General features: G+C 57.5%; 206 protein-coding genes, 3 tRNA genes and 1 pseudogene. 133 read left to right on the top strand and 77 right to left on the bottom strand.

What is annotated here, in order from left to right; genetic code table 11:
- Window positions 1–112 precede the first annotated feature (112 nt).
- From ACR0B7_RS17785 to ACR0B7_RS17805, 5 genes are all read left to right on the top strand, one after another.
- Window positions 113–640, top strand: coding sequence for a hypothetical protein (locus ACR0B7_RS17785; protein WP_170570405.1), 528 nt, complete (start codon window positions 113–115; stop codon window positions 638–640).
- Window positions 641–854: 214 nt separating this feature from the next.
- Complete coding sequence (gene rpsJ / locus ACR0B7_RS17790) at window positions 855–1,169, top strand: 30S ribosomal protein S10 (RefSeq protein WP_008756422.1); 315 nt, start codon at window positions 855–857, stop codon at window positions 1,167–1,169.
- 18 nt (window positions 1,170–1,187) lie between these two features.
- Window positions 1,188–1,913, top strand: a complete 726-nt coding sequence (gene rplC, locus ACR0B7_RS17795) for a 50S ribosomal protein L3 (protein ID WP_170389921.1) — start codon at window positions 1,188–1,190, stop codon at window positions 1,911–1,913.
- On the top strand, window positions 1,910–2,527 hold the full coding sequence (gene rplD, locus ACR0B7_RS17800; RefSeq protein ID WP_010437039.1) for a 50S ribosomal protein L4: 618 nt from the start codon (window positions 1,910–1,912) through the stop codon (window positions 2,525–2,527). Before rplC ends, rplD begins: the two co-directional genes overlap by 4 nt.
- A complete protein-coding gene (locus ACR0B7_RS17805) occupies window positions 2,524–2,820 on the top strand; it encodes a 50S ribosomal protein L23 (RefSeq protein WP_008757532.1) in 297 nt (98 codons plus the stop codon). The genes rplD and ACR0B7_RS17805 overlap by 4 nt, the downstream gene beginning before the upstream one ends.
- 574 nt (window positions 2,821–3,394) lie before the next feature.
- On the opposite strand, the gene ACR0B7_RS17810 is transcribed toward ACR0B7_RS17805, so the two are convergent.
- Together ACR0B7_RS17810 and ACR0B7_RS17815 are read right to left on the bottom strand one after the other, a co-directional pair.
- Window positions 3,395–3,877 (bottom strand): hypothetical protein, encoded by a 483-nt coding sequence (locus ACR0B7_RS17810; protein WP_170570320.1) that lies wholly within the window; start codon window positions 3,875–3,877, stop codon window positions 3,395–3,397.
- Window positions 3,813–4,259 (bottom strand): phage minor head protein, encoded by a 447-nt coding sequence (locus ACR0B7_RS17815; protein WP_170485544.1) that lies wholly within the window; start codon window positions 4,257–4,259, stop codon window positions 3,813–3,815. The genes ACR0B7_RS17810 and ACR0B7_RS17815 overlap by 65 nt, the downstream gene beginning before the upstream one ends.
- A 275-nt stretch (window positions 4,260–4,534) precedes the next feature.
- On the opposite strand from ACR0B7_RS17815, the gene rplB reads away from it, so the two are divergent.
- The 37 genes from rplB (at window position 4,535) to ACR0B7_RS18000 (ending at window position 32,034) form a co-directional block, all read left to right on the top strand.
- The gene (rplB, locus tag ACR0B7_RS17820; protein ID WP_170389924.1) at window positions 4,535–5,377 is read left to right on the top strand and encodes a 50S ribosomal protein L2; all 843 of its coding nucleotides are present in this window, start codon (window positions 4,535–4,537) and stop codon (window positions 5,375–5,377) included.
- 3 nt (window positions 5,378–5,380) lie between these two features.
- Window positions 5,381–5,659: a 30S ribosomal protein S19 gene (rpsS, locus tag ACR0B7_RS17825; RefSeq protein WP_005980699.1), complete on the top strand. Its 279-nt coding sequence runs from the start codon at window positions 5,381–5,383 to the stop codon at window positions 5,657–5,659.
- Window positions 5,660–5,662: 3 nt separating this feature from the next.
- Window positions 5,663–6,043, top strand: a complete 381-nt coding sequence (gene rplV, locus ACR0B7_RS17830) for a 50S ribosomal protein L22 (protein WP_039538267.1) — start codon at window positions 5,663–5,665, stop codon at window positions 6,041–6,043.
- On the top strand, window positions 6,043–6,753 hold the full coding sequence (gene rpsC / locus ACR0B7_RS17835) for a 30S ribosomal protein S3 (protein WP_008758042.1): 711 nt from the start codon (window positions 6,043–6,045) through the stop codon (window positions 6,751–6,753). Before rplV ends, rpsC begins: the two co-directional genes overlap by 1 nt.
- A 12-nt stretch (window positions 6,754–6,765) precedes the next feature.
- Window positions 6,766–7,179 carry a 50S ribosomal protein L16 gene (gene rplP / locus ACR0B7_RS17840; RefSeq protein ID WP_170485545.1) on the top strand — a complete coding sequence of 138 codons (414 nt, stop codon included), beginning with the start codon at window positions 6,766–6,768 and terminating at the stop codon, window positions 7,177–7,179.
- A 234-nt stretch (window positions 7,180–7,413) separates the two neighbouring features.
- On the top strand, window positions 7,414–8,034 hold the full coding sequence (locus ACR0B7_RS17845; RefSeq protein ID WP_170485546.1) for a 2OG-Fe(II) oxygenase family protein: 621 nt from the start codon (window positions 7,414–7,416) through the stop codon (window positions 8,032–8,034).
- A 288-nt stretch (window positions 8,035–8,322) separates the two neighbouring features.
- Entirely contained in the window at window positions 8,323–8,529 is a 207-nt protein-coding gene (gene rpmC, locus ACR0B7_RS17850; RefSeq protein WP_010437082.1) for a 50S ribosomal protein L29, read from the top strand.
- 4 nt (window positions 8,530–8,533) lie between these two features.
- Entirely contained in the window at window positions 8,534–8,764 is a 231-nt protein-coding gene (rpsQ, locus tag ACR0B7_RS17855; RefSeq protein WP_068340771.1) for a 30S ribosomal protein S17, read from the top strand.
- A 76-nt stretch (window positions 8,765–8,840) separates the two neighbouring features.
- The gene (rplN, locus tag ACR0B7_RS17860) at window positions 8,841–9,209 is read left to right on the top strand and encodes a 50S ribosomal protein L14 (protein WP_008757934.1); all 369 of its coding nucleotides are present in this window, start codon (window positions 8,841–8,843) and stop codon (window positions 9,207–9,209) included.
- Window positions 9,210–9,211: 2 nt separating this feature from the next.
- A complete protein-coding gene (gene rplX, locus ACR0B7_RS17865) occupies window positions 9,212–9,523 on the top strand; it encodes a 50S ribosomal protein L24 (RefSeq protein ID WP_170389927.1) in 312 nt (103 codons plus the stop codon).
- The gene (gene rplE / locus ACR0B7_RS17870; RefSeq protein WP_170389929.1) at window positions 9,516–10,076 is read left to right on the top strand and encodes a 50S ribosomal protein L5; all 561 of its coding nucleotides are present in this window, start codon (window positions 9,516–9,518) and stop codon (window positions 10,074–10,076) included. The genes rplX and rplE overlap by 8 nt, the downstream gene beginning before the upstream one ends.
- Window positions 10,077–10,095: 19 nt before the next feature.
- Window positions 10,096–10,401, top strand: a complete 306-nt coding sequence (gene rpsN / locus ACR0B7_RS17875; protein ID WP_068340744.1) for a 30S ribosomal protein S14 — start codon at window positions 10,096–10,098, stop codon at window positions 10,399–10,401.
- 13 nt (window positions 10,402–10,414) lie between these two features.
- Window positions 10,415–10,807 (top strand): 30S ribosomal protein S8, encoded by a 393-nt coding sequence (gene rpsH / locus ACR0B7_RS17880; RefSeq protein WP_155148687.1) that lies wholly within the window; start codon window positions 10,415–10,417, stop codon window positions 10,805–10,807.
- Window positions 10,808–10,818: 11 nt separating this feature from the next.
- Entirely contained in the window at window positions 10,819–11,352 is a 534-nt protein-coding gene (rplF, locus tag ACR0B7_RS17885; RefSeq protein ID WP_170389931.1) for a 50S ribosomal protein L6, read from the top strand.
- A gap of 11 nt (window positions 11,353–11,363) precedes the next feature.
- Entirely contained in the window at window positions 11,364–11,723 is a 360-nt protein-coding gene (rplR, locus tag ACR0B7_RS17890; protein ID WP_170356678.1) for a 50S ribosomal protein L18, read from the top strand.
- Window positions 11,724–11,895: 172 nt separating this feature from the next.
- Window positions 11,896–12,459 carry a 30S ribosomal protein S5 gene (gene rpsE, locus ACR0B7_RS17895; protein ID WP_170356677.1) on the top strand — a complete coding sequence of 188 codons (564 nt, stop codon included), beginning with the start codon at window positions 11,896–11,898 and terminating at the stop codon, window positions 12,457–12,459.
- A gap of 12 nt (window positions 12,460–12,471) precedes the next feature.
- Window positions 12,472–12,660, top strand: a complete 189-nt coding sequence (rpmD, locus tag ACR0B7_RS17900) for a 50S ribosomal protein L30 (protein WP_008757946.1) — start codon at window positions 12,472–12,474, stop codon at window positions 12,658–12,660.
- A gap of 296 nt (window positions 12,661–12,956) precedes the next feature.
- A complete protein-coding gene (locus ACR0B7_RS17905) occupies window positions 12,957–13,172 on the top strand; it encodes a DUF1127 domain-containing protein (RefSeq protein WP_170576929.1) in 216 nt (71 codons plus the stop codon).
- A 177-nt stretch (window positions 13,173–13,349) separates the two neighbouring features.
- Window positions 13,350–14,210, top strand: coding sequence for a hypothetical protein (locus tag ACR0B7_RS17910; RefSeq protein WP_480682128.1), 861 nt, complete (start codon window positions 13,350–13,352; stop codon window positions 14,208–14,210).
- Window positions 14,211–14,353: 143 nt separating this feature from the next.
- Window positions 14,354–14,827: a 50S ribosomal protein L15 gene (rplO, locus tag ACR0B7_RS17915; RefSeq protein ID WP_170389935.1), complete on the top strand. Its 474-nt coding sequence runs from the start codon at window positions 14,354–14,356 to the stop codon at window positions 14,825–14,827.
- A 109-nt stretch (window positions 14,828–14,936) separates the two neighbouring features.
- Window positions 14,937–16,301, top strand: coding sequence for a preprotein translocase subunit SecY (gene secY, locus ACR0B7_RS17920; protein WP_170389937.1), 1,365 nt, complete (start codon window positions 14,937–14,939; stop codon window positions 16,299–16,301).
- Entirely contained in the window at window positions 16,298–16,942 is a 645-nt protein-coding gene (locus ACR0B7_RS17925; protein ID WP_170389939.1) for an adenylate kinase, read from the top strand. The genes secY and ACR0B7_RS17925 overlap by 4 nt, the downstream gene beginning before the upstream one ends.
- A gap of 200 nt (window positions 16,943–17,142) precedes the next feature.
- Entirely contained in the window at window positions 17,143–17,511 is a 369-nt protein-coding gene (gene rpsM / locus ACR0B7_RS17930; protein WP_170377641.1) for a 30S ribosomal protein S13, read from the top strand.
- Window positions 17,512–17,526: 15 nt separating this feature from the next.
- Complete coding sequence (gene rpsK / locus ACR0B7_RS17935; RefSeq protein ID WP_008757289.1) at window positions 17,527–17,916, top strand: 30S ribosomal protein S11; 390 nt, start codon at window positions 17,527–17,529, stop codon at window positions 17,914–17,916.
- Window positions 17,917–18,030: 114 nt separating this feature from the next.
- On the top strand, window positions 18,031–19,047 hold the full coding sequence (locus tag ACR0B7_RS17940; protein WP_058276312.1) for a DNA-directed RNA polymerase subunit alpha: 1,017 nt from the start codon (window positions 18,031–18,033) through the stop codon (window positions 19,045–19,047).
- A 118-nt stretch (window positions 19,048–19,165) separates the two neighbouring features.
- Window positions 19,166–19,588, top strand: a complete 423-nt coding sequence (gene rplQ, locus ACR0B7_RS17945; RefSeq protein WP_170485548.1) for a 50S ribosomal protein L17 — start codon at window positions 19,166–19,168, stop codon at window positions 19,586–19,588.
- Between the two features lie 133 nt (window positions 19,589–19,721).
- Entirely contained in the window at window positions 19,722–21,035 is a 1,314-nt protein-coding gene (locus ACR0B7_RS17950; protein ID WP_170485549.1) for a DUF3300 domain-containing protein, read from the top strand.
- 1 nt (window position 21,036) lies between these two features.
- Complete coding sequence (locus tag ACR0B7_RS17955) at window positions 21,037–21,927, top strand: DUF2950 family protein (RefSeq protein WP_170485550.1); 891 nt, start codon at window positions 21,037–21,039, stop codon at window positions 21,925–21,927.
- A gap of 145 nt (window positions 21,928–22,072) precedes the next feature.
- Window positions 22,073–23,458, top strand: coding sequence for a trypsin-like peptidase domain-containing protein (locus ACR0B7_RS17960; protein WP_170485551.1), 1,386 nt, complete (start codon window positions 22,073–22,075; stop codon window positions 23,456–23,458).
- Between the two features lie 4 nt (window positions 23,459–23,462).
- Entirely contained in the window at window positions 23,463–24,773 is a 1,311-nt protein-coding gene (locus tag ACR0B7_RS17965; protein ID WP_170485552.1) for a replication-associated recombination protein A, read from the top strand.
- Window positions 24,774–24,882: 109 nt separating this feature from the next.
- Window positions 24,883–25,926 carry an RluA family pseudouridine synthase gene (locus tag ACR0B7_RS17970; protein WP_170485553.1) on the top strand — a complete coding sequence of 348 codons (1,044 nt, stop codon included), beginning with the start codon at window positions 24,883–24,885 and terminating at the stop codon, window positions 25,924–25,926.
- A complete protein-coding gene (locus ACR0B7_RS17975; RefSeq protein WP_170570396.1) occupies window positions 25,923–26,594 on the top strand; it encodes an HAD-IA family hydrolase in 672 nt (223 codons plus the stop codon). The genes ACR0B7_RS17970 and ACR0B7_RS17975 overlap by 4 nt, the downstream gene beginning before the upstream one ends.
- A 4-nt stretch (window positions 26,595–26,598) precedes the next feature.
- Window positions 26,599–27,306, top strand: a complete 708-nt coding sequence (locus tag ACR0B7_RS17980) for an ATP12 family protein (protein ID WP_170418073.1) — start codon at window positions 26,599–26,601, stop codon at window positions 27,304–27,306.
- A gap of 207 nt (window positions 27,307–27,513) precedes the next feature.
- Window positions 27,514–28,530 carry an amino acid ABC transporter substrate-binding protein gene (locus ACR0B7_RS17985; protein WP_170389958.1) on the top strand — a complete coding sequence of 339 codons (1,017 nt, stop codon included), beginning with the start codon at window positions 27,514–27,516 and terminating at the stop codon, window positions 28,528–28,530.
- A gap of 125 nt (window positions 28,531–28,655) precedes the next feature.
- Window positions 28,656–29,924: an ABC transporter permease subunit gene (locus tag ACR0B7_RS17990; RefSeq protein WP_170389960.1), complete on the top strand. Its 1,269-nt coding sequence runs from the start codon at window positions 28,656–28,658 to the stop codon at window positions 29,922–29,924.
- Between the two features lies 1 nt (window position 29,925).
- A complete protein-coding gene (locus tag ACR0B7_RS17995; protein ID WP_170418079.1) occupies window positions 29,926–31,230 on the top strand; it encodes an amino acid ABC transporter permease in 1,305 nt (434 codons plus the stop codon).
- 12 nt (window positions 31,231–31,242) lie between these two features.
- On the top strand, window positions 31,243–32,034 hold the full coding sequence (locus ACR0B7_RS18000; protein ID WP_480534637.1) for an amino acid ABC transporter ATP-binding protein: 792 nt from the start codon (window positions 31,243–31,245) through the stop codon (window positions 32,032–32,034).
- A 46-nt stretch (window positions 32,035–32,080) separates the two neighbouring features.
- On the opposite strand, the gene ACR0B7_RS18005 is transcribed toward ACR0B7_RS18000, so the two are convergent.
- From ACR0B7_RS18005 to rpmH, 12 genes are all read right to left on the bottom strand, one after another.
- On the bottom strand, window positions 32,081–32,578 hold the full coding sequence (locus ACR0B7_RS18005) for a SixA phosphatase family protein (RefSeq protein WP_170485555.1): 498 nt from the start codon (window positions 32,576–32,578) through the stop codon (window positions 32,081–32,083).
- Window positions 32,575–33,261, bottom strand: coding sequence for a ferredoxin (locus tag ACR0B7_RS18010; protein WP_170485556.1), 687 nt, complete (start codon window positions 33,259–33,261; stop codon window positions 32,575–32,577). Before ACR0B7_RS18010 ends, ACR0B7_RS18005 begins: the two co-directional genes overlap by 4 nt.
- Before the next feature lie 21 nt (window positions 33,262–33,282).
- The gene (gene argB / locus ACR0B7_RS18015; protein WP_170389968.1) at window positions 33,283–34,146 is read right to left on the bottom strand and encodes an acetylglutamate kinase; all 864 of its coding nucleotides are present in this window, start codon (window positions 34,144–34,146) and stop codon (window positions 33,283–33,285) included.
- Between the two features lie 60 nt (window positions 34,147–34,206).
- Entirely contained in the window at window positions 34,207–34,860 is a 654-nt protein-coding gene (yihA, locus tag ACR0B7_RS18020) for a ribosome biogenesis GTP-binding protein YihA/YsxC (RefSeq protein WP_170389970.1), read from the bottom strand.
- A complete protein-coding gene (locus ACR0B7_RS18025) occupies window positions 34,857–35,594 on the bottom strand; it encodes an MOSC domain-containing protein (RefSeq protein ID WP_170485557.1) in 738 nt (245 codons plus the stop codon). Before ACR0B7_RS18025 ends, yihA begins: the two co-directional genes overlap by 4 nt.
- Window positions 35,591–37,420, bottom strand: a complete 1,830-nt coding sequence (yidC, locus tag ACR0B7_RS18030) for a membrane protein insertase YidC (protein WP_480682135.1) — start codon at window positions 37,418–37,420, stop codon at window positions 35,591–35,593. Before yidC ends, ACR0B7_RS18025 begins: the two co-directional genes overlap by 4 nt.
- Before the next feature lie 123 nt (window positions 37,421–37,543).
- A complete protein-coding gene (locus ACR0B7_RS18035; RefSeq protein ID WP_170485559.1) occupies window positions 37,544–39,088 on the bottom strand; it encodes a bifunctional diguanylate cyclase/phosphodiesterase in 1,545 nt (514 codons plus the stop codon).
- A 71-nt stretch (window positions 39,089–39,159) separates the two neighbouring features.
- Window positions 39,160–40,053, bottom strand: a complete 894-nt coding sequence (ttcA, locus tag ACR0B7_RS18040; RefSeq protein ID WP_170485560.1) for a tRNA 2-thiocytidine(32) synthetase TtcA — start codon at window positions 40,051–40,053, stop codon at window positions 39,160–39,162.
- Between the two features lie 44 nt (window positions 40,054–40,097).
- Window positions 40,098–41,714 (bottom strand): acyl-CoA dehydrogenase family protein, encoded by a 1,617-nt coding sequence (locus ACR0B7_RS18045; RefSeq protein ID WP_170485561.1) that lies wholly within the window; start codon window positions 41,712–41,714, stop codon window positions 40,098–40,100.
- 56 nt (window positions 41,715–41,770) lie between these two features.
- Window positions 41,771–42,028: a membrane protein insertion efficiency factor YidD gene (yidD, locus tag ACR0B7_RS18050; RefSeq protein WP_170485562.1), complete on the bottom strand. Its 258-nt coding sequence runs from the start codon at window positions 42,026–42,028 to the stop codon at window positions 41,771–41,773.
- The gene (gene rnpA, locus ACR0B7_RS18055; protein ID WP_170485563.1) at window positions 42,025–42,450 is read right to left on the bottom strand and encodes a ribonuclease P protein component; all 426 of its coding nucleotides are present in this window, start codon (window positions 42,448–42,450) and stop codon (window positions 42,025–42,027) included. The genes yidD and rnpA overlap by 4 nt, the downstream gene beginning before the upstream one ends.
- A 25-nt stretch (window positions 42,451–42,475) precedes the next feature.
- Window positions 42,476–42,610, bottom strand: coding sequence for a 50S ribosomal protein L34 (gene rpmH, locus ACR0B7_RS18060; RefSeq protein WP_005980833.1), 135 nt, complete (start codon window positions 42,608–42,610; stop codon window positions 42,476–42,478).
- A gap of 297 nt (window positions 42,611–42,907) precedes the next feature.
- Here rpmH and ACR0B7_RS18065 point away from each other — a divergent pair, with 297 nt between their 5' ends.
- The 4 genes from ACR0B7_RS18065 (at window position 42,908) to ACR0B7_RS18080 (ending at window position 46,604) form a co-directional block, all read left to right on the top strand.
- The gene (locus ACR0B7_RS18065) at window positions 42,908–43,639 is read left to right on the top strand and encodes a TVP38/TMEM64 family protein (RefSeq protein WP_170485693.1); all 732 of its coding nucleotides are present in this window, start codon (window positions 42,908–42,910) and stop codon (window positions 43,637–43,639) included.
- Between the two features lie 4 nt (window positions 43,640–43,643).
- Window positions 43,644–45,062 (top strand): FAD-dependent oxidoreductase, encoded by a 1,419-nt coding sequence (locus ACR0B7_RS18070; RefSeq protein ID WP_170570393.1) that lies wholly within the window; start codon window positions 43,644–43,646, stop codon window positions 45,060–45,062.
- Between the two features lie 18 nt (window positions 45,063–45,080).
- Window positions 45,081–46,463, top strand: a complete 1,383-nt coding sequence (locus tag ACR0B7_RS18075; protein WP_480682139.1) for a sensor histidine kinase — start codon at window positions 45,081–45,083, stop codon at window positions 46,461–46,463.
- A 64-nt stretch (window positions 46,464–46,527) separates the two neighbouring features.
- Window positions 46,528–46,604 (top strand) — tRNA-Arg (locus ACR0B7_RS18080).
- A 546-nt stretch (window positions 46,605–47,150) separates the two neighbouring features.
- Here the strand turns inward: ACR0B7_RS18080 and ACR0B7_RS18085 are convergent.
- Entirely contained in the window at window positions 47,151–47,384 is a 234-nt protein-coding gene (locus tag ACR0B7_RS18085) for a hypothetical protein (RefSeq protein WP_480682141.1), read from the bottom strand.
- 25 nt (window positions 47,385–47,409) lie between these two features.
- Here ACR0B7_RS18085 and ACR0B7_RS18090 point away from each other — a divergent pair, with 25 nt between their 5' ends.
- A complete protein-coding gene (locus ACR0B7_RS18090) occupies window positions 47,410–47,658 on the top strand; it encodes a TetR/AcrR family transcriptional regulator C-terminal domain-containing protein (protein WP_170485565.1) in 249 nt (82 codons plus the stop codon).
- 143 nt (window positions 47,659–47,801) lie between these two features.
- Here ACR0B7_RS18090 and ACR0B7_RS18095 read toward each other — a convergent pair whose 3' ends face one another.
- Both ACR0B7_RS18095 and ACR0B7_RS18100 read right to left on the bottom strand, forming a co-directional pair.
- Window positions 47,802–48,188, bottom strand: coding sequence for an ectoine synthase (locus tag ACR0B7_RS18095; protein WP_170485566.1), 387 nt, complete (start codon window positions 48,186–48,188; stop codon window positions 47,802–47,804).
- An 18-nt stretch (window positions 48,189–48,206) separates the two neighbouring features.
- Window positions 48,207–48,956: an SDR family oxidoreductase gene (locus ACR0B7_RS18100; RefSeq protein ID WP_170576930.1), complete on the bottom strand. Its 750-nt coding sequence runs from the start codon at window positions 48,954–48,956 to the stop codon at window positions 48,207–48,209.
- A 100-nt stretch (window positions 48,957–49,056) separates the two neighbouring features.
- Between ACR0B7_RS18100 and ACR0B7_RS18105 the strand changes: the two genes are divergently transcribed.
- Entirely contained in the window at window positions 49,057–49,938 is an 882-nt protein-coding gene (locus tag ACR0B7_RS18105; RefSeq protein WP_170485568.1) for a LysR substrate-binding domain-containing protein, read from the top strand.
- 338 nt (window positions 49,939–50,276) lie between these two features.
- Window positions 50,277–52,190 carry an amidohydrolase family protein gene (locus ACR0B7_RS18110; RefSeq protein WP_170485569.1) on the top strand — a complete coding sequence of 638 codons (1,914 nt, stop codon included), beginning with the start codon at window positions 50,277–50,279 and terminating at the stop codon, window positions 52,188–52,190.
- A 288-nt stretch (window positions 52,191–52,478) separates the two neighbouring features.
- Here the strand turns inward: ACR0B7_RS18110 and ACR0B7_RS18115 are convergent, their stop codons facing one another.
- The 5 genes from ACR0B7_RS18115 to ACR0B7_RS18135 form a co-directional block, all read right to left on the bottom strand.
- Window positions 52,479–53,915, bottom strand: coding sequence for a hypothetical protein (locus tag ACR0B7_RS18115; RefSeq protein ID WP_170485570.1), 1,437 nt, complete (start codon window positions 53,913–53,915; stop codon window positions 52,479–52,481).
- Window positions 53,916–54,137: 222 nt separating this feature from the next.
- Window positions 54,138–55,661 (bottom strand): malonate--CoA ligase, encoded by a 1,524-nt coding sequence (locus ACR0B7_RS18120; RefSeq protein ID WP_170485571.1) that lies wholly within the window; start codon window positions 55,659–55,661, stop codon window positions 54,138–54,140.
- A complete protein-coding gene (locus ACR0B7_RS18125) occupies window positions 55,658–56,956 on the bottom strand; it encodes a malonyl-CoA decarboxylase (RefSeq protein WP_170485572.1) in 1,299 nt (432 codons plus the stop codon). Before ACR0B7_RS18125 ends, ACR0B7_RS18120 begins: the two co-directional genes overlap by 4 nt.
- A gap of 1 nt (window position 56,957) precedes the next feature.
- Window positions 56,958–57,623, bottom strand: coding sequence for a GntR family transcriptional regulator (locus ACR0B7_RS18130; protein WP_170385104.1), 666 nt, complete (start codon window positions 57,621–57,623; stop codon window positions 56,958–56,960).
- A gap of 41 nt (window positions 57,624–57,664) precedes the next feature.
- Window positions 57,665–58,051, bottom strand: coding sequence for a YciI family protein (locus ACR0B7_RS18135; RefSeq protein WP_170485573.1), 387 nt, complete (start codon window positions 58,049–58,051; stop codon window positions 57,665–57,667).
- An 85-nt stretch (window positions 58,052–58,136) separates the two neighbouring features.
- Between ACR0B7_RS18135 and ACR0B7_RS18140 the strand changes: the two genes are divergently transcribed.
- The 10 genes from ACR0B7_RS18140 (at window position 58,137) to ACR0B7_RS18185 (ending at window position 66,343) form a co-directional block, all read left to right on the top strand.
- Window positions 58,137–59,021, top strand: a complete 885-nt coding sequence (locus ACR0B7_RS18140) for a fumarylacetoacetate hydrolase family protein (RefSeq protein ID WP_170485574.1) — start codon at window positions 58,137–58,139, stop codon at window positions 59,019–59,021.
- Window positions 59,018–59,683 (top strand): malonic semialdehyde reductase, encoded by a 666-nt coding sequence (locus tag ACR0B7_RS18145; protein ID WP_170485575.1) that lies wholly within the window; start codon window positions 59,018–59,020, stop codon window positions 59,681–59,683. The genes ACR0B7_RS18140 and ACR0B7_RS18145 overlap by 4 nt, the downstream gene beginning before the upstream one ends.
- A gap of 18 nt (window positions 59,684–59,701) precedes the next feature.
- Complete coding sequence (locus tag ACR0B7_RS18150; RefSeq protein ID WP_170416674.1) at window positions 59,702–60,157, top strand: OsmC family protein; 456 nt, start codon at window positions 59,702–59,704, stop codon at window positions 60,155–60,157.
- 29 nt (window positions 60,158–60,186) lie between these two features.
- Window positions 60,187–61,260 (top strand): C4-dicarboxylate TRAP transporter substrate-binding protein, encoded by a 1,074-nt coding sequence (locus ACR0B7_RS18155; RefSeq protein ID WP_170485576.1) that lies wholly within the window; start codon window positions 60,187–60,189, stop codon window positions 61,258–61,260.
- A gap of 30 nt (window positions 61,261–61,290) precedes the next feature.
- Window positions 61,291–61,842 (top strand): TRAP transporter small permease subunit, encoded by a 552-nt coding sequence (locus ACR0B7_RS18160; RefSeq protein ID WP_170385122.1) that lies wholly within the window; start codon window positions 61,291–61,293, stop codon window positions 61,840–61,842.
- Complete coding sequence (locus ACR0B7_RS18165) at window positions 61,839–63,143, top strand: TRAP transporter large permease subunit (RefSeq protein WP_170485577.1); 1,305 nt, start codon at window positions 61,839–61,841, stop codon at window positions 63,141–63,143. Before ACR0B7_RS18160 ends, ACR0B7_RS18165 begins: the two co-directional genes overlap by 4 nt.
- A 10-nt stretch (window positions 63,144–63,153) precedes the next feature.
- Window positions 63,154–64,020, top strand: a complete 867-nt coding sequence (locus ACR0B7_RS18170) for a dioxygenase family protein (protein ID WP_170485578.1) — start codon at window positions 63,154–63,156, stop codon at window positions 64,018–64,020.
- Between the two features lie 12 nt (window positions 64,021–64,032).
- A complete protein-coding gene (locus ACR0B7_RS18175; RefSeq protein WP_480682148.1) occupies window positions 64,033–64,848 on the top strand; it encodes an amidohydrolase family protein in 816 nt (271 codons plus the stop codon).
- A 68-nt stretch (window positions 64,849–64,916) separates the two neighbouring features.
- On the top strand, window positions 64,917–65,222 hold the full coding sequence (locus ACR0B7_RS18180) for a hypothetical protein (protein ID WP_170485580.1): 306 nt from the start codon (window positions 64,917–64,919) through the stop codon (window positions 65,220–65,222).
- Window positions 65,219–66,343, top strand: coding sequence for a cytochrome c peroxidase (locus ACR0B7_RS18185; protein WP_170570378.1), 1,125 nt, complete (start codon window positions 65,219–65,221; stop codon window positions 66,341–66,343). Before ACR0B7_RS18180 ends, ACR0B7_RS18185 begins: the two co-directional genes overlap by 4 nt.
- A gap of 93 nt (window positions 66,344–66,436) precedes the next feature.
- On the opposite strand, the gene ACR0B7_RS18190 is transcribed toward ACR0B7_RS18185, so the two are convergent.
- On the bottom strand, window positions 66,437–67,330 hold the full coding sequence (locus ACR0B7_RS18190) for an AraC family transcriptional regulator (RefSeq protein ID WP_170485582.1): 894 nt from the start codon (window positions 67,328–67,330) through the stop codon (window positions 66,437–66,439).
- A gap of 167 nt (window positions 67,331–67,497) precedes the next feature.
- On the opposite strand from ACR0B7_RS18190, the gene ACR0B7_RS18195 reads away from it, so the two are divergent.
- Window positions 67,498–68,448, top strand: coding sequence for an SDR family oxidoreductase (locus tag ACR0B7_RS18195; RefSeq protein WP_170576932.1), 951 nt, complete (start codon window positions 67,498–67,500; stop codon window positions 68,446–68,448).
- 49 nt (window positions 68,449–68,497) lie between these two features.
- Here ACR0B7_RS18195 and ACR0B7_RS18200 read toward each other — a convergent pair whose 3' ends face one another.
- Window positions 68,498–69,373, bottom strand: a complete 876-nt coding sequence (locus ACR0B7_RS18200; protein WP_170485584.1) for an amidohydrolase family protein — start codon at window positions 69,371–69,373, stop codon at window positions 68,498–68,500.
- Window positions 69,370–70,359, bottom strand: a complete 990-nt coding sequence (locus tag ACR0B7_RS18205; protein ID WP_170485585.1) for an ester cyclase — start codon at window positions 70,357–70,359, stop codon at window positions 69,370–69,372. Before ACR0B7_RS18205 ends, ACR0B7_RS18200 begins: the two co-directional genes overlap by 4 nt.
- 163 nt (window positions 70,360–70,522) lie before the next feature.
- Here ACR0B7_RS18205 and ACR0B7_RS18210 point away from each other — a divergent pair, with 163 nt between their 5' ends.
- The 14 genes from ACR0B7_RS18210 (at window position 70,523) to ACR0B7_RS18275 (ending at window position 84,589) form a co-directional block, all read left to right on the top strand.
- Window positions 70,523–71,569: an ABC transporter ATP-binding protein gene (locus ACR0B7_RS18210; protein ID WP_170485586.1), complete on the top strand. Its 1,047-nt coding sequence runs from the start codon at window positions 70,523–70,525 to the stop codon at window positions 71,567–71,569.
- A gap of 74 nt (window positions 71,570–71,643) precedes the next feature.
- Complete coding sequence (locus tag ACR0B7_RS18215; RefSeq protein ID WP_170485587.1) at window positions 71,644–72,855, top strand: extracellular solute-binding protein; 1,212 nt, start codon at window positions 71,644–71,646, stop codon at window positions 72,853–72,855.
- Window positions 72,856–72,922: 67 nt separating this feature from the next.
- Window positions 72,923–73,945 carry a carbohydrate ABC transporter permease gene (locus ACR0B7_RS18220; RefSeq protein ID WP_170576933.1) on the top strand — a complete coding sequence of 341 codons (1,023 nt, stop codon included), beginning with the start codon at window positions 72,923–72,925 and terminating at the stop codon, window positions 73,943–73,945.
- Between the two features lies 1 nt (window position 73,946).
- Window positions 73,947–75,101, top strand: a complete 1,155-nt coding sequence (locus ACR0B7_RS18225; protein ID WP_170485588.1) for a carbohydrate ABC transporter permease — start codon at window positions 73,947–73,949, stop codon at window positions 75,099–75,101.
- A gap of 127 nt (window positions 75,102–75,228) precedes the next feature.
- Complete coding sequence (locus ACR0B7_RS18230; protein ID WP_170385156.1) at window positions 75,229–75,759, top strand: ester cyclase; 531 nt, start codon at window positions 75,229–75,231, stop codon at window positions 75,757–75,759.
- 10 nt (window positions 75,760–75,769) lie between these two features.
- Window positions 75,770–77,101: a histidinol dehydrogenase gene (hisD, locus tag ACR0B7_RS18235; RefSeq protein ID WP_170485589.1), complete on the top strand. Its 1,332-nt coding sequence runs from the start codon at window positions 75,770–75,772 to the stop codon at window positions 77,099–77,101.
- Window positions 77,098–78,153, top strand: a complete 1,056-nt coding sequence (locus ACR0B7_RS18240) for an ester cyclase (protein WP_170570375.1) — start codon at window positions 77,098–77,100, stop codon at window positions 78,151–78,153. Before hisD ends, ACR0B7_RS18240 begins: the two co-directional genes overlap by 4 nt.
- The gene (locus ACR0B7_RS18245) at window positions 78,150–78,914 is read left to right on the top strand and encodes an SDR family oxidoreductase (protein ID WP_170485591.1); all 765 of its coding nucleotides are present in this window, start codon (window positions 78,150–78,152) and stop codon (window positions 78,912–78,914) included. Before ACR0B7_RS18240 ends, ACR0B7_RS18245 begins: the two co-directional genes overlap by 4 nt.
- Window positions 78,914–79,957 (top strand): LacI family DNA-binding transcriptional regulator, encoded by a 1,044-nt coding sequence (locus ACR0B7_RS18250; RefSeq protein WP_480682155.1) that lies wholly within the window; start codon window positions 78,914–78,916, stop codon window positions 79,955–79,957. The genes ACR0B7_RS18245 and ACR0B7_RS18250 overlap by 1 nt, the downstream gene beginning before the upstream one ends.
- Entirely contained in the window at window positions 79,954–80,943 is a 990-nt protein-coding gene (locus ACR0B7_RS18255) for an ester cyclase (RefSeq protein WP_170485592.1), read from the top strand. Before ACR0B7_RS18250 ends, ACR0B7_RS18255 begins: the two co-directional genes overlap by 4 nt.
- A 154-nt stretch (window positions 80,944–81,097) precedes the next feature.
- Window positions 81,098–82,060 carry a cupin domain-containing protein gene (locus tag ACR0B7_RS18260; RefSeq protein ID WP_170485593.1) on the top strand — a complete coding sequence of 321 codons (963 nt, stop codon included), beginning with the start codon at window positions 81,098–81,100 and terminating at the stop codon, window positions 82,058–82,060.
- 17 nt (window positions 82,061–82,077) lie between these two features.
- Window positions 82,078–83,205 carry a cobalamin-independent methionine synthase II family protein gene (locus ACR0B7_RS18265; protein WP_170485594.1) on the top strand — a complete coding sequence of 376 codons (1,128 nt, stop codon included), beginning with the start codon at window positions 82,078–82,080 and terminating at the stop codon, window positions 83,203–83,205.
- Entirely contained in the window at window positions 83,202–83,897 is a 696-nt protein-coding gene (locus ACR0B7_RS18270; RefSeq protein WP_170485595.1) for an alpha/beta fold hydrolase, read from the top strand. The genes ACR0B7_RS18265 and ACR0B7_RS18270 overlap by 4 nt, the downstream gene beginning before the upstream one ends.
- A complete protein-coding gene (locus ACR0B7_RS18275) occupies window positions 83,894–84,589 on the top strand; it encodes an RraA family protein (protein WP_170576934.1) in 696 nt (231 codons plus the stop codon). The genes ACR0B7_RS18270 and ACR0B7_RS18275 overlap by 4 nt, the downstream gene beginning before the upstream one ends.
- A 79-nt stretch (window positions 84,590–84,668) precedes the next feature.
- On the opposite strand, the gene ureG is transcribed toward ACR0B7_RS18275, so the two are convergent.
- The 9 genes from ureG to ACR0B7_RS18320 form a co-directional block, all read right to left on the bottom strand.
- Window positions 84,669–85,313, bottom strand: a complete 645-nt coding sequence (gene ureG / locus ACR0B7_RS18280; RefSeq protein ID WP_170385183.1) for an urease accessory protein UreG — start codon at window positions 85,311–85,313, stop codon at window positions 84,669–84,671.
- On the bottom strand, window positions 85,310–85,963 hold the full coding sequence (locus ACR0B7_RS18285) for an urease accessory protein UreF (protein WP_170485597.1): 654 nt from the start codon (window positions 85,961–85,963) through the stop codon (window positions 85,310–85,312). The genes ureG and ACR0B7_RS18285 overlap by 4 nt, the downstream gene beginning before the upstream one ends.
- Window positions 85,947–86,399 carry an urease accessory protein UreE gene (locus ACR0B7_RS18290; protein WP_170385189.1) on the bottom strand — a complete coding sequence of 151 codons (453 nt, stop codon included), beginning with the start codon at window positions 86,397–86,399 and terminating at the stop codon, window positions 85,947–85,949. The genes ACR0B7_RS18285 and ACR0B7_RS18290 overlap by 17 nt, the downstream gene beginning before the upstream one ends.
- Window positions 86,400–86,427: 28 nt before the next feature.
- Entirely contained in the window at window positions 86,428–86,652 is a 225-nt protein-coding gene (locus ACR0B7_RS18295; RefSeq protein WP_170485599.1) for a hypothetical protein, read from the bottom strand.
- Window positions 86,653–86,782: 130 nt separating this feature from the next.
- Window positions 86,783–88,543 (bottom strand): urease subunit alpha, encoded by a 1,761-nt coding sequence (gene ureC / locus ACR0B7_RS18300; protein ID WP_170485600.1) that lies wholly within the window; start codon window positions 88,541–88,543, stop codon window positions 86,783–86,785.
- Window positions 88,543–88,848, bottom strand: coding sequence for an urease subunit beta (locus ACR0B7_RS18305; RefSeq protein WP_170385197.1), 306 nt, complete (start codon window positions 88,846–88,848; stop codon window positions 88,543–88,545). Before ACR0B7_RS18305 ends, ureC begins: the two co-directional genes overlap by 1 nt.
- Window positions 88,845–89,006 (bottom strand): peptidase M23, encoded by a 162-nt coding sequence (locus ACR0B7_RS18310; protein ID WP_170385200.1) that lies wholly within the window; start codon window positions 89,004–89,006, stop codon window positions 88,845–88,847. The genes ACR0B7_RS18305 and ACR0B7_RS18310 overlap by 4 nt, the downstream gene beginning before the upstream one ends.
- A gap of 16 nt (window positions 89,007–89,022) precedes the next feature.
- Window positions 89,023–89,325 (bottom strand): urease subunit gamma, encoded by a 303-nt coding sequence (locus tag ACR0B7_RS18315; protein ID WP_170385203.1) that lies wholly within the window; start codon window positions 89,323–89,325, stop codon window positions 89,023–89,025.
- 1 nt (window position 89,326) lies between these two features.
- Window positions 89,327–90,124, bottom strand: a complete 798-nt coding sequence (locus ACR0B7_RS18320) for an urease accessory protein UreD (protein ID WP_170485601.1) — start codon at window positions 90,122–90,124, stop codon at window positions 89,327–89,329.
- 416 nt (window positions 90,125–90,540) lie between these two features.
- Here ACR0B7_RS18320 and urtA point away from each other — a divergent pair, with 416 nt between their 5' ends.
- From urtA to ACR0B7_RS18390, 14 genes are all read left to right on the top strand, one after another.
- Window positions 90,541–91,821, top strand: a complete 1,281-nt coding sequence (gene urtA, locus ACR0B7_RS18325) for an urea ABC transporter substrate-binding protein (RefSeq protein WP_170485602.1) — start codon at window positions 90,541–90,543, stop codon at window positions 91,819–91,821.
- Window positions 91,822–91,881: 60 nt separating this feature from the next.
- Entirely contained in the window at window positions 91,882–93,834 is a 1,953-nt protein-coding gene (gene urtB, locus ACR0B7_RS18330; protein WP_170485603.1) for an urea ABC transporter permease subunit UrtB, read from the top strand.
- A 3-nt stretch (window positions 93,835–93,837) separates the two neighbouring features.
- Window positions 93,838–95,067, top strand: coding sequence for an urea ABC transporter permease subunit UrtC (urtC, locus tag ACR0B7_RS18335; RefSeq protein ID WP_170416735.1), 1,230 nt, complete (start codon window positions 93,838–93,840; stop codon window positions 95,065–95,067).
- Window positions 95,064–95,804, top strand: coding sequence for an urea ABC transporter ATP-binding protein UrtD (gene urtD / locus ACR0B7_RS18340; RefSeq protein ID WP_170485604.1), 741 nt, complete (start codon window positions 95,064–95,066; stop codon window positions 95,802–95,804). Before urtC ends, urtD begins: the two co-directional genes overlap by 4 nt.
- Before the next feature lie 3 nt (window positions 95,805–95,807).
- Window positions 95,808–96,503 carry an urea ABC transporter ATP-binding subunit UrtE gene (gene urtE, locus ACR0B7_RS18345; protein ID WP_170485605.1) on the top strand — a complete coding sequence of 232 codons (696 nt, stop codon included), beginning with the start codon at window positions 95,808–95,810 and terminating at the stop codon, window positions 96,501–96,503.
- A gap of 284 nt (window positions 96,504–96,787) precedes the next feature.
- Entirely contained in the window at window positions 96,788–96,997 is a 210-nt protein-coding gene (locus ACR0B7_RS18350) for a Flp family type IVb pilin (protein ID WP_170576935.1), read from the top strand.
- Window positions 96,998–97,246: 249 nt separating this feature from the next.
- Entirely contained in the window at window positions 97,247–98,098 is an 852-nt protein-coding gene (gene cpaB / locus ACR0B7_RS18355) for a Flp pilus assembly protein CpaB (protein ID WP_170576936.1), read from the top strand.
- Between the two features lie 27 nt (window positions 98,099–98,125).
- A complete protein-coding gene (locus ACR0B7_RS18360) occupies window positions 98,126–99,664 on the top strand; it encodes a pilus assembly protein TadG-related protein (protein WP_170576937.1) in 1,539 nt (512 codons plus the stop codon).
- Entirely contained in the window at window positions 99,661–100,152 is a 492-nt protein-coding gene (locus tag ACR0B7_RS18365; RefSeq protein WP_170485608.1) for a TadE family protein, read from the top strand. Before ACR0B7_RS18360 ends, ACR0B7_RS18365 begins: the two co-directional genes overlap by 4 nt.
- A complete protein-coding gene (locus ACR0B7_RS18370) occupies window positions 100,149–100,841 on the top strand; it encodes a TadE family protein (RefSeq protein ID WP_170576938.1) in 693 nt (230 codons plus the stop codon). The genes ACR0B7_RS18365 and ACR0B7_RS18370 overlap by 4 nt, the downstream gene beginning before the upstream one ends.
- A gap of 11 nt (window positions 100,842–100,852) precedes the next feature.
- Window positions 100,853–102,055 carry an AAA family ATPase gene (locus ACR0B7_RS18375; RefSeq protein WP_170576939.1) on the top strand — a complete coding sequence of 401 codons (1,203 nt, stop codon included), beginning with the start codon at window positions 100,853–100,855 and terminating at the stop codon, window positions 102,053–102,055.
- Window positions 102,056–102,103: 48 nt separating this feature from the next.
- Window positions 102,104–103,501, top strand: coding sequence for a TadA family conjugal transfer-associated ATPase (locus tag ACR0B7_RS18380; protein ID WP_170485611.1), 1,398 nt, complete (start codon window positions 102,104–102,106; stop codon window positions 103,499–103,501).
- An 11-nt stretch (window positions 103,502–103,512) separates the two neighbouring features.
- The gene (locus ACR0B7_RS18385; RefSeq protein ID WP_170485612.1) at window positions 103,513–104,541 is read left to right on the top strand and encodes a type II secretion system F family protein; all 1,029 of its coding nucleotides are present in this window, start codon (window positions 103,513–103,515) and stop codon (window positions 104,539–104,541) included.
- A 12-nt stretch (window positions 104,542–104,553) separates the two neighbouring features.
- On the top strand, window positions 104,554–105,537 hold the full coding sequence (locus tag ACR0B7_RS18390) for a type II secretion system F family protein (protein WP_170485613.1): 984 nt from the start codon (window positions 104,554–104,556) through the stop codon (window positions 105,535–105,537).
- 3 nt (window positions 105,538–105,540) lie between these two features.
- Here ACR0B7_RS18390 and ACR0B7_RS18395 read toward each other — a convergent pair whose 3' ends face one another.
- On the bottom strand, window positions 105,541–106,032 hold the full coding sequence (locus tag ACR0B7_RS18395; RefSeq protein WP_170485614.1) for a prepilin peptidase: 492 nt from the start codon (window positions 106,030–106,032) through the stop codon (window positions 105,541–105,543).
- A complete protein-coding gene (locus tag ACR0B7_RS18400) occupies window positions 106,032–106,877 on the bottom strand; it encodes a helix-turn-helix domain-containing protein (protein WP_170485615.1) in 846 nt (281 codons plus the stop codon). The genes ACR0B7_RS18395 and ACR0B7_RS18400 overlap by 1 nt, the downstream gene beginning before the upstream one ends.
- Before the next feature lie 672 nt (window positions 106,878–107,549).
- Here ACR0B7_RS18400 and ACR0B7_RS18405 point away from each other — a divergent pair.
- From ACR0B7_RS18405 to ACR0B7_RS18425, 5 genes are all read left to right on the top strand, one after another.
- The gene (locus ACR0B7_RS18405; RefSeq protein ID WP_170385256.1) at window positions 107,550–108,896 is read left to right on the top strand and encodes a substrate-binding protein; all 1,347 of its coding nucleotides are present in this window, start codon (window positions 107,550–107,552) and stop codon (window positions 108,894–108,896) included.
- A 106-nt stretch (window positions 108,897–109,002) separates the two neighbouring features.
- Entirely contained in the window at window positions 109,003–110,034 is a 1,032-nt protein-coding gene (locus ACR0B7_RS18410) for a branched-chain amino acid ABC transporter permease (RefSeq protein ID WP_170385259.1), read from the top strand.
- Between the two features lie 3 nt (window positions 110,035–110,037).
- Window positions 110,038–111,243 carry a branched-chain amino acid ABC transporter permease gene (locus ACR0B7_RS18415; protein ID WP_170385262.1) on the top strand — a complete coding sequence of 402 codons (1,206 nt, stop codon included), beginning with the start codon at window positions 110,038–110,040 and terminating at the stop codon, window positions 111,241–111,243.
- A 12-nt stretch (window positions 111,244–111,255) separates the two neighbouring features.
- A complete protein-coding gene (locus ACR0B7_RS18420) occupies window positions 111,256–112,011 on the top strand; it encodes an ABC transporter ATP-binding protein (RefSeq protein WP_170485616.1) in 756 nt (251 codons plus the stop codon).
- A 9-nt stretch (window positions 112,012–112,020) separates the two neighbouring features.
- Window positions 112,021–112,776 (top strand): branched-chain amino acid ABC transporter ATP-binding protein, encoded by a 756-nt coding sequence (locus tag ACR0B7_RS18425; RefSeq protein ID WP_170416754.1) that lies wholly within the window; start codon window positions 112,021–112,023, stop codon window positions 112,774–112,776.
- 266 nt (window positions 112,777–113,042) lie between these two features.
- On the opposite strand, the gene gph is transcribed toward ACR0B7_RS18425, so the two are convergent.
- On the bottom strand, window positions 113,043–113,720 hold the full coding sequence (gene gph / locus ACR0B7_RS18430) for a phosphoglycolate phosphatase (RefSeq protein ID WP_170485617.1): 678 nt from the start codon (window positions 113,718–113,720) through the stop codon (window positions 113,043–113,045).
- A gap of 222 nt (window positions 113,721–113,942) precedes the next feature.
- Here gph and hemP point away from each other — a divergent pair, with 222 nt between their 5' ends.
- Window positions 113,943–114,110, top strand: a complete 168-nt coding sequence (gene hemP, locus ACR0B7_RS18435; RefSeq protein WP_170385274.1) for a hemin uptake protein HemP — start codon at window positions 113,943–113,945, stop codon at window positions 114,108–114,110.
- Window positions 114,107–114,583 carry a hypothetical protein gene (locus ACR0B7_RS18440; RefSeq protein WP_170485618.1) on the top strand — a complete coding sequence of 159 codons (477 nt, stop codon included), beginning with the start codon at window positions 114,107–114,109 and terminating at the stop codon, window positions 114,581–114,583. The genes hemP and ACR0B7_RS18440 overlap by 4 nt, the downstream gene beginning before the upstream one ends.
- A 51-nt stretch (window positions 114,584–114,634) precedes the next feature.
- Here the strand turns inward: ACR0B7_RS18440 and ACR0B7_RS18445 are convergent, their stop codons facing one another.
- From ACR0B7_RS18445 to ACR0B7_RS18465, 5 genes are all read right to left on the bottom strand, one after another.
- Window positions 114,635–117,700, bottom strand: a complete 3,066-nt coding sequence (locus ACR0B7_RS18445) for an aminotransferase class III-fold pyridoxal phosphate-dependent enzyme (RefSeq protein WP_170485619.1) — start codon at window positions 117,698–117,700, stop codon at window positions 114,635–114,637.
- A gap of 106 nt (window positions 117,701–117,806) precedes the next feature.
- Window positions 117,807–118,679 carry an NAD(P)-dependent oxidoreductase gene (locus tag ACR0B7_RS18450; protein ID WP_170485620.1) on the bottom strand — a complete coding sequence of 291 codons (873 nt, stop codon included), beginning with the start codon at window positions 118,677–118,679 and terminating at the stop codon, window positions 117,807–117,809.
- Window positions 118,680–118,776: 97 nt separating this feature from the next.
- Window positions 118,777–119,166, bottom strand: a complete 390-nt coding sequence (gene cueR / locus ACR0B7_RS18455; protein WP_170416765.1) for a Cu(I)-responsive transcriptional regulator — start codon at window positions 119,164–119,166, stop codon at window positions 118,777–118,779.
- Complete coding sequence (locus ACR0B7_RS18460) at window positions 119,163–121,643, bottom strand: heavy metal translocating P-type ATPase (RefSeq protein WP_480682169.1); 2,481 nt, start codon at window positions 121,641–121,643, stop codon at window positions 119,163–119,165. The genes cueR and ACR0B7_RS18460 overlap by 4 nt, the downstream gene beginning before the upstream one ends.
- 328 nt (window positions 121,644–121,971) lie before the next feature.
- Complete coding sequence (locus ACR0B7_RS18465; RefSeq protein WP_170485622.1) at window positions 121,972–122,592, bottom strand: pyridoxamine 5'-phosphate oxidase family protein; 621 nt, start codon at window positions 122,590–122,592, stop codon at window positions 121,972–121,974.
- A 440-nt stretch (window positions 122,593–123,032) separates the two neighbouring features.
- On the opposite strand from ACR0B7_RS18465, the gene ACR0B7_RS18470 reads away from it, so the two are divergent.
- Together ACR0B7_RS18470 and ACR0B7_RS18475 are read left to right on the top strand one after the other, a co-directional pair.
- Entirely contained in the window at window positions 123,033–123,596 is a 564-nt protein-coding gene (locus tag ACR0B7_RS18470) for a TetR family transcriptional regulator (protein WP_170485623.1), read from the top strand.
- 119 nt (window positions 123,597–123,715) lie between these two features.
- On the top strand, window positions 123,716–124,873 hold the full coding sequence (locus ACR0B7_RS18475) for an acyl-CoA dehydrogenase family protein (RefSeq protein WP_170485624.1): 1,158 nt from the start codon (window positions 123,716–123,718) through the stop codon (window positions 124,871–124,873).
- Window positions 124,874–125,029: 156 nt separating this feature from the next.
- On the opposite strand, the gene ACR0B7_RS18480 is transcribed toward ACR0B7_RS18475, so the two are convergent.
- A complete protein-coding gene (locus ACR0B7_RS18480) occupies window positions 125,030–125,929 on the bottom strand; it encodes a LysR substrate-binding domain-containing protein (protein WP_170485625.1) in 900 nt (299 codons plus the stop codon).
- Between the two features lie 224 nt (window positions 125,930–126,153).
- On the opposite strand from ACR0B7_RS18480, the gene ACR0B7_RS18485 reads away from it, so the two are divergent.
- Genes ACR0B7_RS18485 through ACR0B7_RS18495 form a run of 3 tightly spaced genes read left to right on the top strand, consistent with a single transcriptional unit; the run spans window position 126,154 to window position 130,689 of the window.
- The gene (locus ACR0B7_RS18485) at window positions 126,154–128,346 is read left to right on the top strand and encodes an alpha-ketoacid dehydrogenase subunit alpha/beta (RefSeq protein ID WP_170485626.1); all 2,193 of its coding nucleotides are present in this window, start codon (window positions 126,154–126,156) and stop codon (window positions 128,344–128,346) included.
- Entirely contained in the window at window positions 128,343–129,377 is a 1,035-nt protein-coding gene (locus tag ACR0B7_RS18490; RefSeq protein ID WP_170485627.1) for an ACP S-malonyltransferase, read from the top strand. Before ACR0B7_RS18485 ends, ACR0B7_RS18490 begins: the two co-directional genes overlap by 4 nt.
- A 10-nt stretch (window positions 129,378–129,387) precedes the next feature.
- On the top strand, window positions 129,388–130,689 hold the full coding sequence (locus tag ACR0B7_RS18495; RefSeq protein WP_170485628.1) for an NAD(P)/FAD-dependent oxidoreductase: 1,302 nt from the start codon (window positions 129,388–129,390) through the stop codon (window positions 130,687–130,689).
- 2 nt (window positions 130,690–130,691) lie between these two features.
- On the opposite strand, the gene ACR0B7_RS18500 is transcribed toward ACR0B7_RS18495, so the two are convergent.
- Window positions 130,692–131,393 carry an SDR family oxidoreductase gene (locus ACR0B7_RS18500; RefSeq protein WP_170576941.1) on the bottom strand — a complete coding sequence of 234 codons (702 nt, stop codon included), beginning with the start codon at window positions 131,391–131,393 and terminating at the stop codon, window positions 130,692–130,694.
- Window positions 131,394–131,496: 103 nt separating this feature from the next.
- Between ACR0B7_RS18500 and ACR0B7_RS18505 the strand changes: the two genes are divergently transcribed.
- The gene (locus ACR0B7_RS18505) at window positions 131,497–132,348 is read left to right on the top strand and encodes a LysR substrate-binding domain-containing protein (RefSeq protein WP_170576942.1); all 852 of its coding nucleotides are present in this window, start codon (window positions 131,497–131,499) and stop codon (window positions 132,346–132,348) included.
- Here ACR0B7_RS18505 and ACR0B7_RS18510 read toward each other — a convergent pair.
- The gene (locus ACR0B7_RS18510) at window positions 132,339–133,241 is read right to left on the bottom strand and encodes a LysR family transcriptional regulator (protein ID WP_170485631.1); all 903 of its coding nucleotides are present in this window, start codon (window positions 133,239–133,241) and stop codon (window positions 132,339–132,341) included. The two genes, ACR0B7_RS18505 and ACR0B7_RS18510, sit on opposite strands and share 10 nt — an antisense overlap.
- 76 nt (window positions 133,242–133,317) lie before the next feature.
- On the opposite strand from ACR0B7_RS18510, the gene ACR0B7_RS18515 reads away from it, so the two are divergent.
- The 5 genes from ACR0B7_RS18515 to ACR0B7_RS18535 all read left to right on the top strand — a co-directional run bounded on the left by ACR0B7_RS18515 (window position 133,318) and on the right by ACR0B7_RS18535 (window position 140,495).
- On the top strand, window positions 133,318–136,530 hold the full coding sequence (locus ACR0B7_RS18515) for a reductive dehalogenase (RefSeq protein WP_170485632.1): 3,213 nt from the start codon (window positions 133,318–133,320) through the stop codon (window positions 136,528–136,530).
- Window positions 136,531–136,659: 129 nt separating this feature from the next.
- A complete protein-coding gene (locus ACR0B7_RS18520; RefSeq protein WP_170570360.1) occupies window positions 136,660–137,526 on the top strand; it encodes an FAD binding domain-containing protein in 867 nt (288 codons plus the stop codon).
- Window positions 137,523–138,002, top strand: a complete 480-nt coding sequence (locus tag ACR0B7_RS18525; protein ID WP_170485634.1) for a (2Fe-2S)-binding protein — start codon at window positions 137,523–137,525, stop codon at window positions 138,000–138,002. The genes ACR0B7_RS18520 and ACR0B7_RS18525 overlap by 4 nt, the downstream gene beginning before the upstream one ends.
- Window positions 138,002–140,257 (top strand): xanthine dehydrogenase family protein molybdopterin-binding subunit, encoded by a 2,256-nt coding sequence (locus ACR0B7_RS18530; RefSeq protein WP_170485635.1) that lies wholly within the window; start codon window positions 138,002–138,004, stop codon window positions 140,255–140,257. Before ACR0B7_RS18525 ends, ACR0B7_RS18530 begins: the two co-directional genes overlap by 1 nt.
- Window positions 140,250–140,495, top strand: coding sequence for a MoaD/ThiS family protein (locus ACR0B7_RS18535; RefSeq protein WP_170385336.1), 246 nt, complete (start codon window positions 140,250–140,252; stop codon window positions 140,493–140,495). Before ACR0B7_RS18530 ends, ACR0B7_RS18535 begins: the two co-directional genes overlap by 8 nt.
- Here the strand turns inward: ACR0B7_RS18535 and ACR0B7_RS18540 are convergent.
- Window positions 140,492–141,196 (bottom strand): DUF374 domain-containing protein, encoded by a 705-nt coding sequence (locus ACR0B7_RS18540; RefSeq protein ID WP_170485636.1) that lies wholly within the window; start codon window positions 141,194–141,196, stop codon window positions 140,492–140,494. The genes ACR0B7_RS18535 and ACR0B7_RS18540 overlap by 4 nt on opposite strands.
- A 142-nt stretch (window positions 141,197–141,338) precedes the next feature.
- Between ACR0B7_RS18540 and ACR0B7_RS18545 the strand changes: the two genes are divergently transcribed.
- The 3 genes from ACR0B7_RS18545 to lptF all read left to right on the top strand — a co-directional run bounded on the left by ACR0B7_RS18545 (window position 141,339) and on the right by lptF (window position 143,795).
- Window positions 141,339–141,414 (top strand) — tRNA-Trp (locus tag ACR0B7_RS18545).
- 715 nt (window positions 141,415–142,129) lie between these two features.
- Complete coding sequence (locus tag ACR0B7_RS18550; RefSeq protein ID WP_170385345.1) at window positions 142,130–142,573, top strand: hypothetical protein; 444 nt, start codon at window positions 142,130–142,132, stop codon at window positions 142,571–142,573.
- A gap of 91 nt (window positions 142,574–142,664) precedes the next feature.
- On the top strand, window positions 142,665–143,795 hold the full coding sequence (gene lptF, locus ACR0B7_RS18555) for an LPS export ABC transporter permease LptF (protein ID WP_170576943.1): 1,131 nt from the start codon (window positions 142,665–142,667) through the stop codon (window positions 143,793–143,795).
- Here the strand turns inward: lptF and ACR0B7_RS18560 are convergent.
- On the bottom strand, window positions 143,792–144,622 hold the full coding sequence (locus ACR0B7_RS18560) for a LysR family transcriptional regulator (protein WP_170485638.1): 831 nt from the start codon (window positions 144,620–144,622) through the stop codon (window positions 143,792–143,794). The two genes, lptF and ACR0B7_RS18560, sit on opposite strands and share 4 nt — an antisense overlap.
- A 101-nt stretch (window positions 144,623–144,723) precedes the next feature.
- Here ACR0B7_RS18560 and ACR0B7_RS18565 point away from each other — a divergent pair, with 101 nt between their 5' ends.
- Window positions 144,724–145,314 carry an HD domain-containing protein gene (locus ACR0B7_RS18565; RefSeq protein WP_170566411.1) on the top strand — a complete coding sequence of 197 codons (591 nt, stop codon included), beginning with the start codon at window positions 144,724–144,726 and terminating at the stop codon, window positions 145,312–145,314.
- On the opposite strand, the gene speB is transcribed toward ACR0B7_RS18565, so the two are convergent.
- The 8 genes from speB to ACR0B7_RS18605 all read right to left on the bottom strand — a co-directional run bounded on the left by speB (window position 145,311) and on the right by ACR0B7_RS18605 (window position 154,429).
- A complete protein-coding gene (speB, locus tag ACR0B7_RS18570; RefSeq protein ID WP_170576944.1) occupies window positions 145,311–146,153 on the bottom strand; it encodes an agmatinase in 843 nt (280 codons plus the stop codon). The two genes, ACR0B7_RS18565 and speB, sit on opposite strands and share 4 nt — an antisense overlap.
- Window positions 146,150–147,319, bottom strand: a complete 1,170-nt coding sequence (gene nspC / locus ACR0B7_RS18575; RefSeq protein ID WP_170485641.1) for a carboxynorspermidine decarboxylase — start codon at window positions 147,317–147,319, stop codon at window positions 146,150–146,152. Before nspC ends, speB begins: the two co-directional genes overlap by 4 nt.
- Window positions 147,320–147,403: 84 nt before the next feature.
- Window positions 147,404–148,615: a saccharopine dehydrogenase family protein gene (locus ACR0B7_RS18580; protein WP_170485642.1), complete on the bottom strand. Its 1,212-nt coding sequence runs from the start codon at window positions 148,613–148,615 to the stop codon at window positions 147,404–147,406.
- Between the two features lie 16 nt (window positions 148,616–148,631).
- A complete protein-coding gene (gene speA / locus ACR0B7_RS18585; protein ID WP_170485643.1) occupies window positions 148,632–150,521 on the bottom strand; it encodes a biosynthetic arginine decarboxylase in 1,890 nt (629 codons plus the stop codon).
- A 275-nt stretch (window positions 150,522–150,796) separates the two neighbouring features.
- A complete protein-coding gene (locus tag ACR0B7_RS18590) occupies window positions 150,797–152,338 on the bottom strand; it encodes a di-heme oxidoredictase family protein (RefSeq protein WP_170576945.1) in 1,542 nt (513 codons plus the stop codon).
- The gene (gene bfr, locus ACR0B7_RS18595) at window positions 152,298–152,783 is read right to left on the bottom strand and encodes a bacterioferritin (protein WP_170485645.1); all 486 of its coding nucleotides are present in this window, start codon (window positions 152,781–152,783) and stop codon (window positions 152,298–152,300) included. Before bfr ends, ACR0B7_RS18590 begins: the two co-directional genes overlap by 41 nt.
- Window positions 152,731–153,024, bottom strand: a complete 294-nt coding sequence (locus ACR0B7_RS18600) for a (2Fe-2S)-binding protein (protein ID WP_170485646.1) — start codon at window positions 153,022–153,024, stop codon at window positions 152,731–152,733. The genes bfr and ACR0B7_RS18600 overlap by 53 nt, the downstream gene beginning before the upstream one ends.
- 133 nt (window positions 153,025–153,157) lie before the next feature.
- A complete protein-coding gene (locus ACR0B7_RS18605) occupies window positions 153,158–154,429 on the bottom strand; it encodes an imelysin family protein (RefSeq protein WP_170570354.1) in 1,272 nt (423 codons plus the stop codon).
- Window positions 154,430–154,577: 148 nt separating this feature from the next.
- Between ACR0B7_RS18605 and ACR0B7_RS18610 the strand changes: the two genes are divergently transcribed.
- Complete coding sequence (locus ACR0B7_RS18610) at window positions 154,578–155,213, top strand: ZrgA family zinc uptake protein (RefSeq protein ID WP_170570351.1); 636 nt, start codon at window positions 154,578–154,580, stop codon at window positions 155,211–155,213.
- A gap of 43 nt (window positions 155,214–155,256) precedes the next feature.
- Here ACR0B7_RS18610 and ACR0B7_RS18615 read toward each other — a convergent pair whose 3' ends face one another.
- The 3 genes from ACR0B7_RS18615 to ACR0B7_RS18625 all read right to left on the bottom strand — a co-directional run bounded on the left by ACR0B7_RS18615 (window position 155,257) and on the right by ACR0B7_RS18625 (window position 159,001).
- Entirely contained in the window at window positions 155,257–156,195 is a 939-nt protein-coding gene (locus ACR0B7_RS18615; RefSeq protein ID WP_170570348.1) for an HlyD family secretion protein, read from the bottom strand.
- Between the two features lie 211 nt (window positions 156,196–156,406).
- The gene (locus tag ACR0B7_RS18620) at window positions 156,407–157,588 is read right to left on the bottom strand and encodes a carbohydrate porin (protein ID WP_170485650.1); all 1,182 of its coding nucleotides are present in this window, start codon (window positions 157,586–157,588) and stop codon (window positions 156,407–156,409) included.
- Window positions 157,589–157,621: 33 nt separating this feature from the next.
- Window positions 157,622–159,001 (bottom strand): amidohydrolase family protein, encoded by a 1,380-nt coding sequence (locus ACR0B7_RS18625; protein ID WP_170485651.1) that lies wholly within the window; start codon window positions 158,999–159,001, stop codon window positions 157,622–157,624.
- Window positions 159,002–159,508: 507 nt separating this feature from the next.
- Between ACR0B7_RS18625 and ACR0B7_RS18630 the strand changes: the two genes are divergently transcribed.
- The 10 genes from ACR0B7_RS18630 (at window position 159,509) to ACR0B7_RS18675 (ending at window position 169,996) form a co-directional block, all read left to right on the top strand.
- The gene (locus ACR0B7_RS18630; RefSeq protein ID WP_170416819.1) at window positions 159,509–160,828 is read left to right on the top strand and encodes an extracellular solute-binding protein; all 1,320 of its coding nucleotides are present in this window, start codon (window positions 159,509–159,511) and stop codon (window positions 160,826–160,828) included.
- A gap of 80 nt (window positions 160,829–160,908) precedes the next feature.
- On the top strand, window positions 160,909–161,856 hold the full coding sequence (locus tag ACR0B7_RS18635) for a carbohydrate ABC transporter permease (protein ID WP_170570342.1): 948 nt from the start codon (window positions 160,909–160,911) through the stop codon (window positions 161,854–161,856).
- Window positions 161,853–162,791 (top strand): carbohydrate ABC transporter permease, encoded by a 939-nt coding sequence (locus ACR0B7_RS18640; protein WP_170485653.1) that lies wholly within the window; start codon window positions 161,853–161,855, stop codon window positions 162,789–162,791. The genes ACR0B7_RS18635 and ACR0B7_RS18640 overlap by 4 nt, the downstream gene beginning before the upstream one ends.
- Window positions 162,788–162,976: a hypothetical protein gene (locus tag ACR0B7_RS18645; RefSeq protein WP_170385403.1), complete on the top strand. Its 189-nt coding sequence runs from the start codon at window positions 162,788–162,790 to the stop codon at window positions 162,974–162,976. Before ACR0B7_RS18640 ends, ACR0B7_RS18645 begins: the two co-directional genes overlap by 4 nt.
- Before the next feature lie 2 nt (window positions 162,977–162,978).
- Entirely contained in the window at window positions 162,979–164,076 is a 1,098-nt protein-coding gene (locus tag ACR0B7_RS18650) for an ABC transporter ATP-binding protein (RefSeq protein WP_170416825.1), read from the top strand.
- Complete coding sequence (locus ACR0B7_RS18655; RefSeq protein WP_170485654.1) at window positions 164,069–165,061, top strand: ABC transporter ATP-binding protein; 993 nt, start codon at window positions 164,069–164,071, stop codon at window positions 165,059–165,061. The genes ACR0B7_RS18650 and ACR0B7_RS18655 overlap by 8 nt, the downstream gene beginning before the upstream one ends.
- Before the next feature lie 11 nt (window positions 165,062–165,072).
- Window positions 165,073–166,695, top strand: a complete 1,623-nt coding sequence (locus ACR0B7_RS18660; protein WP_170485655.1) for a dihydroxyacetone kinase subunit DhaK — start codon at window positions 165,073–165,075, stop codon at window positions 166,693–166,695.
- 52 nt (window positions 166,696–166,747) lie between these two features.
- Complete coding sequence (locus ACR0B7_RS18665) at window positions 166,748–167,761, top strand: LacI family DNA-binding transcriptional regulator (protein WP_480682183.1); 1,014 nt, start codon at window positions 166,748–166,750, stop codon at window positions 167,759–167,761.
- Between the two features lie 25 nt (window positions 167,762–167,786).
- Window positions 167,787–168,842: a sugar phosphate isomerase/epimerase family protein gene (locus ACR0B7_RS18670; protein WP_170576946.1), complete on the top strand. Its 1,056-nt coding sequence runs from the start codon at window positions 167,787–167,789 to the stop codon at window positions 168,840–168,842.
- Window positions 168,842–169,996: a Gfo/Idh/MocA family protein gene (locus ACR0B7_RS18675; RefSeq protein WP_170485658.1), complete on the top strand. Its 1,155-nt coding sequence runs from the start codon at window positions 168,842–168,844 to the stop codon at window positions 169,994–169,996. The genes ACR0B7_RS18670 and ACR0B7_RS18675 overlap by 1 nt, the downstream gene beginning before the upstream one ends.
- Window positions 169,997–170,034: 38 nt before the next feature.
- On the opposite strand, the gene ACR0B7_RS18680 is transcribed toward ACR0B7_RS18675, so the two are convergent.
- The 10 genes from ACR0B7_RS18680 to ACR0B7_RS18725 form a co-directional block, all read right to left on the bottom strand.
- The gene (locus ACR0B7_RS18680; RefSeq protein WP_170485659.1) at window positions 170,035–171,450 is read right to left on the bottom strand and encodes an FAD-binding oxidoreductase; all 1,416 of its coding nucleotides are present in this window, start codon (window positions 171,448–171,450) and stop codon (window positions 170,035–170,037) included.
- A 126-nt stretch (window positions 171,451–171,576) separates the two neighbouring features.
- Window positions 171,577–171,834 carry a DUF4242 domain-containing protein gene (locus ACR0B7_RS18685; RefSeq protein ID WP_170485660.1) on the bottom strand — a complete coding sequence of 86 codons (258 nt, stop codon included), beginning with the start codon at window positions 171,832–171,834 and terminating at the stop codon, window positions 171,577–171,579.
- Between the two features lie 28 nt (window positions 171,835–171,862).
- The gene (locus ACR0B7_RS18690; protein WP_170576947.1) at window positions 171,863–175,438 is read right to left on the bottom strand and encodes an AAA family ATPase; all 3,576 of its coding nucleotides are present in this window, start codon (window positions 175,436–175,438) and stop codon (window positions 171,863–171,865) included.
- Between the two features lie 130 nt (window positions 175,439–175,568).
- Window positions 175,569–175,645 (bottom strand) — tRNA-Met (locus ACR0B7_RS18695).
- Between the two features lie 84 nt (window positions 175,646–175,729).
- The gene (locus ACR0B7_RS18700; RefSeq protein ID WP_170485662.1) at window positions 175,730–176,692 is read right to left on the bottom strand and encodes an alpha/beta fold hydrolase; all 963 of its coding nucleotides are present in this window, start codon (window positions 176,690–176,692) and stop codon (window positions 175,730–175,732) included.
- Between the two features lies 1 nt (window position 176,693).
- Window positions 176,694–178,166, bottom strand: coding sequence for a flavin-containing monooxygenase (locus tag ACR0B7_RS18705; protein WP_170485663.1), 1,473 nt, complete (start codon window positions 178,164–178,166; stop codon window positions 176,694–176,696).
- 102 nt (window positions 178,167–178,268) lie between these two features.
- Complete coding sequence (locus ACR0B7_RS18710; protein ID WP_480682186.1) at window positions 178,269–180,689, bottom strand: GcvT family protein; 2,421 nt, start codon at window positions 180,687–180,689, stop codon at window positions 178,269–178,271.
- 112 nt (window positions 180,690–180,801) lie between these two features.
- The gene (locus ACR0B7_RS18715; RefSeq protein WP_170485665.1) at window positions 180,802–181,041 is read right to left on the bottom strand and encodes a hypothetical protein; all 240 of its coding nucleotides are present in this window, start codon (window positions 181,039–181,041) and stop codon (window positions 180,802–180,804) included.
- A 47-nt stretch (window positions 181,042–181,088) separates the two neighbouring features.
- Window positions 181,089–182,243: an aromatic ring-hydroxylating oxygenase subunit alpha gene (locus tag ACR0B7_RS18720; RefSeq protein WP_170576949.1), complete on the bottom strand. Its 1,155-nt coding sequence runs from the start codon at window positions 182,241–182,243 to the stop codon at window positions 181,089–181,091.
- Between the two features lie 100 nt (window positions 182,244–182,343).
- Window positions 182,344–183,249, bottom strand: a complete 906-nt coding sequence (locus ACR0B7_RS18725; RefSeq protein ID WP_170485667.1) for a LysR substrate-binding domain-containing protein — start codon at window positions 183,247–183,249, stop codon at window positions 182,344–182,346.
- 559 nt (window positions 183,250–183,808) lie between these two features.
- On the opposite strand from ACR0B7_RS18725, the gene ACR0B7_RS18730 reads away from it, so the two are divergent.
- The 4 genes from ACR0B7_RS18730 to ACR0B7_RS18745 all read left to right on the top strand — a co-directional run bounded on the left by ACR0B7_RS18730 (window position 183,809) and on the right by ACR0B7_RS18745 (window position 188,857).
- Window positions 183,809–185,632, top strand: a complete 1,824-nt coding sequence (locus ACR0B7_RS18730) for a BCCT family transporter (protein ID WP_170385453.1) — start codon at window positions 183,809–183,811, stop codon at window positions 185,630–185,632.
- 156 nt (window positions 185,633–185,788) lie between these two features.
- Window positions 185,789–187,336 (top strand): trimethylamine methyltransferase family protein, encoded by a 1,548-nt coding sequence (locus ACR0B7_RS18735; RefSeq protein ID WP_170485668.1) that lies wholly within the window; start codon window positions 185,789–185,791, stop codon window positions 187,334–187,336.
- Between the two features lie 64 nt (window positions 187,337–187,400).
- Window positions 187,401–188,132 (top strand): SDR family oxidoreductase, encoded by a 732-nt coding sequence (locus ACR0B7_RS18740; RefSeq protein ID WP_170576950.1) that lies wholly within the window; start codon window positions 187,401–187,403, stop codon window positions 188,130–188,132.
- Window positions 188,129–188,857 (top strand): SDR family oxidoreductase, encoded by a 729-nt coding sequence (locus ACR0B7_RS18745; RefSeq protein WP_170570332.1) that lies wholly within the window; start codon window positions 188,129–188,131, stop codon window positions 188,855–188,857. The genes ACR0B7_RS18740 and ACR0B7_RS18745 overlap by 4 nt, the downstream gene beginning before the upstream one ends.
- Here ACR0B7_RS18745 and ACR0B7_RS18750 read toward each other — a convergent pair whose 3' ends face one another.
- From ACR0B7_RS18750 to ACR0B7_RS18765, 4 genes are read right to left on the bottom strand one after another with little or no spacing between them, the layout of a single operon-like run.
- Entirely contained in the window at window positions 188,858–190,198 is a 1,341-nt protein-coding gene (locus ACR0B7_RS18750) for an NAD(P)/FAD-dependent oxidoreductase (protein WP_170570329.1), read from the bottom strand.
- Window positions 190,195–191,691 (bottom strand): aldehyde dehydrogenase, encoded by a 1,497-nt coding sequence (locus ACR0B7_RS18755; RefSeq protein ID WP_170576951.1) that lies wholly within the window; start codon window positions 191,689–191,691, stop codon window positions 190,195–190,197. Before ACR0B7_RS18755 ends, ACR0B7_RS18750 begins: the two co-directional genes overlap by 4 nt.
- Before the next feature lie 4 nt (window positions 191,692–191,695).
- Entirely contained in the window at window positions 191,696–192,613 is a 918-nt protein-coding gene (locus ACR0B7_RS18760) for a dihydrodipicolinate synthase family protein (protein WP_170485673.1), read from the bottom strand.
- A gap of 7 nt (window positions 192,614–192,620) precedes the next feature.
- Window positions 192,621–193,328, bottom strand: coding sequence for a GntR family transcriptional regulator (locus ACR0B7_RS18765; RefSeq protein WP_170485674.1), 708 nt, complete (start codon window positions 193,326–193,328; stop codon window positions 192,621–192,623).
- 153 nt (window positions 193,329–193,481) lie between these two features.
- Here ACR0B7_RS18765 and ACR0B7_RS18770 point away from each other — a divergent pair, with 153 nt between their 5' ends.
- The 4 genes from ACR0B7_RS18770 (at window position 193,482) to ACR0B7_RS18785 (ending at window position 198,791) form a co-directional block, all read left to right on the top strand.
- Complete coding sequence (locus tag ACR0B7_RS18770) at window positions 193,482–194,432, top strand: GlxA family transcriptional regulator (protein WP_480682191.1); 951 nt, start codon at window positions 193,482–193,484, stop codon at window positions 194,430–194,432.
- Window positions 194,433–194,845: 413 nt separating this feature from the next.
- Window positions 194,846–195,352 carry a hypothetical protein gene (locus tag ACR0B7_RS18775; RefSeq protein WP_170485676.1) on the top strand — a complete coding sequence of 169 codons (507 nt, stop codon included), beginning with the start codon at window positions 194,846–194,848 and terminating at the stop codon, window positions 195,350–195,352.
- Between the two features lie 111 nt (window positions 195,353–195,463).
- Window positions 195,464–197,095, top strand: coding sequence for a bifunctional aspartate transaminase/aspartate 4-decarboxylase (locus ACR0B7_RS18780; protein WP_170485677.1), 1,632 nt, complete (start codon window positions 195,464–195,466; stop codon window positions 197,093–197,095).
- Between the two features lie 22 nt (window positions 197,096–197,117).
- Window positions 197,118–198,791 (top strand): aspartate-alanine antiporter-like transporter, encoded by a 1,674-nt coding sequence (locus ACR0B7_RS18785; protein ID WP_170485678.1) that lies wholly within the window; start codon window positions 197,118–197,120, stop codon window positions 198,789–198,791.
- Window position 198,792: 1 nt separating this feature from the next.
- Here the strand turns inward: ACR0B7_RS18785 and aspT are convergent, their stop codons facing one another.
- Window positions 198,793–200,493, bottom strand: coding sequence for an aspartate-alanine antiporter (gene aspT, locus ACR0B7_RS18790; protein WP_170485679.1), 1,701 nt, complete (start codon window positions 200,491–200,493; stop codon window positions 198,793–198,795).
- A gap of 386 nt (window positions 200,494–200,879) precedes the next feature.
- Here aspT and ACR0B7_RS18795 point away from each other — a divergent pair, with 386 nt between their 5' ends.
- Both ACR0B7_RS18795 and ACR0B7_RS18800 read left to right on the top strand, forming a co-directional pair.
- A complete protein-coding gene (locus ACR0B7_RS18795) occupies window positions 200,880–201,098 on the top strand; it encodes a hypothetical protein (protein ID WP_170411864.1) in 219 nt (72 codons plus the stop codon).
- Between the two features lie 228 nt (window positions 201,099–201,326).
- A complete protein-coding gene (locus ACR0B7_RS18800; RefSeq protein ID WP_170576952.1) occupies window positions 201,327–203,429 on the top strand; it encodes an alkyl sulfatase dimerization domain-containing protein in 2,103 nt (700 codons plus the stop codon).
- A 36-nt stretch (window positions 203,430–203,465) separates the two neighbouring features.
- Here the strand turns inward: ACR0B7_RS18800 and ACR0B7_RS18805 are convergent, their stop codons facing one another.
- Window positions 203,466–205,133 carry a pentapeptide repeat-containing protein gene (locus ACR0B7_RS18805; RefSeq protein WP_170485682.1) on the bottom strand — a complete coding sequence of 556 codons (1,668 nt, stop codon included), beginning with the start codon at window positions 205,131–205,133 and terminating at the stop codon, window positions 203,466–203,468.
- Window positions 205,134–205,710: 577 nt separating this feature from the next.
- Here ACR0B7_RS18805 and ACR0B7_RS18810 point away from each other — a divergent pair.
- Complete coding sequence (locus ACR0B7_RS18810) at window positions 205,711–205,953, top strand: hypothetical protein (RefSeq protein ID WP_170385491.1); 243 nt, start codon at window positions 205,711–205,713, stop codon at window positions 205,951–205,953.
- A 146-nt stretch (window positions 205,954–206,099) separates the two neighbouring features.
- Here the strand turns inward: ACR0B7_RS18810 and ACR0B7_RS18815 are convergent, their stop codons facing one another.
- Complete coding sequence (locus ACR0B7_RS18815; RefSeq protein WP_170576953.1) at window positions 206,100–206,630, bottom strand: hypothetical protein; 531 nt, start codon at window positions 206,628–206,630, stop codon at window positions 206,100–206,102.
- A gap of 254 nt (window positions 206,631–206,884) precedes the next feature.
- Window positions 206,885–207,502: a hypothetical protein gene (locus ACR0B7_RS18820; protein WP_170570323.1), complete on the bottom strand. Its 618-nt coding sequence runs from the start codon at window positions 207,500–207,502 to the stop codon at window positions 206,885–206,887.
- A gap of 577 nt (window positions 207,503–208,079) precedes the next feature.
- Between ACR0B7_RS18820 and ACR0B7_RS18825 the strand changes: the two genes are divergently transcribed.
- On the top strand, window positions 208,080–209,285 hold the full coding sequence (locus ACR0B7_RS18825; RefSeq protein ID WP_170485685.1) for a tyrosine-type recombinase/integrase: 1,206 nt from the start codon (window positions 208,080–208,082) through the stop codon (window positions 209,283–209,285).
- A 115-nt stretch (window positions 209,286–209,400) separates the two neighbouring features.
- Here the strand turns inward: ACR0B7_RS18825 and ACR0B7_RS18830 are convergent.
- A pseudogene (locus ACR0B7_RS18830) lies at window positions 209,401–209,575 on the bottom strand (inorganic phosphate transporter); the annotation flags it as partial.

A 209,575-nucleotide genomic window follows, 5' to 3' on the forward strand; every position in this document is an offset into this window, starting at 1 on the left:
CATTGAATAATCGGTAGGCCAGGCTTCAGCCCGGCACATCGATAAAACTAAAGAAGGCCGCTCCTCACGGGGCGGCCTTTTTACTTGGGTTTACCGCATAGTAGGCCATCTTATGTATGAAAAAGCAGTTTGCCACGCGCGAACAAACCTGAGCGAAAGAGCCCGCGCATTAGACGAGGCAGAATTTTCCAGTGTATTTGAGTTTACGGCCTCTACAAAGCAGCTCGCCGACCTTTATGAAGTACGGTCAAGAGTGCCGGGGAAATGGTTGCGTGAAAGACTCGGGCCTTGTTCAGGCAATAGGTGCTTCTACAAGATAAGTGTCGAAGACAGGCTGGAACGGGCCAAGCTCCAAGCCGAGTTCCATGTAGCTCAAGGCACAGAGCGTAGTTATGAACTCCCACAACTGAACAAAACTATCTGGGATTCACCCGTGCTCTATGTCGGAACCTCGCGCGACATAGTGAAAAGGTTAAAAGACCATCTCTTTCGCGCCCCAGGTAAAACATTTGCTATGAATTTGGGGCTATGGGCAGAAGACATTTCTGCGCAAGTGAAAGTTGAGGTTTTCTACGTGAAAAGTAGCCAAGCAGAAATGCTTGCTGCGGATATTGAGAATAGCCTGTGGGACATCGAATAGCCGTGCCTGGGCAAAAGGGGTGGAAAGTAGAGCGCCCCTTGCGTTCAATCAGTCAAAACAAACCCCTTGCCAAACCCCGCCAACCCCACTAATACGCGCGAGTTCTCAGTAAGAACGTCAAGGCGGGGTGATTCCCGCCTTTTGGGTTCGATGAGGGTTGGCGATGCGCGTCTGTCCTCCTCTCAACCTCAACGCCTGATAAAAGGCTGTATCTATGCAAAGCCAAAACATCCGTATTCGGCTGAAGGCATTTGACTATCGCGTTCTGGATGCCAGCACGCAAGAGATCGTCAACACTGCCAAGCGGACCGGCGCGAACGTGCGCGGCCCGATCCCGCTGCCGAACAAGATTGAGAAGTTCACGGTTCTCCGTGGCCCTCACGTTGACAAGAAATCCCGCGACCAGTTCGAGATCCGCACGCACAAGCGTCTGCTCGACATCGTTGATCCGACCCCCCAGACCGTTGACGCGCTGATGAAGCTCGACCTCGCTGCTGGTGTGGACGTCGAGATCAAGCTGCAGTCGTAAGATCGGAGGGTATAGATTATGCGCTCTGGTATTATCGCAAAAAAAGTTGGCATGACCCGCCTGTTCATGGAAGACGGCAAGCAGATTCCTGTGACCGTTCTTCACCTGGACAACCTGCAGGTCGTTGCACAGCGTACCGCTGACAAAGACGGCTACACCGCCGTTCAGCTGGGCGCCGGTGCTGCCAAGGCAAAACGCACCTCGAAGGCCATGCGCGGTCACTACGCCGCCGCAAAGGTCGAGCCCAAGCGTAAGCTGGCCGAGTTCCGCGTCTCCGAAGATGGCCTGATTGATGTGGGCGCCGAGATTTCGGCGGAACACTTCCTGGAAGGTCAGAAAGTTGACGTTTCGGGTACCTCGATCGGTAAAGGCTTTGCCGGTGCGATGAAGCGCCACAACTTCGGTGGTCTGCGCGCTTCGCACGGTGTTTCGATCAGCCACCGTTCGCACGGTTCGACCGGTCAGTGTCAGGACCCGGGCAAGGTGTTCAAAGGCAAGAAGATGGCCGGTCACATGGGTGCTGCCCGTGTTACCACCCAGAACCTGGAAGTCGTCAAAACCGACGCCGACCGGAATCTGGTCTTCATCAAAGGCGCCGTTCCCGGACCGAAATCGGGCTGGGTTACCGTCAAGGACGCCGTCAAGAAGAAAGCACCCGAAGGACTGCCTTTCCCGGCAGCCGTGAAAGGTGCCGCAACTGAAGCACCTGCGGAAGAAGCTCCCGCGGAAGGTGGTGAAGCATGAAACTTGATGTAATCAAACTGGACGGCGGTAAAGCCGGCAACATCGAGCTGGATGCGGACCTGTTCGGCCTCGAGCCGCGCGCGGACATCCTGCACCGTGTGGTCCGTTGGCAGCGCAACAACGCGCAGGCCGGCACCCACAAGGTCAAGACCCGCTCGGAAACCAGCTACTCGACCAAGAAGATCTATCGCCAAAAGGGCACCGGTGGCGCACGTCACGGTGACCGTAACGCGCCGATCTTCCGTGGTGGTGGTATCTACAAAGGTCCGGTCGTGCGTTCGCATGGTCATGACCTGCCTAAGAAGTTCCGCAAGCTTGGCCTGCGCCACGCTCTGTCGGCCAAAGCCAAGGCAGGTGAACTGGTTGTGATCGAGAACGCCGAAGCCGAAGGCAAGACCGCTGCACTGGCCAAACAGGTTGCAAACCTGGGCTGGAAACGCGCTCTGGTCATCGACGGCGCGACCGTGAACGAAGGGTTCCTGAAAGCGTCGAAGAACATCGAAGGTCTGGATATCCTGCCGTCGATGGGCGCAAACGTCTATGACATCCTCAAGCGTGACACCCTGGTGCTCACCAAAGCGGCTGTCGAAGCACTGGAGGCTCGTCTGAAATGAGCGCGAAGGCAGAACACTACGACGTGATCCGCAAGCCGATCATCACCGAAAAGTCGACCATGGCGTCCGAAAACGGCGCGGTTGTCTTTGAAGTGGCGATCGACAGCAACAAGCCGCAGATCAAAGAGGCCGTTGAGGCGCTGTTTGGTGTGAAGGTCAAAGCGGTGAACACCACCGTGACCAAAGGCAAGGTCAAGCGGTTCCGCGGCCAGCTGGGTCGTCGGAAAGACGTCAAAAAAGCATATGTGACCCTGGAAGAGGGTAACACCATCGACGTGTCCACCGGTCTCTGATCGAACCCGTCTTTGGAGAGAGATAAAGGCCCCCGCGAAAGCGGGGGTTTTTCTTTGCGCCGATGTCACCAAGTAATCAGGCGCGTTTTGCAATCGTTACCTTGAAGATGGGCGAAGTTCTGAAGGCGCGTCATCAGCCAGAGCGTATTCACGTTCAGATCCCGTGGTGCGCCTAGAGTTTTGTCTCCCAAATCTGATTGGAGTTGGTCAAACAACTTTGGTGTCTGGTCCCTGCGTACCAACCCGTGATCCTTGTGCCAGATAAAAGTGAAAAGCGCTGGCCCGTTGTGGTCGGGCCAAGCTGTACCATAAGTAGCGATTTCAGTTGTGCGTATCGGGAATATTTCGCGCCCAATGATGGTGCCGTCGCTTTGCCTGAGTACGGCCACGGGAAAAAAAAGGGGCGGCTGAAATCTGCATGGGCTTCATAGCTGAGATTGGCCCCGCTGGGGAGTTGCACGCAAGTGTCGAATTTGTTCGAATAGAGTGCAGCAAGCGCCAACATACCAAGGGTCGCAAGCAAAAGGATAGCTGTCCCTAGCAAAACGGTTCCTCTAAGGAATACTCCCAACATCTAATAGTGGCTCTTAGAAGGGTCGCGGTAAAACTGGCCTGTCACCACTGCGTTCCACTTGCCTGCAATTGAGTAGGGAGTGCCATATCTCACGCGTTCTTTGCGCTGCCGGAGCATTCCTTGAAGCCTTTGATCAATCAGATCGGAAAAAAAGTCCTCCACCATTTCGGGAATGTCAAAAACCTCGATCCCAACATCCAAGGGATCCGCAAATTCATCGCGCAGATAGAAGTCGAGTGAGCCATTAAGCACTAGTGCTCCGTGTTGCTCTTGGCAGTGGCCCGAAAACTTCCCTCCAATCACAGTATCTCCGATGCTGAAAGAAACAGAAGTCAGGTCGTAGGCGTTTTCAAAGTGATATGTTACCACGCCATTTCGAATCTTTCGTGCCTCGCTCGCGAGTTGCTGTTTCAAAGCTTCACCCCGCAAGGTATCGAAGGTTTCGCTTATGTTTCGGAGTTGTCCGATCTGAGACAGTGTCACACCCTGACCATTTCCGAGAAAATAGTGGTCTACATAATCCTGATTGCGCCAACGCGCGGTGATCGGAAATACCTGAAAGTGATATGATTATTTTTTCTTCGATTGCGGCGTAATATGGTTCGGCCACACAGCGGCAACCATAGTCTTCGCCGGGATGCCCGGTCGCAGGTGGATTGTCCCAAGCGAAAACGCGCCCATCGTTTGCGGCATGGCTGGAGCGTACCTTTCCATCGCCGCGTGCTCTCCAAGTGTAGTGGGTGGTGGGTGGCTGCTGCTTGAGCAAGCGTTCGATTGGGATGCCTTTTCTAAAGTAAGACTGAGCGCCTTTTGATATGTGATTTGGTCTACGATCATGGCATGTGTCCCGGTGAGAGTTTGCCACGAAACTGTGATCAGTTGGTTAAGAAACTGGAAATAGTGAGATCGGCACTCTATTTTTGATGCCTGCGACCATCGACAGATCAAATTGGGCGTTGCCCCCTATAGACACCCACCCCCAACCCTGTTACATGCTCCCAATCTTGCGGCCTCGGATTCGTTCCGGGGCCTCTGATATTTGTAACCGGGGACCTTCGGGGCCCTATACCCTTGGCACCTACGGGGGCCTATCACATAGCGGGGCAACGCCTCGCACTTGCTAAACGGAAGACAGAAAGCATGGCACTCAAGTCGTACAAGCCGACGACGCCGGGCCAGCGCGGGCTGGTGCTGATCGACCGTTCGGAGCTTTGGAAAGGACGTCCGGTCAAGTCTCTCACAGAGGGTTTGACCAAATCGGGCGGCCGGAACAACACCGGACGGATCACTTCACGCCGCCGCGGCGGTGGCGCAAAGCGTCTCTACCGGATCGTTGACTTCAAACGTAACAAATTTGATGTCGCGGCGACCGTCGAGCGGATCGAATATGACCCGAACCGGACCGCATTCATCGCACTGGTAAAATACGAAGACGGCGAGCAGGCGTATATCCTGGCTCCGCAGCGTCTGGCTGTTGGTGACAAGGTCATCTCGTCGACAAAGGCCGACATCAAGCCGGGCAACGCAATGCCGTTCTCGGGCATGCCCATCGGTACCATCGTCCACAACATCGAGATGAAGCCTGGCAAAGGCGGTCAGATCGCACGTGCGGCCGGTACTTACGCGCAATTCGTTGGCCGCGATGGTGGCTACGCTCAGATCCGTCTGAGCTCGGGCGAACTGCGTCTTGTCCGTCAGGAATGCATGGCCACCGTTGGTGCCGTGTCCAACCCCGACAACAGCAACCAGAACCTCGGTAAAGCCGGTCGTATGCGCCACAAGGGTGTGCGTCCGTCGGTTCGTGGTGTCGCAATGAACCCGATCGATCACCCGCACGGTGGTGGTGAAGGTCGTACCTCGGGTGGCCGTACGCCGGTTACTCCGTGGGGTAAGGACACCAAGGGTAAGCGTACCCGCAACAAGAACAAAGCGTCCCAGAAGCTGATCATCCGCTCGCGGCACGCCAAGAAGAAGGGACGTTAATCTATGTCTCGCTCTGTTTGGAAGGGTCCTTTCGTCGATGCTTACGTGCTGAAAAAAGCCGAAGCAGCGCGCGAGTCGGGCCGCAACGAAGTCATCAAAATCTGGTCGCGTCGTTCCACCATTCTGCCCCAGTTCGTGGGTCTGACTTTTGGTGTGTACAACGGCCAGAAACATATCCCCGTCAACGTCTCGGAAGACATGATCGGTCAGAAGTTCGGTGAATACTCGCCGACCCGTACCTATTATGGCCACGCCGCAGACAAAAAAGCGAAGCGGAAGTAAGTCATGGGCAAGGAAAAGAACCCCCGCCGCGTGGCTGAAAACGAAGCAATGGCGAAAACCCGCATGCTTCGCACCAGCCCGCAGAAACTGAACCTGGTTGCGCAAATGATCCGCGGCAAGAAAGTTGAGAAGGCTCTGACCGACCTGACTTTCTCGAACAAGCGTGTCGCGCAGGACGTTAAAAAGTGCCTGCAATCCGCAATCGCGAATGCCGAAAACAACCACAACCTGGACGTTGACGAGCTGATCGTCGCAGAGGCCTGGGTTGGCAAGAACCTGGTCATGAAGCGCGGTCGCCCGCGTGCCCGTGGCCGTTTCGGCAAGATCATGAAGCCGTTCTCGGAGATCACCATCAAGGTGCGTCAAGTTGAGGAGCAAGCCTAATGGGTCATAAAGTAAATCCGATCGGCATGCGCCTGCAGGTCAACCGCACCTGGGACAGCCGCTGGTACGCCGACACCAAGGACTACGGTGATCTTCTGCTGGAAGACCTCAAAATCCGTGAGTTCATCAACAAAGAGTGCAAGCAGGCCGGTGTTGCACGTGTGATCATCGAACGTCCGCACAAGAAGTGCCGCGTGACGATCCACACCGCACGTCCCGGTGTCATCATCGGCAAGAAAGGTGCAGACATCGAAGTTCTGCGCAAAAAGCTTGCTCGTATGACCGACAGCGAACTGCACCTGAACATCGTCGAAGTGCGCAAGCCCGAGCTTGACGCGCAACTGGTTGCCGAGTCCATCGCTCAGCAGCTGGAACGTCGTGTTTCGTTCCGTCGCGCAATGAAGCGCTCGGTTCAGAACGCCATGCGCATGGGCGCCCTGGGTATCCGGGTGAACGTCGCTGGTCGTCTGGGCGGCGCCGAAATCGCACGGACCGAGTGGTACCGCGAAGGCCGCGTGCCTCTGCACACCCTGCGTGCCGACATCGATTACGCACATGCCGAAGCGATGACTCCTTACGGGATCATCGGGATCAAGGTCTGGATCTTCAAAGGTGAGATCATGGAGCACGATCCGCAGGCACGTGACCGTAAAGCACAGGAACTCCAGGACGGCCCTGCACCTCGTGGTGCTGGTGGCGGTCGTCGCTAAGGAGGGAGAGATATGCTTCAACCAAAGCGTACAAAATTCCGCAAGATGCACAAAGGCCGGATCAAGGGCCTCGCCAAGGGCGGCTCTGATCTGAACTTTGGCACCTACGGCCTGAAAGCCCTGCAGCCCGAGCGTGTGACTGCACGCCAGATCGAAGCTGCACGTCGTGCCATGACGCGTCACATGAAGCGTCAGGGCCGCGTCTGGATCCGCATCTTCCCCGACACTCCGGTCACGGCCAAGCCGATCGAAGTTCGTATGGGTAAAGGTAAAGGTTCGGTCGACCGCTGGGCATGCAAAGTCAAGCCTGGCCGCGTGATGTTCGAGATCGACGGCGTCAATGACGACATCGCCCGCGAGGCCCTGCGCCTGGCTGCGATGAAGCTGCCGATCAAGACTCGCGTCGTTGTTCGCGAAGACTGGTAAACGATTGGAGCCCAGGCTCCGTTCGTAACAAAACAGACCCCTGTCGGGAAACCGGCGGGGTTTTTTCTTGGGGGCTCTGCCCCCGCCGCGGCAAGCCGCGACTCCCCCGGGATATTTTCAGCCAGATGAATTGAGGATCCCCTGCTTCATCTGGCTATAAATATCCCGGAGCGCGAGGCAGAGCCTCGCATATTACCCATCGCCTTCTTTGGGGCGCAGGTTTATGAGAAGGCCATGGCACAGATTGAATCTCTCTTCGTAACCCGTCTCTATCGCGCAGCGTTGTCCGAGTTTGATCCCAAGATCGACTCAGAGGAGCTGGAAAGCTCCTGCCTTGTCATCGCTGAGGATGACGAGGCCGGGCAGGAATGGTGTGAAGAAAACGGCTATCCCGGCTATACCAGCTATGCCTCTTTGACTGATCTGCCTTGGCGATTTCCGATCTTTGCGGATTTGGTCAAGGCGCTGGATCAGCACGTAGCTGCCTTTGCCAAAGATCTGGAGTTTGATCTGGGCGAAGGCGAGTTGAAGCTGGAAGACCTGTGGATCAACATCCTGCCCGAAGGCGGAATGCACTCCAGTCACCTACATCCACACAGTGTGATTTCGGGCACGACCTATTTGGCGATGCCCGAAGGGGCGAGCGCGCTGAAGCTGGAAGATCCCCGTTCGGGCCGCATGATGGCCGCGCCGACGCGGATCAAGGGTGGTCGGCGGGACTTGCAGCCGTTTATCTACATGAAGCCGCAGGTGGGGGACGTTCTGCTGTGGGAAAGCTGGCTGCGCCATGAGGTGCCCATGAACATGGCCGAGGAAGAGCGGATTTCCGTCAGTTTTAACTATAAGTGGGAGTGAGGCCCGATCCGCGGCGACCTTCGCTCATACCTCTGGAGACTCTAACTGGCGCGCACGATATTGTGCTCCTTTATCGAGTGCTCGGACGAGTCATGAAAAGTCTGGTTTGGATGCGTTGTGCTATGCGCCCAAACTTCCTCTTGCCACCCACCCGCTAAACCCTTATACGGCGGCATCCTGCAAGTCCCCCGGCCGAGTCGGGGGATTCGCATGTCTATCATTCATCCACCAGGTCCAAGGTGACCCTGTCAGGGGGCCTTCTGGTGTTTTGAGCAAAGGAAAAAGGCGATGAACGCCCAAGAACTGCGTGACAAGACCCCGGACCAGCTCCGCGAGGAACTGGCCAACCTGAAGAAAGAAAGCTTTAACCTGCGCTTTCAACAGGCAACCGGTCAGCTGGAAAACACTGCTGGTATCAAAGCGGCCCGCCGCAATGCTGCCCGTGTCAAAACCATTCTGAACGAAAAGGCCGCTGCTGCGGCATCCGAGGAGTAATCAGATGCCCAAGCGTATCCTGCAAGGCACCGTGACCAGCGACGCCAACGAACAGACCGTAACCGTATCCGTCGAGCGTCGCTTTACGCATCCGGTTCTGAAGAAAACCATCCGTAAGTCCAAGAAATACCGGGCTCACGATGAAAAGAACGCCTTCAAGGTCGGCGACACCGTACGCATCATCGAATGCGCGCCGAAATCGAAGACGAAACGTTGGGAAGTTCTGGAAGCGTAAGTTTCCGGGATTTTCCCATTTGTCGAAACCCTGGGGGATCTAACGAGACCAGCCCCCACAGGTCGGGAGAAACCACATGATCCAGATGCAGACCAATCTGGATGTCGCTGACAACTCCGGCGCACGCCGAGTTCAGTGCATCAAGGTCCTGGGTGGTTCCAAGCGTAAATACGCCTCCGTCGGCGACATCATTGTCGTCTCGGTGAAGGAAGCCATCCCGCGCGGCCGCGTAAAGAAAGGTGACGTCCGCAAGGCCGTCGTCGTGCGCACCGCCAAGGAAGTCCGTCGCGAAGACGGCACCGCGATCCGTTTCGATCGCAACGCCGCCGTCATCCTGAACAACAACAACGAGCCCGTAGGTACCCGTATCTTTGGCCCCGTTGTTCGTGAACTGCGCGGCAAGAACTTCATGAAAATCATCTCGCTGGCTCCGGAGGTGCTGTAATCATGGCTGCTAAACTCCGCAAAGGCGACAAGGTCGTCGTGCTGGCCGGCAAGGATAAGGGCAAAGAGGGAACTATCACCTCGGTCGACCCGAAAGCCGGTAAAGCTGTTGTCGAAGGCATCAACATTGCCATCCGTCACACCCGCCAGTCGCAAGCTTCGCAAGGTGGTCGTCTGCCCCAGGCAAACCCGATCCAACTGTCGAACCTGGCGCTGCTGGACAAGAACGGCAAAGCAACCCGCGTTGGCTTCCGCATGGAAGGCGACAAGAAGGTCCGCTTCGCCAAGACCACAGGGGACGTGATCGATGCTTGATAACGCAACCTACACTCCGCGTCTGAAAGCTCAGTACGCCGAAACCATCCGTGCCGCTCTGAAAGAAGAGTTCGGCTACAAGAACGACATGCAGCTGCCCAAGCTGGAAAAAATCGTTCTGAACATCGGGTGTGGTGCTGAGGCCGTCAAAGACTCGAAGAAAGCGAAAGCCGCTGTCGAGGATCTGACTGCAATTGCTGGCCAACAGGCCGTTGCAACCAAGGCGAAGAAGTCGATCGCGGGTTTCCGCGTCCGTGAAGACATGCCGCTGGGCGCGAAAGTGACCCTGCGCGGTGACCGGATGTATGAATTCCTGGATCGTCTGATCACCATCGCGCTGCCGCGCGTTCGTGACTTCCGCGGTGTTAAGCCGTCTTTCGATGGTCAGGGCAACTTTGCCATGGGCATGAAAGAGCACATCGTGTTCCCGGAAATCGACTTCGACAAGGTCGACGAGGTCTGGGGCCTGGATATCGTAATTGCCACCACAGCGAAAACCGACGCTGAAGCAAAGAGCCTGTTGAAAGCTTTCAACATGCCCTTCAACGCTTAAGCGCCGCGAGGATTGAGACATGGCTAAAAAAGCAATGATCGAACGCGAGAAGAAGCGCGAACGCCTGGTGGCCAAATATGCCGCAAAGCGCGCCGAGCTGAAAGAAATCGCGAATGACGAGAGCCGCCCGATGGAAGAGCGTTTCAAAGCGCGTCTGAAACTGGCGAAACTGCCGCGCAACAGCTCGGCTACCCGTCTGCACAACCGTTGTCAGCTGACCGGTCGTCCCCACGCTTACTACCGTAAGCTGAAGGTCAGCCGTATCGCGCTGCGCGAGCTGGGTTCTGCTGGTCAGATCCCCGGCATGGTGAAATCGAGCTGGTAAGGGAGACATAGATATGAATGATCCTATCGGCGATATGCTCACCCGTATCCGCAACGCGCAAATGCGCGGCAAGTCCACCGTTTCCACCCCGGCTTCCAAGCTGCGCGGTTGGGTTCTGGACGTGCTGGCGGACGAAGGTTACATCCGTGGCTATGAAAACACGACCGGTGAAAACGGTCATCCGGCCATCGAAATCAGCCTGAAATACTACGAAGGCACCCCTGTTATTCGCGAACTGAAGCGGGTCTCGAAGCCCGGTCGTCGCGTGTACATGGGCGTCAATGACATCCCGCAGGTCCGTCAGGGTCTGGGCGTGTCGATTGTCAGCACTCCGAAAGGTGTGATGTCGGACGCAAACGCTCGCTCCAACAATGTTGGCGGCGAAGTGCTCTGCACCGTCTTCTAAGGAGGTCTGCAATGTCTCGTATTGGTAAAAAACCGGTCGAGCTGCCCAGCGGCGTTACCGCCTCTGTGTCCGGCCAGACCATCGAAGTGAAAGGTCCGAAAGGCACCCGCAGCTTCACCGCCACCGACGACGTGACGCTGTCGGTTGAAGACAACGTGGTCAAGATTGACCCTCGCGGCATGTCCAAGCGGGCACGCCAGCAGTGGGGCATGAGCCGCACCATGGTCGCCAATCTGGTTGAAGGCGTGACAAACGGCTTCAAAAAAGAGCTGGAGATCCAGGGTGTTGGTTACCGGGCTCAGATGCAGGGCAACACCCTGAAACTGAACCTGGGTTACAGCCACGATGTTGATTTCGTTGCTCCGGAAGGTGTCACCATCACCGCGCCGAAGCAGACCGAGATCGTTGTGGAAGGTATCGACCAGCAGCAGGTGGGCGAAGTCGCGGCCAAAATCCGCGAATGGCGCCGTCCCGAGCCGTATAAAGGCAAGGGCATCCGCTATAAGGGCGAGTTTATCTTCCGCAAGGAAGGCAAGAAGAAGTAAGGACGCAAACAATGGCAAACAGCAAAAGAACCCTGTTTCTGAAGCGCCGCCTGCGCGTTCGGAACAAACTTCGCAAAGTCAACGCGGGCCGCGTACGCCTGTCGGTTCACCGCTCGAACAAGAACATCAGCGTTCAGCTGATCGACGACGTTCGTGGCGTGACCCTGGCCGCAGCCTCGACCCTGGAAAAAGATCTGGGTGTTGTTGGCAAGAACAACGTCGAAGCGGCCACCAAAGTGGGCGCGGCTATCGCCGAGCGTGCCAAGAAGGCAGGCGTCGAAGAGGCCTATTTCGACCGCGGTGGCTTCCTGTTCCACGGCAAAGTGAAGGCTGTCGCCGACGCTGCGCGTGAAGGTGGTCTGAAGATCTAAGACCCAGCGCATCCCGAAAAGTGGGAACCGGTTTTCGGATCAAGATGCGCGATACTAAGAACGAGGGCAGCTTGACGGCTGCCCCGATGATCCGGGGGCCTCGGCAACAGTCGGGGCTCACTTGGATTGAAGAAACGGCGCCGTATGCGCCACATGAGAAAAGGGATGCCAAATGGCAGAACGTGAAAACCGTCGGGGCCGTGGCCGCGACCGTGAAGAAGCACCGGAATTTGCAGATCGTCTGGTCGCAATCAACCGCGTGTCGAAAACCGTAAAAGGTGGTAAGCGCTTTGGCTTCGCCGCTCTGGTGGTTGTCGGCGATCAGAAAGGCCGCGTGGGCTTTGGCAAAGGTAAAGCGAAAGAAGTACCTGAGGCCATCCGCAAGGCGACTGAGCAAGCCAAGCGTCAGATGATCCGCGTGCAACTGCGCGAAGGTCGGACCCTGCACCACGACATCGAAGGCCGTCACGGCGCCGGTAAAGTGGTTATGCGCACTGCACCTGAAGGTACTGGTATCATCGCCGGTGGTCCGATGCGTGCCGTGTTTGAAATGCTGGGTGTTAAGGACGTTGTGTCCAAGTCGCTGGGCTCGCAGAACCCGTACAACATGATCCGCGCCACCATCAACGGCCTGCAAAAAGAGCAGAGCCCGCGTTCGGTTGCCGCACGTCGTGGCAAAAAAGTTGCTGACATCCTGCCCAAGCGGGACGAAGCACCGGCTGAAGCCGAAGCGTAAGGAGAGCGAGTCATGGCAAAAACCATCGTCGTCAAGCAGATCGGTTCTCCGATCCGCCGCCCCGCCGAACAGCGCGCAACCCTGATCGGCCTGGGCCTGAACAAGATGCACAAGACCCGTGAGCTGGAGGATACTCCTTCGGTCCGCGGCATGGTCAACAAGATCCCGCATCTGGTTGAGATCATCGAAGAGCGCGGCTAAGCGCGAATTCGACGAGCTATTGCAAGCGCCTCCGATACGTTCGGGGGCGCTTTTTGTTTTCCGTCCCGTGTACTTTTACCAGAAACGCTTGTGGTCCCGCTGGGCATCGCGGCGAAAAGCAAACTATCGGAGCTTCGGTTCTGTTTTCAGAGCGAAAGGCCATGTCCCAAACGCATAACGGCTAGACCGAAACTTCGGTTGTTGGCGATAACACCGGATCATATGTGAACTCGGTCCCAAACAGGAACACAAACACTGACCGGAGAATACGCTCTGGTTTTCAAAGGAATCGAGACATGGCAAACACAGCAACACTTACCCGCCAAGGCTTTGGCCTGAGCGCCCGCATCGCAACCTTGTTCATCAAGGTGAAAGAGGCATATGCCCTACGCACAGAGTACAACCGGACCTATTCGGAACTTCAGGGTCTAACCGACCGTGAACTGAATGACATCGGTGTCCGCCGTTGTGACATCAAGGATATCGCGCGCGAACACGTTTACTGTTCGTAATCGCGAATACCGTAGGATCAGGAGGCGCCAAAAGGTGCCTCTTTTGTTTTTTGGGGGTGGCTCAAAGCAGGATCGATCAGATTTTCGACAGACCGTTGCGGCTTAAACCAAAATGGGCCAAACACGCGATAGGCCGACTGAGGCCGCGGTGCAGAACAGTTCAAGGGGCGAGAGCGGGTGAAAGAATATCAGATTGGCATGCTGTGGATTGACGGCCAGTTGAGTTTTCTGGAGCAGCTCTGCATCAAGTCGTTTCTCGATGTGGGCCAGCACGTGCGGTTGTACACATACGGTCCGGTCTCCAATGTCCCCGAGGGTGTCGAGCAGCGCGATGCGCGTGAAATTCTGCCAGACGAAGAGGTCATCCTTCACAAACGCACAGGCAGTCCGGCCCTTCATTCCGACAAGTTTCGCGTTCAGATGTTGGCGAAGGTTCCAGATATCATCTGGGCAGACACGGATGCCTATTGCGTCAAGCCTTTTACTACTGAAAACGGCCACCTTCACGGTTGGCTCGCAGCGCATGAGATCAATGGCGGCGTTCTTGCGCTGCCTTCGGACAGTGCGACCTTGCACGACCTGATTGACTATACAAACCATCCCTATCGTATTCCGCATTGGCTTTCGCCGAAACAGCGGTTGCCTCTTATCCAGAGGGTCAGGGCGGGTGAGCACCCTCATGCCAGCGAAATGCCTTGGGGGATCTGGGGGCCGAAGGCTTTGACCTGGCTGTTGAAGCAGAATAACGAAGCCCGTTTCTCGCAGCCGCAGGAGGTTCTTTACCCCGTGACCTACAGGGACAGACGGGCAATGGTAAGAGCCAATGGAAACGCCCAGCGTTTTCTGACTGAAAACACCATGTCAATTCACTTCTACGGCCGTCGTATGCGCGCTTTCATACGCAACCGATTTGATGGGATACCGCATCCGGAAAGTATGATTGGCGAATTGGTGGCCAAGCACGGAATCGATCCCCACGCCGCACCTTTGAAAAAGGTCACGACGAAAGAAGAGCTTGAGGCCGCGTCGCAAGGGTGACCTTTGCCTCCTGTGGGCTTGCCAACTGAAGTTAACACGCCTATACGCCTGCGGTGGCCTTATGGTCACGAGAATCAAAACCAAGAAATGCCGTGTTTGACCCATCACGCTTCGGGGGTCACATCCGGCTTAGGAGAAGCGATATGAAACTGCACGAATTGCGCGATAATCCTGGCGCTGCACCGAAACGGACCCGCGTTGGCCGTGGTCCCGGTTCCGGCAAAGGTAAAATGGGTGGCCGTGGTATCAAAGGTCAGAAATCCCGTTCGGGTGTGGCCATCAACGGCTACGAAGGCGGCCAGATGCCCCTGTACCAGCGCTTGCCCAAGCGTGGCTTCAACAAGCCGAACCGCAAGGAATTCGCCGTTATCAACCTGGGCCTGATCCAGAAATTCGTCGATGCTGGCAAGCTGGACGCCAAGGCTGCGATCACCGAAGACGCTCTGGTCGCGTCCGGTCTGGTCCGCCGCAAGCTGGACGGTATCCGCGTTCTGGCCAAGGGTGAAGTCAGCGCCAAGCTGAACTTGGAAGTGACCGGTGCGTCGAAAGCTGCCGTTGCGGCAGTTGAGAAAGCGGGCGGTTCACTGACGGTCACAAAAGCTGCTGCGGCAGAGTAAGCGCTTGTGAGCGGGGCAAGACCCGCTTACATAGACCTCAGAGTTTTCCTAGACGCCGCCCGAGCCGGAAAACGGTTCCGGGCGGTGTTTTCATAAGAGAGACCGATTTATGGTATCAGCAGCAGAACAAATGGCAGCCAACACAAGCTGGTCTGCCCTTGGCAAAGCCACCGATCTGCGCAACCGCATCCTGTTCACGCTGGGTTTGTTGATCGTCTACCGTCTGGGCACCTTTATTCCGGTTCCGGGCATCGACGGCCAAGCACTGCGTGAGTTCATGGAGCAAGCGGGGCAGGGCATCGGCGGCATGGTTTCGATGTTTACCGGCGGGGCGCTGGGGCGGATGGGTATTTTTGCCCTCGGCATCATGCCCTACATTTCAGCCTCGATCATCGTGCAGCTGCTGACATCCATGGTTCCCGCGCTCGAACAGCTCAAGAAAGAGGGCGAGCAGGGCCGCAAGAAAATCAACCAGTATACCCGCTTCGGCACAGTGGCACTGGCCACCGTTCAGGCCTATGGTCTGGCCGTTTCGCTGGAATCGGGCGATCTGGCCACCGATCCGGGGCTGTTCTTCCGCTTGTCGACCATGATCACTTTGGTCGGTGGCACCATGTTCCTGATGTGGCTGGGTGAGCAGATCACCGCGCGTGGCATCGGCAACGGTATCTCTCTGATCATTTTCGTGGGCATTATTGCCGAGGTTCCGGCAGCGCTGGCGCAGTTCTTTGCCTCGGGCCGTTCGGGTGCGATCAGCCCCGCCGTGATCATCGGTGTGATCGTGATGGTGATTGCCGTGATTACCTTTGTGGTCTTCATGGAACGCGCCCTGCGCAAGATCCACATCCAATACCCGCGCCGTCAGGCCGGTATGAAGATTTATGAGGGCGGCTCCAGCCACCTGCCGGTCAAGGTGAACCCGGCGGGTGTGATCCCGGCGATCTTTGCCAGCTCGTTGCTGCTGCTGCCGGTAACGATCTCGACCTTCTCATCAGGCGCGACCAGCGGACCGATCATGTCGTGGCTTCTGGCCAACTTTGGCCCCGGGCAGCCTCTGTATCTGCTGTTCTTCGCCTCGATGATCGTGTTCTTTGCTTATTTCTACACGTTCAACGTGTCGTTCAAACCGGACGATGTGGCGGACAACCTGAAAAAGCAGAATGGCTTTGTGCCGGGTATCCGTCCGGGCAAGAAAACCGCCGAGTATCTGGAATACGTGGTCAACCGCGTTCTGGTTCTGGGCTCGGCTTATCTGGCGGCGGTCTGTCTGCTGCCTGAGATTCTGCGGAACCAGTTTGCCATCCCGTTCTATTTCGGCGGCACGTCGGTTCTGATTATCGTCTCTGTAACCATGGACACGATCCAGCAGGTTCAGAGCCACCTGCTTGCGCACCAGTACGAAGGGCTTATCGAAAAGTCTCAACTGCGCGGCAAGGGTAAGAAACGCGGCAGGAAGGGACCCGCTCGTCGATGAACATCATTTTATTGGGCCCCCCGGGGGCAGGCAAAGGGACGCAGGCGCGTCACCTGGTTGAAACTCGGGGCATGGTGCAGTTGAGCACTGGCGACATGTTGCGCGAAGCCAAGGACAGCGGCACCGAAATGGGCAACCGCGTGGCCGAGGTGATGGCCAAGGGCCAGCTTGTGACCGACGAAATCGTAATCGGCCTGATTGAAGAAAAGCTGACCACCGAAAAAGGTGCCGGTTTCATCTTTGACGGATTCCCCCGGACATTGGCGCAGGCTGACGCGCTGGCGGCTTTGCTGACCAAGCTGGGTCAGTCGCTGCACACAGTGATCGAGATGCGGGTGGACGATGAGGCGCTTGTTGAACGGATCACTGCGCGCTCGACCTGCGGTGGGTGTGGTGAAGTCTACAACGACAAGACAAAACCGATCCCTGCTGATGGTAAATGCACAAACTGCGGCAAGGAAAACGACTTCAAGCGCCGCGCCGATGATAACGAAGAAAGCCTGCGCACGCGCCTGATGGAGTACTATAAAAAGACCTCGCCGCTGATTGGTTACTACTACGCCAAGGGCGATCTGCGCCCGGTCAACGGCCTGGCGGAAATCGGTGAAGTCACCGCTTCGATCGAGGCGATTCTGAGCTGATCGAGAAATGGGCTTGACGGCACCGCCAAAAGCCCATATCGACCCCCATCCCCTTGGGGAATCAAGACCGCAGGCGGGATTCGTCCCAACTGCCCCGACCACCTCGAATAATGCTGGGCCCGCTGGCGACACTGCCAAGGTCAAGCGTTGTGAAAAAAGGTTCTGGAGCTACGGAACCGCAACGAAAAGGAAAGTGACACGTGGCACGTATTGCCGGCGTAAACATCCCGACTGCAAAGCGGGTACCTATCGCCCTCACATATATCACCGGTATCGGAAACACCTCGGCCAAAGCGATCTGCGAAGCCGTGGGTATTGAAGCGACCCGTCGCGTCAACGAACTGTCCGACGCCGAAGTTCTGAAAATTCGCGAGTTCATCGACGAAAACTTCACCGTCGAAGGCGACCTGCGCCGCGAAGTTCAGATGAACGTCAAGCGCCTGATGGACCTGGGCTGCTATCGCGGTCTGCGTCACCGCCGCAACCTGCCGGTTCGCGGTCAGCGCACCCACACCAACGCTCGTACCCGCAAAGGCCCCGCAAAGGCCATCGCTGGTAAGAAGAAATAAGGGAGGGTCTGACTGATGGCACGTGATAAGACTCGCGTTAAGCGCAAAGAGCGTAAGAACATCGCATCGGGCGTCGCCCATGTGAACTCGACCTTCAACAACACCAAGATCCTGATCTCGGACGTGCAGGGCAACGCGATCTCGTGGTCGTCTGCTGGCACCATGGGCTTCAAAGGATCGCGGAAATCGACCCCCTACGCCGCTCAGATGGCTGCAGAAGATGCAGGCAAAAAGGCGCAGGAACATGGCGTCAAGACGCTGGAAGTCGAAGTTCAGGGCCCCGGTTCGGGTCGTGAATCGGCTCTGCGCGCACTGGCCGCAGTGGGCTTCAACATCACGTCGATTCGTGACGTGACCCCGATTGCTCACAACGGCTGCCGCCCGCCGAAGCGCCGCCGCGTCTAAGCGATTTTGAATTGAGCTGGGGCTGTGTTTTCGCACGGCCCCAGCACGTCATTTTGAACCTCGGGCGTCTGCACCTTGTTGGTCATGGGGCGCGGACAGGAATGGAGGGATTACATGATCCATAAGAATTGGGCAGAATTGATCAAGCCGACCCAGCTGGAAGGCAAGCCGGGCAACGACCCTGCGCGTCAGGCAACCCTGGTTGCCGAACCGCTGGAGCGTGGCTTTGGTCTGACTCTGGGCAACGCGCTGCGCCGCGTTCTGATGAGCAGCCTGCAAGGTGCCGCCATCACCAGCGTTCAGATCGACAACGTTCTTCATGAGTTTTCGTCGGTCGCAGGTGTCCGCGAAGACGTCACTGACATCATCCTGAACCTCAAGCAGGTTGCCCTGCGCATGGAAGTCGAAGGCCCCAAGCGCCTGTCGATCAATGCCAAAGGCCCAGCCGTTGTCACCGCAGGCGACATCAGCGAAAGCGCCGGTATCGAGGTTCTGAACCGCGATCACGTCATCTGCCACCTGGATGATGGCGCCGACCTGTTCATGGAACTGACCGTCAACACCGGTAAGGGCTACGTCTCGGCTGAGAAGAACAAGCCCGAAGATGCGCCCATCGGTCTGATCCCGATCGACGCGATCTATTCGCCGGTCAAGAAGGTTGCCTATGACGTTCAGCCGACCCGTGAAGGTCAGGTTCTGGACTATGACAAGCTGACCCTGAAGATCGAAACCGATGGTTCGATCACGCCGGAAGACGCGCTGGCCTTTGCCGCACGCATCCTGCAGGATCAGCTGTCGATCTTCGTCAACTTCGACGAGCCGGAATCGGCTGGCCGCCAGGACGAAGACGACGGTCTGGAGTTCAACCCGCTGCTGCTGAAGAAAGTGGACGAGCTGGAACTGTCGGTCCGTTCGGCAAACTGTCTGAAGAACGACAACATCGTTTACATCGGCGACCTGATCCAGAAAACCGAAGCCGAGATGCTGCGCACTCCGAACTTCGGCCGCAAGTCGCTGAACGAGATCAAAGAAGTGCTGTCCGGCATGGGTCTGCACCTCGGCATGGATGTCGAGGACTGGCCGCCCGACAACATCGAAGATCTGGCTAAGAAATTTGAAGACGCGTTCTAAGCGCGTCTTCCCCAATGCCCGGGCTGCCGGGGACTGTATGGGCACTTCCGCCCCAAGGAGAGCCGGTGACACGCATCGCCGGCCAGACAAAGCAAAAACGCAAGATAGGAATTGAACAATGCGTCACGCACGTGGTTACCGCCGCCTGAACCGTACTCATGAGCACCGCAAGGCTCTGTTTGCGAACATGGCTGGCTCGCTCATCGAGCATGAGCAGATCAAAACAACTCTGCCCAAGGCAAAAGAACTGCGCCCGATCATCGAAAAGCTGATCACTCTGGGCAAGCGCGGCGACCTGCACGCCCGTCGTCAGGCCGCAGCACGGCTGAAAGAAGACAAAGATGTCGCCAAGCTGTTTGAAGTTCTGGGCCCCCGCTACGCCGAGCGTCAGGGCGGTTATGTCCGCATCCTGAAAGCTGGCTTCCGCTATGGCGACATGGCACCGATGGCGATCATCGAGTTTGTTGATCGTGATCTCGACGCCAAAGGCGCGGCTGACAAGGCGCGCGTTGCTGCTGAAGAAGCCGCAGACGAAGAATAAGAAAGCCCGTCTTTCTGAATGAAACCCCTGCGCCACAGGCGCGGGGGTTTTTTCGTTCTGGCGGCCCCAAAAGCGGATTTGTTGCCAGAATCATTAACTTGGGCGATCCTTGGTCCAATTGAAGGATCGCAATATGTTTAGATATCTTGTCTTAGTACTCGGACTTTGCGCACCCGTTTCTGTGTTCGCGCAGGAGGCATCGCAGGACGCGCAGGCCGACGATACCCTTTTGACCGACGCCGAACTGCAAACGCTGGTCGCGCCGGTCGCGTTATATCCCGACACGTTGCTTATCCAAATATTCGTTGCGGCCACCCAACCGCTAGAGATCGTAAAGGCCGAGCGGTTCCTGCTGGACAACGCGGATCGTGATCCAACAGAGCTGGAGCCCGAGATCGACGCTATGGGATGGGATCCCTCCGTCAGTGTGCTGGCAACGGCCTTCCCCGAAGTCGTTGGGCAAATGGCCACGCATATCGACTGGACCGAGACTATGGGGACCGCAATGCTGGCGCAGTCCGATGACGTGATGGATGCCGTACAGGTCATGCGGGATCAGGCGATTGACAGCGGTGCGCTGATCTCGGGGCCGGAACAGACCGTTGAAGTGGCCGAAGACGAAACGGTTGTGATCACCCCGACAAACACGGAAACGGTTTACGTCCCGCAATATGATCCGCAGACCGTTTACACCGGCCCCTCGACCGGGGACGTAATCGGAACCGCTCTGCTGACGTTCGGGGCGGTTGCCCTGATTGACGAAATCTTCGACGACGATGACGATTGGAATGACTATTGGGGCTGCCGGAATTGCGGTGGGTGGAATGGCCAGCCCATCGTCCGAAACCCCGACATCGACATTGATGTGGACGGCAATATCAATATTGGAAACGAGATCGACCGGGGCGACCGGACGGATATCGGCTGGACCCCGGACCCCGAGCGGAAAGAACAGGCGCGCGACAAGATTTCGGATCACAAAAGGCCCGAAGGCGGGCGCGCCGATCTACCTGTCAACCGACCAGAAGGGCGGACGGATGAGCTGCGGGCCAAGCTGAGCCGGGAATCCGGTGCGGCGGATATCAGTCGTGATCGCGCCGCCGCCGTTGCAGCAGGGGCTGGCGCAGGGGCAGTCGCGGGAAGCGCGTTGGCCAATCGTGGCGGTGACAAGCAACTGCCGAAGGTCAACCGTGGCAACGTGGACGGGGACCGGGCCGCCGCCAAGCAGCAGGCCATTGACCGTACCAAGCAGAGGCCGGACGCCGTCAAGAAACCGGTCAAGCAGAAGCCGCAAAACGTCAAGAAGCCTCAGGCCAAGAAACCGGCGACGACTCAGCGCAAGCCATCGGCCGCCAAGGGTGCGGCCATGAAGAAGAAATCCTCTGGTAACAGGGCCAAAAGCGCGTCGAAACGTGGACATGCGGCCAAGGGAGCACGGAGAAGGTAATATGCGCAAAGCGGTTGTTTCTGTAGTCTTTCTTCTCGCATCTGCTGGCTTGGCGATGTCCGAGGGCGCGCGATTTGACACGCCTCAGACGGCTCTGGACGCGTTTGTGGATGCTCTTAGGGCGGATGATCACAATGCCTTGCTGGAAATTTTTGGGCCTGAAGCCGAAGACCTGATCGGGTCCGGCGATCCAGCCGAAGACAAGCAAAGGCGGCGTGAGGTGCTGGCCATGTACGCCGGGGGTTATCGCTTTCAGCCCGAAGACGAGGGGGTCGTGATCCTGTTGGGCGAGGATAGCTGGCCTTTCCCCATCCCGATCCTGCGCAGTGGAGAGGCTTGGCAGTTTGACATCGAAGCGGGCGCTGAAGAAATCGCCGCGCGTGAGATTGGTCTGAACGAGCTGGAAGTAATCGACCTGCTCGAAGCCTATGTTGATCTGCAGGCGGCGTTCCGGCTGGTAGATCACAACGGCGATGGCGTCATGGAATTTGCGCGGACCATCATTGCCGATCCGGGTATGCGCAACGGGCTATTCTGGCCGGATGAGGACAGTTTCGTCGGGGCGGCCCTTGCAAGAGCCGCAGCATCCGGATGGAGCGATGGCGAAGCAGATTACGACGCCGAGCCGTTTCTTGGCTACTATTACACGATCCTGCAGGGGCAGGGGCCGAGTGCCCCCGGTGGGGCTTATTCCTATATGGTCAGTGACAAGTTCGTGGCCGGCCACGCAATGCTTGCGGTTCCGGCGGATTATGGAGAGACGGGAATTCATTCGTTCCTGGTGGGCGAAAACGGGATCGTCTACGAGGCTGACTTGGGACCGGAAACGCTAGACCTGAGCGCAGAGATAGAGACCTATGACCCCGGCCCTGATTGGTCACCGGTAGAGTGACGCGCCGCCAGGGAACGCCGAGGCCACCTGCAACCCATCACAACAGTCGCGCTTAGCGACTGAAGCGGCCATCTTCGTGCGTCGCCGCTTGCATTACGGCGCGCGGAGCCGCATATCCATCTGAGAATTGCAGGTCGAGGAAACAATGCTCCGCCCCTCTCTTTCCGCACTTTTCATAGCGTGCGCGTCTTTTGCTGCGGCAGAAACCCGTGTTCCCCAATCACAGGCCGAAATCTCATTGGGATTTGCGCCGGTCGTCAAGCAGGCGTCGCCGGCGGTCGTGAATATCTATGCCAAGATCATACGGCAGGGGCGTGCGAACACCCTATTCTCTGACCCGTTCTTTCAGGACTTTTTCGGTCGCGGGTTCTCGGAACCTCGCCAACGGGTCCAGAACTCATTGGGGTCCGGTGTGATCCTGTCAGACGATGGCTACGTGGTGTCGAACTACCATGTCGTCGGAACGGCAACCGAGATTCGCGTCGTAACAACAGATCGCCGTGAATATTCGGCGCAGGTTGTGTTGGGTGACAAGGAAAGCGACATCGCCATTCTGCGGCTGGAGGATGCGACGGACCTGCCATACCTTCAAATGCGCGATTCCGATCAGGTCGAGGTTGGAGAGCTGGCATTGGCCATCGGAAACCCGTTCGGAGTCGGGCAGACCGTATCGTCGGGGATTATTTCAGGGCTGGCGCGCACGGGCACGGCAACGGGCAATGCGCGGGGCTACTTCATCCAGACGGATGCTGCGATCAATCCGGGTAACTCGGGCGGTGCACTGATCGACGTGAACGGGGATCTTATCGGGATTAACACGTCTATCCTGACACGATCCGGTGGGTCGAACGGCATCGGCTTTGCCATCCCTGCAAATCTGGTGGCCGAGTTTCTTCGGCAAGCGCAATCCGGCAATGACAGCTTTGTAAGCCCCTGGGCAGGAATGGCCGGGCAGCACATGAGTGCCGATATCGCCGAGTCTCTGGGGCTTGTCATTCCGCAGGGCGTCGTGATCTCGGACCTGCACGCGCTGAGCCCATTGGCCGAGGCCGGTTTGCGTGTAGGAGATGTTGTGACCCATGTTGACGGGGATGAGGTGAACTCACCCGCCGAGATGAAGTTTCGGATGTCTGTGGCGGGTGTCGGCGGTACATCGGTTCTTACCCTGTTGCGCGGCGACAGCAGCGCAGAGATTGAGATCGCGCTGATCAAAGCGCCGGAAACACCGTCAGCGGACCAGACCACGCTGGATGATCATACGGTCATGCCCGGGCTGGAAGTGTCGCGTATCAATCCGGCGGTGATCTCGCGGATGGGTTTGCTGTTGTCACAGACCGGGGTCGTCGTGGTCAATGCCGGCCCCTATGGTGGGCGGTCCGGTCTGCGCGCCGGGGACGTGGTCAACAGCGTCAACGGTCAGAAGATTAAACATCCTGACGATCTGGTCGGCGCGCTAACTGATCCGGGCCGCAGGCTACAGTTCGACATCCTGCGCGGTGGGCGCACCGTGTCTTTGCGGTTCCGATTGTGACGCAATGAGCGATCTGTTCGATACCGGGTCCACCCAGTCCGCGGCCAGCCCTCACCGGCCGCTGGCGGATCGCCTGCGTCCGCAAACACTGTCCGAGGTGATCGGGCAGCAGCAGGTTCTGGGCCCGGACGCGCCATTGGGCGTCATGCTGGCGTCAGGTAGTTTGTCGAGCCTGATATTCTGGGGGCCGCCGGGTGTCGGTAAAACGACGATCGCGCGGTTGCTTGCACAGGAAACGGACCTGCATTTCGTTCAGATCAGCGCGATTTTTACCGGCGTACCGGACCTGAAAAAGGTGTTCGAGGCTGCGAAGATACGGCGTCAGAACGGGCAGGGCACGCTTTTGTTCGTGGATGAGATTCACCGGTTCAACAAGGCGCAGCAGGACGGGTTTCTTCCGCATATGGAAGACGGAACGATCCTGTTGGTCGGAGCCACGACCGAAAACCCCTCTTTTGAGCTGAACGCAGCCCTTCTGAGCCGGTCGCAGGTTCTGGTGCTCGAACGTCTGAGCCTGTCTGATCTGGAGCATCTGACCCAACGCGCGGAAAAAGAGCTGGGCCGGGCATTGCCGCTGACGGGTGCCGCGCGTGAAGCGCTTCAGGAAATGGCGGATGGTGACGGTCGGGCTTTGTTAAATCTGGTCGAACAGGTTGCGGCATGGCAGGTTGACGCGCCGTTGGACCCGGAAGCTTTGTCCACAAGACTGATGCGCCGGGCAGCAAAATACGACAAGTCCGGTGATGAACACTACAACTTGATCTCGGCGCTGCACAAATCAGTGCGGGGGTCCGACCCCGACGCGGCATTGTATTGGTTTGCGCGGATGCTAACGGGGGGCGAGGATCCTCGATATCTGGCGCGCCGGATCACTCGGATGGCGGTCGAGGATATCGGGTTGGCTGACCCGCAGGCTCAGGCGATTTGTCTGCAATCTTGGGAAACCTATGAACGTCTTGGCAGCCCGGAAGGGGAGCTGGCCTTGGCGCAGGCGCTGGTCTATCTGGCCTTAGCGCCCAAATCGAACGGCGCTTATGTTGGGTACAAGGCCGCCATGCGGCTGGCCAAACAATCCGGTAGCGAGCCTCCGCCCAAGCATATTCTGAATGCGCCGACATCCCTGATGAAAGATCAGGGCTATGGCGCGGGCTATGCCTATGACCACGACGCCGAAGATGGTTTCTCCGGTCAGAACTATTTCCCGGACGGCATGCAGCGGCCGGATCTCTACCAGCCCGTCGAACGCGGCTTCGAGCGCGAGTTGAAAAAGCGATTGGAATACTTCGCCAAGCTCCGCGCGCAGCGCAACGGCTAACGCCTGCTTGACTCTTGCGGTCGGGCACGCCACAGACGCGCATGTTTTCTATGGCACTGAAAGACACGCATTTCGCACGGGATCACCGCGCGACGCAGGGGATATTGGCATGAGCGGCGTACAGATGATCACCGTGGCAGAAGGTGACGGAGACCAGCGGCTGGATCGCTGGCTGCGCCGTCTGTTCCCTCATGTCAGTCAGGGCCGCATCGAGAAGATGTGCCGCAAGGGTGAATTGCGCGTTGAAGGCGGCCGGGTCAAAGCCTCGACCCGGCTTGAGGCTGGACAAGTTGTGCGCGTCCCGCCTTTGCCCGACGTTGATCACAAACCGGCCGAGGTCAAACGCCGGGTTTCTGACGCGGACGCCAAGATGATCCAATCCTGCGTGATCTACCGCGACGATCACGTGCTGGCATTGAACAAACCACACGGCTTGCCCGTGCAGGGCGGCAGCGGCCAGACCCGCCATGTTGACAGCCTGTCCGAAGCGCTGCGGTTCGGCTACGACGAAAACCCGCGTTTGGTTCATCGGTTGGACAAGGACACATCCGGCGCTCTGCTGATGGCCCGCACGCGCGAGGCTGCCAAGGGCCTGACCGCAGCCTTCCGCCACCGCGATACGCGCAAGATTTATTGGGCGTTGGTCGCCGGGGTGCCGACGCCGTATCTAGGCGAGATCAAGACCGGTCTGGTCAAGGCATCAGGTCACGGAAAGCAGGGCGAAGGCGAAAAGATGGTCGCCGTTCACCTGAATGAGGTCAACGACACACCCGGCGCGAAACGCGCGCATACGCTCTATGCCACTCTATACCGCGTGGCAGGGCGCGCCGCATGGGTGGCCATGGAGCCGATTACCGGTCGAACGCACCAGTTGCGGGCGCATATGGCCGCGATTGGGCATCCGATTATTGGTGATGGTAAGTATGGTGGCTCGGGCCAGGAAAACCTTGGCGACGGTTGGGGCGCGCAACTGGGCGGGATCATCAGCAAAAAGCTGCACTTGCATGCTCGGCAGGCGTCGTTCCAGCATCCGGTGACGCGCAAGACGATCACTGTTAAGGCTCCGTTGCCCGATCATATGAAACACAGTTGGGACACGTTCGGTTGGGCCGAAGACCTGGCCGCCGACGACCCGTTTGAGGAACTGCAATGAGCGCACCGCTGCGTCTGGTGCTGTTCGATGTGGATGGCACTCTGGTCGACAGTCAGGGCAGTATCGTTGCCGCGATGACGGCCAGTTTCAACGCCTTGTCCCTGCCGGTTCCGGACCGGCAGGCCATTTTGTCCATCGTCGGGCTTTCTCTGCCGGTTGCCATTTCAGAACTCGCCAATGAACACGCAACTGAAGTCCAGCAACGGTTGGTCGATGGCTACAAGCAAGCCTACCACGCCCACCGTGTCGCGCAGGGCGCGGCCAGTTCGCCACTGTATCCCGGTGCGCGTGAGGTAATCGAGGCCCTGCACGCAATACCCGAAGTGTTGTTGGGCGTCGCTACGGGAAAATCCCAGCGTGGCCTTGACGCGTTGATCGAAGCGCACGGGTTGGAGCGATATTTCGTGACTCGGCAGGTCGCAGATCACCACCCGTCAAAGCCTCACCCGTCGATGATCGAAACGGCGTGCGCGGAAACTGGCGTTGGGGCTGGCAACACGGTGATGATCGGGGACACGCGGTTCGATATGGATATGGCGCGCGCCGCTGGCGTTCCGGGCATCGGCGTAACCTGGGGATATCACGACCGATCCGCCTTGGAGTCAGCGACCCGCATCATTGAATCCTTTGACCAATTGCCAAACGTGCTGAACGAAATCTGGGCCTGAAGATATGAGTGACTGGAAACCGAAACGATTCTGGACAGAAAGCTCGATTGTTGACGCTAAGGGCGGATACACAGTGGAACTGGACGGTCGCGGGGTCAAAACGCCCGCCAAGGCCGGGCTGATCGTGCCAACCCGTGCAATGGCGCAGGAAATCGCTGCGGAATGGGATGCGCAGGAAAAAGAAGTCGATCCGACAACGATGCCATTTACTCGATCTGCAAACGCAGCCATCGACAAAGTGCAACACCAACACGCCGAGGTTGCAGACATGCTGGCCGACTACGGCGATTCGGACCTTTTGTGCTATCGGGCTGCGCACCCGCAGGAGTTGCAGCAACGGCAGGCCGCGCAGTGGGATCCCGCGCTGGATTGGGCTGCCGGGGCGCTGTCTGCCCGCCTTCTGCCCGTTGCCGGCGTTCTCCACCGGCCGCAGGACGCGTCTGCCTTGGCCGCGCTGCGTGAGCGTGTTCATGATTTCAATGACTTCCAACTGGCAGCGTTTCACGATCTGGTCAGCCTGTCAGGGTCCTTGATCCTTGGGTTTGCCGCAGCCACAGATTGGCGCGGCGCCGAGGAAATCTGGGAAATTTCCCGATTGGACGAGATATGGCAGATCGAACAGTGGGGTCATGACGATGAGGCGGACGCAGCGGCCGAGGTCAAAAAAGCCGCTTTCCTACACGCTAAACGGTTTTTTGACGTCTCGATTTGATCTCTGACGCCTGATTTTACGCCGCTCCTGCAAACATCTGCGGATCGACTTATCGTTTTCGCTGATCCGACCCTTGACGTTTGTTTATGATTGCGCCCAAACTCAAGCCCACTAAAGGGGAGACACCTTTGGGGAAACCTTTCTGGTGCCAAAGGTGCCGGACAGAACTGTCCTTTGATCGGGGCGGAAAATCAGGAAGAGGTAAAAATGAAAAAATCCGTAATCTTGGGCGTGGCAACCGTTGCCGGCCTGGCTGCTGGCGCAGCGGCAGCGGGGACTGTCGATGATGTCAAAGCGCGCGGCAAGCTGAACTGCGGTGTGACCACCGGTCTGGTTGGCTTTGCCGCACCCGACGCGAATGGCGAATGGCAAGGCTTTGACGTCTCGCTGTGCCGCGCAGTCGCTGCAGCCGTTCTGGGCGACGCAAGCGCCGTTGAATTCGTTCCGACCACCGGTAAGACACGCTTTACCGCGCTGGCCTCGGGCGAGATTGACATGCTGGCTCGTAACACCACCTGGACCTTCAGCCGCGACGTCGATCTGAAGTTTGAATTTACCGGTGTGAACTACTACGACGGTCAGGGCTTCATGGCGCCCAAGGCGCTGGGCGTAAGCTCGGCCAAGGAACTGGACGGCGCCACCGTTTGTATCCAGACCGGCACCACTACCGAGCTGAACCTGGCGGACTTCTTCCGCTCGAACAACATCAGCTACGAACCGGTTCCGATCGAAACCAATGCCGAAGCGCAGCAGCAGTACCTGGCTGGCGCTTGTGACGTTTACACCACAGACGCTTCGGGCCTGGCCGCAACCCGCGCCACGTTCGAGAACCCCGGTGATCACGTCCTGCTGCCCGAAATCATCTCGAAAGAGCCTCTGGGCCCGCTGGTTCGTCACGGCGATCACGAGTGGGGCGACGTTGTCCGCTGGACTCTGAACGCGCTGGTCTCGGCTGAAGAACTGGGCGTAACATCGGCCAACATCGACGAGATGGCGGCTGGCACCGACAACCCCGAGATCAATCGTCTGCTGGGCAGCGAAGGCACGCTGGGCGAAATGCTGGGTCTGGACGCAGATTGGGCCAAGCGCGCGATCAAAGCGGGCGGCAACTACGGTGAAGTCTTTGCCAAGAACATCGGCGAAGAAACTCCGATCGGTCTGGCGCGCGGCCTGAACGCGCAGTGGACTGATGGCGGCCTGCTGTACGCACCGCCTTTCCGCTAAAATCTACGGGAAAGGGCGCGGGGCAACCTGCGCCCTTTTTCATTCCATAAGAAACACGCCCGGATAGATTTGAGCAGGGAAAAACCTTGCCGAGCACCCGGGATGCACGGGGAAAAACATAGGTCATGACGACTCTCACTGACCCGCCAAAGGAGCAGTTCCGGCTGTCCATGCTCCTTTACGATACGCGGTATCGATCTGCGACCATTCAGGTCATTGCTCTGATCGGTTTCATGCTTCTGGCAGCCTGGATCATTTCCAATACCATTCAGAACCTCGAGGCTCTGGGCAAACCGGTTGAGTTCGGTTTCTTCGGAGAACCGGCGAGCTATGACATCAACCAACGTCTGCTGGAATACGACTCGCGCGACAGCCATCTGCGCGCGGCCTTTATCGGCCTGCTGAACACGCTGGTTGTAGCTGTTCTTGGCTGTATCACGGCCACTATCGTCGGTGTTCTGGTTGGCGTCCTGCGCCTGTCGAACAACTGGCTGATCGCCCGGATCATGACCGTCTATGTCGAGATGTTCCGCAACGTGCCGGTTTTGCTGTGGATCGTTCTGGCGATGGCCATTCTGATCGAAAGCCTGCCCGCGCCAAGGGCGTTCCGGGGCGAAGATCCCGAGGCGACGATGAAACTGTTCGACTCGGTCGCGATCACGAACCGCGGGGTCTATATCCCCGAGTTTCTGTTCTCGCGCAGCCTGGGAGACATTCACCTGTTCGGTGCGTCAAGCCTGCGGTTTGATGTGTCGTTGGACCTGATTGCTGTCCTGATTGTGCTGGGTGGTAGTATTTTCACCATGCGCAAAGTGTCGGCATGGGCACAGGCAAAACAGGAATCCACCGGCGATCGGCCGAAGATTTGGCACATCCAGCTTGGTATTCTCTTTGTGCCGATGATTATCCTGCTGAGTGTTCTGGGTTTCCACCTCGGTTACCCGGAATTGAAGGGGTTCAACTTCTCGGGCGGGACGCATATGCGCAACTCGCTGATTGCGCTGTGGTTGGCCTTGTCGCTGTACACGGCAGCCTTCATCGCCGAGATCGTGCGCGCTGGTATTCTGGCCATCTCGAAGGGCCAGACCGAAGCCGCATCTGCGCTGGGCCTGCGCCCGGGTCGCACGATGCGACTGGTGATCCTGCCACAGGCGCTGCGGGTGATCATCCCGCCGATGATCTCGAACTATCTGAACCTGACCAAGAACTCGTCGCTGGCGATCGCGGTTGGATATATGGACATCACGGGTACGTTGGGTGGCATCACCATGAACCAGACCGGCCGCGAGCTGGAATGTGTTCTGCTGCTGATGCTGGTTTACCTGTCCATCTCGCTGAGCATTTCGGCTGTGATGAACTGGTACAACAACCGTGTCAAACTGGTGGAGCGGTAATATGAGTGATGTTTCATTTGTCCGCACGGAAATGTTGCCGGAACAGGCACCACCCGCTTCCGAGGTCGGCTTGCTTGGGTGGGTCAAGCACAACCTGTTCTCAAGCTGGTTCAACTCGATCCTGACGTTGGTGTCGCTCTATGCGATCTACTACGTTCTGGCCGGCGTTTTACCTTGGATATTCCAGTCAGTCTGGAACGCCGATTCGCTGAACGAATGTCGTGAGATTATGATGGCCAATTGGGGTTCGACGCATGGTCACGCATGTTGGGCTGTGATCAATGACCGTTGGCTGCAGCTGTTGTTCGGTTTCTATCCAAGCCATCTGTACTGGCGCCCGATCGTTTCCTTGCTGCTGCTGTTGGTGGCGCTGGCTCCGGTGCTGTATTCGGATCGTGTTCCCACCAAGATGCTGATCTTTTCGGCGATATACCCCTTCCTGATGCCTTGGCTGATGTGGGGCGGAACCATCTGGGGGCCGGTATCGGCTGCTCTGGGCTTTGTCGTCGGTTGGGGTGTCTACACCATCTTCAGCAAGCAACTGAGCAACCTGATCGGCATCATTCTTGCGGTTGCGGCCGCCGTGATCTGGTGGCTGGTGATCTCTAGCTTCTTCACCAGCGCTATGGCCTCGATCATCCCGATCAGCATCGAAGCGGTGGAAAGCCGTCAGTTCGGGGGCTTCATGCTGGCGATCCTGCTGGGCGTTGTGGCGATCGGTGTCTCGCTGCCCATCGGCATCGTACTGGCGCTGGGCCGTCAGTCCGACCTGCTGATCGTCAAATACCTGTGCGTGGGCTTTATCGAGTTCATTCGTGGCGTGCCTCTGATCACTCTGTTGTTCGTGGCGTCGTTGCTTTTGAACCTGTTCCTGCCGCCGGGCACCAACTTTGACATCATCCTGCGGGTGATGATCATGATGACCCTGTTCTCGGCCGCGTATATGGCTGAGGTGATCCGGGGTGGCTTGGCTGCTTTGCCGCGCGGTCAGTACGAAGGGGCCGACAGTCTGGGCCTGAACTACTGGCAGGCACAGCGACTGATCATCATGCCGCAAGCCCTGAAAATCTCAATTCCGGGCATCGTGAGCACATTCATCGGGATTTTCAAGGATACGACTCTGGTGTCGATTATCGGGCTGTTCGACGTAATCGGATTGGCATCCGCCATCCGTGCCGACACCGCCTGGAACGGCATCTATTGGGAACTGTTCGCGTTCATCGCGGCACTGTTCTTCGTCGTCTGCTTCTCCATGTCCCGTTATTCCATGTATCTGGAGCGCAAGCTTCAGACTGGCCATCGTTAAGGAGTTCAACACATGTCTGAACTTGCAATCGAACGCGAAATCGATCGCTCTAAAATGCAGGTGAGCGACGAGGTCGCCATTGAAATCAGCAACATGAACAAGTGGTACGGATCGTTCCACGTGCTGCGCGACATTAATCTGACCGTCAATCAGGGCGAGCGGATCGTGATCGCGGGGCCGTCGGGGTCGGGTAAGTCCACCCTGATCCGCTGTCTGAACGCGCTGGAAGAACACCAGCAGGGCACGATCGTCGTGGATGGGACCGAGTTGTCGAATGACCTCAAGAACATCGACAAGATCCGGTCCGAGGTTGGGATGGTGTTCCAGCACTTCAACCTGTTCCCGCACCTGACCATTCTGGAGAACTGCACTCTGGCCCCGATCTGGGTGCGAAAGACGCCCAAGAAAGAGGCTGAAGAGCGCGCGATGCACTTCCTGGAAAAGGTGAAAATCCCGGATCAGGCGCTGAAATATCCCGGTCAGTTGTCGGGTGGTCAGCAGCAGCGTGTGGCGATTGCGCGCTCGCTTTGCATGATGCCGCGGATCATGTTGTTCGATGAACCGACATCAGCGCTGGACCCGGAAATGATCAAAGAGGTGCTCGACACCATGATTGAGCTGGCCGAGGAAGGCATGACCATGCTGTGCGTCACGCACGAGATGGGCTTTGCCCGTCAGGTCGCCAACCGAGTGATCTTTATGGATGCCGGTCAGATCGTGGAGCAGAACGAACCGGAGGAGTTCTTCAACAACCCGCAGAGCGAGCGAACCAAGCTGTTCCTCAGCCAAATTCTGGGTCACTGATCTGGTCGAAAATTACGAAAGGGCGGGGCTTTGGCCTCGCCTTTTTCTATTCCAGAAGCTCGCGTGGGGTGACAAAGCCCAGAACATCTCCTCTGTGCCAGTCGATATCAGCCCAGTCGGTGATATCGAATTGGATCACGGTCGTCGCACATGTGGGGTAGTCCTGAAACCGAAGGTTCTCTGGTACGTTATGCACGATCCGATGGGCGAATTCGGCGATTCCGGGGTTGTGGCCCAGCATCAGCACAGTTGGTTCAGTCGCGCCCGACAATTCGTTCAACATGTCCTCGGGGTCGGCGTGATAGAGTGATCGATGCAAGCAAATCTTGTCGGCCTGCAAATCCATCCGATCCCAAGTCTCACGCGTTCGGGCCGAGCTGGAGCACAGTACCTCATCCGGCAGCCAGCCTTTATCGCGCAGCCAAGCTGCAATAGCCGGCGCGGATTTTCGGCCGCGTTTGTTCAGTGGCCTGTCATGATCTGCCAGCGTCGGACTATTCCAACTGGATTTTGCGTGACGCATTAGGATCAAGGTTAAGCTCATGAGGGATGAAAGGCCTTCATGTGATGCGAAGATTGTTCAGGGTCCCGTCCGGCCCCGGCACTGAGCGGACATGACAGCCGCACGAGGCAGCCGCCCGTCATGCAGGTCTGCCCGGCGTCAGTCGACAGATGGGCGTGACAGGAGGATACGTTGTAGAAATCCTTGTCACTCAGGGCACCGACTGGGCATGCGCTGGTGCAGGGGGCAGGGCAGTCGGAACATGGCGATGTGTCAGGGGCTTCGGGGATGCGGAATTCATGCGAGAAATGCAACGCGCCGCGGAAGGATATCATCATGCCCACCGTGTCGTGCACCAACGCGCCTACCGGACTGCTGAATGTTCGACCAGATTTCAGCGCCCAATCGATAAAGGGTGCGTAAGGTGGTCCGCCAAAGGGGAAATATGCCCGAGCGCCCAATTCCTGCGCCAATTGCCCAACCACCCGCAGGGACCACCTGTCCACCGGATCATCCCCCGCCCATTCTGGCGCAGATTTCAGCGTCGGCCAGAATTCAGGGCCAGCGCCTAGTAGAACAAGGGTACCCGCGTCCAGATCCTTTGTGCCGCTCACACGCGGGTGGGTCGCGCCCATGAGGATCAGCCCTGCGCCCTTAGCGGTTTGTTCGACATGTTCATAGCTGGCAAGCGACGCTTCTGAGGAGTTTGGGGGATGGGCTTCCATGTCTCCTCCGGTGCCAAAGGGTCAGTCTGGGCGGATCAGCGATCCGGCGCCGTGCTCTGTAAACAGTTCCAGCAAAACGGCATTGGGCGCACGACCATCCAGAATGACGACTGCCCGCACGCCGTTATGCAAGGCGTCCAGTGCTGTTTCAGTCTTGGGGATCATGCCGCCCGCGATTGTACCATCCAGCGTCATTTCACGGATTTGCCCAGCCTTCAGTTCGGTAACAACCTCTCCGGCCGCGTTTTTGACGCCTGAGACATCCGTTAGCAGCAATAGGCGATCTGCCTTCAGCGCCGAAGCGATGGCCCCGGCAGCGGTGTCTCCGTTGACATTGAACGTCTCGCCCTCACGCCCTGCGCCCAGCGGCGCGATCACCGGGATCACGTCGTGCGAGAACAAATCGTGCAGAATCTTCGGGTTCATTTCGGACGGAGACCCGACAAAACCCAGCGTGGGGTCGGCCTGATCACAGATCATCAGGTTGGCGTCCTTGCCCGACAGTCCAACGGCGGTTCCGCCCTGTCCATTGATCGCCTGAACGATACGCTTGTTTACAAGGCCAGACAGAACCATCTCGACCACTTCCACGGTGGCCTTGTCCGTCACCCGCTTGCCGTTCACAAAATCGGATTGGATGTCCAGCCTGTCCAGCATGGCGTTGATCATTGGTCCGCCGCCATGCACGATAACGGGGTTCACACCCACCTGGCGCATCAGAACCACATCGCGGGCAAAGCTTTCCATTGCCTCGTCGCTGCCCATCGCGTGGCCGCCCAGCTTTATTACGACAATCGCGCCGTCGTAGCGCTGCAAATACGGCAATGCGCTGTTCAAAGTTGCTGCGGTTGCGATCCAGTCCCGGTTCATATCTCGTGTCTTCATGGCTGCTGTTCCTCTGAGGCCCCGTGTTAGGACCTTTGCCCCGCGCTGCCAAGGGTGAAGCTATTCCAAATTGGCGATGATCGAGCGGAGAGTGGGGATGCCATCCCCCTTTTCGGAAGACGTCAGAACGATTTCCGGGAATGCTGCCGGATGTTTGGACAATGCCCCGCGCACCTGACCCAGAACTTTTTCACGGTCGTTGGCCTTGACCTTGTCGGCCTTGGTCAACACGCATTGGAAAGTCACGGCGCTGGTGTCCAGCAGCTTCATGATCTCGGCGTCGACGGGTTTTACCCCATGGCGCGAGTCAATGAGAACAAAGGCCCGGCGCAGGGTCTGGCGGCCGCTCAGATACTGTTTCAGAAGCCGCTGCCACTTTTCCACCACCTTGAGCGGCGCGTTGGCATAGCCATAACCCGGCAAGTCAACCAGATACAGCTCGGGACCTTGGGTGAAAAAGTTGATCTCTTGCGTCCGGCCCGGCGTGTTCGAGGCACGGGCCAGACCCTTGGTGCCGGTTAGCGCGTTGATCAGGCTGGACTTGCCGACGTTGGAACGACCGGCAAAGCAAACCTCCAGCCGGTCCGGGGCAGGCAGGCCGTTCATCGCCACAACGCCTTTGACAAATTCAGACGGGCCGGCAAACAGTTTGCGCCCGCGCTCAAGCGAGAATTCGTCTGGTGTCTCAGCAAGGGGGAAAGGAAGCGTTGTCATAGCACCTGCACCGTGTCGCCTGTTTTGATTTCTCCACCTCGGATCACCTCGGCGTAAACGCCGAATTCCTGGTGGTTCCAACTGTTCAGCGCGCCCAGGGTATCCGCGTCCCGTTCGCCGGTGTTCGGGTTTGCGGTAGTGGCCAGACAGCGTGTGATTTGCTCACGTACGTGGAACACGGCCTGTCCGATCTGAACCTCGCGACCCAGCCATTCACTTTCCTCCCACAGGGGCAGGCCGTCGAACCATATGTTGCCGCGCCAGCGTCTGATGGACAGCTCCTTGCCCAGTTTCTGCTGAACCGCCCGGTGCGAGGCCATGTTGCACAGGCTGACCGATGGAAAGTCACTGTCGGTCATGCCACGTCCGGGTGCGCGCACGATACGCGCAGAGGCGGCACGGTCGGCCGGCATCAAAGGTTTCACCCATTCAAGGAAAGCATCTTGTTCCGTGTCCGGCTGAAAACTCAGATCAGGGCGCTGGGGGTGGCTGAGCGCGACCGTATCACCTGTCAGCCTGGCCGTGATTGCCATCAACTGCGGTGCCTTGGCACCACGGCTGAAATTCGCACAAGGTGCCCATTCCGAGCCATCTGCTTTGGACGCCACATGCGCGACCGCCCAAACACGATCCCCGGGCATGGTCTGCCCGGGGCTCAGTGTTACGGTTTCGACAGCCTCATGGCCGTGGCTTTTAATGGGATGCCGCCAGAGGCTGGTTACTTCTGCCGTCATTTGTCATCCGTCTTCGGTGTGCGTTTGAAGCTGGACTTGATATTGCCGAACACGTCGGGCTTATAACCCTGGCTTCTCATGATCAGGTATTGCTGAGTGAACGTGATCGTGTTGTTCGCGATCCAGTAAACCACCAGCCCGCTGGCAAAGCTGCCCAACATGAACATGAACACCCATGGCATCCAGGCAAAGATCATCGCCTGAGTCGGATCGGTTGGTGCCGGATTCAGCTTTTGCTGCAGCCACATCGAGATACCCAGCAACAGTGGCAGGATACCAATGAAGACCAGCGCCATCAGCGTGTCAGGCTGCGGGCCGCCCCAGGGCAACAGGCCAAACAGGTTCATGATCGAGGTCGGATCAGGTGCGCTCAGGTCTTGGAACGGGCCAAACCACGGGGCTTGACGCAGTTCGATCGTCACGAAGATCACCTTATACAGCGAGAAGAAGATCGGGATCTGCATCAGGATCGGCAGACAGCCTGCGGCGGGGTTCACCTTTTCCTTCTTGTACAGCTCCATCATGCCTTGCTGCATCTTCTGGCGGTCGTCGCCAGCTGCCTCTTTCAGAGCTTCCATCTGCGGCTGCAGTTCCTTCATCTTCGCCATCGAGACGTAAGATTTGAACGCCAGCGGGAACAGGATCGCCTTGATGATCAGGGTCAGGCCGATAATGGACCAGCCCATGTTGCCGATCAGCGCATTGATGTTGTGCAGCAGCCAGAAGATCGGCTTGGTCAGGAAGTAGAACCAGCCCCAATCGATGCTGTCGATGAATTTCTGAACACCGTCGGCCTGATATTCCCGAATGGTTTCCCATTCCTTTGCGCCAGCAAAAAGCTGCGTGGTTACCTGTTCGGTTGCGTTAGGCGCCACTGTGAGCGTCGGCAGAACCGTCTCGGTCTGATAGATTTTGCGGCGCGCGTCATACTTCGCGGCGGCTTTGAAGGCCGAGCCTTCCTCGGGGATCAGGGTGGTCATCCAGTAGTGATCGGTAAACCCGATCCAACCGCCTTCTTTGACTTGGAAAACCTCGGCCTGTGCGCGTTCATTGGGGTCAATGTCGAAATCGCGGACATCGCCATAGTCGATCTCATCCAGGACGCCGTCGGCCATGACCATCACGCCTTCATGCAGGATGAAAAAGTTCTTTAGCTCGGGCAGATCGCCGTCCTCGCCGATGCCGTGGCGGGCCAGAATACCGTAGGGCGCCATGCCGACTTCGGCCTGGGTGTTGTTTTCAACGGATTGCGTGACCTCGAACATATAGTTCTCGTCCACCGAGATCATGCGGCGGAAGGTCAGGCCGTTTCCATTGTCCCATTTCAGCGTGACCGGAGTGTCGACGCCCAGTGTTTCGCCTTCTTCGACGGTCCACAGAGTGTTTGGACCCGGAACGTCGGACCCCGTGACACCTGCACCCGGTGCCCATCCGTAAAGGGCGTAATAAGCGGACTCGGAACCGACCGGAGACAGAAGTTCAACAATCGGAGCACCGTCTTCGATCGAAACCTTGTAGTCCTTCAGGAATAGCTCATCGATGCGACCGCCCGACAGGGACAGGCTGCCCTCAAGACGAGGTGTGTCGATCTGAACCCTTGGGGCTTGTGCCTCGGGCAGGGTTTCCTCGGCGGTGGCGGTCGCTTCACCCGCTGTCCCGGTTCCTGCAGCGCTGGGTGTCTGAACCTCGTTGGCCTCAGTTGCGCTGATTTCGCTCTGATCGATCGAAGTCACTTGTTCGGGCGGCGGGAACAGCACGAACCAAATGAGGATCACGACAAAGCTGAGCGCGGTTGCGAGGATGAGATTCTTATTCTGATCGTCCATCTGGGACAGCCACCTTAAGCAGTGAAAGACACCCGGTGGGTTCAACAGAGTGCAGCCCCAAAGGTCAAGCGGAATCGCCCGTCTTGTCGTCGCGTATAAGGCTTTTTTGGCGTAATTTCGCGTTTACGAGCCCGCTTGACGCCCGATCTTGGGGACACCCTTAACCTTGTTCTGGTGCGTTGTGATCCAGTCCAGAGTTTTTTCAAATGGCATCGGCTTGCCGATCCCGAACCCCTGAACGTGGTCACAGCCCAGTTGCGCCATCAACGCGTGTTCCCCTTGAGTTTCCACGCCTTCGGCCAGTGTTTCGACATTCAGCCGCTCTGCCATCGTCAGGATCGCGCTGACCAACTGCTGTTGGCTGGCGTCCCGATCGGCTTTGGCTACAAATGACCGGTCGATTTTGATCCTCGAAACGTCAAAACGCTTGATTGAGGCGATCGAAGCGTGGCCGGTGCCGAAATCGTCCAAGTCTATACAGCATCCGAGCCCGGATAGAGCTGTCACGTTGCGCGTAATCACGTCATCGGGGCGTCTTGAAAAGACGGTTTCCAGAATTTCCACGGCGAGCCTGTCCGGGGTCAGGTCATTTTGATCCAGTTCCCATTTCAACCGGTCAATCAGGGCAGGATCACGCAACTCGTCGGATGCGAAATTGACGCCAATTCGCGGCACAGCAACCCCTGCGTGGTCCCATTTTCGCATAGCGGCAAATGCATGGTGACGCATGGTCTGACCAAACTTTTCCATCAAGCCGGCTTGTTCGGCGAACGGAAGAAATACCTGCGGACCCAACACGCCTTTTTGCGGATGTTCCCAACGGGCAAGGGCTTCAAAGCCGGTGACTTGCCCGGTATCGGTTGATATTTGAGGCTGAAACCAGGGGCGGATTTCACCACTCTCCAACGCTGCCTCGAATTCCTTGCGAAGATTGGCCCGGATGCGTGACCGGCGACGTGTTTCGCTGGAGTAAGAGCGGATAGTGGACGGGCCGTTCCGCTGCGCTTCGGCCAGAGCGGAACTTGTAGCGTCTATCCACGCTTCAAACCCATCCTCAGGGACACTGGACAAAAGACTGAAGCCAATCGAACACGTCAGGTAGATGCCTGTCCCGTTCAGGGTGATGGGTTCTTCAACGGCAGCCTGTATGCGACCCGACATCTGTATGCATGCCTCAAGATTCAGATGATTCGACGGAGGCAGCCCGATGGCGACCGAATTCTGGTCCAGCCGCGTTGTGATGTCGCCTGCACGGATTGCAGACAAAACACGGCTAAAGAACTGTTGGGTCAGGTGGTTGGCTGCTGCGTTTCCGTGAAGATCCGAAAGTTCTGCAAACCCGTCCAATGCGACAATGAGGCAGGCGGATTCTTGGTGCGTATTTCGGCTGACTTCAAAGAAAGTCTCCATCTCGGTGGCGAATGTGTCTATCGCCAAAAAGCCGCCCACCTCGCCACGGCGGTCAGAGGTCGGACTCGATTTGGGTGTCAGAGCCGTGAGCGCCGCAATCAAGAAGGGCAGGGCCAGCGCCACGGTAACAAGCGCGCGTTCGCCGCCAATCCAAAACGCCGCAAGACAAATCGCCGGTGCAAATGCCAAAGCAGACGGACCGCTAAAAGCGGTGGCGAGAAAGTCGAGAGCTCTGTTAATAGAGAAATGTTTCCACATCAGTTTTCCGGGCCTTTCCCTTGGGCATCGCACGCTCAGGGTAACCGTAGAAAACCATTCTGAGTCAGTCGTTAACGCAACCGAGGAATTTTGTCCTCATTTTCGTCATTTTTGTCAGTGTTCAGGCTCAGACCTGCGAAATCGAAAAGCTTTGGGTCCAGAAGGTGCGAAGGTCGTGCGTTGGTCAGCGCGCGAAACATCACTTGTCTGCGTCCCGGGCTGTTCTTCTCCCATTGATCCAGAATCTGTTTTACCTGCTGGCGTTGCAGCCCGTCCTGACTGCCGCACAGGTCACAGGGGATGATGGGATAGTTCATCGCGTTGGCGAATTTCTCGCAATCGGCCTCGGCCACATGTGCCAGAGGACGATAGACAAACAGATCGCCTTCTTCGTTCACCAGCTTGGGCGGCATCGTCGCCAGACGTCCGCCGTGGAACAGGTTCATGAAGAACGTCTCGAGGATATCGTCGCGGTGATGGCCCAGCACAACGGCTGAACAACCTTCCTCTCGCGCGATGCGATACAGGTTGCCCCGGCGCAGGCGCGAGCACAGAGCGCAATAGGTGCGGCCCTGCGGAACCTTGTCCATGACAACGGAATAGGTGTCCTGATATTCGATCCGGTGGGGAACGCCCATCCGCTCTAGGAACTCAGGCAGGACGGTGGCGGGAAAGCCGGGCTGACCCTGATCCAGATTGCAGGCCAGCAGGTCAACCGGCAGCAGGCCGCGCCACTTCAGCTCATAAAGAACGGCCAGCAGGGTATAGCTGTCTTTGCCGCCCGAGAGACACACCAGCCAGCGAGGGGGCTTGCCGTCTTTGTCATGGGCCGAAGAATCCACCATCCCGTAGTGTTCGATCGCTTCGCGGGTCTGGCGCACGATGCGCTTGCGCAGCTTCTTGAACTCGGTGGTCGAGGGCGCGCCAGCAAAGAGCGGGTGGATATCGTCAGCTTCGTCAAACATGCGCAGCCCCTACAATAGTTGGCGGAACCCGGCAAGTGGGCGGGTCATTCCAAGCGCCCGAGTAGCGCGTTCGTATCCAGACCCGCGACCGCCCCTGCGATCCGACCGCTCTGTTCCGCGATTCTGGTGGCGACAAAGCCATCGGCCACGGGGCCGGGCGCATGTCGCAGCAACTGGGACGCGGTCAACAAAAGCGCAGTGCGTTCTGCGAACCAGCGTGCCTCGGTTTCGGGGGGGATGCCCGGCCAACGGTCGCGATGTGCCTTTAGCGCAGCGTCGTATTCCCGATCCGCACCCGTTGTGGCGTTCAGTTCCGCTTGCAGAACCTCGGCGGCCAGCGGCTCGCGCGCCAAGGTTCGCAGGATGTCGAGGCAGATCACGTTCCCGGACCCTTCCCAGATCCCGTTCAGCGGGGCTTCGCGGTAGATCAGCGGCAGGGGGGTGTCTTCGACGTATCCCATGCCGCCCAGAATCTCCAGGGCTTCAACGGCGACGACGGGACAACGTTTGTTGTTCAGAAACTTGGCCAGCGCGACACCGATGCGGGCCAAAGCGCGGTCCTCGGCAGAGGCGCCGTCAAACGCTTGGGCGACGCGCAGTCCCAGCGTCAGTGCGCCCTCCCAGTCCAGCACCAGATCGGCAAGAACGGCGCGCATAAGCGGCTGGTCGATCAATCGGCGTTGAAAAGCACTGCGATGCACGACCCAGTGATGGGCTTCGGTCAAAGCGGCGCGCATCAATCCGGCGGGGGCGATGGCGGTGTCCAGCCGCGTGTGATGGACCATTTCCAGAATCGTGCGAATTCCGGCCCCTTCGTCGCCAAGCTGATAAGCCAGCGCGTCGTGGTATTCGATCTCGGACGAGGCATTCGCCTTATTCCCCAGCTTGTCTTTCAGACGCATCAGGTGGATCGCGTTGCGCTCGCCTTCTAACCAGCGGGGGACAAGGAAACAGGTCAAGCCGCCCGGAGCTTGCGCCAAGGTCAGGAACCCGTCCGACATAGGGGCCGAGCAGAACCACTTGTGCCCGCGCAACCGCCAGTGATCTCCGTCCCGTGTGGCGGTTGTGGTGTTGGCCCGCACATCCGAGCCGCCCTGTTTCTCGGTCATCGCCATCCCCAGCGTGGCGCTGGTTTTGTTGGCTATTGGTTCGGCTGTCTTGTCGTATCCGAAGGCGGACAGTTTTGGACGCCAGATCGAGGCCAAGTGCGCGTCGGCTTCGATCGCGGGGATTGCGGCATAGGTCATCGTCAGCGGGCAGCAATGTCCGGGCTCGACCTGACTGGCCAAATATACCATTGCCGCGTGGGTGGTGTGGCCACCGGGCTGTCCGTCACAGGCTAGCGCTGCGTAGCCAGCAGTTTGGCTGATCTGCATCATCTGGTGATACGCAGGGTGGAACCTGACTTCGTCGATGCGACGGCCACCTTGATCGAACGGTACAAGTTCCGGCGGGTGCCGATTGGCCTCGCGCCCCAATTCGCGCGTTTCGGCGCGCCCGAGTATGTCACCATAGGCCGATACCGGGGCGGCGCGTCCACCGAAATCGCGCAGAAGGTTCCGCAGAACCGGGTCAGTCCCCCAAAGGTCGCTATCGTCGCGCGTGGGAGGTTGGTTCACGACTTCATGCGTGGGCAGGGTGTGGCGCGCTTGGGATGTCATTCGGGCCTCCGGCTGAATAGGCCAACTGTTCAGCGCGGATCGGAACGGGTCAAGTGTTACTGCGGGTCGCGCGTCGGGCGTTCACGGTCCGAACAGTCCGGCACGGGGTCATAGCCGGTTCCGCCCCAGGGGTGGCAGCGACCAATGCGCCGGACAGTCAGCCACGTCCCTTTGATCGGACCGTGCTTTTCCAACGCTTCGAGGGCATAGGCCGAACAGGTCGGTTGATACCGGCAGTTAAAACCGACCCAAGGGCTGAAAACCAACCGATAGATTCGGATAGGCAGGGCGAGGATATGGGAAAACAGTGTCACGGCTTCGCGCTGTGAATTTTGCGCAGCGCGTACCGCAAATCGCCCAGAAGCGCGTCATAGGGCCGCCCTGCGGTGACCTCGGCGCGACCGATAAGGACGTAGTCCCAGCCGTTTTTTCCATGGGCCAGCAGAACCGCGCGTGCGGCCTCGCGCAATCTGCGCTTGGCGCGGTTGCGTGCCACGGCATTGCCAACTTTCTTGGAGCAGGTAAAGCCGACGCGAATTCCGTCCGCCTCATCATCGGCGCGCTTGCGGGCCTGAACCATCATCGATGGCGTTCCCTGCCTGCGTGCGCGGGCGGCTTTCAGGAAATCGGACCGCTTCTTGAGGACGATAAGAGTTTCAGGCGCGCAAACGGACGCCGCCGGGGGCTTTACCCTCGGTTGGTTGTTACCATCCTCAGGGGCCTCCGGCGGCGTCATGTTCATAACCTGATCGGTGAGCGGTTTATGCGCTCAGCGATTTGCGGCCGCGTGCGCGACGTGCATTCAGGATTTTGCGGCCGGCTTTGGTAGCCATGCGCGCGCGGAAACCGTGGCGGCGTTTGCGAACCAGGTTCGAAGGCTGATAGGTGCGTTTCATCGCTCCGTCTCCAATCTATAGCGGTCGGGTGCGGCGCGGATTCGCCTGGCCCTAGTGTTCGAAGCCCGTCCTCTACTGGGTAGCGGGGGGTAAGTCAAACCCCAAGGTGGGGGTTTTCGTGCCTTTTGCAACAATTCTGTAATTGCGAGGGCCGAAAGGTTTCAAAATCGCTGTTTTGGTGCCCTAATCCCTCACATTACCTGCCGTCAACATCAAGGCAACGTGAGGCATCTGTTTCCCATCGGTCAGGCAGCGCATGTTGGAAGCAGAATGAAACGCACAAAACCGGACAGCCACATGAGCGATACGACTCAGGCGCCGCGCACTGGGCTTGCGCGGCATATTCCTTTGCTGGTGATTCTCGCCGTGGCGACCGTGGGGTTTTTCACGCTGGGCGATTACCTGACCTTTGAAACTCTGCGTGACAACCGCGAAGCATTGCTGGCGTGGCGCGACACCCACTATTGGGCCATGGCAGGGGCGTTTATCGCGATCTATATTGGGATTGTTGCGTTTTCATTACCCGGAGCGGCGGTAGCCTCGATGACAGGCGGGTTTCTGTTCGGCCTGTTTGCAGGCACGGTCTTCAACGTCTTTTCCGCGACCATCGGCGCCTGCGTGATATTTCTGGCCGCGCGATGGGGGCTGGGCGAAAACCTGACCGCACGTCTGGAAGCGTCGGAAGGTACCGTCAAAAAGCTGAAGGATGGGCTGCGCGAGAATGAAATCTCGGTTCTGTTCCTGCTGCGCCTTGTGCCGGTGGTGCCGTTTTTCGTGGCCAATCTGGTGCCCGCGCTGGTCGGGGTGAAATTCCGTAACTTCCTGATCACCACCGCGCTGGGCATCATTCCCGGTGGCATCGTCTACACCTGGATCGGCGTTGGTCTAGGTGGTGTGTTCGACCGGGGTGAATCGCCGGATGTGTCACTGCTGTGGGAGCCTTTTGTGATTGGTCCGATCATCGGCTTGTGCGCGTTGGCGGCTTTGCCGATAGTTATCAAAGCGGTACGTGGTAAGAAGGACGCCTGACCTCATGCAAGACCTGAAGACAGATATCCTGGTGATCGGTGCCGGGTCGGGTGGCTTGTCCGTCGCCGCCGGTGCCAGCCAGATGGGTGCAGACGTGATCTTGCTGGAAGGTCACAAGATGGGAGGCGATTGCCTGAATTTTGGCTGTGTGCCGTCAAAGGCGCTGATCGCCAGCGGCAAGGCAGCCTATGGTCAGGCCCACGCCTCGGCGCTGGGCGTGGCGGATGTGGTGCCGCAGGTGGACTATGCCGCCGTCAAGGATCATGTCCACGACGTCATCGCGCAGATCGAGCCGATGGACAGTCAGGAACGGTTCGAGGGATTCGGCGTCAAGGTGATCCGCGAATATGGTCAGTTCGTCTCGCCCACGCAGGTGCAGGCGGGCGATCACCTGATCACCGCGCGGCGGGTGGTGATTGCGACCGGCTCGTCGCCTCTGGTGCCGCCGATCCCCGGCCTGGATCAGGTGCCATATTACACCAACGAGACAATATTCGACCTGCGTGACAAGCCCGAGCATCTGCTGATCATCGGCGGCGGCCCCATCGGGATGGAGATGGCGCAGGCCCATATCCGTCTGGGCTGCAAAGTGACCGTGATCGAGGGGATGCAGGCGCTGGGCAAGGACGACACCGAGGCGGCGGCCATCGTGCTGGATACATTGCGCGCCGAAGGTGTCGAGATCCATGAGCAGGCTATGGTGGCGCAGATTCGCGGCTCGGACGGCAAGGTCGAAGTGGTGACCGAGACAGGGCAGATAGTCTCGGGCTCGCACCTGTTACTGGCCGCAGGGCGCAAGGCCAATACCGACCGGCTAAACTTAAAGGCCGCTGGGATCGAACCCACGCGGACGGGGATCAAGGTGGACGACGCCCTGCGCACCACCAACAAAAAGGTCTACGCCATCGGAGATGTGGCCGGTGGGATGCAATTCACCCATGTGGCTGGCTATCATGCGGGGGTCATCATCCGTTCGGCCTTGTTCGGCCTGCCCTCAAAGGCGAAAACCGCGCATATCCCTTGGGCCACCTATACTGACCCCGAATTGGCGCAGGTCGGCCTGACCGAGGCGCAGGCCCGCGCTCAGCATGGCGACAAGGTAGAAGTCGCCCGGTTTGATTATCACCACAACGACCGCGCCATTTCCGAGCGCAAGATGAAAGGCTTTATTAAAGTCATGGTCGTGAAAGGCCGCCCAGTAGGGGCTACAATCGTGGGGCATCAGGCGGGCGAATTGATCAACTTGTGGTCGCTGGCCTTGGCCAATAACCTCAAGATGGGGCAGATCGCCGCGATGGTTTCGCCCTATCCGACGATCGGAGAGCTTAACAAACGGGTGGCGGGTGCCTATTTCTCGCCAAGGCTGTTTGAGAATCAAATGGTTAAACGAGTGGTCGGGCTGGTCCAGCGTTGGATGCCCTGACCGGGAAGGGAGAGCAGATTGAACTCGCTTTCGGGCCGATTTCTGATCCTGACTACGGTCTTCGTGATGTTGGCCGAGGTGTTGATCTTTGTCCCTTCGATTGCGCGTTTCCGCGAGGACTTTCTACTCAACCGTCTTGAGCGTGCTCAGATCGCATCCCTGGCGTTGCTGGCGGATGATATGCTGGCCGATGATCTTGAGGCCGAACTTTTGGCCAATGCGGGTGTCTACAACGTGGTGCTGCGGCGCGATGAGGTGCGGCAGTTGATGCTGTCCTCGCCCATTCCCGATCAGATCACCAACACATATGACCTGCGCGATGCCACCCCGTGGATATTGATACGCGACGCAATGGCTCGGCTGTTTACTCCTGAAAACGAAGTGATCCGCGTGATCGGAGAGCCGGTGAAAGACGCGGGTTTGCTGATTGAAGTCACGACGGACAGCGAGCCGCTGCGCATGGCGATGACAGATTACGGGTTGCGAATTCTGGGGCTGTCTTTTGTAATCTCGATCATCACGGCGTTTTTCCTGTTTCTGGCCGTGCGCGTTGTGCTGGTGAAGCCAATCAAAAGTGTCGTGGGTTATATGCAGCGCTATGCCGGTGCGCCCGAGGATGCGCGGGGCATCATCTCTCCCAACTCGAAAGTGACCGAACTGCGCGAGGCTGAGGAGGCTCTGGAGCAGTTGCAGAAGGAACTGACGCAAGCCCTGAAGCAACGCGAGCGTCTGGCGCAACTGGGTGGCGCGGTCGCCAAGGTCAGCCACGATCTGCGCAACATCCTCACGTCGGCGCAGCTTTTTACAGACCGGATCGAGGCCAGCGATGACCCCTTGGTGCGACGTATGGCGCCCAAACTGGTGAACTCGATCACCCGTGCGGTGTCACTGTGTGAAAGCACGTTGGCTTTTGGTCGCGCCGAGGAACCCGCGCCGACGCTTACCATGGTGCCCCTGCGCAGCGTTGCCGACGACGTTGTCGCCAGCGAACAGTTGGCCGTTGCAGATGCCTGCGTAGAAATTGTCAACGAGGTGCCCGAGGACCTTGTGGCGCGTGCTGACCCCGAGCAGATATTCCGGGTCATACTCAACCTCGTGCGCAATGCGCGTCAGGCTTTGGTCACGTCGGGCAAACCGGGCAAGATCACCATCAAAGGCTGCGAGTATGAGGCAAATTGGTGCATCGAAATCACCGACACAGGCCCAGGCCTGCCGCCGAAAGCGCGCGAGAACTTGTTCACCCCGTTTCAGGGAGGGGTGCGGAAAGGTGGCTCTGGACTTGGGCTTGCTATCTCGCAAGAGCTGGCGCGCGGACACGGCGGAGAGTTGGTTCTAGCCGAAACTGGACCTCAAGGGACAACCTTTGAAATAAGGCTTCCACGGGGTGAGGGGACTTTTTGAAATATTTTTGAAGAATCAGCTTGCACGTCCCGAACGCCGGGTCTAAATAGCGCCTCACCAACGCGGACCGATAGCTCAGCTGGATAGAGTACTTGACTACGAATCAAGGGGTCGGGGGTTCGAATCCTCCTCGGTCCGCCACTTGGTACTGAAAACATTGAGCAAAACCTGTTCAGAGGTTTTCTGACCCTTACCTGCCACTAATATCCAGCTGCTTACCGAACGGGCTGCGCTGCCCTGTTGAGTCCGAAAGTCACAGCCCCCGGCCTCACCCGCACGGCTAGCGGTTTTGTTTTTACTCCACGCATACCAAGCGCGGGGCTTTCTGCGGGTTGCGCCATCCACCAAAAACCAAAGCCAGCCCAGCCGAGAAACGGAATGAGGCCAGATACCATTGCCAATGTCATGGATTGCAAGCCGGCGCCTAACGCAAGTCCAAAAGCAAACGTTACCCATAGCGCACATACTCCGAACACCCCTGCCAAGATTGGCGTTAGCAGAGCAATTCGAGCTAACCCTGTCCGTTGTACCGGACACAATTTCGGACGTCCTAATGGCATATGCGCAAACCCGGTAACTGCGCTGGCTTGCGTTGGGCGCGGAGCAACTGTCGCTCTGGCGGAAAGGGTCGGGCAGGGGGAGGCCGCGAAACAGATGTTCATATTGCGGCGACCTCCACCAATAAGTTTATGCGTTGAAGAACTCAGCCACGGCGTCAGTCGATGCTTTCACAGCCTCAGGCTTGTAGTAGAAATCAACGTGGCTGAACTCGTCAAAAGCCAGTTCTTTGTGCTCGTTCGTCAGCTTCTCGACGAATGCGGTCGAGCAGATCGCGGTGAAAGCCGTCGAACTATAGATGGTCAGCGAAGGTTGCACGATCTTGTCGGCGTAGTGTTCTCCGATCGAGATCAAGGACTGCATACCCTGATCACCAATGTGCGCGTTGGTGAAGGCCCGGAAGTTCTTCTCCGAGACAGAAGCTCACGACTACCCGATTACGAGGTTGATCGGCGAAGCCATGGACGCAGGTGTGATCCGAAAGGCTGATCCGACCTTCGCAACCAACCAGCTGCTGGCGCTTGTCAAAAACTTTTTCTTCTGGCCAGAGTTTTTCCTCGGCGAGAACCCGACACCAAAAGACGTACTGGACGATTGCATCGCAATGTTTTTGGCGCACTACAAAGCAGACATTTGATCGGTCATCACGAACGGCATGAAAATCTGTAAAGCGGACTCTTGGCAAATCGGATTGAACGGCCTCTTCCAGCCCAAATCGGGCCTTGGGGTCGGCGCTGTTCCCGGGACTTGAGCCTGGGAAATTAAGCTACATTCCTGTCATTATTCAGTTGGCGCATAACTTCCATCTTCTCGATGAACCTCACCACCGGTAAGTGGAGGGTTGAAGACGCAGATCAGCCGAAGGTTCGCATCCAGAGCTTGTACCAAGTGCCGGTCATTTTGGTCCAATGCGTACAGTGTGAACGGTTCCAATTCGTGCCATGTCTCCTCGTCAGAACGTCGGATTTGACCTCTGCCTTCGATGCAGTAGCAGGCTTCTAAATGATAGATGTATTCAAGCTCGAGGACGGTATCTTTTTTGATGATTGTATCGGTCATCGAAAACCCCATGCCATCGGAGGCAAGCAGAAGCCGTCTGCTGTTCCATCCCGGGCCGGCAACGTCCCGTTCGGTACCAACGATACTTTCTAGTGATCTCACAATCATGGCCGTTCCTTTCCGAACTCAACGAACAGCACGATTCATACCTCCGTCTGACAGAATGTTCTGTCCGTTGATGTACCGTGCTCCATCCGACGCAAGAAAAACACAGGCTTGTCCGATCTCGGCGAACGTTGCCGGGCGTTGCGCAGGGATAGACCGTCTTGCCAGGTCGGACAGATTCACGTTCTCGCAAAAGCCGGGCATCAGGCTGTTCATGTTGATGTTGTGGCGGGCGTATCGATCTCCGAACAACTTGGCGAAACTGTGCAGCGCACCGCGAAGCATGCTCATCGGATAGGGTGCGCGCGGCTCAACCGTGTTCATGGACGAGATATTCACGAATGAACCGCCACCTTGTTCAATCATGATCGGGGTCACGATGCGTGCCAGCTTGACGACATTGAGCACATACATGTCGAGACTTTCGCGCCATAGCTCATCCGGTAGTTCCAGCAATGGCCCGTCGAAGTCCGGGTCAAAGCCCACCGTCTTGATGGCTTCTGGCACGCCACCACCATGGCCCATATTGCTGACGACGGCATCGATCCTCCCGTACTCTCGGAGTGTGGCGTCCACCATTGCCTGCAGGTCGGCCGTGTCGAGGACCGAGCCCTGACGCCCGATCCCCCCCAATTCATCTGCCAAGTCTATGGATCGCGTCGATGGGGACATCAGCGAAACTTTGAAGCCCGCCTTTGCCATCTCGATGGCGCATCCGCGCCCAATGCCCTGACCGGTTCCGGTCATCAGCGCCACTTTAACGTCAGTCATGGGATTGTCTCCGCTGTGATTATTCTTGACGAGGATATGCGGGCTACAGAAAGCAATGAAACGACTTTACCGCACAGAGATGTGAGATAAACTCACACTCATGACGAACATCAGGCATCTTCGAGCATTGCAAGCCTTCGATGCAACCGCATCACGCCTGAACATCAGCAAGGCAGCCAATGATCTGGGCGTGACGCACGGCGCAGTAAGCCGCCAGATCAAACTGTTGGAGCAATACCTTGATGTTCAACTGCTGAGAAGGCTCTCAGGCGGAGTACAGCTTACCGAAGAGGGTGCACGCCTGCACCTTGCGACGCAGGAGGCATTCGCAACTTTGCAGCAAGGGATTTGGGCGACCAAACGGCCCCGAACACGGGGTTTTGTTACGGTTTCGCTTTCGTCATCCCTGACGATCAAATGGCTTATCCCGAGGCTTCCAGAGTTCCGTGAACGTCATCCGGGCATCGCAATTCGACTGGATACCGAGGATCAAATAGTCAATTTCCTTGATAGCGAGGTAGACGTGGCACTGCGTTTCGGTGGCCATCAATCAAGCGGGCTCTATTGCGAACGCCTTGTGAATGAGCGTCTCGTTGTTGTTGCTGCGCCTTCACTGGTGGCGGAAGGTCCGATTGACCCTGAAGCGATAATTCAACTGCCTCTATTGCATGATCAGTTTCATCCACACTGGGACACCTGGGCGACAAAAGCAGGGATAAGGCAACCGGATGTTCAACCTACAAGTTCGGCTTTACCCAACTCCGCAGTTTTGATTGCGGCTGCCATTGATGGGCAAGGTGCCATCCTGGTACGTGAAATTCTTGTGGCTGATGATATCGCGGCGGGACGTTTGGTCCATCTAAGCGATTTAAGCGTTGAGGACGAGAACGCCCTATACTTCGTCTGCAGAGATGGTGACCAGTTGTCTCCGCCAATCAGCACTCTACACGCATGGCTTATTGAAACAGCCCCGAAGCCGTGATCACCCCCTTTTTGATATGCGAAACTCACCGGGCGTTTCAGCTTTCAAAAGGCAACCTGACCCTCGACCTCCAGCCGGTAGCTTGCCGAACCGCCTAGTCCCTCAGCCGCTCACAAAGCGTTGATTGGCGAAAGCCAAGGTTCGTCATCCTGTCGAAGAAAGGGCTGAGGAACATAATGCTCTGGGTGGGTTCTGCACGCATGATTGGGGTGTAGCATACAAATGCCTGAAAACATTCATCAGATGACAGCTTTATTGGCCCAGCTTCACCAAATGAATATGAATTTCGAGATACCTCAAGCTATGGTGATCACAGATTTGCAACCTGTGGGGTTTTCATGAAACTGAGAAGCACGCTGATTTCGTCCCTTTTTCTGACAACGGTCGTCGCTACTTCGGCATACGCGCAGACTTACGATGTGGTCATTCAGGGTGGGCGCGTCATGGACCCCGAAACAGGTTTTGATCAGGTCGCCAATGTTGGAATCAACAATGGCTGGATCACTAGCATCACCACCGACGAGCTGACGGGCGATGAGATCATCGATGCAACCGGCCACGTTGTTGCACCGGGTTTCATTGATCTCGAGCAGCACGGGCTTGGCCCCTGGGGTATCAAGGTCAACCTGCGCGATGGCGTCACAACCCAGATGGACTTTGAAATTGGCGCAGCCAATATCGACGAATGGTATGCCGCCCGCGAAGGCAACACACAGGCCAATTTCGGCACCGTTGTGGGACAGGAATTTGCCCGGATGCGGGTGCACGACGGGCTAGCGCTGGAGGGGCCGGATATCTCGATGCCCTATTTCTTTGACTACAGGGCGCAGGCCGCCGAGGACGGGGTCGATGGGTGGTCGGTTACGCCCAGCACCAAGGACCAGATGAACGAGATCACAGCCCAGCTTGATGAAGGGCTGCGTCTGGGTGCGCTTGGTGTGGGATCAACCATCGGCTATGCGCGAAATGGGATCACGACGTATGAGATGTTTGAGGCTCAGAAAGCTGCCGCTCGATATGGCCGCCTGACCTCGGTGCATCATCGCTTTCATCCCAGTGCCTCAACCCCAACCGAAACCCAGACCGGCGTGAACGAGATTCTGGTCAACGCAATGGTTCTGAAGGCACCGTTGCATATCCATCACGACAACGACTATGGCTGGTGGGAAAATCAGGAAAAGTTACAGATGGCGCGGGAACAGGGTCACAATGTCTGGTCCAGCTATTACCCGTGGACGGCCGGGTCAGGGAATTACGGTGCATCCATTCTGGGCCCTGACAATTGGGAAGCGGGTATGGGGTACAAATACGAAGAAACCATCTTTGATCCTCAACTCGACCGATTCGTTACGAAGGAAGAGTTCTTGGAGTTTGCCAAGAATGAACCGGGACGCACAGCCATTGCTTTCAGCCCGCCGCGTGAGGAATGGCTGAACGACTGGATTCAGATTGCAGGATATAGCGTTTCGGGCGACGGAATGCCCGGCTTGGACGCAGAGGGTAACCGGCTAAATTGGGACTCCGCCTACGAGGACTACGCTGGCCACCCACGAGCCGCAGGTAGTCATGCCCTTGTTCTGCGGCTTGCGAGAGAGGCCGAAATACCCCTGATGTTGTCGCTTTCGCAGCTCAGCTATTCTCATGCCAAACGCCTTGGCGACACGGGTCTGAAGGCTATGCAGGTCCGTGGTCGGATGCAGGAAGGTATGGTCGCAGACATCGTTATCTTTGACCCCGAAAACGTCACCGAACAGGCAACTTATTCAAAAGGCAAGAACGGTCTGCCTTCGACCGGAATTCCGTATGTTCTGGTGAACGGGACCATCGTGGTCGAGGACAGCAAAGTGCTTAAGGACGTCAATCCGGGGCAGGCAATCCGCTTTCCGGTCGAAGAAGAAGGTCGCTTTGTTCCGGCAGGTCGTGAACAGATCATGGGCATTCTGACCCCGGACACCGGAACGACGCGCCCGACGCTGATTGAGGATATCACCGACGATCAGGCCTCGCTTGACCAACCGTTGCAAAAACAACCGGTTCAGCGTCGCTTGGCGAAAGCTGCCGTTCCCGCTCCGCCGGTCACCGATTGGTTTGCTCAGGCCAATGGCCCGGACGATTCCGAACTGTTTCTGTGCATCGTTCACGGAGTGCTTGAAGATCGGGAAACGGCCCAACGCGATTGGGCGCAAGCTGTCGCAATGCGCATGCAAAAAACGAGTGGACGGGCAATTCCTGCGGTAACTGCGCCGAACTAAGCCGTGCTTCGAAATTGAGCTCTGGGAATTGCGTTGATCGCTGAGGCTGGTGGGTTTTCCAGTCCTGTCCGGTGCAAGGCGGAGGCATGTCCGGCTTTCCTTGGTTGAGGCCGATCTGCATTCCGGTGACGGGGTGACAGATCCACAGTTCCAGTCGGATTTCCACCGCAATGTGGCACCGGGGTGAACTGAGCCGGGGCAGGTGGGGTGGATGGTAGCCAAACCTCTTGCCGCAGCAGCATCTTGAAGCGGTGGCAATCCGAATAGGCGGCGATACTCACGGCTGAATTAAGAGGTGCTTTCATATTCCGCCAAGTTCGTCGCACGTGCGGCGCGATTACTGTTGGTCGGCGAGCTGATTTCCAGGATCTTGTAAGAACAGGCCATCGCTGCGAACAGACCGATCGGCCTGATCATGAACCACGAATGAATAGCGCTGTGACTTGAGAATGCCAGGTACCAAACAAGTATGCTCAGCGCAGCCGCAAGCAGTCCGAACGCACGATACTGGCGATAGATAGTTCCGCTTTGCAGGTCACGCCAAAAGCAATGGAAAAAGAGCCCAATCGCCAAAACCAAGTAAGCCAGGCCCAGCACGGTCGAGCCGTAGGCGATATGATGGGTTCGGTAGGCCAGTCGTGCGAAAACTTCAAATAATGAAAACTCTCCCAGCGAAGTTCTTTCTTCCAGTTGGTCGAAGATATTGCTCCAGACCTCAGGTCCGAACACAAGGGCAGTGACCCCGTATTTCGCAAGCATGAGGCCTAGACAGATCGTGCAGAAAACAAACGTCCCCAGAACGCTTCTGAGTACGGCCTCAGGGACATCTTCATCAGAGGTCAGGCAGAAGAAAGGGAGCAGTATGACAAGAGCCACGCCCAATGGAATTTGGCCTGTCAGAAACTCAAAATAGATAATGAACGCCGCTGCGATCCCGATGATAGCCAAATACGTGTCGCGCCGGCAGGCAATCGCCCCGAACGAGACTATTGCAAGAAATAGAAGGTGAACGAACAGGTCCGCCGGTCCGATTGACAGCGACATTCCGAAGTATTGAACGCCGGACAAGGTGAGCAGCAATACTGACATCAGGCACAGCCCAAGATTTATCGACCGAGCCGGTGCCGGTATGTCTGGTCGGCTTGCGCGGACTAGTGTGATCACGGCCACCAACAGCAGTGTCAGAGAGTTGGCCGTCAGCAATAGATTGCGAAAACCCTGAACGCCGACCAGAGGCACGACAAGCTCGGCCAAGGCGCGCCCACCGTGCATGTACCTATGGTAAGGAACAAAGCGGTATGACTCTTCGTTCCCGTTTACGACCTGGTCCATCAAACGACCGCAAACTACCTCTATCAGAGGATTGTCCTCGACTGTCTCGCGGCCTTCGATAAGCGGGCGCCCAAATGGTGATACTGCCCTCTCCAACGCGGTTCCATGAGCGTTCAGCGCCATCGACAAGATGAGGCAATCATTGTCTTGAAACACGCCTCTTTCCCGGTTGTTGAGCAACCGATGCACCGCAGTCAAATTCCCTTCTTCAATCGCTTCCGCGACCTTTATTCTGAGCTTCGCGTCGTCGGTGACGGCACTTGCCAAGTTCAATGCTAAGAAAAAAGCCCCTGCAACGATTATCACGACTATGGCGATCAGAATTGCCGAACCGAACGCGCGCCTGATTTCGCGCCAATCGACTCTCTTGCCGGCGATAGTTACTCCAAACATTCGTTACTCCTTCGGCACCTTGACGCTTGGAAAAGGATCCTGCGCGGCCGACCACATGAGACAATTGCTTAATTTCAACCAATCAAATCAGCTTATATAATGAAACGTGAATTCCCAGAAAAAAGTTCACGGGCTGATTGATACGTCGGTTCGTTTTGTTGTTTTGGTCTGTCTTCTATGGGGTAAAGAGCAAGGAGGTGTCCCTTGGGGAACCTAGCCCCGCTAGGACACGGCAGGTGCAGGTGTCTTCTGCGTGTGCTGGTCGCGCAGCAGGTTCTTTTGTACCTTTCCCATAGTATTGCGCGGCAGTTCCGAGGCGATTTCATAGCGGCGCGGATGTTTGAAACGCGACAGCTTACCTTTGACGGTCCCCGCAATCTGTTCCACGTCAAGTTTCGCGCCGGGCTCGGGAACCAGAGTGGCAATGATCGCTTCGCCGAAGTCGCTATCGGGAATTCCGAAAACGGCTGATTCCAAAACGCCATTGATGTCGTTCAGGACGTCTTCAATTTCCTTGGGGTAGACATTGTACCCACCGGTGATGATCAGATCCTTCGACCGACCCACAATCGACAGGTAGCCATCCGCGCTGTATTGGCCCAAATCACCGGTAATGAAAAAGCCGTTGTCACGTAGTTCTTCCGCCGTTTTCTCGGGCATCTGCCAATAGCCTTTGAATACATTGGGTCCACGTATTTCGATCATTCCTACATCGCCCTGAGGCAGTGTTTCTCCGGTTTCGGGGTTGGTGACAATCACCTCGGTGCCGGGCAGAGCCATGCCAACAGTTCCCGCGCGGCGTTCGCCATCATAGGGGTTCGAGGTGTTCATGTTCGTTTCGGTCATGCCATAGCGCTCGAGGATGCGGTGGCCTGTGCGCGTTTCAAACGCCTGATGGGTTTCTGCCAGCAATGGGGCAGAACCGGAAATGAACAGGCGCATGCCCTGTGTGATCTGTTTGGTGAAACCGTCATCTTCCAGCAATCTGGTGTAGAAAGTTGGGACACCCATCAAAAGGGTCGACTTGGGCAATTCCTGCACGATCGCGCTTGCGTCGAACTTTTCCATCAGCCGAACTTTGGCACCGGCGAGCAGCGACGTATTCATCGCTACGAAAAGTCCGTGCGTGTGAAAGATCGGCAGCGCGTGAATCAAGCGGTCGTCGCTTGTGATGCCCCACAATTCCACGAGAGTTTGGGCATTAGACAAAAGGTTCTGATGGCTCAGCATTGCGCCCTTAGAGCGGCCCGTGGTTCCCGATGTATAAAGCAAGGCTGCAAGGTCGTCCGGGGCGCGATCCACGGTTTCAAACTCGTGGGGCTGTGCGTCAGCCTCGCGGCTCAGACTCGAAGTGTCGCCGCCAAGGGTCCGCAGCTTTGCGCCATAACGGGCCGCCAGTTTTCCGACCTCAGTTTCGTCGGTGCTGTCGCAGACGATCATGGCAGGTTGGGCATCGGCGATGAAATAGTCCAACTCTGCCAACGTATAGGCGGTATTGAGCGGTAGGTAGACTGCGCCCGCCTGAACCGCAGCAGCGTATAGCGCCAGTGTATCAGCCAGCTTTGGGGCCTGCACAACGATGCGGTCTCCAGGAGAAACTCCGCTGTTCTGCAAAACATGCGCGATCTGTGCGGCGCGTTTCAGAAACGCATCATATGACATCACCTGTCCGTCATCGAGTTGCAGGAACGGAGCCTTGTTTCCCGCGTGGTGGGCAAACAAGCTGTCGTAGAGAGTGTTGGTCACGCTGTATTTTCCTCTGGTCTGGCCGCAAGTGTTGCGGTTGAAGCCGCGCGCACGGAACGCGAGGCTTCGATTGTGGCATGTGCCGCAAATTCTTCGTGGTGACGTTCTGTCTTTTTCAAATCGTAGAGGTAGTTGACCATTGCGCCGCCGGATTGGGATCGTCCGTTCTGCGACAGGTCGGCCTCGGCATGCAGTTCGTGAAGCTCGGCACCGTTTCCCAGATGAAAACGGGCCACGGGATCCAGCGGCATCCCATCTTCGCGCTTGGCGAATAACAGGTATCGGGCGGCCATCGCCCGCACGTCCTGTGCAAAGGCTGTTCCCGCAAGTACGGCTTTGGCGGCATGCCCATGCTCGGGGTGCCCTCTTTCGCCAGCCAACCACCGGTTCATACCCGGGATCGGGGACAAGGTCACAAATGTATCAAGCCCCGGCAGCTCTCGCGAGAGTTCCGTCACAACCTGCTTGATCAACAGGTTTCCAAAGCTGATGCTCGTTAGACCCTTCTGGCAGTTTGAAATGGAATAGAATGCCGCGACTTTTGCCTGTTCGGGTTCGATCGGTTCTCGGACTTGGGACAAAAGCACATCAATCGCATTCGGAATTTCAGCCGTCAAAGCAACTTCGACAAAAATCAGTGGCTCATCTGGCATTGAGGGATGAAAAAACGCAAAACAGCGACGGTCGGGCGGGTAAAGCCTGCGCCGCAAGTCGTCCAGATCGTTAATCTGATGGACCGCCTCATACGCCACGATCTTGTCCAGAACGCGGGCTGGTGTATCCCAACTGATCTGTTTGAGGACCAGAAACCCCCGGTTGAACCAGCTTCGCAGCAAGTGCACGAAATCTATATCTGTGCGCCTGAGTTCGGGGTTGGACTTGAGAAAACGCAACAGGTCGACGCGCATTGCCACAAGCTCTTGCGTTGCGCCGGAGGGTTGATTCAGCCGGCGCAGCAATTCTTGCCGTCGAGGTTCGGCGGCCTCGCTAAGCCTTTTATATAGATCGACGCTTTTATCTTTGGTATAGCGGCGCGCGGTTTCAGAAAGCCGATCCGCGTCCAACTCAAGCTGGTCATTCAAATAGGCGAAGAAGTTCAGTTTTTCCGTGTCGTCCAAGGTCTGGTATCGATCCAGGATCGTGGAGGCGAGCACGAAACCCGATACTTCACCTTCTGCAGACAAGAGTGCTTCACACAGCTCTGATATGGATCGCTTGTCGTCTTTGCCTCGCTTTTTTCCGGGGCGGTCGAACAACTGATCGAGCAGGTCGCCCAGAAACCAGTTCCGCTGCATTTCAGGGCTCCATCTGACTGCTCAGATACTCACCAGTTCGACGGTAGTGATCGATCAAATGCCGTGTTGCGCTTTCTGCGTCGCGATCCAGTGCCGCGTCCAGAATTTCCTGATGCTCTGCGTTGATATCGCGCTTTTTGTAACTCGACCCACCAGCCGCCAGATAACGATAGCGGATGTTCAGGTCGTAAAGCTGCGAACAATACCGCAACAGCAACGGCAGTTTCGCATTGTCCAACAAGGCCATATGAAACGCCTTGTGTGCGTCTTCAAAGTCGTGTGCTCCTTTTTGGCCCGCCTTCTTCATATGGTGGTGACGCAAAACAAGCCTGTCTTCCCAGGCTGAGTCTGCATTGGCGATGGACGCGCGCAACGCGGTTTCTTCAAGATTGCATCGCAGCAGCAGAATTTCCTCGAAGTTGCACTTGCTCACTGGTGCCGCCCTGAAGCCGCGCTGGTCAATTCGTTCCACCAGCATGTCCGAGGTCAAAAGGCTTAGTGCTTCGCGAACCGGGCTTGCGCCAGTGTCTAGCAGCCCGCGGAGCTGCTCGATCTTGAGCTTTTGACCGGGTGGCAGCTCGCCAGTCAGGATCATTTCGCGCAGCCTTCGATACGCACCATGAGTGGCGGAAGTCTCTTTGCCCTCGGTGTCAAGCATGGCGTCCATATCTGGCTTTCCCTTCTTCGTGGCGCAATCTTCTGGGGCTCTTAGCTGAGAGCGCTCGTTCCAGTCGAGAGCCCGACTGAGATGTTCAATGAGCCTTCGTTTATCATCCATCGCCGAAGTACAAAGCTGCGCGCCCCGCTTTTGTGCATCGGGTCATCCTCTGCCAGCTTTCGGGCGGCTTCGAGACTGTCGGCCCTATAGATGATGAGGCCCATCCCCTGCATATGCTCGCCGGTTTCATCCGACATCGGCCCGGCAAAGGCCAGCTGCCCGGAACGTTCAAGCTGTGCCTGATATGCCAGGTGATCTGGAAGGGATGCCTTTACATCTTCTGGCGCTTTGGCGGGCGTGCTGTGCGCAACGTAAAGCTCTAGAGCAAGTGCGCCCCGGCCTTTCGCTTCTGATTTGTAGTCTGCCCAAGCAACCATTGCCGCCCTCCTAAAAATATCGATATTATTTGACATATGGCAAAATAGTCGGCAAAAATCAAGCGAACTGACATGGATGGTGAAAATGAAATACCTGGTGGGAGAGACTTCGGAAGGCACTGCGGTTTTTGCCGTGAGCGGTGAAAACGCTGTGAATTTAACGGCTTTGGACCCCGCCATCGGTTTCGACTTGATGGGTTTGATAGCCAACCCGGAACTGGCCGACTCACTGGCTGACAAAATCGCCGCTGCAGACAGTGTGGCTGTGTCTTCCATTGTGCCAGCCTTGCCCGTGGCGGCACCCGGCACGATTATTTGCATGGGGTTGAACTATACCGACCACATCAAGGAAGGCGGCTATGACATACCGGAGTATCCGACACTTTTCATGCGTGGGAAAAACTCGATCATGGCGGCGGGGCAGCCAATGGTGCGGCCAGCCTGTTCCGAGAAGCTCGACTACGAGGCCGAGCTTATGTTGATCGTTGGAAAACGTGGTCGTCATATCTCGGAAGCGGACGCGCTGGATTATGTCTTTGGCTATACCGTGTTCAACGACGGTTCGCTGCGGGACTATCAGCGTAAAACCGTTCAATGGACACCCGGCAAAAACTTCGATGACACGGGCGCGATCGGTCCTTTCACCGTAACGCCCGACGACCTGCCCGAAGGAGCGTCCGGCCTGAAAATCGAAAGCCGCGTGGGGGACGAAATCCTGCAAAGCTCGAACACCGCCAACATGATCTGGGGGGTTCCGCAGGTCATCGCGACGATCTCGGAATATACCACTTTGGAGCCGGGGGATCTGATTGCGTTGGGGACGCCGCCGGGTGTTGGCCACGCCAAAAAACCCAATCCACGTTGGTTGAAGCCGGGTGAAACCGTCGAGGTCGAGATTGAAGGCATCGGCATATGCGCCAGCCCGGTCATCGACGAAAAGGATGCCAAGTCAAAGGTGGCCGCAGCATGAGCGCACCAACCGGGGCAGAATTAGAGGCACTTCGCGCCAAGGCGCAGCAAGATCATCGCGATCTGCGCGAGCGTATTCCCCGTTTGACGGATGACGCGATCGCCCTGATCCTGCGCGAATCCAGGTCGCACTACGCATGGACCGACCAGCCAGTTTCTGACGAATTGCTTGAAGAGATATACGACATCACGATCAACGGCGCGACCAGTATGAACACGCTACCCGCCCGCTTTGTATTCGTGAAAAGTGCCGAGGGTAAAGAGCGGCTTGCCAAGTCTTTGAAGCCAAAGAACGTGCCGAAAATGATGGACGCACCGGTTACTGCCATCATTGCGTATGACATGGAGTTCTGGAAAGAGCTGCCCTTTCTTTTCCCGCACGAAGATCGTCGGCCCCTGTTCGTGGACAACCCCGAATACGTGGCCGACACTGCGTTTCGCAATGGGACTCTGCAGGGTGCCTACTTCATGATCGCAGCGCGGGCCGTCGGGTTGGACGTTGGTGCCATGTCGGGCTTTTCAAACAAGATCGTCGACGAGGAATTTTTCGCGGGCACGACGCTCAGGTCGAACTTTCTTTGCAATCTGGGCTACGCGGATGAAACAGGTTTGTTCCACAAACTTCCGCGATTTCCGTTTGAAAAGGTTTGTTCTTATGCATGAGGAGGCGCTGCCGTGGGCATGAAAGTGAAACCCGTCGTGACTTACCGCACGACAGCTCGGTGCCCGACACACGCGCGCACTGAGATACCAATACGCGATCTGGATGTGGTTATCGACGAACCAGTCGAGCGGGGCGGGACAAATCTTGGTCCGTCTCCGACTGAAACCGCGATGGCAGCGCTGATCGCCTGTACCAACGTCATCGGGCACAAGAATGCGCACCGTCTGGGAATTGATCTTGGCACAGTGACAATCGACGCGAAATGCAGGTTGGACCGGCGCGGTGTCCTGATGGAGGAGGAGATTGATGTTCCGTTTCCAGAAATTGAACTCACCGTGAATTGTGAAACCCCCGCCAGTCAGGAGGAGCTGACACGCGTGGGTGAAGAGACAGCCAAATATTGCGCCATCGCAAAACTGTTTGAAGCGGCAGGCACCGACCTGACCGTCAACTGGGTCAAAGCAAACAAATAAAAAAGACCCGACTTTCTGGGAGGAGAGAAATGAAAAACTGGACCAAACGCAGTCTAATGGGCGCCGCTTTAGCTGGCGTTATGGCGCTGCCCGTTGCCGCAGAAGAAACCATTTCCGCGGTGGTGATAGATGGCTACCCCGACCGCGCCTTGTGGGTGAAGGAATTCACCAACTTCTTCATTCCAGAAGTGGACAAACGGCTGGCCGAGTCCGGCAACTATAAGATGAACTGGCAAGAGAACTACGGCGGTTCGATCGTAAAGCCAAAGGGCGTTCTGGAGGGGATACAGCTTGGTCTTGGCGACATCGGCATCGTCACAACGATCTTCCATTCCTCCAAGCTGCCGAGCCAGGGTATTTCCGGCTCGACGCCTTTCGTGGCATCGGATTCCCGTGCCGTTGCCAAGGCCGTGGATGAAATAGCACGTGAATTCCCGGCGATGCAAAACGAGTTTGCCGCGCAAAATCAGGTCTATCTGGCAACGGGCGTCGTACTCGACACCTATCAGGTCTTCTGCACGGAACCGGTTTCAACTGTTTCTGATCTGGAAGGCCGCAAAGTGGCTGGGGCCGGGTTAAACCTGCGTTATCTTGAAGGTATCAAAGACGCGGCCGGTGTTCGCGGTGGCCTGACCGATTTCTACAACATGCTGCAAACTGGCTTGGTGGATTGTGCGATGCTCTGGCCCGAAGCCGCCAAGACCTTCAAAATCGCTGAGGTTGCTCCTTACATGCTTAAGGCTGACTTGGGTGCGGTAAATTCCAAGACGATCACGGTAAATTCTGACTATTGGGCAAAGCTGCCCGACGAAGTCAAAGACGTTCTGAAAGCCGTCGCCATTGACTATCGTGATCATGTGGCCGGCATCGCCATGGACCGCGCCGCGGCCTCAAGGGATGCTTATACCGAAGCAGGCGGGACGATTGTCGAAGTTTCGGACGAAGATCGCGCGGCTTGGGCCAACGCAATGCCAAATGTTGCACAGGAGTGGGCCGCCACGCTGAATGAAAACGGCGAGCAAGGCGACGAGATTTTGGCCGCCTATCTCGGCAAGCTTCAGGACGCCGGGTTCACCGGAGTGCGTGACTGGACGGTCGAGTAACCACCCGGCGACCCGAGAAAGGGGCCTTTGATGCTGAAGACCGCAGTTGCTGGCCTGTCGCGGGTCGCCAATTCGCTCGCAATAGCTGCCAACGCATTGGGCACGCTCGTCGTCCTTGCGTTGGTGGTCATCCTGAATGTCGACGTCATAGCGCGCGGCCTGTTTTCGGCCCCATTGCGTGGAACCTATGAGATGGTTCAGTTCTCGGTCGTGATGATCGTTTTCCTGCAGTTGGCCGACGTGGTCAGGGTGGACCGGCTGACACGTTCAGACGGGTTTCTGAACCTGATGCACCATCGTCGCCCCGGCCTGACGGCCAACCTCAGGCGGATCATCAATGCGATCTCGGCGATCTTCATGGGATTGATTGCCTATGTGACCTTCCCGGAATTCCTGCATATGTGGGAGACGCAGGACTATTTCGGAGTGCCCGGTCTTTTCACATTACCCTGGTGGCCGGTCAAACTGGTCATCGCGTGCGGGACTGCGCTTGCCTGCGTGATCTTCCTGCTCAAGGTCGTCACGGCGCAGGACCGCCCGCAACTTGTCCGCACCCCCGAGCATGACGAGGCCGCAGAATGACTCCGATCGAGATTGGCCTGATCTCGGTCGTTGCAATCGTTTTCCTGATTTACGCAGGCGTCTACATTCCGATTGCGCTGGGCGTCGTGTCGTTCGTGTCAATCTGGCTGATGCGGGACAACTTCACACTTGCGCTGAACCTTTTGAAAGTTGCGGTCGGCGACAGCGCGATGGAGTACAGTTTCGCGACCATTCCGCTGTTCACCTTTATGGGGCTCATTGTCTCGAAGGCCGGGTTGGGCAAGGACATCTACGAAGTCATGACCATGCGGTTTCGCAAGGTCAAAGGCGGCATCGGCATGGCAACCGTCGGAGCCAACGCCGTCTTTGCAGCCGTAACCGGGTCTTCAATAGCCTCCGCTTCCGTGTTCACCAAAGTCTCGGTTCCTCAGATGATGGCGCAGGCTTACAACCCGCGCTTTGCTGTTGGGGTGGTCGCCGGGTCTTCGGTTTTGGGTATGATCATCCCGCCTTCGGCCATGCTGATCATCTATTCCTTTGTCGCCGAACAATCCGTGGGCGATATGTTCCTGGCAGGCGTTATTCCGGGGATCATGCTGGCCATTGCCTACGTCGCCGCGATCTGGGTTATGGGCCGTTTTACGCCAGCTTTTGTTGGCGGTCGGGTCGTGGAAGACACTGAATGGATGTCCGGCCGCGAGGTCGCGTCGAAAACCCTGCCGACACTGTTCATTATCACAGTCGTGCTCGGCGGGATTTACACAGGGTGGCTAACCGCGGTCGAGGCCGGAGCAGCCGGGGCGCTGGTTGCGCTTATCATCGCTGTGGCACGCAAATCCATGACGCCCAGAGCCTTCTGGGACGCCCTGCTGGAAACCGGCCACATTACAGCGGCGATCCTGTTCCTGATCACTGCGGCTTCGATCTATAGCCGGATGCTGGGGCTGGCCGGGTTGCCCAATCAGTTACAGGACTTGCTTGCGGGGAATTCGGCGTCCTTCTGGACGATCATGCTGCTTTACGTCCTGCTGATGTTGTTTCTGGGAACATTGCTGGACACGGCATCAATCATTCTGATCGTGGTCCCGCTGTTCCTGCCCATGGCCGAAGCCCTTGATATGTCGCTGATCTGGTTTGGCATTATCACCGTTGTGGGCGCTGAAATCGGGCTTTTGACGCCACCTCTGGGTATTTCCTGCTTTGTTATCAAATCCACGATTAACGATGACCGGATAACACTCAAGGACGTGTTCATGGGCGCGCTGCCTTTTGCGTTTGTGATGCTGATCGTTCTGTTCATTCTGATCGAATTCCCGATCCTCAGCCTTGCCCTGATTTAAGGAGACCCAGATGCGCTCTGTCACCAAAGACAATATCACCGACGTGTTCATGGGATACCTGTCCAAGGACACCGATCCGAGGATGCGAGAAATCATGGGCTCTCTGGTCAAGCACCTGCATGACTTTGCCCGAGAAACCAACCTGACGCATGAAGAATGGCGCACCGGAATCGCGTTTCTGGAAGGGTGTGCCGCAGTTGAAACAGAAGACCGGCATGAATTCGTGCTGGCCTCGGACGTGCTGGGCCTATCGTCGCTGGTGGATATGCTGCATTCCAGCCCGGATGCGACCAGCTCGTCCGTATTGGGCCCGTTTCACGTCTCTGGCGCGCCTGCTTTGCCGATCGGTGGCGACATGAAACGCAACTACGGCGGGCCGGTGCTGCTTGCAGAGGGCGTCATACGCGATACCGAAGGCAATCCGATTGCCGGGGCCGAGCTCGATATCTGGCAAACGGCCCCGAATGGCCTTTATGCCAGTCAGGATGAAGAACAGGATACGTATTCTTTCCATGGTCTGATGACCACTGGTGAAGATGGTCGGTACGCGTTCACCACCGTGAAACCAGTCGAGTATACCGTACCGTCAGATGGGCCTGTCGGGGATATTCTGCGGGCATGTGGCCGCCATCCATGGCGACCGTCGCACCTGCATTACATCGTCAAGGCACCCGGCCACCGATCTTTGGTAACCGAGATTTTTCCCGACGACGATCCCTATCTGGATCAGGATACGGTGTTTGGCGTTCGGGACGATCTGGTGATGACCTATGTGGAACGACCAGCTTCGGAATTTCCCGAAGGAATGGAGCTTTCTGGAAAGATTACCGAACCCTTCTTACACGTGACTTTCGACGTGAGGCTTGCCAAATCCTGATAGGTGTTGAGGATGTTTGTGGTGCTGAGACATACCTTCATCATAGGTGCAGCGCTGTTCTGCGGCGCGGCGATCGCTGACGAGCGACAAATCTTCGATGCGCATATTCATTACAGCCATGATGCCGTAAAGCTGGTTCCACCGGAACAAGTTGCCAAAATCCTTCAGGACGCAGGCGTGAGGAAAGCACTGGTTTCCAGCTCGGACGACAATGGAACGCAATTGTTATTGGCGGCAGCCCCGGAAATCGTTGTTCCGGCACTTCGCCCTTATCGTCGCCGAGGTGAAATCAACACATGGATGCACGATGAAACTGTCATCGACTATCTGGAGGCAAATCTGGCCAGGAACGAATACGAAGCTATCGGAGAGTTTCACGCATATGGCGACGACATAAAAACGCCAGTTATCCAACATATGATCGCGCTGGCGAAAGAAAGGAACCTGATTCTGCATCACCACGGCGATCGCGAGGCTGTTGATCTGATCTTCCAAACCTGGCCAGACGCTCGGGTTTTGTGGGCGCACTCTGGCTTTGATGATCCGACCCGCGTGGTTGATGCCTTGGACACATATCCCAGGCTTTGGGCAGACTTGGCTTTTCGGTCGGATATGGTTTCACGCGGCCGTTTGGACCCGGATTGGAAGGCCGCGTTCGAGGCGCATCCCGATCGGTTCATGGTTGGTACGGACACATTTGCGCCGGAACGTTGGTACTATGTCGGCCCCCACGCAGATTTTTCGCGTGAATGGTTGAATCTGCTGCCGGATCGGATCGCAGACAACATCGCGTATGCCAACGCAGAACGTTTGCTGGCATCAGAATGATCCGCTGGGTTGTCTGGCTTATTGCTTCCCCCGGCGCAGCAGTTGCTTGTGATGCTGTGGGGCAACGCATGGGTTCGCAAGCCCCAAATGCACCTGAGGTTTATGTGGATGTCGGCGCAATTCCGTTGGCCCAACCGTTTTCCGTTCAGATTTCAGTCTGCGCTGAAGCCACGGTCCATCAGGTACGTGTTGATGCATTCATGCCCGCGCATCAGCACGGATTGAACTACGCTCCCGAAGTTTCGGCATTGGGTGACGGAACGTTCCGGGTCGATGGTTTGCTGTTTCACATGTCGGGTCTGTGGGAGTTGCAGGCCGACGTTGAGTTCAGTGGGCGATCGGTGTCCTACACGTCAGAGATTTCGCTAAAATGAAGCTCTGGGCCGCAGCCGTGCTCGTGTCGCTTCCGGTTGCGGTGCACTCAGAAGTTCTGTTGTCCGAAGATGAAATACAGCAAACGCTTTCCTTCGGGCCGTGGCCACCAACATACCAGTCAGACCCCAGCAATCGAGTTTCAGGTGACACCAGAGCGATTGCGCTCGGCGCGGCCTTGTTCAACGATCCCGTGCTGTCGGTAGACGGCGCTTTTTCCTGCGCGAGTTGTCATGACCCCGAACAGGCATTTACCACGTCCGAGGCGCGGGCGCTCGGCCGTGTCCTGTTGGATCGGAACTCCCCATCCCTGAGAAACCTTGCAGGTTTGCGCTGGTACGGTTGGGGCGGCAAAAGCGACAGTCTCTGGGCTGCCAGCCTGCATCCGATCATCGAAGGACAAGAGATGGCTCATAGCAACGAAAGTCTAAAAGCGGCCATTTCCGAGAGTTCTTATGTTGCCGATTTTGAAGCCATTTTTGGCAGTATCCAAAACCAAGACCCCGAGTTGCTGTTGGTCAACACCGCTAAGTCTCTATCGGCCTACTTAGAGACGCTCAGAACCGAGCGGACACAATTTGACGATTTTCGCGATGCGTTGGAACGCGGTGATCTGTCGACGGCTGGGAATTATCCCGAAGCTGCTCAGAGAGGTCTAAAGCTCTTTTTGGGGCGCGGAAAATGTGCCCTTTGCCACAATGGTCCGACATTTTCCAACAATGAGTTTCACGACGCCGGTGTGCCTTATTTTCTAAGTGACACCGAAGTGGACGAGGGGCGGTTTGGTGGTTTGAACTTTTTGTTCTCAAGCGCATACACACTGGATGGGGAATGGAGCGATGATCCGGCCAAGCAAGGTGCATGGGCGGTTCGCAGTGTGCGCAGGCGTCATTCTGATTTTGGAACCTTTCGCACGCCAAGCCTGCGGGGTGCGGCCGAAACTCCGCCCTATATGCACGACGGCAGTCTGATCGACTTGGAAGCGGTGATCCGGCACTACAGCGAAATTGATACCGAAAGGCTGCATGCCGACGGCGAGGCCATACTTTCTGAACTGACCTTGTCCGAACACGAGATCGCAGACCTACTCGCATTTCTGCTGACTTTGACCGGAACGCCGTAGCCCTAGACTTGAGTGCCCGCCGGGTAGAACTGAAGACGAGGTGCTGCGCAGGTTTTCTCCATCGAATTCGGCGTTCAAACAGTCTGTGTCTCCTTAGGCCACTTCAATCGGAATTTGCTGGGCATTGCCCCATTGCCTGGGCGACTGCCCATACATTCGTTTAAACTCACGACTGAACTGAGAAGGGCTGACATAGCCCACGTCCATCGCCGCCTCTGCTACAGGTGTGCCCGCTGCAATCTTCATTGCTGCATTGTTCAGGCGCATCGACTTTACGAATTGGATTGGAGCCATTGTGGTGACTTGCTTGAACTTTCGATGAAACACCGCGCGGCTCATGCCTGCCAGGGTCGCCATATCATCGATTGAAATCGGCGTGTCCAAATGGGACGAAACATGCGCAATAGACCGTGCAATAGCATTGCCAGCGCCAAAGGCCCGTCTGGCGAAGGTGCCTGCTTCGCCCTTCAGGATCGCGTAATACAGCTCGCGCAGTCGCGCATCCCCAAGAACCGCCGTATCCATCTGGCTGGTTCCAAGTTGCAGCAGCCGCAGCAACGCCTGAGTGAAACTGTCATCCCATCCCGCCAGTCTGATCCCTTGCGATCTCACTGCGCCGTTGGCCGCGGGTAGGGCAGCTCCGGCATTTTCCATCTCCATCGCCAGTTGGGACATTATTCGCGGGTTCAAAGAGATCAAGACGCCATAGAGAGGGTTTTCCAGCGATGCGGAAGGCGTGCCAGCCTTGACCGGCAGCGACAACGGACAGCACAGGTATTGGCTGCTGTCATAGAGGTATCTGCGGCCATCCAGCACGGCTTCCTTTGCGCCTGTCAAGATGGCCACGACGCAGGGTTCGTAGACTGCCGGAGCGCACGGGATGGCTTGCGTGGCTCGAAACAGGCGCACGCCGTCGATGCCGGTATCCGTCAGGCCGTCTTGTACGGTTCGGTCTTCGATAAGTTGCTTGATCTGGTCTCTGCTCATGACGGACACTAGGTGCCTCGAATTGGCTTTGGCAACCACTTTGATACAATCAGGCAAGAAACTGCGACGATCTCGTCTGTTAAGGTTCATGGAGGAGATTTATTTGCAACTCCAGGATGGACGCAAGCCCACACGACACAGACGCCGACGCCATAAGGAACAATAGTATGACGGACACGACATTTGGCCCCAAAGGTTGGACCCCAGAGCGCCTCGGAAACCTTGAGGGGAAAACCTACCTCATTACCGGAGCGAACGCGGGCGCGGGATTTCAGGCCGCGCGCACGCTGCTGAAAAAGGGTGCCAAGGTTGTGATGCTGAACCGTTCGGTGGAAAAGTCGCAAGCCGCCGTCACGGAACTAAGAGGCGAGTTTGGAATTGGCGCCGATGTCACCTTTGTCCGCATGGACCTTGCCTCTCTCGCCAGTGTGCGTGAGGCCGCGGCGGAGGTTCTGGGAACCGTTCCACATATCGACGCCCTGATTTGCAACGCCGCCATCGCCCAAGTGCCAACGCAGCAATTTACCGACGACGGGCACGAGAGCATGCTGGGGACGAACCATTACGGTCACTTCCTTCTGTGCGGACTGCTCTTCGAGCGGATACAAGCGTCCAGGGGCCGGATCGTGGTGGTCAGTAGCCTTGGCTACAACATGGGTATCAAGACCATCCAGTTCGACGATATGAACTGGGACGAGAAATATCATCAGAACCGGACCTATTGTCAGAGCAAACTGGCCCAGATGATGTTTGCCTACGAATTGCAGGATCGGCTTGCGGTTGCTGGAAGAACCGAAGTTGAGGTCTTTGTTTGCCATCCCGGTGCCTCGCGCACGTCACTCGTCCAAACCAGCGCTGATCTGAAGACGCGGATAATGTTCGGTCTCATGTCCGTTCTACCTATCGTGCAATCGGCCGAGAAAGGCTCTTGGCCCGAAGTCATGTGCGCGACCGATGATGGTCTGGAACAGCGTGCGCTGTATGGCCCGACCGGTCTTTTGGAATTTGTTGGTCCTGTCGGCAAGGGCACGCTGCATTCCCACGCTTACGACAAGACGGTGATGGCAAAGCTGTGGGACGTGTCTGAGCAAGCGACGGGGTTCACCTGGACGCTTTGAACTGGTCCTTGATTGATCCGGGCGACGAACGCTTGATACCGTTCCCCAGCTATGCCTGAAGCCGATAAAACCGTTTTGCCGTTTCGCAAAACACGTCGGGCTGCATTTCGGTCGGAATAATACTCAGATACCGGGAAACAAGGGCTTCGTAGGTCGAAGACAGGCTGTCGACCGGAAAGTTTGAGCCGAACATGCAGCGCTCGCCCCCAAACTGCGACAAACAAGCATCGACGATCGGCTGAACACTTTCCGCGCTCCAGTCATGATCGAACATCCCGAGGCCAGAGAGTTTGCAGTGCACCTGAGGCAAGCTCGACAAGGCTCGGAGGGCGTTCTTCCATTGCCACAACCCTTCGGTGGTGCGGTCATAGGGCGAACCTGCATGACACAATGCGACCCGTGTATGAGGTGCCTGTTTCAGCACGTCGGCGGTTTGTTCCATCAGTTCAGGCAGTAATTGAAGGTCAAAGGAAAGGTTGCGCTCGCCCAATTGCTGTAGGTTGGCCAGAAATCTTGGATTTCTCAGAACTGCGTTGGTCCCCGTTTTTGCATCTTCGCCCGGTGCCCGCCCGATAATTTGGCGAACGCCGCGTACCGTCGGAAGGGTTTGAAGTTGATCAAGCTGTTCCTCCGCGTTCGCTGCGGTGAGGTCACAGAAGGCCACTTGCACCAAGGGCCAATCAGGATATTGGTCGGCCACGGATTGCACCCATTGCGCCTCGGCCCAGGGGTCGGCCGCGCCAACCTGGATGTGGACCGAAGCGGTCATACCTTGCGCTGCGGCATCGGTGCGGAATTCCGGCAAGAGGTAGTCGCGCTGGATCGGGGTAGGATCTCCGAAGAAACGGACCGCACCTTTCTCCATCAGCCAAGGGTAAGTGACGGCAGATAGATCCCACAGGTGATGATGCGCGTCGATCCTCATGGTGTTTCGATCCCTGTGGTGCGGGTCAAGATATCGACCCCCTGTCCACGCCAGAAATGCAGAAGGTCGATAAAAATCCAATTTTCGGCGAGCTTGTCACCAGCGCGCCTGTAGATGTCGATGACTCTGAACTCACCCGGCTTGCCGGTGGCTGGCATCCCCATGAACCCGCCTGACGGTACAGCCGTGAAGTTCGGCCAGCCGAAGAAGCCGCCATACAACCCCTCAGCCATACGGCAGATATGGTTGGTTTTGGATCTATCGGTAAAGCCTGCGCGAAACGGGCCCGAATGCTGTTTGGCGTATCGTTCAATCGTATAGGTCGCACCGATCCCCTCGGGACCCCACCAGATCATGTCGTCATGCCATGTTCTGGCAAGCTCATCCTCTAGCGACAGGCCGCTGTTCCATTGACCCAGATCCGAGATCATCGCGTTTATCAAGGCCAGCGTCTTTTGGCCTTCTTCCGGCGGCTGAGGGTCAAGCAGCACACCGTCATGCGGCATCGGTCCGGGCTGTACCAAATGCGCTGCGGTCTGCGGGGGAAACGGGTTTTGGCCAGCCTGCACCATCAAGTGCGGGATGTCGAAATACATCGCCGTTTCCGAGATCGTGTTGTTCACCACCTTGTAGAAGGCGCAATACCGCAGAAAGACCATTTTACCAGTGGGTCGAATGCCCAGCCAAGGTCGGTCGAACAGACCCATCAGATGCCCCATGCAAGCGACCCAAACCTCGTCCTCGTCACACAGCGAATTCTGTCCAGCAAACAGAATATCGACCCGGTTCTGCAAACGGGTCAGGCTGTGTTTGAGCGGCTGCCAAAACTGTCGGGCAACGCTTTCTGCCCCGGTGATTTCGTTGAATGGATGAAAGCCACGCCACAGCATGTCTGGGGCGCAGAATTGGTTCATGGCATTGGGCAGATCAGCTTCAATCGCGGAATGGAACGCGCAGACAAGATTTTTTTCGGCCTGGAAGTTCAAAGCTTTTGCCTTTCAAGTCAGTGTCTTAGGGGCGCAAAGATTCCGACATGAGTCGAATTGTCAGCGCAGTCTTGCATACGTATGCAAAAAAGTCTTGCCAGAAATGATATGCGCTGATTACATTTTTGCAAACGTATGCAAGCGAATCTTTCTCGGGGGGATCATGGCGGAAATTCAGCTGCGCAATGTTGGCAAGCGCTGGGGCTCTTTCGTTGGGGTCCACAATTTCGATCTGACCATCGCAGACAGAGAGTTCCTTGTTCTTCTCGGCCCATCTGGATGCGGCAAGACCACGACCATGCGTATGATCGCCGGGCTCGAGGATGTCACCGAAGGGGACATTCTGATCGACGGAAACGTCGTGAACGACCTAGAGCCGAAGGACCGGGACGTGGCGATGGTGTTCCAAAGCTATGCGCTTTATCCGAATATGAACGTCTACGAGAACATCCGCTTTCCTCTGAAAGTGCGCGGGATTGATCCATCTACCCATGACGAAAAAGTTCGCCGGGCCAGCGCGATGGTAGAGTTGGATGACTTCCTGCATCGCAAACCTGCGGAACTGTCCGGTGGACAGCGTCAGCGCGTGGCGCTGGCCCGCGCCATCGTGCGCGAGCCGAACGTGTTCCTGATGGATGAACCGTTGTCCAATCTGGACGCCAAGCTGCGGGTATCGACGCGGGCGCAGATCAAAAACCTCAGCCACGAACTGGCGGTGACGACGATCTATGTGACCCACGACCAGATCGAGGCGATGACGCTGGCCGACCGCGTTGTCGTCATGAAACAAGGCGTGGTTCAGCAGGTCGGCAGCCCGACCGAGATTTACGACCGGCCTGCCAATACGTTTGTCGCCAGCTTTATCGGTTCCCCGGCGATGAACCTCATGGACGGAGAGGTGTCGGGCGGAGTGTTTCGCGCCGAGAACGTCCAGATTTCGGTCGATGCCCCCGACGGCCCCCTGACCTTGGGTTTCCGGGCCGAAGACGCGGGTCTTGCCGAAGGGCAGGGCGAAATTACGGCTCCGATCTACACGCTCGAACTGCTGGGCGATGCGACCATGATCTCGGTCCGCGTCGGTGGTGCGCTGGTGTCCGTGAAAGCCGACAAAGCATTCCGCGCCGAGATCGGCGAAAGCGTCTCGTTCTCGGTGCCGAAAGACATCTGTCACCTCTTTGAAGCTGAAAGCGGTGCGCGGATCGGGGCATAGCCCCATAACAGCCCAACCGGGCAAACAACCGGTCCGGACGTCGACGACGGACCGATCCTGACAGGGAGAAACGCATGAAACTCAAATCAATCCTCTTGGCCGGTGCCATGTCCTTTGCCGCCGCAGGCGCGTGGGCGGACTGTGCCTTTGAAAACGATGTCCCGCTAAAGTCGCTCTCGGCCGGGTTTGAAGCCTGGAAAGCCGTGACCGACGCGATGGCCGAGTGTGGCAATTTCAGCGCCTCGCTCGATCAGGAATTCCGCGAAAAGCAGCCCGAAGCGTTCGCGGCTGACCCTGCGCTTTACCAAATTGGCGGCGTCTCGAACGCCACGCTGGTGCCGTTGCTGAATGCGGGCACCATCCGGCCGCTGGATGATCTGGTCGAGAAATACGGACAGGACCTGCTGCCGAACCAGTTGATCAAGGTGGACGGCAAAACCATGGCGATTGCCATGATGGTGAACGCGCAACACCTGATGTATCGCGATGACGTTCTGGCCGAGCTGGGCATCGAAGAACCCAAAACCTATGCCGACGTTCTGGCCGCAGCCGCCAAGATCAAGGAAGCGGGCCTCATGGACTATCCCATTGGCGGTACGTTCAAGACCGGTTGGAATCTGGGTCAGGAATTCGTCAACATGTACCTTGGCGAAGGCGGCCAGTTCTTCGGCGACGGCAACATGCCTGCGATCAACAACGATCAGGGCGTCGCCGCGCTTGAGACGATGAAGGCCATGACCGAGTACATGGACCCGGAATATCTGGTGTCGGACTCGACCTATGTTCAGCAGCAGTTCCAGCAAGGCAAGATTGCGATGGCGAACCTGTGGGCCAGTCGCGCGGCTGCCATGAACGACGAAGCCGAAAGCCAGGTGGTTGGCAAGGTCACGATGGCCGCAGCCCCGATGGGATCGGCTGTTCCTGCGACCACGATTTGGTGGGACGGTATCGTGCTGGCCTCGAACATGAGCGATGAGGAGGCCGACGCTGCCTTCCGTGTCGCGCTTGAAGGTATGGACGGTGACATGGTCAGCTCCAACAACGACACGGCGGTCTGGCTTAGCACGGCGTATACTCCGGGCGATCTGGCTGCCGGTGCCGCGGCCTCGGCCGAAGGTGGCGCCAAAGCCTATCCTGCGTCCGGTCCGATGGGCATCATGCACACCTCTCTGGGCAATGGTCTGGCGGACTATCTGACTGGTGCCAAGGATGCGCAAACCACATTGGCTGATATCGAGGCGGATTACATCACCGCTGCGAAAGAAGCTGGTCTGATCAGCAACTGATCCTCTCTGGGGAGGGCCCTGTGCCCTCCCGCTTTTTCCACCCGAGAACCATGAGAAAGGCAGAGCCATGAATTTCCGGACATTTGCCGCCTTTGTCGGCCCCTCTGTCTTTATGATGCTTCTCTTTATCGCGTTCCCGCTGGTCAGCGTGTTCAAGCAGAGCTTTTACTTCACCCAGCCGATTTACGAGACGGTTGAAAAGGAAACCTGCACGCCGGGCTTTCTCACGCAGACCTGCGTGACCGAGCTGGTGTCGCAGCCGAAACTGGACGAACACGGCGAGATTATCACCCAGACCCAGTATGTCGGATTGCAAAGCTACCGTAACGTGCTAGAGCCCGAGCGAGCTTGGCGCGCGATCAGCGACGGGAATTGGCAGGTTCTGTCCACGATCAACTTCTGGAAAGCGCTGCGCTTCACGCTGACCTTCACGCTGATCACGCTGCCTTTGGTGGTCGGATGCGGGCTGGGTATCGCGGTTTTGATCAACAATGCGGCCCGGTCGATACGTGGTCCCGTGATCTTTGTCTCGCTGCTGCCCTTCATCATCACACCTGTGATCGGCGTGTTGTCGATCAACTGGCTGTTCCGCGGTGACGGGATCATGACGGCGTTGATCGAATGGTGGTTGAACCGCGACATCGCGTTGTTTGCTCAGGCGTGGACGATCGAAATTCTGATGATGCTGTATCGCGTCTGGCACGTCGCGCCGTTTGCCGCCATCGTCTTCTATGCGGGTCTTCAAACCGTCAATCAGGACAGTCTGGAAAGCGCCGTCATCGACGGGGCAACCCGCTGGCAGCGGATGAAGTACATCGTGATCCCGCATCTGATGCCGCTGATCATCTTCGTGTCGATGATCCACCTGATGGACAGCTACCGGGTGTTTGAAGAGATCGTCGGCTTCTCGAGCCAAGGCTACGTCATCTCGCTGCAATGGCTGACCTTCGACTACCTGACGCCGGATCAGGCGGGCAACCGGTCGATCAGTCGGGCCTCGGCCAACTCGATGCTGACCATGATCGGTGTTGTCATCCTGCTTATCCTGCCGCTGCGCCGTACATGGCGCGATCACAAAGGAGGCCACTGATATGTCCTCACGCGCGCTTCGCCAGCCTTTCAGCCTGCGACTGACCTCGAACATCTTTCTGGCGCTCTGGTGCCTGATTGCGGCCTTCCCGATCTTTTGGATCGTGGTGATGAGCTTCAAGTCACCCGTCGACGCCTTCGACAGCAACGCGCTGAACGTGATCTTTGGCCCCGCGACCCTGGGCGTCGGAAAGGGATTGTCCCTGCTGGATATCATTCTGGGGATCGCGGTGATCTGGGGAACGATCACTCTGGCAACCAAAAGGCTGCCGTCGATGATCAAATCCTACGCCAAGCCCGGGCAGGAGTGGTTTGGCTGGCTGATCGGCGTGCTGGCCTTGCTGGTTGGCTTCCTGCTGGTGTTCTTTGTTGTACTTCCCGCCATTCTGAATGTGCTGAATCCATTGTTTGGCCCTTTGGGGCGGGACGTGCTGGGGCTGACCACCGAACATTACAAAACGGTCTGGATTGACCGGGGGTTCTCGAATAACTTCAAGAACTCGCTGATCGTTACGACCGGGGTGGTTACCGTGTCCCTGACCGTCGGAACGCTGGCCGGGTACGGTCTGGCGCGGTCTGGGTCGACGCTGGCGTTCTGGATTCTGATTGTGGCGCTGGTGTTCCGCGCACTGCCGCATTCGGTTCTGGTTGCTGGCTACCTGCCGGTCTTCATCAATTCGGCCGAATGGCTCAGCCCCATTCTGGGGGAAAACGCGCCGACCCTGTATGGCAAGCCTTTCGCGGTCATCGCGGTTCTGGTTGCGATCAACCAGCCCTTTACCATCTGGATGCTGCGGTCCTTCTTTCAGAATATCCCTGCCGAACTGGACGAGGCCGCCCGTGTCGATGGATGTAGCCATTTTCAAGCGTTCCGCCGTGTAATCATGCCGGTGATGTGGCCGGGGGTCATCACAACCGGTCTGTTCAGTTTCTTGTTGGCCTATAACGACTTTCTGGTCACCGCGCTGCTGCTGGACGCCCAGAACCAGACCATGGTTCCGGCCATCGTCGGTATGTTCAACCGCGAGACCACGACCACCGATCAGGTCGTCGCCGTGGCCGCCGCGGTTTCGATCACTGCACCGCTGATCTTCCTTGTCCTGATCTTCCAGCGCCAGATTGTCAGCGGTCTGACAGCAGGGGCGGTGAAGGGCTGATGAGCAACCACGCCCGCCATAACGCCATGTCGCGCCACCCGGCGCTGAACAGGATGCCCAGAGATTTTCTGAGTGTCGGGGGTCACGCCCCCAACACCACTCTCTGGAAACCTGAAAGGATATGGAAATGAAAGGTTCGCGCCCCGAACAAGCGGTTTTGACCCGTGACACAGACCTGAGCAAAACAGACGACACGCGCCGGGTCATTGAAACCATGGTGGATGGTCTGAATGACCATCGCATTGACGACATTGGTGAGTTTTTCGCGCAGGGCTTTCGCTGGATGGGTAATCAGGGCTGCGGCACGAAGACCGGCCTGCAGGAATTCCAGAACAACTGGCAGCGCCCGTTTCAGGCGGCGTTTTCCGACAAGGTCTGCATTGATGAGGCCCGCCTTTACATGGGGGAATGGGCTGCCGCCTTTGGCCGTCAGGAAGCAACCCATTCGGGTGAATTTCTGGGCATCGCCCCGACAGGAAAGCGGGTCGAGATCCGGTACATGGATTTCTGGAAAGTCGTCGACGGCAAGATCGTTGACAACTGGGTGAACGTGGATTTTGCCCATGTCGCAGCCCAACTGGGCGTTGACCTGTTCAACGGCCAGGGCTGGGAAGCATTTGACCGAGGGGAAAAACTTCCGCCTCGGCCCGAAAACTGAGGATTTAAAAATGGCAATCGAGTATCTCAAACGCGGTAAATCTGACGCTGACCGGGCCGAAGATGACGCCAAAATCCGTGCCGTGGTCGAAGCGACGCTGAAAGACATTGAAGCCCGCGGCGATGCCGCCGTACGCGAACTGAGCGAGAAGTTTGACTCTTATTCGCCTGCCTCCTTTCGCCTGAGCCAGCAGGATATCGAAGACCTAATCAGCCAGCTTTCCGACCGTGAGCTGGCGGATATCAAGTTCGCGCAAGAGCAGGTGCGCAACTTTGCGCAGGCGCAACGGGATTCGATGCTGGATATCGAGGTCGAAACCCTGCCAGGCGTCATACTGGGCCACAAGAATATCCCAGTGCAGTCCGTTGGATGTTACGTTCCCGGCGGTAAGTTCCCGATGGTGGCTTCGGCGCATATGTCGGTGGCGACGGCGTCCGTTGCGGGTGTTCCACGCATTATCGCCTGTACGCCTCCGTTTCAGGGCAAGCCAAACCCGGCGGTCATCGCGGCCATGCATCTGGGCGGAGCGCACGAAATCTACGTCATGGGCGGCATTCAGGCCATTGGCGCAATGGCGCTTGGCACTCAGACAATCGACCCCGTTCATATGCTGGTCGGCCCCGGCAACGCCTTTGTTGCCGAAGCCAAACGCCAGCTATTTGGCCGTGTCGGTATCGACCTGTTCGCAGGCCCGACCGAAACGATGGTGATTGCAGATGAAACCGCCGCCGATGCGGAATTGTGCGCCACCGACCTGCTGGGTCAGGCTGAACATGGATATAACAGCCCCTGCGTGCTTTTGACCAACTCGCGCAAACTGGCCGAGGAAACTCTGGCCGAAGTTGACCGGCTGCTGGACATTCTGCCGACGGCTGACACCGCCAAAGTATCATGGGCGGAATATGGCGAGGTCATCGTTTGCGACACATATGACGAGATGCTGAAAGTGGCGGACGACATTGCCTCGGAACATGTGCAGGTGATGACGGATCGGGACGATTGGTTCCTTGAGAACATGACCTGCTATGGGGCGCTGTTCCTTGGGCCTCGTACCAATGTGTCGAACGGGGATAAGGTGATTGGGACGAACCACACCTTGCCCACGAAGAAAGCAGGGCGATACACGGGCGGTCTTTGGGTCGGCAAATACCTGAAAACGCACTCGTACCAGAAGGTTCTGACCGACGAGGCCGCAACGCTGATCGGTGAATATGGCTCGCGCCTGTGCATGCTGGAAGGGTTTGTGGGGCACGCGGAACAATGCAATGTGCGCGTTCGCCGGTACGGGGGCATCAACGTGCCTTACGGAAAGGCCGCCCCGTATAGGGATGCGGCGGAATGAGCGATCGGCACAGTCTGCACAAAGACCTGATCGCCCCGCTGAGGGCGGCGATGTACGACTTTTCCGAAGCTGGGGTGCGTCGCGCCCTGGCTGACATTTGTGCACCCGACGCCTTGTTCCGCCTGTGTCATCCGTTCGGAGACATGACCGGCAGTGATACCTACTACGATGACGTCTACAAGGGCTTGCTGACGGCATGGCCCGATCTGGAGCGGCGCGACTATATCGTCATGGCCGGACCGGATGAGTTTGGCGCTGATTGGGTCGGGTGCGGCGGGTACTACACTGGCACCTTCACCGGACCATGGCTGGATATCCCGCCCACAGGTCATCAGGTTACGATGCGGTTCCACGAATTCTACCGGTTCGTGGATGGTAAAGTGGTCGAGATGCAGGCGCTTTGGGACATCCCCGAAGTGATGATACAGGCAAATGCGTGGCCCATGGCCCCCAGCCTTGGCCGCGAATGGCACGTGCCCGGCCCTGCGACGCAGGATGGGTTTGTGCCCGGCCCCTATGATGCGGCCAAGGGCAAGGAAACCTGTCAGCACATCATCGACATGCTGGAATACCTCAAGAAACACCCGTCAGAGGGCGGTCCCGAAGTGATGGAGATGGAGCGGTTCTGGCATCCCCGCATGAACTGGTACGGCCCGTCTGGGATCGGCACCGGGCGGGGTATTTCCGGGTTCCGTAACTGGCATCAGATACCCTTCCTGAGCGGGATGCCAGATCGCGGGCAATATGTGGATGACATCACCTATCACTTCTTCGGAGATGGAGAGTATGCGGCCGTCACTGGTTGGCCCAACATGATCCAGACCGTGACTCATGACGGCTGGATGGGCATTGCGCCTTCAGGCAAAAAGATCACCATGCGCAGCCTCGATTTCTGGCGTCTCGAAGACGGAAAAATTCGCGAAAACTGGGTGCTGGTCGATCTTCTGGATGCTTACCAGCAGCTTGGCGTTGACGTCTTTGCCCGTCTGCGGGAATTCAATAAGGCCCGAAATTTGGGCCGTATCGAAATACCTGACGGAATGAGCCAATGACAGAACTGCCCCGAACGCCATCCTTTTCCCTGAACGGCAAAACCGCCCTGGTGACCGGAGCGTCCTCGGGCATCGGGCAGGGATGTGCCGTTGCTTTGGCCGAGGCCGGGGCGCATGTGGTGTGTGCGGCGCGCGGGGCAGATCGGTTGCAGGACACCGTGGCCGCATTGCAATCGAACGGCTGGTCCGCGGAAGCCTTGGCGCTTGATCAAACGGACCTGGATGCGTTGAAGGCCCTGTTTGCGTCCCGTGTGTTTGACGTGGTCGTCAATTCCGCGGGATTGGCGCGGCACAGCCCGGCGACCGAGACAACGCCCGAGGATTTCGACGCGGTCACAAATCTGAACCTGAGATCGGCCTATTTCCTGTCGGCCTTTGCAGGCAAGGCTTTGATTGGGGCGGGCAAGCGCGGGTCAATCATACATATCTCAAGCCAGATGGGTCATGTCGGCGGGATTGACCGGGCCGTGTATTGCGCGACCAAGCACGGGCTGGAGGGCATGGTTAAGTCCATGGCCATCGAATGGGGTAAACAGGGCGTACGGATCAACACCGTGTGTCCGACCTTTATTCGCACGCCGCTGACGCAATCGACCTTCGACAATCCCGAACGGGCCGCATGGATCATGGACAAGATCAAGCTGGACCGCGTGGGCGAGGTCGAGGACATCATGGGTGCCGTGCGGTACTTGGCGTCGGACGCCTCGGCGCTTGTGACTGGGACATCCATGTTGATTGACGGCGGGTGGACGGCAGACTGATGGCTGAGAAAGTTACATCCCTTCAGGTCGCGCAGCGCGCAGGCGTCAGCCAGTCCGCAGTCAGCCGCGTCTTCACGCCCGGAGCATCCGTCAGCAAGAAGACCGAGGAAAAAGTGCGCAAAGCCGCCGAAGAATTGGGGTATCGCCCAAACGTGCTGGCCCGCGCCATGGTCTCGGGCAAAAGCCGTATCATCGGCTTGGTGGTCGGTTATCTGGACAACTACTTTTATCCCGAAGCGCTGGAGAAACTGTCGAACGGTTTGCAAGAGCATGGCTACCACGTTCTGATATTCATGGCCTCTCGGTCGGCTGGCAACATCGACGACGTGATGGAGGAGATTCTGGACTATCAGGTCGACGGCGTCGTTCTGGCCTCGGTTCCGATGTCTTCCGATATCGCAACGCGGTGCCAGCAGGCGGGTGTCCCGGTTGTCCTGTTCAACCGCAGTCAGGATATCGAGGGGATCACCACCGTCACGTCGGATAACTACGCAGGCGGCCGCAAGGTGGCCGAGTTCCTTCTGGCGGGTGGGCACGAACGGATCGGCTATATCTCGGGGTGGCAGGGCGCCTCGACCCAGCGGGACCGCGAGGCGGGTTTTCGGGCGGTGTTGTCCGAAGCGGGTCGATCCGTATTTGCCGTGCAGGACGGGATGTTTCACACCGAAAACGCCCAAGCCGCTGCGCGTCAGATGTTTGATGTAGACCCCGGCGAACGCCCCGACGCGGTATTTGTGGCCAATGACCACATGGCATTGGCCGTGATGGACGTGATCCGGTTTGAACTGGGACTGCGCATCCCCGAAGATGTCTCGGTCGTCGGATATGACGACGTTCCTCCGGCTGGATGGCCAGCCTATAACCTGACAACGATCCGACAGCGGGCCAATCTGATGGTTGCGGAAACCGTCGCGGCCCTGCTGGATCACATTCAAAATCCCGATGCCGCCGAGCCACGCAAGGTCGCGATTGACGGCCCGCTGGTCGTGCGAACCTCGGCGCGGCTGCCGCAGGGTTGGACTCCACAAAGGACAGAAACATGAAGGGCTTTGATCCGAAATTCCGGGATTTCCCGGACTATATCGTCGGTATCACCAAGGAAATCTGGGAAGATCGCGGTATCGCGACCTTGCACGATTATTACGGTGAGGACATCGTGGTCCGCTCGCCCGGGTCCGTTGTTCTGGGGAACCAGAACGTGATCGGTGCGACCATGGCGACCTTGGCAGAGTTCCCCGATCGTCAACTGCTGGGCGAGGACGTGATCTGGTCCGGCACCCCGGAACAAGGCATGCTCAGCTCTCATCGCATTCTGTCCACGGCCACACACCTAAGCGAAGGGGTCTATGGCAAGCCCAAGGGAACCAGACTGCAATACCGGATTCTTGCGGATTGTCATGCCAAGGATAACAAGATTGATGATGAATGGCTGATCCGGGATCAGGGGGCGATCGTCCGTCAGTTGGGCTGGGATCCCAAGGACTATGCCGCCGATCTGATCGCGCGGGAAGGTGGCCCTGAAAAATGCGTTCGGCCCCTGTCCCCGTCCAACGATGTCGCAGGTCCCTATAAGGGAAAAGGAAACGACAACGCGTGGGGCCAGCGCCATTCCGATCTGCTGACCCGGATGATGAACGCCGACATGGGCGCGGTCGAGCGTGACTATGACAGGGCCGTGCAATCCGAATACCCGGGTGGTGTCACTGGGCATGGGTGGGACCCGGTTGACCGGTTCTGGATGTCATTGCGTGCCGCGATGCCCAACGCCACGTTCACCATCCATCACCAGATCGGGCGCGACGATCCCAACATGCCGCCGCGTTCGGCCCTGCGGTGGAGCCTGCACGGAACCCATGACGGTTGGGGCACATTTGGTGCGCCCACAGGGGCCGAACTTTATGTTCTGGGCATCAGCCATGTCGAGTGGGGAGAGCTGATTGGCGGTGACATCAAGGTTCGCCGTGAATGGACCCTGTTCGATGAAACCGCTGTTTGGAAACAGGTGCTGCTGGCCACAGGGGACGTGTAATGCCGCAGACCCTTGCCTTGCTCGATACCAGCGAAGGAACCCGGCGGCTGCATGGTCATCGGGCGTCTTTGCGGGCAAGGCGGCTGAACAATCGTCCTCCGGGCGCAATGGGTTTGACCGACCCGCCGCACTGTTATTCGTTTCGGAGACTATCATGAGCACAATCCAACACCGCATCGTTCGCTATGGCGAACTGCAGCCCTGCAAAACTGCCTTTATCGACGCCCACACACCGGGTTCGGACCAAAAGGAAAACTTCACGATCATCGGTGGCGGGGTGTCAGAGTCGCCTGATCAGCACGTCCATATCACTGACAAGATCGGGTTCAACATTGGTGCGGCGGGACAGCCGCCCAAGTGCCGCAACTCGCTGCACAGCCACACCACGGCCGAGGTGTTCTTTGTTGCCAAGGGCCGTTGGCGCTTTTTCTGGGGTCGCTACGGGACGGCGGGCGAGTTCATCGCCGAAGAGGGTGATATTTTCAACATTCCCACGGGCATCTTCCGAGGCTTTGAAAATGTCGGCCAGGACTACGGCATGATCATGTCGATCCTTGGCGGGGATGATGCAGGCGGCGGGGTGACGTGGGCTCCGCAGGTGATCGAGGACGCTCAGGCGCATGGGCTGATGCTGGGCGACAACGGGGTTCTGTATGACTCCAAAAAAGGGCAGGATTTGCCCCACAATGTCCGCCCGATGCCCTTGCTGACCGAAGAACAACTGAAAGACTATCCCGAAGTTCCTGTCGAGGATGTCGTCGGCAAATATGTCGCGCGGTATTGGGATCTTATGGCGTTGTCGGCCAACACACCCGCGCAGGTGATCGGCGAGAACGGGATGATCAGGGACAAGCCCGGGTTTGAGGTTGACTTCCTTGGGCGCGGGTCTTGTGTGACAGACCCGGTAAAGGCCGAAAGGCCGGTGGTTCTTATGCCCGCAAGCGGCCACTGGCGCATTGCGGTCGATGGATATGAGACGACATTGTCCACGGGGGACACCGCTTTGGTTCTGCCCGGTGAGACCTATAGCGTGTCACCGTCGATGACCGGGCACGCAGGCTTGTATCGCATCACCGCGACCGACGACCCGGCGGGCGCGACCTGGATCGGGCAATAGGAAACCGGAGGCTCTGCATGACCAAAATCCATACCACACATGTGGGGTCTCTGCCCCGCACTCAGGACGTCGTGGACTTTATCTTTGCCCGCGAAAACGGAAAAGCGTTCGATCAAGGCGCTTTCGATGCATGCATGGCGGACGCGGTCGCAGAGACGGTACGCAAGCAGGTCGAGGCCGGAATTGACATAGTCAGCGATGGCGAGACCTCAAAGATTTCCTACGCAACCTATGTCAAAGACCGCTACACAGGTTTTTCCGGTGACAGCCCGCGCAACGCGCCTGCCGACTTGAAGATGTTCCCCGGCTTTCTGCAACGGCTGGCGGATGACGGTGGCACACCCCAGTACGCGCGGCCAATGTGCACGGGCGAGGTTCGCTCGAAAGGGCAGGGGGAGCTTGAAAAGGACATTGCAAACCTGAAGGCGGCAATGAAACAGCACGGGGTCGAACGCGGGTTCATGAACGCGGCATCTCCGGGTGTCATCTCGCTGTTCCTGCAGAACGATTTCTATCCCACGCGCGAAGCGTATCTTTCGGCATTGGCAGACGCGATGAAAGAGGAATACGAGACGATTGTGGCCGCTGGTCTGGACCTGCAACTCGATTGCCCCGATCTGGCCTTGTCGCGCCATATGCTGTTCACGGACCTGACCGACGAAGCCTTCGTTCAAATCGCTAACATGCATGTCGAAGCCCTGAACCACGCGCTTCAGAACGTGCCGCAGGACCGCGTTCGGGTGCATATCTGCTGGGGCAACTACGAAGGGCCGCATTGTTGCGACATCGCGATGGACAAGGTGTTCAGCACCTTGATGGCCACTAAATCGCGCTATGTGCTGTTTGAAACCTCCAATCCGCGCCATGCGCATGAATGGACCGTTTTCCGTGACCGCAAGGCTGAGATTCCCGACGACAAGATCCTTGTACCCGGCGTTGTCGACACGACGACCAATTTCGTCGAGCACCCGGAACTTGTGGCGCAGAGGATCGGACGCTTTACCGACATTGTCGGCGCGGATCGGGTGATCGCCGGCAGCGATTGCGGTTTCGGCACTTTTGCGGGTTTTGGCGCCGTTGATCCTCAGATCGCATATGCCAAACTGGGCGCGTTGTCCGAGGGCGCAAAGCTGGCCTCGGCATGACACCGTTGATCCTCTTGCCGGGCATGATGTGTGACGCCCGTCTTTTCGGACCCCAGATCGAAGTCTTGTCCGGCAGGATGCCTTTGATGACCTTTCCGCTAGGCATGCATGACAACGTTCAGGACATGGCGGCCGACATCCTGAGCGCTGCGCCGCCGGTCTTTGCTCTGGCCGGTTTGTCGATGGGTGGCATCGTGGCGATGGAGGTGCTGCGGCAAGGGGCCGGGCGTGTTTCGCGTATTGCGCTGTTGGACACCAATCCGCTGGCCGAGATGCCCGAAGTCAAAGCGCGACGCGGACCCCAGATGGCCGCCGTGCGCGAGGGCCGTTTGTGGCATGTGATGCGCGATGAAATGAAACCCAACTATCTGGCCGACGGGCCGCGTCAGGGCGCTATTCTGGACTTGTGTATGGAAATGGCGACGAATCTGGGCGCGGACGTGTTCTTGCGCCAATCCAAGGCGCTGATGGATCGCCCTGATCAGCGGGCGACCCTGTCCGCCTATCCGGGAAAGTCGCTGGTGCTATGCGGCAGGGAAGATGGTCTATGCCCCGTCGAGCGGCACCAGTTAATGCACGATCTGCTATCACACAGTGTGCTTGAAATCATCGAAGGCGCGGGCCACCTGCCGACGTTGGAAAAACCAAATGAAACCACGGCGGCCCTGATCCGCTGGTTGGAGGACACATGACACCGTCCCTTTTGTCACTACTTCGCAAGGTTGATACGCCAACCGTCTGCAACGCGATCGAAGTTGCGCAGGGCAAACGAGGCTTTGACGGCTTCACACGCGGAACCATGTTGTGTTCTGCACCGGACGAACCCCCAATCGTTGGCTACGCCCGTACTGCCAAGATCGCGGCGGTAAACCCGCCCACCGAGCCTGCGGACGTCATCCGAACCCGTCGCATGACGTATTACAAATATATGGCAGACGCGCCCGCCCCATCGGTGGCAGTGCTTGAAGATGTGGACTTTCCAAATTGCGTCGGCGCCTATTGGGGTGAAATCAACACCTCAATTCACAAGGGGTTCGGAATATCCGGCGCTTTGACCAATGGTGTGATGCGTGACCTCGGGGATGTGCCAGCAGGTTTCCCGGTGGTTGCTGGCTCTGTCGGGCCAAGCCACGGTTTCGTCCATGTTCGAGAGATCGATACCGCCGTTTCGGTTTTTGGCCTGACCGTCAATCCGCATGACCTGATACACGCCGATCGGCACGGTGCGCTTGTAGTGCCTGAAGATGTTGTCGATCAGTTGGAAGGTGCTATCCAAAAGCTATTGTCGACCGAGCGCATTATTCTGGATGCAGCCACGCAGCCTGACTTTGACTTTGACGCATTCCAAGCCGCGTGGACAGCTTTTGAAAAAGCCAGGGTTTGAGGGCAGGCACCCTCAAGCCTAAGCTACTGCCCGGTCGCCCGCTCTTGTATCGGCGATGTCTGTCTTGGCAGGCGGAACCTTACGCGGCGCCTTCCGTCACCTCATCAGGAATATTCAATCCGCCTATCCGGGCCAGCAAAGCGACGATTTGATCAACACCTTTGCGGTGCCGAAGTGCGGTGAACACGAAGGGCCGCCCATTGCGCATCTTTGTTGCGTCACGGTCCATCACATCAAGCGAAGCCCCCACATGCGGGGCCAGATCGGTCTTGTTGATGATCAGTATGTCAGACTTCGTGATTGCCGGGCCGCCTTTGCGCGGGATTTCCTCGCCCGCTGCCACGTCGATCACGTAAAGCGTCACGTCTGCCAGTTCGGGGCTGAACGTGGCCGACAGGTTGTCACCGCCGCTTTCGATCAGCACAACCTCGACATCCGGGTGGCGTTCTTGCATTTCGGCCACTGCCGCAAGGTTAATAGAAGCATCCTCGCGGATAGCTGTATGCGGACAGCCGCCAGTCTCGACCCCGATGATACGGTCTTGAGGCAGGATCTGCATCCGCATCAGGGCCTCGGCATCTTCGCGTGTGTAGATGTCATTGGTGATCACACCCACCGAGAGCTTGTCGCGCAAAGCCTCGGACAGGGCCGCGGTCAGAGTGGTTTTGCCTGCACCCACCGGTCCACCGATGCCTACACGCAGAGGGCCGTTCATGCTGCTCATGTTCGGAACATCCTTGAGTATTGAGTTTCGTGTTTCATCGACGCGATGTCGGACAGGAATGTGGTTGATCCCAGATCGTCCAGCCCAGCGTCCAATGCGGTTTTCGCCACCTTCTGGCAAATCGGCGTGAGATCGCGGATCATTCGTTGCCCCTCGGTCTGACCCAAGGGCACAAGCCGCGTGGCGCAGGCGACCAGATTTGACATGAAGGCCTGAAGAAACATTTGTGCCGTAAGGGGCAGGGGCAAACCTTGGCGTTGCGCTGCGTGGCCTACCGCCACCGGATAGGTCAGACTCTCTATTTCCATTGCCCAGACGTCAGCAGTTACGCCGCAAAACGCTTCGCCCAGAAGTCGGGTTTCCAGTAGCCGCTCGGACGAGGCGCAAAAGGCGCGTGCTGTCTGATCGGCAGCCGCGAGGTCTGCCCGAGTTTTCGCGGAATATGCAGAGGCAAGAAACACGCAGTCATTTCGACCCGAGCCGTGCTGGATCACGTCTGCAATCCATTCCTGCGTGTCGCTTGCATCGGTGACGCTTCCACATTCGATGGCCCATTCCAGCCCGTGCGAATAGGCGAAACCGCCCACGGGATAGGCGGGTGACAGCCATTGTGACAACGTCAGGATATCCATGTCAGTGGGAGTGGCCATGGGTCCTGCCGTGGCCATAAGCGCCGCCCTCGGGGGTGAACGGCTCTTGCACCTCGCGCACAGTTGCGCCGATTTTCAGAAGCATGTCCCGAATGACATGATCCACCTGGATCAGCAGCCGATCTGCCTCGACCTGACAGGGCGTGTGGCGGTTGCCGATGTGCCAGGCGATACGGATCAGATCCGGTGCGGTGACTTCCAGCAATGCCTCGGGCGCTGCCTGAATCCCGACCTCGCGCCCGTCATCAAGGATGAGCGCTCCGCCGTGGTCCAGCGACGTGGTCTGAGCCAGATCGATAAGGATTTGCTCGCCGCTTTCGCAGGTCAGAACCTTCCGACGCAAAAAACGGTCTTCATAGGTCAGTGACAGGTGATCCGCAGGATCGCCATGTGAGTGACCTGAATACTGGCGTGCAGTGCAGAGCAGGGCGGTCATGCGTACGCCCCCACTGCGGTACCGGCTGTCAGAGCCAGATGGAATCCGCGAAGACGCGGTGCACGATCCGATCGCGTTTCAAGCCAAGCTTGTCCAGTTCCTCGTCGCTGAGCGACTGCAGGTGCTTGACGTGCTGAATCCGAGACTGGGCTTCGCCCATTCTGATCAGGGCCGAGTAAATCGACGATCCAACTGCGGCGATTACGCCGGACAGCGAAAAGCCGGTTTGTGTGTGTTGTGTCGTATCTGCCATTTGGACCCTCGTAAGTATTCAAAACGTTGGTCCTCCCTTGGGTCATATATTTTGTCATTTCAGCCTCACTGAGTAGTGGGTGTTTGATCATGGCTGCATTGCGCATGCCGCAATGCAGCATAATTTTTGGTCAGAACATAAAGTACCTCTGAGCCATCGGTAGAACTTCGGCCGGTTGGCAGGTCAGCAATTCACCGTCGGCGCGCACTTCGTATGTTTCAGGGTCGACTTCGACCTCGGGGGTTGCGTCGTTCAGCTTCAAGTCGCGTTTGCCGATGTTGCGCGTGTTCTGGACGGCAATCGTTTGCTTGGCCAGCCCCAGTGTATCACCGATCCCCCCGGACTGCGCGGCTTCGGAGACAAAAGTGATCGCCGAATTTTCGACCGAGCGGCCATAGGCTCCGAACATCGGGCGGCTATAAACCGGCTGCGGCGTAGGGATCGAGGCATTCGGGTCGCCCATTTGTGCGCAGGCAATCGTACCGCCCAGCAGAACCATCTCGGGCTTGACCCCGAAGAAGGCCGGGTTCCACAACACAAGGTCGGCGCGTTTGCCTTCTTCGATGCTGCCGATCTGATGGCTGAGGCCGTGGGCAATCGCCGGGTTGATGGTGTATTTGGCGATATAGCGGCGCACGCGCATATTGTCGTTCTCGCCGGTTTCTTCGGGCAGTCGACCGCGCTGTTTCTTCATCTTGTCAGCAGTTTGCCATGTGCGGATCAGAACCTCTCCGACCCGGCCCATCGCCTGACTGTCCGACGCGATGATCGAGAACGCGCCCATGTCATGCAGGATATCCTCGGCCGCAATCGTCTCGCGCCGGATGCGGCTTTCGGCAAAGGCCACGTCCTCGGGGATGGATTTGTCGAGGTGGTGGCACACCATCAGCATGTCCAGATGTTCCTCGACCGTGTTGACGGTGAAAGGGCGGGTCGGGTTGGTGGAAGAGGGCAGAACGTGGTTCTCGCCACAGATTTTGATAATGTCTGGGGCGTGGCCGCCGCCTGCGCCTTCGGTGTGGAAGGCATGAATAGTCCGGCCTTTCATCGCGGCCACGGTGTTTTCCACGAACCCGGATTCGTTCAGCGTGTCGGTGTGGATCATCACCTGCACGTCCATCGCATCCGCGACCGAGAGGCAGCAGTCGATGGCGGCGGGGGTGGTGCCCCAATCCTCGTGCAGTTTCAGGGCGCAGGCACCCGCATTGATCTGTTCCTCCAGCGCGGCGGGCAGCGACGCATTACCCTTGCCCGCAAAGGCCAGGTTCATCGGGAAGGCGTCTGCGGCCTGAAGCATCCGCCCGATATGCCATGGCCCCGGCGTGCAGGTGGTGGCTAGAGTGCCGTGCGCGGGGCCGGTGCCGCCGCCTAACATGGTCGTCAGGCCGGAATGCAGCGCGTCTTCGATCTGTTGCGGGCAGATAAAGTGAATATGACTGTCGAACCCACCGGCGGTCAGGATACGCCCTTCGCCAGCGATGGCCTCAGTCCCCGGACCGATGATGATGTCGACGCCGGGCTGCGTGTCGGGGTTTCCGGCCTTGCCGATCTTGGCGATGCGCCCGTCTTTCAGACCCACATCCGCCTTGTAGATGCCCGAATGATCCACGATCAGCGCATTGGTGATGACCGTATCTACGGCTCCTTCGGCGCGGGTGGCCTGAGACTGCCCCATCCCGTCGCGGATCACCTTGCCGCCGCCAAACTTGACCTCTTCGCCATAGAGCAGCGCGTTGCTACCTGCCCCGCCGGTCGCGGCGGCCCCAGCGCGTTCGGCGGTCAGGTCGCGTTCCACCTCGATCACCAGATCGGTATCGGCCAGCCGCAGCTTGTCGCCGGTGGTGGGGCCGAACATGGCGGCATAGTCAGAGCGTTTGATTGTTGCTGGCATCAGAGCGACCCCATAACTTTTTGATTGAACCCATAAACCTTACGTGCGCCGCCGATTGGGATCAGCGTGACCTCGCGCGCCTGACCCGGCTCGAACCGCACGGCGGTGCCGGGGGCGATGTCCAGCCGCAGGCCATGAGCTGCGTCCCGGTCGAAGTCCAGAGCGGGGTTGGTTTCCGCAAAGTGGTAGTGCGAGCCGACCTGAACAGGGCGGTCGCCGGTATTGGCAACCATCAGAGTAATGGCCTTGGCGCCAGAGTTCAGGGTGATCTCGCCCTCGGCCGGGAACAGCTCTCCGGGGATCATTTGTTCAGCTTTACCATCAGGGCCAAGGCAGCCAGCGCAACGACCGCCAGACCAACGCCCAGAGTTGCATAGTCCGAACCGTGCGCATGGACATGCGTTCCGTTATGGGCTGCGGCAGGGCCAGCAAGGATCAGTGCGGGAAAGAGCATACGGGTCATATCGGTGTTCCTTTTTTCAGCGAATGGGGTTGTGGACGGTCACCAGCTTGGTGCCGTCGGGAAAGGTAGCTTCGACCTGAACCTCGTGGATCATCTCGGGTACACCTTCCATGCATTGTTCCCGGGTGATCACCTCGGCCCCGGCCTGCATCATGTCCGCGACCGAGCGACCGTCGCGCGCGCCTTCGACGACGGCGTCGGTGATCAGGGCGATCGCTTCGGGGTGGTTCAGCTTGACACCACGCGCCAGTCGCTTGCGGGCGACCTCGGCGGCCATAGCGACCATCAGTTTATCTTTTTCGCGAGGGGTCAGGTTCATGTCAGATCATCCAGCATCGGGGTAGAGTGTCGTTGTTCAATCGTCGCAGCACCGGCATCAGCGAACGACGGAGTGTGAAACTGTTTTCAGCCAGCAACCGCACTACAAGAAGGTCGCTTTGAATCAGGCTGGCTCCGGCGGTTTCAGGCAGCATCTCGCGGATCGCGTCCAACTGGCCCTCGGCGGTATGCGAGGCAAATGCGATCAGCGCCATTGCCCCAGCATTGTTCGCAATGTGGGGCTTGGATAAGTGAGCGTGCAGATTTCCAGTGAACCGAGTGGCGTCCAGAAACACAGCCTCTCCGTCCCGCCGGATTTCAATTCTGTCCTGCAGGCGAATATTGGTCAGGGTCTCACCCATTGCCGCGCGTCCAAAGACCAGTGGTTCAACCAGCAGTGCAGTCGCATCCGGTGCCATTTCGATCGACAGTTTTCGATCCAGCGCGCTGCCGTCAAAAAGGATGGTTTCCTGCGGCAGCCAGTTCAGCCGCGCCCCGGCATCAACCATCACGTGATTGTTGATTTTACCCGCTGGCCCGGGTTTAGCCTTGTACGCCCTCTCACACGCTTGGGTCGTTATGGTCAGAGTGGTGCCGTGTCCCGCGTGTCCGTGAAAGCGGAACGAGTCCCCGCCAGTGATCCCGCCAGCCGTGTTCAGAAGCACTGCGTCCAACGCGTTTCCGTCGGCTCGGGGAAACAGGCACTTGAACGACCCGGACTGCCGAAACCCGTCCAAAACCGACTTTTCGCCCATTTGCTTGGCACTCAGGCGAATCGCACCCTTTGCACGCGGAGGCATTGCGTCCTGCTTGGGCAATATGGAGGCATGATGAGTAATGGCGCACCTGCGAAACAAGAAGTTATGCCGCTTGTTTCACCGTTCTCGCGTCGGAACTCTATTCCGCGACGCCGTTTTTCGACGGTTTTCCCTAGCGCGAGATTAAATTTTAGGCACGCTCTGAAAGTTGCGATCAAAAATTAAGCAGAAACCGCCGATGTGGGAAATTGGTCTGACAACTATTTGCTAAAACGTCGGCAATACAGAATCCGTATGGGTGCCCGCCGTGGAGATGACCCGGGGGTGTGTGACGGCTGCGCGAATTGGACCTCGGACACAACCGCCACACGGAACGCAACAATAGTTGCGGGGATCAGGTAGAAGAAGACCGCGCCTATGTGCAAGTCCTCTCGCCCGGAACCCGCCAGGAGGATTACATGAAATCTCTCAAATCCACACTCGCCGGTTCGGCGGTATTCGCAGCCATGGCAACCGCTGCGCTGTCGGCTGAAGACACCATCAAGGTTGGCGTGCTGCACTCGCTGTCGGGTACAATGGCAATTTCGGAAACCACCCTGAAAGACACCATGCTGATGCTGATCGACCAGCAAAACGCCAAGGGCGGCCTGCTGGGCAAGCAGCTTGAGGCCGTTGTGGTCGACCCCGCATCCGACTGGCCGCTGTTCGCGGAAAAAGCGCGCGAGCTGCTGACCGTGCATGAGGTGGACGTGATCTTTGGCAACTGGACATCTGTAAGCCGCAAGTCGGTTCTGCCGGTGATCGAAGAACTGAACGGCCTGCTGTTCTACCCGGTTCAGTACGAGGGTGAGGAATCTTCGAAGAACGTATTCTACACCGGCGCCGCGCCGAACCAGCAGGCCATCCCTGCGACCGACTACTTCCTGGACGAGCTGGGCGTCGAGAAATTCGCGCTGTTGGGCACTGACTATGTGTATCCCCGCACCACCAACAACATTCTGGAAAGCTATCTGAAGCAGAAGGGCATCGCGGACGAGGACATCTTCGTTAACTACACACCGTTCGGTCACTCTGACTGGTCCAAGATCGTGGCTGACGTCGTCGCGCTGGGCGCGGATGGCAAGAAAGTCGGTGTGATCTCGACCATCAACGGCGACGCGAACATTGGTTTCTACAAGGAACTGGCAGCGGCTGGCGTTTCGGCCGATGACATTCCGGTTGTGGCGTTCTCGGTTGGTGAGGAAGAACTGTCCGGTCTGGATACCGCAAACCTGGTCGGTCACCTGGCAGCTTGGAACTATTTCCAGTCGGCGGACACCGAAGCCAACGCGGAATTCGTTGAGACATGGAAAGCCACCATGGGCGATGAGCGCGTGACCAATGACCCGATGGAAGCTCACTATATCGGTTTCAACATGTGGGTTAACGCCGCGACCGCGGCTGGCTCGACCGAAGTCGACGCTGTGCGTTCGGAAATGTACGGGCAGGAATTCCCGAACCTGACCGGCGGTACCGCGGTTATGCTGCCGAACCACCACCTGGCCAAGCCGGTACTGATCGGTGAGATTCAGGAAGACGGTCAGTTCGACATCATCAGCGAAACCGACGTTGTGCCGGGCGACGCCTGGACCGACTTCCTGCCGGAATCGGCAGTGTTGAAATCGGATTGGAAGGAACTGGACTGCGGTATGTACAACACCGAGACCAAGACCTGCGTTCAGACTCTGTCGAACTACTAAACGATCCTGCAAGGCGGGTTTGTTCACCCGCCTTGCCCCAAGACATTCGGGTTTCACTAAATGTTACGACTTTTCCTTGCGGGCCTTGCATTCCTGTGCGCCTGCATGACGGCCAACGCGCAAGAGGTCGGTCTGCAACCGATCCTGCAAGAGCATCAGGAAACTATCGCCAAGAGTTCGCGCAAGACCATCGGGCCTGCGATTGACGCTATTGCGGCCAGTGGATTGCCACAAGCGCAAACCATGCTTGAGACTTGGGCTGCCAAGAACATGTGGATGCGCAAATCCGATGGGCTGTTTTTTGCAGGCGAAAAGGCCGAGGGCCGGTCGTACACGCTGACCGATCTTGATACCGGCGAGGTCATCGGTACTTTTGAAAAATCGGATCTGAAGCAACTGAAACCCAACAGCGGCGTGCGGGCGATGATCGGCACGGCGCTGGTGCAATTTCAACTGACCGACCCAAGCCGTGCCAGGCGTCTGGCCGCCTTGGAATCCATTCAGCGAGACCCCGAAGGTGCGTTGCTGGAACCTTTGCGGGCTTCGATCGATGATGAACCCGACGCGGATCTGAAGGCGCGGAAACAACGACTCGAGCGACTGCTGACGATTGGGTACGACACGGACACTGCGGCTCGTTTGGCCGCGATCGAGGAAATGTCCGACGATCTGGGTGTGGATGTACGCGCTGCGCTGAACCCTCTTGTCGTGACCAGGCGACAGGCGGCTGTAGACCTGCCGTCGGACGTCAATATCGCCGAAATTCTTGAGCCGGGCTCGGATGAGCTTTCGCAGGATGAGGCATATGACCTACTGGTCGCCGCCGACCTTGCCTCGGCGCGCGTTTCGCCCGATGACGTTCGGGCCGCGCTGACGGCCAACATAGATGGCGGGCGTGTTGGCGGTATCCCGGTTGCACAGCTAAACACCGAAGCGGCACGCGCACAGGCATATGCAGCGCTGGCCGAGGCTGGAACCGTGCCGGCGCTTGCCACCCAAGCCGACATCGACGCAGCGCTTGGATCGCACGTGTTTTATGAAACCTATGCCGAGCCGGTGCCAGAGGTGACTGCCGCCGCCGAAGCAGCCTTGGAACAGATCGAAGTGAAGGTCGGCCTGAACCAGACACTCGACCTGACGCTGGACGCGATCTCTCTGGCTTCGATTTATTTTCTGGCGGCCATCGGGCTGGCCATCACTTTCGGCGTGATGGGCGTGATCAACATGGCACACGGCGAGTTCATCATGATGGGCGCCTACACAGGCTATGTCGTGCAGCAATTCATCCCGGATCATACCCTGTCAATCATTGTGGCCATTCCCATGGCGTTTGCTGTTACCTTCGCTATGGGCGTCGCGATGGAGCGGCTGGTGATCCGTTGGCTTTATTCGCGCCCGTTGGAAACACTGCTGGCGACTTTCGGTATCTCGATCGCGCTGCAGCAATTGGCCAAGAACATCTTTGGCACACAGGCGCGCCCACTTACTGCTCCGGGTTGGCTGGACGGGGCGTGGGTGCTGAACGATGTTGTTTCGATCAGCTATATCCGCATCGCGATTTTCGTGCTGGCGATGATCTTTCTTGGGCTGTTCCTCTACATCATGAAGCGCACGCGCCTGGGGCTTGAGATGCGCGCTGTGACACAAAACCCGCGCATGGCGGGGTCAATGGGGATCAACCCCAGTCGGGTAAACATGCTGACGTTTGGTCTTGGCTCGGGCATTGCCGGGATCGCTGGTGTCGCCATTGGTCTTTTTGCCAAAGTCACGTCTGATCTGGGTAGCGACTACATCGTCCAGAGCTTCATGACCGTGGTTGTCGGCGGTGTCGGCAACATCTGGGGCGCGCTAGCCGGCGCAGGCATGATCGGCTTCCTGCAAAAAGGGATCGAGTGGATGAATCCCTCTAACACCCTTGCAGCGCAGACCTACATGATCGTCTTCATCATCATATTCATTCAATTCCGGCCCAGAGGCATCATCGCTCTCAAGGGCCGCGCAGCGGGGGACTGAGTCATGGAACGCAGTTTTGTCGCCAAGAATCCGTCCGTGCTTGTCTTTCTGGCCATCCTGTCCTTGTTCACCCTTGGCGTGACCATCCTGTCCGAAGGGTTTGGGATTGGCGTGATCTCGACCAGCTTCGTCAAGACTTTGGGCAAGACCTTGTGCCTGTGCCTGATCGCTGTGGCGATGGATCTGGTCTGGGGCTTTACGGGCATCCTGTCACTTGGCCATTTCGCCTTTTTCGGGCTGGGCGGTTACATGATCGGCATGTGGCTGATGTATGAGCGCACCCGCCTGATCGTGGTCGAGTCGCTATCGCAAGCCGACATCCCGCCAACCTCGGCCGAGGTCGTGGATGCGATCGGTACGCAAATCTTCGGCGTCGTTGGGTCGTCGGATTTTCCTCTGATCTGGGCCTTTTCAGACAGCTTGGTGCTGCAACTGGCGCTGGTCGTGCTGGTGCCGGGCCTTCTGGCGCTAATCTTCGGTTGGCTTGCCTTCCGCAGCCGGGTGACAGGCGTTTATCTGTCCATTCTGACACAGGCGATGACGCTGGCGCTGGCGCTGTACCTGTTCCAGAACGACAGCGGATTGCGGGGCAACAACGGCCTGTCCGGGTTGCAGAACCTGCCGGGCGTCACCGCCTCGCAGGACGTGGTGTCGGTCTGGTTCCTGTGGGCTTCGGCGCTTGCGCTGGGTCTGGGATACATGCTGGCCGCCTGGGTCGTGTCGGGCAAGTTCGGCTCGGTCATTCGCGGTATCCGCGACAACGAGGCGCGCGTTCGGTTCCTTGGGTATTCGGTCGAGGTTTACAAGCTGGCCGTATTCACGCTGACCGGCTGTGTCGCGGCCATTGCGGGCGCGCTGTACTATCCACAGGCAGGCATCATCAACCCCGAAGAGATGGCCCCCATTGCTTCGATCTATCTGGCTGTCTGGGTCGCCATCGGCGGGCGCGGGCGCTTGTACGGTGCCGTCATCGGCGCGGCGTTCGTCAGTCTGCTTAGCACGTGGTTCACAGGTGGTCAGGCACCGGATATTCCGCTGGGGTTCTATACGATCAAGTGGGTCGATTGGTGGCAGGTGCTGCTGGGTGTCTCTTTCGTGCTGGTCACGTTGTTCGCTCCGCAGGGTATCGGTGGACTGTTTGACCTGTGGTCCAATCGAAAGCACCCGGACAGACACGGAGCCAATCTTGGCCCGGATGACGGAGCCCTGCGCGAGAAGGAGGCTATCGAATGAGCACCCTGTTAGAGGTCAGCGGAGTCTCGGTCACGTTCGACGGGTTTCGCGCAATCAACAATCTGTCTTTCCAGATCGGCAACGCAGAGCTGCGTGCCGTGATCGGGCCAAACGGCGCTGGCAAGACGACCTTTATGGATATTGTCACCGGCAAGACCCGGCCCGACGAAGGCCGTGTGATCTGGGGCGAAAAATCCATATCTCTGCTGCGCATGAGCGAGGCTAAAATCGCGCAGGCCGGAATTGGGCGAAAATTCCAGAAACCCACCGTGTTCGAGGATCAGACCGTGCAGGAAAACCTGCTGATGGCGCTGAAGAACAAGCGCGGCTGGCTGGGTGTGCTGTTTTACCGACCCTCGGCGCAGGATCTTGGGAAGGTCGAGGAACTGGCCGCCGAGATTGGGCTGAAGGATGAGTTGAGCCGCAAGTCGGGTGAGCTCAGCCACGGTCAGAAGCAATGGCTCGAGATCGGTATGCTGCTGGCGCAAGAGCCGCGACTGCTGCTTGTGGATGAACCCGCGGCAGGAATGACCCCGCAGGAACGGGAGCACACGACAGACCTGCTGGTGCAGGCTGCGAAAACCCGCGCCGTGGTAGTCGTAGAGCACGACATGGAGTTCGTCCGCCGCCTGAACTGTAAAGTGACAGTTCTGCATGAGGGGTCGGTTCTGGCCGAGGGGTCTTTGGACCACGTGACATCTAATCAGGACGTCATCGACGTCTATCTGGGGCGCTGAAAGATGCTGAAACTGAACGATCTGACCCTTCACTATGGTCATTCGCAAATTCTCTACGGCATTTCGATGGAGGCGGCACAGGGCGAAGTGACCTGCGTGATGGGCACCAACGGTGTCGGCAAAACAAGTCTGATTAAGGCGATCTCGGGCACGCATCCACGTTCGGGCGGTCGGATGGAGTTGAATGGGGAAAATCTGGGTATCCTTCCGGCACATCGGATGGCTTGGAAAGGCGTGGCCTATGTCCCTCAAGGGCGCGAGATCTTCCCCCTGCTGACCGTGCGCGAGAATCTCGAGACGGGATTTGCCTGTCTTCCGACCAGCGAGCATTTCGTCCCAGACGAGATATTTGAGCTGTTTCCAGTGCTCAAACAGATGCAGAATCGGCGTGGCGGTGATTTGTCTGGCGGCCAGCAGCAACAACTGGCGATCGCGCGTGCACTGATCACCAAGCCCAAGCTCTTGCTACTGGACGAGCCGACAGAAGGCATCCAGCCCAATATCATTCAGCAAATCGGAGAGGTCATACGCCACCTTCGCTCCAAGAGTGAAATGGCAATTGTGCTTGTCGAGCAGTATTTCGACTTTGCCTACGATCTTGCAGACCGTTTCGTCGTGCTAAGGCGTGGCGAAATACTGATGAAGGGAAGCAGGCAGGAACTTTCACGCGATCAGGTTCTGCAGGGCGTCACTGTATAGAACGCACTTTCAGGCAATTTTTAGGACCGCCTCGTGGAAACGGGGCGGTTTTTCCGTCTGACGTTAAAGATTTCTTAAGAATCACATCCCGACTCGCCCTCTGACGACCGGGTTTTGGACACAAATCTGCCCAAAACGAACAAAAATTCCCGTTATGCGGGAATTCCTTTTCGTTTGAGGGGAGGTTTGGGCGTCAAACAATTGGTAACGATTTTATTAACGGGGATGTCTGCCTCGTGTGTGTGCGAATTTCGCACTTGGTAAAACAGTCTGGAGTAAAAATTATGTCGAATACTATTCGCAAGTTCTTTCTGAAGCTACGCAAAGACGAGCGCGGTGCGACCCTGGTGGAATATGGTATCGCCCTGCTGGTCGCGATCGTTGCCGGTGGCGGCGTTCTGATCACCGTTGCACAAAGCACCAGCTCTAACTTCGTAGAAGCAGATGGTGCTATCACTGCACGTTCAGCGACCTCAACTGCGCCCTCCCAATAAGTTTACCACTCGGGCGCGGCTTATTCTTGTCAGTTGGCAGCGCGCTCGAGTTCTTTCATTGGAAGACCATTCAGTTGATCCCGTCTTCCAAGTGGAAAGACCAAAAAATTCAACTCTCCCGGAGCATCTGCTGGGTGAGTTGGAACATTCGACCCAAAATTGCGTCAGTGTGAATGCTGATTTGCTCAGTTTGATTGAAGATCGCCCAAACCTGACAGCCAAAGCTAACTTCGGAAATTGGAGGGCAAAATGCGCGTTAAGTCTTTTATGATGACAGTCTTCGGTGTCGCCTTAGCAGGTGGCGCGGTGTTCTGGGCAAAGGACCAGCTTGAGAGAAACCAAGCTCAGGAAGCGGAAAGCGCTATCGTGCGCGTCGTTGCTGTTGCAGAGGATATTCCGTTCGGCAACCCGATTGAGGGACACAAGCTGACCACGATTGATTGGCCTGCTGACTCCGTGCCGTCCGGGGTCTTCACCAACTTTGACGACGTAGTTCCACCGGTCGGCGGAGAGCCGCGCCGTGCCAAACGCGCCTTGGCTCAAGGGGAAATCCTTTTGATCTCAAAGGTTTCGGAATTCGGTGAAAAAGTAACGATTGTTCAGACGCTTGGTGAAGGTAATCGCGCAATGGCGATCAGCGTTAACGCCCAGACAGGCGTTGGCGGGTTTGTGACGCCGGGTGACTTTGTCGACATCGTTTTGACGCGGGGCAGAGACGCTGAGCTGCGTGCTCTGACCATCCTGCAGAATATCCGTGTCATAGGGGTCGACCAGAAAAACGATGAAGAATTGGATCAGCCAGGGGTCGCTCGTACTGTGACTGTCGAAGTGACGCCTGACGAGAGCCAGCGACTGGCCCTTGCTCAAAAAGCCGGTCAGCTGAGCCTGTCTCTGCGGTCGCTCGATGAACTTGACGATGAACCGCTGGAAACCGTCCGCCTAAGCGACATCCTGCTGGAAAAATCGCCGGTTGATGATGGAACGCCTCAGCCGATCGTCAAAGTGCGCCGTGGAATTTCCGATGTTCAGGAAGTGCCGGTGGCCGACAATACACGTGAAGAAGAAGTGCCCGTTACAGATACGTCCAGCGCCGTGAACTAAAGCGCACCGAGTTAAGGAGGGTTAACGATGTTCTCGCTAAGCAAGTTCAAGAAAGAAGAAGACGGTACGATCCTGATCTTTGTCGCCTTGTGCTTAGCCATGATCGTCGGATTTGCCGCGCTAACCTTTGACTTGGGCCGCATGGCCTCGACCCAAACCGACCTACAGGCTTATGCCGATCACGTCGCATTGGCCGCCGCTGGAGAGTTGGACGGAAACGCGGACGCAATCACTCGTTCCACAAATGCTGCCGGGGCGATGATCGTAGACAAACAGTTCTTTGCCGAGGGTGATCAGACCCTGGACTCGGCTGCGGACTTCTCACTGCGTTTTCTGACTGGTCTGCCGACCCCGGCGGCTGATCCCGATGATAACGACGCGGTCGATAGTTTTGTTACAACGGATCCCACTCTGGCCGTAATGGTCGAGGTGACAGCCACGCCCAGAACAGTTTTCCTGCCATTCGCCCGAGCCTTGGCGACCCTGGTAGGAGCTGCTGCTCCAAACGAACAGATCAGCGCGCAGGCCATCGCGGGTTACACGTCTTATGCCTGCGATGTGACGCCGCTGATGTTCTGTATTCCGCGTGGATGGACATCCAATGCGAATAAAGGGTCCACAATCAAGCTTCGCACCGGAGGGAATAGTTCTGCGTGGGGGCCGGGGAATTTCGGGTTCCTTGACCCAGAAGATATTGGAATCAACCCGAACGGTCCTTGTGTGGACAGTTCCGGCAAAGAGTTGACCGGCTCCAAACTCTATATCTGCTTGATTGCCGCAAACGGCAACTTGACCAAATGCGTTGCTCAACGAGGTGTCGACACCGAGCCAGGTCAAAGAAACGGGATCGGCAGCGCCATCTACAATTCGCGCTTTGACATGTTCAATGCGACGATGAAGAGCTTCAAAAATGATGCTGCTTATGCACCTGGACCCCAAGTGATTTCCGGCTGGGAAAACACAGGCGGTAGCTGCCTTGGCAATAACCCGACGCTGTCACCCGATACGATGCCCTTCCCGCCCGATGATTGTTTTGCAGAAAATACCTGTGCTTCGGCGGTTCCAAATGGCGCTGGTCGGTTTGGGGATGGTGACTGGGGTGACGGCAAAAGCGACTACCTTGCCTTGAACTATGGCACGGGTCTTGACCCCGAAAACAATCCCCTGGAACAGCATCCGGCGATTGAAAGTGGCCTTGTCACGATGCCGGCGGGAGACACTCGCTATCAAATGTACCTTGATGAGATCGAAAAATTTAAGGATGTGACAAACATCCTTGAAAATCGGAGTGAGACTGGTCGAGCGCAATGTGCCACGCAACCAAGTTCCGATCCCGATCGCAGAACCTTTATCGCTGCCGCGATCAATTGCGACGACAACCCAGTGGCAGGTCGTGCAGAGAACGTCCCGGTCCAGGAATTTGTGAAAGTGTTCCTGATCCAGCCGCTTGAGGAATCCACTGGCAGTGATTTTGACATCTACGTTGAGGTTGTCGAGAAAGTTGGTGGATCTGGCACAAGCACCGAAGAAGGTATCTTCCGCGATGTCGTGAGGTTGTACCGGTGAGGCGTCTGATTGCACATATCACGCGGCTCAAGCGTTGTGACGCTGGCGCACCGATGGTTGAATTCGCCATGGTCCTTCCTCTGATACTGCTGTTTCTCGCAGTGATCATCGAAGGGGGGCGCATCACCTGGATTCATCAGGCGACGGCGGCAGGTGTTCGGGACGCGTCTCGAATGATTGCACGTATTGCGCCCGTGGATTTGTGCAGCGCGGGGACCGTCGCCAATTACGACACTTTGGCGACAACTATCGTGACCAACCAATTGGGCGGTTCGTCAATCATGCCCGCAGGCGCGACAATTGTTGATGTCACCCCGACTTGCATCCCCCGGACGGGAACGTACCGCGTAAGCCCGGCATCCGTTGTTCAGGTCACAGCAGAGATCGAAATCGATTATCTTTTTGGCGGAATATTTGGCTGGTTTGGTGACTCACTAACGTCGTTGACCGCAGAAATCTCGGATCAAAGCAGGGTGTATGGCGTATGAAACGGTTTGCACAAATCTCCCGCAGATTTTGGCGTCAGGAACGTGGATCGGCTCTGGTCGAGTTGGCCATCGTTATCCCGCTGTTTTTGCTTCTGATTTTCGGAGTAGTGGACTATGGTCGCCTGTTCTGGTCAACGACCGCTGCGCAGAAGGCTATGCACACGGCCGCCAGACTTGCGACCGTTGGCCCGCCTTTGTGCGGAATTCTTCCCCCGGAACATGAACTGGCAGGTGGTGTGACCACCAACCCTAGATTTGGGACTTTGTGTAGAACAGGTGGCTCAGGTGGTATTTGTGTGAACGAAACCGCGAACCTGCCAGAGCCGTGTACCCTTGCGGAAGTGCCGACGATATACACAGGCACTGATGACCAGCAGCCTTTCTATGCGGATCGCATCTGGGATGAGATTGGGCCTTTGCTGCCGCCGGGATCGTCCCCTGCCAATGTTCAGTTTACCTATTCGCATGATTGGCGGCTTGGTTTCCTGGGTGGCCCCTACACACCAGTTGTCACGGCGGACCTTATCGACGTTGATTTTGATTTTGTAATGCCACTGGCGGGACTGGCTGCATTTGCAGCACGCAATCCTGCGGTCACGTCCAATACCCCAAACAGCATTTCCCTTCCCGCCATGAGCACTTCGGTCCCTGCCGAGGACCTTGCTGTAGGTGACGGGGTGGTAGAGTGAGGAGAAAGATAATGAGTTCTAAGCAGGTTTCCGTATTGCTGATTTCGCCTGATGAACAGATCTATTCGGCTATCGAAGGATCGCTGGCTGATCAGGACAACTGCGAGTTCACGGGCCGAAAGGATACGGTGGAAGGCGTAAACGGGTCGGCAATCTCACTTACTGCGCTGCACGACGTGGTCCTTTTTGATGTCGACGAAACGTCCGACAATATGCTGGACACGGCGCAATCGATTTGCGACGCGCGTATGCCGAACGCAATTATTATCGCACTGGCCCCCGAGGATCTGCCGCTTGAAAAGGCCCGGCAGCTCAAGAAGCTGGGCGTGGATGACGTGCTGCCCCGAAAGGCGATCAACGAAGAGATCGTCCCGCAGGTAGACGCAATCCGGGCTCGCCGCCAGGCGCAGTTGCCTGCTGTTTGGGGCGGTCAGGCGACTCTCGGCAAAGTTATTGCCGTAGCGAAGTCCCGGGGTGGGGTCGGGTCTTCGCTGGTTGCCGCAAACATGGCCAACGAGTTGCAGTGCAAGGAAGGTTTCTTCAAGAAAAAGGCTGCGAACGAAGTCGCGGTTGTGGACCTCGATTTCCAGTTCGGCTCCATTGCGGCCTTGATGGATGTGGAAGAAAGCGACGCGATGTGGCGGATGGCGATGGAAGAAAGCATCCCCGATTCCGCATTTCTTGAGCAAGCCATGACAAAAGCGCCCTGCGGCGTGGACGTATTGGCCGCGCCTTCGCGCTATGGCCCGCTATCTGCCATCAAGGAGGAGCAGATTTCCGCGATCCTTGATAGCCTGAAGCGCACCCATGACTATGTCGTTGTCGACCTGCCGCGTGCGCTTGTGGAATGGATTACTCCGGTGTTGGCCCAGGCCGACAGACTGTACCTTGTGACGGATGTAGCGGTTCCCTCGGTGCGTTCAGCACGCAAACTGATGGATTTCTATCAGGCTGAAAACCCGGCCATTGATATCCAACTGGTCGCCAGCCTTGAGAAAAAGCCGCTGTTTCCCGCTGCGCATCATCGCGCTGCTGCGAAACTGCTGGAACAGGACTTCGCCTATTGGGTGCCAAAGGATGACCGTACGGTGCGTGAATCCGTGGATCGCGGCATTCCTCTGCAGGACGTTTCAAACAGAGCACCTGCGACGCGGGCGATCAAGAAGCTGGCCGATGAAACACGTATCTCTATGCCTCCTCGTGTGGGCAAGTGATCGTTCATCAGAAAAAGACGTGAATTAACAAGTAGTAAGGGTTGGAATATGTTTCGTGAATTTGACAGAACAGGTCGCACGTCCGCTGGCGCAGCCAAGGTTGTGCCTTTGGACACGAAGCAGGTTCCCGACAACGTGTCGGATATTGCTGCATTTGATGCCGAGAAAAAGGCAAATCAACAAGCGTTGGAACTGGATCGAATTGATCTGAAGGCGCGGATGCACAACTCTTTGCTGGACAAGCTGAACCTGGCAGTAATCGACAAGGTCGAGGAGGACACACTCCGCGGTGAAATCGGCAGGCACGCGACCGAGCTTTTGCGCGCCGAAGGCCGCGCCATGCGCAGCGAAGAAGTCAAGCTGTTGGTTGAGGAGTTGATGCACGAGGTGCTGGGGCTTGGGCCTCTGGAGCCCCTGCTGGCCGATCCGACGATCAACGACATTCTGGTCAATGGACACCAGCAGATTTTTGTTGAACGTGGAGGTATTCTTGAAAAAACCTCTGCCCGTTTCCGCGACGAGCGCCACTTGCTGAGAATTATCGACAAGATTGTCAGCCGCATTGGTCGCCGTATCGATGAACGCCAGCCTTGGGTGGACGCGCGTCTCGAAGATGGTAGCCGCGTGAACGCGATTATTCGCCCCTGTGCGCTGGACGGCCCAGCCTTGTCCATTCGTAAATTTGCGCGCGTTCCCCTGACGATGCAGCGCTTGGTTCAGAACGAAGCCCTGAACGATAGCGCGGCGACCCTGTTGCGGGGACTGGTCGAAGCAAAGATGAATGTCTTGATTTCTGGCGGTACGGGTTCCGGTAAAACCACCATGCTGAACGCCCTGTCGTCGTATATTGGGGGCAGAGAGCGGATCGTAACCATCGAAGATGCCGCTGAATTGCAGTTGCAGCAGGAACATGTGCTGCGCATGGAAACACGCCCTGCGGGTCTGGATGGAACCGGCGCAGTTGCACAGCGTGACCTTGTCCGAAATGCGCTGCGGATGCGACCCGACCGCATCATCGTTGGCGAGGTTCGCGGCTCAGAAGCCTTTGACATGTTGCAGGCGATGAACACCGGTCACGACGGTTCGATGACCACGGTACACGCCAACAGCCCACGGGATGCATTGTCGCGTGTTGAACAGATGGTTCAGATGGGCGGAATGGAGCTTCCACACTCGGCGATCCGGGCGACCATCGCTTCGGCCATCAATTTCGTGCTGCAGCTGAATCGCTTGTCCGACGGGACACGTCGTGTGACTTCCATTGCCGAGGTAACCGGTATGGAAGGCGATATTGTCACCATGCAGGACATTTTTGTCTTTAAACGCGAAGGCAAAGACGAAAATGGCAAGGTTCTGGGGCGCTTTATGGCTACTGGTATTCGTCCGAAATCCAGTGATGCCTTGGCTGCCGCCGGGATCGACCTGTCCTCTGTCAAGTTCAACTGAGGAGATCAGACATGTTCGAGCAAATTCGGTCTTTCTTTGAGAACCTAAATCTTAACGCCGTCATGGGCCCAGAGATGGAAGTGGCCGGGTTTGACGTTCGATTTGTTCTGGCTTTGGCGATCTTTATCGGCGCCCTGATTGCCTTTGAAGGAATTCGACAATTCCTCAAGCGCGGTGAGAACCGGGATGAGGCAATCAACCGCCGAATTCAGATGCTGAATGAAGGCAAAACGGGCGAAGATGTCCTGAGCCTTCTCAAGCCTCAAGAAGCCAGGCCGTTTCTGCGAAAGTTCCCTTTCGTGGGCGACTTGCCTGCCGCGCTGAAGGCTTCGGGTCTGAATATGGTTCCCGAGATGTTCTTGATTGGTTGCGGTACGGCATTCCTGATCTGTGCGATTGGCGGGTCCATGGTTGCCAATCCGCTTCATGTGATCCCGATCTCTGCGTTTGTTTTCCTGATTGGGCCTTTGATGGCCTTGGGGGCCACGCTTCAACAGCGCAAGGCAGCCTTGATCAAGCAACTTCCCGATGCTTTGGATCTCATGTCGCGCGGGCTCAAGGTGGGACATCCTCTCAACGCGACTCTGCAAAGCGTCGCAGAGGAGATGCCGGATCCGATTGGAACTGAATTTGGATTGGTTGTTGACCAGGTCGCTTTTGGTGAAGAGCTTACGACAGCCATGAAAAGCATGGCCGACCGTATCGACGAAGAAGATGTTCGGTATTTGGCCGTCGCATTGATGATGCAGCACGGTTCAGGTGGTGATCTTGCGGGTATTCTTAGAACGCTCGCGCGGGTGATCCGAGCACGCATGTCCTTGCGGCGCAAAATCAAGGCGATCTCAGCCGAAGGCCGTATGACCGCCTATATTCTGTCGGCCATTCCTGTCGCAATCGCCGTTTTCATGACAATCCTTACGCCGTCTTATTACGGCGATGTCATGGATGCTCCGGCGTTTTGGCCGGTTATGAGCGTCATTGCGGTTGCGGTCGTCCTGAACGCTATCGTGATGTTTAAGCTCGTGAATTTCCGGATATAAGGGGTATTTGCGATGGAGTATTTCAATTCACTTCTCGACGGCGGATGGGTAACTCAAGCTCTGATCCTCGCCTTGGTTCTAGTTGGTGCAATTATTGCCTTTCTGGGGATTTCGTCATCGCTGAGCGAGCGGTCTACGGCCGCCGAACGCATGATGCCGACACGACAGCGTCAGAATCTTTCAAGGGCCATCCCGGACAAGGTCGAAGGAGATGAGCCCACCGGATTGAGCGCCGCCCTTATTCCAAGTGACGCCAGCGTGCGTTTTGAAGTTGGCCAGGTCTTGGCGAAATCGGGCTTTCGCGGAAAAAACGCGATCGCCGGATACTATATGCTTCGTCTATTGCTGGCGACATCTTTGCCGCTGTTGTTCATTCTTCTGCTGAACTGGCAGCCTGCGAACAGCATTGGCTTCTCCGTCGGCGAATATATGTCCAGCCTGAACATGTTGGAAATCATGCGGAATGTGGCCATCCTATGTGGGATCGGCTTCTTTGCTCCGCATTATTGGATGGAAGCGCGCATCAAAGAGCGCAGACGCCTTATGGAAAATGCGTTTCCCAATATGCTGGACCTTCTTCAAATCGGCGTTGAAGCAGGAATGGGCTTTGATCAGGCGTTGCTGAAAGTCGCTGTAGAAATGCAGCTGGTTTCCCCGGAAATGTCCGAGGAAATCCTGATTGCCTTGAGCGAGATCCAAGCTGGACGAGATCGGGACACCGCCTTGATGCGCATGGCCCGTCGTACAGGCATCGAGGAGATGAGCTCATTCGTCAGCGTCGTGCTGCAGTCAACGCGGTTCGGGGTGCCTCTTGCCTCTGCTCTCAACACTTATGCAGAAGAGATGCGCGAGCTTCGTGAACTGCGTGCGCAGGAGATGGCGAACAAGCTGCCGGTTAAAATGTCTGCGGTAATGGCCTTCCTGATGCTGCCCGCTATCGCTGGCCTCATCCTGGCGCCCGTCTTCATTCGCTATGCAGAAGCATTTGGTGGCTGATCGTTAGCGTGTCATCTGCAGTATAGACAGCGCGATCAGAACCAAACCCGAAGATCCGATTGCGATGCCCATTGGAAACTCGCGTGACTGGGCGGTGGACTTGAAGCGCGGCGAAGCGCTGCTGGCAAAACGCCTAAACAGAGACATCGCAACCAGCCCAACGGCCATCGCAGCCGCAAACAGCAAAAGGTAATAAGACACGACATCTGGCGGGATGGTCAGGAATACAACGGGCAGCATTTTGGCGTCGCCGCCACCCAGCCAATTGATGGCAAAAAGGGTTAGGCAAATAACAAAGCATGCCCCACCGATTAAAAGGCGAATAAGCAGATCATTCCATTCCAGAAATGGTGCTGCTGCAACAAATACGACAATGCCGGCGATACAGTACGAGTTCGGAATCCGGAGTTGGGTAAAGTCCGTCCACGCCATAGCTACGAAAAGTGGCGCAAACAGCCAAAGAGCAAGCCAATTCTGCCAGTCGTGTTCAGGCATCAAGCCCTTGCCTGATGCTGCTTTCCGTGCAGTGCTTCGCGTTCCTCAACCGATACCAAGCGGCGTGCCAGCATGTGAAAATTATCCAAACCAGTTTTCGAGTAGATATGCTTCAAATGCGTTCTAACGGTTGCCGGGCCAATTCCAAGCTCTTCGCCGATCCCCTGAGGAGAAATGCCGCGAGAGACCAACGTGCAAACACGCCATTCCGCGCGCGTCAATCCAGCCGGGTTTCCGGTGCTGAGGATCGGAGTGTCCGTAGCGCTTTTCCGGATTGTAGACACCGTTTGACGAGACAAGGCTTCGGTGACCAAACCCGGTCGGCGGCTTTGGTACGTTTCCGATAGCTGAGGAGCGATTTGTTCAATAGCTTCCTTGAACCCAGGTTCCGGGTTTTGCGCGAAATGCAGCTCAAGAAAGTCGATTTCACCGCCTTGATGGTCCAGGCAGACAAACAGGATGTCTCTTACCTTTCGGTGAGATACCCAGTCGACCAGGACGGCTGACAAGTTGCCGGGGTCTTCTCCGTCATCTTGCAGGCTGAAAACAGAAGCGCGCTTGGGCATATTGCGGAAAGAACCCAGCGCATCATTCGCAAAAGACAGGAACAGCGGACGGCTGACCGTGGGGTCGTGCGTATCTGCCCTGGCGGCCACACGATGTGCGCCTTTGTTTAGCCACAGCCGACTGATAACACCACATTCAGCGCCGAAGGCTTCAACAATACCTTTCAGCGCGGCGTCCAATACCAGACCGCCCTGGCTCCAGTGAATGAAATTGATGATGGCTCTTGCGTGAAGTGCGTTTGGCAGCCACACCCCGCTATGAGCTTTCCCCCCATCCATGTCACACCGTTCCGTTACTTGTTACAAAAAAAATTACAGGCTTATGATTTATAATGTCTTTTCACTTCTACCGATTCTACTCGGCCTTCTAGAATTATCATCAAAAAATTAACCCAAAATTAATTTCCACTAAATTCGAGGGCATCTGATGGAAGCTGTGACTAATTAGTCGCCGTGGCGGTGACAATGCCCCTGTGGGCGCGGCACTGTATCCTAATAGGGGTCTGCGGATGCGCCTGGAAAATACCTTTACCGTCACTGCCTGCGGCGATTTTTCGGTTTTCAGGTCCGGCATGGCCCTCAGTTTTGAGCGTGGGACTTGCATGAAAACAAGCGGCGGGCTTGGTCTGGAAATTCCAATTTTGCACTACGCTCTGGTTCTTTCGGGCCAAATTGGTTGAAGGCTTGTGGGAAAATATTTGTTCTGCTCGGTGCAGCGACCCATGGAATTTACTAATTATCACAACAAAAATAATGGCTAACCGATAGCTGATGAATAAATGGTTACAGATTTTTCAGCGCCCTGTGGATTTGTTTACACAAGATTCTTGCAAAATTAATGGGTTGTTGTGAATTTTTCAGAAGCGCCTCCATACTTGCCCTACGCAGAAATGCGATTTCGTCCGATGGAAGAGGAGCCAGAGGGCGGAAAACGGGAAATGGGAGGAATTAATGACTAATAAATCTGTCACACGCCGCGGCGTGCTGAAGTCCGGTGCCGTCGCGGGGACCGGTCTGGCCCTGCCAACGATCTTTACGGCTTCGTCGGCTGCCGCCTACACCAACGAACCGACAGGGTCCTCTGTCACTTTGGGGTTCAACGTCCCTCAGACGGGTCCTTACGCTGAAGAAGGCAATGACGAACTGCTGGCGCAACAGCTGGCGGTCGAGCATTTGAATGGCGAAGGCGACGGTGGTTGCCTGAACACGTTCTCGTCCAAGGCTCTGCAGGGGAACGGTATCCTCGGCAAGAAGGTCGAGTTCGTCACGGGCGACACGCAGACCAAGTCGGATGCCGCACGCGCATCGGCCAAGTCGATGATCGAAAAAGACGGCGCGATCATGATCAACGGCGGTTCGTCCTCGGGCGTGGCTGTTGCGGTTCAGGGTCTCTGCCAAGAAGCAGGCGTGATCTTCATGGCTGGCCTGACCCATGCCAATGACACCACCGGCAAGGACAAGAAGGCCAACGGCTTCCGCCACTTCTTCAACGCCTATATGTCGGGTGCGGCCCTTGCACCGGTGCTGGCGGCCGAGATGGGCAACGAACGCCGTGCCTATCACCTGACGGCAGACTATAACTGGGGCTGGACCCAGGAAGAGTCGATCGTCGCCTCGACCGAAGCCTTGGGATGGGAAACGGTCAACACGGTAAAAACACCACTCGCGTCGACAGACTTCTCGTCTTACATCGCTCCGGTTCTGAACTCGGGCGCGGACGTGCTGGTTCTGAACCACTACGGCGGTAACATGGTGAACTCGCTGACCAACGCGATTCAGTTCGGCCTTCTGGACAAGGTGGCTAACGGCAAGGACTTCAAGATTGTCGTGCCGCTCTATTCCGAGCTGATGGCCGCGGGTGCGGGCGAGAACATCAAAGGCGTTCTGGGGTCGATGAACTGGAACTGGCAGCTACAGGATGAAGGCACCAAAGCCTTCGTAAAGTCCTTTGGCGAGAAGTATGGCAAACCGCCATCCAACTCGGCCCAGACCTGTTATGCGCAGACACTGCTATATGCGGATGCCTGTGAGCGTGCGGGAACCTTCAATCCCTGTGGTGTTGTCGAAGCTCTGGAAGATTTCGAGTTCGACGGATTGGGCAACGGTCCGACCTGGTATCGCGGTGCTGACCACCAGTGCTTCAAGGACGTGCTGGTTGTGCGGGGCAACGAGAACCCGACCAACGAGTATGACACGCTGGAAATCGTTGAGATCACGCCACGTGCGCAGGTTGAATACGATCCCGAGCACCCAATGTTCGCCGGTGGCGAGCTGGGTCAGTGCAACCCGGGCGCATAAACCTGAGGTAAAGGTCTGGCTGCCTGACGGCGGCCAGACGTTTTTGGCAGGCTCGACGGCCTGCTGAACCACTCAATCCAAGCTGACCAATCTCGAGGTGGGGCCAATGGACGCCATCCTATTGCAAATTCTGAACGGTCTGGACAAAGGGTCGGCCTATGCGCTTATCGCATTGGGGCTGACGCTGATTTTCGGAACGCTGGGGGTTGTGAACTTTGCGCATGGTGCGCTGTTCATGATCGGTGCGTTCTGCGCCGTGACCCTGCAAAAGCTCATGAATCTGAGCTTTGAAACCGTTGACGAAACCCAAACGGACTTTCTGGGCAACCCGCTGAAAGTTGAAACGCCCTATGTCGAGGCTTGGTTCGGACCCGAGGTCGGAGCGAGCATCATCGACTGGTCTGTTCCTCTGGCGATCCTGTTTGCCATTCCGATCATGCTGTTTGTCGGATACGTGATGGAACGCGGCTTGATCAAACATTTCTACAAGCGCCCGCACGCGGATCAGATCCTGGTGACTTTTGGCCTCGCCATCGTTCTGCAAGAGATCGTCAAGTATTTCTTCGGTGCAAACCCGATTCAGACCCCGCCGCCTGACGCGCTGAGCGGTTCGGTCGATCTGGGGACCATGATCGGCTTTGACCCGAACGCGATCATCTATCCGATCTGGCGGCTGGTCTATTTCGGGTTTGCTGTTGCTATCATCGGCGCCGTGTTCTCGTTCCTGCAGTTCACCACCTTTGGTATGGTCGTGCGGGCAGGAATGGCTGACCGCGAAACCGTGGGCCTGCTGGGTATCAATATCGACCGGCGCTTTACCATCATGTTCGGTATCGCCGCAGCGGTCGCTGGGTTGGCCGGGGTGATGTACGGGCCGCTCAATCCGCCGAATTACCACATGGGTATGGATTTTCTGGTCCTGAGCTTTGTTGTGGTTGTTGTGGGCGGCATGGGATCGCTGCCCGGAGCGGTGCTTGCCGGGTTCCTGCTGGGTATCCTTGAAAGCTTTGCTTCGACCACCTGGGCCACGACCACGATACCGGGCATCAACCAGATCATCATTTACCTTGTCGCCATCATCGTGCTGCTGACGCGGCCGCGCGGTCTGATGGGGCGCAAAGGCGTGATGGAGGAATAATCAATGTTGGGACTGAACAAAAAAGACACCAGCCTGCTGATCATCGTTGCGATCCTGACCTTGCTGGCCCCCTTCATCCTGAACCCGTTCCCCGAGGGCAGCGCCATGGCGCAGTTCAACGCGGGCTACCCGGACTTGATGCAGCGCTTTGTGATCTTTGGCATCTTTGCCATTGGGTTCAACATCCTGTTCGGCCTGACCGGATACCTGTCCTTTGGCCACGCGGCCTTTCTGGGTGTGGGGTCTTATTCGGCCGTGTGGATGTTCAAACTGCTCAGCTATAACGTCATCCCGGCCATCGCGCTGAGCGTTGTCGTCGCCGCGCTGTTCTCGTTGCTGATCGGCTTTGTCAGCCTGAGGCGGTCGGGCATCTACTTCTCGATCCTGACGCTGGCCTTTGCACAGATGAGCTTTGCGCTGGCCTATTCGGTGCTGTCGAACCCCAAGTTTAACCTGACCAACGGGGAAACGGGTCTGCAGGTCTATGCAGACGATCCGCAAATCCTTCAGGGGGCCAATGCGCCCGACCTTCCACACCTGTTCGGGTTGCCGATGCGTGCGACCTATACGATGGACGTGGGCGCGTGGAGTTTCGATTTCAACGCGGGCTACTATCTGTGCGCTGTAATCATGATGGTCGTGTTCTATCTGGCCATCCGCATCTTCCGTTCGCCCTTTGGTATGATGCTGCGGGCGGTGAAATCGAACCAGCAGCGGATGAACTATACCGGTCTGAACTCCAAGCCATACACGCTGGCGGCCTTTGTGATCTCGGGCATGTATGCGGGACTGGCCGGTGGTCTGATGGCGGCGATGGACCCGCTTGCCGGGGCTGAACGGATGCAGTGGACCGCCTCGGGCGAGGTGGTGCTGATGACCATTCTCGGCGGCACTGGTACATTGATCGGTCCGGTTCTGGGCGCGGGCTTCATCAAGTATTTCGAGAACATCTTCTCGAAGATCAACGACAATGTCCTGCACAGCTGGTTCGCCTTTTTGCCCGACGGCCTGGAAGACGCCGTTGTGTTCCTGATCCACCCGTTCATCGGAAAAGGCTGGCATCTGACGCTGGGTATCCTGTTCATGCTTGTCGTCATCTATCTGCCGGGTGGCCTTGTTGAAGGTGGGCAGCGCTTGCTGAATTGGTTCAAGCGCAAGAAATCAGGCACCGACGACGCGCCGTCGGGCAAAACGGAACCAGCGGAATAAAGGAGGGCGATCATGGCAATTCTGCGAGTCAAAGACGTCAGTAAACGCTTTGGTGGCCTCAAGGCGCTGACGGATGTGAACCTGAGCGTCGAGGAAAACTCGGTGCACGCGATCATCGGGCCGAACGGTGCGGGCAAGTCGACGCTGCTGAACTGTCTGGTGGGCAAACTGATGCCGGATACCGGATCGGTTCTGTTCGACAACAACTCGGTCCTGGGGCTTGAGCCGTACCAGATCAACCAGATGGGCATCAGCCGCGTATTCCAGACGCCCGAAATTTTCGGCGAACTGACGGTGATGGAAAACATGCTGATCCCGATCTTCGCCATGCGGGATGGTGCGTTTCGGATGCACGCCTATGAGACGATTGCCAACGAAAAAGAGGTCGTCGAACAGGCCGAGGCGATGTTGGTCGAGATGAACATGGCCGACAAGCGCGAGATGCACGCCGCATCCTTGTCGCGCGGGGACAAACGACGGCTTGAGATCGGCATGTGCCTCAGCCAGAACCCGCGCCTTTTGCTGCTGGATGAACCCACGGCGGGTATGGCGCGGGCCGATACCAACAACACGATCGACCTGCTGAAACAGATCAAGGATGAGCGCGACATCACCATCGCCATCATCGAACACGACATGCATGTGGTGTTCAGTCTGGCCGAACGGATCACCGTTCTGGCGCAAGGCACACCTCTGGTCGAGGACACTCCGGAAAACATCCGCGGCAACCCCAAGGTCCGCGAAGCCTATCTGGGCGAGGCAGCGTAAGGAAAAGCTATGAACGAGAAACCTGACTTTTCAAAAAACGCGAATATGGCCAGCACCGCGCCTGCCTTTCTGTCGGTGTGGGACATGCATTCCTACTATGGCGAAAGCTATATCGTGCAGGGCGTCAGCTTTAACGTGCATGAGGGCGAGATTCTGGCGCTGCTCGGCCGGAACGGGGCAGGCAAGACCTCGACCCTGCGCTCGATCGCGCGGGTGGGTGAGCCCGAGGTGCGCCATGGCGAAATCTGGCTCGATCATCAGCCGCTGCACAACATGACCAGTTATGAGGCCGCGGCTGCGGGCTTGGGTCTGGTGCCCGAGGACCGCCGGATCATCCCCGGCCTGACGGTCGAGGAAAATCTGCAACTGGCCCAGATCGCGCCCCCAATCGGGTGGTCACTAGAGCGGCTTTACGAACTGTTTCCCCGTCTCGGCGAACGCCGCAAGCAAGAGGGCGTGACCCTGTCGGGCGGTGAACAGCAGATGTTGTCAATTGCTCGCGCGCTGGCCCGTGACATCAAGGTGCTATTGCTGGACGAGCCTTACGAAGGGTTGGCCCCGGTGATCGTGGATGAGATCGAAAAGACGCTGGTCCATGTCAAACAGCAAGGCATGACAACGATCATCGTCGAACAGAACGCTGTGCGTGCGCTGGAGCTGGCAGACCGGGCGATCATTCTGGATACGGGCAGCATCGTTTTCGACGGCACAGCCAGCGAAGTGCTCGACAATTCCCAGTTGCGCGAAGAGTACCTGGCTATCTGACACGCGCAGAACGGCAGTATGTTTCAATTCTATTGTGGCGGGATGGGTTTTCATTCCGCCATTTTCATTTGGTGGACCGGCTGCTTTCGTACTTCTTCGGTCAAAATAACTCGACCTATCAGGTGACTACGTTGGACTACGGGAAACCCCCTATATCTTGCCCCAGCATAAGTGGTTAACACAGGCTTATCCAAGGAATGACCACGGACAATACCACTTTTCCCCTGAGGGGCTGGCGACTTACCCCCTAAGCTGGCCCCTCGCTATCACGAGGTCAGTTGGTCCATCTCATTCAGCACTTCATTTACGAGCGCAGTCAATTTGCTGGCGTGGTCATACGTGCGCGAATGTGGAATTTCTGAAACGGGTGTTTTTCGATACCCTTCCGTGAACAACAGGAACGGAACCTTCGCCCGCTGTGCTGTTTCCGCGTCAACTTCACTGTCCCCGACATAAAGGCGCGGGCCAGCGGATGTCACCGCGTCAAAGCTTGCGTTCAAATGGGCAGGGTCCGGTTTGCGAACCTGTAACGTATCTCCTCCGAACACGGTGTCAAAATGATGGTCCAGCTTAAGGGCGCTTAGGATGTGTCGGGCAGGGGCCTCGGGTTTGTTGGTGCACACGCCAAGGACACACCCCATCTCTTGCAACTGTGCCAAGGCGTCAGCAACGCCGGGATAGGGGACCGTTCGGTCGCTTGGCGCAGCGTCGTAATATGTCAGCGTTTTTTGCGTCAGTTCTGCGTGCCGCTCTATCGGCAGCCCGCAGTGAAGGATCACACGCTCGACCAGTTTTGGCAGGCCGTTGCCGACGAACTGTTGGATTGTGTCCTGCGGCAGAGGTGCCGTGTCCACGTCCTGCAGCATGCTGTTCGCGGCCGCAGCGATATCGGGGATGCTGTCGACTAGCGTGCCGTCCAGATCGAACATGATTGTAGCGCTCATTACTGTCTCCGCCTGTATTCGCCTGGTGGAAGACCTAGCTTGGGCAACGCCTGTGTGCAATTTCGCAAGGCCGTGCGATCGTAATCTATTGTTGCTTGACATACCTGACTAAAATAATCAGATTAACTTTGGAGAGAGTCAGCCAGCCCGGAATCGGGTCAGCCAGATAATTGAGATGAAAACAGAACGGCTTGTCGCCTGAGAACCTCTGGAGTTGACCTGATGAACATGCAGAACCCGAATCCCAGCGAGTCTTTTGCTGTGTCCATGCTTCCGGCGCATAAGGCCGAAGACCTCACAAAAGGCGGTAATCTTGCTCATATTGAACTGGGCGATCAGCTTTACACGCTGCGCATCACCCGCGCCGGTAAATTGATCCTGACGAAATGAGCGGTTCGTCTTCGCGCGGCGGAGCACCGGTCGGTCATTTGGCCGACTTGAGTCCGGTTGAGGCCGGTGCCGTGATGTACCTGCGTTTATGGAGCGATGGCGGCCAGTCCCGCGTCGATGCGGCCAGCGATTTTGAGATTGCGCTGGGTGCGGACGTCGGGCGCGCCGCCATGATGACATTGGATCGGCTGTGTTCTCTTTGCGCCCATCATGGGCGTCGGCCCTTGATCCGGCATGGGGTGAATTGTTCCTGCTTGGGTGCGGATGAAAACTGTTTCGCCCAGATGATCGCCTCGGCATCTGAAGGTGCACGCGAGGATGCCATGATGATGGCATCGCTGATCGTGCGGGCGGATTTTGCCCCCGCATTGGCCTCGTTATCTGAAGAATTGGGGCTGGCACTGCGCCGCATGACGTCCGAAGTTCCTATGCCGACAACAGGGCATAAAATTCCTACAGCCGTGCTGCATTAACCAGCGGGCGAGAACCCTCGGCGCTCTCCTCGTGCCGAGGGTTTTCTTGTGTCAGCAGCAGCCGCATCCGGCATGGTGATGGTCATGATCACAGGTCGGGGCAGGGGAATAGTCGCCCACCTCGGTCAGCACGTCACGCAATGCCCACAGGATCATGTCGACATCATCCGCCTCGATCGTCAGGGGCGGGCGAATTTTCAGGATGTTGTCCTTTGGCCCTTCGCTGCCGATCAGTATGCGGTGATCACGCATCCGGTTTTTAACGTATTTACAGATTTCAGTGCCTTCAGAGCCGTCGGAGTTGATCAGCTCGACCCCTAAAAACAGGCCCATGCCCCGCACGTCGCCGACGCAGCCAAAATCAGCTTCGATCCCGCGCAGACCGTCCATTAACCGCGCGCCCATCACGCGGGCATTGTCCTGCAGACCCTCATCATCGACGATGTCCAGCACCTCTTTCCCGATCCGGCAAGACAAGGTCGATCCGCCAAAGGTCGAGAAGAACTCGATCCCGTTGTCAAAGCTTTGCGCGATTTCCTTGGTGGTGACCAGCACACCCAGAGGGTGCCCGTTGCCAATGGGTTTGCCCATGACCACGATATCGGGCAGCGCGCCCTGATGTTCAAAGCCAAAGTAATACTCACCCAGACGCCCCAGCCCGGTCTGCACCTCGTCGGCGATACACACCCCTCCGGCGGCGCGGATTTTTTCATAGACCGCAGGTAGATACCCTTTGGGCGGGATGATCTGGCCGCCAACCGAGGGGAAGGTTTCAGCGATGAAACCGGCGATGCCGTGGCCCTTGTCCTGCAAAGCGGCAATCGCAGGGTCCACAAAATCCGCGAATTTTGTGGCGCGTTCGGGATCGTCGCGTTTGAACGACCCGCGATAGTCGTCGGCCACCTCGACCAGTTCGACCCAGTCCGCCTGACCGACCCCGCCGGGTTTGTTGAATTTGTAGGCTGAGATCGCAACCGCCGCGTTCGTATTCCCGTGATAGCCGTGATCCGGCGTCACGATCCCCTTGGCCCCGGTATGGGCGCGGGCCAGCCGCAGGGCGAGCTCGTTCGCTTCGGTGCCGGAATTGACGAAGAAACAGACCTCAAGATGATCGGGTAGTTTCGACAGCACCTTATCGGCAAACGCAGTCTGCGCAGGGTGCAGATAGCGCGTGTTCGAGTTCATTCGCCGAAGCTGATCCGCAGCCACTGCCTGTATGCGTGGATGGGCATGACCCACATGAGGGACGTTGTTATAGGCGTCCAGATAGGGGCGACCCCATTCGTCGAACAGGTGGTGTTTCCACCCCCGCACCAGCATGACAGGATCGTCATAGGTCAGGCTCAGATTGCCGCCAAAATGATCATGCCGCCCCTGCAGGATCGCCCGTTTGTCGGTTGGCTGGTAGAACACCTTGTCGTCAGGCAAGTTCAGCAGCACCGCAGGGTTCGGGCAGACGGCTTGCCACAGCTCAATCTCATCCGGATCACCGACGCCGGGCCAGTTATTCTGCATACCGTCTGTGGTCATGGCCACCTGAAAGTGGACATGCGGCGCCCAGCCACCATTCTGAGAGACGTCCCCAAGCCGCGCAAAGGCCGCGCCTTGTGCCACGGGGTCACCGGGTTTCAGACGGTCGCAGACCTCGGTGTCAAGGTGGCCATAAAGCGTATAGAACGGATCGCCCTCGGGTGTTTCGTGGTGCAAGATCACGACACCACCATAGTCCAGATGCGCGTCGCGGTTCTCAACGGCCTCCACCCGCCCGCTCATCGGCGCGTGCAACACAGTTCCGGCTGGCGCAAACACATCTACAGCCAGATGAACTGTGCGCCGGTCTGACGCTTTCCATGGCCCCTTGCGGAATCCCGGTTCCGCATAGATCAGGCGCGGTTCGTTGTAATACCCCATCCACGGACCCGGCCCATTTTCCTCTCCCACACGGGCAGCTTCGGCCAAAGGCATATGGAACGGGTTCTGCGGCCATGTGCAGTTTTCAACTGAAAGCGAACCCATAGGGATGTCTTGCAGGCTCTGCCCGAGCAACTCGGCGAACTGACCGCGATGATCCGTCAGATAGGCTTGGATGCGCTCAGCCCCCTCAGTCACCGGCAACCCGCAGGCCACGCGCAGCCTTGCAGGCATCAACGCGCCATTAACAGCCGCGTTCTCTAGGAACCGCCACGCCGGCGCCTGGCTGATCGTTACGTACGGATCATCGGGGATTTCAGCGGCCATCAGCGTCGAGTTCACAACAGAAACCGCCAGCCGCATTCGCAACAGCGGCCAGATCAGGTCCACCTCTTCCGCCCGCAATCGATTTGCCGCGTGGTATCCGCGCACCAAAGCCGCTAGCGCGCGTTCCGGTCTTGGGTGGTCCAGAACGACGTACGCGCCTGCAATCGCGAGATCGCAAATGCGTGGCGCAGCGCACATGTCGCCCAGATCAATCAGGCCAGACACGGTCTGACGTTGCCCTAATTCGCCCTCGACCAACACATTGTAATCGTTTGCATCATTGTGAATTGCCTGTTTGGGTAGCTCTGCCAGCGTCGATGAGATCGCGTCGAACCCGTCGCAAATTTCTGTCAAAAGCGCCCGTCGCGAAGGGTCCGTGATCGCGTCCAGCTTTTCCGAGATCCAGCCCGCCTGCGTCAGATCCCACTTGAAGCCGGTGCGGTTCAAACCGCTATGCGAAAACCCTTCCAATGCGCGATCCGTTGCCCCCAATACGCGCCCCAATTTGAGTATCAGGTCTTCGGATTTAGGTGCAGCCTTGGCGTAACACTGCCCTGGAAGGCATTCCAACAGCCACGCCAGACGCGGCGCACCATCCTGATCGGCAATGTGTGGCAATACCACACCCTCAAGGTCTTGAAACACCTTCGGAAAGGGCAGCCCCGGCGCTGCGTGCGCGATATGGTCCAAAGCCTCTACCTGAAGGTCCACGAACTCCTGCTCACATCCGGTCCGCATGACCTTGAGCACATAGTCCTGCCCGTTGGTGGCCTGCACCAGAAAGTTAAGATCGTATTCGCCATCCAAACGGATCAGCCGGGCGTCCAAGCCCCAATGCTGACGCAGTGCGCTCGTCCAGAAATCAATCAAGTCGCTCATTTGAATTCCCGTCCCGCGTTCAGCGGGATCCTTTTCATCTGGCCCTAAATATCCTCGGGGGTGAATTGGGCCGGCGGCCCAAGAGGGGGCAGACAGCCCCCTTGCTTCATCCCAACGCGCGCAATCGTTTGATCAGGGACGAGGTGTCCCAGCGCCCGCCGCCCAGTTTCTGTACATCCTTGTAGAACTGATCAACCAGGGCCGTCACAGGCAGGGACGCGCCGGTTTCATCTGCAGTGCTTAGGCAGATGCCCAAATCCTTGCGCATCCAGTCAACGGCGAAACCGTGATCGAAATGGTCGTCCAGCATGGTCTCGTACCTGTTCGCCATCTGCCAGCTTCCAGCCGCGCCCTGGCTGATCACCTCAACCACCGACCGACCGTCCAGCCCGGCTTTCTCCGCAAAATGCAGCGCTTCACTGAGACCCTGAACCAGCCCGGCTATGGCGATCTGGTTGCACATCTTCGTCAACTGACCAGCGCCGCTGTCGCCGATCCGACGGCAGATTTTCGAGTATACCTGCATGATCGGCTCTGCCGTGTCATAGGCCGATTGGTCCCCGCCGCACATGATTGACAAGACGCCGTTCTCAGCCCCCGCCTGTCCGCCCGAGATCGGGGCGTCGACAAAAGCGATGCCGCGTGCCTTACCTGCGTCGTAAAGTTCGCGGGTCACCTTGGCGGATACGGTCGTGTGATCAACAAAGATCGCACCATCGGACATGCCGTGAAACGCGCCAAGTTCTCCGGTGCAGACCATGCGCAAGTCATCGTCGTTGCCGACACATGCCATGACAAATTCCGCGCCCTCGGCTGCGTCACGCGGGGTCTCTGCCATCGCGCCGCCGTGCTGGGCAACCCACGCTTCGGCTTTGGCTTTCGTCCGGTTGTAGACAGTGACGTCGTGGCCTGCCGCTTGCAGGTGACCGGCCATCGGGTAACCCATGACGCCCAAACCCAGAAACGCGATTTTTGCCATTTGGAGATCCTTTCTGATGCCCGCCCTGGATCTGTGTCACCAGGCTGGGATGTTTGCCAGAGACAAAGCAAAGCTGCGTCAAAAGAGCAACCCCGCGTCACGTTTTGCCGCCCAAATCCTGCAGGATTGGACAGTCGGGCCGATCATCTCCGGCACAAGCGTCAATCAGGTGCCCCAGCGTGTCGCGCATGGCGTTCAGGTCTGCGATTTTCGCTTCGATCTGGGCCAAATGCGCCCGCGCGACTTTCTTTACGTCGGCGCTTGCGCGGGTATCGTCCTCGTACAAGGCCATCAAGGTTCGGCAATCTTCGATGGTAAATCCCAAGGCACGGGCGCGTCCCAGGAAATTCAGCTTGTGCACATCCTGGCTGCGAAAGCGGCGGTATCCGTTGTCATCACGCAAAGGTTTGATAAGGCCGATATCTTCGTAATAACGGATCGTTTTTGCTGGCAGGCCAGTCTGGTTCGATACATCGCCGATATTCATGGTTGCACCGCCTGCGAAGTCTGGACATGTGCGCTTTCCGGCAGGCTTGCGCGAACGCGGCGCAAGCGCAGGGCGTTGGTCACGACAAACACGCTAGAGAGCGCCATCGCGCCTGCGGCAAGGGCAGGTGACAAAAGAGGGCCGCCAAATGGATAGAGCGCGCCTGCCGCGACCGGGATCAACAACGTGTTGTACCCGAAGGCCCACACAAGGTTCTGCCGGATGTTCCGCATGGTTCGCTGACTGATCTCAACCGCATTCGCGACACCGCGCAAATCACCGGACATCAGAACAACGTCGGCTGTTTCGATCGCTACATCCGTGCCTGTGCCGATCGCTACACCGATATCCGCAGCAGCCAGCGCGGGGGCGTCATTTATGCCGTCCCCGACAAAGGCAAGCGCGCCGAACTTGTCGCGCAGCCCATTGATCGCCTCTAGCTTACCGTCCGGCAGAACCTCGGCCGTAACATGATCAATGCCGAGCTTCCCAGCCAGCGCTTGCGCGGTGGCAAGGTTGTCGCCCGTGACCATCGCCAGCGTCAGGCCCATTTCGTGCAATCTGTTCAATGCCTCGACCGTGCCGGGCTTGAGCGGGTCTGAAACTGCGATCACTGCTGCCGCCTGGCCGTCAATGGCAACGAATAAAGTGGTCGCGCCTTCGGCTGCGCGCAGGTCGGCTTCGGGTTTCAAATCCGATAAGTCTACTTGGTTCTGTGCCATCAACCTTGGCGATCCGATCAGGACGTCATGCCCTTCGACCGATGCCTGAACACCCAGCCCGGTCAACGATTGAAAGCTGGTAACCGGTGGCAGTTCTGCTGGTCCGGCGCGCATGATCGCCGTCGCAATCGGGTGTTCGGACCGAGACTCGACGGCGGCTGCAAGGCGCAGGACGAAATTGCTGTCAAAGCCGTTCGCCGTCGAAACGCTCTCCAGCTCTGGGTGACCTCGCGTCAGCGTGCCGGTCTTGTCCAGCGCCACGACCTTGGCCTGCTGAAGCTGTTGCAGCGCATCACCCTTGCGAAACAGAACACCCAATTCGGCAGCACGACCGGTCCCCACCATGATCGAGGTTGGCGTTGCCAAACCCATGGCGCAGGGGCACGCGATGATGAGAACGGAAACGCCCGCGACCAGTGCCATTGGAAGGGCAGGCGCAGGACCAAAAAGCATCCATCCTCCGATCGCCAGCGCAGCGACTGCGATTACTGCTGGCACGAACCATGACGTGATGCGGTCGACCATTCCCTGAATCGGCAGCTTGGCGCCCTGAGCCTGCTCTACCATCCGAATGACTTGGGCAAGAACCGTATCGGCCCCGACGCGGGTTGCGCGCACGCGCAGTGCGCCGGTTCCATTGACGGTCCCCGCGACAACCTGATCTTCGGGGGACTTGCCAACCGGAACAGGCTCGCCCGTAATCATGCTTTCATCGACATAGGATGTGCCGTCCAGCACCTCGGCATCCACCGGCACGCGCTCGCCCGGCCTGACTTGCAGGACATCGCCCACTACGATCTCTGTGATCGGGCGTTCGATGGTCGCACCACCTTGTTCTATCCGAGCGGTTTTCGGTTGTAACCCGATCAGCTTTCGGATCGCTGCGCCAGTTTGCCCCTTGGCGCGGGCTTCCATAACGCGGCCCAAAAGGATGAGGACCACGATTACCGACGCGGCTTCAAAATAAACATTTGCGCTGCCCCGAGGCAGGACGTCCGGCGCGAACGTTGCAACGACCGAGTATAGATACGCGGCACCGGTTCCGATGGCGACCAGCGCGTTCATGTCAGGGGCACCGCGCAGTAGCGAAGGAACACCTTTTGCGTAAAAGACCCGCCCCGGACCGAACAGGAGAACCGAAGTTAGCGCGAATTGAATCAGGTGGCTGGCCTGAGTGCCGATTACAGAGTGAACCCAATGGTGAAATGCTGGGACCATGTGCCCGCCCATTTCCAGAATGAAAACGGGTAGTGCCAACGCGGCGGCAAACAGTGTGGCACGGGTCAGTGATTGCGTCTCTTGCGATTTGTTCCGGTCGCTTTGGGTTTGCTCCTCTGCCTCCACCACGTATGCGGGATAACCTGCCTTGGTGCAGAGCTCCGCCAGCGCCCGACGGGTTGTCGCCCTGTCCACATAGGTGATCACGGCGCGTTCGGTCGCGAGATTTACCTGCGCGTCGGTCACGGCAGGATCGCTTGTCAGCAGGCGTTCGATTTTTCTGACGCATGAGGCGCAGCTCATGCCTTCGATTCTCAGTATCGTATGCTCAAGCGCGGCCGGATAGCCCGCTTGGTCCAGCGCGTCTGTCAAAGCCTGCACTGGCCCGGCATAGGTGACACTTGCCGTTTCGGTCGCAAAATTCACCGAAGCCTTGGTAACGCCCGGAACGCTGGTCAGAGCACCCTCAACGCGCCCCACGCATGAGGCGCACCCCATCCCGGTGATTTTCAACTGCAGTGTTTGCGGAACGCCCATTCGACTCGTCCTGATATATCTTGTGGCTCCTAAATGGGGGTTCCAGTCACGGGAAGGTCAAGGGGGGTGCGCGTATTATTTGCGGCTGCTGAAGGAAATCAGTAGGCGGCTTTGCGATTTAGCGACTTGCGAGATGTTCCAGCAAAAGTGAGTTGTTCTGAGGCGGCGGGGAACTGCGCACAGCCTCGGGGGACACAAAAAAACCCAGCATCAGAATTGCGGATGACAGGACGCAACTCGCAAGGCAAGCGAACGCGAAATTAAGTGTGTGACGCGGCATAACAATCTTCCTTGTTTCCAAGACATCGGGTCTATTCGGGAAATCGTTTTAGGCTAGACCTGCGAGCCGTTGTTTCAGATCCTCGTTTTCGGCCTGGAGTTGAGCCAGTTGTTGACCCAGGTTATTGAGATGTGGCCGTAATTCGGCCTCGGTGAAGCGCGGCGTGATATGGCGCGGACAATTCCAGTCCAGCCCCTCGACATGAATCACGACGGCGCGTTCGGCCTCAGCCTCAGCGCCTTGGGGATAGAGGCTGGCGGCTGCCTCCTTGCCTTCGTTGAATTTGACCCGGCCCAGAATCTTTAGGCGTCGTCGGTTAGCGTAATCCATCAGGATCATCGCGATGCGGTCGTTGCCGTCCAAATTCCCGCGAGAGATATACTGCTTGTTTCCAGAGAAGTCGGCGTATCCAATGGTTCGGGCGTCGAGGACCTTGAGAAAACCAACGGGACCGCCGCGGTATTGCACATAGGGCCATCCGGTTTCGGACACGGTGGATTGATAGAAACCGTCCCGGGCCTCTATGAATGCCTTTTCAGCCTCGCCGATTTCATGTCCTTGCTGCGGTCCGCCTTCGATGAATTTGGCATAAGATTTTGCGGATCCCATACGCTCTTGATGTGCGCGGACAGTCGGGGTGAAGGTTAGTTCCGAGAATGCGCGTGGCATTGTAGATCCTTTCTACAGATTCAATTCGGTCAATCCGGGGTGATCTTCGGGGCGCGGGCCTTGCGGCCATTTTCGGCCATGCGCACATTTCGCTGCGCTGTGTTCTAGGTGAACGCCGGCAGGGGAGGGCGGGTCATGTCGCGATCCATCATGCAAGCGAGGCGGCAAGCAAGGCAACGGCCAGCAGAAAGGGAACGTATTGAGGTGAGATTGGGCTGGCTCGGCGTCGCATTTGCGAACTCCTTGGTTTACTGATCGGTACATCTTGCGGCTAAATGTGTACAGATCGGTAATCTATTTCAAGGTTTGATTTGAGATTTATTGTCCAATTTGGGTTTCATTGCGTGAATTTTTCTGCTTTTAGTCAACTTTTCTTGTAGGTAGTTGCAGTTTTTCGTCGGGAATAATATGTACAGATCGGTACATACAGGAGCAGTAGCATGCGCCCCAATAAACGAGACGAATTGGTCCGCAAGGCTTTGCAAGTCTTCTATCGTGACGGATTCCACGCCACCGGTATGGATAAGCTGGTTGCCGAGACCGGCGTGTCCAAAACCTCGATGTACAAGCATTTTCGCACCAAAGAAGAATTGATCCTCGCCGCGCTGCGCCTGCGTGACGAGAACTTCCGAAATTGGTTCCTGCGTCGAATTGAAGACCTTGCGGTTACGCCGGCCGACCAGTTGATCGCGAGTTTCGACGCTCTGGGAGAGTGGTTCGCAGAGGACGGTTTTCGCGGGTGCATGTTCATAAAGGCGGGCGCGGAGTTTCAGGACAAAGATCATCCGATTCACGTTCAGGCCGCTGAGCATAAACGCCTGCTGCTTGAGTATTTCACTGACTTGGCGCGCAAGGCCGGTGCCGAGGATCCGGCCGCCTTGGCATGTCAAATCCTGTTGTTGAAGGAGGGCGCTATCGTGACGGCGGTTCTTCTTAAAAGCTGCGATCCAGCCCGCGATGCCAAGGCAGCCGCGAAGGTGCTTTTGGATCGCGCTTTGGTCTGATGTCGCATCCCCGGAGGGCCGATTGCCCAAAAGACGTTGCGTAGCACGTCTCGGGACACATTGGATCGAATGAAAACCACGGCTACCTTGCCCGGAAAGTTGAATAGGGAGGACGCGCGATGTCGCTATTTACCACAACCGCTGGCTGGGTGACTGAAGAACACCATATGTTCGCTGAAATGGCGGATCGGTTCATGGATGATGAGCTGGTGCCAAATATCGAGCGCTGGAACGAAAATGGCGTGGTCGAGCGTGAGTTCTGGCGCAAGGCTGGCGACATGGGGTTGATGGCGGGGGCCATCTCGGAAGAACACGGCGGCGTCGGCGGCGGCATCGGATTTGACGCTGTCACGATGTATGCGCAGACGTCGCACGGGGATTCCGGCTGGGGTTATGCGATTCAGTCGATCGTGACTCATTACATCTCTGCCTATGGCAGCGAGGATCAAAAGCAGAAATGGTTGCCGAAACTGGCTTCGGGCGAGATGGTCGGCGCGTTGGCGATGACGGAACCTGGCACTGGATCGGATGTGCAGGCCGTGCGAACAACGGCAGAAAAGGATGGCAATTCCTACCGCCTGAACGGGTCCAAGATTTTCATTACGAACGGCCAAACCGCAGACCTGATCCTTGTTGCGGCGAAGACCGACAAGAGCCTCGGTGCCAAGGGAGTGTCACTTGTCGCCGTAGAGACTGGTGGGGCAGAAGGATTCCGAAAAGGGCGCAACCTCAAGAAGTTGGGTATGAAGTCCAACGATACGGCCGAGCTGTTCTTCGAGGATGTCAAAGTTCCGATGACAAACCTGCTTGGCCCGGAAGAGGGGCAGGGCTTTTATCAGATGATGAAGCAGTTGCCGTGGGAGCGTATGACCATTGCAATCGGTGCGCTGGGCGCGATCGATTTCGCCATTGCTGAAACGGTAAAGTACACCCAAGAGCGCAAGGCCTTCGGGCAGCGCGTGATGGACTTTCAGAATACACGCTTCAAGCTGGCAGAGTGCAAGACCAAGGCGGAACTGCTTCGCAGTTTTGTCAACGATTGCATCGCGCGGCTGGAGGCGGGCACGCTGGATGCGGCTACGGCTTCCATGGCCAAGTACTGGGGTTCGGAAATGCAGAACGAAGTCATGCACGAATGTCTCCAGCTTTTTGGAGGCTATGGTTTCATGATGGAGTATCCTATTGCCCGCCTGTATGCCGATGCGCGGGTGCAAATGATCTATGGCGGGACAAACGAGATCATGAAGGAACTCATCGCCCGTTCTCTGGACAATTGATGACAGCCGGCGGTCTCCCGCCCGTCGTTCATGTTTCTTAGGAAACATCTCCTCCCGTTGGGCAGGGCAAGCGCGGACGCAGTCTGCGCTTGCCCTGCCCCCCCGCCGTCCGCAGGACGCAAGGCCGAAGGCCGCGCAGTTTTGAGGGGCGGGACTTTATTCTTGGGGAAATGAAGCGGTTTGTTCCTGCAGCCAAAGGCGGAAGGATTTCAGCGGTTCGGATTCTGCCCGGGACTGCGGCCAGACAAGATAGAAATTGCCCAGGCTGAAACCTGGCCCGCGCCAGGCGAGAACAAGCCGCCCGTTTCTCAGGTCGTCTTCGACAAGGTAGCTGGGCAGCAGCGCGACCCCCAGCCCGTGGATGGTTGCCTGACCCATCGTCGCGAATTGGTCGAACAGCATCCCTTTGATGCCAGCGACGTCCCGTCCCTGCATGGCGAACCATTTTTCCCACGCATCCGGCCGTGTTTCCAACTGCAACAGGGGCGCGTCCAGCAGCCATTCGATGTTGTCGTTCTCTGCCGGCAGCAGGGACGGAGCGCAGACTGGCAGGACATCTTCTCGCATGATCGGCAGGTAGTTCACCCCGGTCCAGTCCTTGCGGCCAAAATGAATTGCGGCGTCAAAGCGCTCTCGATCGAAATCAAAGGGGCGGAGCCTCGTGTTCAGGTTGACCGTGACCTCTGGGTGGCGTCGGGCAAAGTCCTGAAGGCGCGGAGCCAGCCAATGCATCCCGAAAGCGGGCAGGATTGAAAGGTTCAAGGACCCGCCCATCGGGTTGGCCTTGAGTTTCAGCGACGCCTGAGCCAACTGGTGCAATGTCGTTCGGGCGACTTGTACATAGTCTTTCGCCGCGGGTGTGAGCTGCAATCGCATCTGAGAGCGCTGGATCAGTTTGACTCCTAGTTGCTCCTCCATAGCCTTGAGCTGGCGACTGATCGCGCTTTGTGTCAGTGACAGTTCCTCGGCGGCGGCCGAAGCGCTGCCCAATCGGTCGACCGCCTCGAGCGCCAAAAGCGAGGGGATTGACGGCAAGAACCGGCGGGGCGCAATCATATGACAAATCCTCATACCTTTCGGATTCAATATCACTGGCGTTTGAAGTCTGCCAGCCCGATACAGGTGGGCAGATTCGGGCGGCCTGCCATCAGGTAAGACAATCCCGTACCGAGAAATCATGGTGCCTGCGGCTTTGTTTTGCCAATGCCGGGGGAAGTCTGCAAAAAAGGGTGGGGCGTGTTGCGGATGCTCTCGCCAAATTGAATAATAAGAGGCCGCTGATGGATCGCGCTCAGATCGTTCACGACAATTTTCTGGCCCGGGTAGCGCAGAGGGATCTGCCAGAAGGCCCGTTGCCTTGTCCGGGACTAAGCAAGACGGATGCCGTTTCCCTGTTTCGATCACAGGTGCTTAGTCGGGCGTTGGACCGAACCAGCCGCGCGATGCAGAAGGCGGGGCAGGGGTTCTATACCATCGGGTCCTCGGGGCACGAAGGTATGGCTGCGGTGGCCCATGCGTTGCGTCCGACCGATATTGCGTTCCTGCACTACCGCGACGCGGCGTTTCAAATCGCGCGGTCCGAGCAAGTGCCGGGTCAGCAGATAGCGTGGGATATGTTGCTGAGCTTTGCTTGCTCGAAAGAAGACCCGACATCCGGCGGGCGGCACAAGGTCTTGGGCTCCAAGGCTCTGATGATTCCGCCGCAGACATCCACGATTGCAAGCCACCTGCCCAAGGCGGTCGGGGCGGCCTATTCACTGGGCGCAGCGCGACGCCACGATCCCGAACACCGGGAACTGCCTGAAGATGGAATAGCGGTGTGTTCCTTTGGCGATGCGTCGGCCAACCACTCGACAGCTCAGGGCGCGATCAACACGGCAGGGTGGACCAGTGTTCAGTCAACGCCGTTGCCGCTTTTGTTTGTGTGTGAGGATAACGGGATCGGTATTTCGGTGAAGACGCCCACCGGTTGGATACAGGCATCCATGCAGCACCGGCCGGGGATAAAGTACTTCCAAGCCAACGGGCTGGACATCTTTGAGACTTTTGCCGTGGCTAAAGAAGCCGCCGACTACGTCCGCGCCCGGCGCAAACCAGCCTTTCTGCATCTGCGCACCGTGCGGCTGTACGGTCATGCCGGGGCGGACGTGCCCACGACCTATTTGCCAAAGTCCGAAGTTGAAGCGGATGAAGCGAATGATCCCCTGCTGCATTCGGTGCGCCTGCTGGATCAGGCTGGCGCGCTGACGCCCGATCAAGCGCTGAAGATTTACAAGGACACCTGCGCGCGTACCGATCGCATCGCGGCCGAGGCCGCCACGCGCCCGCACTTGGCCAACGCGACCGAGGTCATGGCAAGCCTGATCCCTCCGACACGCGCCTGCAAGCCAACCAATGGCCCGAGCGCCGAGGCACGCGCGACCGCGTTCGGAAGCGATATGCGCGCGATGGACGATCCCCAGCCCATGAGCCGTCTGATCAACTGGGCGCTGACTGATTTGATGCTGGAGCATGGCGAGATTGTCTGCATGGGCGAGGATGTGGGCCGAAAGGGGGGCGTCTATGGCGTGACCCAAAAGCTGCAGCAAAGGTTCGGGCCGGATCGGGTGATTGATACGCTGCTGGATGAACAGTCAATTCTCGGGCTGGCGATCGGCATGGGGCACAACGGGTTCATCCCGATCCCCGAAATCCAGTTCCTTGCCTATTTGCACAATGCCGAAGATCAGATCAGGGGTGAGGCAGCGACTTTGCCGTTTTTCTCGAATGGTCAGTACTCGAACCCGATGGTTCTGCGGATTGCGGGGCTGGGGTATCAGAAAGGGTTCGGAGGGCATTTCCACAACGACAACTCTCTGGCCGTTCTGCGCGATATTCCCGGGGTGATCATCGCTTGCCCGTCGACAGGATCGGACGCTGCGCAAATGCTGCGCGAATGTGTGCGGCTGGCGCGGGAAGAACAGCGCGTTGTGGTGTTTCTGGAACCCATCGCGCTGTATCCCATGCGCGATCTGCACGAAGCTCAGGATGCCGGGTGGATGACGACCTATCCGTCGCCGGATCAACGTATCGCGCTGGGAGAGGTTGGGGTCCACGGTGACGGGACCGATCTGGCCATCGTTACCTATGGCAACGGGCACTACCTGTCACAAAAGGCACTGCCTGCTTTGCAGGCGGCTGGGCTAAAGCCTCGTGTCATTGATATGCGCTGGCTTGCACCCTTGCCGGCCGAAGCGCTGCGCGCGACCACCAAAGGATGCAAACATATCCTGATCGTGGATGAATGCCGCCGGACCGGAAGCCAATCCGAGGGTTTGATGGCCTTTTTTGCCGAAAATAGCGCCGATACCCCTATCGCACGGGTCGCGGCAGAGGACTGCTTTATCGCGACCGGCCCCGCTTATGCCGCACCGCTGCCATCCGAGGAAAGCATCGTCGAAGCCGCGCTCAAACTGACCGGAGGTCGCCCATGACCCGCACCGCCGTTGTCATCTGTCCCGGACGGGGCACCTATAACAAGCCCGAGTTGGGATACCTACATCGCCACCACGGTAATCGCATGGACATGTTCCGCCGGTTTGACGCTCTTCGCACTGAGGCTGGGCAAGAGCCCGTAACCGATCTGGACGGTGCGGCGCTCTTTGCGGTCAGCAAATACTCGCGCGGGGATGTGGCGTCGCCGTTGATCTACGCGGCATCCTTGTCGGATGCGCTGGATCTGGCTGACGATATCGAGGTGGTCGCCGTTACCGGCAATTCGATGGGATGGTACATTGCCCTGGCCGTGGGGGGCGCTTTGTCGCCCGAGAACGGGTTCAACGTCGTGAACACCATGGGGACGCTGATGCAGGATCACCTGATCGGTGGGCAGCTTGTCTATCCTTTCACGGACGAGACTTGGAAAAACGATCCGGTCCGTAAGGCGGACTTGCTGGCCGATGTCGCGCGGATCAATGCGATTGACGGTCACGATCTGGCATTGTCGATCGACTTGGGTGGCATGTTGGTATTGGCGGGCAATGAGGTAGGGTTGAAAGCCTTTGAAACCTCTCAGCCTGTTGTTCAGGACCGGTTCCCCATACGACTGGCGAACCACGCCGCATTCCACACGCATCTGCAAGCGCCCGTCGCAGCCGAGGGGCGGTTGCGTCTAGGGGTTGAGCTATTCGACCAACCAACCCGACCCCTGATCGACGGGCGCGGCAAGATTTGGTGGCCCGGTGCCACGGATACGCGGGAACTTTGGGACTATACGCTGGGGCATCAGGTGACGGACGCTTACGATTTTACCCGCTCTGTACAGACAGCGGCCCGCGAATTCGCACCTGACCTTTTCATAGTCACCGGTCCCGGCGCAACGCTGGGCGGTGCGGTTGCGCAGTCACTTGTTCAGGCAAACTGGCGCGGGTTGAAGGACAAGGCCGCGTTTCAGAAACAGCAGGACACGCAGCCCATCCTTCTTGCCATGGGGCGCGAGGATCAAAGGGCCCTTGCAACCGGCTGACGCAAGCCGGATGATCCGCCCAATTTTCAAGGAGCAGCCCGTGCGCGACCACGACCATTCCCTTTGGCAAAAGACCTGCCGCGAACGGGTCGAAAGCGCCGTGCTGACAGAGACTCTGACAGTCGATCTTGCGGTGATCGGCGGAGGGTATACCGGCTGTGCGGCGGCGCTGACAGCAGCGCGCGCAGGGGCGTCGGTCTGTTTGCTTGAGGCGCAAGAGATCGGGCATGGCGGATCAGGCCGCAATGTGGGTCTGGCCAATGCCGGATTGTGGCTGCCGCCCGAGGATATCCGGGCGCATCTGGGCGCAGAGTCGGGGGATCGCCTGATTAACCTACTTGCTGCCGCACCTGACGATGTCTTTGACTTGATCGAGCGGCACGCGATTGATTGTGAACCTGTGCACAACGGAACCCTGCATTGCGCCCATTCCGGGGCGGGTATGAAAGACCTGCAAAACCGCCATGCGCAGCAACGCGCGGTGGGTGCGCCGGTTGAGTTGTTATCCGCAGAACAGACGCACCAACGCACAGGCAGCGCGGCCTTCCACGGATCCCTATTTGACCCACGGGCCGGAACCATTCAGCCGCTGGGCTATGTACGAGGGCTTGCAAGGGCTGCGTCTGAGGTCGGGGCGCAGGTTTTCACGCGTAGCCCGGTTCAGTCGCTGACACGTCACGGGGATATCTGGGTAATTGAAACGGAACGAGGGTCCGTCCGGGCCAAGGCCGTGATTCAGGCCACAAACGCCTATCATCAAGGTCTTGCGGCTTCGGCACCGGCTTATGTCCCCGTCTACTATTTCCAGTTTTCCACTGCCCCCTTGTCGGACAACTTGCGCGCCAGCATTTTGCCGGACGGTGAAGGGTGTTGGGATACCGGCCTGATCATGACCTCGTTCCGCGTCGATCAGGATGGCCGGTTCATTATCGGTGCGATGGGTGACCTTGCTCATGCAGGGGGTGGGGCACACCGGCGTTGGATCAAGCGCAAACTGGCTGAACTGTTCCCGCAACTGTCCGACCAGCCGTTGATCGAAGGGTGGCACGGGCGGATCGCGATGACCTCGGATCATATCCCCAAGATCACTGAGATCGGCCCTAATGCACTTTCTGTTCACGGGTATTCCGGGCGCGGCATCGGGCCGGGAACCGTGTTTGGCCGGTTGGTTGCTGAAAGCCTGTTGCGCGATGATCCTGATCTCTTGCCGGTCCCCTCGGTGTCGGACTATCGCGAAAGCTGGACCGGCCTGCGCCGCGCTTATTTTGAAACCGGCGCGGCGCTGACCCATTTTGTCAAAGCACGGTTCTGAACTCAGACCGACCGGGTAATACCGCCGTCAACGCGAATGTTCTGGCCCGTGATGTAGCCGCCGCCTTCTGACGCAAGCAAGGCAACGACCGAGGCGATCTCATCATAGCTGCGTCCATATCGGCCCAGAGGGATGCGGGCGCGGAAGTCCTCGTTCTCGGGCAGGCTGTCGATGAATCCGGGCAGGACGTTGTTCATGCGGATATTGTCGGCGGCGTATTTGTCCGAAAACAGCTTGGTGAAGGCGGCAAGGCCCGCGCGAAACACGCCTGAGGTTGGAAAAACGGGGTCAGGCTCGAACGCGGCAAATGTTGAGATGTTAATGATCGAGCCTCCCCCTTGCGCCTGCATGATCGGCGTCACCAGCCGCGTTGGTCGGACGGCGTTCATGAAGTACACATCCATTCCCGTGTGCCAGTCATCATCGGTCAGGTCCAGAATAGGTGCGCGCGGCCCGTGCCCCGCCGAATTTACAAGCACATCAATGCGCCCCCAACGGGCCATGGTTGCATCGACCAGTTTCTGAAGATCATCTGTCGATTGGTTCGAGCCGGTCACGCCGACCCCGCCCAGTTCATGCGCCAATGCCTCGCCTTTACCCGACGAGGACAGGATGCCCACTTTGAAACCGTCCGCGGCCAAGCGGCGGGCGGAATCTGCCCCCATGCCGCTGCCGCCTGCAGTAATAAGCGCTACTTTCGTCATCTCAAGTCTCCGATGTCTGATGTCCTAAAGATGCGCTCTGACCGGCGGTTTGACCAATCAGTTCTTCTGCTTCTATGCTGTAGAAAAACTACAGGATAGGCCGATGGCAGCTTTGCCCCCACTGAACGCGCTCCGCGCCTTTGAATCTGCGGCCCGGCACTTGAATTTCCGGCTTGCCGCTGAGGAGCTTGGCGTCACTCAGGGCGCCGTGGCGCAGCAGGTTCGTGGGCTTGAGGCGCGACTGGCAGAAAAGCTGTTTGAACGCCTGCCGCGCGGCCTTGCGCTGACCGAGGCAGGTCGTCGTTTTCACGCGCCGCTGCGCCGCGCGTTCAGGCTGATCGAAGAAGCCGTGGATGAATTGTCCAGCGAGCGGCAGGTTGTTGTTTCTGTCACACCCAGCTTCGCTTCAAAATGGCTGGTGCCGCGATTGCAAAATCTGACAGACAGGCACCCAGAGATCACGATCAAAATCGACGCTCGGGAACGGCTGGCGGATTTCAAGGGTGACGGCGTAGACATCGCAGTGCGGCAAGGACGGGCACCGTTTGGGCCTGACTTGACATCAACCCCGTTGTTTTCAAGCGCGTTCGTGCCAGTTTGCAGTCCCGAACTGGCGCGGCAAATCACACGGCCAGCGGATCTTTTGAACCACGTTCTTCTGAACGATACGCATGGGTTGTGGCCGTTGTTTCTTGAACGGCTTGGGCTGGCTGGCAAGCCTCGGGTGATGAGTTTCAGCCAGACGAGTCTTGCCATTGACGCCGCGGCCTCGGGGCAGGGGATTGCGCTGGCCCAAGAGCCTCTGGTCGCGACGGAAGTTGCATCTGGACAGCTTGTGCGGCCTCTGCCGGATGTTCTGATCGAAGACCTTGGGTTTCATGTGGTCATCCCCAAAAAGCCGCGACACCCTGAATTGGTAGCGATGATGAAAGAGTGGCTGCTGTCTCAGCCCTGAAGGGTCGCGGCAATGGTTTCTATTCTTCCACGCAACCAACGATGTGCGGGATCATTGGCAAACCTCTGATGCCAGACCATGTAGATCGAGACCGGTTCGCAGTGAAACGGCAAAGGCGCGCAATCCAGCGCGGCAAGAGGGCCGCGCTTCATCAATGCCGTGTCGGTTGATATCAGATCGCTTCCTTTCACAAACGAAGGGATGGCGTTGAAATGGGGTAGTGTCACCGTGGCCGGCCTGATCTGGCTTTGATCCACACCCCGCATGACCGCACGCGAACTGCGCCCATCCGTGAACCGCACCTCGACATGTTCGGCTTTGCAGTAGGATGACCAACTGTCGGGCGGGGCGCGTCGATTGCCGTCGTAGTAGATCATCAGCGGGCTTTTGAGCAAGCGTTTCTGGAATATGTCTGGCCCGTCTGGTGGCAGGGGTGACAGCATCAACTGGCATCGATCACTGCGCAACAGATCCGGGTCAGGTACACCGGATGGGATGAAGCCAAGCCTCAGCCTGACGCCTTCCGCACGTAAGGTATGCATCAGTTCGGGAAAGATCAGCTCGCGCGGCATGTCGTTTGTGGCGATCTGGATGTGCATTTCCTCGGACAGCGGATCGAAGGGTCGATCGTCGGTCAGGGCGCGCATCCCGTCCAGCACGCGTTGCACCGGGTCTTTCAAGGACAGCGCCCGCTCGGTCGGGGTCAGTCCTTGACCGGAGCGGACGAACAAAGGGTCGCCCAAAACGTGCCGCAGCTTGGCCAGCGTATGGCTGATCGCTGACTGGGTCACACCCAACCGGTCAGCAGCCTTGGAAACCGAGTTTTCATCAAGGATCGTGAGAAAGACGCGCAAGACTTTGCCGTCCAGTTCAGTAAAATCAATTTTGCTCATGCCGACTATGATTATTCATGAATGGTTTGAAGGTCCATGACGCATTAGGTGACTGGTAGGAAACAGGAGGCGCACGATGGGGATCCGCTTTTTCTCGGACAAGAACAGGCCGGTCCATAAGGGGCCGTACCCGTTGGAACGGCTGGCCCGGCAGATCGCGATGCCTGATCTGTCTGGGGTCCGTCAGATGCCGGTTCTCAGTTTCCACCGTCCTGATCGGCCTGAAAGTATCGTGAATGCGATGGGAGAGTTTCAGGCGATGATGGATGCGATCCGGGACGGGTTCGTGAACCCGGTGCCGTCCGAGATACCCGCAGATCCCACAGAGCGTGCCAACCACCTGAAAGCGTTTGGGTATTTCAACGATGCCTCCATGATGGGCTGTGGCCCTCTGCCCGCCGAGGCTTTGCTGTCCGAACCCCGCCGCAACCCCGATATTGACCGTCTGGCTCATGCGTTGAAGACGCGCCAGACCAAGACGCTGGCCTCGGGCATTGACCTGATCATGGCCGATCTGAAAGAAAGCATGGAGGCCGAGCCGCGCCCAATGGACCGGCATCGTCACGCCATTGTCTTTCTATACGAACACAATCGCGATCCCGATCCGAATGAACCCGGCGCGGATTGGATCACGGATGCGCAGGACCACCGCGCTTGTCTGTTGGCCACCGAGAACGCGGTGGTTATCGCCAACTACATCCGCATTCTGGGGTTTGATGCTCGGGCGCACACGGTCATGTCCTCCGAGGTCGATTTGGGCAAGTTGGCGGTCGCCGCCGGGCTTGGCTCGGTCGAGGGCGGTGAGGTTATTGTTCCGTGGTTGGGCAAACGGTTCGGGCTGGCGGCCGTGACGACCGAGATGGAGATCGCGCACGACCGGCCTTTGGTCCCGATTGCACAGCAGCCGTGGTTTCGCACCCAAGGTCCGGCATGGTGGCTGGGCGCGGGGTTTGCCAAGAACGCGCTGAACCGCGATCCGTATGCCAAGCGGCACTATGTGGATGGGGCGCATCCGTTTGAAAAACTCAAGCGGATCGACGCGCCCACCACGTATATTGACGAAGAAAACGTCGCCCGCGTCCCCAAGCGCGCCGACATGTTTGCCCGTGCGCAATTCGGCGACATGGGTAAAAACCTGCAAGACGCGGCGAAAGGCGGCTACTACGTGCGCAAGGCGGCCCCCAGTTTTGCACAACGCCGCGCGCTGGGCGCGTTTGTGTTGTTGCAGGACGGAGAGAGCGCGGACACCACGCCCCCTGCCGACGCCGCGCGGAACGCTGCGAATATCAAGGCGGCCACGTACTTTTTAGGGGCCGATGCGGTGGGCCTTAGCCGCTGCCCCGAATGGGCGTGGTATTCCCATGATGCGACGGGGGAAGAGATCACACCGCCCCACGATCAGGCCATCAGCATGATCATAGACCAGGGCTATGAAACGATGGAGGGTGCAAGCGGCGATGACTGGATCAGCGTCGCCCAGTCGATGCGCGCCTATCTGCGGTTCTCGCTGTTGGGCGGAGTGATCGCGCAGCAGATCCGTAACCTCGGCTACAAGGCCCGCGCGCATACGGTGATGGATGGCGAGGTGCTGCAACCGCCCCTCTTGTTGCTGTCCGGGTTGGGTGAGGTCAGCCGGATCGGAGAAGTCATCCTGAACCCCTATCTTGGGCCGCGTCTAAAGTCCGGCGCGGTGACCACAGATATGCCGATGGCGCATGACAGGCCCATAGACTTCGGCCTGCAGGCCTTTTGCGAAAGCTGCAATAAATGCGCCCGCGAATGCCCCTCGGGTGCGATCACCGCCGGGCCAAAGCTGATGTTTAACGGCTATGAGATATGGAAGTCCGACAGCCAGAAATGCGCCACCTACCGTGTGACCACTCCGGGCGGCGCAATGTGCGGGCGGTGCATGAAGACCTGCCCGTGGAACCTTGAGGGGATTTTCAAAGAGCGTCCCTTCCGCTGGGCTGCGATGAACATCCCCCAAGCTGCGCCTGCGTTGGCGAAACTGGACGACACTGTCGGCAATGGCGGCCTGAACGACATCAAGAAATGGTGGTGGGACATCGAATTGCAATCGGACGGCGCGTATCGCCCGACCGAGCATCCGTTGAACCGGCGTGACCTGCAAACCGATCTTGACCTGAAATACGAGGACCAGACGCTTGCGGTCTACCCCGCCTATCTTGCGCCGCATCCCTGGCCCTATCCCTTTGCCATGGACCGTGAGGCCGGGATCGCCGCGTATCAGGCGATGGTAACTGCCGATGAATACAAGGCGCGCAAGGCGGCGGGCGATCTGTCCGTGATCCACCGCTACTCAATCGCGGGCGATGCCCCGGTGATGCGCGTTGAACTGACCAAAGTCGGTAAGATGACGGCGGATGTGACCAGGTACGAGTTTTCGACACTGGACGGCTCGCCCTTGCCGGAATGGACGGCGGGCGCGCATCTGGACGTGCTGGTCGCGCCGGAATTTCTGCGGCAGTATTCGATGTCCGGCGACCCGTCCGACCGCATGACCTATCAAATCGGAGTGCTGCGCGAGGATGACGGGCGCGGCGGCTCGGCCCTGTTGCACCGGATTTTCAATGAGGGGCGCAAGGTTTTCATCTCGAAACCCATCAACCATTTTGAACTGGACGAAGGCGCGACGAAAACCTTTCTGATGGGCGGCGGGATCGGCATCACGCCTATGATCGCCTTTGCCCACCGGCTGCACGCCTTGGGCAAACCGTTCGAGCTGCATTATTCCGCCAGCACCCGCGCCGGGGCCGGGTATCTGGAGGATTTGGCAGTGATGCCTTGGGCGGATCGTGTGCATTATCACTTTTCAGACGAAGGCACGCGGGCCGATCTGGATGCCATCCTGAAAGACTATCAGGACGGTTGGCATGTCTATACCTGCGGACCGGACCGATACATGGACGGCGTCATGCAGGCGGCGGAGCGTCAGGGCTTTCCCGAGGACGCGCGGCATCTGGAGTACTTCTCGGTCCCTGAACAGCCGGAATACGAGAATCACGCCTTCACCCTGAAACTGGCGAAATCGGGCCGCGAACTGACAGTGCCCACCGACAAGGACGCCGCGCAGGTGCTGAATGAGGCGGGCGTTCACGTGGATGTGAAATGCGCTGACGGTATTTGTGGTGTCTGCAAATGCGGCGTGATCTCGGGCGAGGTCGAGCACCGAGACTTCGTTCTGTCCAACAAGCAGCGCGAGGGGGCTATCATTCTTTGCCAAAGCCGCGCCGCGCAACCGGATGGTGTGATCGAGATCGACCTCTGACCAGAGGTTCAGAAACGACATTTTGAATCGCGAAAATTGGTCGTTCCAGCCATGGACGCGGGGGCAGTGCTGCACTAACGTCCCCTGCGAACCCCAGTGAACCCTGATCAACAGGTGCGAGGTATTTTCATGGATTATCACAGCCCCGCCAGTTTTGCCGAGGCGTCGGCTCTGGCCGCAAAAGCCACCGGCGTCACCCGCTTTTTGGCTGGTGGAACAGATGTTCTGGTGCAGTTGCGCTCGGAACTGGTCACGCCTGACACGCTGATCGACATCAAGAAGATCGACGGTGTCAGCGACATCACCCGCAATGCCGATGGAAGCTGGACGCTGGGTGTCGCCGCAACCGGTGCCGAAATGAGTGAACACCCCGAGCTTGGCCGTGACTGGCCCGGAGTGGTTGAGGCGATGGACCTGATCGGGTCCACCCAGGTGCAGGGCCGCGCGACTCTGACCGGCAACCTGTGCAACGGCTCTCCGGCAGCGGATTCGGTGCCCGCGATGGTTGCGGCAGGTGTGACAGTGACGGTCACCGGCCCCGAAGGTGAGCGCGAAGTGGCTGTTGAAGACATCCCCACCGGCCCCGGCAAGACGTCGCTGGCTAAGGGCGAGGTGATCTCAGCCGTGAACATCCCGGCGCGCGGAGACAACGCGGGCGACGCCTACCTGCGGTTCATCCCGCGCACGGAAATGGACATCGCCGTGGTCGGCGTTGGCGTCAGCCTGCGTGTGGACGGCGACACCGTGACCGAGGCCCGCGTGTCACTGGGCGCGGTCGCGCCGACCGTCCTGCTGGTTGATGATTGCGCCAAGGCCATCATCGGCAGCACACTGGACGACGCCGCGCTGGATGCGCTGGCGACGGCGGCATCGGCCGCCTGCAATCCGATTGACGACAAACGCGGCACGATCGCATTCCGCACCGAGGTCGCTGGCGTTCTGGCCAAGCGCGCCGCCAAAATCGCCTATGCCCGCGCGAAGGGAGAGAAAGCATGAGCAAGCTCCACGTATCCACCACCGTAAATGGGGACGAGGTCGATTTTCTGTGCGACCCGCGTGAAACCCTGCTGGATTGTCTGCGCGACAAGCTGAACCTGACCGGTGCGAAAGAGGGCTGCGGCACCGGCGATTGCGGCGCGTGTTCGGTCACTGTGGACGGTCGTCTGGTCTGTTCCTGCCTGATGCTGGGGGTTGAGGCCGAGGGCAAGCAGATCGAAACTGTCGAAGGCATCGCCGATGGTGACGTCCTGCATCCGTTACAGCAGAAGTTCATCGAACACGCCGCCCTGCAATGCGGCATCTGCACGCCGGGCATTCTGGTGGCGGCCAAGTCGCTGCTGGAGAAAAACCCCAACCCGACCGAGGAAGAAACCCGGTACTGGCTGGCAGGTAACCTGTGCCGCTGCACCGGTTATGACAAGATCATTCGTGCCGTCATGGAAACGGCAGAAGAATTGCGGGAGGCGTCGTAATGGCTCTGGACGATCGTAAAACGGAATTCACCTTTGTCGGCACCCGCCCGAACCGCCCTGACGGGTTGGACAAGGTGACGGGTCGCGCCAAGTTCGGCGCGGATATGTCGGCGCCGGGTATGTTGCACGGCGCCATCCTGCGCTCGCCTCACGCCCATGCGCGGATCGTGAAGATCGACGCATCCAAGGCCGAGGCATTGAAAGACGTCAAAGCTGTCGTGACCCGCGCTGATTTCGCCGAGGTGCCGTTCAAGCCCGGTCTGGAAGGTGAGTTTTGGAATGTGCTGGAAAATGTCATGGCGGGTGAAAAGGCGCTCTATGACGGTCACGCGGTTGCGGCTGTCGCGGCGACGTCTGCTCTGGCGGCGCGCGACGCGCTGAAACTGATCGAGGTCGAGTACGAGGTCCTGCCCCACGTCACTGACGTGGACAAGGCGATGGCCCCGGACGCGCCAGTCATTCGCGAAGGGGCGGCGGATTATTCCGTGCCCGAGGGGATGCATCCGAACGTTGTGCGCTATCACGAAAGCGGCCATGGCGATGTCGAGGCCGGGTTTGCCGAGGCCGATCTGGTGATCGAAGACAGTTTCGTCACCGAGGCGACCCATCAGGGCTATATCGAACCGCACGCCTGTCTGGGGATGCTGGGCAATGACGGCAAGGGTGAGTTGTGGTGCACGACCCAGGGCCACTGGATCGCGCAGAAAACCTGTGCCGCGCTTTTGGGCATCGAAACCTCGCAACTGCGCGTCACCGCGTCCGAGATTGGTGGCGGTTTCGGCGGCAAGACAACGGTATTCATCGAACCTGTCGCGCTGGCGCTCAGCCGCAAGGCCAACCGGCCGGTCAAAGTTGTGATGACCCGATCCGAGGTGTTCCGGGCGACCGGCCCGACCTCTTCGGCGTCGATGGATATCAAGATCGGGATGAAAAAGGACGGCACGATCTCTGCCGCGCAGGGTGTTTTCCGCTTGCAGGGCGGGGCGTTTCCGGGTGCGCCCGGCGACATGACCGCCATGTGCGCCTTTGCGCCTTACAACCTGACCAACGTCAAGCAGATCGGCTATGACGTCATGGCTAACCGTCCGAAGCAGGCGGCCTACCGCGCGCCGGGTGCGCCGATGGGCGCGTTTGCCGTCGAATCTGTGATTGACGAGCTGTGCAAAAAGCTGGGTCTGGACCCGGTCGACGTGCGCCTGAAAAACGCAGCCCATGAAGGGAGCAAGGCCAGCTATGGCCCCCGTTACCAGCGGATCGGTCTGGTTGAAACGCTGGAAGCAGCCAAGGCGCATCCGCATTACTCGGCCCCGCTGAAGCCGGGGCAGGGGCGTGGGATTTCCTGCGGGTTCTGGTTCAACCACGGTGGTGAGACAAGCGTGTCTCTGGCTTTGTCCGAGGACGGCTCAGCCCAGTTGATGGTGGGGACGCCCGATATTGGCGGCTCGCGCGCGTCGATGGCGCTGATGGCCGCCGAGGTGCTGGGCATTCCCTATGAAAACATCCGTGTGACAATCGCGGATACGGCGACGCTGGGCTATAATGACGTCAGCCATGGCAGCCGCGTGACCTATGCGTCGGGTCTGGCGACGATCAAAGCGGCCAGACATGCGGTTGAGAAACTAAGCGAACGCGCGGCGGCCAAGTGGGGCATCCCGGTTGACGCGGTAAAGTGGGAAAACGGCTGCGCTGTTCCGTCCGGCCCCAATGCCGGAGATTTCGATCCGATGCCGCTGGCCGATATCACGGCCAATATGGGCAGCACCGGGGGGCCGATCTCGGGCCACTTCGAGGCAACGCCCGAAGGTGCAGGCGTATCCTTCGGTACGCATATTGTGGATGCCGAGGTTGACCCGGAAACGGGTAAGACCAGCATCACCCGCTATACGGTCATTCAGGACGCGGGCAAGGCCATCCACCCGACTTATGTGGAGGGACAGTACCAAGGCGGTGCTGCACAAGGCATCGGCTGGGCGCTGAACGAGGAATATGTCTATGGCGAGGATGGTCGGTTGCAGAATTCGATCTTCCTTGACTACCGTATCCCCGTCGCCAGCGACCTGCCCATGATCGACACGGTGATTGTCGAAGTCCCCAACCCCGGTCACCCGTTCGGTGTGCGCGGAGTGGGCGAGACAGGCATCGTGCCGCCTCTGGCCGCTATCGCCAATGCGGTATCGCACGCGGCAGGTGTGCGGATGAAGCAACTGCCGATGTCGCCGCCACGCATTCTGGCTGCGCTCAAGGACAATGGTTGAGGTTCACCTCTGGTCCGGTCTCCGGTCTCTGACCGGGGGCCAGCAGGTGGTTGAAGTCGACGCCAAAACCACGGGTGAGCTGTTGCAGGAATTGGTGCGGCTACATCCTCAGCTTCAGGGGCCGATTGATGCCGGTGTGTCCATTGCCATTGACGGACGCGTTGTAGCCAGCGGCCTGACCGAGCCGATCCCGGAAGGCAGCGAAATCTATCTGATGCAAAGGCTGAGGGGCGGTTAGCCCTTCGGCGACCACGGCTCGCGCCCGACCATCCGGTCAGCCTCGGCAGTGATGTCGTTCATGTGATTCTCAAGGCTGAGGCGCAGCGTTTCGATCTGGTCTTCTGTCGCCTTGCGCGGAACGGGATCCGTCCATTCGCGACACAAAAAGACGCCTTCGTTCCGCCATGGGCGTGGCATCAGAAGGCGATCCCAGGTTCCGGCCTCGCTGCCGTGTTTGGCCGAGAACGTGATGCCAAAGACCCGTTTGCCCGAGGTGCGCGCCCAGATCAGAGGCACGGTCGAGGACACGCGTTCAGGCCCACGCGGGCCATCGGCGGCAATACCGATCGAGATGCCCTCTTTTATCTTTCCAAGAACCTCGCGCGATAAGGCGACGTGGCGCTTGTGGCTGGACATGGCAATCGTGTCCATGCCGAACAGTTTCTGTACCCGGCCTACCATGCTGCCTGCGCGGGCTGCCGAGGTGATCGAACAGATGCGGCCCTTGTCCAACGGAAAGAAATAGGGCGATTGCGTCAGTCGCTGATGCCACAGGACAACGATGACCGGTTCGCCCTGTTCGACCAGTTGGTCCAACTCTTCGTACCCGATGCGCTGCCACTTGGTATTGCGGTTGACCATACGGATATAACTCGCAATACGCCGTGCGGCCCAGTTCAGGACGGCTTCGCTGTCGGCAATTTTCTTGCGGAGGTTCACGTCAGGCGTCCTTCTGTTGGCGAAAACGTGTCTTATAGAACTCAACGCCGCGCGCAACTTGTTTGTGGAGTACACAACAGTGGCTAAATCTGAAAAAGCCTCTTGAGTCCGCCGCGCGGCTGGCATATCTGGGGCGCACCTTAGGGGTATAGCTCAGTTGGTAGAGCGACGGTCTCCAAAACCGTAGGTCGCGGGTTCGAACCCTGCTGCCCCTGCCATTTAAAATCAACAACTTAGCCGGCGAATTTTCTTGAGGTTGTAGCGTAGTTTACACCTCGTTTTACAGTTTTGTTCGCGAATCCTCCTTCGGTCACTGCCGGTGTTACGACATTTGCTATTTTTCACTTCTACAAAATCGAAGCTATGAAGTGTTTGTTGATCGCCAATAGTTGTTTTGGTTATGGCGCGCTTGAGGGAATCTTGCCTGACACCAGTTGTGCTAAAGAATTAGAACAAAATGGGAACTTTGTTGTTGCCAGTGACAGAGTTACTTGCTACAAAAACTTGGTCACATTGGGTTGTGACTTTTCAGCTAAACTCAGCGGGCCTTTGGGTCCGCTTTTCTTTTTCCGGCGTGTGGCAAGTCGTTGGCCAGTAGCATTGCCCAAGCCCACTCACGTCCGATTTGTGTTCAGTTGCGTTTTTCTCTTTGTGGGCTTTGCGGTTTACAGAAGTTCTCTAAGTCATTGAATATCCGATCAGTAAAACCAACCCTGCGCTACAAAATTGTCGTTGTAAATCAAGGAAAAGCCAGGGTCTCCAAAACCGTAGGTCGCGGGTTCGAACCCTGCTGCCCCTGCCATTTCTCTAGAAATCTCTGGTAAGCCTGCTCTGCTCAAGCCGCAGCATTTCGGCCACGATTTCTGTATTCTTGGCAAACCAAGTATTGTTGTCCCCGTTCTTGATAAGTTTGAGCCGCTTTGGGGGCAATTCATGCGTATTTTCTTTAAGCAAAGCCTTGTGGCGTTCTGGTTCGTATGGTGGGCCTTTGCTTTTCTTACGGACTTTATCGGTGGCCTCGAGCTGCTGGGGTATACTTCCACACCCTGGTTCGATGGGCACAACTACCCATTCCTGGAAAAAACACTTGAACAGTTCGGAGCGACTCCGGCCGTGGATATCGCCCTTTTCGTCGGTATCATTGTCTGGGCTTTGATTTCGGCTCTGCTGTTTTTGATTGCGGCTGCAACGCCTTATGAGAACAAAGGGCTATGGATCAAACGTGTCGATACGGCCTTTGTGGTGTCTATCGGCCTGTGGCTGGCGTTCTTTCTGTCCGACCAGACGGTCATGAAATTCGACCTTGAAGAAAACCACATGGTTCAGGGCGGTTTTCAGCTTTTGTGTTACCTGACGATTCACCTGCTGCCGGATTGAGGTAAAATTCGGCGGAATGCCCAATCGCGGTTTCCACAGCTTTCCGAATACAATACTGTCGGCGGGAACTTGATCAGACGGATGGAGACACATGTCGCGCTTCGATGGATATTTCCTGCGGCAACAGCTGATTCTGTTCGGCTTTTTCACTCTGGTTCTGGTGGGGGTTTTCTGGATCACCCGGTCGGTCAGCCTGTTTGATCGCGTGATCAGCGGCGGGCAGTCGGCAATGGTGTTTCTAGAGTTCACCGCCCTGACCCTTCCAACCTTGATCCGAACCGTGATGCCGATGGCGGTGTTCGCCGCCGCCGTCTATGCCACCAATCGCCTGAGCCGGGAAAGCGAGTTGACAGTTATGCTGGCCACCGGGTCCAGCCCGTGGCGGTTGGCCCGCGCCGTGTTTCTGTTCGGGCTGATTACCGGGCTGATGATGGCTGCAATCAGCGTCTTCCTTCGTCCCGCGTCCGTTGATCAGCTCGAGCGACGTCAGGCCGAAGTAGCGGGCGATGTCACCGCCCAGCTTTTGAACGAGGGTGAATTCATGCACCCGGTGGCTGGTGTCACGGTGTATATCGGGCGGATCGACTTGGATGGGACGCTATACGAAGTGTTCGTCTCTGACCGTCGGGATGAGGATAACCCGGTCAGCTACTCAAGCAAAACTGCCTATCTGGTCAATCACGGTGCCGGGATACACCTCGTGATGGTGGACGGGGTTGCTCTGCGATTGACGCAAGAGGGACGGACGCTGTCATCGACCCTGTTCGAGGATGCGTCCTATGACATCTCAGGGATGACAAACGCCAACCGGATAAACAAACGCAGTCTCGAAGCCATTCCGACCCTAGAACTGCTGCAAGGCCGTGACGCGATTATCGCTGCAGAAGAATTCCGCGAAGGTGAGTTGATCGACGAACTGCATCAGAGGTTTTCGTGGATTGCCATATGCGTGGCGGTCGCGATGGCCGGATATGCCACTTTGATGCTGGGAAGCTTCTCAAGGTTCGGACTCTGGCCGCAGATATTCGGGGCGTTTACGATTCTGGTTTTGCTGGAAGGCGTGCGGGGATTTGTGTCGCCCGTCGTGATCGACGACCCAGATTTGTGGATATTGCTCTATCTGCCGGCGATTCTGGGCATCCTGATTTCATGCGTGTTTCTGTTGATCGCAGGTCGTCCGCTGTTTCGCACCCGACGCCAAACAGCGCCTTCTGCGACCTAGCCCGGACCTCTGAGGTCAGTCACGCAACCCAGTACACTTTCCATGGCTGGGCTGTTCTTTCGGGCGATCAAGTAAACGGGCAGCAAGAGGTCGCGCGAACCTGTCACGAGGCATAGATCGCCAGCGCGTAAGTACTCATCAACGAGATATTCGGGAAAATAGCCGGTTCCGCCTCTTTTGAGGATGTAGCGCAGGGCCATCATGCAGTTTCCCAAAAAGACCGATTGGGTCGACGCCTGTCGCGCGATCGACCGCACGTGATCCTGATAGACCTCTCCCAGTTCCAGATTGACGAAGACGGGGTCGTGCAGGTTGGCCGCCGCCTGAACCAATATCAGCCGTTCCGGGGCAAGCTCCTTATGCTCAACCCGCGCATCCGTGGGCTTTTCATGAGTCAGCGCCACGTCCAGAACATGCGTTGCCACGGCGTCGACCATATTGAGATCGTGATCATAGTTCAGCGTCAGCAGAATTTGCCCAAGGCGTTGTTCAAATCGCACGGCCAAGTCAACCAGCAAAGGATCCCAAACGCTGAGTTGCGCGCCCAAGCGCAGAGCGACCCGGTTCTGTGTCTGGGCTGGCAAATCGTGCGATGCAAATGACCAGAGCGATAGCATCTGTTCGGCATAGGGCCGGAATTGGCGTCCGAATTCCGTCAGCCTGGTGCCCCCGGCACCGCGTGTGAACAGGGGCTTTCCGGTTTCTTTCTCGATCAGCCGGATGCGGGCACTGACAGCCGTCTGGGTGACGTTCAGCTTTCGGGCGGCGGCGTGAAAGCCACCTGTTTCGGCAACGCACAGAAAGGTTTCAAGAGCTTTGGTTTGCATGTCGAAAGTATTTTTTGATTAGTTTGATAAAATCAATTCATTTTTTTGCAGTGCACCACTCGGCTATTCTGCCCCGCGAAAGTTAGTCAAAGGACCGCGACATGCTGGACAAAAGCCACAAGCCCACCTGGACCAGTTTCGAGGAGGCGACCAAGGCGGATTGGGACGCCGTGATGGAATATGAAGAAGCGTATAATGCTGCTCTGCCCGACCGTATTCTGGATGCGATCCGGTCGCTGGACGAAGACTGGACGCCCTATCCGGTCAACCGCTATCAGCACAGCTTACAGGCCGCGACCCGTGCTTTCGAGGATGGCGCGGATGAGGAACTGGTGGTCGCCGCCCTGATCCACGACACCGGTGATATCCTGTCGCCCTACAACCATGGTGAGTTGTCAGCGGCGATGATGAAACCCTATGTCAGCGAAAAGACCTATTGGATACTGAAACATCACTGCGTGTTTCAGGGCTATTACTACAACCACCATCTTGGCGGCGACCGCAACGCGCGCGACAAGTATCGCGACAGCCCTCACTGGGAGGATTGCCGTTATTTCTGCCACGAATACGACCAAAAGGCGTTCGACCCGGACTATCCGACCAAACCGCTGGAGTTCTTCGAGCCGATGTTGCGCCGCGTGTTGAACAGGGGCGAAGGGCACATGGAGCTGAACGAAACGGCCGAGGGTTAACAGGCCGCCATCAGGCGATAGACGATTTGCGCGGCGGTAAAGTCCCAAGCCGCGTTGCCATCGGGGGCCAGCTCGACCACGTCGAAGCCCACACATCTGCGACCTTTCAGGGCATGTTCGACCAGCCGCAGGGCTTGGTAGTAACCAAGCCCGCCCGGAACAGGTGTACCGGTGGCTGGCATTTGCGAGGGGTCCAGCCCGTCCACGTCAAAGCTGACATAGACCAGTTCGGGGAAATCGTCGGGCAGGTCGACGGCGTGGATGTTGCCGGTGACAAGTTCCTCGGCATCCACGTGAAAGACGTGGTTTTTCAAACGACTTTTGGCTTCTTCGGTGGAAAAGGCGCGGACGCCGAACTGGGCCAGATTGATGCCCTCCTCGGCCAGCAGGTGCATGACCGAAGCATGTGAGTGTTTCTCGCCCTGATAAGCGTTGCGCAGGTCGGCATGGGCGTCGATCTGCACGATCCCGATGGGTTGATTCAAGGCCCGCGCCACGCCCATAACTGCGCCATAGCTGAGCGAATGCTCACCGCCCAGTGTGACCGGTACCTTGCCCGCGTGAATGGCGGCCTCGGTACGTTGGGCGAGGCGTTCTATAACCTCAGGCAGGGGGCCGTCGCAGTCCAGTGGGTCTTCGGTGTAGATGCCTTCGACACAAGGTTCGGCGTGGCCGGTGATACGCTCCAGCTCGTTGCTGGCTTCGATAATGGCTTCGGGGCCTCTGGCGGTGCCCGAGCCGTAGGAAACAGTTCGCTCCAGTGGCACGGGGATGACGCGGAAACGGGCGTCTTCGGTGCGCTCGGATGCGGTTAGTTCGCTGTCGAGGAAAATGCTCATGAGAGGCGGTCCTTAAAGTCGTCATAGCCGAACTGTTTGATGATCTTCAGCTCGTCCGTTTCGCTGTTCCACAGGGCGATGGTTGGTAGAGGCACGCCGTTGAACGTGTTGGTCTTGACCATCGAGTAGTGCGCCTGATCGAGGAATGCGAAGCGCTGTCCGATCTCCAGCGGTTTGTCCCATATATAGTCGCCGATCACGTCACCGGCCAGACAGGACGGCCCGCCCAGACGATAAGTATGGCCTGTGTCGGCCTCGTCCATCAGGGCGGGGCGATAGGGGGCTTCGATAACGTCAGGCATGTGGCAGGTGGCCGAGATATCGGTGATTGCAAGGGTCATGCCGTTGGTCGGCAGGTCGAGGATTTCGCCCACCAGAATGCCCGCGTCCAGCGCGACGGCCTCTCCGGGCTCAAGGTAGACATCGACGTTGTAGGTTTCGCGGATGGTCTTGATGAACTCCACCAACCCCTCGCGGTCGTAATCGTCGCGGGTGATGTGATGGCCTCCGCCGAAGTTCAGCCATTTTAGCTGACTTATGAAGGGCTTGAGTTTCGGCTCGACCGCGTCCCATGTGCGTTGAAGGGGGTCAAAGCCCTGTTCGCAGAGCGTGTGCATGTGCAATCCGTCTACGCCTTTCAAGGTCTGGGCAGTCAGTTGGCTGACAGGGGTGCCGAGGCGTGAGCAGGGCGCGCAGGGGTCGTATTTGGGAATCTCGCCCTCGGAATGTTCGGGGTTGATGCGCAGACCGACCTGAACCTTGGCGGCTTGGGCCTTGGCGAGGAACCGTTCCTTTTGCGCAGGCGAGTTGAAGATAACGTGGTCGGAAAGCGCAAGGATTTCGTCGATGTCAGAGTCTTTGTAACCGGCGCAGAAGGTAGCAACCTCGCCGCCATATTCCTCGCGGCCCAGACGCGCCTCGTAGATACCACTGGCGCAGGTGCCGCCGAGGTGCCGGCGTACCAGCGGAGCGAGCGAGAACATGGAGAACGCTTTGAGAGCGGAAAGGACATGTGCGCCGGAGCGGGCGCCGACATTGGAGAGGACACGCAGGTTCCGATCAACCGCCTTTTCGTCAACTACGAAACACGGGGTGGGCACGCGGCTCAGATCGAAATTGCGAAACGCTCCGGCGTCGCCGGCCTGTGTGGTCATCATGTCGGACATATCAGGCGTCTCCGATTGTGGAGAGGCCGGGGGGCCAGCCCCCCGGACCCCCCGGGATATTTTTGGCCAGATGAAGAATTCGGATCAGAATTCGACCGGGCCGTCGAGTTCGTGGACTTGCCACGGCAGGCCGTGGGTGTTCAGCATGTCCATGAAGTCGTCCGGGTCGAGCTGTTCCATGTTCCATACACCCGGTTCGGTCCAGTTGCCTTTCAGCACTTGTGCCGCGCCGATCATGGCGGGGACGCCGGTCGTGTAGCTGACGGCTTGGCTGCCGACCTCGGCGTAGCATTCCTCATGGTCGCAGATGTTATAGATGTAGAAGGTTTTTTCGCCCGAGCCGTCTTTGGCCTGGCCTGTGGCAATGTCGCCGATGCAGGCTTTGCCCTTGGTTTCTGCGCCTAGGTCGCCGGGATCGGGCAGCAGGGTTTTCAGGAACTGGATCGGGATGATTTCCTTGCCGTCATGCATCACCGGATCAATGCGGGTCATGCCGACATTTTCCAGCACTTTGGCGTGGGTGATGTAGGCGTCGCCGAAGGTCATCCAGAAGCGGGCGCGCTCGATCTCGGGGAAGTGGGTGCTGAGCGATTCCAGTTCCTCGTGATACATCAGGTACATGTTTTTGGGGCCGATGGCGGGGAAGTCGAACTCGACCTTATGGGTCATGGCGGGGGAGTGTTTCCACTCGCCACCTTCCCAGTGACGCACTTCGGCCAGCACTTCGCGCAGGTTAATCTCGGGGTTGAAGTTGGTGGCGAATTCCTGATCGTTGCTACCGCCATTGGCGTCCAGAACGTCGATCTGGCGGATCGTGTCCAGTTTGTGTTTCTTGAGCCACTTGGCAAACACGCTAGTCACGCCCGGATCGAAGCCCGAGCCGAGGATGGCGGTCAGGCCGGCCGCTTTGAACCGTTCTTGATAGGCCCATTGCCAGTGGTACTCAAACTTGGCTTCATCCTCTGGCTCGTAGTTCGCGGTGTCGAGATAGTGGATGCCAGCCTCAAGGCACGCGTCCATCAGCACCAGATCCTGATAGGGCAGTGCGAGGTTCACGAGAATTTCGGCGCCGGTGTCCTTGATCAGCTGGACCGTGTCCGCGACCTTGTAGGCGTCCAGTTCGGCGGTTTTGATCTCAACGCCTACGCGTTCTTTCACCGATTTGGCGATGGCGTCGCATTTCGATTTCGTGCGGCTGGCCAGAGTGATTTCGGTGAAGATGTCCGAATTCATTGCCATCTTGTGCACCGCAGCGTGGGATACGCCGCCAGCGCCGACAACCAGTGTTTTGCCCATGGGGTCGTCTCCTTTTTTATTCGTAATAGGTGTAGCCGTTTATCGAGTCGCGATAGGCGCTCATGAGGGTTTTGCGGTCTTTGGCTTTCAGAGTACCGGTCGAGATCGCCTCGTCCACCATTTTGCGGAAGGCGGCGACGCAATCGGTCGGGTCGAATTCCACGTAGGACAGTACTTCTGAGATCGTGTCGCCTTCTTGTTCGTGCAGCAGGTCGAAGCCGCCGTCAGGTCGCAGGTCGATGGTGACGACGTTGGTGTCTCCGAACAGGTTGTGCAGATCGCCCAGCGTCTCTTGATAGGCGCCGACAAAGAATACCCCCATGAAATACTCGTCATTCGCGGGTAGGGAATGCACGGGCAAGCTGGGAGATACTCCATCGGCCAGAATGAACCGGTCGATCTTGCCATCGCTGTCGCAGGTGATGTCCGACAGGACCGCGCGGCGGTCGGGTGTTTCGTTCAAGCCTTGCAGCGGGACGATCGGGTGCAGCTGGTCAATTGCCCAGACATCGGGCAACGACTGGAACAATGAGAAATTGCAGTGATAAATATCAGCCACTTTCTCAAGCTGGTCGTCGACATCCGTTTCCAGAGTGTCACTTGCGGCCAGTGCCTTGAGGCGGGCCATCAAGGAAAGGTAGATGCGTTCCGCACGGGCCATCTGGCGCAGGTCGACATAACCGCGCCTGAAAAGCGCGCGCAACTCGTTACGGTAGAATGTGGCGTCGTTCCAACATTCCTGAAGGCGGTCTTTGCTGAGATAGCCGTGCACCGCAGCGAGGTCAGCCACGAGATGGTGGTCGTCTTGTTCGACTTCAGGACAGTTTGGTGCATCGTACAATGTGCTTTCCAGTACGTTGAACACCAACATCGAGGATGTCGCGACCACAGCCCGGCCACTTTCGGTTACCAGTGCCGGATGGGCGACTGCGGCTTCGTCCATTGCGTAGGCGACGGTTTCCACCACATTGGCGCAGTATTCCTCGACCGTGTAGTTGATCGAGTTCTCGGCGGCCTTCTTTTCGCCCGTGTAATCCACACCCATGCCACCGCCTAGGTCCAGGTGGGTCAACGGAACGCCTTCACGCGTGAGCTCGGTGTAATAGCGGCACGCTTCTCCGACGGCGCGGCGCACATCGTTGACGTCCTGAACCTGCGAGCCGAGATGCGAGTGCTGCAGTTTTAGGCAATGTAGAAGGCCAGCCGCTTTGAGCTTGTCCACGACAGCCACCAGTTGATCGGTATTCATGCCAAAGGCGGAACGGTCGCCGGAACTTTCTTCCCACTTGCCGCTGATCTGGTTGGTCAGTTTCACACGAACGCCAATCAGGGGTTCTATGCCAAGCTCATTATATGCCGCGATGACGGTATCGGCTTCTTTGGGGCTTTCCAGGACGATAACCGTGTTGAAGCCGATCTTGCGGCTGAGGATCGCAAGCTGGATAAATTCGGTGTCCTTTACGCCGTTGCAGACGATAAGCGCCTCGCTTGCCAGTCGATGGGCCAGTGCAATGACCAGTTCCGGCTTGGACCCAGCCTCGAGGCCGTAATTGTACTTTTGGCCAAAGTCGACGATCCGGTCGATCACCTGAGCCTGCTGGTTCACCTTGATAGGAAAGACGCCACGATATTTACCCTTATAGCCAGTGCGAGCGATGGCCGCTGAGAAACTGTCGTTGATATGGGCGATCTCGTTTTCCAGATACGAACTGATACGCAGGATCATAGGAGCCTTGATGCCCCGTTCGTCCAGATCGCTGAGAATTCCGGGCAGGCTGATCGCGGCCGTTTGCGGGGACATCGGGTTGCGCAGACCGATCTCGCCGTGCTCTGTCACCTCGATGAGGCCCTTGCCCCATTTATCAACCCCATAGATGGAATGCGGTGCGTCGGGCGTCTGTTTCAATCAAGTCAGTCCTTAACGTAGGGGTGCAGGTCTCGCGCCCGCCAAATACGGCAGCAGCTTGATTCTTCCAAGTGTAATCTATGTTGCGGGGTTTGCCGAATTCACGCGGAGTGCCAGACGGGGATCAGGTGATTGTTCCATTGACAGGTCTGACGCGCCGACATCCGTGGCCCCGTCCCCAAGCGTTCCATTATGCCCCGGCTACCCTTGCGTGCAGATGCTCGGACCGCATACGTCCTTCAGGGCGAATGCAAGGGCAACGACGACCGCGCGCATTACAGGCTCTCGAGAAATCGAATGAGCGCCGCGCGGTCTGGCCTTGGCATGGATACCACCCTGTCCCGAGCTGGTTGTGCTTCACCGCCGTGCCAGAGGATCGCCTCCAGCACAGATCGGGCGCGGCCGTCATGAAGAAATTGAGTGTGCCCCGAAACCTGTCTGGTCAAGCCGATCCCCCATAGAGGCGGTGTGCGCCACTCACGACCTGTCGCGCGTGCCTCGGGCCGATTGTCCGCCAGTCCGTCGCCCATGTCATGCAGCAGCAGGTCGGTATAGGGCCAAATCAACTGGAAACTATGCTCGGGTCGATCTTCCATCCGGTGGGTGACGTGCGACGGCGTGTGACATGAGGCGCAGCCTGCTTCATGAAACACCTGTTTGCCGTGCAGTACTTGTGGATCGTCCGCATCTCGCCGCTCGGGCACGCCGAGGTTGCGACTGTAGAATGTGACCAGGTCCAAGCCCAGTTGGTCGATTTCAAACACGCGGTCGTCCGAGCCTCCGTGAGGGGCGTTCACACAGTCGACCTGCAACTCGGTGCAGTCTCCGTGGTTCGCGGGGTACAGCGGGCTTGAGATGCCGATGTCGCCCGCAAAAGCTGCTGCTGATTGCTCCATGATGGTCGGTAAGCCAGCCTTGTGACCGAAACGGCCCATCATCGGCTCGCCATATTCTACGGACCAGACAATATTTGGCCGTCCCGATATCCCGTCACCATCGGCGTCATCGGGGTCTGCTTTCGACAGTAGATCGGCGACCGGGATCGCCTCAAGCAGCCCCAGCCCGATCATTTGCGGAGCAACGCGTGGGCTGATCATCGCTTGGGGGTGTAGTGGGCCATATCCAAGGTCGGCAGCTTTGTAGACCGGGTGGCGCAGCGTCGCGACCTCTCCGTCCGATAGCATGATCGGATCGTCCCGGTACGTAATGTCCAGTCGGTATTCCGCCGGATGACCCGGCAGGGAAAGTTCCTGCAATTGACCGCCGTAGTTCGGTTCAGGCGAGGTGGCGATATAGTCCTTGATCTCGTCCACTGTGTTCCCGCCGGGAACCGAAACACGCAGGAACATCGAAACAGCGTTATCCGATGGCCCGTTCGGTGTGTGGCCGCGCCCATCTTTTATGTGGCAGCGTTGACAGGAGCGCGCATTGTAAAGCGGCCCCAAGCCATCAGAAGCCAGCGTCGAAGACGGAGACGAAACCCAGATCTTTTTGAACAGCCCATTGCCGACCCTGAAGTCCAGCTCTTGCTCGAACTTTAGGTTGCCCGAGGGTTGCGAGAACGCGTCCTGGTCCGCGCGCAGACGGACAGTGGCAGCCCCGGCGGGCAGTTCCTCGAACCGTTGTGGCGCGTCGAAACGCTCGGGTGCCGCTGTGATGCTCGCAATCCGGGCTTGTTCGTCCTGAGTTCGGGGTTGGAAGTTTAGGTGCAAGTCCTGCAGCTCGGCTGACAGGGACGGCGCGGCCGCAAAAACGGCCGCCACCGCAAGAGAAAGCCTATTCGCCTTCGTCCATTTTCGATGCGTTGAGTTGCGCATAATTGGCTTCGCCAATCCTTTCATACAGATCAAGCTGCGTTTCGAGGAAGTCGATGTGGTTCTCCTCGTCGCGGATCAGTTCCTCGAACAGAGACATGGACGCATAATCGCCAGCCTCGCGGCAGTATTCACGCGCCTCAACGTACAAAGCCCGAGCATCGTTTTCGGCGGCCAGATCGCATTCCAATGTTTCCTTTGGGTTTTGACCGATCCTCAACGGGTCCAGTTTTTGCAGGTTGGGATGGCCCTCCAGAAAGATGATCCGCTCGATCAACTTGTCTGCGTGGCCCATCTCCTCGATGCTTTCTTCGCGGCTTTTCTTGGCCATATGACCAAGACCCCAATCCTCTTGCAGCCGGTAGTGCAGCCAATATTGACTGACCGCCGTTAATTCATGCCGCAGGGACTTGTTGAGATACTCGATTACCTTGGGATCGCCCTTCATCTACACTCTCCTGTGTTCCTTCTGTGCGCAACGCACGAAGCTGCATGGGGACTTCCAGATTATCGCTGGCTCGCATCATGTCTAGGAAAAGCGGCATACAACCGCCACAATCCGCTGACTTTCCAAGAGCATGGTAAATTTTGCCGGGGGTGATGATTGCCTGTTCGTCAGACGACCGCATCCAGTCGATCGCGGCGCGGATGTCGTGGTCGGTTATGTTTGTACAATGACATACGATCATGACGACTCGCCGATCTTTTGATTTCTTACTTAATTAGTCGGTTATTTAGCGCGGGTCCAGCCGCAAGTTGCGTATTCACTTGGCCAAGCAGGGAAGAAGCGCGAAACGTTCCGCGCTTCGGCACCGGGCGACCTTACTGAAAGACGGCATCCGGGTTGTCCAAGCTGTCCGAACCTTCAAACGCGACTTGGTCCAGTTTCAGAGTCGCCACGATGCGTTCAATCGTTTTTGTCTGGTCAATCAGCCCATTTACGCCCGCCATGATTAGCTGCTCTCCGTCTTCGTTGCCGCGCTCCAGCATTTGGTCATATGCGAACCCGGACTCAGCGGTCGCCTTCAAGCGCCCCAAAGCTTGCATCGTATTGGCCAACTTGACCTTCATTTCGGCATCCAGCTCTGGGTTTGTCTCGCTCAGCAGATCAGAGAGAGACGCGCCGCCGACCGGAGTGCCATCAATGCGGGTATAGCTTCCCAGATAGACATTCTGGATGCCCAGCCCGTCATAGTAGTGGCTGTTGTGAGTATTGTCCGAGAAGCAATCGTGTTCTTCCTCAGGGTCGTTCAGCATCAAGCCGAGACGCATCCGCTCTCCGGCCTGTTCTCCATAGGAAAGGGAACCCATGCCGGTGAGGATCGCGCTGATCCCTGCGGTTTCGTTGGCTGTCAAAGCCGCACGTGCCTCGCCGCCTACTTTCCATTGCTCTACCATCCACGCCAGATCACTGACCAGCAGGTCCGTTGCCGCACTCAGGTATTGCGCGCGACGGTCGCAATTGTCCCCTGTGCACGCGTCGCCCTGCACATAGTCCGTGAAAGGACGGTTTCCTGCGCCAGAACCGTGGCCGTTCAGATCCTGGCCCCACAACAGAAACTCAATGGCGTGATAACCGGTTGCAACATTGGCCTCGATCCCATCCGCTTCGTGCAGGGTGTCACTCAGAAGGGCCGGGGTGATCTCGCTGGCGTCAATGGTTTTGCCTGAAAGGTCGAAACTAGGATTGGCAATCACGTTCAGGGCAGCGAACGCGTTTTCGTCGTTTGCACCGCCGTAAGACGCATCGACATAATCGATCAGCCCTTCGTCCAACGGCCACGCGTTAACCTTGCCTTCCCAGTCATCGACGACAGCGTTGCCAAAGCGGTAAACTTCCGACTGCTGGTATGGCACGCGCGCGGCAATCCACGCGGCTCGGGCGGCGTTCAATGTTGCGTCCGAAGGATAGGCGATCAAATCGTCTATGGCGGTCCCAAGCGTCTTGGCGGCGATCAGGCTATCTTCGTATTTTGCCTGGGCAATGTCGGCGTAGGTCGTCAGGATTTCCGACCGGGAAGGGGCTTCGTCTGCGGCAAGCGCGTTTGCAGCGGTCAGCGCAAGCACGCTGGCCAAGGTAATAACTCTGATCATCTGGGTCAGGTCTTTCGATTCAGAAATGGAGATTGGCGCGCTGGCATGGGCTGGCTGACTATTAACTGAGTGAAACAGTCAACATTGTCAACCGAAGTTTCGCAATGGCGGCTTCGCGCCCTCAACGTTTTCTGCCTCCCGATATCTGGTGGGGCAGAAACGTCTTCCTTGCGATTGTGCCCTGGTCATAAAAAATTTAAATAAATCAAGGTATTTCGTTCAAGGTGTAGCTGTGAAGATTAGATGCTCTTTGGTTGCTTTGGTCTTGTTTCCCGTAGTCGCCATCGCCGAAACCCTGCCAGAGATGATTGCCCAGGCAGAGGCCAACCATTTGGATATCGCCATTTCCGGGGCGGAATTCTCACTGTCCCTGACCGTTTCAGGGTCCGACATTTTCAACGACCAAGACGAAACCACGGACCACAGGTCCAAAGTGGCCATCGCGGTTTCAAACCTCTCCAGACCGTTCGACCTGTTTCAAACCCCGCGCGAGGCCGGATGTGTTGCGACTTCTGCCAATGTGACGCTTGCGGGTGCCGGCTTGGGGCGCGGTGCGATAGCTGATCAAGCTGAAAAAGCTGCGGTTGGCCAAGGTTTTCGTGCGGACTATGCGATAAATTGCAGAAACATTGATGCCGTCCAGCATATTCGTTTTGCCTATTTTGACCGCTTCCCGAATGCTGAAAAACTTGTGGTAAAGGTCATGGGAGCGGGGACGAACTTATTGCAGGAGGTAACGCGCGATAGTCCAATGTTGGACTTTGCCGCGACCCAAGGTCTTTGAGGTCAAACACCAAACCCGTTTACCTGTCTTGAGGCGACTGAGATCAAATATACGCTACCAAAGCACGGAGTCTTATGAGGATTTTGGCGAGGATCGCGAATGGCCCGGCATCTGGGCTATAGACCGTGGCCGAGCCGACCATGCCAAGCTGCGCGGCGTGCTCAGGAAGATCATTGGGCCAATCCAGCATGACAAGAACCTCTGACGCGGATCCCACGGATGCTGCGGAAAGCAGGTCAGAGCTTACGGGGATTTGGCCCCCTGCGGTGCCGGGGGAAACAACCGAGATGCCAGATTTCAATATCGCGCCGGGCACCGCGTCAAGAACCAGTTCGGCAGGCATTCCTGCCTCAAGCACAGCGGACCCGTTTTGACGGAATACCCCAACCAGCCTCAGTGATCCGGTCTCGATAAAGGGCATGACGGACCCTGTTGATCGGACTTGATCGCCGGGGGACAGGTTCACCGCGGTGACGATCCCTTCCTGCGGAGCACGGACGGTTGTGTCAGACAGGTCCAGCCACGCTATTTCTAGGCGGGCCTCGGCAGCTTCGAGAATGGCGCGGCTTTCGTCCAGATCCTGTTGCGAGATCGAAAGCCCCGGGTTTTTCTCAAAGGCGGACTGTTGTCTGTCCAAGGTGAGTGTCGCGATCTCAACTTCTGCTTCGGCTTCTGCCACGACAAGTTGATACGGAGCCGGGTCAATTTGGAACAGGACCTCTCCGGCGGTGACGGTCTGGTTGGCCACGACCGGGACATCCACCACCACTCCGTTCACCGAGGGGGCGATTTCGACCACAATACCCATGACCGCGATCCGACCCGAAGGTGTCTTGGTGTTCAACTGCGCGACGACATACAGACAGATCAGCAACCCAACCAAGGCCGAGGTGATCTTGCTGGACCGCGTCCAAGGAAGCAGTTTGAATTTGAAAAAGACAAGCCAGATAAGCCCGAAGTAAATTGCGAGGATTATCAGCATTTCAAATCTCCTGCCGATTGGTATGTTTTAGTCCAGCGTGCCGTGCCCGACGTCAGCGCGAAAGGAACAGGTCGCGGAATCTCTGCCTCATCGGAGGCGTCCTAGGTTTTGTTTTCCTCACTTGCAAACGCAGAAGCACCGAAAGACATAGCCAAAATACCAGCGGCTATCAGCGTGTTCATCAGGATACTCCTTTGGGAAGGGGCGGGCGTCAGAAGACAATGCGCGTGCGAAGACTGAACAGCGCGATGCTGTCCTGATCGGGATTAAGCAGCGGGTTGGAGATGAATTGGGCGGACGGCGTTATCTGAAGGCCCGGCGAAATCGAGAACCGATAGAACGCTTCGAGCGTGAACTGATCTCCGTCGACGCCGCGCGCCTCGGCCCAGTTCAGGCCCAGACCGGCAAGGTCCGTGTTGCGCCCATAATACCCGATTCCGGTCGAGACGGAACGGTCGTACAAAGCCGCCGTTCCCTTAGAGGCACCTGCGCGAAAGAACGGCATCCACGTGTTGCCAACGAACCAGGCTGCGGAAAAGGCGGCACCGTAATCTTCTGCTCGGCTTCCGTCCGCTGCGGCGTCTGCATGCCAAAGGGTCAGGTGGACATTGTCAAAGTAGATACGATCAAAGGCAGAGGTATAGCCCAGTTCCAACGACTTAAAGAGATTGCCGTCGCTGAATACATCGAAATCCGGGTCGGACGGGTCCGCGTTGGCGTCGGCGATGCTGGCCACCGCGTAAAGGTTCCTACTGAGTTTAAGCCCTCCGGCGATCCCCAGCCCCTGATTGGGGGTGTTGATCGTGGGGTTTGTGTTAAAGGCAAGATTTTGAAAACCGCTGTAGGGGCTGACCAGCCCGTAGATATCAACGAAATCCGTCACGTCGATTTGCCCGACCTGCAAGGTCCATGCCCCGCTCTCGGCGCGCTGGGTCCAAAAGAGATTGGTCAGCAGAAGCCCGCTATCGTTGAACGCAGTGCCAGTGATGGACAACGCGCCTCCGTCCAGTCCCAGAAACTGCGGTGCGACGTCGGTATAACTGTGGCGATCTTCGATCTTGAAGGTCAGCGACCCAAGCTCGCTTGCTTGCCAGCTCCCATAAAATCGAGCGATGCCACCGGCGGCTTCGGCCTCGCCCAGATCAGCATTCGTTGTCTGCCCAAGTGCGAGATAGTCGATGTTAAACCGAAAGCCATTCTCGGCAAGGCGGTCCTTCCACGTAAACCAATTCGGTGCGATATTGCGTGGAAAGTCGGATCGGTATTGCGGGTCGGTCAGCCCGTCACCGGGCTCAAGCTCTGCCCCTACGGAGGACGGTCCGGACAATCCCTGCGCCATAGCTGCTGTGCCGCAAGCCATGAACACCAGTGAAACGCCGAGCAATCTGATCATCCCGAACCCCTCGGGCCAGCGGATAGGCAAGCGTCACTCCAACGTATTCTTGTAGATCACCCCGTCTTTCATGATCAGGCGAATAGTCTCGGGGCTTTCGGGGCGTGGATCAGCACCGAACCACTGATCGCCGGTGCCAACCACGGAAAAATCCTCTAGCGGGTTGCCGTCGATCAGCAGGATGTCGGCATAAGCGCCTTCTTCGATCACACCCAATTTGCCCGCAGGATAGGGGTTCATGAAGTCGCCCGACAAGGCAACGATCTCACCACCCGTCGAGGTCAGTGTTGTCATAGACACGAAAGGGCCGAAGAAATCGTTGTTGAGCTTCTTTTCATAGGCGATCTGGATATTGCAGGCGTCGACCGAGCCGACACAGTCGGTTTGAAACCCGCGTTTGACAGGACATTCCTTCATGTTGTCGATATAGCCAGCAAAGGTTTCAGACGCAGACTTGGCCTTGGCAAGACTGGACGGCACGCTGGCGACAGCCGGAATTTCCAACAAGCCGGGGTCGAACGCGGTCAGGTTGGTCGTGATATAAGCGCCTTTCTCGTTCATCAGTGCGGCGATCTCGCAATCGAAGGAAAACCCGTGCTCGATACTTTTGACGCCCGCGTTGAGCGCATTCATGATCGCTTCTTTCCGGTAGGAATGCGCCATGACGTAACTGCCGTATTCACTGGCAACCTGCACGGCGGCCTCAATTTCTTCGGGTGATCCAGCCAGCAGTTGCCACGGATCAAAAGCCGACACCACGCCGCCCGACTGCATGTATTTCAACTGGGTCGCGCCCATCCGAAAGTTGTTGCGGCCAAATTTCTGAACGTCCGCAACGCTGTCAACTTCCTGCGCCATGTTCAGGCGACCAAAATTTGTCGACGCGCCGGGCGGAGAGGTAAAGCTGGCAAAATCCGCATGCCCGCCCCGCGTGCCTAGAAACGCACCCGAGGGATAGTAACGCGGGCCAAGTATCTGCCCAGAGTCGATGGCCCGGCGCAGCCCTCCATTCGCGCCCCCGGCGTCGCGTACAGTTGTGAAGCCCTGCATCAGGTACATCTCGGCCATACGCGTCCCGTGGATGCCGAAATCCTCCCACGTTGCGTTGGCTTCCATCGCGGGAATGCTTGGCCCCATCAGCATCAGATGCGCGTGCGTTTCGATGAATCCCGGCGTCAGGGTGCGGCCCTCACCGTCGATCACGGTCGCATTCGGCGCGTCTATCTGTGAGGTCGAGACAGCTTTGATCAGGTTCCCTTCAACCAGAACGCTCGCGTTTTCAATCCGTTGTTCATTCACGCCATCGAAGACATGCACATTGGTGAAAAGCGTCTGTTCGGGCGCTGCGTCCTGCGCAAGAACAGGGCCAGAAAATACCAGTGACAAGAATAGGCCGAACTTAAGGAACCGCATCCATCCCTCCCGACTACGTGGTTTAGAAAAACTTTTATATTTTTGAATATGATAGAGTGTTTACCGCCAAGTCAACGGTCTAAACCCGGCCTGCTTTGCGCAGTGGTGCTCAATGCCGCTTCACAGGGTGAAGCGTGGCCCAGAGTTTCAGCGCGGGTCTTCTTGGGCGACCGGCAGGCAGTGTTTTTCGGAACGCGCCAATGAGAAGACTGTCGTTCAGAGCCTTGCTTGTTTCTTGAGGGCGAAGTTGCTTTCCGGCCAATGAAACCTGCCGAAAACTCTGTCGGACGACTGCTGCTTATGTGTTTTCGACAAGGTGCGTGAAATTTATTTCGGGCAATGAAGTGATTTATTGTCAATGTGTTGCGGCGAACTTTGTGAGTTATGAGGGCAAAATGAGGTACGAACCTCAAAAAAATCTAGACTTGAGGTACGCACCTCAAATAGCCTTGGAGGTATGCCGCGATTCGCACATCCTCGATTGACGGCGAAAAAAGGGAGGAATGGATGACTTACACAAAACTGGCCTCTGCCAGCGCATTAGTCTTAGCCGCTACTACTCTTTCGACAACGGCAAAGGCCGAAGATCTGACGCTGTGTTGGGCGGCATGGGATCCGGCAAACGCGCTTGTCGAACTGTCCAAGGAATTTGAAGCGGAATCAGGCCACACAATGAACTTCGAGTTTGTGCCGTGGCCGAATTTTGCAGATCGGATGCTGAACGAGCTGAACTCGGGGGGCAAGCTCTGCGACCTGCTGATCGGAGACAGCCAGTGGATCGGCGGTGGTGCTGAAAACGGCCACTACGTGAAGCTGAACGATTTCTTCGATGCGGAAGGCATCAGCATGGACGACTTCGCGCCCGCGACCGTCTATGCGTATTCGACATGGCCGAAGGGTACGCCGAACTATTACGCACTGCCTGCGATGGGCGACGCGAACGGTTGGTTCTATCGCAAGGACTGGTTCGAGAACCCCGAAATTCAGGCAGCCTACAAGGATGCCACCGGGCAAGACCTAAGAGAGCCGCAATCACAGAAAGAGCTGTTGCAGATCGCTCAGTTCTTCCAGGGCCGTGAAATTGACGGAAAGACGGTGTACGGTGCGGCGATCTTTACCGAACGTGGTTCGGAAGGGATCACGATGGGAGTGACCGGTGCGCTGTATCCTTGGGGGTTCAAGTACGAGAACACTCCGGGCTCTTATGACATGGAAGGGGCCGTGAATTCCCCCGAAGCAGTTGAGGCGTTGGAATTCTACAAGGAATTCTACAAGACCGCGACACCTCCGGGCTATACGAACTCGTATATGGGTGAAAGCCTGGATGCCTTCAAATCCGGCCAGGTTGCGATGGCGATGAACTGGTTCGCGTTCTTCCCCGGTCTCTATGCCGATCCGAATACGGGTGGTGACAAGATCGACTTCTTTGTGAACCCGCCGCAAAATCAGGCCGGCTCGACACTGGGCGGTCAGGGGATTTCGGTCGTCAGCTATTCCGATAAGCAGGATGCGGCGCTGGATTACATCAAGTGGTTCTCACAACCCGAGGTACAGGCAAAGTGGTGGGAGCTGGGCGGATATTCCGCGCATAACTCGGTACTGGAAGACCCGGGTTTCGTGGACAGCCAGCCGTTTGCAGGTGATTTTCTGGAAGCGATGGCAGGCGTTCAGGACTTCTGGCAAGAGCCAGCCTACGCCGAACTGCTACTGGCGATGCAAAAGCGCATCCATGACTATGTCGTTGCCGATCAGGGCACCGCGCAAGAAGCGCTGGACCTTCTGATCGAAGACTGGACGGAAGTCTTCGAGGACGAAGGCAAACTGTGATCCGGAACTAGGGCCGGAGCGGGCACGTGCCCGCTCCACCTTCACCCGTGAGCCCGAAACCGACAAGAACTGGCAAAGAAATGTCTGACAGGACCATAGATCGCGTTGCGCAGGCAACGCCCGTGCGAGTTGCGCGAAAAATCCGGGGATTATCCGACCGAGCGATCGCGTGGATATTCATCTCTCCAACGATTTTTCTTCTGCTTGCGATCAACATCTTCCCGCTGATCTGGACCATTCAGCTTAGCTTTACCAACTACAAGGCCAACCGGATCGGGCGTGAAGTCAAAGAGGTCGGGCTGAGGAACTACGAACGTATCCTGACAGATTCCGACACCTGGCTGAACATGCAGGCGACCGCGCATTTTCTGTTCTGGACTATCTTTTTCCAGGTGCTGATCGGGTTCACGCTGGCTTGGTTGATCAACAAGAAATTCAAGGGGAACGATCTGTGGACCACGATCATCGTGCTGCCCATGATGTTGTCACCGGCGGTTGTCGGGAACTTCTGGAAATTCCTCTATCAACCTCAGATCGGCTTGTTCAACTACATCGTTTCCTGGTTCACAGGCAAAGACCCATCGAGCTTTGAGATGCTGGGTTCGGTGCAGTTGGCACCTTGGGCGATCGTGATCGTGGATACGTGGATGTGGACGCCATTCGTGATGCTGATCTGTCTGGCCGGTCTGCGCAGTATCCCAGACTATATCTACGAAGCCGCAGAGATCGACCGGGCTAGCAAGCTACGCCAGTTCTTCACGATAACAATACCGATGGTGCTGCCGTTCCTGATGCTGGCCGTTTTGTTCCGCGGGATCGAAAACTTCAAGATGTTCGACCTTGTGGTTCAGTTGACCGGCGGCGGGCCGGGTTCAACGACCGAGCTGACCTCGATCAATCTGAAACGGGAAGCCTTCGAGAAATGGCGCACGGGCTACGCCTCGGCCTATGCGATCATCCTGTTCGTGACGGTCTTTGGGCTGGCGTCGATCTACGTGAAGGCATTGAACAAGGTGAAACAAAGATGAGCAGTTTCTCGATCACCGAACCCACAAACCGATCCAAGTGGATCGCCGGATTTCTGGTCATCTCTTACGCGCTGATCACCATGATCCCGTTGGTTTGGATCCTTCTGACCGGTTTCAAATCTCCTGCTGACGCGATCAGCTATCCGCCGAAGGTTGTCTTTGACCCGACACTGGAAGGCTACGTGAATCTGTTCACCACCAGAACGCGGCAAACGCAGGAATTTTTGGAGGCGAACCCACCGCAGAACTGGGCCGACGAGATTGTCAGGCAATATGACATGGTGATTGTCGGCCCTTCCAAATTTGGTGAGCGGTTCATGAACTCGGTGATTATCGGGTTTGGATCGACTTTCCTGAGCATTTTTCTGGGCACTTTGGCGGCCTATGCCTTCAGCCGTTTCAAGGTTCCGCTCAAGGATGACCTTCTGTTTTTCATCCTGAGTACGCGGATGATGCCGCCGGTGGCCGTGGCTATCCCGATTTTTCTGATGTTCCGTAATCTTGGGCTAAGCGACACGCATCTTGGGATGATCCTGCTTTACACAGGCGTGAATATTTCGCTGGCGGTGTGGCTGTTGAAGGGGTTCATCGACGAAATCCCGCGTGAATACGAAGAAGCGGCGCTGATCGACGGCTACACTCGGTTTCAGGCTTTTTACAAGGTTGTCCTGCCACAGGCCGCCACGGGCATCGCGTCCACTGCGATATTCTGCCTGATCTTCGCCTGGAACGAATACGCCTTTGCCGTTCTGCTGACGTCGGCGAACGCGCAGACCGCTCCGCCATTTATTCCTACGATCATAGGTATCGGTGGCCTTGACTGGCCTGCGGTTGCCGCCGGCGCGACCCTGTTCCTGATCCCCGTGATGATCTTCACCATCCTGATGCGCAAACACCTGCTGCGCGGGATCACATTCGGAGCTGTGCGCAAATGAGCGATTTTCTGACAGGTCTCATCCGACTTCGCCGCGGCCCTTGGGAAATGGTCGCAACCATCCTGATAGCCTTGGGTGTCTTCATGTTGATGCAGCCCTTTGTTCTGTGGGCGTTCACCTACTCTTTCATCGTCACGCTGATTGGAACGGTCATGTTCATCATCGTCAGCCATTTCCCGGAGTAAAAATGGCCCAGATCGTAGTCAAAAACGTAAAGAAGATGTTCGGCGATTTCACGGCGGTCCGTGAAAGTTCGTTCACGATCGAAGATGGCGAATTCTTCATGCTGCTTGGGCCTTCGGGGTGTGGAAAGACCACGACGTTGCGGATGATCGCAGGGCTTGAGCTTCCGACATCGGGTGAGATTTACTTGGATGGAGAGGAAATTAGCCAAAGACCTCCGTCTGAACGAGACATCGCTTTTGTTTTTCAGATGTTCGCGCTCTACCCGCACATGAACGTCCGCAAAAATATCAGCTATCCTTTGATTTCACAGGGGATGTCCCGTGCAGCGGTAAAGGACAAGGTCGAAGAGGTGGCGGGAATCCTGGGTATCCGGGACATTCTCGATAGCCCTGTAGGTGGTCTTTCCGGTGGGGACAGACAGCGCGTTGCTCTTGGGCGCGCCATCGTGCGTGAACCCAAGGCATTTATGATGGACGAGCCGCTGGGCGCATTGGACGCCGAGTTTCGCGAGCACATGGCAGAGGAGTTGCGGGCGCTGCATGATCGAATGGGGGCAACAACGGTTTACGTCACTCATGACCAGCTTGAAGCCATGCAGATGGGGGACAAGATCGTCGTGATGAACAACGCGGTGATTGAACAATTCGGGACGCCGCAGGAGATCTACGACAAGCCCGCCACGATGTTTGTGGCGAATTTTATCGGATCGCCGTCTATGAACTTCCTGCCGTTTCAGGGGCAGGTCGGACCTGGTTCCGACAAGGTACGTTTGAATGGTCATGATGAGGTCGTTCCAGCGATGCGGGAAGGTGCCCAAGGCGACCTGGTTTTTGGCGTCCGCCCCGAACACGTATTTCTGTCAGACGACAGTGACTATCGCGCCAAGGTGCTGGCGGCGGAATACCTGGGCACGACCCAGATCGTAACCCTGCAGAGCCCGAATGGTGAACTCAAGGCCAGGATCGACGCGCGGGAAACCGTGCGGGCCGGTGAAACCGTGGGGCTGGAGTTTCGATCCTCGACCGTGACTTTGTTTGAACAATCAAGCGGACGCGCCCTGCGTTCGGAGCTTAACGATGAGGTTCTGAAAAATGGCTGAAGTCGTTCTTGAAAACATCTCAAAATCCTTTGGCAACGTGAAGGCGGTGGACGGTATTTCAATGACGATACCGGACGGAGCCTTTGTCGTGCTGTTGGGGCCGACCGGGGCCGGTAAGACCACAACGCTGCGGCTGATCTCGGGTCTGGAAAAGCTGGATTCCGGTTCCGTGCGGATTGCGGGTCGAGATGTCGGCTTTGAAACACCTGCTCAGCGCGACGTGGCGATGGTGTTTCAGCAATACTCGCTCTATCCGCATATGACGGTCAGAGAGAACCTGTCCTTTCCCCTGCGTTCTCCGATCCTGCAGACCCCCGAGGATGAGATCACGCGCAAGGTAAATGAGATCGCCGAGATTCTTCAAATTCCCCATAAGCTGGACAACAAGGCGACAGAGCTTTCAGGAGGAGAGATGCAGCGCGTCTCGATCGGCCGTGCGCTGGTGCGGGATCCTCAGATATTTCTGATGGACGAACCGCTGAGTTCGCTGGACGCCAAGCTCCGGGCGGATCTGCGCGTGGAGCTGAAAAGAATACAAGCCGATCTGGGATCTACGCTGCTGTACGTGACGCACGATCAGGTAGAAGCCATGACAATGGCAACCCATATCGGGGTTCTGGAGGAAGGCAGGCTGGTTCAATACGGAACGCCGCGGGATATCTATGAAAACCCCGGCAGTGTTTACGTCGCCAGCCGACTTGGGTTGCCCCGGATCAATATCCTTCCGTCCGACCTGTTTGGCGGCGACCACAAAGGCCCGCAAATTGGCCTGCGCCCTGAGAATATCGTCGAAGGCGAGGGGACTGATGCCCGTGTCATCCGGGCAGAGCACCTTGGCGACCAGACGCGGCTGCACCTTGATCTAAACGGTCATCCCGTCGTGACCCTGATTGATGTGCATCAGGACTATCCTGCTGGAAAGATTGTTAAAATCAGACCGCAAGACCCGCTTTATTTTGACGCCTCAGGCGCACGAGTAAATTAAGGAGCAAATGCATGGCCCAGTTCCTCAATACCAAAGAAACTCTGGTTACAGATGCCATCGACGGCCTTCTTTCATCCTCCGGGGGCGCGTTGACGCGGCTGGATGGATACCCGCACATCAAGGTCGTTTACCGGTCGGATTGGGACAAGTCCAAAGTCGCGTTGGTCTCGGGCGGGGGGTCGGGGCATGAACCTGCGCATGCCGGTTTCGTCGGGGCGGGAATGCTTACGGCAGCGGTATGTGGTGAAGTGTTCGCCTCGCCATCTGTTGAGGCTGTGCTTGCTGGTATTCTGGCCGTAACGGGCGAGGCTGGCTGCCTGCTGATCGTCAAGAACTACACCGGCGATCGTCTGAATTTCGGTCTTGCAGCAGAGCGTGCGCGCGCCCTTGGGCGCAAGGTTGAAATGGTGGTGGTGGACGATGACATCGCCCTGCCTGATCTGCCGCAGCCTCGTGGGGTGGCGGGGACGTTGTTCGTGCACAAGATTGCAGGCGCTCTGGCAGAGAACGGCGCAGATCTGGACACCGTGACCCGGGCTGCAAAGGACGTGATCGGCAAAGTTGTCAGTATCGGCATGAGCTTGGACACATGCACCGTTCCGGGATCGCCAAAGGAAGAGCGGATCGCACCGGGCAAGGCCGAGCTGGGCCTGGGCATCCACGGCGAGCCGGGGGTTGAACAAGTAGATTTTGCGACGGCTTTGACGGCGATGTCCACCGTCGTCGAAAAGCTTAGGCAACGTGTCGGGTCAGGTGAGTGCGTGGCCTTGGTGAACAACCTTGGATCGACGACTCCGCTGGAGATGGCCGTTTTGACACATGCGCTGGCCGAAACCGGGATTGCGGGTCACATCATTGGGCCTGCGCCAATGATGACATCGCTGGATATGCATGGGTTTTCCGTGTCGGTATTGCCCGTAAATGGCGAGGACCTCGCGGCCCTCGAAGCGCCGGTGGCGCTTGCCGCGTGGCCGGGCGTGAACTCAATCGACCCGGTCAAAGTCGCGCCGTTGCCGGACGGACTGACTCCGATTGACCCCATCCCGTCGAATAACTCCAAGACCAAGGAAACCCTCATCCGGGTGTCCGATCTGCTGATTAACGCAGAAAAAGACCTGAACGAGCTGGACGCCAAGTCGGGTGACGGGGACACGGGCAGTACCTTGGCAACGGCAGCTCGTGCACTGCAGGGCAGTCTTGACCGTATGCCGTTGGCGGACTTGACCCAGTTGTTCCCGGCGCTGGGCAACGAGTTGAGCCAGACCATGGGCGGCTCATCCGGTGTCATTCTGGCGATCTTCTTCAACGCCGCCGGTGACGCCTGTGCCAGCGGGTCTTCCATTCCCAAATCCCTTGTCGAGGGTTTGAACCGGGTTAGCCAGGTGGGTGGCGCAAAGGTCGGAGACCGCACCATGATTGATGCCTTGGCACCGGCGTTGAACGCGCTGCCCTCCGGTCTTTCACAGGCGGCCAAGGCGGCGCGGGAAGGTGCTGACACGACAGCGAAAATTCACCGTGCCAAGGCCGGCCGCGCAGCCTATGTTCCCGAAGAAAACCTGATGGGGCATAACGACCCGGGTGCCGAAGCTGTCGCATTGTTGTTTGAAGGTTTGGCGCAGGAGATTGAGGGCTGAGCAAAACGTGGAAGACCAAAAGCAAAAATTGGAACTGGTGAGAAAGCCAACGGTGAACGACATTGCGCGGGTTGCCGGTGTCAGTTTGGCCACGGTTGACAGGGTGCTGAACAGGCGCCCTGGCGTAAGGGCCGTCACTGTCCAAAAAGTGCACAAGGCAATAGATGAACTGGGCTACGTTCGCGACACTGCTGCGGCAAACCTTGCCCGAAAGCGTGTTTACAACTTCCTCTTTGTTCTGCCCGATACGGACAACGAATTCATAGAAGCGCTGAGTTCCCAGATTGTCGAGCAGTCAAGGGACCAGTTTATCGAAAGAACGCGCCTGTCCATCAGTAAAGTGGCCCCGTTCGAGCCACAGGACATTGTCGAGATTCTGGATTCTGTCGATAGCCGCGAGGTTGATGGATTGGCAGTTTTCGGCCCGGAAACACCTTCGGTCCGCGATGCGGTTAAGAGAATCCGAGACAAGGGCGTGCCGGTCGTCGCCTTGGTGTCAGACCTGCCAAGTTCGGACAGGGATCACTTCGTAGGCATTGATAACGTATCGGCCGGCCGTACTGCTGCGCAGCTCATGGGACGGTTTGTGCACCGAAAAGGGAAAGTTCTGGTCCTGACCGGATCGCGTCTGGCGCGGGACCATCTCGAGCGCCGCCAGGGGTTTGACCTTGTCGTTGCAGACGAGTTTCCACACCTTGAGGTTGTCGCGTCGGTCGAGGGTCGTGACGACCCGACGCTGATTTACAAGATGATGCCAGAGATTTTCGAGACCTACCCGGATTTGGTTGGCATCTATTCCTCTGCGGCGGGCAATGCCGGGCTTATCCAGTTTCTTTCGGAAAGCAAGATCAGCAAGGATCTGGTGATCATCGCGCACGAGCTTACTCCGCTGAGCCGCGAGGCGTTAAAGCGGGGAACTTTCGACGCCTTGATCTCACAGGATTCGGGACACATCGTGCGTTCGGCCGTTCGCCTGCTGCGCGCGACATCGGATAAAGTTCCGTTCAACAAGGCGCAAGAACGTATTCGCATTGACATCTATCTAAAGGAAAATCTGCCGCCGTAAGGGTATGTTTTGGGGAGGAAGAAATATGAAGACCATCAAAGGCCCGGCTTTGTTTCTGGCGCAGTTCGCCGGGGATGAAGCACCTTTCAATTCATGGGATGCAATCACCAAATGGGCTGCGGACTGCGGCTATAAGGGGGTGCAGGTTCCCAGTTGGGATGGTCGTCTGTTCGACCTGGAAACCGCAGCGACCAGTGCCACCTACTGCGATGAATTCAAGGGCAAGGCCAAAGAGAACGGCGTAGAAGTCACTGAGTTATCGACGCACCTTCAGGGTCAGTTGGTGGCGGTGCATCCCGCCTACGATACAGCGTTCGATGGGTTCGCGGCGGAAAGCGTCAGAGGAAATCCCAAAGCACGGCAGGAATGGGCCGTGGATCAGGTAAAAAAGGCGCTTTCAGCCTCTAGGAACCTTGGCATTTCAGCGCATGCAACCTTTTCTGGCGCTTTGGCGTGGCCGTATGTCTATCCGTGGCCGCAGCGCCCGGCAGGTCTTGTCGAAACAGCGTTTGACGAGCTTGCGCGCCGCTGGGTGCCCATCCTTGATCACGCCGATGAGTGCGGAGTGGACGTATGCTATGAGATTCATCCGGGCGAAGACCTGCATGACGGCATAACCTACGAGATGTTCCTTGAACGGACTGGCAACCACGCCAGAGCGTGCATGTTGTACGACCCCTCGCACTATGTGCTGCAATGCCTCGACTATCTGGACAATATCGATATCTACAAAGACCGGATACGCATGTTCCACGTCAAGGACGCAGAGTTCAACCCGACCGGTCGCCAAGGCGTGTATTCAGGGTACCAAAGTTGGGTGGACCGGGCAGGTCGTTTCCGCTCGCTTGGGGACGGTCAGGTGGATTTCGGGGCGGTGTTCTCAAAGATGGCGGCGAACGACTTTGACGGTTGGGCTGTGGTTGAATGGGAATGTTGCCTCAAACACCCTGAGGATGGTGCCCTTGAAGGCGCTCAGTTTGTATCGGACCACATCATACGTGTGACCGAGAAAGCCTTTGACGACTTCGCGGACGGAGGAACCGACGAAGCGGCCAACAGAAAAATGCTGGGGATAGAGTGATGGTGACCGGACGCAACGAAGACACCTCGGGCCGCATTCGTCTTGGCATGGTTGGCGGCGGAAACGATGCTTTCATTGGTGGGGTGCATCGCATCGCCGCGCGGCTTGATGACAAATTTGAACTGGTCGCAGGCGCGTTGTCATCAACGCCTGAAAAATCTCGTGCCAGCGGTGAGGCGCTGGGCCTTGCGCGGGTGTACGAGGATTTCAAGCAGATGGCTATCAGGGAAGCGCGCCTGAAGTCCGGGATCGAAGCCGTGTCGATCGTTACCCCCAATCATGTTCACTATGCCGCCGCGCGGGAATTCCTGAAGCGCGGTATTCACGTGATCTGCGACAAACCCCTGACCTCAACGCTTGGTGACGCGAAAAAGCTGGTAAAAGCGGCAGAAAATGCCGATGCCCTGTTCATCCTGACCCATAACTACACCGGTTATCCAATGGTTCGACAGGCTCGGGATATGATCTCTGCTGGTGATATCGGCAAGATCCGCGTTGTACAGGTCGAGTACCCGCAAGACTGGCTGACCGAACAGCAGGACTTTAAGCAGGCCGAGTGGAGGACCGACCCGGAACGCTCGGGCGCGGGTGGCTCGACCGGCGATATCGGGACGCATGCATACAACCTTGCCTGCTTTGTCACCGGTTTGGAGGCTGAAAGCCTTGCCGCAGACCTGCAAGCCTTTGTGCCGGGACGTCAGGTCGATGACAACGCGCATGTGTTGCTGCGTTTTCGGGGTGGCGCGCGGGGGATGCTCTGGTCATCGCAGGTCGCGCCAGGCAACGAGAACGCCTTGCGATTGCGGGTCTACGGTGAAAAAGGCGGGTTGGAGTGGTCGCAAGAGGATCCGAACTACCTGTGGTTTACGCCCTATGGCGATTCCAAGCGTCTGATTACCCGAAATGGTGCCGGGGCCGGTGACGGTGCAAATCGCCTCAGCAGAATACCTCCGGGGCATCCTGAAGGGTATTTGGAAGGGTTCGCCAACATATATAGCGAGGCCGCCGAAGCGATCCTTGCCTTCCGCAACGGGCAAACGCCAGACGCGTCGGTGACTTGTCCAACAGTTCAGGATGGGTTGAAGGGCGTCAAATTTGTTGCTGCATGCGTCAATAGTTCCGCGCGAAACGCGGCTTGGGTGAGCCTTGAGTAAGCCAAGGCTTGCACGTCTGGGGGCGTTGCTGAAACCGTTCAGCTTGGCAGGATGTTGTGATTGACCCTAAACAGGTTGTCGGGGTCATACCTACCTTTGATCTTTGACAGCTTGTCGCCATTCGCACCGTATGCACCGGCCATGTGATCCGCTTCGTCCTCGGGCATGAAATTCACATAGGCGCTGCCGGTCGAGTGTGGTTTCATTTTATCATATAGGTCGCGGGCCCAGTCGACACATGCGCTGTCTTTCGCGGGGTCCTCCCACCGGGTATGCACATTCATGATGAAATGCGCCGACCTTTGCGGATAGGCCGTTGCATCCGCATCGACTCTGGCCATTGCGCCTCCGACATGGGCGATGAAAACCTCGCAGGCCGGATCAGGAAGTGTGGCTATTGCGTCAAGTACCCCCTTGATCCCTTCTGACGACAACGTCTCAAAATCGTGGCTTTTCCAGTAGTTCCGCGCTCCGGGTGTCAGGAGCGGATCAAAAGCCGCCTGCCAGTCCACGAATTTGTGCGGCGAGATGACATCTACAATCGGCTCGCCCAGGGCGCGCAATCCAGCCATCGCCTTTTCGCCATCCGCCATCGGACCGGCGTAGCAGGCCGCAAAGATCAGAACCTCGCGCCCGTGCCATTCTTCTGGCAGGAAGGGTAGAGGCGGAGCTTTTCGCATAACGCTCCAAACTGTAAGCTCGTCCGGCGATCCGTCGGCGATCTTTGCGTATTCGGCCAGCAGATCAGGAGCCTTTTCGAAGGGATGTACAACCAAGCCAGACAGGACATCCGGCCCCAGTTCGTGAAGTTGGAACTCGAAAGATGTCACAACACCAAAATTGCCGCCGCCACCTCGGATTGCCCAGAACAACTCGGGGTGATTGCTTGCGGATGCAGTGACTATCTCGCCTTCTGCCGTGACCACTTCTGCAGAAATCAAGTTGTCGATCGTCATGCCGAACTTGCGCGTGGTCCAGCCGAAGCCGCCTCCCAGAGTAAGCCCTGCTATGCCGGTGGTCGAATTGATGCCGGTCGGAACAACAAGACCATGGGCTTGCGTTTCCCGGTCCACGTCGCCAAGCATTGACCCTGGCGCGACCCGGGCTGTTTTGGCAATCGGGTCAACGTGAACAGACCGCATATGGGAAAGGTCCAGCATGACCGTTTCGTCGGCAACCGCATGACCGGCAATCTGGTGGCCGCCGGATCTGACCGACATCACCAGCCCGGCGTTGCGAACAAAGTTTACCGCCTTTTGAACGTCGCTGGCCCCCAGGGCGCGGATGACGAAACCGGGGAAACGCTCGACCATGCTATTCCAGGTTGTTCTGGCCTCGTCGTATTCGCGATCGCCGCGATGATATACCGCCCCCCTGAGTGACGCGCTGAGGGCATCAAGTGCGTCCCGATCAACATTAACCGTTTCGCCGTCCAGAGATTTCAAATCAAACATTGGGCAAGCCTTTCTTGGTCAGAAAAGGCTTCTTGCGTCGCTGCCTCGGCAATCGTGGTATCACCCAAACCCACCTGTTCCCGGTGATGAGGTGACTGCGTATCCTGAATGGTGTCAGCTTGATCCTCAGGCAAAAATGCCGGGGTCTATCCGATCAACCGGCGTAATAACGTCTGCCGGAATGTTCAGCCGTTCAGCCGCTTTCCGCAAACTTTCTTCATCCGGTGCTTCGTAAAGGCAGTACGTCTTGCGCTTGTCTGCGCTGAGGAACGAGAAAATCCACTCAATACCTTCTTCGTCATTGATATCCTTGATCTTGATCCTGTCGTCGTCGGTAATATCAAGCTGTTCAGCGAAATTTCTTTCGATAATGTATCTTGGCATCATGTTCCCCCGGTCATTCTTCAATCGATTAGATGGCAGTTCCTTCAAGTTTTGACCTAAGGGAAACCATACTTAAATTCTGGGCCGTTGCCAACGCTTCCGCTTCCAGTTGAAAAGCCTGTTTCATGTCACAGGCACGTCCACGCCGCCGTAACGCGGCCGCAAACGCTGCTTTGCTGTGTGCAATCCAGGGGGGCGATGCCATGCGCGTGTCGATCTCGATGGCTTTTTCAAACATGCTTTCGGCGGTATCCCAGTCCGAAAGAAGTGCTGCGAGGTTCCCCAAGCGGCGCGCGGCGGCCCCGGTGCATACCGTGGTCGCGCCAGCCGTTATCGTCAGGTCTTCGTAGGGCTTGAGAATTTCAAACAGCGACTCGGCATGTTTCTGGTTGCCAACCGCGACGCTGATATCCGCAAGGTACGACAACGTTGTCGAATACATTGCGTCCGGTTGCAGAGAAAATCCATTTTCCGCCATTTCATCAAGAATTCGCTCGGCCGGTTCCTTGTAGCCTAGTTCGGCAGCGATCAGTCCGAACCCTGGCCGCCACGCGACATCGCCGGGACTTTCCGACATAAGGTTTTTGATAACAGGCGCGACTTCGTGCAAGCGACTTTGTTCACGGCGGATTGTGAACATCTGGACCCCAAAGACACCTTCGACGTGTTCGCCATGGGTCTTGCGACCAATTTTGACCGCTTCGGTCGCGTGTTTCTCTGCGGCTTCAAAATCTCCATCCATGATGGCGATCATGGCGCGGGCGTGCTTTTGCACCCAGTAAAGCTGTAGGTGGGTGTCCTTCTCGGAAATCTCGGTCAACAACTCAAGCGAGCGGTCCATCAGTTGGCGGTCGGCCATTTCTGCGCCCACAAACAGGCTCAGAGTCCTGTTTCGGCCCTGATCAATGCTGCCCAGCTTTTCAGCAACCTTGTGCATGGCTTCCAGGTTTTCGCGCCAGTTTCGGGCCTCGCTTTCTTTTCTGGCCGCAAAAGGTGCGCCAAAGTGCATCATCATGACTGAGAACTGGGATTTGTAGTCACCCAGCTTTGCCGCCAGTTCCATCGCAAGCCGACCGAACTGTGCGCCTTCTTCCAATTGGCCGACAAAAATATAGGCCCGAGCAAGCTGGCTCATCAGACGGCAGCGGCGTGTTTCATCTTCGTCCGAAAGAGTTTGCAGCGTTTCCCTACACAGCCTAATGGCCTCGCTGTGGCGCTCGCTCGACATCATGCATGAGTCTGCAAAATGGTTGGCGGCGTCGGCGGCGAGTTCGTTGTCGCCAATCGCACGCGCAGCGTCCAACGCATTCTTGAGCGTGGCAATGCCTTCGGGCAATTCACCCAGACTGTCGTAGCTTCTGCCGACAAGGATTTGCCCGATAACCGTTTCACGGCTTTCGTCAGACCCAATTTCCTTTGCTGCTTTCAGGGCTTCCTGAGCGTTGACCATAGCCTCTTGGCTGGCGGACCGTGCAAGCGCCATTTCGGTCGCAGTGCGCCATTTGTCGAACGCCGCCGACCAGTCTTCGGCTTCGGACAAATGGCGGGCCACCAATTCCGGCCGGCGCTCAACCTCGGCGGCGCGAAGCTGGTTCAAAGCGCGCGCGACATCCGCGTGTTGCTGTCGCCGCGTTGAGCCAAGCATGGATTGATAGGCCGTGTCGCGGATCAGCGCGTGGCGAAAAACAAAATGCCCCCGATTGTGCCCGCTCTCAAAGATCAGGCCGGTGCGGGACAATTCCTCAAGGCTGGTTTGCACGTTCTGCTTGTCGATGCCCATAGCGGCACCCAGCAATCCCGGCTCGAACTCGCGGCCGATGACCGAGCCTGTCAGGGCGACCCGCTTGGCCTCGAGGGAAACCGCGTCCAGCCGCGCCATCAAAGCACCTTTCAAGGATGACGGTATTGCAACTTGGCCTTGCTCTCCGGCCTCAAGGATCGTGCGCGTTAGTTCCTCGACGAACAGCGGCACTCCGTCCGTTTTTTCGATGATCAGCGAAATCATGTCTTCGTCGGGTTCTGTCCCGGAAATGTTCCGGATCAGATTTGCGACGTGGGCAGAGTCAAAACGGCGCAGTTGCAGGGTCTGGACATGTGCTTCTGCTTCGCTTTTGCCAAGTTCCCATTCCGGCCGGTGCGTGATCAGGATCATCAAAGGCAGGTCCGCGCAGATCGCTTTGAACCTTTCCAGCAGGGCTTGTGTCGAGGGATCAATCCAATGGGCATCCTCGACACACAGGATTACACGCCGCACGTTTGACCGTATCTTGACAGTGTTGATCAGGGTTTGGATCGTTAGGTCTCGTTGTTCTTGCGGAGACATTTCAAGCACTTTTCGCGCCAGCGTACTGCGCGGGGCGACCAGCGCTGCGAAGACCGGCAGAACCTCGTCCAAGTCCAGCCCGGGGCGCGTTTCCAGTAATTCACGCACATGTTCCAATATCTGATTGTCGTCAAAGCCGGGTTCGACATGTGCGTCCTGCGAGATGCGTTCCGTCACTGGATGAAACGGGCTGCTGGTCAGGTAGGGAGAGCAGTTCAACCGGATGACATCCGCCTGGTCGTCCGCCGCGGTTTCAGCAAGAAACTCTTCTGTCAGTCGGGATTTGCCGATGCCAGCCTCACCCGACAGCAAGACGACCTCTCCTTGTCCGTCCCTGGCCCTTTGCCAGGATTGCAGAAGAATACCCTTCTCATAGTCCCGTCCTATCAGGGCGCCGCCGCTTTCGTCCCCGTGGGATGCCCTAAATCGGCTTTCAGCGCTGCGTTCTGCCACGACTTCCAATAGTGTGCGCGGTTGTTCAAAACCCTTGAGAGCAACTTCGCCAAGGGACTTGAACTTGAAAATACGATGTAGGGCGGCTTCGGTTTCCTCTTGGGGGACAACAACCGTGTTGGGTCTTGCGTGTTCCTGAATCCGCGCTGCAAGGTTCAGGATCGGCCCAGTCATGGCACCTTCTTCATATGTATTTTCGGTGATCGTGTCGCCCACAACGACGTCACCGCTTGCGATGCCAAGCCGGGCAGAAATATGCTCGCCATCTGGCGTCCGGAGGTCCTGCACGCGCTTGATAGCATCCAGCCCGGCCTTCACTGCGCGAATGGCATGGTCTTCGTAGGCGCGCGGCCAGCCGAAGAACACAAGAAGGCCGTCGCCCAGATATTTTGCTATATACCCACCGTACCGACTGACAGCTCCTGCGACTGCGTCCTGGTAGTTGAGCAACAAAATCCGCATGTCCTCGGGATCCAGCCGGTTCGTCAATTCGGTCGAGCCGACAAGGTCGGCGAACATCACTGTCAGGTGGCGTCGCTCGGCGACTGGGCTTGCGGTGTCTGACGCCTCTGGCGCAGCCGAGGATCGTTCGGACGGATCGATAGAGGGGGTATCCAGCGCCTCGGACACAGCAGAGTCAGCGTCAGTCAACTCAGATATCGCGGCCAGCAGAATCTTGCGATGCCCCAGGCTAACGCCAAGTTCCTTCAGGTCTTCCCCGGTCAAAAGCGGCAGGACACGCGCATCCACGTCATTCTGAACGAATGCGTCAACATATTGGTCCAGACCAAGACTATTCAGCCAGTTTTCGATCTCAACTCCCATCATCGGATCATGCTGAGTTGTCGAATACTAATCAAGAAGGTCGAATCTGATTGCCGGTTGGCAGAGCCAACTGCTGCTTTTTGAAGGCCAAAGGTCTACTTCAGTCCAAGCGCAATCATTCATAAGGGGATTATGGTAGCGGAGGAGGGACTTGAACCCCCGACACGCGGATTATGATTCCGCTGCTCTAACCAACTGAGCTACTCCGCCACGAGTGAGAGGCGATTTAAGGGAGGGGCCCGAGAGGGTCAAGAGGGAAATGACCCCCAAACCGGGATTCTTTTTGGCGCTGCTTCAGCCCGCCTTATCTGTGGTGCCCGCTGCCTCTGCGATGCGGCGGATAAAAGCGACACAGGTGTCAGGGGCGGTGATGGGTATCATATGTCCCAGCCCCTCAAGCCGTTCATCGGTCAGGCCGAACTGCGTCATGGGTGCGGCATGTGCTTCGGGGGACAAGATGGCGTCTTCTTGGCCGTACAGGATGCCGCCGGGGACTTTCAGGTCTGAGTAACGCGCGACCTGCGCGTCCATGCTGTCTTCAATGCCCGCAACATCCTGCGAGGCTGTGACAAAAGCCGTTGGGCGCAGACCCAAGGCACCCCCTGCACGATCGAGGAAATCTTCGGGCGCGGGTTCAGGGCCGAACACGATGCCCAGAGTATGAGGCGCGGTCTTGGCGGCCATCGGCACTGCAATCGTGTTTCCGATAAAGCTGCGCAGCCATTCCGTTCGGATCGCCAGTGGTTTGAAAACATCCGGCGGACCCTGCATGACCTGAGTCAACGGGGCCAGTAACGCCAGCGCCTTTACTTTGTCCGGATTGTCCAGCGCCATCGCCAGTGAGACAGCTCCGCCCAGCGAATGCCCAGCCAACACGGCATTTTCCACGCCCTTGGCATCCAGCAGCTCTTGTATCATCCGGCCCTGTTCGTGCAGTTGACCCAGATCACCAGTATCGCGCGTCGAATACCCACAGCCGGGGCGGTCGACCGCAATGACGTGGTAGTCATCCGCCATCATATCGACCATTGCATAGGTGAAATGCTGCAACTGCCCGGCCAGACCGTGGATCATCACGATGGTCTGTTTCGCTGGGTCGCCTGCCTCGACATAGTGAACACTGCCGCCGCGTACCGGAGCGATCTGACCCAGTTGCGGAACCTGCTTTAAGCCGTCCTGAGTCAGCTTTCGGGTCCAGAGGTTCATGGCTCCGAAAAATACGGCGATCAAAAGAACGATAATCAATAAGGTGGTCATCTCAATGCTCTCCACTTTGGGTCGGGACGACCGAGTATTGCTCGATCCCGGACTGCGCCATGCGCTTTTCATATTCTGAAACGGTGCCGGGCCAAAGGGTGGTGTTGCGGCCCTCGGCATCCTGATACCACGAGGTACACCCTCCGGCCTGCCAGACACTGTCCACGTGCCGGTCCTGCATTTCCTGCAAGAAGGCCGCCTGTTTTGCAGCATCCGGCGTGATGGTCTGGGTGCCATTTCGGTTCATTTCGTCCAAAACGCGCCCGATATGACGCACCTGCGCCTCAATCATCAGAACGACCGAGTTATGGCCCAGCCCCGTGTGCGGTCCCAGCAGGATGAAGAAGTTCGGAAAACCTGCGATGGCCGTGCCCAGATTGGCTTTCATTCCGTCAGACCACGCATCCCGCAAACTCAAACCATTTGTTCCGGCGATATCCAGAAACTCGACCGTTTCCGTGACGTTGAACCCGGTGCCCCAGATCAGGATATCGGCCTGAATTCGTTTGCCGTCAGCGGCGATGATCTGATCCCCCTCGATTGCGGCCACACCTTGCGGCACGACCGTTACATTGTCGCGCGCAAGGGCAGGGTACCAATAATTGGAGCTGAGGATACGTTTGCAGCCGATCTGATAGTCGGGCGTCAGCATGTCGCGCTGGGCCGGGTCAGAGATCGCTTTTTCCAGCGAAGTGCGCCACATCTTCATGGCAAAGTTGACGGCCCCCTTATCGCCGCGAAAGACCCGGTGGCGATACTCGAAAACCAGATAGATCAGTTTGCGGCGAAGCCGGGGCAATACGGGCAGACGTTGATACAGTCGGCGCACCCAAGGCGCGATGGGTCCATCGGGGCGGGGCAGCACATAAGGCGCGCTGCGTTGAAAGATCGTGACATCGCCCGCCATCTTTGCGATTTCGGGGAGGAACTGGACAGCCGAAGCGCCTGTTCCCACGACTGCGATACGTTTGCCTGCAAGGGGAACATCGTGGTTCCAAGTGGCAGAGTGAAAGCTGGGGCCGGGAAAGCTGTCAGCGCCGGGAATATCTGGAATACTGGGGATATGCAGGGCGCCAATCGCTGACACAAGAAACCGAGCCGACCAGCGCTGCCCCTCGTGGGTTTCGACCTGCCAACGCGCCCCGTCCCACCGCGCCGCTTTCAGGCGCTGGTGGAAATGGCACAGGTCGTAAAGCCCTTCGTCCTGTGCGACTTTTTGCAGATAAGCCTGTATCTCGGCCCCGCCCGCGTAGGCGCGGCTCCAATCAGGGTTCAGATGCGTGGCCATGGAATAGAGGTGCGAAGGCACATCACAGGCCACGCCGGGATAGGTGTTCTCGCGCCATGTTCCGCCGATATCGCTTGCCTTTTCAAGGATCGCGATATCGGTGATCCCACGTTTTCGCGCCTCGATCGCCATGATCAGCCCCGAGAACCCGGCACCAACGATCAGCATGTCCGTTTCATGTTCCATGCGTCCGCCCCTCCCAAAGCGACCGTGGTGGTGCGTTCAGGATATAAACTGAGCAGGCGCGTGGATAGGGTCCCGTTAGGTCAGGTGTTGATCACGGTTTGATCAGGCGCGCAGTTTTTCACCTTTCGGGTCAAAGGGCGGCTCATGCAGGATCACGGCCTTATGGGGACGGCCCAGTACCATCACCTCGACGTTGTCGCCGGGCCGGGCATCCTTCACATAGCCCAGAGCCAGCGACATGCCGACGGTGTAGCCATAGGTACCCGACGTTAGACGACCGATCCCCTTGCCGTCTTTGAAAATCGGTTCACCGCCCGTTGCGTCAGCGTTTGACGCCGACACATCCGCGTCAAGCAGATGCAGCAGCACCAAGTGTTCCCGGGCCGGGTCTTCCAGAACCTTCTGCGCGGCGTTCTTGTTCAGGAAATCCTTGCCGAACTTGCACAAGCGATCCAACCCGACCTCATGCGGCCAGTATTCGGGGCTGTATTCCCGGCTCCACGAGCCATAGCCTTTTTCAACCCGCAGTGACATCAGCGCCCGGCTGCCCACAGGACCCGCGCCAAATTCCTTGCCTGCCTCAAGCAAAGCGTCATAAAGCCGAGCCTGATCTTCGGTCGCGCAGTGGACCTCCCACCCCAGATCGCCGGTAAAGGATACACGCAGCCCCAAAACGTCGATCCCGGCCAGTTCGAGTCTGGCCGATCGCATGAAGGGGAAATCATCGGTGGCCAGAGAGGTGTTGGTCAGCCGTTGCAGAATCTCGCGGGATTTTGGGCCTGCGACGTTGAATCCGCACATCGCTTCGGTCTTGCTTTTGAAAACCGTACCGTCCGGCAGAGGGACCTGTTTGAAAAACCGCTTGTGATAGCGCTCGGCCATGCCGGACCCGATGACCCAGAACTCATCTTCGGCCACGCGGGTCACGGTGAAATCCCCCGCAATCCCCCCGCGCTTCGAGATCAGAGGCGTCAGGCTCGACCGTCCAACCGTCTTGGGCATCGTATTGGCAAAAACGGCATTCAGCCACGCCTCGGCCTCCGGACCGCGGCAGACGTATTTGGCAAAGTTCGAGATGTCGATGATCCCGGCCCGGTCACGCAGCATTCTGCATTCTTCACCCACCGGCCCCCACCAGTTCTGCCGGGTAAAGCCGTTGGTGTCGGTAGCCCCCGGCGTATCGGCGAACCACAGCGGGTGCTCCCACCCCGCGTTCAGGCCGAACACGGCCCCCATCTGCGCCTGCCGGTCATAGACGGGCCGCGTGCGGGTCGGACGTCCGGCGCTGCGCTCCTCATTCGGGAAGTGAATGGCGAAACGGTTTGCATATTGGTCCTGCACGCGGGCCTTGGTGAAGTCCTTCGTGGCCCATGTATCGAACCGCGCCATGTCCCAGGCGAACATGTCGTATTGGGTTTCACCTTCGATGATCCACTGCGCGGCCATCAGCCCCATACCGCCCGATTGCGAGAAGCCGGGGATGATCCCGTTGCAGCAGAAATAGCCATCCACCTCGGGCACCGGACCCATCAGCACGTTGCTGTCCGGCGACCAGATCATCGGGCCGTTGATGACGCGCTTGATCCCGGCCTTACCCACGGCGGGCAGGCGCTCAATGGCGTTCATCATGTTCTCTTCGATCCGCTCCAGATCGTTGGGAAACAGGTCATGGGCGAAATCCAGCGGCGTGCCGTCTTCGGCCCAGAACTTCATGTCTTTCTCATAGGCGCCGACCAGCAGGCCGTTGCCTTCCTGACGCAGATAGTACTCTCCATCGCGATCACTGACCGAGGGCAGGCGGGTGCCGTGCGCCTGAACATCCGGCATCGCTTCGGTCACGAAATACTGGTGTTCGGTCGGTTGCAGGGGCAGCTTAATCCCCGCGAGCTTGGCCACTTCGCGGCCCCACAGACCGGCGGCATTCACAACCCAAGGCGTGTGGATGTCGCCCTTGGGCGTGCGCACGATCCACGTGCCGTCCTCTTGCTGATCGGTGGCGGTTACGGGGGTAAAGCGGTGAATTTCCCCCCCGCGCTGGCGTGCACCCACTGCATAGGCGTTGTTCACGCCCGAGGGGTCCACGTTGCCGCCATCGGGTTCAAACATAACGCAGCGGATGCCGTCATAATTGACCAGCGGGTTCAAACGCTGCGCCTCTTCTATGCTGATCTCATAGAAGTTCATCCCATATAGCTTGGCCTTGGCTGCCTGCAGTCGCAGTTGATGCTCACGTTCCTCGGTCTGCGCCAGATACAGCGAGCCGGGCTGGAACACGCCGCAGCTTTGGCCAGTCTCGGCCTCAAGCTCTTTGTACAGGGTCATCGTATAGTGCTGAATGCGGCTGATATTGGTGCTGTCATGCAGCCCGTGGATGTTCGCCGCTGCGTGCCATGATGAGCCCGAGGTCAGCTCATCCCGTTCCAGCAGCACAACGTCCGACCATCCCAGTTTGGTGAGATGATAGAGGATCGAGCATCCGATCACCCCGCCGCCAATCACCACCGCCTGTGCATTCGTTTTCATGAGCCTGCCGTATCCAAGTTGGGTTCCTCGCGCTTTCTGTCACCATCGGCGCAGACCGGACAACGGACATAATTCTCATGCTGGGTTGAGCAGGTTTAACGCGAAGCTAATCTCAGAAATCCAATCGATGCGCGCGCCCATAAACGGCCAGTCGCGCATTCAGCGAGTCCGCTTCGGGCGCGCCGGATTCCAGCGCAAAGACAAAGGCATGGGTCAGATAAAAGCAGGCTGCATCAATGTCTTGCGCAGCCTCACGCTCGTCAGCAGCCATCGTGTAATAACGGACCAAGGCGTCATGATCGTTGCGATCATGCGCCTCAAGCAACAGACGATCCAAATCCGTCTTGTCCATCGGGTCTCCGTCAGGATCGGTCGGCGCAGGCCGACCGGTTCGTGGTTCTATTCCGCGCGACCGTTTTCGATTTGCGTTGCCACCCAGTGATGGAAGTTATGCGTCGGCCCGTCCATCGCAGGCGAGAAACGTCCGCCATCGAACAATACACCGTGGCGGCCTTTTTGCATGCCTTCAACAACAAACACGTCTTCTTCAAACACCGTCTTCCAGAGCTGCGCGTTCGAGGCGCGCAAGCCGTCATGCTGGGGCGTGTCCTCGACACTTTTCGCATAATACAATTCGATATGTTCGATCGTGTTTTCCTGATCGACCGGCTCAAGCACGATTGCAAAGGCGTGGTCGCGCTGAACGCCCAGCAGGACATTCGGATAGAGCGCCACATATTCCGCGCCCTCATCCCATTTGTCACTGAGGCCGTCAAAATCATCAAAAGTCGCGCCGTCCTGATCGGTCAACTGGCGATAGACCAGCGTGCCCTGACCGGAATAATGCCCGCGTTTTTCGATGTTGTAGTGATCCTCAAGCCGGGAATAGCTGTTCAGGCCCGGATGGACCCACGGCAGGTGATAGCTTTCGCAATAGTTCTCGACCGCCAGTTTCCAGTTGGTCTTGACCTCCAGCTTGAACGAGGATGTCTCGCCGCCGTGATACACGGGCAGGTCAAATTCCTTCCAACGTTCCAACAGGGCGGCATGGGCGTCCTCGAACGCGGGGGCGTTGCCGTCCACGTTCACAAAGATCACGTCACGCCAGACATAGGAGCGGACGCGGACCAGACCCAGATCCTTGCGGTCAACGTCTTCATGGGTGTTGTGGCCCGGGCCGCCTACGTGCGGGGTCGCGCGCAGCTCACCTTTCAGGCTGTAGCACCAGCTATGATAAGGGCAGCGGATCGCGCCGCCGATCTTGCGCGGCGTGTCCACAAGGATCATACCCCGGTGGCGGCAGGTGTTCTGGAAAACGCAGACCTCTCCGTCGCGGTCGCGCACGATAAGCAGGGGCATTCCCAGAAAGTCGACTGGCTTGGCGTCGCCTTCTTCGGGCACATCCTTGCCGAACCCGATCCCGGACCAGTTTGCATAAAGGACCGACTTCCGTTCCTCGGCAAACACGACCGGGTCGACATAATGTTCGTTGGGCAGACCGTTGGCGACATTCACATCGGCCAGAACGGAGGACAGCGGGCTATGCTTGTTCATCGGGCTCTCCTGAAGGTGGTGCTGGATGCGTTTGATCTGTATTGGCGGAAGGGCAGGGCTCCTCTCAATATCAGAAAACCTCATCAGAGATTGACTTCACCTAAACCGAGCCGTCTTGAACCTCTTGAATGATCCAGTTTTTCAGCGCACGCGCACTGTCGGAGAGGTCTTCATCAGGGCGACCGACGAGGTAGAACTGGTTCGGCGCGGTCAGTTGATGAGGGCCGATGGCGACCAGTTTGCCAGATTGCAGCATCGGCTGGATAAGGCGCTGCCATCCCAGCGCCAACCCAGCCCCCTTGCGGGCAAGCTGCAGGGCGACCGAATAGCTATTCACGCGGGATTCAATAGGTATTGAGCCGTTATACCCCAATTGCTGAAACCATTCGGGCCAGGTCGTCCAGCTTCGGTCTTCTGACTCAAGGTGTATCAATCGCTCGGATGCAAGCTCGTCCAAACTGGCTCCGGTCAGCCTGTCAGCGACTTCGGGGCTGGCCACCGGCACCAGATGATCACGGAACAAAGGCGTGTGCGATAGGCTGGCATCACTGTCGCGTCCGTAGCGTATGAAAAAGTCTACATCCGGCCGGTCCCGAAACGCGCGGTCCTGAGAGAGCTGATCAACGTTGACCTCGGGCATGTCGCGCCAGAACCTAATGACAGCGGGTGACAGCCATAGGGCAGCAACGGCCGTGGTGGACCCTACGGTGACCTTCCCGACCGAGGCGCGATCCCGGATAGTTCCCAGCGTTTTCGAGATACGGGCGAAAGAGGATGCCAGCGCCTCATACAAGGCTTTGCCATCTTCGGTCAGATCAACGCCCCGGTGTTTTCGCTGAAACAGGGCCGTGTCCAGATCGCCCTCAAGCGCCTTGATCTGGTGACTGACCGCGCCGGGAGTGACCGAAAGTTCCTCGGCCGCGTTCTTAAAGCTCAGGTGCCGCGCTGCGGCCTCAAATGCGGATAACGTGGTCAGGGGCGGCAAGTTATAGTGACGTCTGGACATGGCGCGTGGGAATCACTGTTGGATTACGAGTTAGTTTGTTTCACCTCAGTATTAGTTTATTTGCGGGTGAAAGCCAGAGCGCTTTGAAGATTTGGTGTTTTTTGGGTTCACGTTTAGGGTTGATGTCGCCAAATTTGACCAATGTGTCGGTTCTGGCCGAATTCCAACGGTGACGACACTATAGTCAGCCTCACCAATAATTGTCGTGTCCAGTAGGCCATCTGGGGGCTCTTTCCCAGAAATGCAAGACGGTACTGCCGCAGATCGACGACCCAAGCTGACGCTAGCATAAGGCCAACAGGGAAATTGATGGACACGCGGAACACTTCCCCAAAAGAAAGCATCGCTATTCACCGGAATGCCAGGTGGGTTGAGTTCACTGCAACTCACGTAGGGTCAAAACGAAACGTTTTTGCCAGAGGATAATTTGGTTTGGACCTGATTTTGCGTCGCTCTCAAAGTCAGCATCCTTGAAGTTCAACACAGGACTGGTTGGCCAGGCGAGACTTGGGCCGGATTTGGTCGACCCCAGAACAAAGACGACAACACGGAGGAGAACATGTCGATACCCGAACCCTTTACGGACGTTGAGATAGAAACGGCGGATGCCGGTTTCTACGAAAACTACAGCGTCCCGATTGCGCTGATCAGCAAGGCCATAATGGTCGGTCTGGTTCTTTGGGCGCTTGTATTCCCAGCCAATGCAAACAGCACGCTTGGCAGTCTGAACGGTCAATTGCTGGAGGTTTTCAACAGCTTTTACATCGTTATCGTGGGTATATTTTTCTTCTTCCTGGCTGTTGTCGCTATCCTTCCGGCTACTGGCCGTCGTGTGATGGGCATGCCCGGAGAGAAGCCTGAATTCTCGAACTTCTCGTGGTTCTCGATGATGTTCGGGGCTGGTCTGGGCGTGGGCCTGATGGTTTTTGCCACAGCCGAACCTCTGGGATTGTGGGGATCGAACCCCGTTGTCGTGTCAGGTGACGTTGCAGGAAACTCGCCCGAGGCGCTGCAATCGGCTTATCGTTTCACCTATTTGCACTACGGTTTTCATGCCTGGGCAATTTACGTCGTGACCGGACTGTCGCTGGCGTATTACGCCTATACGCGCGGTATGCCTTTGACGATCCGCTCGGCGCTGACACCGTTGTTCGGTCGTTTCGTCAACGGCTTTTTCGGCCACGTGGTCGATGTTCTGGGCGTTGTTGCGACGATCCTCGGCGTGTCGGTCACAATCGGATATGGCGTTAGCCAGTTCATTGACGGTCTCTACGCCATCACTGGGATGGAGTGGATCATGGACCTGGGTGGCGAAGTTCCGAGCCCAAGCAAAGTGGGTCTGATCTCGGGTCTGGTGGTCATCATGGGCCTGTCGATCATTTCGGCGGTTTCGGGTGTCGGTCGTGGTGTTAAATACCTGTCGAACCTAAACTTGGTTCTGTCGATCATCCTGCTGGGCACCTTCGTTGTGTTCGGGTCCTTCGTCTTTGCCATGACCACCTATGGCTCGGCGATGGTTGACTATATCCTGCACTTCATCTCGCTCAGCTTTAACGCCTACGGTCCTCTGTCGGCCGAAGCATTCGCGGCGGCTCTGCCGGTTGAAGCACAGGCACATGCGGCTGATCTGATGGGTGGCGCGACCAACGCATGGGGCAGCTTTGACGGCTTCAAAGGCGGTCTTGAAGGCGCAGCAGCCGAGCTGGACGAAGCGACTTTGGCCGCAGCCTATGCAGCGGGCGAGCAAGGCCGGCAGTTCGGCTGGCAGGCAGGCTGGACCACGTTCTACTGGGCTTGGTGGATCGCGTTCTCGCCCTTCGTGGGTCTGTTCCTGGCGCGCATCTCCAAGGGTCGCTCGGTTCGTGAGTTCATTCTGGGCTGTGTGTTCGCACCGGCGCTGGTGTGCTTTGCCTGGATGACCGTGCTGGGTGGTACCGCGATTGATCTGGAACTGGCCGGTGCCGCAGAAGGCGCGATCATCGGTGCCTCGAACACCAACAAGCTATTCGTGACCCTGTCCTACATGATCGACGGTGGGCTGCTGTCCATGCTGAACGTCATGTGTGTGATCCTGATCATGACCTTCTTGGTGACCTCGGCGGACTCGGGCATTCTGGTGATGAACACCATCATGTCCGGCGGTAGCCAGGAAACCGGTATCAAGCACCGGATCATCTGGGGTGTTATCCTGACGGCTGTAATCGGCGCGCTGATCTTGGCAGCCGGTGAAAACAACCCGATGGACGCCTTGCGCAATGCGATGATTATCGGGGCGCTGCCGTTCACCATGGTGATGGGTCTGATGTGCCTGTCACTTGCCAAGGCGCTGTTCCGTGACGGTCAGCGTGACAAGCACGGTGCTGCGACGCAAGCGGCTGAATAAGTCAGCCAGCATTGCCTGAAAATCAGCGCCGCCCTATTTGGGGCGGCGTTTTTCCTTTCCGCAACCGTGTCGTTTCCTGCAACCACATATCGCAATCAGAGAGGTGCGCGGCGCGCGAATCCTTCAGTCTGGTTTCCAAGATTGGAGGATTGCCCCGTGAACATTCGTACCTCGACCCGCTCGGGCGGCCGTTCTGCCCGCCGCGCCCTGCGCACTGCGCCCAACTTTGACATGCTGCCTGGCCTGACCCGTGGCATCCCCTTGTGTGAGGTGATGGATGACGCTCAGGTTGATCGCATCGACAACGCATCGATGGACATTCTCGAGAATGTCGGCGTTCAGTTCCGCGACCCCATCGCGCTGGAGGACTGGAAGAAAGTTGGGGCCAAGGTCGAGGGTGAGCTGGTCTATCTTGATCGTGGTCTTGTACGCGAGTTGATCGCGACCATCCCCAGCGATTTCACCTATCACGCGCGCGATCCGAAAAAGAACGTGCGGCTGGGTGGGCCGCACTCGATCTTTGTGCCCATGACCGGAGCGCCCTTCCTGCGCGATCTGGAGGATGTACGGCGGAACCCCACGCTGGACGATCTGGCGATGTTCCACAAGCTGTCGCATATGCTGCCCGCGTTGCATTCCAGCGCGCATCACATCGTCGAACCCTATGACCACCCGATCAGCCAGCGGCATCTGCGGATCACCTATTCGTCGATGAAACACTCGGACAAGACTTTTATGGGCATGACCACCAGCCCCAAAAACGCCGAGGATGTGATGGAGATGTGCGCCATCCTGTTCGGCGAGGATTTTCTTGAGGATCACCCCGTCACCACCGGCAACTGCAACGGCAACTCGCCTCTGGTCTGGGATGAGACGATGCTAGGCGCGATGCGCGCGTTTTGTCGCCGCAAGCAGCCGGTCTTGTGCTCACCCTTCGTGTTGGGCGGGGCGAACACGCCCGCGTCTGTGCCCGCCACGGTCGCGCAGTTGAACGCCGAGGCGCTCAGCGCGCTGGCTTATACGCAGGTCATCCGCAAGGGCGCGCCCGCGATCTATGGGCATTACCTGTCGACCGTCTCGATGAAATCCGGCGCGCCGATGGCCGGGACGCCCGAGATCAGCCTGATGAACTTCATGATCGGTCAGATGGCGCGGCATTACGGCGTGCCGTGGCGCACATCGAACACGCTGGGCGGGGCCAAGACATTTGATGCGCAGGCCGGCTATGAATCCGCCACCACGTTGCAGGCGGTGATCCATGCAGGCGCCAACTATATCTGGCATAGCGCGGGTTGGAATGAGGCCGGAATGCACTGCTCTGTCGCCAAGTTCATCGTTGACGCCGAACAATGCGCCATGGCGTACCGCATGGCCGAGGGGCCGAAATGGGGCGATTTCGATCAGGCCATCGCTGCCGTGCCTGATGTTGGCCCCGGTGGGCACTATCTGGGCCACCCGCACACACAGGACAATTTCCAAAGCGCATTCTTCATGCCGGAACTGTTCGACAACAACTCGATCGAGCAGTGGCAGGCCGAAGGCAGTGTCGAGATCACCGAACGCGCCCTGACCCGCGCCAAAACTCTGCTGGCCGAGTACCAGGAACCCAAGCTGGACGGGGCCAAAAACGAGGCTCTGCTGGATTATATCGCCCGCCGCGAGAGGGAAATTCCCGCAGCCGATGAATTGAACCAAAGCTACTAAGGTCATCTCCCCCGAAACTTGCCCGCCCGTCTCCTCGGGCGGGCTTTTTCAAACCAGAGGTACTATGGATCTGTCAGGAAAAACCGCCCTTGTGACCGGGGCCGCAGGCGGGATCGGAGCCGCCATCGTGAAGCGCTTGCGCACTGCCGGGGCGCGGGTCGCGGTGGCGGATCGCGATGTTGCAGGGATTGTAGCGGACGCCCATTTGCCCGGCGATCTGCTGGATGCAACCTATGCAGACGCTCTGCCGCAAAGCGCCTTTGATGCGCTGGGTGGTCTGGACATCGTGATCAACAATGCAGGTGTCATCACACGCGGTTCGGTTGCCGAGACCTCGGATCAGGATTGGTCCCTGTCACTGGGCGTGAATGTCGAAGCTCCGTTCCGCATCTGCCGCGCCGCGATTCCCATAATGGCCGCAGCGGGCGGTGGGGCCATCGTCAACACCGCGTCATGCTGGGGGTTGCGCCCCGGTCCCAATCACGCGGTCTATTGCATGACCAAGGCGGCCATCGCCTCATTGACTCAATGTATGGGCATGGACCACGCGCACCAAGGTATCCGCATCAATGCCGTCTGCCCGAACGAGGTGAATACGCCGATGTTGCGCTCGGGCTTTGCAAAACGAGGCTTCGACCCGGACAGTGCGGTGGCCGAACTGGGCCAGACCGTTCCGTTGGGCCGTATTGCCGAACCTGACGATATCGCGGATGTGGTGATGTTTCTGGTCTCGGACGCGGCGCGGTATATGTGCGGAGCGTTGGTAGAAGTGAACGGAGGCAAACCTGTCGCATGACACGTTTTGAAGGACAAACCGCATTGGTGACCGGCGGACGCAGCGGGATCGGCCGTGCCATTGTCGAACGCCTGCGGGATGAGGGCGCACAGGTATTTACCGCGCAGCGTGGAGGGGATGAATACGGGATCGAGGCTGATTTCAGCGATCCCAACAGTCCGCAGGCGGTGGTCGATCAGGTCATCGACCGGGCCGGGCGGCTGGATATCCTGATCAACAACGCTGGGATGATGCAGGAAGACTCGGTCGAAGACATGAGCCTGGACGATTGGCAACGCACTCTGACAGTCAACCTGACCGCTCCGTTTCTACTGATCAAGGCCGCGCTGCCGCATCTGCGCAGGACAGGGGGCACCATCGTCAATATCGGGTCCATCGAAGGGTTGGGCAGCAATCCCGGCCACGCGGCATATTGCGCGTCTAAGGCTGGGCTGCACGCGCTGACCCGCGCGGTTGCCGTGGATCACGGGGCCGAGGGCATCCGCTGCAACGCCGTGGCTCCGGGCTGGATCGACACGGAGTTGAACGTGGATTTCATCGCCTCGATGCCTGATCCCGAAGGGTTTGCCGACGATATCAAACGCATCCATCCCATCGACCGCACCGGCAAACCCGAAGAAGTCGCGGCGCTGGTGGCTTTCCTCGCTTCCAAGGATGCCAGTTTCATCACCGGTCAGGTCTACACGATTGATGGCGGGCGTATGGCAAAGCTCAGCTTGCCCTGATCATTCATCCCGCGCGCGCCATTCCTTCCACCGCAGCACCGCATTCGCGCCAAGTTCGCGGAAAGGCTGGGGCGGCAGGCGCTTCGGGGGCTGTTCGGCCTCGAAATGGCGGGTGATGTCGGACCTGTGCCCGCAGGCGCGTTCCGCTGCTGCGATGCCCGTTAAAGTTCCGCGCGCCGTGCCCAGCCCGTTTTGAACACAGCCGGAGTAGACACCCGGTTCGATTTCACGCGCGACGGACACACCATTGAGGCTCAGGCAGAGGTGACCGGCCCATTGGTATTGCATCTTCAGGCCCGTCAGCTGAGGAAAGCGCTGATCGAACTTGCGCTGCATAACGCGCCCAGCCCGGCCAAGATCGCGCGCAGTGGTGGTCATGCCGGGGCGCAGTGCCGCGCAGGTGCGGGTGATGATCCGGTTGCCGCCCTGACCGGTATCAATGCGCCGCATCGTGGTTCCCATCGGGTCGGACGGCGTCACACCCCAGCGCGACTGGCCACCGATGACAGCCATCTGATCCGCGTCCAGTTCGGGTGTCATGGCCGCAAACAGGAAAAGTTGCATCAGCCGGTCAGTCTCGATCCCGAAGCTTTCCAGATGTCCATTCACCGTCAGGATCACAGCACCCGTACTGACCGAGCCGCGCGCTGTTTGCACCTGCCATGCGCCGCCCTGTTGCGCAAAGCCGGTTACGGCGGAGTTCTCGAACAGCGCTACGCCATCTTTGATCAATCCAGCAGCCAGCCCGCGCACGTATCCCGCAGGTTGCAGCATCACCGTCCCCGGCGTGTACAGGCCAGACCGATAGTGGCGCGAACCTGTCAGCTCATGCATCTGCTTGGGGTCCAGCACCTCGGCAGTCTCACCCAGATTGGCCAGATGCTTTGCGTAGCTTTCGTTATGGGCGTGACCCGCTGCACTGGCCGCGCCATTCACCTTGCCCGCCGGATCGAAATAGTTCGGGTCGATCTGGTACTGCTCGACCGCTTCGCGCGCAAAGGCGATGGCTTGCCGGTTCAGAGCGATCATCGCCCGGTCATCGCCTGCGCCCGCATAGTCATCCGAGGCCAGATCATGCGGCAGGTCGATCATAAAGCCCGAGTTCCGCCCCGCTGCGCCTTCGGCCACGCGCCCGGCTTCGAGCACCACGATCTTTGCATCTGGTTGCAGTTGGATCAAACGCCGGGCCGCCGACAACCCGGCAAACCCCGCGCCGATAATGGTGAAATCGGCAGCGATATTGCCTTCCAGCTCGCGGGCGGGGGGCTGTGCGCCAAGGATGGCGCTCCAGGCTGCTGGCCCACGGTGGAGGGGCAGGGTTCGGGCGGTGTAACTGCTCAATCCACCGCCTCATCCGCGTCATCGGCCAGATCAATCCAGATGGTTTTCAACTGGGTATGTTGATCATGCGCGTGGACCGAATTGTCCCGCCCGCCAAAGCCCGACTGCTTGTACCCCCCGAAGGGCGTGGTGATGTCGCCCTCGCCAAAGCTGTTCACCGTGACTGTGCCCGCCCGGATCGCCCGCGCCCCGCGAATGGCGCGTTTGGCGTTGGCCGTGAAGATCGAGGCGCACAGGCCATACTCGGTGTCATTGGCGATTCTGATGGCCTCGTCAAAGCCCGAGACTTCGATCACCGATAGCACGGGGCCGAATATCTCCTCACGTGCCAGTACTGCGTCATTGCCGGGGACTTCGACCACCGTAGCTTCGACAAACCCGTCTTTGGCGGTGCCGCCGATCACTACGTTTTCGGCCTGTTCCAGATAGCCGCAGACCTTGTTGTAGTGCCCGTCGCTGACCAGCGCCCCCATGCGGGTCTCGGGGTTCAGCGGGTCGCCGATATTCCACTGTTTTGAGTGATGCGCGATCCGCTTTAGCAGTTCGGCCTTCACATCCTTATGCACGATCAACCGCGATGAGGCCGAGCAGTTCTCGCCCATGTTCCAGAACGCGCCATTGACGATATGCGCGGCCACGCGGTCCAGGTTTTCGGCATCCTCCATCACGATGGCGGGGTTCTTGCCACCCATCTCAAGCACTACTTCCTTGGCGTTGCTTTCCGCCGAATAGGTCAGAAACCGCTTGCCGGTGACGGTGGACCCGGTGAAGGACACCATGTCGATATCCATATGCCGCCCGATGGGTTCTCCCACCTCGGCCCCGCCGCCGGGCACGATATTCAAAACGCCACGCGGTAGACCGGCCTCCATCGCCAGTTCAGCCAACCGCAGGGCGGTCAGCGTGGTCTCGGCCGCCGGTTTCACCACCACGGAACAGCCCGCCGCCAGAGCAGGCCCGATCTTCCATGCCAGCATCAGCAACGGGAAGTTCCACGGCAGCACCAGCCCCACCACACCAATCGGTTCACGCACCACCATGGCGATATGATCGTCGCTGGCAGGCGAGACCTGATCATAGATTTTGTCGATCGCCTCGGCATGCCATTTCAGGCAGTGGATTGTCTCGGGAACGTCCACGGTTTCGCAATCATAGATGGTCTTGCCGCTGTCGATGCTCTCCATCACGGCAAGTTCGCGGGCGTTGCGCGTCATCAGTTTGCACAGACGGATCAACACGTCTTTGCGCTCGGACGGGTGCAACTTGGACCAACGGCCATCGTCAAACGCCTCGCGTGCCTTTTCAACGGCAAAGTCCACATCCGCTGCACCGCAGGCGGCGATCTCTGTCAGTTTATCACCGGTTGCGGGGTTCACCGTCTCAAACGTCTGGCCCGAGATCGCAGGGCGGAAGCCGCCGTCAATGAACGCCCCGGTGGGCAGGTCCAGACCTGCGGCGATGGATGTGTATTCGTCCTGTGTCAGCAGTTCCATTGCCTTACTCCTCCGCCACGATGTCAGCGATTGTTTTTTTCAACACGCGCGTCACCTGTTCCAGCGCGCGCTTGTCATCCTTGTTCAGACCTTTCAGCGGAGGCCGCATCACACCCGCGTCAATCCCGTTCATGGTCACGCCGTGCTTGATCGTCTGGATGAACTTGCCGCCCTGTTCCAATACCCGCATCAAGGGCATCATTGCCGACATGATCCGGCGGCCCTTGGCAAAATTCCCTTCGACCACGCAGGCGTGATACAGCGCCACATGTTCCGCAGGCAGAAAGTTTGACCCGCCGCAGACCCAGAAGGGCGCGCCCCAGGCAAAGAATTCCAGCGCCTGATCGTCCATGCCGCAGCCGAGTTGGATATGAGGGTAGTCCCGCGCCAGCAGATGCACCCGGTTGATATCGCCCGAGCTTTCCTTGATGCCGCAGAAGTTGCGGCTGCGGCCGACACGGTCAAGGAACTCCTCGCCCATCATGGTGCCGGTGCGGTGCGGATAATTGTACAGCATCACCGGCAGGTCGGCGGCCTTGTCGATGGCCAGTGCGTTCAAAGCGTTTTCCCGGTCGGTGGGCACTGAATAGGGTGGACTGGCCAGCAGGATCGCGTCCGCGCCAATCTCGCGTGCACCGGAGGCCAACGCGATCGAGTCCGGCGTCAGCATCGCGCCAGTCCCCACAACCAGCGGCAGGCGGCCTTTCAACTGTTGATGCGTAAACTTCGCCAGCTCCAGCCGTTCATCGACGGTCTGTGCATAGTTTTCACCGGTGGACCCGCCCGAGATCAGCCCATGCACGCCATTTTCGATCAGGTAGTCGATCACCTGTGCCAAGGCATCCCAATTCACGGACCCATCGTCGTGATGGGGCGTGACCACCGGGGTATAGATCCCCTCAAACTTGAAAATCGGGTTCATTGCATCCTCATGCAGGTTTTGAAAGCGGAGCACCCATAGGCACATCCAGCGCGTCAGGCATCACGAACAGTTCGATCTGATCCCGTGACAGGTTCCAGTGGTCTTCGGCCAACTGCGCAGCCGCCGCCTCATCGGCCGTTTCGATGGCGGCGATGATGGCATCGTGCTGGTGGCTGGCTTCGGACAGGTTTTCGGTCATTTTGGCCGTTTGGGGCCGATAAAAGGTCATCCCGATCCGGGCGTGATCAATCAGCAGGCGGTTGAACGAGGGCAGAAGGTAGACATTGCCCGACATCTCTCCGGTCACGTCATGAAAGCGGTTATTGGCCAATGCGCGATCCTCGGCGGACCCGGCGCGCAAGGCCGCTTTGAACCCCTGCTGCGCGTCCTTCAGCGCGTCGATCTGCGCCCGCGTTGCGTTTTGCGCCGCCAGCCGCAGAATGGCCCCGTAAACCATCGGCGCGGCCAGAAAGAAATCGCGCAGCGTGGTATAGGACATCTCGGACACCCGCGCCGAACGATTGGTGCGCAGGTCCAGATAGCCTTCGCCTGCCAGTTGCCGAAACACCTCGCGCAGAGGCGTGCGCGACAGACCGAACGCATCGGACAGATGCGCTTCGTCCAGATCGGTGCCCGGGCGTAGTCGCAGGGTCAGGATCGAGACCTTCAGGTGCTCGGACAGTTCAGCTTTGCGGGATTTGGCGTCGTCTTTCATGCGTCCCTCCTGCGATGCCAGCGCGAATCGCGCCCGGCTGCTCGTGTTGTCTCTGTATTCTAAAAAAATACAACTTGTATACAGAAAAAAATCGTGCAGCATAGCCTAACGAATGAAACCTGGGCAAATGCGGCCCGTGCAGTGGAACATCCCATGCAACAAACCCGGCACATAACTTTCATCCTGATCGAGGAGTTCTCGCATCTCGCATTTTCCTGCGCGGTCGAGCCATTGCGGATCGCAAATCTGGTGAGCGAGAAAAAGCTGTATGACTGGACCCTGATCTCAGAGAATGGCGAGAGGGCGATATGCTCGAACGAGTTGGTGACACTGGTGCACGGCGGGTTGAACGACCTGCCGAAAACGGACCAGTTGTTTGTCTTGTCGGGCATTCACATGCGCAGCCACGTCTCGCGCCCCTTGCTGGCTGCGCTCAGGCGCGAGCGTGCGCGAGGGACCGCAATCGGCGCGTTGTGTTCGGGGGCTTGGCTGCTGGCCGAGGCGGGGTTCCTGGATGGGATGCAGGCCGCGATCCATTGGGAATACCATGACGCCTTCATGGAAGCGTTTCCCGAAGTGAATCTTGTTCGCAGTGTGTTTGTCGCAGATGAAAAACACATAACGGCCTCTGGCGGAACTGCGACGGCGGACCTGATGCTGCACTTGATTGAACGCGATCATGGTGAGGAGCTGGCGATCGCAGTGGCCGACCAGATGGTTTATAACGCGGTACGCAATGCGACCGCCAAACAGCGCGTTTCGCTGCAGTCGCGCAACGGGATGCGCAACGCGCATTTGGCCAAGGCAATCCATATCATGCGCGATTGTATCGAAGCGCCTGTGTCGCCGTCTCAGATTGCCGACGATTTGGGGATTTCGACCCGGCAGCTCGAGCGGTTGTTCGGAAAGTACCTCAATACGTCACCCAAGAAGTACTTCATGGAACTGCGTCTTGAGCGTGCCCAGAAACTTCTGTTGCAGACCGAAGCCTCGGTCACCGAGGTGGCGATGGCGTGCGGATTTGAAAATCCGGGTCATTTCTCGCGGGTTTACCGTTCGAGTTTTGGCGTCTCGCCACACGCGCAGAAAAGCAAGATCGACTGAACTTTGGCAGCCGGGGGGAGCTGCTCTGCCCATGGGCGAGTCGGACCGGACAGGCGCTCGTCCCCCTGATCCCGCTCGTACCCCCTCGTTAAAATCTTACTGGTAAACTGACCCGCGGGATAGGATGGTTATACGTTGGGAAATGGGCACAACTATTGCCATATCATGACAGTTTCGTGGGGGAATTGGGCAGGAAAACGGGCCTCTGCCGCATTTTGTTGCATTCCGCGAAAGTCGCGAAAAACCTGCTTTTAATAATCTAAAAGCGGATATGTTTGCGTTAAACGTCTTTTTATGGCATTTTTGTAACTGCCAATAATCGGACAGTGTAAGTGAAATAAGGCAGAAAATAACATTCTAATGAATTTGAATTTTCCCATGTCCTCTTCAGGAATTAGTGCTGGAGGACCACAATGAACCTAGAAACCCAAGACGTCGTAGTGAATCCAGCTTCGCGCGGATTTCCGGTTGAAAAGCGCGAGCATCAAATCTGTCAGGCGTCCAAGGCAGCAGAAGCGGCGTTCGAGCGGATCGCCCGCGCGTCTTCGTTTGGGGCTGGTCTGACAGGGGATTTTCAGAGCCGGGTGTTTACCATTTTCCGCTGGTACTTCCTGTCGGCGTTTTGCACACGCCTGCTTTCGGAATCCGCACATCGGCTAGAGCACCAGACGTTGCAGGTGTCTCTGGACATTTACAGCGCAGTCCGAATGGTCCTGACCGACAGCGAGGTGGAAGAGTCAATGGCGCTGGTGCGGATTGAGCGCACTTCACCTTCATTGGTGCGTGCCAACGATATTGGTGCGCGAGGTCATACCGTTGGCTGGGTCGCGGCCGGTTTGCATGAAAAGGGTAGAGAATTTCCGGGCGAGATCGAGAACGCGCTGGCTGGTGCGCTGGCCGCGTCAAATCGCTTGAACTGAGAAAACCCGCCAATACCGCGTCGGTTCGGCGCGACTGTTTACACAAGGCGCTTTCCTTGATTACGGTTCGGATGAGTATTTCCGATTTCTAGTAATTTAGGGTTTGTAGCCATGTCAGAGACGCTGGACCTTCATAAATTTGAAAACCTGAGTCCCTTTGAAATCAAAGACGAACTCATCAAGCTGGCTCAGAAAGAGTCTCGTAAATCTACACTACCTTACTTGAATGCGGGGCGGGGTAACCCGAACTGGATCGCGACCAAGGCGCGCGAGGCGTTCTTTCTGCTTGGCCAGTTTGCGATGACCGAGGCACAGCGGCACCGCAACGAGCCGCAGGTCGGTCTGGCCGGAATGCCTCAGGGTCCGGGGTGTTATGACCGACTAAAGGCATATTGTGCCGCGCGTGACGGGCGCGATTCACCGCCGGGTGCGGACACGCTGGCGTCTGCCGTGGACTTTGCGATTCAGAAATTCGGTTTTGATCCGGATGACTTCGTGCTGGAGCTGACCGACAGTATCGTTGGTGATCACTACCCTATGCCTGACCGATGCCTCGAACATAACGAGGTGATCGTGCACGAATACCTGATGTGGGCAATGTGCGCGGGGCATAGGCCGGACGCGAAATTTGACATCTACGCGGTCGAAGGCGGCACGGCCGCAATGTGCTATATTTTCAAGGCGCTCAAGAACCAGAGGCTGCTGAACGCAGGCGACACCATCGCGCTGGGGACGCCGATTTTCACCCCTTATCTGGAAATGCCGGTACTCGAAGATTACGGGTTGAACGTGGTCGATGTGTCTTCGGAGGAGGAGGACCATTTCCAATTGACGGATGACGACCTTGAACAGTTGGCTGACCCCAAGGTCAAGGCGCTGTTCCTGGTGAACCCGGGCAACCCGTCATCGGTCGCCATCAGCCCCGAGGTTCTGGCCCGGCTGGTAGAGTTCGTCAAAACGCGTCGCCCTGATCTGATCATCCTGACCGATGATGTCTACGGCACCTTTGTTCCCAACTTTCAGTCGGTAATGGGGCATCTGCCGGAAAACACGATCGGTGTTTATTCCTACTCCAAGTATTTTGGCTGCACGGGTTGGCGGCTGGGCGCGATTGCCGTGGCGCAGAACAACATATTTGACAAGATGATTGCCGAGGCACCGCAAGAGGTCAAAGACGTCGTGAACGCACGGTACACGCCGCTGACGCCTGATCCCTCCGGCTTTAAGTTCATTGACCGTATCGTCGCCGACAGCCGAGACGTGGCGCTGAACCACACGGCCGGGCTTTCTCTGCCGCAACAGGTGATGATGACGCTATTTTCGCTGGTTGAGATGATGGATGAGGACAAATCCTATCAGGCGTTCTGCTGGGGCATCCTCAAGCATCGGTTTGACGAACTGGTTGACGGTATGGGGATCGAGGTTCCCGACAACCCTCTTTTCGATCGATATTACGGCATCATCGACTTTGAGTTCTGGCTGCGCAAATACGTGGGTGATGAGGTGGTCGAGTGGATCAAAGAGAATGTGCACCCGCTGGATATTTCGTTCAAGCTGGCGCAGGATCACGGGATCGTTTTGCTGAACGGATCCGGCTTTGACGCTCCTAACTGGTCCGCGCGGGTTTCTTTCGCAAATCTGGACGACAGCGCCTATCGTCAGATCGGACGAGCGGTGCGGGCGGTCGCCATAGGATATGTGCAAGCCTACCGCGCGTCCAAAGGTTTGCCGCTGCATGGATGATTAACGTTCAAGGTAGCCCAGCATGGAATTGATCGGTGCAATTTTCGGTGCCCACCCTGAGTTGGCCCTGTTTTGCAGTCTGGCTATCGGCTACGCCCTCGGAAAGATCACGATCGGCTCTTTCACCGTCGGATCGGTGGCGGGCTGTCTACTGGCCGGAGTACTTGTCGGCCAGACCGGGGTTGTTGTGTCGGATGATCTGAAGCAGGCGTTTTTCCTGTTGTTTCTGTTCTCAATCGGCTATCGGACGGGACCACAGTTCTTTCGGTCTTTGAACCTTGGTGCCTTGCCACAGATCGCTGTGACGGTGTTGCTGTGTGTCGTGGCACTTTTTGTGGCAATTTTACTCGCTCCTTTGATGGGTCTGTCTGTTGGTGTCGCGGCGGGGCTTTTGGCTGGCGGTGCTACCGAAAGCGCGACGCTGGGCGTGGCCATAGACGCCTTCGCCAAGACGGGCGCAGACGAAGCGGCGCAACAGATTTTCGACGCTGAAATCGCGACCGGTTTTGCGGTGGCCTATTTCGTCGGCGTCATCGCAACGATCTTTTTTCACACGCAGCTTGCTCCCCGGTTCTTTGGGCGGTCACTGAAAGAAGCCTGCGCCGAGTATGAGGCTGAACTGGAGGACACCGATGCGCCGATGGTCCCAAAGCACCGGGATTTCGAGGCCCGAGCCTATCTGATCAACCCCGAATTTGCAGGGCACACCGTGGCCCAGCTTGAGGCGCGCGTGCCCGATCATGTGCGCGCATTTATTGACAGGGTGCGGCGGGGAGACAGAATTCTTCCCACAACCGGTGACATGGTTCTTGAAAAGGGTGATATCGCTGCAATCGCCGGGATGCGCACGTATCTGATCGATCACGCCGATGTTCTGGGCGAGGAGGTCGAAGACCCCGAATTGTTGGACCTGCCTGTTGAAACCAGCGACATCGTCGTGACCAACAGCGCAGTGGTCAACAAATCAATGGGCGAGCTTTCCACCCGCCCCGAGGCCCGCACGGTCTTTGTGCGCGGTATCATGCGCAGTGGTGAGCGTCTGCCGATCTTTCGAGGTGTAACCCTTCACAAGGGCGATGTGCTGACCGTCTCGGGTACGCGCAGCCATATTGAATCTGCCGCGGCCAAGCTAGGGTATCTGGATCGTGCGACCAACAAGACGGATATGGTTTTTGTCGCGTTCTTCATCCTGTTGGGCGGGTTGATCGGCATCCCTGCGCTGAAATACGGTGCGATCGAACTTGGCCTTGGTACGTCAGTAGGTGTGTTGCTCGGAGGTCTGGTCGCGGGTTGGTTGCGGTCAGTACACAGGACGTTCGGTTTCGTGCCAGAAGCGACGCTTTGGATTTTCGACTCAGTCGGCTTGTGCGTCTTTGTAGCCTGTGTCGGCATTACCTCTGGCCCCAGCTTTGTGACGGGCGTGCTGGAAAGTGGACCTTCGCTGATATTTGGATCGCTTGCCATCGTTGTTCTTGCCCACGGTGCTGCAATCATCGTCGGGCGCAAGGTTTTCGGGATAAACGAGGGCGTTCTGGCCGGAACATGCTGTGGTGCCGGGACATCTGCGCCAGCGCTGGCCGCCGTGCAGGAGGCCGCGCAAAGTCAGGTTCCAACCCTTGGCTATGGGTTGGGTTACGCGGTGGGTAACGTCCTGCTTGCCCTTTGGGGCTCGGTCATCGTGATTGTGCTGATGTGACTTATGGAACGAATGCCACAACCAGCGGCCCCCAGAGGGTTAGGAATATGTTTGCCACCGCATAGGTCATCGTGAAGGCCGGTGTCGGGGTCGAGTTTCCGGCCTTTTCCAGCAGGGTAGCGAACCCCGGATTGCCCGACCGGGAACCTGTCACCACTGCACAGGCTTCGATCGGGTTGCGGATACGCAGGGCGAAATAGTTGATAGGAAACTGAACGATCATCGGCATCATGGTGACCACAACCCCCAACAGCAAAAGGGTGATGCCATATTGCTGTATCGCCTCAAGCGCTGGCTGGCCCGCATTAAGGCCGACGACGCCGACAAAAACGGCCAGTCCAAAGCTCTGGAGGAAATTCGCGGCACCTCTGTTGATGCCCCCAATCTTGGGCCTGCGAATACGCATGTACCCGATGATCAGGCCAGTCACCAAACAGCCCAGCCCGGACCCCAGCGCCACTTTTGTTCCTGCGATGACAAAGCTTATTTCCCCGATCAGGTAACCAATCGCGATGCCGAACCCAAGCGCAATGAAGTTCGTCACCGAAGCCGCAGGTGGCACATACCCTGCCTGTTTCGCGACGCGGTTCAGATCGTCCTTGTGACCGACGATGCTGACCTCGTCGCCTGCGTGAATCTCGGTGTTGTGCAGGACAGGAATATCATGTCCCATCCGGGTGATCTTGGAAATGTAGACCCCGCGCCGTTGATCCGCTGAAAGGGCTTCGTGCAGCTCCCGCAGGGTTTTGCCTGCAAGCTGTCTGTTGGTGATCACGACATTGCGGCGTTCTTCCACGATCGCCAGTTCGGGCGGGTATTCTCCGACTTCGCCATCGGCGGTGCCGTCAAACTTTGTCAGGGCAGATACCAACCCGGACACGACGATAATGTCCCCTGCATTGATCACGGTGTCCGGCGTTGGCTCAAGTGCTGTGCCCTCGCGCAGGAAACGCTCGACCACCAGATCACCGTCATAGTCCCCTTCGATGTCCGCCACGGTCTTGCCTATGGCGGCAGACCCTTGGTTGAGTTGATAGGCGCGGGCGTCAAACCGGTTCATGGGAAGAAACTCGCCTTCCTCCAGCTTTTGTCCGCCGCCGCCTAGCTTTTGGGCCAGCTTCAAGGCTTCTTGCCGCAAGTCACATCGCATGATGATTGGAATGATGCTGACGGCCAGAATGGGTCCGATCGAGCCAAAGATATATGTCACCGAATACCCAACGGCGATATTGGTTTTCAGCTTCTCGGCCTCGTCCGCGGCAAGCCCCAGCAGGTCGATGGCATTCCCGGCGGTGCCGATGATGGCCGATTGCGTCAGACCTCCGGCAGCCAGCCCCGCGGCCAGCCCCTTGTCCAGCCCTGCCCATCGCGCCACGACGATAACGAAGAACAACCCCCATAGCGTCATCATGAAGGCCGCCAGCAATTTGGTCAGCGCGGTGCGGTTCAACGCGGCAAAAAACTGTGGGCCACCGTTGTAGCCAACCATGAAGATGAACAGCGAGAAAAAGACGTTCTGAACATCCGTGCTTAGGTTTATCCCACCGATCTGCCCCACGAACACGGCCACAAGCAAAGTTCCGGCAATGCCACCCAGTTCAAATTTCCCAACCTTGAGCTTGCCCATTCCGTAGCCAAGGCCGAGGCACAAAAATAATGCCATAATCGGGTAGGTGCGAAGTTGTTCGGCCAAAAGATCCATGATCAAATCTCCAGGTTAAATTCGTCCTGCCCAAAGCCGGCTTTGTGTCTCAGGGCACTGAAACTTCATGTAAATTCAGATGGTCGCCGTCGCGTTCGTGTCAGGTAAGCACTCGTCCGGGATTCTGTCAAATTTGTATGGGCTGGCAGTCGGTCGGCGCGGTCAGCCTAAGAGGTCAGGGCACCATTTTCACCAGCCTGGTTTCCCAAAATGCGCTGCCAGCAGAAACGGGTTTGGCAAGAAATCACATGCTTTTGGCAAGCGCCAACTCCCATGCTTGGACTAGGCACTCCTATTTGTGTGTCACTTTGAAAACAGTAATTCCTGCCATGCGAAAGAACAGCTTCTTTAGCGTGGTCCAGCTTACGTTGGATTGAGACTCTCAGATGACTGAACATCAAAGAAAGAAAACGCTGCAAATGGCACAGCAATCTATCCTGATGGGGGCAAGCCTATTGTCCCGGCTTGCCGCCGAAGACCGCAGGATAGCAGCGCATGCAGGGGAAAGCATGCAAAGCCGCGACCGCAAAGCCTTTCGCAGATTGGCTCAGGCCGAGGCGTTGGAGGCTGTTGCCGAGGAACTCAAGCGGTTGCAACTGCAGTAACGCTAGACCGGTGATGCGGTGACCCGTGTGTCAGCAGTTCTCGCGTTTGAGCTAGATCAACAAGCGGCTTAGAAAATTCCCTATGCTTTGGCTACTCGACGAAACAGAATTCGTGAGCAAGCATTGGATTGGGCCAGCCGGTAGTTCCATTTAGGAAACATCACAGCAACCCGAATTTAGTCTGGTCATCCGGGCTTCAAAACCGTCGAGTTTTGGAGGAGGAAGAACATGACGACCCGGCGAGATGTATTGAAGGCCATTCCAAGTGTCGGCACAGCTTTTGCGGTATCCGGCGCAGTATTGCTGGATGACTCTGCGGCGTCTGCGCAAGAAGCTGCACCGCTAGAAGGACATTTTCACCCGAACGGCAAAGCGCCTTCTCAATACACGTTGGATGTTCTGGACAAGGCGCGCGATGCCCTTCCGTTTTCGGACCGACTGGATTTCGATGAACAGCAGCGCGGTCTGATTGCGGAAATGCCCGACAAAAAGATCATGGCTGATGCGGGGCATGTGGCCTGGGACAAAGAGCGGTTCGATTTCCTTAATTCTGATGCGGATTTCGACAGCATACATCCTTCATTGCAGCGAATCTCGCGCCTCAATCAGAATTACGGTCTCTACGAGGTTATACCGGGCATCTATCAGGTGCGGGGGTTCGACCTGTCGGATATTTCCTTTGTGCGCGGCAAGACCGGATGGATCGTCATTGACCCGTTGGTTTCGGCCGAACCTGCAAGGGCGGCGCTTAACTTCTTTCGAGAGCACGTCGGTGGTGAACTACCCGTGACCGCTGTGATCTATTCCCATTCGCATGGCGACCATTGGGGCGGCGTGCGCGGGGTGGTGGACGAAGCGGATGTACGGGCAGGAAAGGTCGAGATCATCGCCCCACGCGATTTCATGGAGCATACGATCTCGGAAAACGTCTATGCGGGGAACGCGATGAACCGCCGCCTGTTTTATCAATATGGGCTATTGTTGCCTGCTAGCCCTCATGGGTATGCGGGGCAGGGGCTTGGGCAGGGTGTGTCTGCGGGCTTGGTCGGTCTGATTGCACCGACGCGCATTGTTGAAGACGACATCGAAGAATTCGAGGTCGACGGGGTTCGCATGATTTTCCAGAACACTCCGGGCACCGAAGCGCCGTCCAATATGAACACCTATATTCCTGACATGAAGGCGCTTTGGATGGCCGAGAATGTCACGGCGACGCTTCACAATATCTATACGTTGCGCGGCGCACCCGTCAGGGATCCGCTGAGATGGTCCAAGTATATATCTCGTGCGCTGCACCTCTATGGCGAAGACGCCGAGGTGATGTTCTATTCGCACCATTGGCCCCGCTGGGGAAACGACCGGATTCAGGCGATTCTGCGTGATCAGCGCGACCTGTATGCCCACATGAACAATCAGGTTCTGCACTTCGTGAACACGGGCGTGACCATCAACAGGATACACAACGTCTACGAGCTGCCGCAGAGTTTGCAGGACAAATGGCATTGCCGCGGCTACCACGGCTCGCCGCAGCACAACAGCCGAGGCGTCGTCCAGCGCTATATCGGGTTCTGGGATTGCAACCCGGCCACGCTTATTCCCTTGTCCCCCGAGGATTCGGCGCCGCTCTATGTTGAAATGATGGGCGGTTCCGAAGCGATCATGACCAAGGGTCGTGAACTGCACGATTCCGGTGAATATCTTCTGGCAAGCGAAATCCTGGACAAGCTGGTCCACGCGGAGCCTGGCAATCAGGCCGCCAAGAACCTGCTGGCGGATGTCTATGAGCAGATTGGCTATCAGCAAGAGAACCCGGGGCTTCGGAATTCGTTCCTGTCCGGTGCGTTTGAATTGCGCTCTGGTATTCCCGAAGGGGATATTCCCGATACGTCCAGCCCGGACGTCATTCGCGCCATGTCGACGGAACTGTTTCTGAACTTTCTTGCGATCAAAATGGACAGTCGCAAGGTCGAAGGGCACTCATTCGCCATGAACCTCGTGACGCCTGACAATGGCGAGAAGTTTCTGGTCGAACTGCGCAATGCAACACTGACCAATGTCGAAGGGTTCCAGTCCGACACACCTGACCTGACACTGACGATCAATCGCAGCGATCTAGAATTGACAATGGCCGGAGAAAAAGCGCTGGATGAGCAGTTGGCGGACGGCACTGCGACCCTTGATGGCGACGCGACCATGCTTGGGGTGTTGGCGCAGGCCATGGTCGACTTTGATCCGTTCTTCGAGGTTTTGCCGGGAACACGTGATCCGAAGGATGCCGAGGTGTCCTCGGCGGCGTTTGAAGCGGTGACCGGGCTTCCTGCGATAGAATAGCAAGAAGTGGTCCGCGAAAGCTCGGGAAAGCCCCAGTTATTCCCGAGCTTCCAGCAACCCCCATGTTTCGCCGCCAAACCCGCCATTGAACAGGTATTTGAACCTCGACGACATCCCGATGTCTTGCGTGACAGAGGTCAGGCCGTCGCCTTTGTACTCGCCCATGGAGAATATGAAATATAGCTGCCCCTCGTCGGTGACTTGGCCGACACCTTCCGCCCGTTGCTGGCTTTCGTCATCGGATATTATCGTCCAGTGAAGGCGCACATAGTTCGCAAGACCTTCTTCCGCCTGAATCGAGACAATACCATTGTAGCAACATTGTTCTTCGATATACGCATTTATCGTGTCGTCGAAATAACCGTCGAAATATCCTTCGATAAAATACGTCCCAACAATGCTTTCCACGTCCTTGATGGGGATAACCTCCAGAGGCGCGCCAGATGCAGCGCCGGGAATAGTGTGGCAATCACGGTTCTCGATCGAACCGTCGGGCATCATGGTATTGCAGAGCTTTGCATTCAGAAGCGCCCGCTGCGCAGCCTGAGAGTTTTCTTTTTGGGCGGCTTCGTTTTTGCCTTGGTCCGTGTCGTAGAATTCTTCGATGAAACTCGCGTTGCTCAGATCCGCGTCGGTCAGGTCAGCGCCCAGAAACGACGTTCCCAATAAAAACGCATCGTCCAGAAAAGCGCCTTGAAGATCGGCCCAACTCAGGTCCGCACCATCCAAAAACGCATCTTTGAAATCAGCTTCGCGCAGAAACGTTTCCGAGAAGTCGGCGTTTCGCACGTCAGCCGCCCAAAAGTTCGCGCCCTCCAGTGACGCGCCGTGAAAGTTGGCGCGGCGCAAATCCGCGGCCTCTAGATTCGCCCCCCTGAGGAAAGAACATCGCAGCGTCGCACCCGTTAATCCCGCGCCGCGCAACTGCGCATTCACCAGATACGCGCCGGTCAAATCTGCACCAACCAAGTTCGCCGAACTCAAATTGGCCCCGCGAAAGTCCGAACTTACCATAATGGCCGAGGCGAGGTTGGCGTTGCGCAAATCGGCCTCGCGCATATCGACATGTGCCAGCTCGACGGCCTGCAGATCGGCATTGGCAAGAGACACCCCGATCAGCTTTGTGTCTTCCAGAGAAAGGAATGCACGAGCTCCTTTCGTACCGGTCATCTGTGCAGAGCAGTCGCTGCTGCGCGCAGGTGGTTCCATTGCAGCCGTACGCTTGTGAACGATGAGGTTGGCATCCTTCAGAAACTGAACGACCAGTCCCTGCCTTTCGCTGTTTATTTCCCTCATGATGGTTTGTGTCTTGGTTCTTGCGATCGCCAAAACTGCGGGTCTGGCCCATGCTTTCCCTAGCGATTGCTCAAGTTGCAATTCACCAATGGCGTCAAAATAGGCTTGCATCGCGCTTGTTTGCAGCCTGCTTTCATCCCTCTCTCGTTGTCTTAGGGTTTCCTGGCGTTGAAGTTCGTTTTGCCGCTTGACCGCGATATCATTCAGCCAGAAACCACCAACCGCCAGTACAAAAGGTACAATCAGAAGGTTTAGAACATCCCATAGCGTCCGCCCCTGAAAACCCGACCAGTTCGCCGTTAGATACGCTCCGCAGGCCGAGCATGTTGTTGCGGATGCATTTGTTAACTCACCGCAATTCGGACATTTGGTCGATTTGGTCGTCCGGGAAGGCAATCTGATACCCATCCACCACTCCCGCTTCTGAGAAACATAGATTTTCGAGACAAGCGTTCTGAAGGGTTATGCCATATTTTCGCGAATCTCGGAAAGTGTTCCGCAATGAGGTGGTGTCAGGACCACTGCGCGAACGGCGGTCACGGTTATTGGACCGAAAGGTGCGGCGACAAAGCACAACCGGCAGATTTGGCCGCAAAGCGCACGTCATTGGCGCTTTGGAACATGTCGTCCTGTTGGTGACGTTCCACATCATCTGTGTGATTGGAATGGAGATAGGCGTATGGCGAATATCGAAAGACTGATTCAAGAGCCGACCTTGGCCTCATTGAACGCCAAGATTGCGCAATTGACGCGACAGGGCTGGAGGCCGGTTGGAGGTCCGGTGAAATCAAAGTCGGGCTTTGTGCAGACTGTCCAACGGATATGCTGTATCTGCTGAAGTGTCTGTGCGATCCGAAGAAATCCTGTATGACAGAGGTATCAGGACCGAACCGGATCATCGTGCAGCGGTGTGGGACAGAGGCTTACGTTATGGTGCCGGTGGTGGATGGAAACCCAGAACGACTAATCGAGGAGCCTATCACCGATGATATATTCCGACATGGTCAAAGACCGTTCGTGGCAATGCGCCACGGAACTGGCGTTAGCTGGTGAGCACGAGCCTGCCGGAAAGATTTTACATGCCTACGGGCTTATGAAAACCGACAGTGATGATCTGGAAACAGTATTGCGACTGATGCGCGAAGCGCGCGACGACGTGAAAGTGCAGCAGAACGGCCAGAAGCCCAAACATCTCGTATTGCATTTTGAAGCCCATTTCACCGAGTGACGCAGGGGCGGCTATGGGTATGCCAAGTTTGCATCATCAAAAAGCGCCGGGCATCCGACACTGACCCAACGTGCCGTCAATGTACCGGCGGTTCAAAGACGGGTCGCGGTCCTTCCACCATACGTTTGCATAAAATCGTGGCCGTTTCAGCCGACCGGATCAGCCTGCATACTCTGCTTTGAGCCTGTGTTGCCCTTGGCTGTCCCCCAGACGACAATTTCAGCTTCGTCGCGCTTGGTAATATACATTGCAATGTCGTTGCGCTCTATTACGCGTTCAAGAACGGTCGGGTTAGATACTGCTGGTCCGCGCCGACCTCGGGCAAACTGTTTTGCAATTTCCCGGTTCAACGACCAACTAAGGCCCGCAGGTGCATTTGCCGATTGACCCCGATAGACAGTCATCGTTCGCGGCAAGCCAAGTAAATCCCTAAAGTACCGGTGCCGCGACCAGTACGGACGAAAGCGGGCCATGGCTTCAGCGTATGCTTCGTGGTCGATGCGTTCAAAGTCCGACCATGCATCCGCGATGACATCCCAAAATAACGGGCCTAGCTCGTCTTCAGGCACTTGGGCGTCAGTCGCAGCCTCAATCCAATAGAGCAAGGCGTTAGGTCGGGATGCGCTGTCATGTTTGCGATGTAGATGCTGCAGAAATAATTGCGCGGGGGACTTCATGGTTTTGTCCTCGTCAGAGCAACTAAAAGTGTACAGTATTTCCGTTTTGGAGACAATTGAGTGCTTGGACAGTTGTCAGGCGTTGACTAACTCGAAAAAACCCCAAAAAATCGGGATATCACACGGAAAGTTTGCCTCAATTCTTCTTGGCCTTGGCGGGCGCCACTCGATTAAATCTGTTCTGTGCCCGCCTTTAACCCCGCGTGAACCTTGGCGGTCTACCTGTCACACGACCCGTAAGTGTAGAAGGTTCTTTACAGGGTAGGCCCACGAGATACGCTGTTGGGGGGCAACTTGTTTTTGGCTGCAATTGGCCCGGCCATGAGTTGATACGCTGCAAATAGAAACAGTATTGCGGCCACAAATTCCGCGGCTTCCTCGAAATGTGACTTGTACACCCAGACACTTGCGTCTTCACCAAGTGTCTTGCTGACGATCGCTACCCCCACGTCTATGTCAATAATCTGCGCGGCAGCTATGAGAGTTAAAGCGACCGCAATTTGCGGCATCGTGCCGTGGGTGACTACCGCTCTTACAGTGTCTGAGGTTCGGATCATGTACAGCAATAGGCTCGCGCCCAATAAAAATATAACGATCGTGATTGCCAGCCATAGCCCTCGATCACCTACAATTGCCAAGGACAATTGCAACAAGTCATGCACGGCATCAATTTCCACACCGTTTATCACGAAGGGTTCCAGCCCTAGATGACGCTCGCCGAAGCTCATTTCGTCAAGAAATGCAACGAAGCACAATATGCCCACGGCTACGGCAGTCAGGCCGACGCCTCTGAGCACGGCAACTGAACACATGACGGCACCAAATAAGAAAGCGAAGGCTCCAAGCATTTCAATGGTCTTGTCTTCCTGCAAGTGACGCTCAACAAAACCGTCGACAGAAAGCGCTAGCCCACAGATCACTGCTGTGCAGCAAAGTGCAAAAAAAAGCCAAAATAGATACTTCTGAAAAAACACTGACAACACAACACTAATTTCAAAACGCCGAGTCTAACACTTTCGAGTAGCTTTGCAAACTCGTGAGCCTCGGCCACGATGGGGCAAGTGTGCTTTTGGCGCGCGCGGAGTTTAAGCCGTGCGACCAACCACAGGGAACAGTGCCATTGCTCGTTGGCAATATGCGCCCAGACGATCGCGCATTTGGTGTTCTGGTTTCAGGTGTGTTGAATGGTGGTGCTGCTGGAGAGAATTGAACTCTCGACCTCTCCCTTACCAAGGGATATATATGGACCAATACGAATAGTTACGGATTACTAACTATTTGAAAATGCGTTAAATGTGGTCCAAATCGGTCCAAACCGATGTGTTCCGAAACGTGTTCCGAAGCCCGATTTTCGGGGTAAATGTTCCGAAAATGTCCCGAAATTTTTGGGGCCAAACCGAGCCATATATGGGCGGATCAAAGACCGCTCAGACGAGAGGAAATAGGACGATGAAGATCGCAACAGAAGCGCAGCGCCAGAGGTTGGCGGTTCGGCGCGACCCATACTTTGAGGACATGGGCGGCAAACTTCACCTTGGCATCTACCGGGGTGAGAAGGGCGACAAGTGGGTGGCCCGCATTCCGCATCCAACCGGAAAGAGCCGTTACCTGAAACACTCACTGGCAGACGCGACACCGACGCCCGGTGGTCTGACCTTCGCCGAGGCTGCGTCTCGCGCAGAGCAGTGGCAAAAGGAAGCCATCGAATCGGCGCGCGCATCCGCCATCAAAGCGGAGCAGGTGACTGTCGAGCAGGCGGTCGACCACTGGTATGCTGATCTGATGAAGGACCGCTCAGACAGGAGCCAGACTACGACGACCAAAAACTGGAGGTCATTCGCTGATCGGGTGAAGCGGTTCTTTGGTCCGGACACACCGCTTGGAGATATTACCAAGGCGCAGTGCCACGAATTCAGGGACACGCCTGTTCGAGGTGACACGCGCGCCAAGTCGTCAGGCGATAAGGAACTGGGGTTGCTAAAAGCAGCTTTTAATCTGGCCGTGACAGACCTGAAGCACACCGGCAATAGCGAGTGGGTGGCGGCTGAGAAGCACGGCAATCGTAAGACCCAAGCAGAAAGGGCTGACACGATGAGTGTCGATGAAATGGAGAGCGGTGGACGTGCCATGTCGATGGCAGAGGTTCGGAAGCTGATCAAAGCCGCCGAGACGTTCTCTCCTGCTTACGCGACCTATTTGCGGGCAGCGGTATATACACTGCAGCGCCCGCAGGAATTGCGCATGTTGGACACGTTCGATTTCTCATCAAACCGGAGGGTGATCCGTTACCGGTACGGAAAGAACCGCCGCCACAGCGGTCCAAAGACCTGCCAGCTATTCGATAAGGCTCACGCGCTGTTTGCCGATCTAACGTCCGGCAAGCAGCCAAACGATCCAATCCTGACCAACGATGCCGGGGAGCGATGGGTAGAGGGCTTTCAGGTTGATCCGTTCTATCGCGCCTTGGCGTTGACCAACATCGATCCCGAGGGGTTGCGTCCTTACAGCATCCGCCACAGTGCGATCACTTGGGCCATTCAGACAGCGCGGATTGATCCGATGACGGTTGCGGCCATTGCGGACACGTCGGTGGACATTATCGTGCGGCACTATTTCAATCCCACCAAGGAACTCGGTGCCGGGTTCCCGGCCTAAGAGTTTGATGGGCTTGAGCCTGCCGCCGCCGCTTTTCTAAGTTGCGAAACCCGTGCTGCGCTAATGCCGAGCCTTTGACCGATGTTTCGGGTCGAGGGCTTCAGCTGGACTTGATGTATTCACGCAAGAATCCGACGCCAAATACACCCCCCACAGCGATATGGGTGGAACTGACTGGTAACCCCAGCTGCGAGGCGAAAATAACCGTAATCGCCGCCGCCATCGCGATGCAATATGCGCGCATTTTATCAAGTTCGGTGATCTCGCTTCCTACGGTTCGGATCAATTTG

It is taken from the genome of Ruegeria sp. BB6, assembly GCF_056539385.1.

Coding starts and splice junctions, on each gene's coding strand:
- ACR0B7_RS17785 (WP_170570405.1), top strand. CDS start 113: ATGTATGAAAAAGCAGTTTGCCACGCGCGAACAAACCTGAGCGAAAGA.
- rpsJ (WP_008756422.1), top strand. CDS start 855: ATGCAAAGCCAAAACATCCGTATTCGGCTGAAGGCATTTGACTATCGC.
- rplC (WP_170389921.1), top strand. CDS start 1,188: ATGCGCTCTGGTATTATCGCAAAAAAAGTTGGCATGACCCGCCTGTTC.
- rplD (WP_010437039.1), top strand. CDS start 1,910: ATGAAACTTGATGTAATCAAACTGGACGGCGGTAAAGCCGGCAACATC.
- ACR0B7_RS17805 (WP_008757532.1), top strand. CDS start 2,524: ATGAGCGCGAAGGCAGAACACTACGACGTGATCCGCAAGCCGATCATC.
- rplB (WP_170389924.1), top strand. CDS start 4,535: ATGGCACTCAAGTCGTACAAGCCGACGACGCCGGGCCAGCGCGGGCTG.
- rpsS (WP_005980699.1), top strand. CDS start 5,381: ATGTCTCGCTCTGTTTGGAAGGGTCCTTTCGTCGATGCTTACGTGCTG.
- rplV (WP_039538267.1), top strand. CDS start 5,663: ATGGGCAAGGAAAAGAACCCCCGCCGCGTGGCTGAAAACGAAGCAATG.
- rpsC (WP_008758042.1), top strand. CDS start 6,043: ATGGGTCATAAAGTAAATCCGATCGGCATGCGCCTGCAGGTCAACCGC.
- rplP (WP_170485545.1), top strand. CDS start 6,766: ATGCTTCAACCAAAGCGTACAAAATTCCGCAAGATGCACAAAGGCCGG.
- ACR0B7_RS17845 (WP_170485546.1), top strand. CDS start 7,414: ATGGCACAGATTGAATCTCTCTTCGTAACCCGTCTCTATCGCGCAGCG.
- rpmC (WP_010437082.1), top strand. CDS start 8,323: ATGAACGCCCAAGAACTGCGTGACAAGACCCCGGACCAGCTCCGCGAG.
- rpsQ (WP_068340771.1), top strand. CDS start 8,534: ATGCCCAAGCGTATCCTGCAAGGCACCGTGACCAGCGACGCCAACGAA.
- rplN (WP_008757934.1), top strand. CDS start 8,841: ATGATCCAGATGCAGACCAATCTGGATGTCGCTGACAACTCCGGCGCA.
- rplX (WP_170389927.1), top strand. CDS start 9,212: ATGGCTGCTAAACTCCGCAAAGGCGACAAGGTCGTCGTGCTGGCCGGC.
- rplE (WP_170389929.1), top strand. CDS start 9,516: ATGCTTGATAACGCAACCTACACTCCGCGTCTGAAAGCTCAGTACGCC.
- rpsN (WP_068340744.1), top strand. CDS start 10,096: ATGGCTAAAAAAGCAATGATCGAACGCGAGAAGAAGCGCGAACGCCTG.
- rpsH (WP_155148687.1), top strand. CDS start 10,415: ATGAATGATCCTATCGGCGATATGCTCACCCGTATCCGCAACGCGCAA.
- rplF (WP_170389931.1), top strand. CDS start 10,819: ATGTCTCGTATTGGTAAAAAACCGGTCGAGCTGCCCAGCGGCGTTACC.
- rplR (WP_170356678.1), top strand. CDS start 11,364: ATGGCAAACAGCAAAAGAACCCTGTTTCTGAAGCGCCGCCTGCGCGTT.
- rpsE (WP_170356677.1), top strand. CDS start 11,896: ATGGCAGAACGTGAAAACCGTCGGGGCCGTGGCCGCGACCGTGAAGAA.
- rpmD (WP_008757946.1), top strand. CDS start 12,472: ATGGCAAAAACCATCGTCGTCAAGCAGATCGGTTCTCCGATCCGCCGC.
- ACR0B7_RS17905 (WP_170576929.1), top strand. CDS start 12,957: ATGGCAAACACAGCAACACTTACCCGCCAAGGCTTTGGCCTGAGCGCC.
- rplO (WP_170389935.1), top strand. CDS start 14,354: ATGAAACTGCACGAATTGCGCGATAATCCTGGCGCTGCACCGAAACGG.
- secY (WP_170389937.1), top strand. CDS start 14,937: ATGGTATCAGCAGCAGAACAAATGGCAGCCAACACAAGCTGGTCTGCC.
- ACR0B7_RS17925 (WP_170389939.1), top strand. CDS start 16,298: ATGAACATCATTTTATTGGGCCCCCCGGGGGCAGGCAAAGGGACGCAG.
- rpsK (WP_008757289.1), top strand. CDS start 17,527: ATGGCACGTGATAAGACTCGCGTTAAGCGCAAAGAGCGTAAGAACATC.
- ACR0B7_RS17940 (WP_058276312.1), top strand. CDS start 18,031: ATGATCCATAAGAATTGGGCAGAATTGATCAAGCCGACCCAGCTGGAA.
- rplQ (WP_170485548.1), top strand. CDS start 19,166: ATGCGTCACGCACGTGGTTACCGCCGCCTGAACCGTACTCATGAGCAC.
- ACR0B7_RS17950 (WP_170485549.1), top strand. CDS start 19,722: ATGTTTAGATATCTTGTCTTAGTACTCGGACTTTGCGCACCCGTTTCT.
- ACR0B7_RS17955 (WP_170485550.1), top strand. CDS start 21,037: ATGCGCAAAGCGGTTGTTTCTGTAGTCTTTCTTCTCGCATCTGCTGGC.
- ACR0B7_RS17960 (WP_170485551.1), top strand. CDS start 22,073: ATGCTCCGCCCCTCTCTTTCCGCACTTTTCATAGCGTGCGCGTCTTTT.
- ACR0B7_RS17965 (WP_170485552.1), top strand. CDS start 23,463: ATGAGCGATCTGTTCGATACCGGGTCCACCCAGTCCGCGGCCAGCCCT.
- ACR0B7_RS17970 (WP_170485553.1), top strand. CDS start 24,883: ATGAGCGGCGTACAGATGATCACCGTGGCAGAAGGTGACGGAGACCAG.
- ACR0B7_RS17975 (WP_170570396.1), top strand. CDS start 25,923: ATGAGCGCACCGCTGCGTCTGGTGCTGTTCGATGTGGATGGCACTCTG.
- ACR0B7_RS17980 (WP_170418073.1), top strand. CDS start 26,599: ATGAGTGACTGGAAACCGAAACGATTCTGGACAGAAAGCTCGATTGTT.
- ACR0B7_RS17985 (WP_170389958.1), top strand. CDS start 27,514: ATGAAAAAATCCGTAATCTTGGGCGTGGCAACCGTTGCCGGCCTGGCT.
- ACR0B7_RS17990 (WP_170389960.1), top strand. CDS start 28,656: ATGACGACTCTCACTGACCCGCCAAAGGAGCAGTTCCGGCTGTCCATG.
- ACR0B7_RS17995 (WP_170418079.1), top strand. CDS start 29,926: ATGAGTGATGTTTCATTTGTCCGCACGGAAATGTTGCCGGAACAGGCA.
- ACR0B7_RS18000 (WP_480534637.1), top strand. CDS start 31,243: ATGTCTGAACTTGCAATCGAACGCGAAATCGATCGCTCTAAAATGCAG.
- ACR0B7_RS18005 (WP_170485555.1), bottom strand. CDS start 32,578: ATGAGCTTAACCTTGATCCTAATGCGTCACGCAAAATCCAGTTGGAAT.
- ACR0B7_RS18010 (WP_170485556.1), bottom strand. CDS start 33,261: ATGGAAGCCCATCCCCCAAACTCCTCAGAAGCGTCGCTTGCCAGCTAT.
- argB (WP_170389968.1), bottom strand. CDS start 34,146: ATGAAGACACGAGATATGAACCGGGACTGGATCGCAACCGCAGCAACT.
- yihA (WP_170389970.1), bottom strand. CDS start 34,860: ATGACAACGCTTCCTTTCCCCCTTGCTGAGACACCAGACGAATTCTCG.
- ACR0B7_RS18025 (WP_170485557.1), bottom strand. CDS start 35,594: ATGACGGCAGAAGTAACCAGCCTCTGGCGGCATCCCATTAAAAGCCAC.
- yidC (WP_480682135.1), bottom strand. CDS start 37,420: ATGGACGATCAGAATAAGAATCTCATCCTCGCAACCGCGCTCAGCTTT.
- ACR0B7_RS18035 (WP_170485559.1), bottom strand. CDS start 39,088: ATGTGGAAACATTTCTCTATTAACAGAGCTCTCGACTTTCTCGCCACC.
- ttcA (WP_170485560.1), bottom strand. CDS start 40,053: ATGTTTGACGAAGCTGACGATATCCACCCGCTCTTTGCTGGCGCGCCC.
- ACR0B7_RS18045 (WP_170485561.1), bottom strand. CDS start 41,714: ATGACATCCCAAGCGCGCCACACCCTGCCCACGCATGAAGTCGTGAAC.
- rnpA (WP_170485563.1), bottom strand. CDS start 42,450: ATGACGCCGCCGGAGGCCCCTGAGGATGGTAACAACCAACCGAGGGTA.
- rpmH (WP_005980833.1), bottom strand. CDS start 42,610: ATGAAACGCACCTATCAGCCTTCGAACCTGGTTCGCAAACGCCGCCAC.
- ACR0B7_RS18065 (WP_170485693.1), top strand. CDS start 42,908: ATGAGCGATACGACTCAGGCGCCGCGCACTGGGCTTGCGCGGCATATT.
- ACR0B7_RS18070 (WP_170570393.1), top strand. CDS start 43,644: ATGCAAGACCTGAAGACAGATATCCTGGTGATCGGTGCCGGGTCGGGT.
- ACR0B7_RS18085 (WP_480682141.1), bottom strand. CDS start 47,384: ATGCAGTCCTTGATCTCGATCGGAGAACACTACGCCGACAAGATCGTG.
- ACR0B7_RS18095 (WP_170485566.1), bottom strand. CDS start 48,188: ATGATTGTGAGATCACTAGAAAGTATCGTTGGTACCGAACGGGACGTT.
- ACR0B7_RS18100 (WP_170576930.1), bottom strand. CDS start 48,956: ATGACTGACGTTAAAGTGGCGCTGATGACCGGAACCGGTCAGGGCATT.
- ACR0B7_RS18105 (WP_170485568.1), top strand. CDS start 49,057: ATGACGAACATCAGGCATCTTCGAGCATTGCAAGCCTTCGATGCAACC.
- ACR0B7_RS18110 (WP_170485569.1), top strand. CDS start 50,277: ATGAAACTGAGAAGCACGCTGATTTCGTCCCTTTTTCTGACAACGGTC.
- ACR0B7_RS18115 (WP_170485570.1), bottom strand. CDS start 53,915: ATGTTTGGAGTAACTATCGCCGGCAAGAGAGTCGATTGGCGCGAAATC.
- ACR0B7_RS18125 (WP_170485572.1), bottom strand. CDS start 56,956: ATGCAGCGGAACTGGTTTCTGGGCGACCTGCTCGATCAGTTGTTCGAC.
- ACR0B7_RS18130 (WP_170385104.1), bottom strand. CDS start 57,623: ATGGACGCCATGCTTGACACCGAGGGCAAAGAGACTTCCGCCACTCAT.
- ACR0B7_RS18135 (WP_170485573.1), bottom strand. CDS start 58,051: ATGGTTGCTTGGGCAGACTACAAATCAGAAGCGAAAGGCCGGGGCGCA.
- ACR0B7_RS18140 (WP_170485574.1), top strand. CDS start 58,137: ATGAAATACCTGGTGGGAGAGACTTCGGAAGGCACTGCGGTTTTTGCC.
- ACR0B7_RS18145 (WP_170485575.1), top strand. CDS start 59,018: ATGAGCGCACCAACCGGGGCAGAATTAGAGGCACTTCGCGCCAAGGCG.
- ACR0B7_RS18150 (WP_170416674.1), top strand. CDS start 59,702: ATGAAAGTGAAACCCGTCGTGACTTACCGCACGACAGCTCGGTGCCCG.
- ACR0B7_RS18155 (WP_170485576.1), top strand. CDS start 60,187: ATGAAAAACTGGACCAAACGCAGTCTAATGGGCGCCGCTTTAGCTGGC.
- ACR0B7_RS18160 (WP_170385122.1), top strand. CDS start 61,291: ATGCTGAAGACCGCAGTTGCTGGCCTGTCGCGGGTCGCCAATTCGCTC.
- ACR0B7_RS18165 (WP_170485577.1), top strand. CDS start 61,839: ATGACTCCGATCGAGATTGGCCTGATCTCGGTCGTTGCAATCGTTTTC.
- ACR0B7_RS18170 (WP_170485578.1), top strand. CDS start 63,154: ATGCGCTCTGTCACCAAAGACAATATCACCGACGTGTTCATGGGATAC.
- ACR0B7_RS18175 (WP_480682148.1), top strand. CDS start 64,033: ATGTTTGTGGTGCTGAGACATACCTTCATCATAGGTGCAGCGCTGTTC.
- ACR0B7_RS18180 (WP_170485580.1), top strand. CDS start 64,917: ATGGGTTCGCAAGCCCCAAATGCACCTGAGGTTTATGTGGATGTCGGC.
- ACR0B7_RS18185 (WP_170570378.1), top strand. CDS start 65,219: ATGAAGCTCTGGGCCGCAGCCGTGCTCGTGTCGCTTCCGGTTGCGGTG.
- ACR0B7_RS18190 (WP_170485582.1), bottom strand. CDS start 67,330: ATGAGCAGAGACCAGATCAAGCAACTTATCGAAGACCGAACCGTACAA.
- ACR0B7_RS18195 (WP_170576932.1), top strand. CDS start 67,498: ATGACGGACACGACATTTGGCCCCAAAGGTTGGACCCCAGAGCGCCTC.
- ACR0B7_RS18200 (WP_170485584.1), bottom strand. CDS start 69,373: ATGAGGATCGACGCGCATCATCACCTGTGGGATCTATCTGCCGTCACT.
- ACR0B7_RS18210 (WP_170485586.1), top strand. CDS start 70,523: ATGGCGGAAATTCAGCTGCGCAATGTTGGCAAGCGCTGGGGCTCTTTC.
- ACR0B7_RS18215 (WP_170485587.1), top strand. CDS start 71,644: ATGAAACTCAAATCAATCCTCTTGGCCGGTGCCATGTCCTTTGCCGCC.
- ACR0B7_RS18220 (WP_170576933.1), top strand. CDS start 72,923: ATGAATTTCCGGACATTTGCCGCCTTTGTCGGCCCCTCTGTCTTTATG.
- ACR0B7_RS18225 (WP_170485588.1), top strand. CDS start 73,947: ATGTCCTCACGCGCGCTTCGCCAGCCTTTCAGCCTGCGACTGACCTCG.
- ACR0B7_RS18230 (WP_170385156.1), top strand. CDS start 75,229: ATGAAAGGTTCGCGCCCCGAACAAGCGGTTTTGACCCGTGACACAGAC.
- hisD (WP_170485589.1), top strand. CDS start 75,770: ATGGCAATCGAGTATCTCAAACGCGGTAAATCTGACGCTGACCGGGCC.
- ACR0B7_RS18240 (WP_170570375.1), top strand. CDS start 77,098: ATGAGCGATCGGCACAGTCTGCACAAAGACCTGATCGCCCCGCTGAGG.
- ACR0B7_RS18245 (WP_170485591.1), top strand. CDS start 78,150: ATGACAGAACTGCCCCGAACGCCATCCTTTTCCCTGAACGGCAAAACC.
- ACR0B7_RS18250 (WP_480682155.1), top strand. CDS start 78,914: ATGGCTGAGAAAGTTACATCCCTTCAGGTCGCGCAGCGCGCAGGCGTC.
- ACR0B7_RS18255 (WP_170485592.1), top strand. CDS start 79,954: ATGAAGGGCTTTGATCCGAAATTCCGGGATTTCCCGGACTATATCGTC.
- ACR0B7_RS18260 (WP_170485593.1), top strand. CDS start 81,098: ATGAGCACAATCCAACACCGCATCGTTCGCTATGGCGAACTGCAGCCC.
- ACR0B7_RS18265 (WP_170485594.1), top strand. CDS start 82,078: ATGACCAAAATCCATACCACACATGTGGGGTCTCTGCCCCGCACTCAG.
- ACR0B7_RS18270 (WP_170485595.1), top strand. CDS start 83,202: ATGACACCGTTGATCCTCTTGCCGGGCATGATGTGTGACGCCCGTCTT.
- ACR0B7_RS18275 (WP_170576934.1), top strand. CDS start 83,894: ATGACACCGTCCCTTTTGTCACTACTTCGCAAGGTTGATACGCCAACC.
- ureG (WP_170385183.1), bottom strand. CDS start 85,313: ATGAGCAGCATGAACGGCCCTCTGCGTGTAGGCATCGGTGGACCGGTG.
- ACR0B7_RS18285 (WP_170485597.1), bottom strand. CDS start 85,963: ATGGCCACTCCCACTGACATGGATATCCTGACGTTGTCACAATGGCTG.
- ACR0B7_RS18290 (WP_170385189.1), bottom strand. CDS start 86,399: ATGACCGCCCTGCTCTGCACTGCACGCCAGTATTCAGGTCACTCACAT.
- ACR0B7_RS18295 (WP_170485599.1), bottom strand. CDS start 86,652: ATGGCAGATACGACACAACACACACAAACCGGCTTTTCGCTGTCCGGC.
- ureC (WP_170485600.1), bottom strand. CDS start 88,543: ATGCCAGCAACAATCAAACGCTCTGACTATGCCGCCATGTTCGGCCCC.
- ACR0B7_RS18305 (WP_170385197.1), bottom strand. CDS start 88,848: ATGATCCCCGGAGAGCTGTTCCCGGCCGAGGGCGAGATCACCCTGAAC.
- ACR0B7_RS18310 (WP_170385200.1), bottom strand. CDS start 89,006: ATGACCCGTATGCTCTTTCCCGCACTGATCCTTGCTGGCCCTGCCGCA.
- ACR0B7_RS18315 (WP_170385203.1), bottom strand. CDS start 89,325: ATGAACCTGACCCCTCGCGAAAAAGATAAACTGATGGTCGCTATGGCC.
- ACR0B7_RS18320 (WP_170485601.1), bottom strand. CDS start 90,124: ATGCCTCCGCGTGCAAAGGGTGCGATTCGCCTGAGTGCCAAGCAAATG.
- urtA (WP_170485602.1), top strand. CDS start 90,541: ATGAAATCTCTCAAATCCACACTCGCCGGTTCGGCGGTATTCGCAGCC.
- urtB (WP_170485603.1), top strand. CDS start 91,882: ATGTTACGACTTTTCCTTGCGGGCCTTGCATTCCTGTGCGCCTGCATG.
- urtC (WP_170416735.1), top strand. CDS start 93,838: ATGGAACGCAGTTTTGTCGCCAAGAATCCGTCCGTGCTTGTCTTTCTG.
- urtD (WP_170485604.1), top strand. CDS start 95,064: ATGAGCACCCTGTTAGAGGTCAGCGGAGTCTCGGTCACGTTCGACGGG.
- urtE (WP_170485605.1), top strand. CDS start 95,808: ATGCTGAAACTGAACGATCTGACCCTTCACTATGGTCATTCGCAAATT.
- ACR0B7_RS18350 (WP_170576935.1), top strand. CDS start 96,788: ATGTCGAATACTATTCGCAAGTTCTTTCTGAAGCTACGCAAAGACGAG.
- cpaB (WP_170576936.1), top strand. CDS start 97,247: ATGCGCGTTAAGTCTTTTATGATGACAGTCTTCGGTGTCGCCTTAGCA.
- ACR0B7_RS18360 (WP_170576937.1), top strand. CDS start 98,126: ATGTTCTCGCTAAGCAAGTTCAAGAAAGAAGAAGACGGTACGATCCTG.
- ACR0B7_RS18370 (WP_170576938.1), top strand. CDS start 100,149: ATGAAACGGTTTGCACAAATCTCCCGCAGATTTTGGCGTCAGGAACGT.
- ACR0B7_RS18375 (WP_170576939.1), top strand. CDS start 100,853: ATGAGTTCTAAGCAGGTTTCCGTATTGCTGATTTCGCCTGATGAACAG.
- ACR0B7_RS18380 (WP_170485611.1), top strand. CDS start 102,104: ATGTTTCGTGAATTTGACAGAACAGGTCGCACGTCCGCTGGCGCAGCC.
- ACR0B7_RS18385 (WP_170485612.1), top strand. CDS start 103,513: ATGTTCGAGCAAATTCGGTCTTTCTTTGAGAACCTAAATCTTAACGCC.
- ACR0B7_RS18390 (WP_170485613.1), top strand. CDS start 104,554: ATGGAGTATTTCAATTCACTTCTCGACGGCGGATGGGTAACTCAAGCT.
- ACR0B7_RS18395 (WP_170485614.1), bottom strand. CDS start 106,032: ATGCCTGAACACGACTGGCAGAATTGGCTTGCTCTTTGGCTGTTTGCG.
- ACR0B7_RS18400 (WP_170485615.1), bottom strand. CDS start 106,877: ATGGATGGGGGGAAAGCTCATAGCGGGGTGTGGCTGCCAAACGCACTT.
- ACR0B7_RS18405 (WP_170385256.1), top strand. CDS start 107,550: ATGACTAATAAATCTGTCACACGCCGCGGCGTGCTGAAGTCCGGTGCC.
- ACR0B7_RS18410 (WP_170385259.1), top strand. CDS start 109,003: ATGGACGCCATCCTATTGCAAATTCTGAACGGTCTGGACAAAGGGTCG.
- ACR0B7_RS18415 (WP_170385262.1), top strand. CDS start 110,038: ATGTTGGGACTGAACAAAAAAGACACCAGCCTGCTGATCATCGTTGCG.
- ACR0B7_RS18420 (WP_170485616.1), top strand. CDS start 111,256: ATGGCAATTCTGCGAGTCAAAGACGTCAGTAAACGCTTTGGTGGCCTC.
- ACR0B7_RS18425 (WP_170416754.1), top strand. CDS start 112,021: ATGAACGAGAAACCTGACTTTTCAAAAAACGCGAATATGGCCAGCACC.
- gph (WP_170485617.1), bottom strand. CDS start 113,720: ATGAGCGCTACAATCATGTTCGATCTGGACGGCACGCTAGTCGACAGC.
- hemP (WP_170385274.1), top strand. CDS start 113,943: ATGAACATGCAGAACCCGAATCCCAGCGAGTCTTTTGCTGTGTCCATG.
- ACR0B7_RS18440 (WP_170485618.1), top strand. CDS start 114,107: ATGAGCGGTTCGTCTTCGCGCGGCGGAGCACCGGTCGGTCATTTGGCC.
- ACR0B7_RS18445 (WP_170485619.1), bottom strand. CDS start 117,700: ATGAGCGACTTGATTGATTTCTGGACGAGCGCACTGCGTCAGCATTGG.
- ACR0B7_RS18450 (WP_170485620.1), bottom strand. CDS start 118,679: ATGGCAAAAATCGCGTTTCTGGGTTTGGGCGTCATGGGTTACCCGATG.
- cueR (WP_170416765.1), bottom strand. CDS start 119,166: ATGAATATCGGCGATGTATCGAACCAGACTGGCCTGCCAGCAAAAACG.
- ACR0B7_RS18460 (WP_480682169.1), bottom strand. CDS start 121,643: ATGGGCGTTCCGCAAACACTGCAGTTGAAAATCACCGGGATGGGGTGC.
- ACR0B7_RS18465 (WP_170485622.1), bottom strand. CDS start 122,592: ATGCCACGCGCATTCTCGGAACTAACCTTCACCCCGACTGTCCGCGCA.
- ACR0B7_RS18470 (WP_170485623.1), top strand. CDS start 123,033: ATGCGCCCCAATAAACGAGACGAATTGGTCCGCAAGGCTTTGCAAGTC.
- ACR0B7_RS18475 (WP_170485624.1), top strand. CDS start 123,716: ATGTCGCTATTTACCACAACCGCTGGCTGGGTGACTGAAGAACACCAT.
- ACR0B7_RS18480 (WP_170485625.1), bottom strand. CDS start 125,929: ATGATTGCGCCCCGCCGGTTCTTGCCGTCAATCCCCTCGCTTTTGGCG.
- ACR0B7_RS18485 (WP_170485626.1), top strand. CDS start 126,154: ATGGATCGCGCTCAGATCGTTCACGACAATTTTCTGGCCCGGGTAGCG.
- ACR0B7_RS18490 (WP_170485627.1), top strand. CDS start 128,343: ATGACCCGCACCGCCGTTGTCATCTGTCCCGGACGGGGCACCTATAAC.
- ACR0B7_RS18495 (WP_170485628.1), top strand. CDS start 129,388: ATGATCCGCCCAATTTTCAAGGAGCAGCCCGTGCGCGACCACGACCAT.
- ACR0B7_RS18500 (WP_170576941.1), bottom strand. CDS start 131,393: ATGACGAAAGTAGCGCTTATTACTGCAGGCGGCAGCGGCATGGGGGCA.
- ACR0B7_RS18505 (WP_170576942.1), top strand. CDS start 131,497: ATGGCAGCTTTGCCCCCACTGAACGCGCTCCGCGCCTTTGAATCTGCG.
- ACR0B7_RS18510 (WP_170485631.1), bottom strand. CDS start 133,241: ATGAGCAAAATTGATTTTACTGAACTGGACGGCAAAGTCTTGCGCGTC.
- ACR0B7_RS18515 (WP_170485632.1), top strand. CDS start 133,318: ATGGGGATCCGCTTTTTCTCGGACAAGAACAGGCCGGTCCATAAGGGG.
- ACR0B7_RS18520 (WP_170570360.1), top strand. CDS start 136,660: ATGGATTATCACAGCCCCGCCAGTTTTGCCGAGGCGTCGGCTCTGGCC.
- ACR0B7_RS18525 (WP_170485634.1), top strand. CDS start 137,523: ATGAGCAAGCTCCACGTATCCACCACCGTAAATGGGGACGAGGTCGAT.
- ACR0B7_RS18530 (WP_170485635.1), top strand. CDS start 138,002: ATGGCTCTGGACGATCGTAAAACGGAATTCACCTTTGTCGGCACCCGC.
- ACR0B7_RS18535 (WP_170385336.1), top strand. CDS start 140,250: ATGGTTGAGGTTCACCTCTGGTCCGGTCTCCGGTCTCTGACCGGGGGC.
- ACR0B7_RS18550 (WP_170385345.1), top strand. CDS start 142,130: ATGCGTATTTTCTTTAAGCAAAGCCTTGTGGCGTTCTGGTTCGTATGG.
- lptF (WP_170576943.1), top strand. CDS start 142,665: ATGTCGCGCTTCGATGGATATTTCCTGCGGCAACAGCTGATTCTGTTC.
- ACR0B7_RS18560 (WP_170485638.1), bottom strand. CDS start 144,622: ATGCAAACCAAAGCTCTTGAAACCTTTCTGTGCGTTGCCGAAACAGGT.
- ACR0B7_RS18565 (WP_170566411.1), top strand. CDS start 144,724: ATGCTGGACAAAAGCCACAAGCCCACCTGGACCAGTTTCGAGGAGGCG.
- speB (WP_170576944.1), bottom strand. CDS start 146,153: ATGAGCATTTTCCTCGACAGCGAACTAACCGCATCCGAGCGCACCGAA.
- nspC (WP_170485641.1), bottom strand. CDS start 147,319: ATGTCCGACATGATGACCACACAGGCCGGCGACGCCGGAGCGTTTCGC.
- ACR0B7_RS18580 (WP_170485642.1), bottom strand. CDS start 148,615: ATGGGCAAAACACTGGTTGTCGGCGCTGGCGGCGTATCCCACGCTGCG.
- ACR0B7_RS18590 (WP_170576945.1), bottom strand. CDS start 152,338: ATGCGCAACTCAACGCATCGAAAATGGACGAAGGCGAATAGGCTTTCT.
- bfr (WP_170485645.1), bottom strand. CDS start 152,783: ATGAAGGGCGATCCCAAGGTAATCGAGTATCTCAACAAGTCCCTGCGG.
- ACR0B7_RS18600 (WP_170485646.1), bottom strand. CDS start 153,024: ATGATCGTATGTCATTGTACAAACATAACCGACCACGACATCCGCGCC.
- ACR0B7_RS18605 (WP_170570354.1), bottom strand. CDS start 154,429: ATGATCAGAGTTATTACCTTGGCCAGCGTGCTTGCGCTGACCGCTGCA.
- ACR0B7_RS18615 (WP_170570348.1), bottom strand. CDS start 156,195: ATGCTGATAATCCTCGCAATTTACTTCGGGCTTATCTGGCTTGTCTTT.
- ACR0B7_RS18620 (WP_170485650.1), bottom strand. CDS start 157,588: ATGATCAGATTGCTCGGCGTTTCACTGGTGTTCATGGCTTGCGGCACA.
- ACR0B7_RS18625 (WP_170485651.1), bottom strand. CDS start 159,001: ATGCGGTTCCTTAAGTTCGGCCTATTCTTGTCACTGGTATTTTCTGGC.
- ACR0B7_RS18630 (WP_170416819.1), top strand. CDS start 159,509: ATGACTTACACAAAACTGGCCTCTGCCAGCGCATTAGTCTTAGCCGCT.
- ACR0B7_RS18635 (WP_170570342.1), top strand. CDS start 160,909: ATGTCTGACAGGACCATAGATCGCGTTGCGCAGGCAACGCCCGTGCGA.
- ACR0B7_RS18640 (WP_170485653.1), top strand. CDS start 161,853: ATGAGCAGTTTCTCGATCACCGAACCCACAAACCGATCCAAGTGGATC.
- ACR0B7_RS18645 (WP_170385403.1), top strand. CDS start 162,788: ATGAGCGATTTTCTGACAGGTCTCATCCGACTTCGCCGCGGCCCTTGG.
- ACR0B7_RS18650 (WP_170416825.1), top strand. CDS start 162,979: ATGGCCCAGATCGTAGTCAAAAACGTAAAGAAGATGTTCGGCGATTTC.
- ACR0B7_RS18655 (WP_170485654.1), top strand. CDS start 164,069: ATGGCTGAAGTCGTTCTTGAAAACATCTCAAAATCCTTTGGCAACGTG.
- ACR0B7_RS18660 (WP_170485655.1), top strand. CDS start 165,073: ATGGCCCAGTTCCTCAATACCAAAGAAACTCTGGTTACAGATGCCATC.
- ACR0B7_RS18670 (WP_170576946.1), top strand. CDS start 167,787: ATGAAGACCATCAAAGGCCCGGCTTTGTTTCTGGCGCAGTTCGCCGGG.
- ACR0B7_RS18675 (WP_170485658.1), top strand. CDS start 168,842: ATGGTGACCGGACGCAACGAAGACACCTCGGGCCGCATTCGTCTTGGC.
- ACR0B7_RS18680 (WP_170485659.1), bottom strand. CDS start 171,450: ATGTTTGATTTGAAATCTCTGGACGGCGAAACGGTTAATGTTGATCGG.
- ACR0B7_RS18685 (WP_170485660.1), bottom strand. CDS start 171,834: ATGCCAAGATACATTATCGAAAGAAATTTCGCTGAACAGCTTGATATT.
- ACR0B7_RS18690 (WP_170576947.1), bottom strand. CDS start 175,438: ATGATGGGAGTTGAGATCGAAAACTGGCTGAATAGTCTTGGTCTGGAC.
- ACR0B7_RS18700 (WP_170485662.1), bottom strand. CDS start 176,692: ATGACCACCTTATTGATTATCGTTCTTTTGATCGCCGTATTTTTCGGA.
- ACR0B7_RS18705 (WP_170485663.1), bottom strand. CDS start 178,166: ATGGAACATGAAACGGACATGCTGATCGTTGGTGCCGGGTTCTCGGGG.
- ACR0B7_RS18710 (WP_480682186.1), bottom strand. CDS start 180,689: ATGAAAACGAATGCACAGGCGGTGGTGATTGGCGGCGGGGTGATCGGA.
- ACR0B7_RS18715 (WP_170485665.1), bottom strand. CDS start 181,041: ATGGACAAGACGGATTTGGATCGTCTGTTGCTTGAGGCGCATGATCGC.
- ACR0B7_RS18720 (WP_170576949.1), bottom strand. CDS start 182,243: ATGAACAAGCATAGCCCGCTGTCCTCCGTTCTGGCCGATGTGAATGTC.
- ACR0B7_RS18725 (WP_170485667.1), bottom strand. CDS start 183,249: ATGTCCAGACGTCACTATAACTTGCCGCCCCTGACCACGTTATCCGCA.
- ACR0B7_RS18730 (WP_170385453.1), top strand. CDS start 183,809: ATGTCGATACCCGAACCCTTTACGGACGTTGAGATAGAAACGGCGGAT.
- ACR0B7_RS18740 (WP_170576950.1), top strand. CDS start 187,401: ATGGATCTGTCAGGAAAAACCGCCCTTGTGACCGGGGCCGCAGGCGGG.
- ACR0B7_RS18745 (WP_170570332.1), top strand. CDS start 188,129: ATGACACGTTTTGAAGGACAAACCGCATTGGTGACCGGCGGACGCAGC.
- ACR0B7_RS18755 (WP_170576951.1), bottom strand. CDS start 191,691: ATGGAACTGCTGACACAGGACGAATACACATCCATCGCCGCAGGTCTG.
- ACR0B7_RS18760 (WP_170485673.1), bottom strand. CDS start 192,613: ATGAACCCGATTTTCAAGTTTGAGGGGATCTATACCCCGGTGGTCACG.
- ACR0B7_RS18765 (WP_170485674.1), bottom strand. CDS start 193,328: ATGAAAGACGACGCCAAATCCCGCAAAGCTGAACTGTCCGAGCACCTG.
- ACR0B7_RS18770 (WP_480682191.1), top strand. CDS start 193,482: ATGCAACAAACCCGGCACATAACTTTCATCCTGATCGAGGAGTTCTCG.
- ACR0B7_RS18775 (WP_170485676.1), top strand. CDS start 194,846: ATGAACCTAGAAACCCAAGACGTCGTAGTGAATCCAGCTTCGCGCGGA.
- ACR0B7_RS18780 (WP_170485677.1), top strand. CDS start 195,464: ATGTCAGAGACGCTGGACCTTCATAAATTTGAAAACCTGAGTCCCTTT.
- ACR0B7_RS18785 (WP_170485678.1), top strand. CDS start 197,118: ATGGAATTGATCGGTGCAATTTTCGGTGCCCACCCTGAGTTGGCCCTG.
- aspT (WP_170485679.1), bottom strand. CDS start 200,493: ATGGATCTTTTGGCCGAACAACTTCGCACCTACCCGATTATGGCATTA.
- ACR0B7_RS18795 (WP_170411864.1), top strand. CDS start 200,880: ATGACTGAACATCAAAGAAAGAAAACGCTGCAAATGGCACAGCAATCT.
- ACR0B7_RS18800 (WP_170576952.1), top strand. CDS start 201,327: ATGACGACCCGGCGAGATGTATTGAAGGCCATTCCAAGTGTCGGCACA.
- ACR0B7_RS18805 (WP_170485682.1), bottom strand. CDS start 205,133: ATGGGTATCAGATTGCCTTCCCGGACGACCAAATCGACCAAATGTCCG.
- ACR0B7_RS18810 (WP_170385491.1), top strand. CDS start 205,711: ATGATATATTCCGACATGGTCAAAGACCGTTCGTGGCAATGCGCCACG.
- ACR0B7_RS18815 (WP_170576953.1), bottom strand. CDS start 206,630: ATGAAGTCCCCCGCGCAATTATTTCTGCAGCATCTACATCGCAAACAT.
- ACR0B7_RS18825 (WP_170485685.1), top strand. CDS start 208,080: ATGAAGATCGCAACAGAAGCGCAGCGCCAGAGGTTGGCGGTTCGGCGC.